This window comes from Selenomonas ruminantium subsp. ruminantium ATCC 12561, assembly GCF_000424065.1.
Taxonomy (GTDB): Bacteria; Bacillota; Negativicutes; order Selenomonadales; family Selenomonadaceae; genus Selenomonas_A; species Selenomonas_A ruminantium.
Window position 1 is genome coordinate 1 of sequence record NZ_AUJE01000003.1, and the last position, 177226, is coordinate 177226.

The 177226-nt window shown below is 45.7% G+C and carries 213 protein-coding genes and 2 pseudogenes; 27 read left to right on the plus strand and 188 right to left on the minus strand.

The genetic code is table 11. The annotated features are described in order from the left end of the window. The coding region (locus G598_RS0101665) for an IS3 family transposase (RefSeq protein ID WP_026765469.1) at positions 1–257 on the plus strand (257 nt) is incomplete at its 5' end. Positions 258–369: 112 nt separating this feature from the next. On the opposite strand, the gene G598_RS0101670 is transcribed toward G598_RS0101665, so the two are convergent. The 24 genes from G598_RS0101670 to G598_RS0101785 all read right to left on the minus strand — a co-directional run bounded on the left by G598_RS0101670 (position 370) and on the right by G598_RS0101785 (position 24235). Further along, positions 370–2514 carry a hydantoinase/oxoprolinase family protein gene (locus G598_RS0101670; RefSeq protein WP_026765470.1) on the minus strand — a complete coding sequence of 715 codons (2145 nt, stop codon included), beginning with the start codon at positions 2512–2514 and terminating at the stop codon, positions 370–372. 12 nt (positions 2515–2526) lie between these two features. After that, positions 2527–3915, minus strand: a complete 1389-nt coding sequence (locus G598_RS0101675) for a hypothetical protein (protein WP_026765471.1) — start codon at positions 3913–3915, stop codon at positions 2527–2529. Positions 3916–4064: 149 nt separating this feature from the next. Then, on the minus strand, positions 4065–4703 hold the full coding sequence (locus G598_RS0101680; RefSeq protein ID WP_026765472.1) for an MBL fold metallo-hydrolase: 639 nt from the start codon (positions 4701–4703) through the stop codon (positions 4065–4067). 18 nt (positions 4704–4721) lie between these two features. After that, complete coding sequence (locus tag G598_RS0101685) at positions 4722–5321, minus strand: lysophospholipid acyltransferase family protein (protein ID WP_026765473.1); 600 nt, start codon at positions 5319–5321, stop codon at positions 4722–4724. Positions 5322–5329: 8 nt separating this feature from the next. Beyond that, complete coding sequence (gene cmk, locus G598_RS0101690) at positions 5330–5986, minus strand: (d)CMP kinase (protein WP_026765474.1); 657 nt, start codon at positions 5984–5986, stop codon at positions 5330–5332. Then, on the minus strand, positions 5986–7284 hold the full coding sequence (gene aroA / locus G598_RS0101695) for a 3-phosphoshikimate 1-carboxyvinyltransferase (protein ID WP_026765475.1): 1299 nt from the start codon (positions 7282–7284) through the stop codon (positions 5986–5988). Before aroA ends, cmk begins: the two co-directional genes overlap by 1 nt. Before the next feature lie 34 nt (positions 7285–7318). Further along, positions 7319–8560: a BaiN/RdsA family NAD(P)/FAD-dependent oxidoreductase gene (locus G598_RS0101700; protein ID WP_026765476.1), complete on the minus strand. Its 1242-nt coding sequence runs from the start codon at positions 8558–8560 to the stop codon at positions 7319–7321. Then, positions 8557–9288, minus strand: coding sequence for a pseudouridine synthase (locus tag G598_RS0101705; RefSeq protein ID WP_026765477.1), 732 nt, complete (start codon positions 9286–9288; stop codon positions 8557–8559). The genes G598_RS0101700 and G598_RS0101705 overlap by 4 nt, the downstream gene beginning before the upstream one ends. Next, on the minus strand, positions 9288–10511 hold the full coding sequence (locus G598_RS0101710) for a D-alanyl-D-alanine carboxypeptidase family protein (protein WP_245582722.1): 1224 nt from the start codon (positions 10509–10511) through the stop codon (positions 9288–9290). The genes G598_RS0101705 and G598_RS0101710 overlap by 1 nt, the downstream gene beginning before the upstream one ends. 272 nt (positions 10512–10783) lie before the next feature. Continuing rightward, complete coding sequence (locus G598_RS0101715) at positions 10784–12370, minus strand: recombinase family protein (protein ID WP_026765479.1); 1587 nt, start codon at positions 12368–12370, stop codon at positions 10784–10786. A gap of 38 nt (positions 12371–12408) precedes the next feature. After that, positions 12409–13617, minus strand: coding sequence for a recombinase family protein (locus tag G598_RS16720; RefSeq protein ID WP_051179804.1), 1209 nt, complete (start codon positions 13615–13617; stop codon positions 12409–12411). A gap of 43 nt (positions 13618–13660) precedes the next feature. Next, entirely contained in the window at positions 13661–13837 is a 177-nt protein-coding gene (locus tag G598_RS19630; protein ID WP_157833239.1) for an SHOCT domain-containing protein, read from the minus strand. Continuing rightward, entirely contained in the window at positions 13827–14201 is a 375-nt protein-coding gene (locus tag G598_RS0101730; RefSeq protein WP_026765480.1) for a helix-turn-helix domain-containing protein, read from the minus strand. Before G598_RS0101730 ends, G598_RS19630 begins: the two co-directional genes overlap by 11 nt. 282 nt (positions 14202–14483) lie before the next feature. Beyond that, positions 14484–14876: a phage holin family protein gene (locus G598_RS0101735; RefSeq protein ID WP_026765481.1), complete on the minus strand. Its 393-nt coding sequence runs from the start codon at positions 14874–14876 to the stop codon at positions 14484–14486. Positions 14877–14879: 3 nt separating this feature from the next. Then, positions 14880–16151 carry a hypothetical protein gene (locus G598_RS0101740; protein WP_026765482.1) on the minus strand — a complete coding sequence of 424 codons (1272 nt, stop codon included), beginning with the start codon at positions 16149–16151 and terminating at the stop codon, positions 14880–14882. Positions 16152–16155: 4 nt separating this feature from the next. Continuing rightward, complete coding sequence (locus G598_RS0101745; RefSeq protein ID WP_026765483.1) at positions 16156–16380, minus strand: hypothetical protein; 225 nt, start codon at positions 16378–16380, stop codon at positions 16156–16158. Next, positions 16380–18038 (minus strand): hypothetical protein, encoded by a 1659-nt coding sequence (locus tag G598_RS0101750; RefSeq protein ID WP_245582733.1) that lies wholly within the window; start codon positions 18036–18038, stop codon positions 16380–16382. Before G598_RS0101750 ends, G598_RS0101745 begins: the two co-directional genes overlap by 1 nt. 465 nt (positions 18039–18503) lie before the next feature. Then, on the minus strand, positions 18504–19466 hold the full coding sequence (locus tag G598_RS0101755) for a hypothetical protein (RefSeq protein ID WP_026765485.1): 963 nt from the start codon (positions 19464–19466) through the stop codon (positions 18504–18506). Continuing rightward, a complete protein-coding gene (locus G598_RS0101760; RefSeq protein ID WP_026765486.1) occupies positions 19466–20395 on the minus strand; it encodes a hypothetical protein in 930 nt (309 codons plus the stop codon). Before G598_RS0101760 ends, G598_RS0101755 begins: the two co-directional genes overlap by 1 nt. Next, positions 20392–20808 carry a hypothetical protein gene (locus G598_RS0101765; RefSeq protein ID WP_026765487.1) on the minus strand — a complete coding sequence of 139 codons (417 nt, stop codon included), beginning with the start codon at positions 20806–20808 and terminating at the stop codon, positions 20392–20394. The genes G598_RS0101760 and G598_RS0101765 overlap by 4 nt, the downstream gene beginning before the upstream one ends. A 2-nt stretch (positions 20809–20810) precedes the next feature. Further along, positions 20811–21164, minus strand: a complete 354-nt coding sequence (locus tag G598_RS16725) for a hypothetical protein (protein WP_026765488.1) — start codon at positions 21162–21164, stop codon at positions 20811–20813. Then, positions 21124–23736 (minus strand): hypothetical protein, encoded by a 2613-nt coding sequence (locus G598_RS0101775; RefSeq protein WP_026765489.1) that lies wholly within the window; start codon positions 23734–23736, stop codon positions 21124–21126. The genes G598_RS16725 and G598_RS0101775 overlap by 41 nt, the downstream gene beginning before the upstream one ends. Positions 23737–23747: 11 nt before the next feature. Then, on the minus strand, positions 23748–23924 hold the full coding sequence (locus tag G598_RS19635; protein ID WP_157833241.1) for a hypothetical protein: 177 nt from the start codon (positions 23922–23924) through the stop codon (positions 23748–23750). After that, positions 23921–24235, minus strand: coding sequence for a hypothetical protein (locus G598_RS0101785; RefSeq protein ID WP_026765490.1), 315 nt, complete (start codon positions 24233–24235; stop codon positions 23921–23923). Before G598_RS0101785 ends, G598_RS19635 begins: the two co-directional genes overlap by 4 nt. Before the next feature lie 86 nt (positions 24236–24321). Here G598_RS0101785 and crcB point away from each other — a divergent pair, with 86 nt between their 5' ends. Further along, entirely contained in the window at positions 24322–24708 is a 387-nt protein-coding gene (crcB, locus tag G598_RS0101790; RefSeq protein ID WP_026765491.1) for a fluoride efflux transporter CrcB, read from the plus strand. Between the two features lie 2 nt (positions 24709–24710). Here the strand turns inward: crcB and G598_RS0101795 are convergent, their stop codons facing one another. Genes G598_RS0101795 through G598_RS0101810 form a run of 4 tightly spaced genes read right to left on the minus strand, consistent with a single transcriptional unit; the run spans position 24711 to position 26380 of the window. Next, positions 24711–25298 (minus strand): major tail protein, encoded by a 588-nt coding sequence (locus G598_RS0101795; protein WP_037362919.1) that lies wholly within the window; start codon positions 25296–25298, stop codon positions 24711–24713. Beyond that, positions 25298–25669, minus strand: a complete 372-nt coding sequence (locus G598_RS0101800; protein ID WP_026765493.1) for a DUF3168 domain-containing protein — start codon at positions 25667–25669, stop codon at positions 25298–25300. Before G598_RS0101800 ends, G598_RS0101795 begins: the two co-directional genes overlap by 1 nt. Next, positions 25666–26049, minus strand: coding sequence for an HK97-gp10 family putative phage morphogenesis protein (locus G598_RS0101805; RefSeq protein WP_026765494.1), 384 nt, complete (start codon positions 26047–26049; stop codon positions 25666–25668). The genes G598_RS0101800 and G598_RS0101805 overlap by 4 nt, the downstream gene beginning before the upstream one ends. After that, on the minus strand, positions 26042–26380 hold the full coding sequence (locus tag G598_RS0101810) for a phage head closure protein (protein WP_026765495.1): 339 nt from the start codon (positions 26378–26380) through the stop codon (positions 26042–26044). The genes G598_RS0101805 and G598_RS0101810 overlap by 8 nt, the downstream gene beginning before the upstream one ends. 170 nt (positions 26381–26550) lie before the next feature. Between G598_RS0101810 and G598_RS0101815 the strand changes: the two genes are divergently transcribed. After that, entirely contained in the window at positions 26551–26865 is a 315-nt protein-coding gene (locus G598_RS0101815) for a DMT family transporter (protein ID WP_026765496.1), read from the plus strand. 15 nt (positions 26866–26880) lie between these two features. Here the strand turns inward: G598_RS0101815 and G598_RS0101820 are convergent, their stop codons facing one another. The 3 genes from G598_RS0101820 to G598_RS0101830 form a co-directional block, all read right to left on the minus strand. Beyond that, on the minus strand, positions 26881–27156 hold the full coding sequence (locus tag G598_RS0101820; RefSeq protein ID WP_026765497.1) for a head-tail connector protein: 276 nt from the start codon (positions 27154–27156) through the stop codon (positions 26881–26883). A 63-nt stretch (positions 27157–27219) separates the two neighbouring features. Next, positions 27220–28410 (minus strand): phage major capsid protein, encoded by a 1191-nt coding sequence (locus G598_RS0101825; protein ID WP_026765498.1) that lies wholly within the window; start codon positions 28408–28410, stop codon positions 27220–27222. A gap of 15 nt (positions 28411–28425) precedes the next feature. Further along, entirely contained in the window at positions 28426–29151 is a 726-nt protein-coding gene (locus tag G598_RS0101830) for a head maturation protease, ClpP-related (RefSeq protein WP_037362924.1), read from the minus strand. A 100-nt stretch (positions 29152–29251) separates the two neighbouring features. Here G598_RS0101830 and G598_RS18400 point away from each other — a divergent pair, with 100 nt between their 5' ends. Beyond that, entirely contained in the window at positions 29252–29794 is a 543-nt protein-coding gene (locus tag G598_RS18400; protein WP_051179806.1) for a hypothetical protein, read from the plus strand. Positions 29795–29796: 2 nt separating this feature from the next. Here G598_RS18400 and G598_RS0101840 read toward each other — a convergent pair whose 3' ends face one another. Then, positions 29797–31056: a phage portal protein gene (locus G598_RS0101840; protein WP_026765500.1), complete on the minus strand. Its 1260-nt coding sequence runs from the start codon at positions 31054–31056 to the stop codon at positions 29797–29799. A gap of 44 nt (positions 31057–31100) precedes the next feature. Here G598_RS0101840 and G598_RS0101845 point away from each other — a divergent pair, with 44 nt between their 5' ends. After that, positions 31101–31511, plus strand: a complete 411-nt coding sequence (locus tag G598_RS0101845) for a TIGR04076 family protein (protein WP_026765501.1) — start codon at positions 31101–31103, stop codon at positions 31509–31511. 53 nt (positions 31512–31564) lie between these two features. On the opposite strand, the gene G598_RS0101850 is transcribed toward G598_RS0101845, so the two are convergent. Next, complete coding sequence (locus G598_RS0101850; protein WP_026765502.1) at positions 31565–31891, minus strand: hypothetical protein; 327 nt, start codon at positions 31889–31891, stop codon at positions 31565–31567. A 122-nt stretch (positions 31892–32013) separates the two neighbouring features. On the opposite strand from G598_RS0101850, the gene G598_RS0101855 reads away from it, so the two are divergent. After that, positions 32014–32490, plus strand: a complete 477-nt coding sequence (locus tag G598_RS0101855; RefSeq protein ID WP_026765503.1) for a C-GCAxxG-C-C family protein — start codon at positions 32014–32016, stop codon at positions 32488–32490. Here G598_RS0101855 and G598_RS0101860 read toward each other — a convergent pair. Further along, positions 32483–34084: a terminase large subunit gene (locus G598_RS0101860; protein ID WP_026765504.1), complete on the minus strand. Its 1602-nt coding sequence runs from the start codon at positions 34082–34084 to the stop codon at positions 32483–32485. The two genes, G598_RS0101855 and G598_RS0101860, sit on opposite strands and share 8 nt — an antisense overlap. A 236-nt stretch (positions 34085–34320) precedes the next feature. On the opposite strand from G598_RS0101860, the gene G598_RS0101865 reads away from it, so the two are divergent. Continuing rightward, positions 34321–34809 carry a lecithin retinol acyltransferase family protein gene (locus tag G598_RS0101865; protein WP_026765505.1) on the plus strand — a complete coding sequence of 163 codons (489 nt, stop codon included), beginning with the start codon at positions 34321–34323 and terminating at the stop codon, positions 34807–34809. 80 nt (positions 34810–34889) lie between these two features. On the opposite strand, the gene G598_RS0101870 is transcribed toward G598_RS0101865, so the two are convergent. The 6 genes from G598_RS0101870 to G598_RS0101895 all read right to left on the minus strand — a co-directional run bounded on the left by G598_RS0101870 (position 34890) and on the right by G598_RS0101895 (position 38779). Further along, a complete protein-coding gene (locus G598_RS0101870) occupies positions 34890–35114 on the minus strand; it encodes a DUF7678 domain-containing protein (protein WP_026765506.1) in 225 nt (74 codons plus the stop codon). A gap of 121 nt (positions 35115–35235) precedes the next feature. Then, a complete protein-coding gene (locus G598_RS0101875) occupies positions 35236–35484 on the minus strand; it encodes a DUF4314 domain-containing protein (protein WP_026765507.1) in 249 nt (82 codons plus the stop codon). A gap of 4 nt (positions 35485–35488) precedes the next feature. Continuing rightward, positions 35489–36205, minus strand: a complete 717-nt coding sequence (locus G598_RS0101880; RefSeq protein WP_026765508.1) for a hypothetical protein — start codon at positions 36203–36205, stop codon at positions 35489–35491. A gap of 96 nt (positions 36206–36301) precedes the next feature. Beyond that, on the minus strand, positions 36302–36853 hold the full coding sequence (locus G598_RS0101885; protein ID WP_026765509.1) for an N-acetylmuramoyl-L-alanine amidase family protein: 552 nt from the start codon (positions 36851–36853) through the stop codon (positions 36302–36304). A gap of 3 nt (positions 36854–36856) precedes the next feature. Next, a complete protein-coding gene (locus G598_RS0101890) occupies positions 36857–38119 on the minus strand; it encodes a site-specific DNA-methyltransferase (RefSeq protein ID WP_026765510.1) in 1263 nt (420 codons plus the stop codon). 126 nt (positions 38120–38245) lie between these two features. Then, entirely contained in the window at positions 38246–38779 is a 534-nt protein-coding gene (locus G598_RS0101895; RefSeq protein WP_026765511.1) for a P27 family phage terminase small subunit, read from the minus strand. A 312-nt stretch (positions 38780–39091) separates the two neighbouring features. Here G598_RS0101895 and G598_RS0101900 point away from each other — a divergent pair, with 312 nt between their 5' ends. Beyond that, a complete protein-coding gene (locus tag G598_RS0101900) occupies positions 39092–39364 on the plus strand; it encodes a type II toxin-antitoxin system RelB/DinJ family antitoxin (RefSeq protein ID WP_026765512.1) in 273 nt (90 codons plus the stop codon). Further along, positions 39361–39642: a type II toxin-antitoxin system YafQ family toxin gene (locus G598_RS0101905; protein WP_026765513.1), complete on the plus strand. Its 282-nt coding sequence runs from the start codon at positions 39361–39363 to the stop codon at positions 39640–39642. The genes G598_RS0101900 and G598_RS0101905 overlap by 4 nt, the downstream gene beginning before the upstream one ends. A gap of 8 nt (positions 39643–39650) precedes the next feature. Here G598_RS0101905 and G598_RS18885 read toward each other — a convergent pair whose 3' ends face one another. The 18 genes from G598_RS18885 to G598_RS0101995 all read right to left on the minus strand — a co-directional run bounded on the left by G598_RS18885 (position 39651) and on the right by G598_RS0101995 (position 61825). Continuing rightward, the gene (locus tag G598_RS18885; RefSeq protein WP_026765514.1) at positions 39651–40004 is read right to left on the minus strand and encodes an HNH endonuclease; all 354 of its coding nucleotides are present in this window, start codon (positions 40002–40004) and stop codon (positions 39651–39653) included. Between the two features lie 111 nt (positions 40005–40115). Then, complete coding sequence (locus G598_RS0101915; RefSeq protein WP_026765515.1) at positions 40116–40553, minus strand: hypothetical protein; 438 nt, start codon at positions 40551–40553, stop codon at positions 40116–40118. After that, positions 40550–41899 carry a DEAD/DEAH box helicase gene (locus G598_RS0101920; protein ID WP_026765516.1) on the minus strand — a complete coding sequence of 450 codons (1350 nt, stop codon included), beginning with the start codon at positions 41897–41899 and terminating at the stop codon, positions 40550–40552. The genes G598_RS0101915 and G598_RS0101920 overlap by 4 nt, the downstream gene beginning before the upstream one ends. After that, a complete protein-coding gene (locus tag G598_RS0101925) occupies positions 41899–42162 on the minus strand; it encodes a hypothetical protein (RefSeq protein ID WP_026765517.1) in 264 nt (87 codons plus the stop codon). The genes G598_RS0101920 and G598_RS0101925 overlap by 1 nt, the downstream gene beginning before the upstream one ends. A gap of 5 nt (positions 42163–42167) precedes the next feature. Further along, complete coding sequence (locus G598_RS0101930) at positions 42168–42446, minus strand: VRR-NUC domain-containing protein (RefSeq protein WP_026765518.1); 279 nt, start codon at positions 42444–42446, stop codon at positions 42168–42170. Between the two features lie 157 nt (positions 42447–42603). Further along, positions 42604–44841: a phage/plasmid primase, P4 family gene (locus G598_RS0101935; RefSeq protein ID WP_026765519.1), complete on the minus strand. Its 2238-nt coding sequence runs from the start codon at positions 44839–44841 to the stop codon at positions 42604–42606. Next, positions 44838–45251, minus strand: coding sequence for a DUF7768 domain-containing protein (locus G598_RS0101940; protein WP_026765520.1), 414 nt, complete (start codon positions 45249–45251; stop codon positions 44838–44840). Before G598_RS0101940 ends, G598_RS0101935 begins: the two co-directional genes overlap by 4 nt. A gap of 3 nt (positions 45252–45254) precedes the next feature. Next, entirely contained in the window at positions 45255–46031 is a 777-nt protein-coding gene (locus G598_RS0101945; protein ID WP_037362931.1) for a phage antirepressor, read from the minus strand. 152 nt (positions 46032–46183) lie between these two features. Next, positions 46184–48133, minus strand: a complete 1950-nt coding sequence (locus G598_RS0101950; protein WP_026765522.1) for a DNA polymerase — start codon at positions 48131–48133, stop codon at positions 46184–46186. A 63-nt stretch (positions 48134–48196) separates the two neighbouring features. Next, positions 48197–48748, minus strand: coding sequence for a DUF2815 family protein (locus G598_RS0101955; protein ID WP_026765523.1), 552 nt, complete (start codon positions 48746–48748; stop codon positions 48197–48199). After that, positions 48741–49877, minus strand: coding sequence for a DUF2800 domain-containing protein (locus G598_RS0101960; protein ID WP_026765524.1), 1137 nt, complete (start codon positions 49875–49877; stop codon positions 48741–48743). Before G598_RS0101960 ends, G598_RS0101955 begins: the two co-directional genes overlap by 8 nt. A 1-nt stretch (position 49878) precedes the next feature. Continuing rightward, positions 49879–50286 carry a hypothetical protein gene (locus tag G598_RS0101965; protein WP_080656914.1) on the minus strand — a complete coding sequence of 136 codons (408 nt, stop codon included), beginning with the start codon at positions 50284–50286 and terminating at the stop codon, positions 49879–49881. A 51-nt stretch (positions 50287–50337) separates the two neighbouring features. Beyond that, on the minus strand, positions 50338–50997 hold the full coding sequence (locus G598_RS0101970) for a hypothetical protein (protein WP_026765526.1): 660 nt from the start codon (positions 50995–50997) through the stop codon (positions 50338–50340). Between the two features lie 477 nt (positions 50998–51474). Beyond that, positions 51475–55473 carry a type I restriction endonuclease subunit R gene (locus G598_RS0101975; protein WP_026765527.1) on the minus strand — a complete coding sequence of 1333 codons (3999 nt, stop codon included), beginning with the start codon at positions 55471–55473 and terminating at the stop codon, positions 51475–51477. A gap of 12 nt (positions 55474–55485) precedes the next feature. Next, on the minus strand, positions 55486–56703 hold the full coding sequence (locus G598_RS0101980) for a restriction endonuclease subunit S (RefSeq protein ID WP_026765528.1): 1218 nt from the start codon (positions 56701–56703) through the stop codon (positions 55486–55488). A 2-nt stretch (positions 56704–56705) separates the two neighbouring features. Beyond that, the gene (locus G598_RS0101985; RefSeq protein ID WP_026765529.1) at positions 56706–59474 is read right to left on the minus strand and encodes a type I restriction-modification system subunit M; all 2769 of its coding nucleotides are present in this window, start codon (positions 59472–59474) and stop codon (positions 56706–56708) included. A gap of 45 nt (positions 59475–59519) precedes the next feature. Then, the gene (locus tag G598_RS0101990; RefSeq protein ID WP_026765530.1) at positions 59520–60053 is read right to left on the minus strand and encodes a hypothetical protein; all 534 of its coding nucleotides are present in this window, start codon (positions 60051–60053) and stop codon (positions 59520–59522) included. Between the two features lie 2 nt (positions 60054–60055). Then, the gene (locus G598_RS0101995) at positions 60056–61825 is read right to left on the minus strand and encodes an N-6 DNA methylase (protein WP_026765531.1); all 1770 of its coding nucleotides are present in this window, start codon (positions 61823–61825) and stop codon (positions 60056–60058) included. A 491-nt stretch (positions 61826–62316) separates the two neighbouring features. Between G598_RS0101995 and G598_RS0102000 the strand changes: the two genes are divergently transcribed. Further along, on the plus strand, positions 62317–64125 hold the full coding sequence (locus G598_RS0102000; protein WP_026765532.1) for a GmrSD restriction endonuclease domain-containing protein: 1809 nt from the start codon (positions 62317–62319) through the stop codon (positions 64123–64125). Between the two features lie 189 nt (positions 64126–64314). Here the strand turns inward: G598_RS0102000 and G598_RS0102005 are convergent, their stop codons facing one another. The 31 genes and pseudogenes from G598_RS0102005 to G598_RS0102155 all read right to left on the minus strand — a co-directional run bounded on the left by G598_RS0102005 (position 64315) and on the right by G598_RS0102155 (position 85473). After that, complete coding sequence (locus tag G598_RS0102005; RefSeq protein WP_026765533.1) at positions 64315–64740, minus strand: nucleoside 2-deoxyribosyltransferase; 426 nt, start codon at positions 64738–64740, stop codon at positions 64315–64317. A gap of 99 nt (positions 64741–64839) precedes the next feature. Continuing rightward, complete coding sequence (locus G598_RS16735; protein WP_245582725.1) at positions 64840–65256, minus strand: hypothetical protein; 417 nt, start codon at positions 65254–65256, stop codon at positions 64840–64842. A 164-nt stretch (positions 65257–65420) separates the two neighbouring features. Beyond that, on the minus strand, positions 65421–65819 hold the full coding sequence (locus G598_RS0102015) for a (deoxy)nucleoside triphosphate pyrophosphohydrolase (protein ID WP_026765534.1): 399 nt from the start codon (positions 65817–65819) through the stop codon (positions 65421–65423). Between the two features lie 105 nt (positions 65820–65924). Then, positions 65925–66437, minus strand: coding sequence for an AAA family ATPase (locus tag G598_RS0102020; protein WP_026765535.1), 513 nt, complete (start codon positions 66435–66437; stop codon positions 65925–65927). Positions 66438–66560: 123 nt separating this feature from the next. Further along, positions 66561–67217, minus strand: a complete 657-nt coding sequence (locus G598_RS0102025; RefSeq protein WP_026765536.1) for a vWA domain-containing protein — start codon at positions 67215–67217, stop codon at positions 66561–66563. 85 nt (positions 67218–67302) lie between these two features. Further along, positions 67303–68232, minus strand: a complete 930-nt coding sequence (locus G598_RS0102030; protein WP_026765537.1) for an ADP-ribosylglycohydrolase family protein — start codon at positions 68230–68232, stop codon at positions 67303–67305. A 79-nt stretch (positions 68233–68311) separates the two neighbouring features. Then, the gene (locus tag G598_RS0102035) at positions 68312–69382 is read right to left on the minus strand and encodes a macro domain-containing protein (RefSeq protein WP_026765538.1); all 1071 of its coding nucleotides are present in this window, start codon (positions 69380–69382) and stop codon (positions 68312–68314) included. Positions 69383–69420: 38 nt separating this feature from the next. After that, positions 69421–70026 carry a hypothetical protein gene (locus G598_RS0102040; RefSeq protein ID WP_026765539.1) on the minus strand — a complete coding sequence of 202 codons (606 nt, stop codon included), beginning with the start codon at positions 70024–70026 and terminating at the stop codon, positions 69421–69423. A gap of 11 nt (positions 70027–70037) precedes the next feature. Beyond that, on the minus strand, positions 70038–70277 hold the full coding sequence (locus tag G598_RS0102045; protein WP_026765540.1) for a hypothetical protein: 240 nt from the start codon (positions 70275–70277) through the stop codon (positions 70038–70040). A 414-nt stretch (positions 70278–70691) separates the two neighbouring features. Beyond that, entirely contained in the window at positions 70692–70877 is a 186-nt protein-coding gene (locus G598_RS0102050) for a hypothetical protein (RefSeq protein ID WP_157833242.1), read from the minus strand. A 49-nt stretch (positions 70878–70926) separates the two neighbouring features. Beyond that, positions 70927–71442: an O-acetyl-ADP-ribose deacetylase gene (locus tag G598_RS0102055; protein ID WP_026765542.1), complete on the minus strand. Its 516-nt coding sequence runs from the start codon at positions 71440–71442 to the stop codon at positions 70927–70929. Then, positions 71439–72185 carry an NAD-dependent protein deacylase gene (locus G598_RS0102060; protein WP_026765543.1) on the minus strand — a complete coding sequence of 249 codons (747 nt, stop codon included), beginning with the start codon at positions 72183–72185 and terminating at the stop codon, positions 71439–71441. Before G598_RS0102060 ends, G598_RS0102055 begins: the two co-directional genes overlap by 4 nt. Before the next feature lie 26 nt (positions 72186–72211). Further along, positions 72212–72778, minus strand: coding sequence for a DUF1653 domain-containing protein (locus tag G598_RS20385; RefSeq protein ID WP_336433137.1), 567 nt, complete (start codon positions 72776–72778; stop codon positions 72212–72214). Positions 72779–72812: 34 nt separating this feature from the next. Then, positions 72813–73274: a YaiI/YqxD family protein gene (locus G598_RS0102070; RefSeq protein ID WP_026765544.1), complete on the minus strand. Its 462-nt coding sequence runs from the start codon at positions 73272–73274 to the stop codon at positions 72813–72815. A gap of 32 nt (positions 73275–73306) precedes the next feature. After that, on the minus strand, positions 73307–73681 hold the full coding sequence (locus G598_RS0102075) for a hypothetical protein (protein WP_245582735.1): 375 nt from the start codon (positions 73679–73681) through the stop codon (positions 73307–73309). Between the two features lie 135 nt (positions 73682–73816). Further along, a pseudogene (locus tag G598_RS16745) lies at positions 73817–74472 on the minus strand (vWA domain-containing protein). 94 nt (positions 74473–74566) lie between these two features. Beyond that, the gene (locus tag G598_RS0102085; protein WP_245582726.1) at positions 74567–75526 is read right to left on the minus strand and encodes a PhzF family isomerase; all 960 of its coding nucleotides are present in this window, start codon (positions 75524–75526) and stop codon (positions 74567–74569) included. Positions 75527–75541: 15 nt separating this feature from the next. Then, positions 75542–76573, minus strand: a complete 1032-nt coding sequence (locus tag G598_RS0102090; RefSeq protein ID WP_026765547.1) for a macro domain-containing protein — start codon at positions 76571–76573, stop codon at positions 75542–75544. A gap of 18 nt (positions 76574–76591) precedes the next feature. After that, positions 76592–77032 carry a hypothetical protein gene (locus G598_RS20200; RefSeq protein ID WP_245582727.1) on the minus strand — a complete coding sequence of 147 codons (441 nt, stop codon included), beginning with the start codon at positions 77030–77032 and terminating at the stop codon, positions 76592–76594. Positions 77033–77300: 268 nt separating this feature from the next. Next, complete coding sequence (locus G598_RS20205; protein WP_026765549.1) at positions 77301–77828, minus strand: DUF262 domain-containing protein; 528 nt, start codon at positions 77826–77828, stop codon at positions 77301–77303. A 21-nt stretch (positions 77829–77849) separates the two neighbouring features. Further along, the gene (locus G598_RS16755; protein ID WP_157833243.1) at positions 77850–78071 is read right to left on the minus strand and encodes a 7(1) septoil knot domain-containing protein; all 222 of its coding nucleotides are present in this window, start codon (positions 78069–78071) and stop codon (positions 77850–77852) included. A 236-nt stretch (positions 78072–78307) separates the two neighbouring features. Then, a complete protein-coding gene (locus tag G598_RS0102110) occupies positions 78308–78793 on the minus strand; it encodes a flavodoxin family protein (RefSeq protein ID WP_026765550.1) in 486 nt (161 codons plus the stop codon). Between the two features lie 13 nt (positions 78794–78806). Further along, a complete protein-coding gene (locus G598_RS0102115; protein WP_071837935.1) occupies positions 78807–79604 on the minus strand; it encodes an MBL fold metallo-hydrolase in 798 nt (265 codons plus the stop codon). A gap of 3 nt (positions 79605–79607) precedes the next feature. Then, positions 79608–79865, minus strand: coding sequence for a TIGR04076 family protein (locus G598_RS0102120; RefSeq protein ID WP_245582728.1), 258 nt, complete (start codon positions 79863–79865; stop codon positions 79608–79610). Beyond that, positions 79852–80349 (minus strand): YaiI/YqxD family protein, encoded by a 498-nt coding sequence (locus G598_RS16760; RefSeq protein ID WP_080656917.1) that lies wholly within the window; start codon positions 80347–80349, stop codon positions 79852–79854. Before G598_RS16760 ends, G598_RS0102120 begins: the two co-directional genes overlap by 14 nt. After that, positions 80346–80744 carry a nucleoside 2-deoxyribosyltransferase gene (locus G598_RS0102130; RefSeq protein WP_026765553.1) on the minus strand — a complete coding sequence of 133 codons (399 nt, stop codon included), beginning with the start codon at positions 80742–80744 and terminating at the stop codon, positions 80346–80348. Before G598_RS0102130 ends, G598_RS16760 begins: the two co-directional genes overlap by 4 nt. A gap of 10 nt (positions 80745–80754) precedes the next feature. Further along, entirely contained in the window at positions 80755–81267 is a 513-nt protein-coding gene (locus G598_RS0102135) for an AAA family ATPase (protein ID WP_026765554.1), read from the minus strand. Positions 81268–81396: 129 nt separating this feature from the next. Further along, entirely contained in the window at positions 81397–81561 is a 165-nt protein-coding gene (locus tag G598_RS19640; RefSeq protein WP_157833244.1) for a hypothetical protein, read from the minus strand. 14 nt (positions 81562–81575) lie between these two features. Next, positions 81576–81824 (minus strand): hypothetical protein, encoded by a 249-nt coding sequence (locus G598_RS0102145; protein ID WP_026765555.1) that lies wholly within the window; start codon positions 81822–81824, stop codon positions 81576–81578. Positions 81825–81849: 25 nt separating this feature from the next. Beyond that, positions 81850–81975, minus strand: a complete 126-nt coding sequence (locus G598_RS20325; protein ID WP_272867090.1) for a hypothetical protein — start codon at positions 81973–81975, stop codon at positions 81850–81852. Between the two features lie 99 nt (positions 81976–82074). Next, positions 82075–85473 (minus strand): DNA polymerase III subunit alpha, encoded by a 3399-nt coding sequence (locus tag G598_RS0102155; protein WP_245582729.1) that lies wholly within the window; start codon positions 85471–85473, stop codon positions 82075–82077. 113 nt (positions 85474–85586) lie between these two features. Here G598_RS0102155 and G598_RS0102160 point away from each other — a divergent pair, with 113 nt between their 5' ends. Beyond that, positions 85587–85847, plus strand: a complete 261-nt coding sequence (locus G598_RS0102160) for a hypothetical protein (RefSeq protein WP_026765557.1) — start codon at positions 85587–85589, stop codon at positions 85845–85847. A 251-nt stretch (positions 85848–86098) separates the two neighbouring features. Here the strand turns inward: G598_RS0102160 and G598_RS16765 are convergent, their stop codons facing one another. The 50 genes from G598_RS16765 to G598_RS0102420 all read right to left on the minus strand — a co-directional run bounded on the left by G598_RS16765 (position 86099) and on the right by G598_RS0102420 (position 118845). Further along, a complete protein-coding gene (locus G598_RS16765; protein ID WP_157833245.1) occupies positions 86099–86305 on the minus strand; it encodes a hypothetical protein in 207 nt (68 codons plus the stop codon). A 190-nt stretch (positions 86306–86495) separates the two neighbouring features. Next, a complete protein-coding gene (locus G598_RS0102170; protein WP_026765558.1) occupies positions 86496–87107 on the minus strand; it encodes a glycoside hydrolase family 25 protein in 612 nt (203 codons plus the stop codon). Positions 87108–87157: 50 nt separating this feature from the next. Beyond that, complete coding sequence (locus G598_RS19645) at positions 87158–87331, minus strand: hypothetical protein (protein WP_157833246.1); 174 nt, start codon at positions 87329–87331, stop codon at positions 87158–87160. Further along, positions 87328–87519, minus strand: a complete 192-nt coding sequence (locus G598_RS16770) for a hypothetical protein (RefSeq protein WP_037362948.1) — start codon at positions 87517–87519, stop codon at positions 87328–87330. Before G598_RS16770 ends, G598_RS19645 begins: the two co-directional genes overlap by 4 nt. Then, positions 87516–87779 carry a hypothetical protein gene (locus tag G598_RS0102185; RefSeq protein ID WP_026765559.1) on the minus strand — a complete coding sequence of 88 codons (264 nt, stop codon included), beginning with the start codon at positions 87777–87779 and terminating at the stop codon, positions 87516–87518. Before G598_RS0102185 ends, G598_RS16770 begins: the two co-directional genes overlap by 4 nt. A gap of 172 nt (positions 87780–87951) precedes the next feature. After that, complete coding sequence (locus G598_RS0102190) at positions 87952–89880, minus strand: SGNH/GDSL hydrolase family protein (RefSeq protein WP_026765560.1); 1929 nt, start codon at positions 89878–89880, stop codon at positions 87952–87954. Beyond that, complete coding sequence (locus tag G598_RS0102195; protein ID WP_026765561.1) at positions 89870–90208, minus strand: hypothetical protein; 339 nt, start codon at positions 90206–90208, stop codon at positions 89870–89872. The genes G598_RS0102190 and G598_RS0102195 overlap by 11 nt, the downstream gene beginning before the upstream one ends. A gap of 11 nt (positions 90209–90219) precedes the next feature. Beyond that, the gene (locus G598_RS0102200) at positions 90220–93300 is read right to left on the minus strand and encodes a host specificity factor TipJ family phage tail protein (RefSeq protein WP_026765562.1); all 3081 of its coding nucleotides are present in this window, start codon (positions 93298–93300) and stop codon (positions 90220–90222) included. After that, entirely contained in the window at positions 93293–93715 is a 423-nt protein-coding gene (locus G598_RS0102205) for a C40 family peptidase (RefSeq protein ID WP_026765563.1), read from the minus strand. The genes G598_RS0102200 and G598_RS0102205 overlap by 8 nt, the downstream gene beginning before the upstream one ends. Further along, positions 93712–94320 carry a DUF1833 family protein gene (locus G598_RS0102210; RefSeq protein ID WP_026765564.1) on the minus strand — a complete coding sequence of 203 codons (609 nt, stop codon included), beginning with the start codon at positions 94318–94320 and terminating at the stop codon, positions 93712–93714. The genes G598_RS0102205 and G598_RS0102210 overlap by 4 nt, the downstream gene beginning before the upstream one ends. A 1-nt stretch (position 94321) precedes the next feature. Beyond that, on the minus strand, positions 94322–94708 hold the full coding sequence (locus G598_RS18410) for a hypothetical protein (protein WP_051179818.1): 387 nt from the start codon (positions 94706–94708) through the stop codon (positions 94322–94324). Beyond that, entirely contained in the window at positions 94705–97980 is a 3276-nt protein-coding gene (locus G598_RS0102220) for a tape measure protein (RefSeq protein ID WP_026765565.1), read from the minus strand. The genes G598_RS18410 and G598_RS0102220 overlap by 4 nt, the downstream gene beginning before the upstream one ends. Next, entirely contained in the window at positions 97955–98275 is a 321-nt protein-coding gene (locus G598_RS0102225) for a hypothetical protein (RefSeq protein ID WP_026765566.1), read from the minus strand. The genes G598_RS0102220 and G598_RS0102225 overlap by 26 nt, the downstream gene beginning before the upstream one ends. A 29-nt stretch (positions 98276–98304) precedes the next feature. Then, positions 98305–98736: a hypothetical protein gene (locus G598_RS0102230; protein ID WP_026765567.1), complete on the minus strand. Its 432-nt coding sequence runs from the start codon at positions 98734–98736 to the stop codon at positions 98305–98307. A 20-nt stretch (positions 98737–98756) separates the two neighbouring features. Further along, positions 98757–99260: a phage tail tube protein gene (locus tag G598_RS16780; protein WP_037362955.1), complete on the minus strand. Its 504-nt coding sequence runs from the start codon at positions 99258–99260 to the stop codon at positions 98757–98759. Between the two features lie 5 nt (positions 99261–99265). After that, positions 99266–99679 carry a hypothetical protein gene (locus G598_RS0102240; RefSeq protein WP_026765568.1) on the minus strand — a complete coding sequence of 138 codons (414 nt, stop codon included), beginning with the start codon at positions 99677–99679 and terminating at the stop codon, positions 99266–99268. Next, the gene (locus tag G598_RS0102245) at positions 99676–100071 is read right to left on the minus strand and encodes a hypothetical protein (RefSeq protein WP_037362957.1); all 396 of its coding nucleotides are present in this window, start codon (positions 100069–100071) and stop codon (positions 99676–99678) included. The genes G598_RS0102240 and G598_RS0102245 overlap by 4 nt, the downstream gene beginning before the upstream one ends. Before the next feature lie 11 nt (positions 100072–100082). Further along, entirely contained in the window at positions 100083–100535 is a 453-nt protein-coding gene (locus tag G598_RS0102250; protein ID WP_026765570.1) for a hypothetical protein, read from the minus strand. Between the two features lie 4 nt (positions 100536–100539). After that, positions 100540–101379: a major capsid protein gene (locus G598_RS0102255; protein WP_026765571.1), complete on the minus strand. Its 840-nt coding sequence runs from the start codon at positions 101377–101379 to the stop codon at positions 100540–100542. Beyond that, positions 101379–102059 (minus strand): hypothetical protein, encoded by a 681-nt coding sequence (locus G598_RS0102260; RefSeq protein ID WP_026765572.1) that lies wholly within the window; start codon positions 102057–102059, stop codon positions 101379–101381. Before G598_RS0102260 ends, G598_RS0102255 begins: the two co-directional genes overlap by 1 nt. Positions 102060–102345: 286 nt before the next feature. Then, positions 102346–102579, minus strand: coding sequence for a hypothetical protein (locus G598_RS0102265; RefSeq protein ID WP_157833247.1), 234 nt, complete (start codon positions 102577–102579; stop codon positions 102346–102348). Beyond that, a complete protein-coding gene (locus G598_RS16785; protein WP_071837936.1) occupies positions 102566–104128 on the minus strand; it encodes a polymorphic toxin type 50 domain-containing protein in 1563 nt (520 codons plus the stop codon). Before G598_RS16785 ends, G598_RS0102265 begins: the two co-directional genes overlap by 14 nt. Positions 104129–104134: 6 nt before the next feature. Then, positions 104135–105454, minus strand: a complete 1320-nt coding sequence (locus G598_RS0102275; protein WP_026765574.1) for a hypothetical protein — start codon at positions 105452–105454, stop codon at positions 104135–104137. 12 nt (positions 105455–105466) lie between these two features. Further along, positions 105467–106720 (minus strand): PBSX family phage terminase large subunit, encoded by a 1254-nt coding sequence (locus tag G598_RS0102280; protein WP_026765575.1) that lies wholly within the window; start codon positions 106718–106720, stop codon positions 105467–105469. Further along, positions 106695–107225: a terminase small subunit gene (locus G598_RS0102285; RefSeq protein ID WP_037362961.1), complete on the minus strand. Its 531-nt coding sequence runs from the start codon at positions 107223–107225 to the stop codon at positions 106695–106697. The genes G598_RS0102280 and G598_RS0102285 overlap by 26 nt, the downstream gene beginning before the upstream one ends. Before the next feature lie 273 nt (positions 107226–107498). Beyond that, complete coding sequence (locus G598_RS0102290) at positions 107499–107999, minus strand: hypothetical protein (protein ID WP_026765577.1); 501 nt, start codon at positions 107997–107999, stop codon at positions 107499–107501. A 106-nt stretch (positions 108000–108105) separates the two neighbouring features. Next, a complete protein-coding gene (locus tag G598_RS19650; RefSeq protein ID WP_157833248.1) occupies positions 108106–108261 on the minus strand; it encodes a hypothetical protein in 156 nt (51 codons plus the stop codon). Then, complete coding sequence (locus tag G598_RS19655; RefSeq protein WP_157833249.1) at positions 108258–108398, minus strand: hypothetical protein; 141 nt, start codon at positions 108396–108398, stop codon at positions 108258–108260. The genes G598_RS19650 and G598_RS19655 overlap by 4 nt, the downstream gene beginning before the upstream one ends. Before the next feature lie 23 nt (positions 108399–108421). Then, positions 108422–108769 carry a hypothetical protein gene (locus G598_RS0102310; RefSeq protein ID WP_026765578.1) on the minus strand — a complete coding sequence of 116 codons (348 nt, stop codon included), beginning with the start codon at positions 108767–108769 and terminating at the stop codon, positions 108422–108424. Further along, positions 108762–109004 carry a hypothetical protein gene (locus tag G598_RS0102315; RefSeq protein WP_026765579.1) on the minus strand — a complete coding sequence of 81 codons (243 nt, stop codon included), beginning with the start codon at positions 109002–109004 and terminating at the stop codon, positions 108762–108764. The genes G598_RS0102310 and G598_RS0102315 overlap by 8 nt, the downstream gene beginning before the upstream one ends. Next, positions 109001–109201, minus strand: a complete 201-nt coding sequence (locus G598_RS16790; protein WP_037362965.1) for a hypothetical protein — start codon at positions 109199–109201, stop codon at positions 109001–109003. Before G598_RS16790 ends, G598_RS0102315 begins: the two co-directional genes overlap by 4 nt. Next, positions 109198–109473, minus strand: coding sequence for a hypothetical protein (locus G598_RS0102325; RefSeq protein WP_026765580.1), 276 nt, complete (start codon positions 109471–109473; stop codon positions 109198–109200). The genes G598_RS16790 and G598_RS0102325 overlap by 4 nt, the downstream gene beginning before the upstream one ends. Positions 109474–109476: 3 nt before the next feature. Then, positions 109477–109644 carry a hypothetical protein gene (locus G598_RS19660; protein ID WP_157833250.1) on the minus strand — a complete coding sequence of 56 codons (168 nt, stop codon included), beginning with the start codon at positions 109642–109644 and terminating at the stop codon, positions 109477–109479. Between the two features lie 25 nt (positions 109645–109669). Continuing rightward, positions 109670–109885: a hypothetical protein gene (locus G598_RS0102335; protein ID WP_026765581.1), complete on the minus strand. Its 216-nt coding sequence runs from the start codon at positions 109883–109885 to the stop codon at positions 109670–109672. Continuing rightward, positions 109882–110010: a hypothetical protein gene (locus G598_RS20330; protein WP_272867091.1), complete on the minus strand. Its 129-nt coding sequence runs from the start codon at positions 110008–110010 to the stop codon at positions 109882–109884. The genes G598_RS0102335 and G598_RS20330 overlap by 4 nt, the downstream gene beginning before the upstream one ends. 159 nt (positions 110011–110169) lie before the next feature. Further along, complete coding sequence (locus G598_RS0102350) at positions 110170–110865, minus strand: hypothetical protein (RefSeq protein WP_026765582.1); 696 nt, start codon at positions 110863–110865, stop codon at positions 110170–110172. A 5-nt stretch (positions 110866–110870) separates the two neighbouring features. Beyond that, positions 110871–111374 carry a hypothetical protein gene (locus G598_RS0102355; RefSeq protein ID WP_026765583.1) on the minus strand — a complete coding sequence of 168 codons (504 nt, stop codon included), beginning with the start codon at positions 111372–111374 and terminating at the stop codon, positions 110871–110873. Continuing rightward, positions 111355–111963, minus strand: coding sequence for a hypothetical protein (locus G598_RS0102360; RefSeq protein ID WP_211221462.1), 609 nt, complete (start codon positions 111961–111963; stop codon positions 111355–111357). The genes G598_RS0102355 and G598_RS0102360 overlap by 20 nt, the downstream gene beginning before the upstream one ends. A gap of 158 nt (positions 111964–112121) precedes the next feature. After that, positions 112122–112310 carry a hypothetical protein gene (locus G598_RS0102365; protein WP_037362968.1) on the minus strand — a complete coding sequence of 63 codons (189 nt, stop codon included), beginning with the start codon at positions 112308–112310 and terminating at the stop codon, positions 112122–112124. 17 nt (positions 112311–112327) lie between these two features. Then, positions 112328–112843: a RusA family crossover junction endodeoxyribonuclease gene (locus G598_RS0102370; RefSeq protein ID WP_026765586.1), complete on the minus strand. Its 516-nt coding sequence runs from the start codon at positions 112841–112843 to the stop codon at positions 112328–112330. A 17-nt stretch (positions 112844–112860) separates the two neighbouring features. Further along, on the minus strand, positions 112861–113529 hold the full coding sequence (locus tag G598_RS16795; RefSeq protein WP_051179824.1) for an ATP-binding protein: 669 nt from the start codon (positions 113527–113529) through the stop codon (positions 112861–112863). Then, entirely contained in the window at positions 113507–114466 is a 960-nt protein-coding gene (locus tag G598_RS18415) for a Lin1244/Lin1753 domain-containing protein (protein WP_051179825.1), read from the minus strand. The genes G598_RS16795 and G598_RS18415 overlap by 23 nt, the downstream gene beginning before the upstream one ends. Positions 114467–114518: 52 nt before the next feature. After that, complete coding sequence (locus tag G598_RS0102385; RefSeq protein ID WP_026765587.1) at positions 114519–115403, minus strand: recombinase RecT; 885 nt, start codon at positions 115401–115403, stop codon at positions 114519–114521. Positions 115404–115421: 18 nt separating this feature from the next. Then, complete coding sequence (locus G598_RS0102390) at positions 115422–116381, minus strand: YqaJ viral recombinase family nuclease (protein WP_026765588.1); 960 nt, start codon at positions 116379–116381, stop codon at positions 115422–115424. After that, positions 116378–116515: a hypothetical protein gene (locus G598_RS19670; RefSeq protein WP_157833252.1), complete on the minus strand. Its 138-nt coding sequence runs from the start codon at positions 116513–116515 to the stop codon at positions 116378–116380. The genes G598_RS0102390 and G598_RS19670 overlap by 4 nt, the downstream gene beginning before the upstream one ends. 349 nt (positions 116516–116864) lie before the next feature. Further along, positions 116865–117236 (minus strand): LysM peptidoglycan-binding domain-containing protein, encoded by a 372-nt coding sequence (locus G598_RS0102400; protein ID WP_080656919.1) that lies wholly within the window; start codon positions 117234–117236, stop codon positions 116865–116867. Next, positions 117233–117460, minus strand: coding sequence for a hypothetical protein (locus tag G598_RS0102405; RefSeq protein WP_026765590.1), 228 nt, complete (start codon positions 117458–117460; stop codon positions 117233–117235). The genes G598_RS0102400 and G598_RS0102405 overlap by 4 nt, the downstream gene beginning before the upstream one ends. A gap of 21 nt (positions 117461–117481) precedes the next feature. After that, positions 117482–117757 carry a helix-turn-helix domain-containing protein gene (locus tag G598_RS16805; RefSeq protein WP_051179827.1) on the minus strand — a complete coding sequence of 92 codons (276 nt, stop codon included), beginning with the start codon at positions 117755–117757 and terminating at the stop codon, positions 117482–117484. 92 nt (positions 117758–117849) lie between these two features. Next, on the minus strand, positions 117850–118611 hold the full coding sequence (locus tag G598_RS18420; RefSeq protein WP_051179830.1) for a Rha family transcriptional regulator: 762 nt from the start codon (positions 118609–118611) through the stop codon (positions 117850–117852). A 3-nt stretch (positions 118612–118614) separates the two neighbouring features. Then, on the minus strand, positions 118615–118845 hold the full coding sequence (locus G598_RS0102420; RefSeq protein WP_026765591.1) for a helix-turn-helix domain-containing protein: 231 nt from the start codon (positions 118843–118845) through the stop codon (positions 118615–118617). Between the two features lie 169 nt (positions 118846–119014). Between G598_RS0102420 and G598_RS18895 the strand changes: the two genes are divergently transcribed. The 4 genes from G598_RS18895 to G598_RS0102440 are packed head-to-tail and all read left to right on the plus strand — an operon-like array spanning position 119015 to position 121890. Continuing rightward, complete coding sequence (locus G598_RS18895; protein WP_071837937.1) at positions 119015–119464, plus strand: helix-turn-helix domain-containing protein; 450 nt, start codon at positions 119015–119017, stop codon at positions 119462–119464. Continuing rightward, on the plus strand, positions 119457–120293 hold the full coding sequence (locus G598_RS0102430; protein WP_026765592.1) for a S1 family peptidase: 837 nt from the start codon (positions 119457–119459) through the stop codon (positions 120291–120293). Before G598_RS18895 ends, G598_RS0102430 begins: the two co-directional genes overlap by 8 nt. Before the next feature lie 23 nt (positions 120294–120316). Beyond that, entirely contained in the window at positions 120317–121258 is a 942-nt protein-coding gene (locus tag G598_RS0102435; protein ID WP_026765593.1) for a hypothetical protein, read from the plus strand. A 2-nt stretch (positions 121259–121260) separates the two neighbouring features. Next, positions 121261–121890, plus strand: a complete 630-nt coding sequence (locus G598_RS0102440; RefSeq protein WP_026765594.1) for a hypothetical protein — start codon at positions 121261–121263, stop codon at positions 121888–121890. 140 nt (positions 121891–122030) lie between these two features. Here G598_RS0102440 and G598_RS0102445 read toward each other — a convergent pair whose 3' ends face one another. Beyond that, entirely contained in the window at positions 122031–122288 is a 258-nt protein-coding gene (locus G598_RS0102445) for a Txe/YoeB family addiction module toxin (protein ID WP_026765595.1), read from the minus strand. Further along, the gene (locus G598_RS0102450; protein WP_026765596.1) at positions 122281–122535 is read right to left on the minus strand and encodes a type II toxin-antitoxin system RelB/DinJ family antitoxin; all 255 of its coding nucleotides are present in this window, start codon (positions 122533–122535) and stop codon (positions 122281–122283) included. Before G598_RS0102450 ends, G598_RS0102445 begins: the two co-directional genes overlap by 8 nt. Positions 122536–122685: 150 nt before the next feature. Here G598_RS0102450 and G598_RS16820 point away from each other — a divergent pair, with 150 nt between their 5' ends. Then, positions 122686–123771 carry a site-specific integrase gene (locus G598_RS16820; protein WP_051179832.1) on the plus strand — a complete coding sequence of 362 codons (1086 nt, stop codon included), beginning with the start codon at positions 122686–122688 and terminating at the stop codon, positions 123769–123771. Positions 123772–124108: 337 nt separating this feature from the next. Here the strand turns inward: G598_RS16820 and G598_RS0102465 are convergent, their stop codons facing one another. The 10 genes from G598_RS0102465 to nudC all read right to left on the minus strand — a co-directional run bounded on the left by G598_RS0102465 (position 124109) and on the right by nudC (position 132536). Next, positions 124109–124342: a hypothetical protein gene (locus G598_RS0102465; protein ID WP_026765597.1), complete on the minus strand. Its 234-nt coding sequence runs from the start codon at positions 124340–124342 to the stop codon at positions 124109–124111. A 34-nt stretch (positions 124343–124376) separates the two neighbouring features. Further along, positions 124377–124616, minus strand: a complete 240-nt coding sequence (locus tag G598_RS0102470) for a hypothetical protein (RefSeq protein WP_026765598.1) — start codon at positions 124614–124616, stop codon at positions 124377–124379. 324 nt (positions 124617–124940) lie between these two features. Beyond that, a complete protein-coding gene (locus tag G598_RS0102480; RefSeq protein ID WP_037362973.1) occupies positions 124941–125186 on the minus strand; it encodes a hypothetical protein in 246 nt (81 codons plus the stop codon). A 706-nt stretch (positions 125187–125892) separates the two neighbouring features. Then, complete coding sequence (locus tag G598_RS0102490; protein WP_037363031.1) at positions 125893–127260, minus strand: sodium:solute symporter family protein; 1368 nt, start codon at positions 127258–127260, stop codon at positions 125893–125895. Positions 127261–127402: 142 nt separating this feature from the next. Then, complete coding sequence (locus tag G598_RS0102495) at positions 127403–127798, minus strand: hypothetical protein (protein ID WP_026765602.1); 396 nt, start codon at positions 127796–127798, stop codon at positions 127403–127405. A 258-nt stretch (positions 127799–128056) separates the two neighbouring features. Next, on the minus strand, positions 128057–128884 hold the full coding sequence (gene panB, locus G598_RS0102500) for a 3-methyl-2-oxobutanoate hydroxymethyltransferase (protein ID WP_026765603.1): 828 nt from the start codon (positions 128882–128884) through the stop codon (positions 128057–128059). 5 nt (positions 128885–128889) lie between these two features. Beyond that, on the minus strand, positions 128890–129771 hold the full coding sequence (locus tag G598_RS16825) for a Rossmann-like and DUF2520 domain-containing protein (protein WP_051179834.1): 882 nt from the start codon (positions 129769–129771) through the stop codon (positions 128890–128892). 193 nt (positions 129772–129964) lie between these two features. Then, positions 129965–130993, minus strand: coding sequence for an AbrB family transcriptional regulator (locus tag G598_RS0102510; protein WP_026765604.1), 1029 nt, complete (start codon positions 130991–130993; stop codon positions 129965–129967). Between the two features lie 23 nt (positions 130994–131016). Further along, on the minus strand, positions 131017–131781 hold the full coding sequence (locus G598_RS0102515) for a C39 family peptidase (RefSeq protein ID WP_026765605.1): 765 nt from the start codon (positions 131779–131781) through the stop codon (positions 131017–131019). A gap of 20 nt (positions 131782–131801) precedes the next feature. After that, positions 131802–132536 (minus strand): NAD(+) diphosphatase, encoded by a 735-nt coding sequence (gene nudC, locus G598_RS0102520; RefSeq protein ID WP_245582730.1) that lies wholly within the window; start codon positions 132534–132536, stop codon positions 131802–131804. A 152-nt stretch (positions 132537–132688) separates the two neighbouring features. On the opposite strand from nudC, the gene G598_RS0102525 reads away from it, so the two are divergent. The 3 genes from G598_RS0102525 (at position 132689) to G598_RS0102535 (ending at position 134615) form a co-directional block, all read left to right on the plus strand. Beyond that, on the plus strand, positions 132689–132886 hold the full coding sequence (locus G598_RS0102525; RefSeq protein WP_026765607.1) for a hypothetical protein: 198 nt from the start codon (positions 132689–132691) through the stop codon (positions 132884–132886). Positions 132887–132960: 74 nt separating this feature from the next. Then, complete coding sequence (gene hydE / locus G598_RS0102530; protein ID WP_026765608.1) at positions 132961–134019, plus strand: [FeFe] hydrogenase H-cluster radical SAM maturase HydE; 1059 nt, start codon at positions 132961–132963, stop codon at positions 134017–134019. Next, complete coding sequence (locus G598_RS0102535) at positions 134016–134615, plus strand: class I SAM-dependent methyltransferase (RefSeq protein WP_026765609.1); 600 nt, start codon at positions 134016–134018, stop codon at positions 134613–134615. Before hydE ends, G598_RS0102535 begins: the two co-directional genes overlap by 4 nt. Positions 134616–134638: 23 nt before the next feature. On the opposite strand, the gene G598_RS0102540 is transcribed toward G598_RS0102535, so the two are convergent. After that, the gene (locus G598_RS0102540) at positions 134639–135160 is read right to left on the minus strand and encodes a cysteine hydrolase family protein (RefSeq protein WP_026765610.1); all 522 of its coding nucleotides are present in this window, start codon (positions 135158–135160) and stop codon (positions 134639–134641) included. A 156-nt stretch (positions 135161–135316) separates the two neighbouring features. Here G598_RS0102540 and G598_RS0102545 point away from each other — a divergent pair, with 156 nt between their 5' ends. After that, positions 135317–136045, plus strand: coding sequence for a hypothetical protein (locus G598_RS0102545; RefSeq protein WP_026765611.1), 729 nt, complete (start codon positions 135317–135319; stop codon positions 136043–136045). On the opposite strand, the gene G598_RS0102550 is transcribed toward G598_RS0102545, so the two are convergent. The 4 genes from G598_RS0102550 to G598_RS20390 form a co-directional block, all read right to left on the minus strand. Then, entirely contained in the window at positions 136030–136857 is an 828-nt protein-coding gene (locus G598_RS0102550; protein ID WP_071837938.1) for an MATE family efflux transporter, read from the minus strand. The genes G598_RS0102545 and G598_RS0102550 overlap by 16 nt on opposite strands. 171 nt (positions 136858–137028) lie before the next feature. After that, the gene (locus G598_RS18900) at positions 137029–137517 is read right to left on the minus strand and encodes an SH3 domain-containing protein (RefSeq protein WP_071837939.1); all 489 of its coding nucleotides are present in this window, start codon (positions 137515–137517) and stop codon (positions 137029–137031) included. Positions 137518–137725: 208 nt separating this feature from the next. Beyond that, on the minus strand, positions 137726–138343 hold the full coding sequence (locus G598_RS16830; protein WP_051179836.1) for a vWA domain-containing protein: 618 nt from the start codon (positions 138341–138343) through the stop codon (positions 137726–137728). A gap of 142 nt (positions 138344–138485) precedes the next feature. Then, on the minus strand, positions 138486–138602 hold the full coding sequence (locus G598_RS20390) for a hypothetical protein (RefSeq protein WP_336433140.1): 117 nt from the start codon (positions 138600–138602) through the stop codon (positions 138486–138488). On the opposite strand from G598_RS20390, the gene G598_RS20395 reads away from it, so the two are divergent. Next, positions 138547–138687 (plus strand): hypothetical protein, encoded by a 141-nt coding sequence (locus tag G598_RS20395; protein ID WP_336433141.1) that lies wholly within the window; start codon positions 138547–138549, stop codon positions 138685–138687. The genes G598_RS20390 and G598_RS20395 overlap by 56 nt on opposite strands. 361 nt (positions 138688–139048) lie before the next feature. Here G598_RS20395 and G598_RS0102580 read toward each other — a convergent pair whose 3' ends face one another. From G598_RS0102580 to G598_RS18425, 5 genes are all read right to left on the minus strand, one after another. After that, complete coding sequence (locus G598_RS0102580; RefSeq protein WP_157833253.1) at positions 139049–139690, minus strand: hypothetical protein; 642 nt, start codon at positions 139688–139690, stop codon at positions 139049–139051. A 15-nt stretch (positions 139691–139705) separates the two neighbouring features. Continuing rightward, entirely contained in the window at positions 139706–139978 is a 273-nt protein-coding gene (locus G598_RS0102585; protein WP_026765616.1) for a DUF1294 domain-containing protein, read from the minus strand. 284 nt (positions 139979–140262) lie between these two features. After that, the gene (locus G598_RS0102590) at positions 140263–141972 is read right to left on the minus strand and encodes a vWA domain-containing protein (RefSeq protein ID WP_157833254.1); all 1710 of its coding nucleotides are present in this window, start codon (positions 141970–141972) and stop codon (positions 140263–140265) included. Between the two features lie 3 nt (positions 141973–141975). Continuing rightward, positions 141976–142899 (minus strand): AAA family ATPase, encoded by a 924-nt coding sequence (locus G598_RS0102595; RefSeq protein WP_102012075.1) that lies wholly within the window; start codon positions 142897–142899, stop codon positions 141976–141978. Positions 142900–143029: 130 nt separating this feature from the next. Next, positions 143030–144004 (minus strand): DUF6033 family protein, encoded by a 975-nt coding sequence (locus G598_RS18425; protein ID WP_026765619.1) that lies wholly within the window; start codon positions 144002–144004, stop codon positions 143030–143032. A gap of 99 nt (positions 144005–144103) precedes the next feature. Here G598_RS18425 and G598_RS0102605 point away from each other — a divergent pair, with 99 nt between their 5' ends. Continuing rightward, positions 144104–144724, plus strand: coding sequence for a TlpA family protein disulfide reductase (locus G598_RS0102605; RefSeq protein ID WP_211221464.1), 621 nt, complete (start codon positions 144104–144106; stop codon positions 144722–144724). Here G598_RS0102605 and G598_RS0102610 read toward each other — a convergent pair. The 10 genes from G598_RS0102610 to G598_RS0102650 form a co-directional block, all read right to left on the minus strand. Then, positions 144718–146184, minus strand: a complete 1467-nt coding sequence (locus tag G598_RS0102610) for an ATP-binding protein (protein WP_026765621.1) — start codon at positions 146182–146184, stop codon at positions 144718–144720. The genes G598_RS0102605 and G598_RS0102610 overlap by 7 nt on opposite strands. Beyond that, positions 146177–146911 (minus strand): LytR/AlgR family response regulator transcription factor, encoded by a 735-nt coding sequence (locus G598_RS0102615; protein WP_211221466.1) that lies wholly within the window; start codon positions 146909–146911, stop codon positions 146177–146179. Before G598_RS0102615 ends, G598_RS0102610 begins: the two co-directional genes overlap by 8 nt. Positions 146912–146980: 69 nt before the next feature. Then, the gene (locus G598_RS20400; protein WP_336433138.1) at positions 146981–147073 is read right to left on the minus strand and encodes a hypothetical protein; all 93 of its coding nucleotides are present in this window, start codon (positions 147071–147073) and stop codon (positions 146981–146983) included. Continuing rightward, positions 147037–147309: a hypothetical protein gene (locus tag G598_RS20210; protein ID WP_026765623.1), complete on the minus strand. Its 273-nt coding sequence runs from the start codon at positions 147307–147309 to the stop codon at positions 147037–147039. Before G598_RS20210 ends, G598_RS20400 begins: the two co-directional genes overlap by 37 nt. Positions 147310–147315: 6 nt before the next feature. Next, on the minus strand, positions 147316–148083 hold the full coding sequence (locus G598_RS0102625; protein WP_026765624.1) for a DnaB-like helicase C-terminal domain-containing protein: 768 nt from the start codon (positions 148081–148083) through the stop codon (positions 147316–147318). Between the two features lie 35 nt (positions 148084–148118). Next, a complete protein-coding gene (locus G598_RS20005; RefSeq protein WP_026765625.1) occupies positions 148119–148331 on the minus strand; it encodes a hypothetical protein in 213 nt (70 codons plus the stop codon). Positions 148332–148928: 597 nt separating this feature from the next. Then, the gene (locus G598_RS0102635; protein ID WP_157833256.1) at positions 148929–150326 is read right to left on the minus strand and encodes an McrC family protein; all 1398 of its coding nucleotides are present in this window, start codon (positions 150324–150326) and stop codon (positions 148929–148931) included. After that, positions 150319–152388: an McrB family protein gene (locus G598_RS18430; protein WP_051179839.1), complete on the minus strand. Its 2070-nt coding sequence runs from the start codon at positions 152386–152388 to the stop codon at positions 150319–150321. The genes G598_RS0102635 and G598_RS18430 overlap by 8 nt, the downstream gene beginning before the upstream one ends. 10 nt (positions 152389–152398) lie before the next feature. Further along, positions 152399–153937 (minus strand): DUF2779 domain-containing protein, encoded by a 1539-nt coding sequence (locus G598_RS0102645; RefSeq protein ID WP_037362983.1) that lies wholly within the window; start codon positions 153935–153937, stop codon positions 152399–152401. A gap of 146 nt (positions 153938–154083) precedes the next feature. Further along, complete coding sequence (locus G598_RS0102650) at positions 154084–154689, minus strand: hypothetical protein (RefSeq protein WP_026765628.1); 606 nt, start codon at positions 154687–154689, stop codon at positions 154084–154086. A 210-nt stretch (positions 154690–154899) separates the two neighbouring features. Here G598_RS0102650 and G598_RS0102655 point away from each other — a divergent pair, with 210 nt between their 5' ends. After that, positions 154900–156084 carry a helix-turn-helix transcriptional regulator gene (locus tag G598_RS0102655; protein ID WP_026765629.1) on the plus strand — a complete coding sequence of 395 codons (1185 nt, stop codon included), beginning with the start codon at positions 154900–154902 and terminating at the stop codon, positions 156082–156084. Here the strand turns inward: G598_RS0102655 and G598_RS0102660 are convergent. The 8 genes from G598_RS0102660 to G598_RS0102700 form a co-directional block, all read right to left on the minus strand. Continuing rightward, positions 156059–156859, minus strand: a complete 801-nt coding sequence (locus G598_RS0102660; RefSeq protein WP_026765630.1) for a hypothetical protein — start codon at positions 156857–156859, stop codon at positions 156059–156061. The two genes, G598_RS0102655 and G598_RS0102660, sit on opposite strands and share 26 nt — an antisense overlap. Positions 156860–156866: 7 nt before the next feature. Next, positions 156867–158969, minus strand: a complete 2103-nt coding sequence (locus tag G598_RS18435) for an AAA family ATPase (protein WP_051179841.1) — start codon at positions 158967–158969, stop codon at positions 156867–156869. Between the two features lie 186 nt (positions 158970–159155). After that, entirely contained in the window at positions 159156–160886 is a 1731-nt protein-coding gene (locus G598_RS0102670) for a nuclease-related domain-containing DEAD/DEAH box helicase (protein ID WP_026765631.1), read from the minus strand. A gap of 12 nt (positions 160887–160898) precedes the next feature. Next, on the minus strand, positions 160899–161846 hold the full coding sequence (locus G598_RS0102675) for an HAD family hydrolase (RefSeq protein WP_211221468.1): 948 nt from the start codon (positions 161844–161846) through the stop codon (positions 160899–160901). Positions 161847–162072: 226 nt separating this feature from the next. After that, positions 162073–162477, minus strand: coding sequence for a hypothetical protein (locus tag G598_RS0102685; protein WP_245582731.1), 405 nt, complete (start codon positions 162475–162477; stop codon positions 162073–162075). A 324-nt stretch (positions 162478–162801) separates the two neighbouring features. Continuing rightward, positions 162802–164142, minus strand: a complete 1341-nt coding sequence (locus tag G598_RS16850; RefSeq protein ID WP_051179844.1) for an APC family permease — start codon at positions 164140–164142, stop codon at positions 162802–162804. A gap of 25 nt (positions 164143–164167) precedes the next feature. Beyond that, positions 164168–164881, minus strand: a complete 714-nt coding sequence (locus G598_RS0102695; protein ID WP_211221470.1) for a gamma-glutamyl-gamma-aminobutyrate hydrolase family protein — start codon at positions 164879–164881, stop codon at positions 164168–164170. A gap of 436 nt (positions 164882–165317) precedes the next feature. Next, positions 165318–167063, minus strand: a complete 1746-nt coding sequence (locus tag G598_RS0102700) for a carboxylesterase family protein (RefSeq protein ID WP_026765635.1) — start codon at positions 167061–167063, stop codon at positions 165318–165320. 123 nt (positions 167064–167186) lie between these two features. On the opposite strand from G598_RS0102700, the gene G598_RS0102705 reads away from it, so the two are divergent. Beyond that, positions 167187–168260: an AraC family transcriptional regulator gene (locus G598_RS0102705; protein WP_026765636.1), complete on the plus strand. Its 1074-nt coding sequence runs from the start codon at positions 167187–167189 to the stop codon at positions 168258–168260. 316 nt (positions 168261–168576) lie between these two features. On the opposite strand, the gene G598_RS20215 is transcribed toward G598_RS0102705, so the two are convergent. After that, on the minus strand, positions 168577–168729 hold the full coding sequence (locus tag G598_RS20215) for a DMT family transporter (protein ID WP_245582737.1): 153 nt from the start codon (positions 168727–168729) through the stop codon (positions 168577–168579). Then, positions 168662–168988, minus strand: coding sequence for a DMT family transporter (locus G598_RS20405; protein WP_336433139.1), 327 nt, complete (start codon positions 168986–168988; stop codon positions 168662–168664). The genes G598_RS20215 and G598_RS20405 overlap by 68 nt, the downstream gene beginning before the upstream one ends. Before the next feature lie 99 nt (positions 168989–169087). Here G598_RS20405 and G598_RS18920 point away from each other — a divergent pair, with 99 nt between their 5' ends. Next, entirely contained in the window at positions 169088–169357 is a 270-nt protein-coding gene (locus G598_RS18920; RefSeq protein WP_211221472.1) for a hypothetical protein, read from the plus strand. Between the two features lie 129 nt (positions 169358–169486). Here G598_RS18920 and G598_RS0102720 read toward each other — a convergent pair whose 3' ends face one another. Both G598_RS0102720 and G598_RS20010 read right to left on the minus strand, forming a co-directional pair. Continuing rightward, positions 169487–170083 (minus strand): nitroreductase family protein, encoded by a 597-nt coding sequence (locus G598_RS0102720; RefSeq protein ID WP_026760919.1) that lies wholly within the window; start codon positions 170081–170083, stop codon positions 169487–169489. A 471-nt stretch (positions 170084–170554) separates the two neighbouring features. Next, positions 170555–170809, minus strand: coding sequence for a hypothetical protein (locus G598_RS20010; protein ID WP_211221474.1), 255 nt, complete (start codon positions 170807–170809; stop codon positions 170555–170557). Between the two features lie 236 nt (positions 170810–171045). Between G598_RS20010 and G598_RS0102730 the strand changes: the two genes are divergently transcribed. After that, a complete protein-coding gene (locus tag G598_RS0102730; protein WP_026765638.1) occupies positions 171046–171657 on the plus strand; it encodes a sugar O-acetyltransferase in 612 nt (203 codons plus the stop codon). A 56-nt stretch (positions 171658–171713) separates the two neighbouring features. Here G598_RS0102730 and G598_RS0102735 read toward each other — a convergent pair whose 3' ends face one another. The 5 genes from G598_RS0102735 to G598_RS0102755 form a co-directional block, all read right to left on the minus strand. After that, positions 171714–172595 (minus strand): fructosamine kinase family protein, encoded by an 882-nt coding sequence (locus G598_RS0102735; RefSeq protein WP_026765639.1) that lies wholly within the window; start codon positions 172593–172595, stop codon positions 171714–171716. A gap of 117 nt (positions 172596–172712) precedes the next feature. Next, entirely contained in the window at positions 172713–173498 is a 786-nt protein-coding gene (locus G598_RS0102740) for an SDR family NAD(P)-dependent oxidoreductase (protein ID WP_245582732.1), read from the minus strand. Positions 173499–173535: 37 nt separating this feature from the next. Next, positions 173536–173886: a hypothetical protein gene (locus G598_RS0102745; protein WP_026765641.1), complete on the minus strand. Its 351-nt coding sequence runs from the start codon at positions 173884–173886 to the stop codon at positions 173536–173538. A 122-nt stretch (positions 173887–174008) separates the two neighbouring features. Next, positions 174009–174167, minus strand: a complete 159-nt coding sequence (locus G598_RS19675) for a hypothetical protein (RefSeq protein ID WP_169534968.1) — start codon at positions 174165–174167, stop codon at positions 174009–174011. A 593-nt stretch (positions 174168–174760) separates the two neighbouring features. Next, the gene (locus G598_RS0102755) at positions 174761–176218 is read right to left on the minus strand and encodes a DASS family sodium-coupled anion symporter (protein ID WP_026765642.1); all 1458 of its coding nucleotides are present in this window, start codon (positions 176216–176218) and stop codon (positions 174761–174763) included. Between the two features lie 816 nt (positions 176219–177034). Between G598_RS0102755 and G598_RS0102760 the strand changes: the two are divergent. Beyond that, positions 177035–177226: pseudogene (locus tag G598_RS0102760) on the plus strand (hypothetical protein); the annotation flags it as partial.

Sequence of the window (177226 nt, forward strand, 5' to 3'; positions counted from 1 at the left end):
ATTTCCACCACAAACTGGAAAAACAGGGAATGACACAAAGCATGTCCCGCGTAGCCCACTGCATTGACAACGGGCCTATGGAAGGATTCTGGGGCATCCTTAAGCGGGAGATGTACTACGGCAGACGTTTTACCAGCAAGTGTGAACTTATGCGTTCGATTGAAGCATACATTCATTATTACAACCACAAGCGTGTGCAACGTAACCTTGGTATCTTAACACCAATAGAGAAACACACCTTGTATTTAGCCGCATAAAAAAGGCCGACAGACAAATCTGTCGACCAAAGAAATCTTATATTTTTTTATTGTCCTCTTGACGGGGAGCAGGTCAGGCAGCCCTAGGGATTTTATTGGTTGAAGGATTTTATCAGCGTACAGCCAGCACAATTATTTTTTCCCCGTCCGGCAAAAGTTCGGTTTCCATCTTCATGAGGTCCAATACCTGCTCCTGGCTGACCAGACCGCTTAAATTTAACTGCTTTTCTCCATAATAAGCGAAAAGCCCCGGCAGTTCGCCGCCAGTCGTTCCATATTCTACAGTATCTTCCAGAAGTGCTGTCAGCTCTGCCTGTAAATCTGCTTTCGTGCAGACGATGGCGCCAAGGCCTTCCCGCTGCAAGCAAATGACGCCGTTTCGATTCAAAACGCGCACCTTATGTTTGGTAATGGGGATAATCCCCCAAAGCCGTTTTTTATATTGTCCATCAAAAATATGCCAGGTTCCTGTTGCAGCCGCTTCTTTAACCTGTTTGGGGGGGAGCGCCATAGACTCAGCGGCTATGGCCCGAAGTTCTGTTGCTGAAAGTGCCTTAGCCGCCCCATCGCTTTTGCGTAGTTCTGTGGCGCCCATAGCTGAGGCTCTTAATATATTGGCCTGCCGGTCAATTTCTATGGCAATTTCTACGGTGGACTCCTGCGCACCGGAACGCAGAATTTTTTCCAGGGCCTCTCTGCGGATAGAGCGAATATCTTCCTCAGACGGCTGCACTACTGTACGCTCTACGACTTCCCGTACCATAGCCATAGCGACGCCAATAGTGGAAATAATCGGGGCATTTTTGACAATCTTCCAGCGGATATTTTTTTTCCTGCCCAAATAGGGAACGATAACACCACCACTGCCACCACCGCCAGCTAAACAAAGTACATGCGGCGAAAGTTCATATTCACGAATAAGCCGGGAGACGATTTCCCATATCTTTTCGGCAGCAATATCCATGGCTTTTTGCGCTGCTTCCTCTGCACTGCAGCCAATAACCTTTCCGAGTGCGCCCCAAGCGGCTCTTGCAGCTTCTTTCCCCTCTTTTGTGCAGGCATAATCATTTTCGGGAACACTGCCTAAAAGATTAGCAGCACCAGCCAGCGTCAGGGAAACACGCTGGCCGTCTTGGCTAACCACGGCCGCATAAACCGCAGCATCGCCCTTCATTGGCGCCACCAGTTCCAAATGCGGGGCAGAAAGTTCAGGGGAAAATACCTCATAAGCCAGTCCGGCAATATGGGCACTGCGCGGGCCTACATCGGTAATCTTTCCCTTCTCCACGCGTATCATACTGCCGCCGGCTACACCAAGCGTGCGGACATCTAATGACGAGAGATAGGTCTTATGACCGCCTACTTCACCGTAACGTACCATGACGCGTCCATCTTTCACGACAGAAATATCTGTGGAAGTACCTCCTGCCTCCAGAAAAATGCCATCGGACAGGCGCTCATACATGAGCACTCCGGCTACCCCGGCAGCTAAGCCGGACAACATGGTGAGAATAGGACGGCTGCGCACTTCGTCTACCGTCATAACACCGCCGTCACAGCGCATAATCATCAACGAGGCGGGGATGCCGGAACGCTTGACGCAGGCTTCGGTCATGTCTGCCGTTTCCATCATCTTGGGAATCAGGCTGCCGTTGATTACCGCCGTCCGCGTCCTTACCCGCAGGCCATAGAGCTGCGATACTTCGTGTCCGCCCGTGGCATAAAGCCCCATTTCTTTGGCCATGTTCATAACGAATTTTTCGTTGTCCGCATCGTCTACGCCAAAGGATTCTGTGGCAACAATAACCTCAGCCCCCGCCTGTTTCAAGGCAGTAAGTTTTTCATGGATTTCAGCAGCCGAGGCAGCTGCATCTTCTGTTTCTACATATTCATGAATAGCAGAAAGCACTTTCCCAGGAGCCAGGGATATATTGCCCACATCGCTGGCCTCTTTAGCACGGCCAGATTCCATACCGCTGCCCATGGCCAGCACACCAGTCACCGCCACATCGCCCTCTAAGAGTGCATTGGTAGCCTGGGTTGTTCCATGCGCAATAAACACGACTTCTTCTGGTGCAATATGATTTCTTTGCAGGAGATTCTGTAGAATCGTAATGATTCCCTCCGCCACACCTTCTTTGGCATTATGGGTAGTCGGAATCTTTTCCTGCGCGATGATTTCATAAGTTTCATTATCGATGGCAACCGCATCCGTAAACGTGCCGCCTACATCAATACCAATCCTGACTTGACGCATATATCTTCCCCCTTAGACGCAATGGGTAAAGGCGACACAGAGCAGCATCAAAATGCACATTCCCCAGCTATAGGGCAAAATGCGCCGTAAGATTACAGCTGTATCCACTTCGGTAAAACCACCAATCCAGGTATTATGGGAATTGGTTGGGTCAGCAACTGCCTGAACAAAGCCTACAGCCAAAAACATACCGCAAAGCGCTTCCGGTGGAAAAGTACCAAAACCGACAAGAATAGCCGCAATACCGGCACCCATGCCATACATGTTAAACGGCCCGCGATAAAGCGCCGCTGGGGCAAAGAGGGCAAAAATGATGAGCAGTCCCGTCAGCGATTCCGGGAGAATCGACGTCAATACCGGATTGAGAACCGGTGCCGCCAAGGGATGGGCTGTGGCCGTTACCAACATACCAATGCCGATAAAGAGGAATAACACACCGGCTACATCCTGAATCCCCTCGACAAAAGCACCTGCCAAAAGATTAATAGTTTGTCCGGGGCGCGTGGTCAAAGCCGCATATAGAGCTGACAGCAAAAATCCCAAAATAGCTGCAGCTACCGGGTCAATCGCACCATTCTTGGGGCTGCCTAAGCCAAAGACCATACCGGCACAGCCAATAAAAATCAAAGGCAGTACCGGAGCGATAAGCGCTGCTGGAGCCAATTCCCTCTTTTTGCGAACCAGGCTGTTTTGTCGGCTGCCAAATAATTTTCCCATACTTTGGACGATGCTTAGTGGAATTGTGGCAATTCCTTTGACTATGCTAAACAGCAGATTGAGCAGGGAACCTCCTTCACCTGTTCCCCGCGGTATATTGCGCAGGATGTAGATAATTGCCGCCAGTGCCGCTATTGCTACACCGGGGAAATAATAATACAATGCAGGTTCGCTGCCAAAGATGCCAATATAGGTACCATAGCTGGCAATGTTAGCCATCAGACCAAGATTAATCCCCATCAGCAAAATAACAGCTGCATCTAATGGCGAAATACCTGTGCTGGTCATGATGGGCAGCACGATAGAACCGACCATCAACACAGCGCCCAGACCACTCATTCCCGTAAATACAAATGCAGTTGCTGCCAACATAAGGAATGCAATGGCTATCGGACGGTCCCCAGCCATCTCAGCAGCTTTCTTGATAATGGCCGCTGAAATGCCCGTCTTTTGAATGACTCTGGCAAACATCGCGCCAAATACCACCAGGGCAATGGCGGAAGACAGTCTTAGCGCCCCGCCCAGTAAAACTTCATTGGCCCAGGTCAAAAAAGGAAGCCCTGCGACCCAGGCAATCCATGCCGCCATAAGCGGCAGGGCCAACAAAGTCGGCAAGATTCGGGCTACCATAAGTGCTGCAAATACAATGAAACCACCAAGCAGTAAAATACCAGTAACGGACATAAATTTTCCCCCTGTATAAACAATTTGGATTAACCTGTTTATAAATCAATTCGTTTATACACAATTTCGCCTTAAAAAGAAAAATATCCTGCCAGTATCAATAATAAAAATGCCATCTGACTGGTCAATAGACAATCAGATGGCATTGTTTATATTCTCCCTGTGTACCAGGGCATTTTACGTTCATGCTCTACGCTTGTGCGGTCATCGTGACCGGGCAATAAAATGGTTGATTCAGGCAAACACATTATGCGCTGGGCAATACTTTTGAGCAAGGTTTCTTCATCACCACCGGGCATATCGGTGCGTCCGTAGCTTTCGTAGAAGACGCTGTCACCGACAAAGGCCACACCGTCCTTTTCGCTGTAATAGGTACAGCCGTCAGAAGTATGGCCGGGAACGGCGATAAGCTGAAGTTTATGCGCAGGATTGGCATTTAAGGTGATAATGGCATTATCGGGAAGATAGGTAACATTGTCCAGTACAATCCCCTGCCCTATTTGACTGGACAAGTTCCAGTCAGGATTTCCGGCATAGTCTTTGCCGTTTTCGTGCATACATACCTCTGCGTTCCAGGCTTTTTGCAGCTCACTTACTGCACCGATATGGTCGAAATGGCCGTGTGTCAGGAGAATCTTTTCAATAACAAAGCCTTTCTCCTCAACAATCTGTTGGAGCTTATCCGCCTGTGCGCCGGGGTCAATCAGAAAACCATGCTTAGTCGTATCGTCGATATAGAAATACGCATTGGTGGGAATGTACTTCGTTACTACTGCCTGCAAAATCATCCGTATCACCTCATTTGTTTAACCTTGATACTCAGCCTTGATAGCGGCAATCTTATCCATTACCTGCTGGGAAAATTCCGCCAGAGCCTCTTTATCCTTATGGTCGCCAGTGAACTGCATGGGTTCACCATAGATAACCTTGAGTTTTGGAAAATGTCCGCCATTGGCAAAAATCTTATCCGTGCCGATAATCGCGGCAGGCACGATAGGCGCACCACTCATGGCGGCAATCAGCCCCACGCCGGCTTCCGCTTTGCCCATTTTGCCGGTACGGCTGCGGGTTCCTTCGGGAAACAGCCCCAGACAGCGGCCTTCTTTGAGTACCTGCAAGGCTGCTTTGATGGCCCCTCTATCGGCGGCACCACGCTTTACCGGAAAAGCATGGCAGGCGGTGATTGCCCGGCCAAAGATGGGGTTCTTAAAGAGTTCAACCTTGGCCATATAGCTGACCGGACGATGCAGGAAGGTAGCCACAAACGGCGGGTCCCAGTTACTCATGTGGTTGGCGGCCAGAATTACAGCGCCGTTTTTAGGCATATTTTCCCGGCCATAGATTTCTGCGCGGAAAAAGAGTTTGAAGAAAATGCTGAAGATAAGCTGCAATAAACTATATAACATGGAGCACCTCACTGACACATAGCGAGGATACGGTCAACTACTTCATCAATGGATAGGCCCGTGGTATCGAGAAGCGTAGCATCTGCAGCCTGTACCAGCGGCGAGATTTCCCGTTCGCTGTCGGCTTTATCGCGGGCAGCGATATCGGCTTTCATCTGCTCCATATCAATCTCGTAGCCCTTTTCCGTGAGTTCCTTGTGGCGGCGGCGGGCACGTTCTTCAATGGAGGCCGTCAGGAAAATCTTGACATCTGCATTAGGCAGGACATTGGTGGCAATATCGCGGCCGTCCATCAGCACGCTGCCCCGCTCGCCCATCTTGCGCTGCAGGTCAACCATCTTTTCGCGGACAGGGCCAAGCGCAGCTACCTGCGATACAATGGCGCTGACTTCCGGCGTGCGGATTTCGCCCGTCACATCGGTGCCGTCTACGGCAACTGTAGTCTTGCCGTCCTTATACTGCAGGTCAACGTCGATATCCTTAACCACGTCCAGAATCAGTTCATCCGTAACCTCTTTGTGCTGCTGGAGCGTTTTCCATGCCACCGCACGGTACATGGCACCCGTGTCGATATAGGTGTAACCAAGCTTCTTGGCTGCCAGCTGGGATACGGTGCTCTTGCCTGCTCCGGCAGGTCCATCAATTGCTACTACTAAATTTTTCATTACTGTATTTCCTCCAAAGTCTGATAAAATTCAGGATAAGATATATTGACGCATTCGGGATTTTCAATCTCTACGCCATTGCCTGCCGTGCCCAAAATAGCGAGTGACATGGCAATGCGATGGTCATCATAGGAAAAGGCCGTGGCTTCTTTTATCTGCGCATTGCCGTGGATAATCAGGCCGTCCTCTTTTTCCTCAATTGCGCCGGGAGCGAGTTTGTTGAATTCCTTGGCAATGGCCATCAGGCGGTCAGTTTCCTTGACTCGCAGTTCGCCGGCGCCTGTAATCACGGTATCCCCCTTGGCGCAAAGTGCGGCTACGGCAATAATGGGGATTTCATCAATCAGACGTGGCATGATTTCGGCACCAAAGGACACACCATGCAGTTCACTGTATTCTACGAGCATATCCGCTGCGGCTTCCCCGCCGCTTGTGCGTTCATTCTGCAGGGTAATCTTTGCGCCCATGTCTTTTAGCACATCGAGAATTCCTGTACGTGTAGGATTAATACCGACGTTCTTCAAGAGCAGTTTGCTGCCGGGCACGATGCTGCCGGCAACAAGCCAGTAAGCTGCAGAACTGATATCGCCGGGAACTTCGATTTCCTGCGGAGCAGTGAATTTTTCGACCGGCTGAATGGTTACGGCCGTACCCTTGCGCTTCAGCTGCACGCCAAAAGCTGAAAGCATCTGTTCCGTATGGTCACGCGATACAAAGGGTTCATTGACCGTTGTTTCGCCTTCGGCAAACATGCCAGCCAGCAAAATGGCCGATTTTACCTGTGCACTGGCCACAGGACTGTCGTAGTGCATGCCGTGGAGTTTTTCTTTGGCAGGTACTACGGTGATGGGCAGTTTGGCATTGTTTTCGCGGCCATAAATCTGTGCGCCCATTTTAGACAGGGGCTTGATTACCCGACCCATGGGGCGTTTGTGCAGGGAAGCATCCCCTGTGAAGGTGGACAGGAAGGGCTGGGCGGCCAAAATCCCCATCAAAAGGCGTAAGGTCGTGCCGGAATTGCCCGCATCCAGAATCGTTGCCGGTTCTTTGAGGCCATGCAGGCCGTTGCCCGTGACGATAAGCTCTGTATCGCTGATAAACTCCACCTGGGCACCAAGAGCCTCCATACAGGCTGCGGTAGACATGCAGTCCTGTGCGTGCAGGAAGTTCTTGATGCGTACCGGCGTATCCCCAAGCGCAGAGAACATGACACTGCGATGGGAAATGGATTTGTCACCGGGTATTACGATTTCGCCTTGCAGGCCCTGACGGGCTTTTTCAATCTGGATTTTTTCCATTCAGACAACCCCTTTGTTTTATAGGTATATATGATTAATCGTTCCACACACTCCAGTTGCCAGCGGCCGCGCCCATGGAAAACGCCGCCTGCAGATTGTAGCCGCCAGTATAAGCGTCCACATCCACCACTTCGCCGGCAAAGTACAAGCCTTTGACGAGTTTGGACTCCATGGTCTTGGGATTGATTTCCTTGACGGAAATCCCGCCTGCCGTCACAATGGCTTCGGCAATCGGTCTTGCTTTCGTGATGGTCAGCGGCAAATGCTGCAAAGTCTGCCCCAGGCGATGGCGTTCTTCCACCGTTATCTGATGCACTGGCTTATCCATTTCGAGGAAAGCTGCATCGAGTACCGGTTCAATGAGCTTGTGCGGCAGTAAGTCCACCATGGCATTGCCCAGCTGTTTGCGCTGATATTTGGCAAAATCCCGCTGCAGACGGGCGTCCAAAACATCTTCGGCTAACGCGGGTTTTAAGTTCAGCTCCAATTCCACAAAGGAATCATTGGCTAGTGCCTCAGTAGCTGCCCGGCTAAGAGACAGGATAATGGGGCCGGTCACACCGAAATGTGTGAACATCATTTCCCCGAACATATCCGTTTTTTTCTCACCATCGACTAACAGTGTTGCCTTGATATTGCGCAGGGACAGCCCTTGTACGGATTTTACCCAGTCTTCCTCTGTTTCCAGAGGAACCAACGACGGGCGGATATCCACCAGCGTATGGCCCAGCTTCTGCGCCATCTTATAGCCGTCACCGGTGGAACCTGTGCCGGGATACGAGGCGCCACCGGTACAGAGAATAACGGCATCTGCCTTTAGGCTGGCACCACTTTGCAGTTTGACCGCCTTGATTTTGTCATCCTGTGCCAGAATTTCTGCCACAGGGCTTTCTGTAACGATTTTGACGCCCAGTTCATGGAGCTTATGCACCATGGCATCTACGACATCCTGAGCCTTGTCGCTGACCGGGAATACCCTTTGGCCGCGTTCCACCTTGGTCGGCACGCCCTGTGACTCGAAGAAATAAATCACATCTTCATTGTCATAGGCGCGCATGGAGCTATTGAGGAACTTGCCATTGCCATGGATATTCTTGATGATTTCCGGCACTGTAGCGGCATTGGTGATATTACAGCGCCCCTTGCCGGTAATCAGCATCTTCTTGCCGGGGCGTTTCATTTTTTCGAGTATGGTCACATCGGCGCCGTTTTCCGCGGCTTTGATGGCGGCCATCATGCCGGCAGGTCCGGCACCAATTACAAAGATAGTTTTCATGATTGTTTTATTCCTGCTATATGATAGAGTTCTGCTATTTCCTCAGCGGTAAGCGGACGATAATGACCGCGCTTGACCCCTGCCAGCGTAAGTCCGGCAAATTTTACCCGTTTCAGCGCCCGCACATCACAGCCAATGGCGGCAAACATCCGACGCACCTGACGGTTGCGGCCTTCATGAATGGTGATTTCTACTTTGGCTTCACTATCGGCTGTTTCAAGCACCTTCACTACAGCCGGTGCGGTCATGCCGTCTTCCAGTTTTATGCCCTGCCGCAATTTGTCCAAGGTCTTCTCTGTGGGAATCCCTGCTACGCGCGCCACATAGGTTTTATTGACCTTGTAGCGCGGATGCAGCAGACCATTCATCAAATCCCCGTCGTTGGAGATAAGGAGCAGCCCTTCGGTGTTGTTATCGAGTCTGCCCAACGGATAAACCCGCTCTTTGACTTCCGGCAGCAAGTCCAAAACCGTACGCCGACCGCGTTCATCTTTGGCGGTGGAAAGGTAGCCTTTGGGTTTATTCAGCAGATAATACACTTTTGTTTCGGTAAAGGTCAGCGGCTTGCCGTCCACACAGATTTTATGCTGGGAACTGTCGTATTTGCCGCCAAGTTCTGTGATAATCTGACCGTCAACCGTAACCCGACCCGCTAAAATAAGTCCCTCTGCTGCCCGCCGGGAAGCAATCCCTGCCTGGGCAATAATTTTTTGCAAGCGTTCTGCCATCAGAACAGTCCTTTCCAGAAATCACGCAGATAATTCAATAGATTATCCCAGAAGGAATAATATTCTACATCCTGTGCGGCTAACAGATTGATGGAGCCCTGACGTTTGCCGTCATAGTAGCAGACGACTTTGCCAATGACATCACCCTTCTTAATCGGAGCAGCAACGTCATTGGGGACTTCTACCTTTTTTTCCACCTTAGCACTTTCGCCGTTCTTTTCGGCAACGACCAGGGATTCTGCGGCAATAAGTTCCACTTCGTCATGGCGGCCGTCGGCTACATCCACCTTAGTCACCACTTCGCCTTTTTTTACCAGTGTTTTGGGCTGAACGCTATGAAAACCATAGTCAAGCAAGGCAATGGAATCATTCCACATATAATAGCTGTCCAAAACAACCGCTACGAGCTGCATGCCATCGCGGCGGGCGGCCGATACCAGACAGCGGCCTGCCGCTTCCGTATAACCGGTCTTGACCCCATTAGCTCCACGATAGAGCCAAAGCATCTGATTTTCATTGCGTAGCTTCTTGGCCGGGTCTTTCACCCAGTCATAAATGGTTTCCTGCGTGCTGACGATTTCTTCAAAATGCGGCAGGCTGTAACCATAGGCCGCAATCTTGGCTAAATCAAAGGCCGTGGTATAATGCTTTTCATCCGGCAGACCGTTCGGATTGACAAAATGCGTATTATACGCGCCGATTTCCGTGGCTTTTTCATTCATCATTTCCACAAAAGCCGGCACGCTGCCAGCAATATGCTCGGCTACCGCAACAGTGGCATCATTGCCGGAATGCATCATCATACCGGCAAGCAGTTCACCCAGGGGAATCTTATCCCCCTGCACCAGCCAAAGCGTAGAACCTTCCACGCCTTCGGCATTCTTGCTGACGGTAACGATATCGTCCAGTTTGCCATGCTCCAAGGCCACAATCAGCGTCATCATCTTCGTGGTACTGGCCGGATATCTGCGGGTATCAATATCCCGCTCATAGAGGACCTGACCGGTTGCCGCATCCATCACAATGGCAGAACGCGCCGTAAGCTTCTGCAACGGGTCGGCAGGACTGACTACCAGCCCCGGAATATCCGGACGCTCCGGCTGTACATAAACCTTATCCTGCACTTCGGCAAAAGCAGGCGAGCTCTGCGGTAAATTTATCATAAAACCAGCAGCCCCCAGCATGAACGCTGTAACTGCTTTACAGGCGATTGATCGTCTCAAAAAACATACACTCCATTAGTTGAATAAATTTGATACAACCACATTTTTCCTAGTTTTTTACCGTTTAAGGGGTTGCAAAATTCCTCAGGGGGTTGCATCGTTTGCGAGTATCATGAAGCCTTGTAACGATTGGGTTCCGAGTTTTACGGTGCGCAATGCAACCCGCACCTTATCTTAATTGAGACGCCAATGAACTCACATAATAACCATTCTACCATAAAATAAGAAAGGAATACAAGAAAATTGGCACGGGACTTTGCCCGTGCCGCCTGTTACCCTATATGAATTTCTGTTCCATCCTTGAATGTTACGCTGATATCTTCCTTGCTGTATACGGTCATGAAGTCCACAATCGTTCCCCACAAGCCTTCATCAAACTCCGTTACTGATGCGCCTTGGGTGGCCAATGCTTTGACGAATGCCCCCAGCCGCTCTGCCTTAGCATGCCGGGCCTTGATGGATTTTTCTGTCTTGTCATAGTTGGCTTTGGTCGTCTCGTAACGATTGACCAGTTCATCATAGCGTTTCTGGTAGTCCGTCTGGTCTTGGGCTATGCGGGCATTTTCACTGATGCATTTCTGCACTCTATCCGATAGAGCATTCATCTCATCCATGAGTCGTTGACTTTCAGCTTCAAGGTCTGACGTGTCACATATCTGCTTCTGTACCAGACGGATATTTTCCAGCATATCCGTTTTGCCTTTTAGTAATTTGTTCACCACCTTGACGAAAGCCTCTTTTATTTCCTTCTCCGTCAGATGTGGCGTGGAGCATTTCTTTGCCCCTGCGAACTTGTTGTTACACTGGTAGACCACTCGCCTGTATTTATCATTGCTGTGCCAAACCTTGGAACCATACCAATGACCACATTCACCACACTTGATGCGATTGGAGAATATGGTCGCCCCGCTATATCCGCCTTTTCCCCTGCCATTCTTGCGTCGTTCAATCTCAGCCTGTACCAAATCAAATGTCGCTGGCGGTATAATTGCTTCGTGATTGCCCGTCACATAATACTGCGGAACCTCCCCTTCATTCTTTTTTACTTTCTTGGTCAGGAAATCCACGGTAAATTTCTTTTGCAGCAGTGCGTCCCCTTTCATTTTCTCGCTGGTGAGAATGCTCTGCACCGTATTAGAATACCATCTATCTTTGCCCGCTGGTGATTTTATGCCCTTTTCCATCAGTTTTTTGGCGATTGCTGAGTAAGACAACCCAGTAAGGAAAAGTTTGTAGATGAGCTTCACTACCTTTGCTTGTTCAGGATTTATGACCAGATTGCCATCTTCGCCCCGGTCATATCCAAGGAAACGCTTGTAAGGAACTCTCGCCTTGCCATCGGCGAAGCTTTTTCTCTGCCCCCAGGTGGTATTCTCCGAAATACTCCGAGCTTCTTCCTGGCTGATTGATGAGAGCACCGTTATGAGAAGTTCGCCAGCCGAATCCAGTGTCCAGATCCCCTCTTTTTCGAAGTAGCACTCAACTCCGGCAGCTTTTAGTTTTCTTATTGTTGTAAGGCAGTCTACTGTATTTCTGGCAAATCTGGACACCGATTTTGTGATGATAAGTTGTATTTTTCCTGCTAAAGCATCTTTTATCATACGTGTGAATCCTTCACGCTTTTTCGTTGAAGTTCCTGTCACACCTTCATCGGTATATATGCCAACAAAATCCCAATCTTTTCGTTCTTTGATGTATTTCGTATAGTAATCGACCTGTGCGGCGTAGCTGGATATCTGGTCATCCGTATCCGTACTGACACGAGCATATCCCGCTACTTTCCGCTTTACATTGCTGGCAATAGGTGCAGCCGTAAATTTATTAATAGTTGCTGGAATAGTCGTTATCTTTCTTGCCACAATACTCATCCTCCTCGTTCCATACGCGATGAAAGTTACTATGGTCGGTATCTTTCTGTGATTATTTCTCCATTCTTAAAATGAAATTCCAAAATATCTCGTTTGGGCACGCTGATATAATCTACATTTTTTAGGAATACTTCTTTATTGAATTTTTCTATGTTCAACACTTTTGCGCATACTCGCTTGAGCTCTTCTTGATTTATTTTTTCGCTCCCAGAACATATCCCCACCTTTTTCCAGTGTGCCCAATATTCATTCGACGTAGCTTTGTATTGATAATAAACATAACTGCGCCCACAAAACGGGCATTTAATTTTCATGGTAAAACAAGATGCATTGATTTTGCCTCTACTCTTACGATTTGCAAATTCTTCCTGTACCATATCAAATGTTTTTTTATCAATGATAGCTTCATGTGTATTTTCAGCCAGGTAACGGGTCAATTCCCCATCGTTTTTCTTGAGCTTGTGTGTAAGAGGATTTTCCACATAATATTTTTGCAGAATCAGATTGCCTGTATAGTGAACATTTTGCAGGATGTAGTTGACACTACTGCCACTCCATCGCTTGCCTCTCTTGGTGATAATACCTTGGCTGGAAAGTTCACAGGCTATTTCCGCTGTCGACTTACCAGAAAGATAATCCTGATATATACGCTTTACAATAATGGCTTCTTCGGGGACAATAATCATCTCGTCCCCCACCCATTTGTACCCGTAAATACAGAATTTTGCATTGGGAAGTCCCTGTTCAAATCTTTTCCGCTTTGCCCACTTTACATTTTCCGAGTAGTTGATGATTTCTTCCTGTGCAATACTTGCCAAGATAGACAACATAATCTCGCCGGACGAGCTCATGGAGCGGATATTCTCCTTTTCAAATCGTACTTCCACTCCAATGACTTTGAGATGCCGAACAGTAGAAAGAAGGTCAACCGTATTTCTTGCGAAACGGCTGATGGACTTGGTCAGGATTATATCAATCTTTCCAGCCTCACAATCAGCCACCATACGCTGAAATTCTGACCGCTTGTTGATGCTGGTACCGGAGATAAAACTGTCGGCATACACACCGGCATATTCCCACTCCGGATTATTCTGAATAAGCTCGCTGTAATAGCTAATCTGTGCTGACAGGGAATGCGTCAGCCGGTCTGATTCTGCAGATACCCGTGCATACGCTGCTACGCGCTTTTTCCGCTTAATCTGCGGAACCTTTGGCTCTATACGTTCTATCTTCTTCATGAGCATGCCCTCCTTTCCTACTATATATCACTCTACGCTGAGCCTAAGTCAACGCCATGTCCGAGAATAATGTACCGAGCAGCGGATGATATTTTTCGCGCATCAACTGCTCTGCCTTGACATAATCCGCCTGTGTGATAATGCCCTGTTCCAACCAGCCACGAAACACCTGCATGGCTGACTGATACTTGGCCTCCTTCAGCATCAAATCATGAGACATAGGCTTCACCGAACCTTTCTGCTATGTAGCAGGTGTGGGAACAATACTTTCTGCCGCTTCTGCCATGGAATGGCTTACCACAGTGAGCACAGACGTTGTTGGCCTTCATCAAATCAGTGTGATGATTCCACCATTTGATACGGCAAGTATCGGAGCAGAACTTCTTCCCCTTCTGACCTGTAGGCTGCGTAATGGACTGGCCACATGCCAAGCAAACCATCTGCCCATCACCTGCCTTTAGCTTATTTCGGATGCAATAGGACTTGATGGTATTCTCTGACAGAGACATGGCTGCCGCTATCTTCTTATAACCCAGCCCCGCCTGTCTCATAGCCTTGATTTCTTCTTGCTGTTTTTCTGTCATCACTCGACCTCCACTTTTAATTGGCGGTGCAATTTTGAGCCACCAAAGTTTCTGTAAGATTGCCTTTCTCTGCATATAGCCGAAAAAATCAACCCTCTCATATGTAAGAGGACAAAAAGTTCCATCTTGGTCACCAGCCCCCGCTACTTTCTTAAAGAGAAGAAAACAGCATTTTGCCGAAAAAATTTGCCCTCCCACCATTGAAAGGACAGAAATAATGATTTTTAGCAAAAAAATAAGCCCAGCAGGATTTCTCCCACCAGGCAATAACCTATCCGATATTCATTTGTTCTTAAGCTGTTTCATGACTTCCGTCAGCTTATCCGGCACGGGCAAGCCAATCCGAGCTGCATTCTCAATGATGGAAATCCCCTCATTGGCGCAATAAAAGAAGATAACTGCCGTTCGCAGGACACAGCCACCGCCGACCATATGGACATCCAGCACATTGGCCACGCCGACCAAGGCCATGATGAAGACCTTCTGGCAAATGCCACGGAAGCCCACGGAACTGGAAAGCCGTTTTTCCACTATGGCACAGAGCACTCCGGTGATGTAATCCGTCACGATAAAAGCCACCAAGGCATAAAGCAGGCTGTCAAAGGAGCCAAGATATTCTCCCAAGGCTGCCCCGGCTCCTGCCGACCAGACCCTAACATCCAAAATTACATCCATAAATCATTCCCCCTTCATCCACTTCGCATAATTCTTTATAGGCCGCAAGCGGGTGCTGCAGTGATAGCAGTCACCCTCAATCAGTTCCTTCTCACCATTTTTGACACGGTAAAGTTTGCCATCAAAAGCCACCAGCCATGTCCTTGGGCGCAGCTTGCAGGCCAGCATTCTTTGTCCTGGCTCATAGCCATCGACATCACAGATTTTCTGCCCCTGTGGTGATTTCAGTTCATAGCTGTAGGAATCCGACTCATAGCCCATGTACTCAATTCGCTCCCTGTTGCTGCGGCTCATGTTCACCTTAAAACCGTCTGGCAAGCGCAGGTCTGTACTTTTAATGGAATCCACAAAATGATATGGGTCACCATACTCTTCGTCCAAGGGCAGATACGTCAAACGCCAGCTACCATTGTTGTTATGTCGACCTCGCAGTACGGTAATCCCCTTCGGTGTAGCCACCATTTCTAACAGGTACTCAACTGCCAAGGAATAGAGTGTGCCAAAATCTGCCTGCCAGCATCGTTCCCTGTCATCATAGATGCCAAGATTTCTGCCCGACATGTATAACGCCTGTGCATTCCCTTCCAAAAATAAACAGTAATCCTGCTCTGATTCATACCAGCCACCGGTTATCCTGCATTCTTTTTCCGGAAGGACGGTCATCGATTCCCCCTCACCAGACGGAGCCTGCTTTTCCAGTTCCAGCAAAGCCCGTTCTGCCGTCTGCTTTGCACCTTCCTGCAATACTTGGACATATTTCATTTGCTCAAACGCAGTTTCTGTTTCGGCCAACCAATAATGTTCTTGCGGTTCCCATTCAAAGTAAATCCCCAACTTTGCCCCTATGCTTCCACCATAATCCTTGAACCAATAGCCCAATGCGCCATTTCTATGAGAATACCGCTCGTATTTGAGTTCCTGCACTTCCCCCGATGTACCTACGGATACATCCAGTACTCTGTAGGCATCTGAAAACACGACTTCACTGCCATGGCTGGCCATCAGTTCATGTCTGGCATCCCGCCAGCCTGTTTTCAGATTACCTTTATGGTAAAGGCAGTGCGTACCATCCTTCATGAAAATCGGCACATACGGCTCACTGGTATTGATAACAGGAGCCGCTGCACCACCCTCGGATATATTGCCGTAAACACACCTGCCGTCTGTCCAGACAAAATCTCCGGCAGCAATAGCTTTATTTCCGATGATGTTCAGCCACTTGCCACCTGCCTGTGCCTTGGTATTGCCGACTGCCGTCACTCTTGCCCTGTGCATAGCATCACGCTCCTACAATTACAGCCGTTCCGCTCTTGGCCAGCTGCACCCAGACCAGACTGCCGTCATCGGTATTCACATCCACCGCCGCTTTCAAAGGGTAGCTGTGAGCACCAATATGTACCCTGCCGCCTTGGATTACACCACGCAGGGCTTTCTGCTCGGATTGCTTCTTTGCCCGTTTCATGCCAGCCTTGATGGATTCAGCCAGCCCGTCTACTCCGTTCATCAGTACCACCTCGTCATTTTAATTGTTTGTCGTAATGACCGTGGAGTCAGTTCCACGACATTGGACATCAGGAAATACTCGTTGTCATTGAATTTTATCCGCTCGGTGAAATCCACGATATGCTTTACATCTGGAACACCATTCCTGACATTAGCTACAACCTCCACGGTGACAGTCTCCTGCGTCTTGCGGTTCAGCCACTCGATGGCTTTGGTCAGCTCCCATAGATAATCCTCACCGATAACCGGAAACTCTGTGTCGATGAGGGATTCGTACTTGGGGCCGTCATCGTCATCGCCCATATCGTAATCAGCACCAAGACTCAGATTGGACTGGTCGATGGTGAAACGGCTGGCCTTGCCGCCGGGTTTTCCCTGTGACAGGCTGCTGCCTTCCAGTTCTCCATCCACATACACCACGGTGGAATACCAGCCATAACCCAGGGGGGCGTGATAGGTTATGCGCTCCGTTCCGTTTTTATTATTCCAGTCTGTCCAGTCGTAGATATCATGCTCCTGCCCATCATCTATCGGCTCCGTAGTGCGCTCCTTTTCCTCGAAAAGATATATGTCCCTGCTGGTCTTGGCGTAGAAATACTCTGTCCGACTGGTGGAGCCGTCCTTGTTATGGGTGTTTTTCTCAGACAGGTATTCGCCATCATAGACATAATCCGTGTAGCCCTTCTCGTTAGTTTCATGGGTCAGAAAGCCGTTGGAATAGGATCTGCTGATTTCCCCCAGCGAGATAGTCCCTGTAAAACCTTTTGGCTCGGTATCCTCATCATTACGCGCCCTGTCGGCATTCTCCATGGTGCTGTGCCAAATGGAGCGGACAAGTTTCCGCTCGATGGTCGGCCTGCTATGCGGCCAGTCCGTAATATCCACTACAGAATTCTCCCTGCCACGCTGAATAATATGCAGGGTATCTCCACGGATAAAGACGTTTATTTGACGCTGGGGCAGTTTGGCTGTCCAGCCGAACAATGCGGAAATGAAGTCCTGATAGGTCATACCGCTGTCCTCAAAGTTCTGTGACGGAATGAAATCGTCACAAGCCATATTCAATTTCAGCCCCAGCGCCTTGGCTATGCCCTCGGCGTAGTAGGACACCCCAAACTCATTGAGGAAGAAGCTGATGGCACTGTAGAGCAGCTTGTCCTTGGAATACATTCCCTTCACCGTCTGAACCAAATCTCGCTGACTGGTTTCTTCCACGAGAAAATGGAAGTGATAGTCAAAAATCTGCCCCTGCACAGAATCGTCAATGTTCAAGGGCTGCACCGTTTCCAACTGAAAACTGTCCGAAAGCGTCAGTTCACCTAGCGTCATGGAGAAGGAGCGGATGCCGTGCTCACGGAATTTATCCATGATGGATGGCAATGCTGTAGCCTTGATTTTCTTTGCTCGTGATGGCTTAACTGCAGGTTCAACATATTCCAGTACCACAGGCACCCGAATTGATGTGTCGGCAAGGAGCGACTGAAACTTTATAACCTGCCGCCGTGTATGGCTTACCGCAGGCTCGCCCCAGCCCAGCTTACGTGAAGTATCTGCCATGGACAAACCATCTATCCCCAGCCTGCTGATGGTGTCAGCTATTACCTGTTCCCTTTGGTTAATCTGCCGCAGGCACTTAGCCCGCCGTATGCAAAAACTCATCGACAGAATTCGAGATGTATCTGCATGGGCTGTAACGTGGCAGCAACTGACCAGCCGTTCCGTATCTGCTGAAGATTTATCTGATACCAGAATATGTCGGCGCAAGTCAGCACTCGTCCATGCTACAACAGCAGATTCTATCTGCCGTTTGGTGTCAGCGAAAAAATTCTCTGTTCTGACCAACCTGCGGTTGGTAACTGCAATCACAGCGTTCTCTTGCGCTAACTGCCTTTTTACATCTGCCGTGGCCTTTACCTGTACGCTGGAGGGGGGCACTATAGTGGCGATGATTTGCATCTTGAGGTGGATTCTCCCCATTGGCACCCAGGCGGCAGCAATCTGCGGCCTAATGATTATCCTTCCTATGGGCATCCATGAGATATAGGCATCCGTAGGCTGAAGAATAATTTTTCCGTGAGGAATCCACGAAATATATGCTGTTGGCTTTATGACAATGCCCATCGGCTACACCCCGGCTTTCCAGCCTAACTGCATACCTGCCATGTCAGATATGGTTGTGTTTACGGAATAACAATCTGCCATGCCCATATTGATGTTGGTGTGGAGTTTCTTGATACCGTGCTCAGCTTGCTCACCATCAGCCTTGGAAATACCTGTAAGCCGTGTCAAATCCTCTCCTGTCCGATAGGCAGGCCTGCCGCCAATGGCTATTCCCGTCACCTTTGATATGCCCCCATATTGGGCTATGAGCGATTCTACATCCACAGTCTGCAAAATCTGCTGTCCTGCCGTATCGGCAAGATATGTGCCGTCTTCTTGGGCAGTCATATCCGTCACAACATCTCCCAACGGAACTGCCTGTATTTTTTCCTTGAGGCTGATTTCCTCATCAAAACTCATGATGATATTGGACAGATAGCATTTGCCATAATTTTGGGTGGCATAAATGACCAGTTTGCTGATGGCATCCATGTAAATGTATTTCTGCGTATTTTCCATGATTTTCTCGCCGTTCATATAGACCTGGTACTCACCATCGGCAGCAGAAACGCTCCTTGCCTTGAAGTGCATCCAGAAGCTGTTGACGCTGTCGAATTTTAGCGCACCTCCAACCTTATACTCCACATATTTGTCATACGATGAACTATTGCCGATAATGACTTGCGGATCAAGGTCACTAGAATATTTACGAAGTTGCCAGCCATAAAAACCTGTATATCCGGAATGATTGCTGTAAAAACCGACCTCGGCCATGACGCCATCGGACATTTCTGACCATGGTGGGATATAGACGTCGAACTTTGCATAGAAATGTGTCGGTGCGGTTTCCAAGGTAATATCAATTCCCTCGTTGTCTTTTGGCTGGTATAAGGCTACGCCATTGTCGGGATTGAATTTTGTTCCTTCCACGGTCGTGCCGTCTTCCACATCCAGGAACTCTGCAAAGCCCGGATTGATATATCTCATCACGATGCACCTGCCTTCCAGCCAAATTTATAGTCTGCTATTTCAGATATTTTTAGTGACAGGGCATGACCGTCTGCCACTACTCCCGGTGTTCCCTGCGGAACAGTTTTCGTGCCATACTCTGTGATATTTGCTCCATCAGATTGAATCGCCGTAAGGTCGGACAGCCCTTCTGCTGTGCGACAGACTGGATTGCCGATAACAGCGATACCCTTGATGATTGTATCTGCGCCGTAGGCATTGATTAACGAAACTGTATCTACGGTCTGCAAAATAGTCTGCCCCTCCGCATCAGCGATGTACTCTCCATCCTCTCCTGCCGCCATAGTGGTTTCCGTTGCAGCAACAGGGAGAACCACCACCTGCTCCTTGGGGGCAATCTCTGTATCGGACAGAATGAGATTGGAAAGCGCGCCATAAGCACTATCAGCGTAGACCACCAATGTTTTGGATTTGCCAAATTTGATATCATAGTCAAACTTTTCCACGGACTGACCGTTGGCATAGATTTGCACATAACCGTCAGTGCCAGTCTTAACATGAAACCAAATGGTATTGATGGCATTCAGCTTGAGGTTCAGTCTCTCCGGCTCGGATAAATAAGCCTCTGTACCACCGGATGAATTACCGCTATAATACCGCAAAAAGTACATGACATTATCTCTCTTAACGAATCCCATGCCGTCCAACGCATAGCCATTGGTTTCGAGCATGGCAATTTTTATCCAAAAGTCGTTACGGTCTTTGGGAATGTACACATCGAATTTGCCGTAAAGTTCTGCCGGTGTTTCAGAAGGCACCAGCCCTTTTTTATCTGTGGGCTGATAGAACATCACCCCTGTCTTGCTTTTGACCGTATCCGCTATGGTCGTACCACCTGCCACATCAAGAAATTCTGCATAGCCCGGATTGATGTATTTGAAACTCATACCGCCACCACCAGTCCTTCTGCCTGTATGTCTACGGACGTGTCGTTCTGGGGCTTTTCTTCCTTGCTGCTGATTGCCTTGACCCAGAAGATGGTGTTCTTGTCCGTCACTCCGTCCAGAGTGAGCGTTTCCTGCCAGCTGGCTTTCTTCAAGGCCGCATCCTCGTCAGCATAGTTGTTGTCGGCAGCTGCCCGCCATTTTGCAGAGCCGTCACCAACAAACTTGATGGCGGTGCTCCCCTCAATGTAATAACCACTGTCACAGCGGACAGCGCATTTCACGGCTTTCTGCTCCTCCTTGCTGGCATCCAGCGTGACGGAGATGGGAGAAAGCTCCGTGCCGGAACTGGCTTCTGTGCCATCCGTAGAGCCTGCCGTGGGATTGCCATAATAGATGTGAAGCTGATTTGCCATAGTCATAACCTCCAAAATTCTAATGTCGCTTTTACTGCCTTGGGAAAACGGGATACATACTGATAGGACTTCACCACTACTCGCATAGACGGCCAGATGTTGCCGCCTTCATCTGTAATCTGCACCAGCTGTCGCCTGTTCCAGTAATGGCAAATCTCCTGCCAGCCGTCTATTTTGACGATTACATTGCAGGAAACCTTATCCCCGGTCGCCACATGACCGAAATCCTGCACTGCCACACCACCGATGATTTCCACTTGCTGCTGACGGTCATCCGGGATTATCTGCCAGTTGTCTACATCCAGTGTCCTGACCTCACCAATTTGAATATGTATTGTCCCCACCTCCCAAGGCATTTTCTACAGCAGGTCTTATGCGGTCGGCCACGCTGTCCGCAAGATATCTTATGCCGTCATTATCCTGGGTGACGGCGTTTTCGATATTCACATTGACCTCCAAATGCGGCGCAGCCGTGACAGCTTGCTGGGGAGCCTGCCCAGTTTCATTCTGAAGGGCAGGCGATGAACTGAGATTGTCCATCTGTTCCCGCATGCCGTGCATTTCCGTCTGCATATTGCCCATAACCTCATCGTATGAATAATCCTTACCTCCCATGGTCATCTTGAAACTTTGGCGCATCTGCTCCTGCTCGGCGGCAATGACAGACGGGTCACGGAAATTGGGCAGGAGATTTTCCAACATGGATTTTCTAGCCTGTTGAAAACCTGCCAGTTGCTCTGGTGTCATCTGCAAATCTTCCATTGTAAAACCATGCGCCTGTTTGTAGTACTCGGCTAGACCGCGCTGACCGCCTTCCAGATACGCCTTAAATTCCTCTTTCTGCGCCTGAAGTACCTGCAACGCCGCATTCCTTTTGGCGTCAAGTTTTTCTTTTTCAGCCCATTGCGTCGCCTTGACTTCATCCAGCCCTTTTTGAATCCAAGCCTGTTTCTCACGTTCGATATCATCAAGGCGGTTTTGTAGCTCCGTCTTCCAGACAGAGTCGATTTTTGATGCAATTTCATTTTCCCACTGCTCCCTAATTTTAGCTTTGCTGGCTTCTGCCCAGCTTGCAGTACTGACCTCATCCAAGCCTTTCTGCCGATAGGCCTGCGCCTCTCTGTCAATATTAGCCAGCTGATTTTGTAAATCCGTACGGTAAACGGCCTGAGTGCTATCTACCACGTTCCGCTGAAAATCTTCGTAAACCTTGGCCTGCTTTGCCAGCTTGTACTCGTCCAGCAACTTGGTATCTGCACCTTTGGCCTGAAGTTGTTCCACCTCTTTGTTGATGGTATGGAGAGAGTTTTCCAGTTCGTTATGGGTAAGTTCATATAGGGAATCCGTCAGCTGGGCATTGGCCTTTGCGGCTTCTTCCGTAGCCTTGGCAGCCTGCTTTTCGGCAGCCGCACGTGAAAGGCTGGCTTTTGTATTCTTCTCCTGCGCCTCGCGATTTTTCTCCGCTTCAGCCGCCGCCTTTTTCTCGGCTTCGGCCTTTTCCTTTAGAGCCTTTTGCTCCTCCAGATATGCCTTGTACTCATCCCCATACATTTTGTCGAGGATTGCACCGCCGACCACAGGAATGCCAATAAGCGGTGCTGCCGCCGTGTGATTTTCAATCAGCCACTTGTTGGCCTTGGCGTGTTCCGCCACCTTATTGAACTGCTCGCCGACAAAGACCAATCCTTCAGCTACCGTCTTCAGTGCCCAGCCCCAGCCAGAGATGGCATCCTTGATGGTGTCTTTGTTAGCCTGAATCTCCTCAACCAGATTCTTAAATCCTTCAGTGACTTCCGGTAGCAAATCTGAACTCAGTGGTAATAGTGCTGTCCCTATTGCAGATTTCAGCTGACCGACTTCCATCTCCATGGCTTTCCATTGGAGCCACGTTTTATGACTTTCCTCCGGATTGAGCAGACCGGTGGTTTTGACGTTGCCCGCCACTTCCATCAGCTCATCGTACTGTTCAAGGAGCGGAATGAGTGCCGCACCACGGGCACCAAGGACTTCTGCGGTATAGGCTTCTTCCTGCCCCGCCTCCATGGCGTTTTTATACCCCTTGGCTAACTGGTCGAGCTGTTCATTGAGCGGCAGAAGGTTGCCAGCCTGGTCTAACAGGGTTATGCCAAACCGCGCCATAGCCTGAGTAGTGGCATTGCCATTTTCCCCGGCAGTCTCCATCTGCTTATCCAGACGGGCAATCAGCGGAACAATGGACATAACGTCCATGCCTGCCAGTTGGAAAGTGCGGTTCAGCTTACCCGCCTCTGCCGCCGTAGTATGGAGGCGTTTTGTCAGCCGATAGAGGTTTTCCCCGGACTCCATGGCTCCCTTGGTCAGATTGAACAATCCTGCTCCCGTGGAGAAGATGGCCATAACTGCTGCCGCCTTGACGGACAGCATGGTGAATCCACCTGCCAGACTGTCCACACCGCTTTTTGCCTTGCTGATACCAGCTGCCATAGTGGCACCGAAGGTTCCTGCCTTGCCGGAAGTCTGAGCGATTGTGCCGCCAAGTTTTGCCATCTCCGCATTCAACTTGCGGACTTCCGCCTCGGTCTGAGCCACAATCTTCTGCTGTTTCAGCAGGTTTGTCTGCGCCCGTTGGGCAACCTCGCTGTCATTGCCGTTGGTCTTTTGGGCATCTTTTAGAACGGCTGCGAGGATTTCTTCCTTCTGCCGCTGTATATCCAACTGACGATTGATGGCTTCATGCTTAACCTTCAACTTGTCCAACTCCGAGCCAACGCCCTCCAGTTTGGCAAGGTCAACGTCCATCTTCAGCTTTATTTGGTTAGTTCTGGTATTCAGCCGCGATACTGCCTGGGATACCGTCTTACCTGCCATGTCAAAGTCCAGCTGGAGCCGGGCAATGTCCAGGCCAAGGCTGATATACAGTTCATCTATCTTTTGCCCACGCTTTGCCATCTGCCCACCTCCTACAGGACATCGTCAATGTATTTCTGATGGCGGCTATCATCCGTCAGACTGAGGACAGTCAGCTGATCAAGCAAAAAATCTATATCATGTTCATCCACCTCCTGCATTGTCCAGCCGTAGGACTGCTGCAGCCGCTCATAGTAGAGCAGCAGATTCTGGTACGGAGACAGGCTCACTCCCCTGCCTCCGTTTCCCCGTTTGGGAGCTTTACCAGCTTGGCAAAGGTCTGAGCCTGCAGCCACTCGAAAAGCTGCCGTGCCAACGGCACCACATCGGCGATTTCCATATTCTCCTCCACGGATTCTGTGGTAACCTCCGGCTGATTGAAGGCCAAAACAATAAGGGCAACATGAGCCGAGAGGAATTCCTCCACGGTCATCTTGCCCTTGTCCTTATCGAAGAATGACAAAAACTCACGCCATACCTTCATCTTAGGCGGAGCCGGCTGGATGATTTTGCCGTTAATTTTGATTTTTGGTGTATCCATCTAGATTTATCCTCCAAAATCAACTTTCAAAAGTTTTGCCCTCCTTGTATAATGAATAATAATTTCCTATACGCGGAGGACTCTTTATGTATCTTTTTTATGTTTTCATCGGTGGCGGACTTGGGGCTATTTGCCGCTATCTTGCCACATCCGTAATTGGCAGCCGTTTTGGTATTATGTTTCCTTTCGGCACACTGTTTGTTAATACCATTGGCAGTTTTCTCATGGCACTTATTTTGGGATTTTTATTACCCTTGGCCAGAACCACCAACATGATGACAGAATCGTTACGTCTACTTTTGACCGTTGGCTTTCTTGGTGGATTTACAACTTTTTCCTCGTTCAGCATGGAAACTTTGACACTAGTGCGAGGAGGCAGTTATTTTCTCGCCATAATTAACGTTACCGCCAATATTGTGCTAGGCTTTTGTGCGGCTATAATAGGCTATAAACTTTCTTCATCACTTTGCTAATATCAAACCGTGGTATACCAGTTACTTGCAGTTTCTGCATCCAGCCCGGCACTTTCGGTATCGGCATAGGTGTAAGAATTGCCGTCTGACAATCGGTAGATGGCCTTAGCAGTCAAGGTCGGCGTCTGATAGGAAATGTTTTCTTCCTTGGTCGAGCCTTTGACCGAGGGTTCCTGGAACATGACTTTGAAGAATTTTGTCAGGCGCTTACTGCCGTTCCGTTTGTCGCTCTGAAACATCACTGCGAAGTACGGAGCAACATCATCCTTGTTGGCAACCATCACGCCATTCTCACACTTATGCCCCAAGAGATATGCCACATACTCCAAGGGCAGAGCCGCCGTGTCAAAGGTCAGTTCATAGGATACCGTGTTGGTAGCGGTATCAATGGACTGGCCATCTGCATAGAGGTCAGCACTCGAATTTGACGGTTTGATGTCGATGCTCCGCAGTACCTTGCCCAAGTCAACGGGGGTATCGTAGGTTGCGGTTTCCCCGGCTTCATCCGTTAGCAATTTTGCCACATGCAGCCGCTGTATATTGATAAACTGTCCGCTGACCATTCTGCTGGCCGGTTTCATTTCTGCCATTATTCATCCACTCCTATTCCAATTACATAATCCACGCAGAACACAAACACATCACGTTCTGCCATCTCTAGTGACTGACGGCGCATAAAGCCCAGCTCTTTCATGATTTTATTTACCACATCATAGATATGCTCATAGTGTCCGTCCTTAGTGAGAATCTGCAGCCGCACGGTTACGCGCCGTTCCATCTCGAAACCGTCTGCCGTAAGAGCCGGAACATCCGATATGACATTATAGACAATGATTGGGTAGCTGCCAGCATTGGGGCTGATGCCGGGATAAACGCACCGACACCGCCTGTCCTTTGCCAGCAGAATTGTCAGCTTCCTTGAAGTTGACAGAGCCTTATATACTTTTTCCTTGATATTCATTTCCTGCGAAACGCCTCCCTTACCGCATCAATGATTTTATTCCGTACCTCATCCCGTCGGGCATCCATGGCAGGATACATAAAAGGCTTGTTTATCTTGGGGCTGAATTCCACCAACTTGCCGTAGAAAATGCCGTCATGAGAAACGGCATCCGCTACGATTTTGTACTTGGCACCGTCTTTTTGTTTGACGGTATGGATGGAATCGCGTAAAGCGCCTTTGACCACACGGTGGTCGTTGCCCTTATAGACAGGGCAGCGGTTCCTTGCCTCCTGCATGACAATTTCCGCTCCATCTGCCAAGGCATCCTTGGCGGCCTTGGTGGCATTCTCCCCCAGTTCCCTAAGAATCGCCTCGGCAGACTGGTAACCTTTAACCATCTTCCACCAGTTCCTTTGCCTCCATAACAAGGTATTTGCGACCACCGTCCAGAGGATACGGTGGGGCTGATATAATCAGCGTCTTACCGCGCCATTGCAGGAGGTCGGTGGTTTCTATATCCTCTCGGTAACGGATAACCACACGGTAATTTACCTCATCCACCTTCTCGGCATAGCCGTCTGAAATCTTGGCGGCATAAGGCAGAACCTTTGCCCAGACTGTAGTCACCTTTGACCTGCCATGCTCAATAAGGTTGCCAACTTCATCTTCCTCAACCCTTGGGCGCAGGATTTTCACACGCTGTTTAAGTTCACTCAAGTTTATATACACCTATATCAGCCTCCAAATAAAACTTTCTTGACACCTGTCTAGCCGTTTGCTATATTGACAACATAAATGAAATTCGTGCCGCCGGGTACGTCTTCGCGTTTGTTCCATTAGGCCATATAGAAGGAACAATGCTGGACGTACCCATTTTTATTTTCGAGGAGTTGTATTTTATGTATTGGTTGTACCTTATATCTGCCGGTTTTTTTGAAACCTTTTGGACTATTGCTTTGAAATTGTCTGACGGATTCAGCCGTCCAATTCCTTCCATCCTGACCATCATAGGAATGACAATCAGCTTCTATCTCTTATCCCAAGCCTTAAAAGCCATTCCTTTAGGAATGGGATACGCTATATGGACAGGCATTGGTGTCATAGGAACATTCGTCATCAGCATAGCTATATTTCATGAAACATTTACTATTGGGCAAGGAATTTGTGTTTTACTTATCCTTACAGGTATCATTGGTCTTCGTATCCTTAGTTAGACTGTATAGCCCATTCTAAAACGACTCCCGGCGAATGCCCATCAGCAGGGAACGGAGCGTTATGGTGAGTGTCTTATGGTCAGCAGCGTCCCGATGTTCGTATAGATAGCCCACAGTGTACAGCACCGCTGTTTTAGCAATGGCACCGCAGGCTTTGAACTCGTCAGCATTGAGCCGTGCCACATCCATGCACAGCTGTTCTGCCGACCGTAGCAGTTTGCGGACAATATCATCTTCGGCATCCGTGTCGATGCGGAGATATTCTTTTGCTTTGGGCAGGGAAACAATCATAAGCCATCACTCCCATAAAAACAGGTAGATGCCTCAAGGACACCTCCCAACAACAAATCTTTATCAGCCCTTGCCAGCAGCACCTTTGATTTTCAGCATCTGCACGGCCTCCGGCAGTACCAACTTGCCGTCCACACGTTCCTTCATAACAAAGGCAATCATGCCATTACCGGCGAACAGCTCACGCAGTTCCTGAATGGAACGGGAGCCACGGTCACCGATGTTGTAATAGCTGTAATCACCGAACACCAGCGCCGTTTTGCCAGCTTCTGCCGTAGGCATAAACGGCGTGGTGTGAATCGGATAGCCCAGCAAGCGGTCTGGCTCGCCCATCTGGTAGGAAGGCTGCCACATATACGCCTGGTTGGCATCCTTCAGTTTGCGGATTGCCGCCAAGGTCTGGTCGTTGACGATAAAGGCCGCACTCTTGCGGTAAGGACGCTTGAGTTTGTAGACCAGTTCAATAAGGTCATCTGCAGTGATGGATGCACCGCTGGTGGTCACGCCAGTCTGCGCCGTGGTCAAAAGACCGGTGGGCTTATGGTTGCCGTCACCATTGAGGAAGGCATCCTCCTCGGCATTGGCAATTGCCTTGCCGAACTGCTGAATGATGTAACTCTCCAGATTAAAGGCGCTATCGTACAAAAGTTCCTCCGTAACCTTGATAGCCACATGGAGCTTGTAAGCGTCCATGATAATCTGGTCGAAAGTTGCATCGCCAAAACTCAGCGCACCGCCTTCCTCAATCCACGATGCGGCAGGTTTGGTGGCGGCGATGTTGATTTTGCGCTCACCGCTGGTGGTGATTTTCGTACCGAGGTTACGCATAATGCACTCCTCGTTCAGCACATCAATCAGGCGGCTGTCGTACTCCTCCGGCACTAAATAACCGCCATCGGTATCTACACCTTCCTGCAGGACATTGGACACGTTGCGGAAGTTGCTGCGGATGGCGGCAAGCATGGCCTTACGGTATTCAGCTGCTGCCCTGCCCGTTTTCTCCGGCACCTTGGCGGCAGGCTTGTTGACAATCGGCTCGGAGGTGGGCTGGGCAAGCTCGGCATCAATCGCCGACTGCCGTTCCAGACGCTCAATGTCCTTGCCGAGAGCCACCACATCTGCCTCCATTTTGTCATAGGCGGCAGCATCTTCGGCAGAAAGCTTGCCGTCCTTGTCCTGATGGCTGTCCAAAAATGCCTTGGCACCTTCCCACAGCTGTGCCCGTTTCTTGCGAAGTTCCATAACATTTGCCATAAATTATTCCTCCAATCAGTGAATAAGTAAGTTAAGACGGCTCCTGAGAGCGTCTGCAGATACACGGTTGTCCGGCACAGCCGCCTTAACGAATTTCAGCGACTGCGCCTTGATTTTATCGATGAGGGAGTTTGTTACTGCCCGCTGGGAAAACAGCATGGCTTCAACACCCTCGGACTGCTTTTCCTCATCCTCGTTGGCGAACAGAATCTTGTCTGCAAAGCCTAGCTCCACGGCCTTCTTGGCGTTCATCCAGCTTTCCGCATCCATAAGGTCGGACAACTGTTGACGGGGCTGCCCCGTTTTCAGTTCATAGGCATTGAGGATGGATTCCTTCACCTCGTCCAACATCTGGATTGCCGCCTGCATTTCCTTGGTGTTGCCAATGACTGCCGTACTGGGATTGTGAATCATCAGCATGCCCACAGGGGACATCTCCACGGTGGTTCCGGCCATGGCAATCACGGATGCCGCTGATGCCGCTAGACCGTCAATGCGGACGGTGACATTGCCTTTGTAGTCCATAAGCATGTTGTAGATTTGCGCCGCCGCGAACACATCACCGCCTGGGCTGTTAATCCAGACTGTGATATTGCCCTCGCCTTTCATTAGCTCATCTCGGAAGATGGCTGGCGTAACTTCATCGCCAAACCATGAGTCCTCGGCAATTTGCCCGTTAAGCACAAGGGTGCGTTCCCCTGTATCAGAGTCACGCACCCAGTTCCAAAATTTACGTTTCATTTTTAAAGCCTCCTCCTGCATTTTTGCAGGACATTTTATTATTAGCCTAGAATTTATACCTCGATTCCAAATCGTCTATATATACGAAAGGAGAATACCTATGCGAAAAATGCTAAAAGCATGGCTCTTTACCATGCTTCTGCTACTCCCATGTATGTTAGCCAGTGCCGGAAGTTTGTACCCCGATACACTCGACAATGGCAATTATGTCTGTGTCGATGGTGGTATGGGCGTTGGCACTTATGCTGACAGGTCATCCGTTGTTGTTCAAAACTATAACCCTCCCAACTATCAAATTGCCATAAATATTATTCGGGTTCAATTTTCCGATGATTACTGGAGCAAGCATGAAACCTATGTAGGTGGCCCATATAAGGTCATTGGCAACTTCACTGCCTACTTCCGCTATAATTGGGATCGGAAATCTGTGGCATGTCTCCGCCAAAATGGCTGGATGGATTGGAACATTCATCATGATTACAGCCATGCTGAAGGTAACCCCTTCGTGCCTCATGCTGCTGAAGTTGCTTTTGTGTCCGCTTATAAAATGCGATTCTTCAATGACACCATGGGCTATAGCCCGGTGTTAAAAGAATATCGTCGTGTCATCGATGAAAGCTTTTATCGGACTTTGGGCATATAATTTTAAGGCGCCGATTTATTCTCGGTGCCTTTTTTATTTCCAAACAGCCCCGCATCACGGAGCTTGCAAAGGTTGCCGTTAATCAAGTAGAGATTGCCACCTTCCTCCTCAGGGATGGGATTCATGTTCTCCATCTCACGGATATCGTTGGCTGACAGCCAACCGTTCTGCCTGCCCACAGCATAGCCAGCCATACGGCTTTGATAGTCACCACGAAGCAAACCATCCACATTGAACTTGATGAAATAGCTTTTCTGCTCAGTAGAATTGAGCAGGGCTTTCTGCAAGGATTGTTCCCAGCGCACCACCCACGGATTCAGCGTGTATTTGACGAATTCCAGTGACTGCTGCTCGATGTTGTTAAAGCTGGACTTTTCGAGGTCGCCAATCATATGGGGCGGTACTCGGTAAAGCCGTGCTATCTCGTCAATCTGGAACTTCCTCGTTTCAAGGAACTGCGCCTCCTCCGGTGGGATGGAGATTTGTTGGTAGTCCACCCCCTCCTCCAAGACCACAACCTTGCCCGTGTTGGCTGTGCCACCGTAGACGGCCTGCCAGCTTTCGCGGAGTTTGGACGGGTCTTTGAGAACGCCGGGATGCTTGAGCACTCCGCCTGGTCTTGCCCCATTGGCGAAGAAGGACGAGCCGTACTCCTCACAGGCCAATGTCATGCCTACGGCGTTACGCGCCATGGCTATGGGTGAATAGCCGACAAGACCATCAAACCCCAGCCCCGGAATATGCAGGACATCCTGCCGCCGCAGCTTGATGGACTGACCGCCTTTGACTTTCGGACTGCTGTCGCTCATAGGCGTGTAGGTGTAGACAATCTCACCATGCTCATCCCGGTCAACACTCATGCGGTTAGGTAGCAGCGGATACAGCCCCATCACTCGTCCCATGCCATCTCGGATTATCTGCGAGTAGGAATTTCCCCACAAAAGCAGGTGAATCATGGCCGTCTCACGAAATATAAAAGAAGTCATTTCAGGATTTGGCGAATCGTGGAGCAGGAAGTACAGCGGATGCTGCGGCACTCGTTCCTTGCCCTGCCCTTTGTATTCATAGACATGCAGCGGCAGGCTGGCTATGGATTCAGCCAAGATGCGGACGCAGGCATACACCGCCGTAGTCTGCATGGCGGTGAACTCATTGACCTTTTTACCACTGGCTGACCTGCCAAAGACGAACGGCCAGCCGCTGAAGTGATAGAAGTTTTGTGGCTTGTCCCGTGAGCGGAAAAGTTTTGTAAAGAGGTTCATAAATATCACGCTCCCTCAAGTTTATGCATCATGGAGGTACGAAAATGCAGCATGAATGTAAAATAACGGTTTTAGAGACGAAGGTCTTTACTGATTATCAAGAGAAATATCTTGCAGATCCTAAGTCCGGTCCATGTCCATGCTTCAAAGCCGGAGACACATTTATTTTGAAAAGAACACCCAAGCAGGATGATTTTTACAATCTGATGAACGGCAGATTCTGCGGTGAGGCATGGGATGCCATCAGCCGATATGTATACACTGCCCTCCAAGGCGGTTCCATCATGCACAAATGGACTAACGATGACCGAATGATGATTGCTTGCTGCAATGATGGCACTCGTCCTGTAATCTTTAAAATCGAACGGATTGACATTCCAGAATCCGAGGAAGAACGCATATGGCTCGAAAAACAGAACTTCAAAAATTCTGCTGCTGATGCCTATACTGGCTAATCATCACGCAAAAGCACCGCCCTTTCGAGCGGTGCCCCTGCCTTGCTTTCAGCTTAGAAGGTTCTTTCGTAGGAAAGCCTCATGCTTTGAAGTTCTGCCGTGAATTTTGCTCCTCTTGCAATCTCGTCTGCGGCCTTCAAGAGTTCCTCCGGCGTTGGGCTTCCCCCCATCCGGCTTACGCTTGCGTTGGCTTCGATTTCGATGCAGCCGATGCGTTTTTCCCAGTCGGTCTTTTCAAGGTTGCTGTTCTGGAAAATATGGATGTTAATGTAATCCTGCCCCGTGCGCTTGTTGTTCCAGCCCATCGAGTTTTCTTCAATCTCGAATCCGTACTCGGCTGCCTTGCTGGTGATGATTTCGTTTACTTCCTGCTTTGTCATTTTGTTTTCCTCCCTTTCGGTTGTCTGTGTTTTCCCTTTCGGTATGTGTATATTCCCGTACTATCGAAGAAATAGCAAGTCATAAATGAGAATTATTTTATGTATACAAGGAGATTAATTCTATGGATTTTGAACAGTCAATTCGCGGAAATAAAGCAAGGGAAAATTTCAATTCCGGCTACAATTGCTCCCAGTCCGTACTGCTGGCCTATGAAGATTATTTGCAGGAAAAAGGACTTGACCCTAAAACCGTATTGCGGATGGCATCACCCATGGGAGGTGGAATCAGCCGTCTGCGGGAAATATGCGGTGCTGTCTCTTCTTTATGTCTGCTAATAGGTTTAGCAGATGGTTACGACACACCAGATGATGAAAAGAAAAAAGCACTGTATACTCAGGTTCAAAAACTTGCACTTCAGTTCAAAGAGCATCAAGGCTCCATTATCTGCCGTGAGTTGCTAGGCTTAGAGCAAAAACATGACCAGCCTACACCATCAAAACGAACAAAAGAGTATTATGCTGAACGCCCCTGCGCCGATTTCTGTGCAACGGCAGCAGCTATTTTTGAGGAACATTATCTACAAGAACTGTCTAAATAACCAGCACACCACGGCTGTCATATACTGATTCTCCGCTATCATTTCCGCAACGAATAGCACGGTCAAGAGCCATGATGAGGGCAATCGCCCCGTCAATCTTCTCCGTGCTTTTTGCTTTGTCTGCCTTGATGTTTCCGGCAGGGTCGGTACGGATGAAGATGTTGTCCATGTTCCAACGAAGCACCGGATGACCGCCATGAGCGATTTTCTCCTCCAGCACCAGCTTCATCAATTCCTTGGTGGGAGGACTCATGCTGGCGAAACCTTGACCGAAGGGGACAACGGTGAAACCCATTCCTTCGAGGTTCTGCACCATCTGCACCGCTCCCCAGCGGTCGAAAGCAATCTCCCGGATATTGAACCGCTCACCAAGCCGCTCGATGAATTTTTCAATGTAACCATAATGCACCACATTGCCTTCGGTAGTTTCCAGCTTGCCCTGCCGCTGCCAGACATCATAGGGAACATGGTCACGGCGCACACGCAAATCCACATTGTCCTCTGGAATCCAAAAGTACGGTAGCACCGCATATTTATCGCTCTCGTCCAGTGGCGGAAACACCAACACAAAAGCCGTTATGTCTGTGGTACTGGAAAGGTCCAGGCCGCCATAGCAGACACGTCCTTCCAGTTCATCTTCCGAAACCAGAAAAGCGCAGGCATCCCATTTGTGCATCGGCATCCAGCGGATGGACTGCTTTACCCATTGGTTAAGGCGCAACTGCCGGAAGGAGTTCTCCTCCCCCGGATTCTGCTTGGCTGAATCACAGGCGGCTTGCACCTTGTCTATGCCAACGGTAATGCCCAGGGAGGGATTGGCTTTCTTCCAGACCTCCGGGCTTGTCCAGTCTTCATCCTCTCTGGCTCCATAAATAACCGGGTAGAAGGTATGGTCAATTTTGCGACCTTCGAGAATATCCAACGCCTTCTGATACGTTTCATAGCAGATGGACTGCGTGTCCGTTCCTGCCGTGGTAATCAGAAAATACAGCGGTTGCATACGGGCATCACCAGAGCCTTTGGTCATGACATCAAATAACTTTCTGTTCGGTTGGGTATGCAGCTCATCAAATACCACACCATGGATATTGAAGCCATGCTTGGAGTAAGCCTCTGCCGACAGCACCTGATAGAAGCTGTTGGTTGGCTGAAAAACCATCCGCTTTTGCGATGCAAGGATTTTCACCCGCTTATTAAGGGCAGGACACATCCTCACCATGTCAGCTGCCACGTCAAAAACTATGCCAGCCTGCTGACGGTCAGCCGCACAGCCGTACACCTCGGCACGCTCCTCCCCGTCACCACAGCAAAGCAGGAGTGCTACAGCCGCCGCAAGTTCGCTCTTGCCTTGCTCCTTGGGGATTTCCACGTAGGCGGTGTTGAACTGGCGGTAGCCGTTTTTCTTGAGGATGCCGAAAATGTCACGGATGATTCGTTCCTGCCAATCTATAAGTTCGAATGGTTTTCCTGCCCATGTACCTTTGGTGTGGCAAAGGCATTCGATGAAGCCCACGGCGTAATCGGCGCAATTAGCATCGTAATGGGAACTTTCTGCCATGAATTGTGTCGGCTTGTAATCGGTCAGCTTTCGCATTTGGTCACCTCCAACCAAAAGAGCCATTGTAATAGCGACTCCTAAAATGTTTTCGATAAAATTTACCCCAAACTATGTTATAATAACATTAAGAATTTGGACTTTGTTAAAATAGAATTTGTATGAAAAATGGTAATGTTTAGCAGAAGCAAATTTATCCAAAAAAGGAGCGCGCAATGATTTAAGAGAGCTAGTAAATATAGTAGATGTATAGATTGATGAAGGGAGTAGTGTATATGCAAAAACCCCAAAAAGGAGACATGATCTTTACAACTAGGTTTGCCTACAATCACTACGGAATATACTCTGGACGAAATAAAGTCATACACTACTGCAAGATTGATGGTAGTTGCTGTGATGGTGAGATTCGAGAAACTAGCTTAGATGAATTTTTAGATGGCGATACGCTTCATATATGCAAGTTTGATCGCAACTTTTTTGTCGGGATTGGATTAGATCTGATAGATTGTGCTCTTATGACCGTATTCGGTAAACTTATTCCTGATGATATATGTCGAAGAGCAACCTTACGGTTTAGACAGGAGCATAGAGACAAGAATTTACATATTTTTACACCCGAAACTGTAGTGAGTAGAGCAAAATCAAAAATTGGTACACATGATTATAATCTTTTTGGAAACAACTATGAACAGAGACTCTGTGAACATTTTGCAATGTGGTGTAAAACGGGAATACCTATTTCTGCACAAGTTGACTTAGATTGAAGATACAATCAGTATTGGAAATTCTGTGTATACTTCAATAGGAAACAGCCCCGAAGGGCTGTCCCGCTTTGGTGTTGGTCTTAGTTGAACTTTTCCATCAGGATTGCGTAGGCTTGGTAACCAATTTTCGTTTCCGGTTCCATGTTCCATCCCCTCTCGTAGTGAAGGATTGTTTTTCCGTTTGCTCGGCATTCCAGCTTGGAAATTCTGCCGCCATCGATCCCGAATTCTGAACCTTCCTCGTAGTGTTTTACCCAGTACCGAACCTTGGTCCCTTCAATCTCGATTTCGCCTTTGCTCCACATGGTTGCATCCTCCTCCGCTTGTTGGGGTGTTTTCTTTTGGTATGTGTATATTCGCTCTAAACGCAAATTATAGCAAGCGATTATCGGATAAATTCTGTGTATACACAGCGCACATTTTGGATTATTTTCCATTGTCTTCTGGTCGATGTTTCAGCAGGTAAAATTTGTCGACCAAGGGGATAAGGGACAGGGATGAGCCGTTGTCCCAGCGGACCAAAATCTGGCCTGCATCATCGACTCCCCTTATCTCGCCCACCGTGCCTTCCGGCGGAGCCTGCGGTTCATCGTGCATCTCCACAAGCATCACGATGCGCCCCGGAGGGTAGATGGAGCGCAGCCGCTCCACCTCCTCTCTGCTGGGAAAGCCCATCTTGTCAGCTTTCCTCATGCTCTGCCGCCTCCTTCTTTTTGCTGGACTTGAAGCTGGCATTGCCGGAAAGGTTAGCCATAAGGATTTTCCTCGTGGTCTTGTACTCATTGCCAATCAGCCCAAGGCGCAGGAGGAAACACCGGAAAGCGTATTTTTCGTTGTCCACCGCCTTAGCCTTGGCGGTGACACGCTTCTGCGTCCGTGCCATCTCGCAGAGCTTGCCGATAAAATCCTGCGTTGCCTTTGCCTTCTCCGGCTCAATCTCGCCGGTCAGCCAGTTGAAGGTGATGCGATCTTCAGTAGCTGTGTAGGTTACTTCTTCGATGCCAAATGCCTTCTTGATAAGATTACCCTTACTCTCCAGCAGATGGTCGAGATTTCCCAAGGCGGCATCCGTGAAGGATTCCCTTGGCAGGCTGATGGAAAGGCTGTCTGCCACAGGCTCCTGCTCTTCGGTCGGCTGCTTTTCTTTCGGCAAATCCTCATGGGCTTCGCATTCAAAGCCTGCCTTTGCCAAGGATTCCAAGACCTGCTCAACCATCTCGGTATCCGTGCGGTCGGCAAAAATCAATGTGCCATTCTTCGTAATCTCGAAATCCCCCACCTGGTAGGAAAAGCTTGGTGCTCCAAGATACTTGATTTCCCAGCTTTCCAATGCCTCGCTGACTACCTTCACCATTTCCTTGCGGCGGTCGCCGCTTACGTTGTACCGTACTTCCATTTTCGTGACCTCCTTTGTGTCAACCTTATCTTTTGGTAGTCACATATTCCCTCTAAGCACTGGAAATAGCAAGCGATTTGTGTTGTATACAATTTATCAGTTCAAAGTCGCCTGCTCAAAATCCGTGATACCCCTAGCGATAGCACGGGCAAACTCGTCCTGCTTGGTACGGAGCAGAACCTCATCCTCGGCATTGTCGATAAAAGCCGTTTCCACCAGCACCGATACGGCATCCGTATTAGATAGTACATATAGACCGTTTTTGCCCGGTACTGCACCCTTTACGCCACGATCTGCCGTGCCAAGCGCCCCAATAATCTGGCGCTGAATGCACTCGGCCAGCTGTTTGCCATATTTGCTGGTATGGTAATGCCAAGTCTCCGTACCATTGACTACACCGTTAAAGGCATTGCAGTGGATTGATACAAACACATCTGCATCAATGTTGTTCGATGCACAGACAACCTCATACAAGCTATCCGACTGCAAATTGCCGGATACAGAAACGCCGGCCTTGGTGAGATGCTTCTCTACAAGGTCGGCGATATTTTTGGCCACATCACATTCTCTAAGTCCAGTGCCGCTGTTGACAGCACCGGGGTCAGGGCATCCACAAGGCGCATGGCCGGCATTTAAGAATACACGCATAAGTCAGTCCTCCTTCGGTTTGGGAACATCGACATAGGGAATCTTTGCCCCATCCCGTTCCACATATACATCTGCAAAATTTCCATCATGGGCAGCGGCATAACGCTGCACCGCAACATCTACGAACTTCGGCTCCAGCTCCACGCCATAGCAGATACGCCCTAACTGGTCGCAGGCGATAAGCGTTGACGCTGAGCCAAGAAAACCGTCCAGCACAAGACCATTGGTTTGGGTACATTGCTTGATGAGGTAGGCAACCAGCGGCACCGGCTTGCTGGACGGATGACCGCAGCCATCTTCCTTCGAGTTCTTGATGCGGTCGAATTCAAACACCGTGGTCTGCTTCTGATCGCCATACCATGTATGCTTGCCATCCTTGCGCCAGCCCCAGATAATTGGTTCATGGATGTACTTCCAATCGGTGCGCGTAAGCACCAGCCGGTTCTTCTTCCAGACCAGTCCTGCCCCAACTTTAAAGCCCGCATCCTCATAAGCGTCATGGAAAATGCGGGCTTTTGCCGTAGCGTAGAAAACATATATCGAAGCATCCTTCACCATGGCTTCATGGAAACAACCGAAGGCTTTGGTCAGGAATTGGTATGCCTCTTTGTCGGAGAGGTCATCGTTTTTGATTTTGCCGGAGGTGCTCTCTAGATTGACCATATACGGTGGGTCGGTGCATACCAGATTTACTTGCTCATCACCGAGCAGCCGCCGATAGGTTTCCGGCAAGGTAGAATCACCGCAGATAACCCGGTGCTTGCCCAAGTGCCACACATCTCCTGCCTTGGAAATACACGGCTTTTCCAGTTCCTCATCCACATCAAAATCGTCCTCTTTAGCATCGCCATCTTCATCCGCAAAGAGGTCAGCCAGTTCCTTTTCGTCGAAGCCTGTCAGCCCAAGGTCAAAATCCATGCCCTGCAGGGCTTCAATCTCGACACGGAGCATATCTTCATCCCAGTCAGCGTCCATGGCATAGCGGTTGTCGGCAAGGATATAGGCTTTTTTCTGTGCCTCGGTGAGATAGTCCACAAACACACATGGCACTTCAGCAATATGCTCTTCCTTGGCTGCCATCAGTCTGCCATGTCCAGCTATGACATTGAAATCCCTGTCGATAATGACAGGATTCACAAAACCGAACTCCCGTAGCGATGAGCGCAGCTTGGTTATCTGCTCCGGCGAATGCGTCCGAGCGTTATTCACATAAGGCACCAGCTTGTCGATGGGGACAAGCTGCATATCTGTAGTTGTTTTTCCCAAGTAATACACCTCCCAAAATTTTATCCAAGCCAAGCAGGAAAACACACCTGCGCCGCAGAAAACTATCCGCAGATAGTTTTCCATAAGAACGACAAAAGCGAGAGCCGCCAATGGTTCTCGCTTTCTTTATCCTTTTCGTGAACGGAGCAGCCGTTCCATCACATCATCCTGCGGATTGGCTCCGCTGTAACCCTCCGAGCAGTTTTCCTTCACAACCTGGTAAATCTGATACCACAGCTGGTTGGCCTGCTTCATGTACTGCAAGCTGATGTTCACATAAGGAGATACGATAGCCGCCCCAGTCGTTGGATGCTTGGCAAGGAATCCGTAATTTGAAATTGCATCCTGACATTGAATCCAACGAGACACGGTCATAGCGTAGTGCTCAATAAGCTCCGGGCTGACCAGTTCGGCACAGCCCTTTTCATTCAGCCAGTTCCATGTCTTTTCGTAAATCTCCACAGCGTAATTTTCCTGCCTGTTCTTCTGGGGCGCTTTGAGGTACTCCTTGGGAGCGGGCATTTCCATGCCCTTAAGATTAGCCGTTGGCAGCACCGTCACCTTGGCGGTCTTGCCTTCGTTGATTTTATCGGCGAGGGCTTTCTTCTTACGCCCAGCACCTGCTCTGGCACCGCCGCGATTTGTTCCGTCTTTGGCCATTCTCATCTCTCCCTTCCCTCGTTTGATTTCTTGATTTTTTCAAACGTTTTTCAAACAAAATCGGCGTTTTTCAAAGGACTATGCGACCTTTCGACATTGCCGTGAACCCCGTACAATCGGCAGTCAGCGGACTTTGCCACCGCCCTGCCCTATTCCCCTGTTTGAAAAATGATTTTTTCGCGTGTGCCCCCACGCCGGACGGGGCTTCGCGGGCTTTTTAAGATTTCGACCGCCCCTGTCCCTATCCTTACAACAATTTGCTTTACATCGTAAACCGAATGGATTATAATCAAAGCAAAGGTGGTGTTAATCATGGCAACTGTACCAACTCAAATAAGAATTGACCGTGACATCAAAGAGCAAGCCGGTGCGCTGTTCGCAGGGCTTGGCTTAGATATGTCCGGCGCCGTGAATATGTTTCTGCATCAGTGCGTCCTTCGCGGTGGCATTCCTTTTTCCATTGAGATGCCACACTACAAGCAAAGCACTCTGGCAGCAATGGAAGATGCTCGGCGCATTTCTCGCGACCCCAATGTTCCCAGCTATGACAGCATGGATGACTTAAAGAGGGCACTAGAAGAATGACCTATCATGTAAAATTTACCAATGCCTACAAGAAAAGTTACAAACGAGCCAAGAAACGTGGCTTGAATCTTCAGCTGCTTGATGATGTTGTCGAGGAACTGCGGCAGGGGCACAAACTGGATGCCAAATACCGTGACCACGAACTTCATGGCAATTGGGCTGGATTCCGTGAGTGCCACATTCAGCCAGACTGGCTTCTGATTTACCTCATCGAAGACGATGTCCTCACCCTAACCTTGGCTGAAACAGGAACCCATGCAGAATTGCTCAATCTATAAGCTGTCCATTAGGACGGCTTTTTTCTTTGGTGAACCTTCTCATGACAGCTGATGCACAGGCTTTGCAGGTTGCTCTCGTCATGAGTGCCGCCATCTGCCAGCGGTTTGATGTGATGCACCAGCTTGGCCGCAGTGAATTTGCCCTGACTCTGACACTGTTCACAGAGCGGATGGCTGCTGATGTAGCGGTTTCGAACCTTACGCCAGTTCTCATCGTACCGCTTGTGGTGGTCGTAGCCACGGGCGAAGTGCTCGTAGTGCCGTTCCATCATCTTGCGATGGTCTTCGCAGTAACCGCTTTTGTGGTCTGTCAGCTTTGGGCAGCCACCATACCGACAGGGTCGCTTTGGTTTTCTTGGCACTCTGGTTCACCTCGATTCCGGGCACTAAAAAACCTCCTCAGGGATTGCTCCCTTTGGAGGTCTTCATCTTTTTATTTCATGTTACCATTTTAGCACTTTGAGGTAGGAATTCTAGTGAATTTTTGTGCACTCTTTATTTTTTCCCAAGATTTTTTCTACAGCGGCGAGTCCCTTAGAATGCAGGATGTGTACCCAGCGGGAGCCGTAATGCATCTCTGCCGCAATCTCCTCCCAAGACTTGAAGCTGAGATACCGGAGTTCCAACAGCATCAGGCAGTTAGTGTCCTGCACCTTGCTGAGTGTCTTCATGACACCTCGCTTCAAATCTACCAGATGGTCAATGTCATCGTTGATTTCGTTCTCCAAGGCAATGATGTTATCGATGGTGTCTGCCATCCGCTGAACATTCCGTGTGCCGCTGACAGGCTCCGTTCCCAAGGTTGATGTGGCTTTGGTAGCCATGTCTTTCAGTGATGCCAGCTGATTCAGTTTGCTGTTTATCCGCTGGTCAGCCCAGTATGCCTGCTTCAGATATTCCTTTGCTGTCATTTCTGATTCCCTCCCAGGTTAGCTTTTACTGCATCAATCAAGGCGGTCTGCGTCTTGTCCTTCCGCTCCAAAGCCTTCATGACATCTTCATCAATCGTGCCCTCGGTGATGATGTGGATGATGCTGACGGTGTCTTTCTGCCCTTGACGATAGAGCCGGGCATTGGTCTGCTGATAGAGTTCCAAACTCCATGTCAAACTGAACCAAATGAGAATAGAGCCGCCTTTCTGCAGGTTCAGTCCGTGACCTGCTGATGCTGGATGGATAAGTGCCACAGGAATCTTTCCTACGTTCCAGTCGGCAATGTCCTGACTGGTCTTTATCTCCCTGACCTTCAGTCTCTCCTTAATGCGCTCGGCTTCATGCTTGAACCAATATGCCACCAGCACCGGTCTGCCGTTGGCACTTTCCACCAAGTCCTCCAAGACATCCAGTTTTTGGGCATGGATGACATGAGCCGTGCCATCGCCATCATAGACAGCACCGCCAGCCATCTGCAGGAGCTTATTGGACAGAGCCGCTGCACTTACGGCATCAATCTCGGTGTCGCCCACGGACACCACCAAGTCCTTTTTAAGACTGTCGTAGGCGCGGCGCTCCTTTGCCGTCATGGCTACAGTCTTGGTGCTCACCACCAGCGGTGGCAGCTTGAGATAATCTGCCGACTTCATGGAGATGGTCACATCGCTTATCCGCCGATAGATTTCTTCCTCTGCCCCAGCCTTGGGCTTGTAAGAAAAGACTATCTGCTGATTGCGCCTGTCCGGAAGGAAAAACTCATCGCGGTAGTGACCGATGAACCTGCCCAGCCGCTTGCCCATGTCCAGCAGGCGGAACTCAGCCCACAAGTCCATAAGTCCATTAGAACTTGGTGTCCCCGTCAACCCCACAATTCTTTTCACCAGAGGACGTACCCGCATAAGAGCCTTGAACCTCCTGGCCTGTCTAGACTTGAAGGAACTCAGCTCGTCAATGACCACCATGTCAAAGTCAAAGGTGTTGTGGCTCACCAGCCAGTCCACATTTTCTCTGTTGATGATGGTGACCTCGGCTCTCTGCTGAAGGGCAGCTATCCGCTTGGCGGTACTGCCCACAGCCACGGCATAGGTCAGATTGGAAAGGTGACTCCACTTCTGTATCTCTGCAGGCCATGTGTCCCGTGCTACACGGAGAGGGGCAATAATCAGCACCCTGCTGACCTCAAAACTATCATGCAAGAGTTCTTCAATCGCGGTCAGGGTGATTACCGTCTTGCCAAGACCGCAGTCAAGAAAAATGGCTGCGACCGGATTCTTCACAATGAAGTCAGTGGCAAAGTCCTGATACTGATGCGGTGAATAGTCCATCATGCCATCTCCTTCTTGTAAAGCGGCCAGCCGATGCCGTTCACCGTCTTGATGCTGCCCCAATAGACACCTTCCCTGGCAACCTTCAGTTTTACCAGCACATAACGGGGATAAACCTTCAACACCGTGCCAATGGCAGGAATAGCAGAACTGCTGCTCCTGCCCAGTCTGATTGCGCTATCGCAGGCTCCGTAGCTGTTGAAATCAATCTTGTCACCGGGCTTAATGCCAGCCATCATTTTGTCTACATGGCTAAGTTCCATTTTGCTCACTCTCCAATCGCATCCAGCACAGAGCCAATCTGCTCTACGCCATCAATTACAAATACCTTAAAACCCATTTTTCTCATCTGCTGTATACGGCGTACCTGTATCGGTCTGGGCTTTTTCCCAGGCGCCTTGAGTTCCACAAAGCCCATCTTGCCATCAGGCAGCATCACGATGCGGTCAGGAACTCCAATGCAACCTGGGCTGACAAACTTCAATGCCACACCTCTGCGCCGTACCGTTTCCACCACGAGTTTGCGTTCGATATCTCTTTCACGCATAATGTCCTCCCATCCGCGTCATTAAGCCATTTTTAGCTCCAATGAGCAGGTCGGAGCAAGTCATTACATAAACCTCTCTATATAGGATTTTTAGGTAAAAAACAGCCCTAAAGGGGGTTTTATATAAGACCTGCTCCGACCTGCTCACTCAGATATTTCAGGTCAGGAATTCACGACCTTCAATCAGCATCAAACCGTCAACCATTATGCCTTTTCTTGTCTTATGTTTCTTAAAACCACGCAGTTCCAAGGCAGAATAGAAGTCTGTCGTACTACGCACATACTCGCCTGTACTAGCAGCATAAGCCCGATAGGCGTTATACAATGCTCCTGATTTTTCGTGATAGGTCTTGTCCACCAGGCAGCATTCCTCTAGGAAATGCCCCAGCCAGTCATTGTTATCGCGATAGGCATCGATGGCACTTTCTACACAAGAAGGTCTGTCCAAATGAAATCCGCTCTGGATGACCTTCTGCGCCCCTTCAATGACCCAGGCAAGCACCGCTGGCCCAGCCTCATCAAAGAGGTAATCAGAATAGTTCTTGATGTCGCTATTCCCCTCAATAACAGCATCGAAAGGGATGACCAGCAATCGCCGCCAAGTACCTGGGTCATTGGCACCTACCCTCGGCAGATGGTTAGTGTAGAGCACCAGGGTATGGCTCGGCGTAAAATGGAACGGGTCTTTGTACTTCTTCTCAGCCTGGACGGCATCCGTGGAACAAAGCTGCTTGATGAGTGATGTGTTGAGCCGCATACCCTCGTCAAGCTCTGCCGCAATCAGCATACGTTTTCCCTTGGCTTCGGCCAGTTCCGGTTTCACATTCCGCTTGCAGCCAACGGTCAAAGTGTCTGCTGAGATATTGCCACTGTACGTCCCTAGCACTCTGGCGATAGTGTTCCAAAAGGTTGACTTGCCATTGCGACCATCACCATAGGCAATGATGAGAGACTCCACATACACCTTGCCCACTGCTGCCAGTCCAACAATCTGCTGCACGTAATCCATAAGTTCGATGTCACCGCAGAAGAATGTTCCCATGGCATCCTGCCAAATCTTCGCCCCCTGCTCCCCCGGTGCGACAAAAGTAACCTTGGTAGCATAGTCAGAAGGCGAATGTTCCTTTCTGCCAGACAGCCCCAGCCGCAGGTCGTATGCTCCATTCGGTGTATTCAGCAGAAAAGCGTCATGGTCAAGGTCATCCACCTTGATTTCCAGCATAGGTTTTGCCGCCTGCAGGGCAGACAGTACATACTTCATGTCCCGGCGTTTCTGTACAAAGGCAAGGTAACTAATAGCCGACTGATAACGAGCGTATGCCTTCATCTGCGCTTCCGTGATTTCCTTTTCCAGCGTCCTGCCGCCCTTGGCCAGTTTTTCCTGTGCCACGCCCAAGTCTGTAAGTTCCTTGACTGCCGCCTTAACTTCATCCTGAGCATCAGCCAGTTGCAAATCCAGGAATTCCTCCATGGCACCAATGGCCTGTGCCCTTGATTCATTCCAGGTAACGCCGTCATAGCGAAGATAATCTGTGGCGGGCGTGTACTTGAGTTCATCTCGGTATTCCCTGGCCAGTACCTTGGCCTGTCCAATATCGCTGTAATCTGCAGGTTTCAAAGATATATGTTGGAACTCATACTCCTCTGGCGGCACATAATCAGGCTGCCCCTGTACCCTTTTGGCAAAGCCCTCTGCACTATGCCAAATTTTGTCCAGTTCCTCATCGGACAGAGGCGGCTCACACTTGGCGGCTTTCTCAAGAAAAATCTCATGAGCCCGTTCCGTTGCCCCATAACGCTTCACCAGCTTGCCTGCAAAATGTGACATAGTACTGTTGCGTTGTCCCTGCGGTATACTTTCCGTTGTCTGACAGGCCAGCACCACCTGTTCAATGGACTGTTCCCCTTCGTGCCAGACTACCTTCTCACAGGGATGTCCATAAATGAACCGCGCCGCATCAAGAGCGTTGCCATCAAAAAAGGGAAACCTTGCCTGAATGGCACGTTTCAGCCCGGCATATTCCCCTGCCTCCTCTATAGGTTCATGAGGAAAATACACATGGAACCTGGGGCGTGGTGACTTGCCGTCCTTTACTTCCCCATCATGCCGGCTGGTAGCCAGTACATAACTCACATCCGGCAACATATCTGCCAGCTTTTCCGGCATTACCCACTCAGCAGAAACATCTGAATGGTCATTATCGCAATCCATCACTAGCACATCCGCACTCTGGAAATTTCCCACGCTACGCCTACATCCTTGGAATGCAGCACAAACATGGTCAACCGCCACTGCCGCCATGAACTCAGCCTCACTGCTAATCCGGCATTCATGCGGATAGCACACATTCTTCTCATTGCCACGGCAGTCAGCCGTATGTAACGTAAACCTCATACTCTTGTTACCTCCTTCAAATCACGGGTGAAATACCGCACCCGCTTGCCCTCATCTGCTGCCATCTCGATTTCCATGGTCATACCCTCGGTAATCTCGCCAAAGGCCCAGACTTCATCACATCTGCGCAGGAGCAGGCAGTCCATCTTCATGGCCAGCCCCCGCTCTGTTGCCTCAGTGACAAACTGCGGAAAGAGCAAGTGCGGGGCTATCGGCACACGCTTCTTACTCACCACGAACCGACAGTAATTTCTGGCTCTCAGTACATTCACCCGCTCATTGCCGCGATAGGCAGAGCAGACATACACTACTGGCCAGGCATTACGGCGTTCAGCCGCCTCGACCTTCGCCAGGGCAGATTGAGCCGTAGTATCTGCATAGCCCTCAGAATTAAATCTCTCAATACACATACATCAATCCTCCCTTTCGATAAGCGGCAGGATGCCACGTGCCTTCAGAAAATCGTAAAGGAACAGCCTGCCTTTCTGAGTCCAGTAAGTATGCGGTTTGGCATGCTGAGTGCCATCTTCGCCAGCATAGTTATGGGTCTTGGTGCTGGTGTACCCCTGCTCTGCATATTGCTGGTACAAAAGCCAGATGCCGCTCTGTTTGAACTGAATTCCTTGTTCATGCAGATAGGCATTGAGCCGTTTTGCCGACCAGCCATAATCCTTGGCAATGGTGGTAATGGACATCAAATCCGGGCACTGCAGGATAAGGTCGTAATAGCTGACCTTCGGCTGCATTTCGGCAATCTGCTGATTCTGCACGGCCACCGTTCCTTCCAGCGACCTGCGCTTTTCACGCTCGGACTTGAGTTCCTGTAAAGCCTTGATGACAATATCCGGATTTGCCAGAATCTCATCCACTGCATAAAGACCATGCTTGCGGATAGACGGCAGCACCTCGGAGGTTACCCAACGTTTAAACGCCTTTGCTTTCGGCAGTTTGCTGGTAAGGATGAGGCTATAAAGACCAGACTCGTTGATAAGCCAACCACCACGCTGTCCCAAACTCAACGCCGTTTTGTCGTTGAGTTTATCTTCCTCATCCACATGCATGGCGATTGCTTTGTTGGTATCAGCGTATCCGAGGATTTCTGCCACATCCTTGCCCACGAAAAACGGCTCACCGTTGACCTCCATGGTACGCACCTTGCCGAACTCTTTGTTCTCGAAAACCTGAATCATAATGTTGTCCTCCTGCCCTATGGGCGATAGAATTGTTAACTCCTACATATAGAGGCGAAAAAATCAACCCCTTCATAGGTAAGAGGACAAAATAGGCCACCTTGGTCACCCAAAAATAAAAAAAGGAGCAGATTTTTCTGCCCCTGCATAAATCAGTCTTTTTTGTAATACCGGCACTCATAGCCATCTGCTCGAAGAATCAGCCCCGGTGCCCATGGCGGTGTGCGCCCCATTTTATCGCAGACTTCCTCCAAGGAGAACCCCTGCTCTGCCTCAATAATCAGTTCATCATGGACGTGCATGACGATTCGCGCATCACCAAGAGTCTGCATGGCATAGCAGAGCACATCTCTGGCCACCGCTTGGGTGATATTCTCCACCAGTTTGCCTGCGAAAGTCTCGATGCGTTCCCACTTCTTGGCAGCACCAATGCCCATGTAAGTGACGGAATCGCTACCGAACCGATTCTCACCTATCCGTGGCTGCACATAGGATAAATGCCTGCCGCTCGGCAGTTCAATGAACAGCATGCCACTCCGGCAGACAAACTGTATGCCATGAGTTTCCGTAGTGGTTTTCTTCTTCACAGCCTCCTTGGCGGCCCTGTCCACATCCCACCAAAACTTCACGATATTAGGATTGGCCTCCCGCCATGCGTCAACCGATGGCTGAAGTTCATCTTCCTTCATGCCAGCCTCCAATGCTCCCATAGCCTTTAAGGCACCGACGGAGCCGCCATAGCCACAGGACAAAGTTGCCTGCTTTCCCTTTTGTCGAAGTTCACCGTTCTGGCCATGCTTTACCACTGGCACATGAAACATCTTTTCGGCACAGGCGCAGTAAATGTCACCGTTATTGGCAAAGACATCCAACACCCACTGTTCACCTGCCAACCATGCCAGAACACGACACTCGATAGCTGAAAAATCGGCCACTATGAATTTATAACCAGGTTTCGGCACAAAGGCTGTGCGGATAAGCTGGGAGAGCACATCCGGCACGGAATCATACAGAAGATGCAGGGCATCATAGTTTCCCCGCCTTACCAGCTGACGGGCTTCATCCAAATCTAGCATACTGTTCCGAGCAAGATTTTGTAATTGCACCAGCCGCCCTGCGAACCTGCCACTGCGATTGGCTCCGTAAAATTGGAAAAGGCCACGTGCCCTGTCATCTGCTCCAGCCACATTGACCATGGCGGTGTATTTCTTGACGCTGGATTTAGAGAGTTGCTGCCGCAAGGCAAGCAGTTCATGTACCTGCCCCGTAGTCTCCTTAAGCAGGCGTTCCACCTCTGATTTTGCCAGTGAATCCACGGATATGCCGTTACTTGCCAACCATTCCTTGAGCTGGATTGGAGAGTTTGGATTTTCCAATCCTGTGATGGCCTGTGCACGTTTAAGATTCTCCTCCGTACACTTCTGACTGATAGCTATGGCATTTCGCACCAAAGACATATCTACCAGAATGCCACAGTCATTGATTTCCTGATCCTGATGGTATTCCCGCCAAACTGAGTCTGGCACAGGAAACTTGGCCAGCCGTTCCTTGATGGCAAGTTCCACTTCCACATCACGCTGATTATATTTTTTGAACAGCTCCCACTTATCCGGGGCATCGGCGGGCAAGTTACGTTTGCGGCCACCATTGGTCTTGGTCGGCTTGCAGGGACAACAAAAGTAGCGGATAAGGTCTTGTCCTTCTGCCATTTTCTGCTGCTCCAAGCCCAGCACCGCACCTACTGACTTCAGCGACAGCGGCAGTCCCATATAGGCAGACCACACCATAGAACAATACCACGATGCCGGGTCTAGAAACTTCCCCTCTGCCAGCAAGCCCTTATCCTGCAGGAACCTGGCAATACAGGTACGCTCAAAGGTACAGTTAAATGCCCATTTGGATGTTTCATCATCCAGTAGAGCCGACAGGATTTCCTGCGGTAATTCCTCTCCATGGGTGAAGTCCACCACATGAACAGCACCGCCATCCACCGAATAGCCAAAGAGCAGGATTTCAAAATCCGGGCTTGCGGCGTATTTATACACCCCGGATTTTGATAAATCCACGCTGCTGAATGTTTCAATATCTATGCTTAAAACCATTTTGTGCCTCCTATGCAAAAGGCAGCGACCCTAAAGCCGCCGCCCTGCAAAACTTAATTACTTTTAGGACAGAAAGTCATCGTCTGCACCGTCCAAAGCGGTGAAATCATCCGTGGCACTGGTACGCCCGCCCAAAGGCTCACCATCCTTAACCTTCTGCAAATTATTCAGCCCACAGGCAACGCCCTTGTTGCCGTTACTGTTGAAGGCATACAGAGAAATCGAGGCACGGACATAGCAGCCGCTATAAACCTCGTTCCTGTCCAGAATAGGACGCACGGCACGGTCGACAATCTGCGGAGCCGTTTTGCTATTGGCATTGATGAAGAAGGCATCCTTGTATGCCTCATCCTCACGCTCCGTATCCCCATCACGAAGAGGCAGTTTCAGTGCAGCTTTGTTTGGCTTCTTGCCGCCAAACTTGCCGATGCCCTCAGTGATAGCAGCCTCAACGGCCTCCTCAACAGCCTTTATGGTCTTCTTGTCGCTCTTAGGGATGATGAGCGATGCAGAATACTTCGGCTCCCCGCCATTGATACTGGCAGGCTCCCACACATGCTCATAGCTGAGACGAACGATACCGGTGATTACTTTTGTCTTAAGATTGTTAGCCATTTTCTTTTTCCTCCAAATTCGTAAACTCTGAAACTACATCTATTGCCGGACGCTTGTCGCTCTCTGGCACAAGTGTCGGCTTGCCTTGCGGCTTTATAATCAAACCGCCTAAGACCTCGTTGAATGTTGCCTTTCCCATCAGTTTTTCCATACTGGTAAGGGTGATGAGTTTATGCTCGAAGATGTCCTTAAAGCCAGCAGATTTTGCGGCTTCAGCCACCTTTCCCTCATCAGCATATTTTCTGACGGAACGACCTGCCACAAGTTTGTAGCCCGACCATTTCTTGCCATGGTTGACTGCTGACTCTAAAGCATAGGCAGAAATCGCATTAGCCCACTTGACCAGTTCCGGCAGTCGAGGCAGCAGGTCTGCTATCTCCTCATCTGTTAATAGTGGTGGCAGGCGAAACTCATCCTGCGCCACAGTCAGCTGGGCTTCGGCTCTTGCCCTGCAACGGGGAGATGCCCTACAGAACTGGCACCAGGCACCTGCCGCAAACTCGCCTTCACCTTTAAAGGCCATCTGTGCTCTGGGCTTTACCGTTTTCTCGGCCCAGGTCATAAGTTCATCAGCAGAGATAGACCAAGAAGTGGACACGTTCTCACGGCGAGGCTGGTAGATGGACATTCTGACCTTGGACACATCGTAGAGACTGCCAAACATGGTCAGTGCTCCCAGTGCATAAAGCATCATCTGTGGATTCTGCTCAGCATCTACCAGCACCCCAAGACCATATTTGAAGTCAATGACGTGGAGAATGCCGTCACCTACAATAAGGCAATCTGCTGTACCAAAGGACTCTGGCACAAATTCTCTCAAGTCCAGTTTTTGCTCAATACACACCATGGCATTGGGAATTTCCTGCATCTGCTCCACCACAAAAGCCACATAACCATCGGCGCAGTCCTCCATCTCATCGGAGTCAAAATCCGAATGAGGACGGCGGCTCCGGCGTTTCAGTGCCTTCTTTAACTTGTGCTCACAAAGAGCATGAGCCGCTGTGCCTTCTTCTGCCGCCTCCCCAGCAGAGTTAGGAAACTGTGTTTCAAGACTTGCTGACGGTGTACAGTGGACAAGCCACCGTTCTGCCCCGGATGGAGACAATTTTGCATGTGCTCTTGCCGCCATCTCAAAGCACCTCCGCTTTAGCCTTGAGGGCTGCATAATCCTTGGGATCTACTGCTGAAAGTTTTGCAGCACCAAAATCCTGCAAGAGCTTACGCACCTCGTCTGTGTGCCCAGCACTGCTTTTCTCTGCCAAAACTGCCCGGACTTCTTCCAGCATCACTTTGGGCTGAGCAGGCTTAACATCTTCTGTTGCCTTTGCGTCCGATACTGCCTGCTTATCACCAGCATCACGCAACAGATAAATCGCCAGCGTTTCCAGCCCCTCGGCCAGTTTGTGCATGCTGTCCACTACGCTTGCCAGCGTTTGCATTTCATCTTGCTTCATCATTTGTACCTCCTCAAAATCTTCCTTGCGGCGTTTCTGGCTATAAGGCTGATAACCAGAAGACTTGGATTTTGCATTTCTCATTCCCCCCTTCACCAATTAGAGGACAGGAACGTCGATTTTGGTCACCAGCTTTTATAAAAAACTTTCGAGGTGCTTTCGTAAAGGCGGCAAAACCTTGTCCATCCGCTTATGAACACTGGTCTTGGACTTAAATCCCAGCTCCTTGGCAATATCCCTTTCTGACATACCATTGGCCTTCATCAACAGTATTTTGAGGGCAGTGAGGGCAAGTTTACCGACAGCCTTGTACATCTCCTCATAGGCTTTCTGCTTTGCTAAAGTATCTGCCACATCATCATCGGACAACAATTCCCTGCTATCCTTATCATCCAAAAAATTGAATGATTCTTTTAAATATGTCTGATGTAGGCACTTCTCGCAGTTCTGAGATTGACATAATTTTCTATTATTTTTATATAAACATTCCAGTTCACGTTTTGCACGGCGGTCTTCACGCCAGATGGGCCGCATTATCTTCATGTATTTTTCTGCATCCACGGGCACATAGATAGGCTTTCCTGCTACCTTGAGAAACCTCTCGCCATTTTCGCGTCGGGTAATAAGCTCCTCTAAATTAGTGCTACGGCTTTCGCCGCCTTCGTGAATCAGGATTGCCTTGGGTACATAAGCTTCCAGGTTAGCGCAAAAAACAAATCTAAATCCGCGTTTCTGGAGAGCGTGAACCTCTTTACTGGTGTAGTCGTTAATTGTCGAATTGAGCAGAACTTTCATTTTCGTGTCCTCCCTGCCTGAATCCGCAGGTGACACGAGATACAAAAGGGAGGCTACCCTGTTATATGTAGCCTCCCCGTGATGCCAAATTACGCACAGCGATAAAGGCTACCCCATACCGATACTCGCTGTTGCCATAGCAACATTGGTTTTCGATATGTGTATCCTCGTGCCGTTATACGTAATCAGGCTCGATAATATTTTGTTCCTAAGTACCCCCGACAGACGGTGTACTCAAATCATCTGAGACGATGATATCACACTAAGAATTTCTACTCCTTGAACTCTGTTCAAGGACTGCCCCCATATGTATCAAGGGTTCTTAGCGCATCAAATCTGTTTCATCTCGGTGATACGACAATTTTCCCTTGAAGAAAGTTCAATAAAATATTTTCACGACGCTACCTCCTTAAAAAAGCACAAAAAAATAGACCGAAGATATTTGTACTAAATATCTTCGGTCGTTACCTATGATAGTTATGTAGTTTTCTGTTTTGCCTGCTGTTTTTTCTTCTTATGCGGATTTTTTATAAGACTTTCCTTACCGTCTGCCTCGAGGTCTGTTACAATATCATCATAATCCGATGCCCATCGAATCGTTAGTAGCTGATTATAAATATTGTTATCCTGTGATTTTGTCGGATTTATGGATATGTTCGCCCGGTCTAAGAGTTCCGAACTGACGGGAAAGGGAACATGGATGCCCAAACACGCAGAAACCACATTCAAAGTATTAAGATTGCTCCCCTTTTGCATATTAGATATCGTCCGATTGTCGAGACCTGTAGTACTTCGCAGAAGCTCTGTGCTGCAACTGCAAATTCTGCGACTCATCAATTCTCTAAGCGAAGGACCAAAATCCAAGCGATAAATTTCATCAAGCATTCTTTCGCTTATCTCGCTTACCAAGCTATAATGTTTCAGAATATCGTCATTAATTTCGTCAACATAATGAAATGTTTTATCTGCCTGATCAGCCGGCAATTTTATATAATGAAGTTTCCCCTCATCATCCTCATAGAACTGCAAGAAGCATTTATCTTCGTTTTCTTCATCCTTTGCATAATCGGTAAGACGCCAATTTCCGTCTGGGTCTTTCTTGGCATATTTCTTATCAAATGGACAAACTCGACCTTCGATGCAAGCATATGCCCCCGATTTCATAAGTGCAGACAGGGCAGGACTTTCTTCACACCATTTAGCCAATTTTTTGGCTTTGACTTTTGTGGTTTTCTTTTTGTCATTTATATCGTCAGGTGGATTCGAGTCACTATCGTTGCCCGAAACTGATCCTTCACCTTCTGTAGAATTCTTTTCGCTACCATAAGGTGCAAAGTCCTCATGCACTTCATTATACCTGTCATAACCTTCGTTCAAAAGGAACATACGTAAATATTCATCGATGTGCATTCTCAAATCTACTTCTTTGAGTTCAGTTCTTTCAACTCTGGTAAAAAACCGTCTTGCCTTGCCCAAATCAACAGATTTTACCAAATCCTCGAACCTTCCGAAGTCATCAATTGTTGTTTCGGTGACTTTGCGATGCAGGAGGTCGCGGAGCTGCTCTTCATTACAGCCAAGCCTATGCACAACTCGTTTTATACGATTGCTTTCCTCAGCTTCCTTATATAAACTGATGTAGTCACGAAAAGTCTTGTCCTCCGTTACTTTCACTTTTCCGTCCTGTATATCTTGAAGGAATAATTTGGCATATTCCTGATCGTCACGCCCCAGCATGGCAAAGGATTTATGCAGGATTTTCAGCATCTTTTCCTTTTGCTCGGCGTCAGCACCATCATCCATCACAATATGCAAGTATTTCTTGAAGCGTGTATTCATATAGTCGGTATCAATGGCATCTGTATTGATTTCCGTCAAATGCGTATCGATATCGAAGGGGACATCGTCCTGTCTTCCGCCACCGCCGCCACTTACGAGTTCCTTGTATCGTCTGGCAAGGGTCAGATACTCCTCATGGGTAAAGGCAAGTACTATTGTCCGCTCATCCTTTAATTCGTCAAAAACATATTCATGCTGATCCCAGTGGAATCCTTGGATGGAGGCCGCCTCCAAATAGGTGTTGAATTCTGCGAACCATTTAGCGAATTTTTTGCAGTCGGACTTCTCCTGCGGCAACTCACCAAAATTCTGAACACCTGCAGCCTCAAACAATTCCAGAATATCCGCAAAGATGCGATTCATGTTTTCCAGATTGTCCGGCAATTTATCAACAAACAGTCCCTTGGGAATATTCCCGGAATAGGCTTCTACGGCTTCTTTAATATTGCGCTCCATAAGATGCGGTTTGCGGTAATAGCGAATCGTGCCGAATGGCTTGTCCGGGCCGAATAAGCGATTGGTTCTTGAAAATGCCTGTATCAGGTTTTCGTAGTCCATCACCTTATCCATGTAAAGCGTATTAATCCATTTAGAATCATAGCCGGTAAGCATTTGATTGACTACAATCAAAATGTCAATCTGGTCTTTTCGCTCGATATGATTATATGGTTTCTTATGTGCTAGACGAAGTTGCACATCTTCACGGAATTTATCGTAAGAAGGGATGGAAAACTCTACATCGAACATTTTCCTGTAGTCATCTAAAATTTCTACAATACCATCCTCTTTGTCCAGAGTTCCGCCACCTTCGTTGTCAATATTGGGATCGAAAACCGCCGTTATATTAAGTCCGGGGAGCATTTCCTTTGCCATACGATAATATTCTACCGCCTCTGGGATATTGCTGGTAGCAAAGATGGCGTGAAACTTCCCTGCCTGACTTAAAACCTCCCAGTTCCTGGCGATATCCTCGAGAACTGCTCCCTTGTGTTCACGTCTCGTGTATTGAGCGTTTGGCACAAGTTCCTCAATACCTTTTATGTAGCGTGTGCCCCTTTGAAATCCCAGCATAGGCACTTCATTTCTGTTCATGTAGCGATAATATACTTTCGCTTTGCGTTTGTCCGCCAAAGCCTCCTCAACGGTATTTGCCTTTGCTTTGTAGAGTGCTACCGCTTTTCTTAAGTCAGAATCACGGTAGGTCATGACCATATATGGGTCAAATCCCAGTACATTTTTGTCCCGAATCCCATCGGCAAGAGTATAGCGATGGATTTCATCGCCGAAAATTGTGGTGGTGGTATTGCCCTTCTTTTCGTTTACATCCTGAATCGGCGTGCCGGTAAAACCAAAAATAATGGCATACTTAAACGTGTCCTTGATGTTTGTGAGCATTTCGCCAAATGTGGAGCGATGGGCTTCATCGATGATAATGACGATTTTTTTGGCGACGATTTTATTAAGGTCAGCTGTTTTGATATTCTCGTTGTCCTTGGTGATGTTACTGAGTTTTTGTATGGATGTCACAATGAGCGAGTCATCCCGACTGTTGCTCTTCAGCTTGGCCATCAGGACAGTACCGTCCTCCGTGCCGTGAACAACCGTGCGGTTGCCGGAAAAATCATTGTAATCATCAAGAGCCTGTTTGCCGAGGGCGCGTCTGTCCACCAAAAAAATTACCTTGTCGGCATCATGGAAACTGTCAATGAGCTGCGCCGCCTTGAAGCTGGTGAGAGTCTTGCCTGAGCCGGTAGTATGCCAAACATATCCTCCCAAGGGATTCAGGTCGCGCCAGTCCTTGTGTTTTACCTTCTCTGCAATTTTGTCGGCGGCGTAATATTGGTAGCTGCGCATAACCTTTAGGGTATTGTCTTTTTCATCGGCTATGGTGTAAAAACCGATGAGCGTATGCGCCATGGGAATGTTTAGGAGTCTTGAGACCACATCCTTCCAATTGGTGAAGGCTATATTCTCCTCGTTCGCCCAATGAAAATAAAATGCCTTGTTGAATGGTGCATCGGGACCGGGATTGGCAAAATAGACAGTCTCATCCGGTGTCATGGCTACAAAAACCTGCACGAGAGAGAAAAGCCCGGTGAACACCCCCTCATGGGCATATTTCTCGATTTGATTATAAGCTTGGCTTACGGGGACATCGCTCCGCTTGAGTTCGATATGGATAACGGGCATACCGTTAATTAACAGCATAAGGTCGCCACGGCGGTCATTTAGGACAGGCGCGGTCTTGAATTTCGGCTGGCGGGCGATTTTATAGCTACTCTCCCCGTTGGCGATTTCATTGGGGTCATAAATTTTCAGGCTGACTTCTTTGCCATAGTGAAGTGTGTCATCAGGATTGTCCCGGCGAATGGACACACTTTTCCCGTTGATGAAGTCATTGAGCCTCCACGGAGTTCTTAAAGCGTATATCTGCTCCATAAGCTGCTGCATCTCGCTGTCCGTCAAAGGGCAGTCGTTCAGGCTGTCAATCTGGCGGTTGTTTTGGAAGAGAATATCCGCCCAATTTTTGATAAGTTCCTCCTCCGTTGGATATTCGATGATTCCCTGTTTCCAGCCTCGGTCAATGAGGAGGTTGATAACGGCATCCTCGAATTCCTTTTCCGTGCGAAAGGTCATATTGCCGCCTCCTTAAACAAACATTTTCTGTAGCAAAGCCGTTTTCATTTGCTGCAGTTTCGTGATTTTTTTCTCTTGGGTGTCGATGAGAATATCGAGGTTATCGAAATATTCTCCGATGGTTTTTTGTTCGTCATCTCCCGGTACATAAATTACCTGTTCTAAAAAATCATCTATATCAAGCTCGTTCATCATCGTACCTGTTTTAGTAGAATTTACTAAAATTTTTCTCATAATGGGTTCATGATGTATGTAATATTTCCAGAAGGAAATTGGAAATATTTTTTTAGGGCGCAATGCACTAAAACGGGGGGACATAATACCATCCCCTATGTCATTGAGGACAAACCTACCATATAAAAATTCTTTATTTGTATGTCCCTCAAAGGCTATATCACCTAATCGTAATATTTTGTATGTAGCAAGTGAATCTAAAGCCGCTCCATTTCCATCTTCTTTATAATTCATAGTTGCAACAGAAATTGTCTTATCAAAACCTATATTTTTGTTTACATTTCTCTCGTTGTTACATTCGTACAAATCCCCCAACTTTTTCTTCTCCCACTCTCCATCAAACCCCTCAAATCGAATCCGAGGAGTGCTCTCTCCCTTCTGTGGAAACATCTTTTGCAGGAGGGATTTTTTTAGGGCGAGGAGTTTGGTGTGGCGTTCTTGTTGGCATTTTATAACAGTATCTATCGAACTGATATAACTGCTAATTGCCAGTTGCTCATCATATTGTGGATGTATAAACTGTACCTGCTCCAGATCATCATTATGTAAATGTACAACAGTTTTACCATGTGCCATTTTTGCCATATCATCGTGAGCGTTCCCATAGGATATAACCAATGCTAAAAAAGCAGGATCGATATTTTTATTAGGAGATATGATGTTCAAATCTCCTCCTAATAAGATATCTGGATTTTTTACAACCGATGCTACCGATATATCTTCTGCCGATTCGCCAGAAGCGGGAACAATAACTTCCCCACCACGGCTACATACCGAATTTTTCTTAGGCACAGCAAATGTATCGACATCAGAAATAATAATTTCATGATTTGTATACATACGTCCATAGAGAATGATTGGATTACCTGCCGGGACTAAGTCTGCCTTTGAATATCCCTTTCCTTTTGAAAATGTTGCAATCTCTTTCAGCTCACAACTTTCCCACTCTCCCTCAAATCCCTCCAACCGAATCTCAGGGACTTTTTTCTTTTCCATTGTCATTCCTCCAAAAGCCGCTGAAATTCTTTCAATCCCGCCATATCGAACTCACTGCCCCGCAGTCCCTTGGTCATATCGGCGATGGTTTTCTCGGAAGATGTGCGCCGTTCTTCCACCTCAGCAAATGTCACCTTGTATTTTTCGATAATGGCGTTCATCTTCTCGATAAGTTCCCCTACAATGATGTCCGGCATGGAGAGGATATCCGTCACCAAGGGAATAATCCACTTTTTTTCGAGCAGCATCTTGGCATCATCATCATCAAGATTTTCTATGGTTTCCTTGGTCTTCAGGTGCAATTCGTTCTTCATGGCGCGAATCTCAGTCTTAAGACTGGATTCCATATCTATGGCCTTTTGCACACGAAGCATCTTGTATTCAAAGCTGTCCTCCGGGAATTCATAGGCCAACTTGATGGAGTCGATACGGTTCAAGACTTCACGCTTGTTGTAAATGCCGCTTGCAGCCTTCGTCATGGCTTCCCAGTTGACGGCTGTCTTTTCTTCGATGTAGGCGAGCTTGTCCTTCTTTTTGCTGAGGGTGAGATACTCTACGAGAGCGCGGGTTTCTTCTGTTTCTACCTCCGAGAGGATTTCATCCACCACAGTCTTGACTTCCTTCGCTACAAAGGCTGTGTTGGCATCATTCAGGATAGCACCTCCTTTTTCCTCTTCGCTCATGTTTTCGAGAACTTCATCGTAAATCGCCGCCACATCAGCAAGTTCCGTTTCCTTGGCGCTGAGTGCTGCCAAATCCTCCGGCAAAAGTTCTCTCTGCACCAAATCAAAGGGGAGAATATGGCCACGCCAGCCTTTTTGTACCTCCACCTTTTCCCCTTCATTGTTTTGCTTCAGCACCATGTTGGGGTCAACCAGCATGACAGTTGAGAATCCTTCTGTCTGTATCATTTCAAGGTCAGTATGTATCATCTGCCAAGCATCGCTTAAAATCTGATAAACTCTGTACCGATCGATGGCTTTTACCCCTGCCAGCCGTCCGAAAATGTCATCGCAGATTTTACCTTCTTCATGTGCGAGTTCAATGCGCCGACCATTTTCAATCAGGTCAGTTTTAAGGCTATCCTGAAATCCAAAGAATTTATCTTTATAATCTGCTTTGTAATGTTGCACAGCTTCATGCGACAATGTCTGCACTCCGATATTCTCGCTTACGGGTTCGGCATACTGTTCGGAAATATCGCGGAAGATGGATTCCCTAAGCCCCGGCAGAGCCTGCCAATAATCGTCGAGGATATCGAGTTCGCTTTTAGGGACGCCACCGAACATGATGGAATGTACATCCCACTGCTCTGTCGGCTCTGCCGAAGACACATAGCGGGGAATATTCAGATTGTAGTCGTTGCCCTTGATTTCCTCCTTGGAAACACGACGGGAGAAACGAGGAATCTCGGCTCTGTCTTTTACGGTATCAACAATGCGTTTGATGTCCGATGCCCGCAGTCGATTATTTTTGTCGGCTTTTTCAAAGCCCTTGGAAGCATCAATGATGAGGACATCCGTTTCCTTGCGCTTGCGTTTCAGCACCATAATAATGGTGGCGATGCTTGTGCCGAAGAAAATGTTGGCTGGCAGACCGATGATGGCATCAATGTTATTTTTCTCGATGAGATTGCGGCGGATTTCCCCTTCCTCATTTCCTCGAGTCAGCACGCCGTGGGGGAGGACGATGGCCATAATGCCGTCTTCTTCCAGATGGTAAAGGTCATGAAGCAAAAAGGCAAAGTCTGCCTTGCCTTTGGGTGCAACACCATAACCAATAAAACGAGGATTGAGCTTTTTATCCTTGTTGTCCCACTTTTGGGAGTAAGGGGGATTGGACACCACGGCATCTACCCGTACCAGAGTATATTTGTCTGGGTCATCATCCTCAAAGAACGGCCAGTCATCCTCCAGAGTATCGGCATTGCGCACGTTGATATTGCGTGGCTCGATACCCCGCATGACCAGATTCATGCGCGTAAGATTGTATGTGTTTTCCTTAAGTTCCTGTGCATAATACTGCACCTTATTGCTGTCCATGAACTTCGTTACGGAACTGCCAATATTTATAAGCAGCGATCCCGATCCTGATGTAGGATCATAGATACAAATTTCCCTTCTGCCGGATAAATGCCATGCCACAATCTCCGACATGAGAAGGGATACTTCATGGGGAGTATAGAACTCGCCCGCCTTCTTCCCGGCATTGGCGGCAAACATGCTGATGAGATACTCATATATAAAGCCCAGTACATCATAATCCTGCTTGCCGTCCATGGGAATTTTCTCTATTAGCTTCAGGAGTTTATTTATGGCTTTCGTCTGCGCAGTTGCGCTCTCACCAAGTTTAGACAGACCGGTCTGAAGAGTTTTGAATATATCCTTGAAAAGCTTTTTGTGGGATTTTCCAATAAGGCGGTCGAAGGCAGATAGTGCCTGCCGGACATTAGAAACATCAAAAGTAATTTTTTTCTTGCCTTCATAATCGTCCTTGTTTGCTCCAACCCAGGTGGAGAACAAATTCTCGTAGGCGATAAAATAGCCAAGATTACGCTGGGCATACTCCACCTGTTTCTTGTTAGACTCTGAAAGCGTCTCCATGTCCTCTTCGGACATACCTTTATCGGCAAAGAAACGCACTTCCTTGTCGGACAAGTATTTGTAGAAAATAAACCCCAAAATGAAATCCTTGTATTCATTGGCTTCAATCTTGGAGCGCATCTGATTTGCTGACTCCCAGATAGTCGATGCCAATTGTTGCTTATTCATAAATCAATTCTCCTCTGCTCTATTTTGTTGCTCTTGTCTATCTTCTCACCCAACAGCCAAATATCCGGAAGCCACCGCCTCCCGGATGGCTTCCTTGATATTGCTTTTGGTCATCTTCAATTGCCCATTACTGGTTAATCTGACGATTTTAGTAAAACCTTCCTCTTGCTCCATCATGGAGATAACACTAGAGTGTTCCCCCTTATCTTTGGTGGAATGTGGCATAGGACCGACCAAAATCAACCGATAATCACTATTATACCGCAATTTCCCAAAATCGAAATGCTTTAATTCACTATATTCTATATGTAGCTCCACCCTGTCTTTGGATATCCCCTGACTGGCCACAGAAGCCAGTATTTCCCTATCCTTGATGGCAGCTTCCCCAAAGATAATAATCTTGCCATTTTGCATGGCCTCATCCCATGCAGGAGCTTTTTTATTCGGAGCCAGGTTGTTAAGACCAATCTGGTGCAGATACTCATCCAATCGGTCTTCCTTCCAAGCATTTTCTAGATTCTGATAGATGCTCATCTGCACGGCCTCAACCAGCTCACTAAATTCGGTTTCAGACACCAAGGTCAATCCGCCTCCTCCAGGATGCATGCCAACTGAAGTTCCAATTCCTGCGTCTGACGCTTCAATACCGATAAATGACGGCGAATGGAAGTATATTTCTCCACAACCTTCATCTGCTCATCCATCGGTATCACAGGTATCTTTACCTGTAACAAGTCCTTACGGGAGATTATCTTAATCGTGCTCCCCTTAGACAAATATTCTATCTGCTTGGCCCCTTCGCGGCTTTTCAAATAGCACATTACATATATAGGATGCACCATTTTCTCATCTAGTTGCATAAAATACATATTGCCATTAGCCAGCACCTTCTTGCCCTGCAAAGGAGGAACAATACCTATCTTCATCGGTGCACTTCTAGAAATTACCAAGTTACCCTCAGTCACGCAAAATCTTTCCCACGACTCTTCCATTTCAGCTAAATATGGCAATGGCATGCGAACAGCATCATCTTCTACGTCTTTTAACATCAGATACTGGAAGTTCGTTTCATCCTTGGTTGCTAATTTTTCCAGCTTAGATGCCGGAATTGCCTGTCCGCGTTCCAGTAATAGCACCAAATCTCCCAGTGCTACTCCATTTTCCACTTCTGCCACAGCATTGGACAAATAACCTACAGGACTTAAATCATATTCTTGTTCAGCAATTTCCTTGGGTTCCACATCGCGACTATGTTCTGTTGCTCCGTTTACCCGACGTAGAACTTCCAATATATTATCCTTAGTCATTTCGCTTGTGTAGCGTTCTTTTACCTTGCAATCTCGTGCATCTACCATTCTTACAGTAGTATTCCCCTGGCTAAATACAAGCATATCACACTGCACGCCTGTATTTGGCATAATTCCGTCTGGCAAAGCTATTACTGACTCCAGGAGTCCGCTATCAATCAAATAACGTCGAATGTCTTGCTCGCCTCTCGATGCACGGAACAGCAGACTATCATATGTAAGCACCACAGTCCGTCCACCAGAATTCTGCTTTTCCAGTGCAGATAATGCAAACGCCCAATCCATTCTTCTGGTTCTTGGAAGTCTCTCATAAATCTTAGCCAGTTCAGCATCTTGGGGACGCCAATGGTAAGCATTTGTCTCTCTCATGGCCATAGGTGGATCTGCATATATTTTATCCGCGCTCAAATCATCAAGCAGACTATCCCCCTGCTTCACGCTGATAGCTTCGTCCATGAAGGCCGCACGAATTTTACTGACAATTACTGCATCTGTGGAGATTTCTGTGCCATACACTGCTTTTGCCTTAGTATTCAAATAAGCTCCGATAGCAAAATCACCAAAACCAAAGCAATAATCCATTACAGATTCACCGGGCTTGACCTGTAGCAACTCTCTGCCTATATGAGCGAACGCTTCTGGTGTCGCCACACTTCCACTTCTTTTCCCCATACTTCTAAAATACCATGATAAGTTGCCAAATATTAAAGACAGTAGCTGCTCTTCACTACATTTGTATGCAAGCGTTTCTGCCTCTGTGTAGAATTCATCAAGCACGGAGTTAAGCTTCAGGCCAACAGAATAGTCCATCTCAGTTTCCCGTAACACATCGTATAATCTTTCCCGGCTCACACCCCCAATTCTCTTGTATATGTATGCTAAAGTCACCAACGACATAAATTTCGCTAGATTAGGTTCTGATTTGCTGCGCAGCAAATTCATCCCTTCCCATGCCAGCTCATAAGATACTGACTCACGCAACTTACGAATATCATCCTTGGAAAGGGTCGGAAAGAACACAGGTTTTGCAGTTTTAACAGCCACAACAAAGCACCTCCGTACATCATGGTTATACATAACTTTATTGACTGTTTATAGTATATAAAATCGGTACACTGTTTTCAATGGTTATATATAACCTTTTTAATTTATATTCATAAACGCAAAAAAACGGGATACATAATGTACCCCGTGAAGTTATGACAGCACTCCTGTTAATCATTTGGATTTAAACATCTCAGCAACCAATTTTAAAGATACTGCCTTATTCATAAACCATTAATAAGGCTCCGTCATACATCAGTTTTGTTGCTCATCGAACAATACCCACAAGATTTCTTCAAACGCCTGGGGCTGCTCCTTTATTACTTCGCTGTGTAAAGAAAACAGATTTTTCAGTAAATGAGAATCTCTTTTGATAAGCATTCTAAAATATCAGCAGGATTTAATCGCTTCTGCCTCGAAATTAGCTTTTAGTCGTCAAGTTATACCTGTAATGTAGATTTCCCCCCACATATAGAATCGAGGAACAACCAATGAGCAAATATAATGTAAATCAATATTCTGTAAATACTCTATTGGGCTTCATCGAAGGAGGCAACATCGCCATTCCTGAAATCCAACGTCCTTTTGTCTGGAAGGCCAGCAAAGTGCGTGACCTGATAGATTCTCTATACAACGGCTACCCCACCGGTTACATCATAATCTGGCAAAACGGAAACGTGAAGCTTAAGGATGGCTCCAGTTCCGTAGGAAAGAAAATCCTCATCGATGGACAGCAACGTATCACAGCACTCATGGCAGCCATAGCCGGACAGAACATACTAACTGAAAATTACGAAGAAAAACCCATCCGCATTGCCTTCAACCCCATTGCAGGTGAGGATGAAGAACGATTTGCCGTACAGACCCCTGTCCACATGAAGAGTCCCATGTGGATTGCAGATATTTCCGAAGTATTCAAGCCAGAATTTGACAGCTATGGCTTTATTGAAGAATTCACGGCGAAGAACCCCTCCGTCTCGAAAAGTGAAGTCAATAAAGCAATCCTGAAACTACTCGGTATACAGAATTGCCAAATCGGAGCTATTGAGCTTATACCACAACTGGATATTAGTGAAGTAACAGAAATCTTCGTGCGCATCAATTCCCAGGGGAAGCGGCTCAATGAAGCTGATTTCGCCATGTCTAAAATTGCTGCTGACGAAGGCTATGGTGGTAACCTACTCCGCAAAGCCATCGATTATTTCTGCCACCTCGCCGTAGAACCAGCATTCTACAGCAAACTGAAAACCGTGGATGCTGAGTTCATGCAGTCTCCCTACGGTGCCAAGATGAAATGGCTTAAGGACGATTACGATGACATCTACGACCCGGAATATAATGATATGCTGCGTGTTTCCTTCATGCACCAGTTCAATCGTGGCAAACTGGGTGACTTGGTGAGTCTTCTCTCCGGCAGGGATTTCAAGGACCGCTCCTTTAAGGAGGAAATCGCAGAGAACAGCTTTAAGAAGCTGGCGAACGGCATACTGAATTTCATGAGCGAATACAACTTCAAGCAATTTGTACTAGCCATCAAGTCTGCCGGTTTCATCTCTTCCAAGCTAATAAACTCAATGATGACACTAGATTTTGCATATACCCTTTTCCTCATCCTGCAGAACGGTGACGAGGTGGCAAAGACCGAAATCAAGCGATACATTCAGAAATGGTTCGTACTCTCAGTCCTGACCGGGCGCTATATTTCCTCTCCAGAATCTCAGATGGACAGGGACTTGCGCGGTATCAAGGACAAGGGCTTTTTAATATTCTTCAAGGAAAATGAAGAATCTATGCTCTCTGATACCTTCTGGAACGTACGCCTCGTGCAGAGTATGGAGACTTCCTCCATCAGCAGCCCTTATTTCAATACTTACTTAGCAGCGCAAGTTTTCTTCGGTGATCATTCCTTGTTGTCCACCACCTCCAAAGTGGAGCACCTTATTACTGTAGCCGGGGATGTTCATCACATCTTCCCCAAGGAGTATCTGAAGCAAAACGGTTATAACGACAAATCACTTTATAACCAAGTGGCGAACTATACATATCTCGATACCACGGTCAACATTGCCGTGGGCAAAAAGGCCCCAAGCGATTATTTCAATCAAGCACTGTCACAATGTGGTACTGACAAGCTCACCTGCGGTACAATTGCAGAGGAATCCGTTTTCTGGGAAAATCTGGATGCCAACTGTATCCCCCATAGAATTACCACAATGACCTCATCTGATTACCCTGAATTTTTGAAGGAACGCCGTGTGTTGATGGCCAAGAAGATACGTGATTATTATGAGAAACTGTGAGTTACCATAAACAGGCTCAGACATACCTGCTCGTCCCCAGCATACCCCATTAATACAAAAAGGCCTCGAAGTCGCTCATTTTATAAGGCTTCGAGGCCTTTCTATGCATTGCTCCTCTCCGGAAAACTTCATATTTCATTTGTCTATTCACTTATATCCGTCTGCACCGGCACTTCCAATCCGCTCTGCTTATATACTTTTAACACACGTAAGCGCCTCATCAAGTCCTCTCGCCAATGCCAATATCTCATTTTCATCAGCATATCTGTGGATGTGGAACCGTTCATTCCCCGATAGTATAGCCGAGAGCTGCGTCTCCTGGGTACGATAGAAAATATGTACTTCCTTGCCATGGGATTCAGCGTAAGCGAGCTCATAGCCTACTCCCAAAGACACCTGGGTACATTCTGCCATTACTACATCACATTCCCGCAACCAGGCTGTGTCCTGTTCATAGATGGCCTTATCCCCCTTGTCCTCAACGGTAGACAGACTCAGGTCGCCCACATGCTCAGTAAGCACCTGGTGTCTCTCCTTTAAGACCGCTATAACCTTGCGGTAGAGCTCTGCGTCCTGCCGCCCCCCACGGATGGAGCCTGCAAAATACACCTTCATATTATGAGCCTCATTTCTTCTTCAAATCCAGCAGCACCTCATCGACAGATTAACACAGCAAACACTCCACATTGTAATAACAATGTCACTTTGGCGTAATCAGTGACGCCTTGATGCAAACCTACCACCAGCCTGCATCATAACCCGCTCTATAATTTCTTTGACGGAAGTGCGGCGTTGATGCTTTAGTGACTGTTCCATCAAAAATAGCACGTGTTCATTAGACACATGACACATGTACTGCTGTTTTCCCATACCCTTGCGATTGAAGGCACTATTCTGTGTCCAATGCTCTGCTAGCCACGACTTACACGTACGCATATCGAGTGGCACATCGAAGTCAACGTAGTCTACATCCACGCGATAGCCATCATTATCCCAATCCACATCCGTCTTAGCATCTTTCAGCGCCCGCGGCTGTTGTGATTCATAACAATCAGAAGTGGCTATTCCTACCGCCTGAATAGCTGTGCTAGCATGATGGATGATGAAATCACCCTTACGTATCTCCGTCATGATTTTATATCCTTGATTCTCACAACCTCTTTTATCACGTTGTGGCGACCATACATAGCCACCGTCATGTTCATGCTGGTACGTCTGATTTTGATATACATAAAATATGGACATTTAGTTATCACCTCTAAAAATATATCGCTGACTATAACGCCAGTAATTCGTCATGATTGATAATCCAATCTCTTCGCAACTTTCTCCACTAGCTCCACATCTGCTGGCAACCACTGTATAGTTTGGATACTCTTCTTATCTAACCACATAACAGCATCATGCTCTAGGAGCTTAAATTTTCCTTCTTTTACCTTTGCCCAGAAGCAGTGCATCTTGAGATGAAAGTTTGGGTAATCGTACTCAACGGTTCCAATCTTTTCACCGACTTCAATCATCGTTTCCATTTCTTCTTGAATTTCGCGCACAATCGCTTCCTCAAGCGATTCTCCAGGCTCAACTTTCCCCCCTGGAAATTCCCAACCGCCCTTAAATTCACCATAGCCCCGCTGTGCAGCCAATACCTTGCCATCTTTATATATTGCAGCGGCAACGACTTCTATACTTTTCATCAACTCGTATCTCCATCGCCTAAAACTTAAACTTCTAATAAAGGAGCTTATTTCAACACCACATCACGGATGGAGCCAGCAAAATATACCTTCATTGCCCGCACCTCACTTCATCTTCAAGTCCAGCAGTACCTTGTCTGTCTCCCAAGGAGATATGACCGTATAGCTAATCCCAGCCCCCTCCAGAACTGTCTTGATTTCCTCGTCCTTCACCTTTGCCCGTTCCAGATTGGTCTCCTTGCGCCCATCGATGCTGATAAACTCGTCATTGCGCCGCAGAAGGTACTCCACGTTGTCAAACTTGGCGTGTTCATGCATCACCAGCTGGTCAAAAAGCTCATCCGGCTTGTTGTTGTAGATGATGTTCAGCGGCAGAGGCGAGTCGCAAACCGCATACTTTACGCCGTACCGTTCCAGCGTTTTCAGCCGATGTACCTGCTCGGCAAAAAGATACAGTTGGTCTTGCACAATGTCCGTAGCGTTCTGATACCAGAGCCACTTAGCGTATTCGCCCACCAGTTCCGTCTTATGCCCCTTGCGCTTCAGCTTCGAAAATATGTCAGCGGCGATGGTACTCTTGCCAATGCCAGCGCCGCCATAAAAATTCAGTACCTTCAATGTAAATCTCCCGTTCGTTCCTATAATTTTCAATATCCATTATACACCAGAGAGGGGCTGTTCTCTAGCAAAACCGAACAAAAAGACTGCCCAGCCATCTGCCGAGCAGCCTCATAGTCGCTTTTATTTTCTGCCGCCACGCCGCTTTACATCCTCATCAATCTTACGCATCCAACAAGGTGCCAGTGGCTCAGAGAAGTTACGCACATGGTGGATAGCTTCCTCTAGTACTTCATAGTTGAGAGCCGTCCCTTCCGCATCACACTGGTAGGTAGCCGCCCTGTCAGCATGGATGCCGATATTCCCTGCAGCTGCTATGGCATCCATATTGGCCCCCAGGAACAGAAACTCCCAACCGTACTTCTCCTTCTGCCGCTCCACCATCTTCTTGACCTTCTTGTAAGTATACCGCCGACTGGCATTTTCCATGCCATCGGTGGTGATGATGAACAGCGTCTTCTCCGGCCTATCCTCATCACGAGCATACTTGTGAATGTTACCAATATGGTGAATAGCACCACCTACGGCATCCAGCAGTGCCGTGCAACCACGGACAAAGTAGGTATCTTCCGTCAGCTTTGCTACCTTTTCCATCGGCACCCTGTCGTGGATGACATCGCAGGTATCATCAAACAACACTGTGGAAACAATAGCCTCTCCCGGCTCATTCCTCTGCTTCTTGATGAGCGAGTTGAATCCGCCGATGGTATCAGCCTCCAAGCCACTCATGGAGCCACTCCTATCCAGAATGAACACGATTTCTGTTAAGCCTTTCTTCATTGAAAACGCCCCCTTATCTTTGATAGTTTTATTCTACCTAAGATAAGGGGGCGTTTGGTCGCCTGTCATGCGACATTTCGAGATGTCATGCTTGATGATTGCTGCGGAGATATTCGTTCACACCAGTAAACATTGTGTGGAATGCCTTACGGCCGCCATTCTTTGCCTCAATGTACTGCCTCCACCGCCGCAGCACATCCTTTAGCGGATCGTCCAGATAAGAATATGCTTTATCCTTAATCCAGTCTGGAATACCATAGGCTGCTTCCGCAATACTTCCGGTGATGGCTGCCAGCGTATCGCTGTCACCACCAAGGGATATGGCATTGCGTATAGCATCCTCGAAGTCCGTACTTTCCAAGAATGTGATTATGGCCTGTGGCACTGTATCCTGACAGGTTTCATTGAACTTATAGTCAGGGCGAATCTCCTCCAATGTGCGTGACAAATTGTAGCCGTACTCCTTCTCGATATGTTCCTTGACACGCCTTTTGCATTCTTCTGTGTCATCATTGATGGGCTTTCCATAATCGATATAATATCCACCAAAGTTAAAGCGGTTCATGAATATTGCATCGGCAGTTGCCATAGCTCCTTTTATACCCTCCGGATGGTTATGGGTAACCTCCGCAGACAGTCTTGCTACGGCTCTGCCATTTGACGGCCACATTCCCGTCCTGGCACAGAAACCGCAATCCATGACCCAGGCACAGGGAGAAACACGCATGGCTGAACCATTGCCAAAGCTGTTATACGGCTCACGTTTTTCTGAAAACAGCCATGCTCCAAACCTGCCACCATAGCCAGCATCCGGGTACATCCTGCCATATTTCTTCATGGCATCGATAAAGTCATCTTTCTCACCGCCGTTCATGACTGCTTCAGCTACAGCACAGGTCATAACAGTATCATCGGTAAAGAAACAGTCATCCCGGAACAGTGGAAATTCCTTCGTCTTGATATTGTTCCACTCATAGACAGAACCTACGATATCGCCAACAATTGCACCTAACATTTCGACCACTCCTTTCCTTGATGATTCTATTCTAGCAGAAGCATCTGCTGGTGCGGTCGCTTGTCATGCGACAATTTCATCATCCCAAAAGAGGCTGCTGGAATGCAAACAGAGTTTCGTTGATAGTGAAGATGTCATACTTCTGCCGCTGGATAAAATACTCCACGATTATATCCGCCTTACTACTGCGGGACAGGGCATAGCCTGCCCGTCCGATAAAGTCTTTAGTTTCATCCAGATTCAACTGCAGCGCTATCGCAAAAGCTATAGCCGTGGCCTTGCTTGGCTTGTAGGCAGGGTTGTTGCGGATTTTAGAGAATAGCTTGCGATCAACATTGGCTCGCTTATAGACCTCTGGATCTGTCTTGCCTTTGGCATCGATAAGCCGCAGTAACGCCTCTGAGAAAGTATCGTCTACTTCCTTCAGCAAATCCTCCAAAGAACGTTCCGTGGGCTTACTCATCCACTTAGGGATATCGATAAATGCGTCTTCATCCGGGTGCTGCCCTGGTGTCTCAAAAGCCGGAAGTCCATCCCTTATATCATGTGGCGCTTGTCCTGCCGCTTCAAAATTCCTGCGCCTTTCCCGCAAATCCCCACGATATTCTTCATCCAGTAGCTCTTCGATATATCTCTCATCAATAAAGCTCTGCACGTCCTCGAACAGGCTGCTGGAAATCTTGAAAGCCTTCTGATCAAACACCACCAGATAGACATCCATATCATGATCAGCCAGGAACTCCCGGATGGCCTGAGTTGCCACAGCTATGGCAATCTCAGATGGGCAGCCGAACACACCTGCCGAGATAAGCGGAAAGGCCACGGAGGAGCACTTGTTCTCCGCTGCCAGCTTTAGTGAATTTGCATAGCAATCAGCCAACAGTTCCCTCTCACCATGTTTCCCGTCCTGCCACACCGGCCCTACCGTATGGATAACAAATCTGGCATGCAGCTTATAAGCCAGAGTGATTTCTGCTTTGCCTGTAGCAATGTCACCAATTTTCTCCCGTGCTGCCAGCAACTCTGCTCCGGCGGCCTTGTGTATGGCCCTATCAACACCGCCTCCCACTATTGGGCGAGGATTAGCAGTATTGACGATGGCATCCACTTGCATCTTCGTTATATCATTTCTGACAATCTCTAATGGCATAGCTTGCCTCACTCCCCTAACTCCACGTATTAATCGTCCTAATTGTCAAATGCATTTTCTTCCTTTTGCATGTTCCCAATCAAAAGAATTCCATATATGCAGTTTACCAGCTTCATACAATCCAATGCTGTAAAATCTCTGGTAGAACGACCATGCATTACCCAATGTCTATTCAAATTTCGAGGTTCATCTTGTGAAAAATGTATACTTTCAGATAAGGATTCTATTGTCGCGCCAAAAGTCATATATAAAATCAAAACAGAAAACTCATCATCATTTAAAGGAACATCTTCATTAATACTTTCAAAAATTTGCTTTGATCTTTCTTTCATTCCTGTTGCTAAATTTCCGCTATATCTGGTTAGCAGACCGTCTATAATGGAAAACATAGCAACAATTGATATGTCGTAATCTTCTCTATGATAAGCTGAAATCGCCTGTTCAAAAATCCGCTGATGATTATGTAATAGTTTACAACTAATGCACTCTTTTATTGTATTGTTTATCTTGGCATTATCGTTCGATGTTTCAAAATTATATAAAACTTTATCTATTTCATCATTAATAAGAATGTTGTCTATCTGCTCATTTGTAAGTGGCATCCAATGTACATATTGATTTTTCTTAAGTTTATCAATAGCCATTAAAGGGCGAGTTATCTTGGTGTTAATTGGGTCATGACAGAAAAATACTCTGCATTGATAAAAGCTATAGTTTCTTGCATTGGCCTAAACATTTCTTGCCATGCATATACCATAGGAGTCATTGCAGTTATTGTGGGTTGTATCGCTTGTTGTATAGCTGCAAATTGTTTTGCTACAGGTGCAGCCAATACAGCCATTCCCCGTATTGATTGTGTCGCATTTTCTGCATTGAAATTATTTTTATTAGGCATACTTATCACCTTTATAAAACATATCAAAAACTCATATAATCCCCGTATATTATTCGTTATAAACTACCGTTATTCCTGTTTTAACAAGGATTTTGCACACCCTGCAAACGATGCCCTTTCAAACATCTACACCCTACAAACGGGGCACTTTAAGTCATGCACCCCCCTCAGAACAAAATTGTCTCAAAACCGGGAATACCTCTCCACCCCCGTTTTCATGCAGCTCCCCCACAATGCACAAAGGCCCCGAAGCCCCTTATTTCATAGGGTTTCGAGGCCTTTGTGCCTTCGTATGGTTGTATCAAATAAGCTATGATTTTGTCCATTAATCTTGTAATCACATAACAATCATTTTACCATAAAATAAGAAGGTAAGACAAGAAAATTGGCACGGGACTTTGCCCGTGCCGCCTGTTACCCTATATGAATTTCTGTTCCATCCTTGAATGTTACGCTGATATCTTCCTTGCTGTATATGGTCATGAAGTCCACAATCGTTCCCCACAAACCTTCGTCAAACTCCGTTACTGATGCGTCTTGGGCAGCCAGTGCTTTGACGAATGCCCCAAGCCGCTCTGCCTTAGCATGCCGGGCCACCAATCCGGCTGGCCATAGGCGGTTATGAGTCTGTCATAAATTTGTTTTGAGGTCAGCATTTCTGCAATGCTCCATCATACACCAGCTTTGTCCGCTCATCAAAAAGCACCCACAATATTTCATCAAATGCTTTTGGTTGCTCCTTTATTATTTCTCTGACCGTCCCAATGGCAATCTCCGCTGCCTGTTGCACGGGATAGGAATACACGCCTGTTGAGATTGATGGAAAAGCCACGCTACGGATACCATACTCCATGGCCAGCTCCAGCGAATGCCGATAGCAACTGGTCAGCAGTTCTGCCTCACTATGAGCACCGCCATGCCATACCGGCCCTACTGTATGAATTACATAGTCACATGGCAACCTGTATGCCTTGGTGATTTTTGCCTGTCCCGTTTTGCAGCCATTGAGCGTCCGGCACTCTGCTAGAAGCTCCGGGCCTGCCGCCCGGTGGATAGCTCCATCAACACCTCCACCGCCAAGCAGGCTCTCATTGGCAGCATTAACAATGGCATCGGCATAATGCTTTGCTGTAATGTCTCCTAACTCAGTTCTGATTACGGTCATACCGCACCTCCGTTTTTCCTAACCGCTGCACTCAGCACCTTGCCTATTGGTTCCCGAATGACCAGATTAGCACTCATATCTGCCTTGGTAGCAGTTTTATTGATAACCACCAGATTATCGCCCCGAAAATAATCCAATAGACCTGCCGCTGGATACACAGCCAACGAAGTGCCGCCTACAATAAGCGTATCAGCCTTGCGAATTGCCCGCACAGCGGCTTCGATTACCAGTTCATTGAGTGCTTCTTCATATAAAACCACATCTGGCCGCACGATGCCGCTGCAGTCTTTACAAATAGGAACCGGTTGGTTTTGCAGGGCATATTCCAGCGCATATTGCTTGCCGCAGTCCATACAATGCCAGTGCATAATTGAGCCATGCAGTTCGTACACATTTTCACTGCCAGCGCTTTGATGAAGACCATCTATATTTTGCGTGACCACTGCCAGCAGCTTTCCTTTGCTTTCCAGCTCAGCCAAAGCATAATGCCCTAAATTGGGCTTGGCATCAAGAAATACCATCTTGGCAAAGAAAAAGTCAAAAAAATCATGTGGGTGGTCACACAGAAAGGTATGAGATACCATTTCTTCCGGGCTGAACTCCCGGTTAAGTTTTTGGCTGTATATACCGTCAGCACTGCGAAAGTCTGGTATGCCTGACTCTGTGGACATACCGGCACCGCCAAAGAATACCATATTGGAACTGGTGTCCATAATTCTCGCCAGTTCATCAATCTTGCTCATTGTCTGGCACCTCCATCATGGTACAGTCATTTTTTCTCAAACCGATACTTCTGCACTGCCTGCGGGTATTTCTCGTGATCAACCTCGCTCATGAACATATCAAGTGGCCGGCAGTATATACCGTAGTTACCATAAAGCGCCTGATACACGCAGTAAATCTCCTGCGACTCTGTGTGCATGACAGGGCAGGCCACAATCTTATACTCGTTATTCTTGAAGTGGTACCACACTTCTCCACTCTGCGGAATAGCCCTGCGATACTTGGCACCGAGCAATCGCCGCTGCTCCTGATTTTCTTTCATTTCTTCCATCAACGCTTCCTCCCTAGGCGCACATAGTGGGATGACATTTATGACTGGTTCTTCATAGGGATGGACAGTTCTTATAGCCCGTAAGGTGCTGTTCAGCCTGTCGTTGCTGACATTGACCTCTACCTTGAGCTCCTCTGCCTCACTCACTGTGCCTTCAGTTCCATTATACGAGCTGGCTCCCTGAAGCGGTCTCCATGTACCCTTGACACGCGAGTAAGACAAGCAATTGTCGTAATTGCCAATATGCCCGGCCTCCACTGACTGCAGTGCCCTTTGCAGCATTGAGAAATGAGATTCCGGTATGTATATTTCCAGTTTAAACCAATCCATCATTATTCCTCGACATCTCCAACAGACGAGCCAGCCCATCTGCGAACTTCTCATTGTCTGCCTCGGTGCGCTTGGCCGGGCCTTTCAGATGCACCTTCTTCTTTGACCGTCTGGCTTTTTTCGCCATATGGCGCTCCATCAGCAGGCGGTCGATGTTTTCAACAGTATACTGCCAGCCATTCTGATGTATGGCGTAGGCCCCCTTTCCCAGCGCCATCGCCGCCACGCCGTAGTCCTGTGTTACCACAACATCACCTGTCCGACACAGATTGACAAGAGCAATGTCTACTGCATCCACTCCGGCACCGATTACCCTGACTTCGCTATAAGTCGAATGCAGCACATGATTGGTGTCGCATAGGAGCGTAACGGCTACGCCATATTTTTTCGCCACCTGCTCCGTTTCTTTCACTACAGGGCAGGCATCGGCATCAACGTAAATACGCATCAGACAAGATTTCCCTCCAGATGACCCAGTCCTCACTTCATCTTCAAGTCCAGCAACACCTTATCCGTCTCCCACGGGGATATGACCGTATAGCTAATACCAGCCCCATCCAAAACGGCCTTGATTTCTTCGTCCTTCACCTTGGCCCGCTCCAGATTGGTTTCCTTGCGTCCATCGATGCTGATGAATTCGTCATTCCGGTAGAGTAAATATTCCACATTGTCAAACTTGGCATGCTCATGCACCACCAGCTGGTCTTGCACAATGTCCGTGGCATTCTGGTACCAGAGCCACTTAGCGTACTCGCCCACCAACTCCGTTTTATGCCCCTTGAGCTTCAGCTTCGAAAAAATATCTGCGGCGATGGTGCTCTTACCGATACCTGCACCGCCGTAAAAATTCAGCACCTTCAACTTAAAACCCCTGTTCGTTCTTAGAATTTTACAATAATCATTATACACCACAGAAGGGCTGTTCTCTACCATTACCGAACAAAAAGGCTGTCTAGCACATTGCCAGACAGCCAACCACATCCCTAAATTTTAATTTCCTCTGCCACCACGCCGCTTTACATCCTCATCAATTTTTCGTTTCCAGCTTGGTGCCAGCATCTTGTCGCTACTACGTACATGATGGATAGCCTCCCCCAGAACTTCATAGTTGAGCGCCGTCCCTTCCTCATCACACTGATAGGTAACCGCCCTGTCAGCATGGATGCCTATATTCCCTGCAACTGCAATAGCATCCATATTGGCCCCCAAAAACAAAAACTCCCATCCGTACCTCGCCTTCTGCCGCTCCACCATCTGCTTGACCTTCTTGTAGGTATACCGCCGACTGGCATTTTCCATTCCGTCTGTGGTGATGATAAACAGCGTCTTCTCCGGCCTGTCCTCATCACGAGCGTACTTGTGAATGTTGCCGATGTGGTGAATAGCACCCCCTACAGCATCTAGTAGCGCCGTGCAACCACGGACAAAGTAGGTATCCTCCGTCAGCTTTGCTACCTTTTCCATCGGCACCCTGTCGTGAATAACATCGCAGGTATCATCAAACAGCACCGTGGAAACCAGCGCCTCTCCTGGCTCCTTACGCTGCTTCTTGATGAGCGAGTTCCACCGATGGTATCAGCCTCCAAGCCACTCATGGAGCCACTCCTGTCCAAAATAAACACGATTTCTGTTAAACCTTTCTTCATTGAAAACGCCCCCTTATCTTTGATAGTTTTATTCTACCTAAGATAAGGGGGCGTTTGGTCGCCTGCCATGCGACAAATATATCTAATCGGTTTATCACATTTCTATCTCTGTAGCAAAGACAATAACAGCCTGTCCAAAAATCTGAATTTTAGTTGGAAGTTGCCCTTTCTTTTCCACACGCACACGCATTGTACCAGGCCGGCCAATAGCTTCTCCCTGGATAATGTAGAATTCAAAAACATCTGATGCTGCCAATTCCTGACACAAGCCAAAATGAACTAAATAGGCTCCCAACGGGCCATTGGCATTACCTGTAACGGGATCTTCAGCAATACCAATAGCAGGCGCAAACATACGTCCATGCACCAATACCTTTTCTTCTGGGTGCAAGGTAAATACATAATAACCATTACAGCCAATCTCTCCACTAATGGCAGAAAGCTTCACCAAATCAGGCTGCAACCTATCCAAAAGACAACGTTCCTTTATCCCTACCATCACCTTTGAATGGCCTGCTGATGCAATGGCAACTGGACAGTCCTCCCGTAAATCTGCCAACGTAATCCCCAAAGCTTCAACAATTCGCACAATCAGTTCATGAGCAAAGGGCGCCGTAATCTCCGGTTTTCCCTGGGTCATGACGATGGTGTAATCTCCTGTCTCATCCTTTTCAATGTCAATTGGTAAAATCCCCGCTTTTGTCTTTTGAACCCAACAGCTTGTAGATAGCTTTTCTTCTATCGCTCTCACATAATGTGCCGCAATTGTGGCATGACCACAAATTGGCACCTCTGTCGTGGGAGTAAAATATCGCACTTCTACATCATAATCCGGCTTTTTCCCTGTAAAGATAAAGGCCGTTTCCGAATTGTTCAACTCCCGAGCCAATTGCTGCATCTGACGCTTGGTCAGTCCATCAGCATGATATACCACCCCGGCGGGATTGCCGGAGAATTTTTCTCTTGTGAATGAATCCACCTGATAAACACGGTACTTTTTCATCTTAATTCCCTCTCCGGATTGTCTACAGCGGTGCTGAACAAAATCAAGCATGTCTTCTGGTATATTCTAGCTGCCTAAAAGAGGCTGTTGGAATGCAAACAGTGTTTCATTTATGGCAAAAATATCGTACTCCGCCCGCTGAATAAAATACTCCACGATAATATCCGACTTGCTGCTATGGGACAATGCATACCCTGCCCGGCCTATAAAATCCTTTGTTTCATCAAGATTCAGCTCCAAGGCCACTGCAAATGCCAAGGCCGTAGATTTGCTCGGCTTGTAAGCGGGGTTATTGCGAATTTTCGAGAAGAGCTTGCGGTCTACATTAGCTTTCTTGTAAACCTCCGGGTCAGTCTTTCCCTTAACATCGATAAGCCGCAGCAGCGACTCTGAGAAGGTATCATCCACTTCGGCCAACAAATCCTCCAAGGAGCGCTTTCTCTCAGGCTTGAGAAATTTGGGCAAATCTGATACTTCGGCAGCACAGGCTTCATCGCCTAAATAAGTTGGTGCCTCCGTAAATCTGCGCCTCTCCCGATAGTCATCCCTATATTCATCTTCCAGTAGTTTCTCTACATATCTCGCATCCAGATAGCTTTGTACATCCTCAAACAGGCTGCTGGAGATTTTGAACGCCTTATGGTCAAACACCACAAGGTATACCTCCATCTCATGGTCATAGAGGAAATTACGTATTGCCTGAGTTGCCACCGCTATGGCTATCTCCGAGGGGCAGCCGAATACTCCTGCCGAAACAAGTGGGAAGGCTATAGAACCGCAACCGTTATCCATCGCCAACTGCAGGGAATTTTCATAGCAGCTGGCCAATAACTCCCGCTCCCCATGCTCGCCACCCTGCCATACAGGACCTACTGTGTGAATGACGAACTTGGCATGCAGGCCATAGGCTGGTGTAATCTCTGCCTTACCAGTAGCAATGGCACCGATTTTCTTCCGTGCCGTCAGCAGCTCTGCTCCTGCTGCCTTATGTATTGCCCGGTCAACGCCACCACCTACTATAGGCTTGGAGTTCGCCGTATTGACGATGGCATCCACCTGCATTTTCGTTATATCGTTGCGTACGATTTCTAATGGCATGATTGTCACATCCTGATATCAAATATTAACACCAAATGTTTTTATAACTTCCTCGCTGTCCCTGCCGGAAATCGGCTTGCCTGTAGCAATAGCAATGGCATCGAGGATTTTACCTGCCCGATGTGCGATAAACTGCTCAAAATCATCGGTCATGCAATCGTCCATATCAATCCAATGGCTGGCAAGAAAATCGCGCAAATCTCCCTGTTCCACTTTCTTCTTTTCAATTCGTGACAGGTAGATACTGGGAGCCACACCACCAATTTCACGGTTGGTGCTATAGGAGATAGGAGTTTTATTGATAATGGAATCCCATTTGATATTATCGTATCCCTTGCTCATACAGTAAGCCTTGGGAAAGATGTGGTGTATATCAATGCCAGATGCCTTGTAAAGCGCGATGTCCATTTCCTGTCCGCTGATAAAATCACGGCTGTGATTCTTCATTATAAGTGCCATAACCCCCTTATACGCTGCACTCCTTCTGGTCTGAAGCATCAGCAGGCGCATAGGGTTAAAATAGGAAGAAACTCCACCCTGATTGACATTTTCGAACACTTGACACACTGCTTCCCTAGGCGTTTCTTTGTCCAGGCTTATTACAGGAATTTGGTAACGTGATACCTGTGCTATGATTTTCTCTATGAACTTTAGGTACTCCTGACATACATCCTGGTCACCTTGGTGATACTGCATATATCCGATTTGCCACTGGGTAGCCTTTACGCTATCCAAGATAATATTTAGAGGAAACAGTTTTATTTTTATACTCGTTTTCAGCAGTCGATACGTCCAAGTCAATCTTCCTGCCGAAATCAGAAGTAATTTGTTTTGTCTCTGGTACGGAGACAATAGCATCTACACGGTCCACAGCTGGGTCTATAGCCTTAGTAATATCTATGTAATAAAACCGCCATATCTTTCCACCCCTGTCAGTCCTTGTTTCTACAGCATTTGGGCTGCAGAGTGACGAGTAGATTGATGTGAGCCTTTGTTGACCATCCAAAATCAAATACTCCGGCTTAGCATTAGTTGTCGGTGCTCCCTCAATTGTACGATATTTAAAACGTACATTCTCATTGCCATACTCTAGAAACATCGCGGCTCCCACTGGAAAGTTCTGCGTAATACTAGCAATGAGACCTCGAATGCGGTTATCATCCCAGACCCATCCACGCTGGAAATCAGGGAGTTGAATCTTCCCCCTGCTAATGTCTTTCATCAAATCCAGAATTGGCGTGTCATTTGTCTTCATGCAGTTCATCTCCTTGATTATCTATTCCACTCCCGGAAACGAATTCACATACTTAATTTTGATATCCGGAAAGCTGTCTACAAACTGGACGGTGAAGTCTTCGCCGCTTTCCACGAACTTCCACTCACCAATATCATCCGGAAATGACTCCACGACCTTAACTTTAAGGTCAGGGAAGTGTCCAGTCACCTCCACGAATATCCATTTCGCTAATACTACCGTAATTCCTGCCTTCGTAGCCATTTTGCCTTCACCTTTAGCATGACTAAAAAAAATTGGTGCATGAACCAGCTCCATGCACCATCACTTATCAATTCTTGTCTTTTTTGATTACCTTCATTATCTGTTCTTCTGTCCAACCACTAGCAATTTTACCATAAAATAAGAAGTTAAGACAAGAAAATTGGCACGGGACTTTGCCCGTGCCATACTTTCCCTATGCGCCATTGCTATTGCAAGCCTTATCCCATCTGAGTTTCTTATTGTATCTTAAGCAACTGCTCGCCCATCCGCTGACCATAGGTTACAAACAAATCCTTGAAACTTTCAATGTCCTGACTCATCCCCACTGGCCCAAGATGGATTACAGGCTTGCCACAGGAAGAACCACCGGAATAAGTCATCATCCCCATGACCATCATGAATGTCAGTATTTCCTGAATAGCATTTTCAGCTCCTCCGTGGATATACTGCTCCGTAGCATATGCACCACCGAGCTTGCCTGCCAGTTTCAGCTTGCCAGCATTGCTCTCCAGCCAACTTTTCATTTTTGCGGTAACAGAAGCCATATAAGTTGGCGAGCCAAAAATCATCAGATGGGACTGCTGGATATATTCAAAGTCAGCCTCATCGATGTTGAAGCACCGTGCCTCAATATCATCAACGGATTTCAGTCCCTCGGCTATAAAGGTTGCGGCCCTTTCAGTTGTATGTGTCCTCGAATCAAAAACTATTGCTGCTTTCATTTGCTACCTCTCCTCAATCTAATTTAATGACAGTCCCTGCAGAAACTCTGCCCAGTACATTTACGCCAGAACAGTGGCAAAGATTGAAATCACGGACACCTAGCCGCTTCAGTTCATTCAGCGTCCTGTCCATGCGTTCCTGCCCTTCGCCATTAAGATGAATGCCGCCAATGATGCGCCGAACTGGAAGTCCCGTTCGCTTTTTCACGGTAGCGGTAATGTTCAATATACCTTGATGGGAACAGCCCACTACTAAGGCAATTCCATCATCTGCTTTGAGCAGCAAGCATATTTCGTCATCAAAGCAATCCGACTCTTTAGCACTGCCGCACACGAATTTTTGGGGAATATGTTCAAAGGAATAATGTCTATCAAAATTTGTGAACAGCTGTGCGTAATCATCAAGTTTCAAGCTATCTTTGCATTCATGTTCTTCAACTCCCCATGTCACTAAGTCCGACTTTGTAAATCCGCACCCCTTGGGAAGATATTGATTGCTTTCCTTGTCAAAGGAAAATTTTTCCTGCCAAAAATTTCTGCCGATATATACGGCCTTGGGATGGCAATATTTCAACAAAGAAGGAAATCCTCCGGCATGGTCGTAATGCGAATGGCTCAGAACGACAAAATCTACGGAAGATAAGTCCACAGAGAGTTTCTCAGCGTTGTTCCAAGCTATTCCTGTATGGCCACAATCAAACAAAAAACTTGAGTCTGGTGTTTCCACGAAGATAGCAAGACCATGTTCAGCAGTCAAATCGCTCCCTTTTTTAACGGTATTATCTACAAGAATAGTTAATTTACAACTCATCAGCTAGTCCTCATCTATTGTTTCAAGCAAAAAACTCACCGGGCGAAAGCCGTCATTGCAGGAAATCATGGCTGATCGAGGATTCTTCATCCAGCCATCATAGAAGTTCTCCGCGCCATGTGCTAGTCCCATGACAAATGGGGACATGGTCTCCCAGGCACTCTCGCACAGTCCCTCCGGCCTTTGCCAGCCATTGGCGATGAACATGGCTCCCTCATCAATATCGCAAGCATGCTCGATGGGATTTTCATACTTTTCCATCAAATCTGGGTAACAAGCCTTCCGGACAACAGTTATTCGTACCTTTTTCACGCCAGCACCTCCTTCTAAAAACTGCTGCAAATTTATCGTCATCTTCCTCAGTACGTTTGGCAGGTCCTTTCAGATGTACCTTTTTCTTTGACCGTCTGGCTTTTTTCGCCATATGCCGCTCCATCAACAGCCGGTCGATATTTTCAGCGGTATACCGCCAACCATTCTGATGAATCGCATAGGCCTTCTTCCCCAAAGCCATCGCCGCTACGCCATAATCCTGAGTCACTACGATATCACCAGCTTGGCAAAGATTTATAAGTGCCAGGTCAACCGCATCTGCTCCGGCACCAATTACACGTACCTCACTATAAACTGAAGTCAATATATGATTGGTGTCACAGAGTAGCGTTACAGGCAAACCATATTTTCTGGCTACCTGCTCCGTTATTTTAACTACTGGACAAGCATCTGCATCAACGTAAATCCTCATCCGATATTTTTCACCTGCGCCAATATCTCGGCTTCATCCGCATAGCGATGTATATGGAAGCGTTCATTTCCGGCCAGCATAGCAGAAAGCTGTGTTTCCTTAGGACGGTAGAAAATATGTACTTCCTTGCCACGGGCTTCAGCGTAAGCCAGCTCATATCCAACGCCCAACGACACCTGCGTGCATTCTGCAACGACAATGTCGCATTCACGCAGCCAGGTCGTATCCTGTTCATAGATAGCTTTGTCACCTTTATCTTCTACCGTAGACAAACTCAAGTCACCTACATGCTCAGTAAGCACTTGATGTTTTTCCTTCAAGGCAGCTATGACCTTACGGTAGAGTTCCGCATCCTGCCTGCCGCCACGAATGGAGCCTGCGAAATATACCTTCATCGTTCCATCCTCATTTCATCTTCAAATCTAACAGTACCTTATCGGTTTCCCACGGCGATATGACCGTATAGTTGATACCTGCCCCCTCCAGAACAGCCTTGATTTCTTCATCCTTTACCTTGGCTCGTTCCAGATTCGTCTCCTTACGGCCATCTATGCTGATGAATTCATCATTGCGCCGTAGGAGGTATTCCACATTGTCAAATTTGGCATGCTCATGCATCACCAACTGGTCAAAGAGTTCATCCGGCGTGTTGTTATAGATGATGTTCAACGGCAGGGGCGAATCGCAGACTGCATACTCTACGCCATACCGCTCCAGCGTCTTCAACCTGTGCACCTGTTCGGCAAATAGATACAGCTGATCCTGTACGATGTCCGTAGCATTTTGATACCAAAGCCACTTGGCGTACTCGCCCACCAGTTCCGTCTTATGCCCCTTACGCTTCAGCTTCGAAAAAATGTCTGCGGCGATAGTGCTCTTGCCAATGCCTGCGCCGCCGTAAAAGTTCAGTACCTTCAATTACAATGCTCCTGTTCTTTCTTCAAATTTTTCAATATCTATTATACACCACATAAGGAATGTTCTCTACAATGCACTGCCGCCCGTACCAAACATGTAGCCTACAATGGAAAGTAATAATTGGAAAGGCTAGATGAGATTAATTGCTGCAAATGCTGTCTTGCCAATATAGTTGGAAACAAAATAGCCGTCAATTGCATCATAAGTAATGGCAATCATCACTGTGCCTATGGTCGGCGCAGCGAAGAGCAGTAACTTCCTATAGGTAAAATGGTCGGATAACTTGATATTCATAAGCCATACATCCTTTAACCAAACACAAGGTCAATAAACTTTTCGATATACAATTGCTGGAATGCTGCCATCTTTTGCTGGGAGAAGAAATTTCCCGCCCATTCGAATTCCGATTCGAAGCAGCCTGAATTGTTGTCGTTCTCCAAAAACTCCAGTTCTAGTCTTGCTCCGGGGGTAGAATAAGGATTGGGCAAAGGCAGATAGAACGGACGAAGCTCCCCAAGCTCATCTGCGTTGATATTCAGCTGATAGTTGACTTCCATCGGGTCATCCAGGAAAGGTTGGTCGTTAATTAACCGCCCGCTGCAGTTTCTGCGAGTCTATGTTCTTGGAAAAGTGGAAGAAATAGGACATATTGTTGAACATGGTAGACTTCGGCATCATCAATTGATTATCCACCATCTCTACCTGCATGGGAGAAAGTTTGTGTGGCCGCTGAATAACAAAAGACCGGTTGACAAGTTAATAGCTCATGCCTGCTTGTCAACCGATCATCCTTATACGTTTATATGGTCAACGTTTTTTAACACCTTTGGGTCCTAAAAGAGCTTCCAGCTCGGCCAGGGTTTCCGGCGCATTGTCCAGCCAATAGCTTTCTCCCAGCTTTTGCCAGCTGCCACGATAGAGATAGACAACGTGGCTGCCGTGATGCTTGGCCATGAGTTCCTTCAAGTCCTTGATGAGCTGCTCGCCGCCCTCCGTCGCGGGCAGCAGATAATATTCCGGCTGATATTCGTCCATAGACCATATCTTATCCACGAGCAATTTGACCTCAGCATCCCGCAGGTCAACCTTCCCTTGTAAAACGATTGGTGTATCCGGTGTCAGCAGATTCACATACTGATAAAAGGCGCGCGGGAAAATCGTTGCTTCCAGCTGTTCTGTGTAATCTTCCACTTTGATAAAGCACATGGTGTCACCCTTTTTCGTGGTGATGCGCCTGCTTTCCGCAACCAAACCGGCAATGCGGACAACCTGCTTGTCCTTGACGCTCCCACTCAGGGTTTCAATGCTGGGCAGATGGCCGATTTTATCCTTGTACTCGTCCAAAGGATGACCCGTGATGTAAAAACCGGTGTTTTCCTTTTCCCATCCTAACATGGTGCGTTTAGGAACTTCATCCATATCCGGCAGTTTCATATCCGCCGCATCATCCTGCATCACATCGCCAAACAGACCTAATTGGCCATGGGCAAAGTCCTTCTGGCGTCGTTGTGCCTCGCCTACTGTCGGTTCGAGTACATGGAGCAATTGACTGCGCTTGGCGCCCAAAGAGTCAAAGGCACCGCATTTTATCAGACTTTCCAATACCCGCTTATTGACCGTAGTCATATCAATCCGTGTGCAAAAATCCAATAGCGAGGTAAACGGCCCATCCTGTTTCCGCGCTGCCATAATGGCCTTGATGGCGTTTTCGCCCACATTGCGCACAGCCGCCAGCCCAAAGCGGATATCTTTTTTATCCACACCAAACATGATATCGCTGGCATTGATATCCGGGGGTAGAATCTTAATGCCCATACGATGTGCCAATTCGATATAAACTGGGACTTTGTTGGCGTTATCCATAACACTGGTGAGCATAGCCGCCATAAATTCAGCCGGATAATGGGCTTTGAGATACGCGGTCTGCCACGCTACCAGCGCATAGGCGGCACTATGCGACTTGTTGAAGCCGTAGTCGGCAAAATGAGTCAGGAGGTCAAAGATGGTATTGGCAAGCTCGGCATCAATGTTGTTGCCTGCACAACCTTTGAGGAAGTTTTCCTTCTGTGCCATCAGGATTTCATGCTTTTTCTTCCCCATGGCACGGCGCAATAAATCTGCCTGTCCCAAGGAGAATCCAGCCAAAACTTGCACAATCTGCATAACCTGCTCCTGATAGAGCACCACACCAAAGGTTTCTTTGAGAATCGGCTCCAAAAGTGGGTGCATATAGGTGACTTCTTTGCGCCCATGGCGCCCGCCGATAAAATCATCCACCATGCCGCTGCCCAAGGGGCCGGGACGGTAAAGAGCTACAGTCGGAATCAGGTCGGCAAAGTTTTTCGGCGCCAAATCCTTCACGAGATTGGTCATGCCAGACGATTCCATCTGGAACACCGCCCCTGTACGTCCCTCACAGAGCATTTTTGCCGTTAACTCGTCCTCTAAGGGAATGGCATTGATATCCACCTTTTCCCCGCGGGTCTGCTCGATATTATTCAGCGTATCACTGATTACCGTCAAGGTTCGCAGGCCCAAAAAGTCCATTTTCAGCAGGCCAAGTTCCTCCACATGGTCTTTGTCAAACTCCGTAACCAGCGTACCTTCCGAAACGGACACCGGCAGATAATCGGTCAGCGGGTGTTTAGCAATAACCACGCCTGCCGCATGGGTAGACGAATGACGGGGCAGTCCCTCGACCTTGCGGGCAAAGTCGATAAGCCGCTTGGCTTCTTCCGATGACTCATAGATATTACGGAATTCCGTGGAGGCTTTCATGGCCTTGTCCAGGGTCATTTTCAGTTCGTTGGGAATCAGCTTGGCAATGGCATCCACCTGGGCATAAGTCATGCCCAGTGCCCGGCCAACGTCACGCACAGCACCCTTGGCCGCCATTGTACCAAAGGTGACAATCTGCGCTACATGGTCATAGCCATAGCGTTCCTTTACATAGTCGATAACTTCTTCGCGGCGGATATAGCAGAAGTCAATATCAATATCCGGCATGGTCACGCGCTCCGGATTGAGGAAACGTTCAAAGAGCAGATCGTATTTGAGCGGGTCAAGGTTGGTAATGCCCAACAGATAAGCTACGATACTACCTGCCGCCGAGCCACGCCCTGGTCCAACGGAAATGCCCTGCTCGCGGGAATGGTTGATGAAATCCCATACAATCAAAAAGTAACTGTCATAACCCATACGGTGGATAATGGAAAGCTCGTAATCCAAGCGTTCCCGCACTTCCTGCGTGATTTCCGGATAGCGGGAAGGCAATGCCTTTTCGCAGAGAGCCCGCAAATAAGCTTCATCATCTTTATAGGCTTCAGGAATGGGGTAATACGGCAGCTGAATATGGCCAAACTCAAAATCAACCTGACAGCGCTTGGCAATTTTTACGGTATTGCTAAGGGCTTCCGGATAGGCGGAAAACAGCCCCGCCATTTCTTCGGGGGATTTCAAGTAATAATCATCGCTGTTAAAGCGCATCCTATCCGGGTCATCCACGGTCTTACTCATCTGAATACAGAGCAGGATATCGTGGAATTCGCTGTCTTCCCGGCGCACATAATGGCTATCGTTGGTCGCAACCAAACCGACGCCGTATTTATTCGCTAATTCAATAAGACCTTCATTGGCAACGCGTTCTTCCGGCAGACCATGATTCTGAATTTCCAAGAAGTAATTGTCCTTGCCGAAGATGTCAATATACTCCTGTACCAGCCGGTCAGCCTTATCCTTGTTGTCTTGAATCAATGCCCGCGGCACATCACCAGCAATACAGGCAGACAGACAGATAATTCCTTCATGGTATTGCCGTAGAAGTTCCTTATCCACGCGCGGCTTATAGTACATGCCTTCGATATTGGCCAGCGACACCAGCTTTACCAGATTCTTATAGCCGGTCTGATTTTCAGCCAGCAAAATCAAATGGTAATACTTGATTCCATTGACTTCCTGACGTTCCTTGCGGGAACCGGGAGCAAGGTACACCTCGCAGCCAATAATGGGCTTAATGCCCTGCTTCTTGCATTCTTTATAAAAATCAATCGTGCCATACATGACGCCATGGTCGGTAATGGCCAGATGTTTCATGCCCAATTCTTTGGCACGGGCCACCAAATCCTTGATGCGGGCGGCACCATCCAACAAACTGAACTCCGTATGACAATGGAGGTGGGCAAATTCGATATTGCTTGCTGCTTCCATAAATAAATTCCTTCCTAATGCAAAACGATTATCCTTTAGTATAACATAAACCTTGCCCGCGTGCAGGCTCTCTGCTAAAATATTAGCAAAGAAAGATGTTAGAGGTGTTTGCCATGACCATACACGGAGCAGTCATTATTGAGCAGGGAGTTACCTTCGCTATTATTGCGGTGAAACAGTCCGTCACCATGTATACCGCCAGAATGGTACAGACCCGCCATGAACTGGCACAGTTCTTTCCCAATATGCCCATTATCCTCATGAGTCAGGATAACAGCGGCACGCCCCACTACTATGGCCGCAAGGATATCGTGGAATTTTTGAAAACCGTGCGGCTTGACCAGATACCGTGGAAAGAATACCATATTTATTAACGGTACTATTCAGCCGAAATAATTACGCCTCACAATGCCTTATTTTATGCGGGTTTCCAATAGTTGGCAAAAGGCCGAAAAATCGCTTTTTGAACATTTTTGTGGTCAAAACGTGGTCACGGAACAAGTATATAACGATAAAAGCCCCGGAACTCAACGACAATTCGTCGCCAAGTTCCGGGGCTTGCTTGTTTGGCACTTCTGGCAGTCAGCCGAACGTAATAAATTCGAAAGCACCTATACCTATTATATCACACTTCAGCGGCTGCCTTCTCCAGTACAACCTTCAAAATGTAGATACCGATATTCAGGGCAGCAGGTACCACGAACGCATCGCGAATTTTACACCAGCCCGTTTCGTTCGGGGCGTCGGCTTTGCACTCCTCGATGATGCGGTCGGCTGCGGCCTCCAGCAGGGCAATTCCTCCAATCATGTTTACCCGCAGAAAATATTCCACAAATCCGGAAAAAAATATTCCACCGAAATCGTTTGAAATCGTTCGAAGATATCGCGCAATGTCCACCGCAGGCAATACGTTTTCTCATGGGCATGAAGAAACTGTGTTTGATTGGTGGACAATATGCGGTTAAATCGTTCGACAATCGTTTGTTAATTCGTTTTTAACTCAATAACGAAATGTTATCGAGTTACTCATCATAGTAGATATTGGCATCATACCCGAACCCCGCCAGCTTGTCCGTGAACTGGTGCATCCGGATAACATTGTTCGGATATTCCTCTTTGAGATAATCCCGGCATGCCGTTTCAAAGGTATTGCCGCTCCCGTAGTTGGCCACCCAGTACGGCACGTAATCGGGCAAATCCTCAATCCGGATGTAATGGCTCTCTTCAGCGCTCAGCCAGTTCCAGCTGGCGTAGATTCCATTGTACTGATGGCCATAATCGGTCAACCGATTGATGAACGCCCGGCAGCATTCCGTTACATCGCCGTTGAGCATCCGCTTGCTTTCAGCATCGTACCAGATTCCCAGAGGCGGAGTCTCCCCGCGCAGATATTCTTCCAGCCATGCCGCCACCTGGTCAGCCTCGTCCACACCTTCATCGTAGGTACATGCATGGGCAAAGTAGTACACACCATACTGCAGGCCGTATTCCACGGCCTTATTGATATGATCGATAAACATATCATCAAGATGGGCATGTTCGCCAATCTTCAAGATAACGCCCCCGATGCCAGCCTCCTTGACTGCTTGCCAGTCTACATTTTCCTGCCATGCACTGATATCAATTACCTTCATTTGTGTTTGCTCCTTTCATTTGCGAGGTTGAATTACTTGGCTGCGAGGTTTTATTGTTTCTTCTTTCCACACCTGTCCGGTCTGTAATTTCTCGGAAATGGGCACATCTCAAACAGGCTGTACTCCATCTCCTGCACCTGCCCCACATAAAAGCCTTGCCGCCTTGCTACATAAGCAAAGGCGGCAAATTTGTTGTATAGTTCTGTCCAGGCCAAGCCATTCATTTCTCCCCCTTGTTCTCCCGCGCAATCTCATGCGGATTTTCAAAATGATTAACAGCGGTCTTAGACAGATAGCCGCTAAGGCCGCCTGCAATGCCTGTTAAGAGTTCGGCGGGTGCGCCCATGACTACGCCAACTATCAGCGCAATGGCCAGCCCTCCTACCGCAACCAAATCTGTCGTTATCTTCACTGGTGCACGCCTCCTAAAACATCATCAATCCGATCAAGTCTGTGATGAGCACTTGCCGCACTAGCTTCAACTTTAGCAACGCGCTCCTGTAATTCATGCCTGCGCTGTTCGCTGTAGCGCAATTCGTCTTTTAGTTCCTGCACGATTGTTCTTAGGCCCTCGATTGATTTGTTCAATGGAGTTAAGACAATGTACGAAAAAGCACCTGTGAGGAATCCTGCTATTACTACGGACTGCGCTACCGTATTTATGATTTCCATTTTGACCACCACCTTATTATCATATAGCGACAACAAAATCGCTAAAACAGGCTGATAATGCGCTGAAATAGCAATTTCGTTATCGTATTTTGATAGTTACAATAGAGCAGGGCATTAACTCAATTAACACCTGCTATGTTCATTTTTTATACAGAGAATGTATAGTTGTGCTTTATATTGATTTTAATTTATTCTCAAAAATCCACGACACATATTCATCTCCTAATGCATTAAGATGATTGTTCCCTAACGCATTATTTGCTCCGTATACTGTTATCCATGCTTCATTAAAGAAATGGACTCCACTTTCATGGTAATTGTCAATACACGGAACGCCTTTCAATCTACATACTTCAAGCATAGCATTAGCATATGCTTCATCAGCCTTGTTGGATGTTCTTTGATAAGTAGTGGCAAAAACCAACTTAGCACGCGGATAATTAGTGATAATGTAATCAATCATATAATTGATTGCACCCTTAAACGTAGTTTTTTCTGTATCAGTATTGTTACCAATAGGGATAGAATAATTATAATCGTTAGCTCCACCCATGACCATGATATAGTTTGATTCCGCTGGAATGGTATTCACTCTGTCACACATAGGCGAATTTTCTGTATAACTGCTTATTTCCGCCAAAGGGTTTCCACTGATTCCCAAATTGGTGTACTTAGAACGGTTTCTTTTAGCGATTAAATACGGCCATGATTCTTCTTCCGTTTTATAATACACTGCTGTCAGCGAATCGCCCATAAAGGTCAGGCTTTTCGATTCCAAAGGATTGTCAATTGTAACATTATCAGGAGTACAATGCATTACATATGAATAATTCTTTTGAGTAATGTTTAAAATTTCATTATACGTCTTTACTAAACATCCATTTTGCCCGTTAATCGTAAAATCATCAAAAATGTCGATAAATTTACTCTTTCCTCTCCCAGACGCATCTTTTTCGTAAGTTGCTGTTTGTACTCGCAAGATAATGCCGAAATGCGTATAGCTTGATGTATCTATCTGTGCATACTGATTAGATGATATATGATAAACGCAACTTGTTGTATTTTCTGGCTGATAACTAAAGTCATCAACTATGCTTCTATTGGTGAAATTATTATTATAGCCCACAACATAGATTTCCATTCCGTTTGTAGCAGGTTCACTTGTGCGAATATAGCCATCAAAATAAATCTGATTATTTTGCGGAGTAAATTGCCTTGTAACAACTGCGCAATATCCATATATATTATTTTCTACATCTCGCACTGGTTCTACTACGCGAGAAAACGCTGTGCCTCTTTCGTGAGCTACTATAGGTGCTACATCTGCATAATCGCTGCCATATTTTGTGAAGAATGTAGGTCTTTTAGCCCGGATACTTTCAGAATTTGCTGCTGTACATTTGACAAACTTAGCTTCTACCGGAATAAGTTCATTAACTTCAACCATAGCATTAGAACTACTGGTATTTATATTAGGCTTGCATGAAATAAAATCACCGTTTTCATCATAGTACGCGATAACAGCATAATTAGAAGCTATACCAGCTACAGCAGCGCTCCACTTTATACCATAAGCATTATCTGGTATGGTAAACTCCAAAAAATAATAATTGGTGTTAGTTCTGTTTAAAGTACCATTTACAGCAATGAAACCAACATTGTAAGTATCAGGTTTTATTGCTACTTTATCGGTAATGTTTGATAATCCAGCAAAAGAGCGTTTAAAACTTTCCCCAGTTATAGCGGCATCAGCGGCAGCTCCGCTAACAGTCAAGGTTTTATCGGTTTCCAAAGCAGTAGAATTATACACACCGCCGCTTACCCATGCTGTGCCGTTATAGTAGTACCAGTTGCCGTTGGTGTAACCTGTTTCCGAACCAGTATAGACGTAGATTTTTGTCGTATCGGCCATCGCCACAGCGGTTGCTGCAGTAAAAGGATAACCATAACCATTCTTTATCTGATTTAGACTGGCATTAACCAAAGCCTTAGCGTTTTCAACTAGAGCTGCATCATACTTATATGCGGCCGGAACTCCCAGAGGCACAATCCCCTGATTGATTTCCTTTTTGAGCACGTTTTCATTAATCTCAATCGACATGTGAAATCCCCCTCACAATAAATTTTGACGAATAAAGAAGCGTCATATGGAAACCACTTCTGGTAGTCATGGAAATGTCGTACCAATAGATACCTTCTCTGAGGCTCCGCATTTCAGCTGCAGTGCCATACACGGAAATAACATTATTCAATGTATCAATGCCGCATATAAGTACTAACACAGAATTTGTATCTGATACCTTTTCTTTGATACTGAATTTTATGGTTTCTGTGCCGTCCAGCACATAGCCATCTTTATCCAGGTAAAACAGCGTAGTGAAGGTATCACCCTGATTCACCATGATGGTCTTGTCCTTGATTGTTATCATATAACCGCCCCCTACGGAATGGTAATGGTTGTTGTTGCCGCAATGCCGGAGATACCCGCCTTATTTACCGCTGTTACATCGATAACATGTCTCCCGGCTTTAAGCCCGGACAACTCAAATGTTGCATTAAGCACACGGTATTCAGACGAATCATCAACCAGGATTCGATAATACTGCAGGTTGGTATTGGTAATCTCGCGCCACGTCAGTTTTACGCTTGTCCCTGATACTGTAGCGGTTAAATCCGCAATTTCCAGTCCAGCAATCATACTGATCATGTTCGTGATGGTCATACTGACACCGGGGCTTCGCATAATGCTGTTGACGGTTACCACTTTGACATAGGCCGTATCTTCCGGCACATCCCCTGTATACTGGGTACCATCTATACTGACCAGCATATCCCAGTTCACATTATCGTTTGAGGTAAATATCTGATATGTGCCCAGGCTTTCACGTTCCCAGGAAATATCCAGCCTGTAATGGATTGTACCGTCGGCTGCCATATACTGATATTTCATTGCCGATAGCCCGCTGGCGTTTTTAATCGTTGCGCCCTCTGAGCTGTACTGCGGTTCCGGAATATCGTATTCCTCATTGTAGATGCGCTCATCATATTCAATGCACTCGATGGTACGCGTGAAATCCTGTGCCCGGGAAATGCTTTTTACGACAAAAGGTTTGGCGCCTACCGTGGCCTGCGCCAAATCGAAAATATCCTGCTCCTGTGGCGGGTCTGCCTCATTGATTGAAGCCAGCTGTACTTTACACCAGCCGTCTTCATTTTTGAGGATGGTCACTGCCGAAGTGTAGATATTATCGTTAAGGGTTCGGTACTGGATACGATAATCGCCCTCCGTGCTGTCCAGTTCTACCGGCAACAGTAAGGTGTTGCCATCTACGCGGTGGATACGGCCAGACTTCGCCCATCTGGGCACATCATGGGCCACAAGGATAACATCGCCCACAGTACAGGCTATGGCATCGATATTTGCTTCAAAGCGGATGGTGCGGCGCAAGTACAGATTGCTATACAGCTGATACATACCTTCGCGGTACGCCTGCTCATAGCTGGTGATGCCGTCGAAGGTTGCCTGCGCGGTTTTCTCCTCTGCCTCGGTATCGTAGGTATCCGAATAGATGGTGATGGTTTCCCGGTTGTAGTCGTTTGCAGCATCCATATAGGTCAGCTCGACACAGTTTGCACGGTCCGAGGTCTGCATAAATTCTTCCTGAAAAGAGCCCGCAATGATATTGCCCATGCCAAACATCTGCACTGGCTGTTGGACATGGTCATAGATACAGCCGTATCGGGTACCGAAGCGAATGACCTTTCCGTGACCGACAGCGGCAATGTTATTGTTTATGGTGGCCAACATTTCCCCGACGGTATTCAGTTCAATGTTGACCTTATAGTTTTTCTCCTGGCAAAAATCCGCCCATGCCTTGAACTGGTCATAAAGCATATACTTAGCGGGAATCCCCCGCACATCATACTCCCATGCCCCCGTATTGGCGTTCTGCAGGTAACTGCATTGGTGCAGTACATCATAACAGGCCCATGCCGGGTTATCGCTGGCCGCCTGCTCATAGCTTTCTGTAGTGGGATTCCAGACGAGCACATAGGGCCGCGTCTTGAGGAATTTCAGCGTAGGTGTGCCGCTCAGCTGGTCCGTGGCCAACGCCTTGATGCCGATAAGCGCGATATTGGGATAGCTGAAATCATCATGAACAATGGAGGTCAGCGATGACCACCAACACCGAACTGCTGCCCGGGAACTGTCCACATCATGACTGCGGGCTGTGACCTGCATCCGAACCTCATATGCAGCTGACTCTAACGGGTCAATGCGGAATTCCTTGCGCAATGCGCTGGATTGATGTGCGGTAATCCGGGCACCTTTACGAACTACAGAGAATGTCCCCGTTGTTGCCCTGTCACTGACCACGAAATCACCAACCTCAGCCTGTTCTTCGCCGATCCAGATAATTCCACTCATCTGAGAGCCATCCGGATAGGTGATTGTTATCGTCTTGCTAAGCAGCTCCTCTGGATTCTGTGGATTAAGGTTACGAACAACAGTAACGCTATACTGCCCTACAGGCGGCATTCTGCCGTTAATGACCGATATCCCCACCGTCCCAGACGCCACATCTACACCATATGCGAATGGTATCCAGTTTTCGTTCCCTGCCTTCCGATACTCGCCCAGTATTTCCACCCAGGCATCATCAAGGCCGCCGCTGTCATTGGCATAGTACAGGCCATTGGAGAATTCCACCTTGGTGATAATCCCCTCCGAGGCATTGCCGGGAACGGTATCCACTCGTTCCTCTGCCAGCAACTGATAGCCCAGCTGTTTGGTACTGTATGTATCGTTGAAGTTGGGAATAACGGTCTGCGTATTCGTGCCCTCGCGGGTTTCCACCGTCAAATCCTTGTAATAGCTGGCGGCATTGTCATTCAGCTGGATATTGCTGATTGTTAACGGCCCTTCACCGGCAGCCACCAGCCAATTGAGATATTCCTTGTTATCCAGGACATCCACAAACTTGCCAATGGTCTGGCCACCGCTCTGCACCGTTCCATAGGTCAGGGCAATGGAATTATTCTGACCTTCCATCGTCTGAATGCCGTCCCAGGAATAGGTGGCATCATTCTTAAAGTCACCGAAGTTTCCGGTATCGACTTTTTGCCCAAACAATCGGTTAATCAGCGTGCCACCGACAAACATGACGGCTGCAGATGCCATTACCGCCCCCAAGGCACCTTTGGCAAAGAACGAGCCACCTTTTGCCCATAAACCTCCGGCTATACCACCTGCGTATACCGACAGGGCAATCATGGCAATGGTGCCCAAAATTTTACGCCCCGTCCCACCCATAACTTTCGGATAGATGACCACCAAGGCATCATCCGGAATCATCGTCTCCAGCTCTATCGGCTTACTATTGACCAGAATATCTACATTGGCACATGCTGGCATATACTGCCGTAACACTTCATCCGCGGTCTTGCCAGCTTCCACAGTATGCAGTTCCCTTCCGTTCCAAGGCTCGAACGGATTTTTGATTATCACCAGTTTAATCATCAGAACCACCTACATACTCATAAAACCCTTCGATTACCAACCGCCATGCCGGCGAATCGATGCGGTCAACACATACGCCGATATTCGAGCGTATATGGATAAACTGACCATTGCCGATATAGCAGCCGGTATGATTGACAATACTGCTGGGCGTACCAAAACGGATGGCCATCAAACAGGGCACCGGCAGTTCTTCGCCTTTCCCAATTCTGCGCCAGTTTGAAGTGATTGCCGTTTTACTGGTAATCAGCGCATTGACCTTTTCGAGGTCATCAAAATCTGCCGTATAGTCCGGAATGGTCATGCCATATCTTCGATATATCTCCTGCACCAAACCATAGCAGTCAAAACCTTCTTCCATGCTTCTGCCCCGGTTGGTGAACTTAACGCCAATCAGGTCTCTATACTGAATCAATGGACATACACCCCTTTCTGATCTATCCCCTGAAAGCCGCCAAAGCGGGCGGAATTGTTCCTTGCCCGGCAATCCGTCAGCGTGTGATTGCAGGTACTTTCCGCTGACTGGCACCCGCAGCGAATGCCCTTGTACTTGAACGGGCAATTGTTCTTCATATACCGATTCAGCGGGCGGCGAGTTCTGCTGCTGTACTCATTTCCCAGCGTAAAGGTGATACTCTGCTGATTGACCGTGGTCTTGGTCACCACAAAATATTCCTCCAGCTCCGGTTCCGGTGCGAAAAGATTCTCTGTATTGACCACCCGGATAATGACCTGGAAACCGTTTGCTCCTTCAGCCTGTTCCACCATATACTGCAAAGCCTGTGAGGTGTTGTCGATGGTCAGCGCCACATTCGGGTCACTGTCATCCGTCTGTTCACGAATTTCGCCCAGCTCAAAAGGGAATGCCTGCCAAAGCTCACCATTCCAGATAATGTCTTCTGTGTTGTAACAAATCCTTGCCGAGTCCTCCGGCAGCTTGATTTCCAGCAGAGGGATAAAACTGGAATCTGTGCTGAGCTTGTTTTTCTCCCGCTTGGCTACTGCTGATAACGAAATCATCTCATACCTCCGTCAGTTCAATCTTGCCGCTCCAATACGATAAAGCCTTGTTGCTCCATTTCTCCACATTTGTGATGCGAACTTCAACCAGTTCTTCATCCGGGTTCATGTAGTCGTAAGCGATATCGATGGAATCCGGGTCTGTCCACATAAAGGAATTGGCTGAGAACTTCGCCTTATGGACAACGAAGTCCATCAGCCTCAAATAATCCTTGCGGGTAATAGCATTCCATGTAAGTGTCCACTTTCTGCGCGACCGGGTGAATTTTGAACGGGACTGCATAGAGCCATCTTCAAACTTGGAGGTAATTGATGTATTTTCAAATTCTTCCTCAAACGGCCACGCCGGAGCTGGCAGATTATCAGGCCAGTATAATTTTGTACTCATGTTGCTGCCACTCCCTTAATCATATTGCGAATGCCGTTCCGATTGGTTGCCACTGCGTTTAGGACAACACCGACTACCCACTGCTCACCATCCCATTGGGACGAGGTCTGTTCGGCTTTGATTTCCGAGCCCGTGTTATTGGTCACATTGACCACTACGTTGCTGCCCTTATTATTGGTATAGGAAGCCGGGGCCTCAATACCACTCACCCGTGGAGTTTTAGGCGCAGCCAAACCGCCTGCTGCAAACTTACCAGCATTCATCGCTTCCAGAATCGGCGCGTACATCTTGGTGGCCTGAGCCGTCATAACATATTCACCATTGGACAACCATGCTGGAATGGAATCGGATTTGCCGGTACCAGGCCCGGAAATATAACCGCCAGATGCATGGCCTTCTACTTTGCCGCCACCGGAAAAATGAAGCCAACCGGATAGGCCTTCCATCCACGATGCCGCCAGTTTTTGTGCGGCAATCTTGGCCATCATATTCAGGATATTGCCGGCAAAATCAGAAAATGCCTCCGATGCGCTTTTGGTACCTGTGATGAAATCCGAAATCATATTTCCCATTTCATTTTGTACCTCATCCAAGGAATCAATGATATTGTCCTGCCAGCTCTTAGACAGCATCTGCAGATTCTTTTGGGTAAAATCGGCCAGGCTCTGCAAGGACGCCTTTTGCTGTTCAGCTGCCCATTTATCCTTATTGGCGCGGTAATCTGCAAGGATACCGGCGACATTGCCCTCTTTTTGCATGTCACTAATAATTTTGCTGTGCACTTTTTCATGTGCTTTCAATCGTTCATTTTCGGCCTGCTGCAATTTGGCATAATATTCAGCAGCAATCGCTTCTTTGGTCGCGGTGTCATTTTCATCGAGCATCAGCTCTTTTTCCTTTTCCTCCCGCTCCCTGGCCAGCTGATTTTTGGTAATGGCATATTTAATATCCGCTTGTGCCGCATAGTCTTTTGTCGATTTGGCAAAAGCTTCCTGCGCCAGCAGATTAAATTCTGTCATCGCTTCCTTATGCTTTTTGACCACATCCGTCGATAGCAGTTGCTGGTACTCGGTTACCTGCTGACGCAGTTTTTGAATCAGGTCATCATTGGCACCGGCTGCAGCCAGTTCATCTATCTTTTGGTTTTTATCTTTAACTTTACCCGCAATCTCGGCCTGTTTTTTTTGATATTCCGTGCCCTTATGCGTGGCAAAGAACTTTTGCATATCCTCGTAGAGGTCTTCAGCTTTCTTCTGTGCCTTTTCCTGGGCTTTTGCGGCTTTTTCTGCGGCATTATCAGCAGATGACCTGCCACCACCAGAACCGCCGCCACCTTTGGAACCAGCACCACCACCGGAAGGCGTACTCTTAAAGCGATAGCGTTTTCCTTCGGAGGCTTTGTTTTGTGATGGATTGACCGGTCCGCTGTTCCCGCTGGTAATGCTGAAATCACCGTTCATACCCGGCAGAGAATTCCACATTTCCTTGATGGGATTTACCACATTATCCGCAAACCAGCTGGCAAGGCCGCCAAAGACACCAACAATATAGTCATAGGCGCTTTGGAAGAATTCCTTGATGCTGTTACAGCAATCATCAGCAAAATCAGCGACCGGGCTCCAAACCGTCGATTCGAACCAATCTGCAACACCTTGCCATAATCCTTCCAGGTAATCCAAGGCCTCCGAAGCCAGTTCTGAGATATAATTCCATGCTGCCAAAACAACATCCGATACACTGGCCCATACCGATTGGAAATAGTCGATAATCGGACTCCATACAGCCGTCACAACATCGAAATAATCGCTGATAATTTCACCAATTGCGTCCCAAGCTTCGCTGACAATATCGGTAACCGAATCCCATAAATCCGAAAACCAATCCGCCAAAGCCGACCAAACAGATTCAACTGACTCCACCACAGAAGTCCATGCTTCCTCTAAACCGGCAACAAAATCGGAAACTGTCTGGCTGACCGAATCAAAGGCAGCGCTGGCCGCTTCCTTGATGGAATCCCAATTCGTCACCACCAGTGCAATACCGGCGACAATAGCGGCAAACAAGGCTGTGTACGGATTGACCAGAGCCAACGCATTAACCAGCCGCTGCGCTGCCCCAAAAGCATACATTCCTGCAGTTGCCAAAGCTTCGCCCGATGTTACAGCGGCCCATGCACCTGACACTGCCGTCAGAATCGTATACGAGGCGTACATGGTGCCAGCGAACACAGCAATATTTCCCAGCAGAGTGGCGTTTTCCTGAATTGTCGTCTTCAGGTCATCGAATATCTGTTTGACCGAAGTGAACGCGGCTACCACCGTATTGGCCACACTGCCCGCCAATGGGCTGATATTGGTTATTTCATCCAGTATGGCCGTTATGGGATTACCGCCATTGGCAATCGTGGTATTGATGCTTTCGACATAACCGCGAAAAATCTGCACCATGTCCCCCAGCTTGCTGACCGTCCCACGAACATCAAATACGGAATCCAAAATATTGCCGATACCGATCAGGGAATTTCCTGCCATCTCTTCAAGATTGGCAAACGCGGCTTTCAACGTGCCGTTCATATTTTCCGTGGCGCCCTTGGTTCGCTTTTCAATGCCATCGTATAAGGAATTTATTGCATCCTGTGCCAGTTTCCCTTCGGAGCTCAATTTACGCAGTTCTGCTACAGGTTTCCCCATCGCTTCACTTAACAGCTGCCAGGCAGGAATGCCATCATCATTTAAGGCGTTCATATCTTCGGCATTGATGCGCCCCTCATAAGCCATCTTGGTCAATGCATCGGTACAAAGACCAATCTGATTCTCAGTCAGACCAAAAGCCGAGGCGGCGTCAACAATCATCCGCATCTGTCCGATTGCTTCATCCGCTGAAGCTCCCACATTTATCCACTTGCGAGCCATGGGAATCAGGGCGGAACCACTGAAAGCGGATTCCTCCCCCAATTTCTGCATGGAAGCAACCAGTTTCTGCATTTCCTGATTGCCCACTTGGAAGGTCAGGCCTTTTTGAAGGACTTCCATATCCGCTGCGGCCTTCAATGCGGATTTACCGATTTCAGCAATGGTTCCCACCGCAAATGCCCCAGCAAGCGCCGCTTTAACACTGCCGATAGCGGATGTGAGTTTCTCCATTCCCTTGGCTGCCCGCTGGGGGCCGTCATTGTTGCCCAAATCCTGCAGCTCCCTTTGGAGCTCTTCCAGCCGCCGGATTGCTTCGGCATTATCGGCTGTAATGTTAATCTGTATTCTGTGCTGTGCCATTTTGTCGCCTCCTTTCCTGCTCTTCCGCAAATTTTCTCAAGCTGTCGGCCTGTTCCTGGCTGACCTTGACCGGGGAGCCATTACCAAAATCATCCGGCAACAGCTTTTTGACCGTAACCGGATGTTTGGGATGTCCTGCAGCATTGATGATGGGCGCCGTTACGAAGTTCGCGTAAAAGATACGCTGGTGCTTCATCCGTTCCTCATAACCGCCTATTCTCATATTCAACTCATAGGGAGTAAGACGGCCAATCTCATCCCCGGTCAAATTCAACACACCATAGCAGATAGGCAAAACATAAGTCAGATAGTCATTGAATGACGTTATTTCGTGACCTTGCGTTTTGCCTGTTTCACGTTTTTTGGTATGCTCACCGGGTCGCCATCTTTATCCACCAAGCCTGCCTTCTCGCACATCTTATGCGAAAATTCGTTTCCGAGGAAACCGGACAAACCAATCAAGGCCATGAATAATAAGGTGAAATCGGCAATGCCATTTTCCATTTCATCAATCGCCTGCTCGGCCAGCGCTTTGGCTTCTTCGCGTTCCATCCGCTCGCCACCGCCCTGCAGGGCAATCTGGAACCCGTCCACCAAAAGGCTGATTTTCGGTATTTTATTGCCGGTTACCACAGAGACAAGAGATTCACCCGCACGGGCTTCCAATTGTTCGAGTCCGGAAAGAGTAAAGGCGAGAAGATGCTCCTTCTCGCCAATCTCTAAATGGACCCGACGCGAAATACGGTCGTAATACATTTAGATACCTCCACTATTCATTAAAGCGTTGCTGCACCGGCCCGAACATCATCAATGCTGGAAAGACCGGTATAAAAAGTCGGTGCGCCGATGCCTGCCAAGGTGACCGAGAACGTTGCCATATCATCATGCGGCGTGCTGTCGGAAAGTTCCGTGATGTTGTACCAGTTGCGGTCTGCGGTGCCATTGGCTGCATAGCGGCAAAGGTCTACAGCCTCGCCCTTAATAAAGGCATCCTTCAAGGCCGTATAGCCTTCATCCGACTTACAGATAATCCCTTCCAACGAAAGCTCCGTGCTCTTGATGCCGGCATAGGTTTCGCCCCAGCCATTCGAGCTCTTATTCGAAGCGTCAATGGAATCTGCACTCATATCAAAATCCGCCGTTGTCTGTCCACCAATAAGCGTCCAGGACGGCGCATCGTAAGTAGCCGTTGTGGTATCGCCATAATTGATATACAGCAGAACTTCTTTGCCCTGCAGCTTATCCGCTGTCGCTTCACGTTTTACACGTCCATTCGACATTTGTTTCACTCCTCTTCATATTTCACAATATAAGTTATCACTGCGGTACCAATATTGGTCACGCCCTTAGCTGTGCCAAACACAATGGATTCCACATAAGAATCCTGCGCCCAGTCATCGAGCCGATATTCTTCGGCCAAAACCTTCCGCACAGCCATAGCGTAATCCTCAACCAATGTCGTATTGGTATCGCCTTTTGCATTCGGACAAATAATCTGCAGGCCAAAAGTGGCTTCCGCAATCCGTTCGTCCTTGTCATAGGGACTGTATCGGACCTCATCACAGATGATGAAGCCCGTCAGCTCTTTGGGGAACGTCGCCCCCATAATCGATACTTTCCATGGAATATCCGGAACCCTGTCTTCCAGTATCGCCAACAGGGCATCCGTAATCCTTCTAAGCGATGCTGGTTCCATCATGCACGGGACAGGCGAATTATCCCGACACCACCTTTTCCTGCGCCACTTGTGTTCTCCACGGCAAAAGAAGCATAGTCAAGCTTTGCCTCAAGTTTATCGGCCAGCTCATTATAGAGCTTGTATTTTTGCAGATAGATATCATCGGAACGATTTCCATCCACCATGACCGTAGAGTCCGAGCCGACCATAGCCAGCGCCCTGGTTCTGTACGCAACGACCACGCCGAAACGCTTAATGATTTCAGAGCAGGGAATGGCAATTTCATCTTCTGCCAGCCCAAAGCCAAGTGCCAGCGTTTCCAGATAGCTGTTGGCATAGGTAATATCCGACTCCTCACAGGTCAGGATATTGTCCGTGGAGCAGTCCTCCACTGTGATAAACTCTAATGCCATATCCTCACTCCTCACCAGTTCCTTATCACATGGTTAAATCTCGACACAATGGCAGTTTCTTCCGCCTCCAGCGCATCATAAATAAATGGGTCTTCCGCTGTCCCCGGATGTTGTACACGCCGGGCAAAAGCAAAGCCGGAACCTGTCGGCCAGCGCAAAGCAAGCTTTCGCCTTGGCACGATGGTATGCGGCCTGGTGCCCTCATGCAGATAAATCGTTATCAGGCGGGTAGTTCCGACCTCACCGCTGACACCTGTTGCGGTAACCTGTACAGGAGAAGCTTCAATCGACCGTTCCGCTTCTCCCGTACGTGTCGTAAACCGATGATGAGCCCTTGCACGCTCCTGCACATCCCGTAAAGAAATCTGCATGGCCTGCTTCAGGTCTTTTTTCATCTGGTCATTGAGGTTCCGCAGCTGGCCAGCGACTATTCGTGCCTGCCTTGTGTCAATATGGAGTGACATGGCCTTATCTCAGGTTACAGGTCAGCACAGCCAAGGCATTCGGCTGCACCGTCACCGAACCATAGACCAGCTGGCCACGTACAGCATCCGAGAAGGTGCCTTCCAAGCGAAGTGCTTCTGTGCTGAGAATCTGCTGCGCGTAGGAAATGCCCTGTCGCGTGCCGGCCATTACCTTATACAGCGTGCCCTCGGTATTCGGTACGTTGTTGGACTGGTAAATGTCAAAACCTGCCGCCTGACCAATGAAACCATTCGCCAGTACGCTGTCGGTCTTGCTGGTGCCTGCTGCCACAAAGCGGGAATCCTTCAGCATGTAGGCATAGAAAGCCGGCGGCACCACGACAAAACGGCCCGTGCTCTGAACATTCTTTTCATCCAAGGCCGTACGCAGGTCAACCAAAGCCTCATAGGCCTTATTGGCAGACGTGATGCTCTCAGGCGTGGTATCATCGCCAATCGTATTAGTAACATCGGTGTAATGGGCAGCGATATGCTTATCTACCACATCGCGCAGTGCATAGGAGGCACGCGCCATGGCGCCATCGACCAAATTCACATTGGCCTGTACCTGGTCGATATCCTCCACCTTGAAGGCAAAATACTTCGCCTGGTCGATGGTCAGCGTCGTCGGCGTACCATCTACGCTTTCATACGTGATATTGGAGCCCTTAGTGTAGTTATTCACCGTGATATCGCCAATCTGATTGATTTTCACCGTATCGCCCTGATTGCGGATATCCCCTTCGTAGTCACGGTTTACGAGATTGCCATAAACCAAGGCTTTATCCAAGTGTTCGAGAAGGCGTGCTTCCCAAATCTGAGGTACAAAAGTAGAAATAGCCATTATTTGTCAACTCCTTTACTAATCTCGTCCCAATGAGCATTGATTTCCTCACGGGACATTCCCTTCAAATCCTCCATTGAATACTGCTTTTTGCCGCCAGTATTCATATTGGAGCCTGTCCCTGTCTGCATGTCGTTTTTGACCGCCCAGGGATTATCCTTCAGCCAACCGGCCACACCATCCTCCAAGGAAAGCTCTGTGTCACCATTGCGGTAAACAACCGTATCATCATCCTTCATGGAGATGTTATCGGCAATGACCTTCAGCATCGCCTCCGGATTGATGGCCTTTCCATTCGTAAGGGCTGCCATGGCCTTGGAACGGATTGCCGTCTGGACACGCCGGTCATGTTCTTCCTTGGCTTTCTTCTCAGACGCAGCATATTTGTCGGTCAGTTCCTTGACCTGTGCCTGCAGACTCTGCATCTGCGAACCGAGCTGTGCCGGGTCGCCGCCCTGCTGCTGAACAACCGCCAGCAATGCGGCAAGGTTCTTCAAGGACTCATCCACATTGCCTCCGTCACGGAGGTTCAGGGAATCCAGTACCTTGTTGCGCTCAATGCGGTTCTTGGCCGCTTCATCCCTGGTCTTGCTGATTGCTTCCTGCAAATCTGCAACCATGGCGCCGCCGTTTTCCGTCTTGCTGAGCGCTTCATAAATCTGTGCTAATGTGTATGCCATATTTATTCTCCTTTGCATTCAAAGCTTAGTTGATATCGCCGTTCTTTAACGCCTGCGGCCAGCACCTGGCTGAAAAAAGGCATGAAAAAAGCGAACAGAATCATTCTGCCCGCCTATATTTTGCTGTATATCAAAGTGCCGATTACGGCTACAATCACAAAAACCGCACATTTGATTAACAAAAACTGCATAAGCCCCATTGCTATATCGTTCACGAAATCACCTCGCAAAAGGTATGAAAAAAGCACCTACCTTCAAGATAAGTGCTTTGTGTATGTAAATTTAATCAGTCGAGGAGCTCAATGGACTCAATTTGTGATTCACGAAACACATAATATAATACATGACCATCGGATTTTGTCACATCTAAATCCAAGGAATTATACCCTGGCTCATCATCTTCTTCGTTATCGTAGTCCGGAGTAAATCCTGAAGCGTAACCAATCCATTTTTTCCCATTGGTATCAACCAGTTGGATGTGATGCCCCATCGCCTTATACATTTCATCATCCATTGCCATCAGTCTCCACCCCTTTCGGTACTAAATGAATTCCCTTATCACCAATATGCACAAAGCTATACTCAGATGATACTTCTCCACCATCTTTGTGAACCACTATACCCATAACCCCCGAATGATGGATTAGAATTTTTTTATCCCAATCACCTGCATTAGTTAATTTGATCTTACCATCTAGTAAAAGTTTTTGTATATTTAATGCAAACATAGCCTCTGGATCTGGGTAGTAACTCTTACCAGGAGCATAAATATCTGTGCCTTTTATATGAATTCGCTGACGGTCGGTAAAATCCTTTGTACAATAATCAGATTTAATGTAATCGCGAATTCTCTTCTCAAACACTCCGTCTTCTTCCCCAGCAATGCGCTTAGCAACATCCTCTATCTTTATTTTACCGTTTTTAAGATACGGCTTCAAGGATTCTGGCAAATCTTTTACACGACTTTGGAGCTTTTCACCAGAATAGCATCTTGCCCAGCGCGTCCATGAATCCTGATTCATCACAGCCTTATTACCCTGAACACCTAATATCTGCTGCCGATGATGAGCTGACTGCTGAAACAGCCATTGCCTGCCACCACCTTCGATGCGGTTCTTTGCTGTTTTCCCTTCCAGCTCACTGCTGAATACTGGCGCCAGATGACACAGACAATGCGGATGCACCGGTAGTTTAGGCGTTTCATCCTTGGGATAGATGCCATTCCCCAGCCCCCAAAGATTGGCATCTGCATACAGATTGCAAATATCAAACTTCGGATGCCGGGAAGACAGTTTCCACTGGTAGGCCACCACGCTTTCATCATGGCCATAGCGCTCGACAAAACCATCTGCCCATGCTCTCGCCGCCTCTGTCCGGGCAATGCGCTCGGCAATGTAGCGGCTTTTCTCTTCGATGGCCGTATGCACAGCACGCTGCATGGCTTTCTCTGAGCGTTCTGACACGGCAGTGAGCAGTTCACTATAGGCTGACTTCAAAGCCCGATTAGGAGCACCATCAGCGGCCAATTTGTCCACCTGCCGCTGCGCCCTGCGAACCATGCGCAAAAGGTAGGCTTCGTCTTCCTTGGTCAAATCCGACCGTCTGGCAAAATCAATGACCTTCTGCAAATACTTCGGTATGCTCTGCCTGCGTGTAACGGACTTGCCGCTATTGTAGCCATCGTAAAGTTCGCGGGCGGCAGTCATGGCATGATGATTGAGTTTTAACTGCTCCCTGATTGTCTGGACAATCCTATCCCGCATTTCCTTATCGGCACCATGCAGTTTCTCCGAAAGCGTCATGCCGGATTCATCCCAGGCCTGCTCCAAGGCAGATGGCAACAGGCTGATACTCTTTTTTGTACCCTTCTCATAAGCAGACAGCATTGAATTTCTTACCGCATCACCGACATAAGCCCCCACGCCCATAGCTTTCCACATGGCATCGACCTTGCCTTCCACATCATCATCGCCATGAAGGTTTGCCATCATCCATGCAGACATACCAGCGGCAAAGGTGCCAAAGTTCTTGGAGAAGGATTTCAGTATCTTAGAGATTGGACTTGCCATACCTCATCACTCCTGCGGTTCAGGTGGCTCAGCATGGAGCTCATCTTCATCCTGCTGCTGAAGTTCACCCACCAGCTCATCAAAACGTTCATCCGATATTCCCGGACAATATGCTGTGATAACCTGCTTCAGAACTTCTTCCCGAATGCCATTTGTAAGGCCAAGGTCCAGAACTGCCTGCGCCTGTTCAATCTGCGCAGCCACATCTACAACACCAAAATCGTTGGGGTAAATCACCGTATATTCTATGTCGCTATTCAGCCATGCTGCAAATAAATCCAGCACGGCTTTTTCCGCATCTTCACATTGGTGAGCAAAATTTGCCAACTGCTGATTGGTTCGCTCAAACTCCCACTGTCTTGCCACACCGCTGACATTGGACGGTGTCGAGCCAAGGACATAAGACAGATTGACCATGCGGTACATTTCCTGCACCAGCAGTGTAATCTGCTCCTGCAATGTCTTAGCCGGATCCGAAGACGGCGCAATGAAATCAGGCGTATGACTGCTGTCCGGAGAATAGCCCAGGGCATTGTTGTTGCCAATGGTCAGCTCCGTAGCGTCAAGGCTGGGAATCGTCAGCAATGGAAATGTCTGATTCCGCAGGATTTCCCCAAGCCATGAGCAATGGTTATACAAGGATACAGCCGTCTTGGCAATAGGCATAAGCTCCGGCACAGGTTTCATGGTTTTCTGCTCCAGCACCCTTGAAAACAAGGGAACCACAGGCACCCTGCCCAGATTATATGTCCCACTGGTAACCGGCAGGTCATCACCTTCAATCTTCCACGAATCCCTGCCATAGGTCGTATAGCGATAACTGGTCGCGCCATTGTCAATCTTGTTGATTTCCCGGAACTTGATGTAATTGAGATTGCCCATACGGTCCATGCCGTATTCCTGCACATCCTCAGGGGCCATGACATACACATAAGGGAATTTCCGCATAGCCAGCTGTTCGGCCTTGTTTCGTGCGGCACTATCCCCGAAATTATCCACCACGATAAACGACACACCATAGGTCTTGGCCATGATGGCTGCCCTTTTCATAAAGGCGCCAATATCCGTGCCATTGCCGTCCACATCATCCAGGAACGCTTCCACAAAAGACGATGCCGCACCTGTGTAATCCCGCAAAGGTTCTTTCTTAAATATCGGGTCCACCAGCGCATTGACGATTGGTGCAAAGTAATTAAGGTAATACGCATTTTTCCTGCGGAAGGTGTAATCGTCCTCACTTTCGCGTTTATGCTTGGTCAGATAACCACCGGTCTCAAAACCGCCAGTACCGAAATAGGCATCTTTCAGCAATGTATAGTTTTCCATTCTCTCACCCCCTTAGTAGTTAATCCGTTTAGCGATAATCTTATCCCGTTCCATCACGCTGTCCAAAGCATAGCGGCAGGCGTCAATGGAATGGTTATTCACGTCCGGATAGGCACTGATAAACTGTCCCTGCCGGTTCTGTTCATACTCATAGCTTACAAATTCCCGATAGGTATTCGGGCACCGGCGTTTGTCGATGTAGATTTTCGACCTGTCCTGCAGCCACTTCATACCAAAAGCAATGGAATCAGGCCCCTTCTTAGCGCCCTTTATTTTCATGCCAAGGTCTTGCAGCTCCTTGATGGATTTCGGCTCAGCACTATCTGCAGTTACCCAGTCACAGAGTTTGGGCTTTATCTTCTGATAGGCTGCCCGGTTCGTCAGCTTCTGCTGGTAAACCTCATCATAGATATATACGATTTCATGCTTTGCGTCGTAGTGCATGGAGACAAAAGCCAGCGGGTCAACAGCAAAGCCGAAGTCTAAGCCTTGATAAATATGGTCAAACTGCGCTATTTGCTTATCCGTCATGCGCATATCTTCCACATTATCGAACACAGCACCACCTGTACCGGTTACGTGCCCCAAGTATTCGTGCTCATAACTTCGCAGGTTCTTCACCTTGAGTTTTTCAGCTTCTGCAAAGAATTGCTCCCCCAGCCATTCCCTCGGTACACCTCTAAAGTCTGAGTGATGAACCAGCCGGTCGGCATCTTCCAGCAGCTTTTCCTCATTCACCCAGTTATTCTGCGACTTGGGCGGGTTAAATGAGCCAAACCACCAGTATGTATCGCCGCCACGCAAAAGCGACTGATTGAGGTTTCGGATTTCCTCCATACCGTCGAACTGGTCAAGCTCTTCAAACCAAGCTATCCCGATATAGCCAAAAGGCAGTTTTATCGACTTGATTTTCTGCGGATCGTCCACACCCATGAACAGGATTTTTTGGCCTGTCCTTTTGTATGTGATTTCATGCGGGGAAGTTTTAAATTTGAACTTTCTGGTCAGTCCCAGCCGGTCAATGGCCCATTGCATCTGGGGATAGACACTGTTTTTGATGGTGTTGCCCACCTTACGAAGGACGATCGCATGACACTGAGGATTTTTTTTCAACAACAGGGGAATTTCGATGCTTATGTGGGATGACTTGGTGGAGCCGCGTCCGCCTTCCTCCCAATAGTAGGTGTGTCCATGTCTCATAATGTCCTGGTGAACATCCTTGAAGTGTAGTGCCACTATATCAGGAAGATGTATTTTCGTTGTCATTCTCACACATCCAATCATCAATAATTACCACATCATCATTAGCAGCCGCCTGCTCATCCTCCATAGCTTTGAGGTCAGCTTCCAGCTTCTTGATACGGGCTTCCTGTTCTGCCACATCCATCTGACGCGGGAAACGCTTGAGGAGTTGCTGGGCGGCATTGAGTCGGTCTCTCGAAGAAATCCGTGTTTCAATGATACGAGCCTCACTTATACCATCGCCTGCACCTTCAACAACAACATTTTCGTCTGTGAGTTCTCCTCTCATTGCCGAGGTTAAGAACTCCATTATCTCGGCCATATCGGCAGTTCTCTCTGAATGGATTTCAGCCTGCCGGGCTTCGATTGCCTGTTTAATTTTAGGTTTTTTAAGGTTCTCAGCTCCAACAGCTCCTGCTGTTTTTTCGCTATACCCTGCCCGCTTTGCCGCCTCTGTGGCATTTCCAGTCTCAATATAGGCATCTACAAAGGCCTCTTGCTTTGGTGTCAGCTTGCCTTCTTTTTTCACATCGTCCGCCACCTCCTTCCAGTGCCTGCACATAAGAAAAAGGCCTTGGCTTTCGCCTTGACCTTTCGCCTCTGTCCTTCGTTTTTCGATGTTACTATTATCGCACATAAAGCAGGCAAAAACCGCACCAGATAGCCCACGTTTTTATCCCAAAAAATCAATTAAAAATAAACGGCTTATTACCACAGAAATGCCATGATTTTATTCTTTTGAGTTTTCCACAGAATTACCCACATTATCCACATAAAAAAGGCAGGGTGCAAAGTCCCTGCCTCATTCGTAAAATATGAATAAATTTTGTTGTCTTGGGAGTGCCTTATCCCCGAACATCATGAAAGCCATTTTCTTGATTGCTTTCCGTGACCTTTCGCGGGCCCATTTTTCAGTAAAGAACTTTTCAGTGCTCAGCTCTCCCCAGCTTTTATGTTCGATGAAATGGCCCTTTATCAAGAATCTATCATCCGGCTTTAATTCCTCGATGGCTCTATCCACCTTGCGAATTATCCGCTCAATGTTTCGGATGCTCTCCTTGTTCTTGATAATCATATCCGTGACTTTTTCCCTGCGGGCGGCTGCTGCTTCCACAGTGCTCAGCTCGGATGTTCCGCCCCCTGGCTGGCTGTCATACTTTGCGATGGGTGCCACAATTTCAGAATCTATAATCTGCTGCCATGTATCAATATCATCTTTGAGATTGGTGACTGTCACCTTGAACTGGCCATATTGTTTTAAGTATCTGCGTGTCGTTTCGATGTAATCGCTATACTCTCTCAAACTGTGTCACTCTCCTTTTCCGATAGAATGAAAACTTCACCTATATATTTTACTACTTTTCCCCCAATAAAGCCACACAGCAGGGCTTTCGCCCTGCCGCTTTTCATCATTTATTTTTACGAGCCGCCAGCTTTTTCTTTTCTTTGGCAAGCAGTTCTTCAAACTCCTTTTCCCTCTGCTTCATTTCCCTGTGTCTTTGCCTTCTTTTCAGAATATGCCCGATGGGCTGAATTCTTGAAGTAAGCCTTTTAATATCCATCAATCTTTCCTTTCCTTGCCTTTCATCAGCCGCCTTGCCTTACGTTCCTGCTGGTGGCGTTCGTGATATTCATATTCCCAGTCTCCCCATGCGGGAGAAGTTCTAATGATTTTATGGTGCTCTCTATCAATCTTAATCAATCTTCGGCCTCCAATTATCCTAATCACTCATTCGAAACAATGACTGCATCACCGGTCAGAATTTCTTTCAAAAATCCATCGGTCGGGTACCAGCGCTGGCAACTTTCGTCGAAGTATTCCATGCCTCTTTCGGTGAATCTCACCTGTTTTGCTACTTTATGAACATTCGACTCGACCATAAACGGCTCATTTAGCTCTTTTCCTTTAAGGGCTGCCACTTCATCCATGATGTTTACAGATATGTTTTTCCATTTTATTGATTGATCATTATTTGCAAAAGTCAATAATTTATCTCTCAAATATTCTCTATTGAACCCTCCGTATTTTGCCAATAAATCGATTACTATTTCCAGCTTTTTATTTTCAGTCATCCGAAATGCGCCTCCATTGTCTCGACTCCTTAATATCGGCTTCGTCAGCTGAATTAAGCATTGCTATGGCCATGCTTTGCACAGTCGTCTTTTTCAAAGCCTCCACATCGGCACCGGCCAGGCCGGCAATATGTTCCAAATATTTCCCCAGTGCCAGCCCCAACTCATACGAATCAAATTCCGTGCACTGCAGCTTTACATTTTCGCTGTCAGTAGTATCAATGACTAATTTCATTTTTCACCACTCCTATGTAATACCTCATAAATTCCATCCACGCCATCAGCTGGAGCCTGTCTCAGTTCTCTGTGCTTCCGTCCTGCTGAGCAATAAGGGCAGCTCCCATGGTTCCGGCAGGTCTTGTCGACTGCCTTTGCCCCATGATAGGGCTTGCGATGCTCTTTGCCGCTCTCAATGGCCTTATCCATGCTCATTCAAACAACGCCTCCTGTTTCACCGTCCGCCTTATCCAGCACCGCCGACCTCTCAGCAGTGGGCCCATAATATAATCAGCCTGGCACCAATCGCCTTTAATGCCTTTCAGAGTCACAAAGCCTCTTATGTCTGGGGAGAAATGCTGTGCTCCGTCTATCGTCAGGCGAAAATGCTCGATGGTATCATCGGAACTGTTTTCAACGATGAACACTTCGCCCAGCTCAACGCCTAAAATCTCCGCAACTTTGTCCATTACATTTTCGCCGCCCATGTCTTATCCTCCAATCTTCTTGCCTAGCCATTTATTGCAGGCCTTCGACTCATCCCGCTTCGTTTGGTTGCAATACTGGCACACGCCCATATCGGCATCCTCAATCTCCAGCTTTTGGTAAAAATAGCAGTTCCCGCAATAATCATCGACCTGCATCTTTGAGCCTTTCATGCTCCTGTGGTATCTCCCCATCAAATCATCCCTTCTTGATAACCTCAAAAACCTTGTAGAATTTTTGCACCGTTACCTCCAGATGGATGTCCTCCCCGAATTCAAGCCCCAACATATTAGCGCCGGTGGTCGATGGGCGGAATCTCCACAATTCGCCCTGGTGGTAATCAATCACTGCCGAACCAGTCGCACCATCGATAACAAACCGCCCATCTTCTTTTACCTTCGCAATTCCGCTCATTTATCTTTCCTCCTGTCCTCTTTTGCCGATACCACACACAAGCTCCACACGAAAATCATTGTTAAGAGTGAAAGGCCGTAACCTATCAGCCCGCCAACGATGATACCAATATAATAATCAGTCACGTTTTCTCAGCTCCTTTAGCAGCTTTTCTCTAAACTCGCGTTTTGTCATTCCCCTTTTGCGCTTCCCTTTCAGCCGGTTCAATGTATCGAAATATGCAATCTTGCTATATCCCAAATGGGTGGCGCTTTTATAAAGCTTTCTTTCGTTATCCTTCATGCTCAAGCACCTACCATAAACCGCCTCAGATACGATGGCATTATCGGTGAGTATGGGAGCGGCCCGAATTCTTCGGATAATCTTATTCCATGGTCATTGACAAACTGCCGAATTCCTGCCTCAGTTTTCCAGCCCAAATCTTTGATTATCTGGTCGAGGTTTTTCCGCTTGCCAATGTCCTTGATGATGATTTTCCATCGCTCATTCTGAACCAGTACACGCTTGTCAACCTTCGGCTTTTCCCTGGGCGGCTTGCGCATATACTTTGCATATAGGCCGTTCACGCCTTTCTTGTATGGGAGCATTCCATATTTTTTCATCATCTGGGGGCCATGTGCCTTGGTGAATCTTCGCATCGTATCTGAGCAGGACATTCCTGCCATGTTGGCAATCTCTACCATCGTATAGTTTTCCGGGCTGCCAAAGAGCGCCTGCATCATCTGCCATCGTTCTTTCATGGCCTCATCGCTTACGCAATTCCCGGCTTTTTCTTCTTTCCTAGCTTCGTCCTTTGGCTCCTTTATGGTTTCCACCCATCCACGAACATTGTAGGCAAAAAATATGGAGTTATCCTGCCTCGTAAATTCCACAGGCTTGCCGTCGTAGATGGCCACAGTCCCGGCCTTTCGGATGTTCTTTCTATGCGGGAACTTTGCCCTATAATCTTCCTCCGCCTTTCGGGTCCATACGACTAACATTTTGCTCAGGCCTCCTTCTTGAATCTCCTTCCTCCATCCCTTACAGCGTTCGACTTGTTGACCTCTACCATGATTTTTTGGCGCTCTGCCAGGTCTGCGCCGGCTTTGTTCATTGCACTGGTGATGGCAATAATAACATCCGTAGCCTCCCGAAGAAATCTCAGCCTATCTTCTTCCTTATGAGTGGCCTGCCATTTATTGGCTGCCTCCATCATTTCGGTCATTTCTTCCCATGGTTTGCTCATGAAATCCATGAAACTCCAATCGGCGTATAAATCCCCATCGCAGGGTTTCGGGAGTGCACACATAAGCAGGTGATTTCCACCGTTTTCATGCTTGTGCATGGATTTTTTAAGGCCCTTTTGTGCCTTATTGATGCGGTTCACTTTTCCCTCGATTTCCCCGCACCATTCGGAAATTGCATTGAAAGCAAGCCCTAAATAATAAACCTTATCGTCCAGATAATCAAACTCACGTTTCGCATCGAATTTATGCTGCTTTTTCCCCATTGTTTTTCGCTCCTTTTCCCTTGTTAATCACTGCATCCACCTTGGCGCAAAGCTCCGGAAAATCCATTACTTTTTCATCAAGCCTATTGCTCAATCCAATAACATAACCATAAGCATTCTCAAGGTGCTTTTTCTTAAAGCCGAATTCATCAAGCAATGCCATTAAAAACGATGAACTCATTTGCTGAATCACCTTAAATTCAATCTGCCGATAATGTCCGGCGTTCGGGTCTTTTTCCAGAATGTCTATGTCTAAATCCAGCTCGCTTTTAAGATACCCGGCTATTTCTTCAACACTCACATTTCCGGCAACAATGGCATCAAATTCGCTCTGCATCTTGTCCCGTAAGCGAAGGAGTCTGTCCCTGCCAAATCCATAACTCTCGTGCATCGTCATCAGAAAGCACGCCATGAGGTTGTGAATCGACTCCCTCCGGCACTTGTGGTCACGCTTTAGCTGGTTGACCATGCTCTCCTTGACCGCCTGCCGGGCCTGTCTGTACTCGCGAACTGCCTTCTTGTCACCAGTGTGGGCCTTCTTTTTGAGGTCCCTGCCTCTTTTCCTGGCAAAACTGCCCATTTTTTCCACCTTCCTGTTTTTGCCGTAGTCGGTTTATGTCTAAATATGCCCTCATTCTATCCAGAATCGTTTCTGAGGGGTGTCTGATACGTTTTAGGTATAACTATATACCCTGCCCTTTTTCTCCCCTCATTTTCCCACTCACAGATAGAGAAAATCGAAAAATATCACAAAATCCGCTTGCCCGTCTTGAGGTCTATGAGGGCTATCCTGCCCATCACGTCAAAACCTTCGTGTCGAAGAACTGCCCTCGCCTTAGCGCAAGCCCTTCTCACTCGTGCCCTGCGCTCATCTCGGTTGATGTTGGCTATCGCTTTTTGGGCTGTGGGGTCATTGTAGTGCTCGCCATTGTCCATGTCTGTCTCCCCTCCTGTCAGAGTTTTAAGCCTGTCTGCATGGTTTCCTTGACCTTGCGGATGATATAGGGGTCTGTTTCCTTCGCCGGGTCAATCTCTAAAGGCGTGATGGTGATTTCTGCCCTCGGATTGGCCTTGTCTATACCAGCTATCCGGCACCCATCTAGCGACTTAACAAGCCTGTCATCCTCGAGTATCCATTCCCGTTTGAGTGTCTTGGTGTGGTTCTTATGGCTGTACTCATCCGCGAGAATGTCCTGCGTGGCTTGGATAAGGCCGTTCAGGTCGGGATAGGCCCTGCGGTCTTGCAGGTAATACTTGACCTCCAGCGAAACAGGCCCTTCGAAATGCGGTAATGCTCCCCATTTCGCCCTCAGCAGTTCCAGATGCTTGTGGAACTGCTTTTCATAGGCCTTGTATGCCTTGCTGGGAAGGACCACCGCCCTCCCCATTACCAGTACAGGGCTGTTTTTCTTGGTGGCAGGCTGTCCCGGCACCTCAAAAGTAAACTCTCCATGCTTGTCTAACTTCACGCCTCTGCTCCTTTTTCTTAGCTTGCCAAAGTTCTACGCTGTGACTCGGAATTAAAAACCAGATACTGCGATATATTCCGCAGTCTGTCCATAATCCGCCCGGAATAAGTTCCTTCCAGTTCGCCCTTGCTCAAATTCGTTGTCACGATTATCGGCAACATTTTATTGTATCGCTCGGTGATGATGGAATTGACTTTTGACAGCACCCAGCTTTGGTCTGTGTTTTCGCTGCCTAAATCGTCGATAATCAGCAGTGGTGTGGAACGTATGCGCATTTCGTATTTCGCCCATTCTTCCCGGTTAAGTGACCGCATGGTGTAAAGATTATCAATCAGCGAGCACATGGGAACCAATAAGCCACTGTGGCCGTCTTTAATCCACTGTTGGAGAACTGCCACCGCCATTGTGGTTTTCATCGTTCCGTAATTCCCTGCAAGGATAAGCCCAAAGCCGTGCTCTAAGTTCCATTCAAGGTTTCTTGTCGCATATTCTTTCACGACTTCGTAATTTTTGCGGATATCTTCGTTATCCGGCAGGCCTCGTTTTTCGATATTCTCGAAGGTCACATTACGGTATCTTTTCATAATCCCGGCATTTTCCAGTTCCCTGATACGCTCCTGCTTTTCACGCCGCTTATACCAGTCATCTTCACCGCTGTCCTGCTCAGTCCCATCCGCTGGTTTCATTTGCCCATTTTGCTCTCTCTGCTTCTGCAGTGCTTTGTTTTTTATTTCTTCGAGCATTGCTCTGAGGTCGTCCGCCATTGTCTTTACTCCTTTCCGGTTTCTCTGCCTTGAATCCGTTTCGTTCCCAGGCTTCGAGAATGCTCTTGATGTACTTCACAGAATGGCCGTTATTCAGGGCCGTTTCTCTGATAGCCTCTGTCAGCCATTGCTCCCCATAGTGGTCAAGCAGGTCTGTGAGGGTGTCTGTCTCTATCTGCCCTGTGATGGGGTGGATGTTATCTTGAAAGAGGTCAAACACTCTGGCAGTGGCATCGTCTTTCTCAGCCAATTCCGTTTCTTCGTCCGGCTGATTTTCTTCTGGGGGACTATAGGGGGAACTACAACAACTACTAATACTTTTCTTTACTTTACTTTGTGGTGTTTTTGTATGCAGTAACTCCTTTTCGGCGGGGTTATTGTCTACAAAAACTACCGTTGAGTGGGGGTTATTGTATGCAGAAACCTGTTTAGGGGCTGAAATAAGTTTGACTTTTTTACTTTTGACGATTTTTTCCTTGTCCAGCAGGCAAAATTCATCAATCATTTTGATGCTCGACCTGCGTTCAAGCGCCATCAGATAACGGCTCTGGATACCATGAGAGGTTAAAATCTGATATTTTTCAAACAGTTTTTTGTCGAATAAGCCGATGTTTTTGCATACAGAAACTACCGTTGAAAGGGTGTTTTTGTCTACAAAAAACCTCCTTGAGTAGATACTGAGTTGAGTTTCTGTCCACATCATGTAGTAACTATTGCGGTAAATGGTGGATAAAAGCTTCACATATATCGCAAAGCCTTCCAGCCCTGTCTCGGCCTCCAGGTATAGAATCTTTTCATCCTCCGCAATGTCGGTGTCCAGTGGGAAATAATCAAGCCCCTCTTTTTGCGGTCTAGCCATGTATTTTCCTTTCCAGCAAGCAGGGCAAATGCCCCGCCCGCTTATTCTGTGTTTACATCAGGCTGGTTTGTCCATCGGTGCCCTGCTCTTTAATCTCCCCTGTTTCCGGGTCAACGTTGGCAGGTGGTACATCAGCCGGAACTTCCTCGGCATCCACAGTGATGACCGTTTCATCCGGTTCATCCGTCATGCTTTCGGAAATGTTGGTCTTGATGGTTTCATCACTGGCTACTGCCCGAACAAACTCGGTTTTGATGGGTGCATATTTGAGCGCCTGCTTGATGACTGTTTTCTTGGCCATGGCATCGAAATTCGTTGACCAGGGGCTGTAACTGGAGCCTGCCGCCTTGCTGTACTTCTTGGAGTGGTTCTTGATATCTTCCACGCTCATTACTGCAAAGCCGCTGCCGCCTGCCTTGGTACGGAACACCGCATAATAGAGAATCACTGCGCCTCTGTCTTTCAGGGCCGGTTTATGTTTCAGCTTTTCTTCAAGGCCCAATTCATACTCGAAATCATCATTCTCGCAAACTTCGTGAGCAGAAATGCTCGTGATTTCTCCGCTGCGGTAAGCAAGGTCGATTAAACCTTTGTAGCCTAATTGGAACTGACATTCAAGCTGGCCATGGTTTCGATAAGGAATGAGATAAGCCTGTCCTAACGGCGTATTCGGTTCCACGCCTAACTGAGCCGCCTGCATCATAGCGCCTAGGAAAGAATTCGGGGAACATTCCGCAAGCTGGGGATTGGTGCTCATGGCCGTTAAAACCATGCGGGAAAAACGCTCACCAGTAAGCACCGAAGGCAGTGCTTTTTCAATCTGCGGTTTCATCTGCATGACGAGCTGTTTAATGCTCGATGCCCCACCATTTGCAGTGGCTACTTTCCCCGCCTGTGCCTTCTGAATCATGCCGCCTTTTACTGTACCGTTTGCCATTTTATTTTCCTCCTCGTTTTATGCACTAAATCTGCGACTATCAGCAGATTTTTTACTGTATTTTTCAAACACATCCGGCAGGTCTTTTTTCAGCTTTTTGCTGTCAATCGTTACTCTGCCGTTGACGGTTTTCCATGTGACTTTACGCTCATTATCGCCCTCACCAATAATGCCGATTTCGTTATCGCCGAGCATAGCGCAGAGCTTGTTTTGAATATCCTTGGTTTGGAAATCAATATCGGATTTCAGCGCCTTCAATTCATCGAGGCGTTTCAGCAAATCCATGCTTTCCTGGGGGAGAACAATAGGCTCATTATTCCCGCCCTTATACATCTTTTTCAGTGAGTCAGTGGAGCTTTCGGAGCCATCAACCTCCGGCATGATGTGGTGTTGCACCTTATCCCAAAATGCAAATTCCATCTGTTCTAAAGCGGCAATATCATCGTCGTTTCGTTCTACCACCCACGAAACGAAATGATTACCACCGATAAGGCAAGCAATGTACCAGCGGGGAAAGCCACTCACCAACATATAATGCTGGCACTGCACATAGTAGTTGGGTGGGATGTCCCCTTCATCCCATGGTCCGCGCATGAATGCGTTAGAAGTCTTGCATTCAAGCCCTGCATCCTCACCGACAAGGAGCCGGTCAAAAGAGGCTGTCATAAATGGGTATTTGTTACTGCGGAACAGGCCACACTTGCGGACCTTCTTGCCTTCCCTGCGGCAGAATTCGTCTGCCACCACCTGCTCCAGAATGGTGCCGAAGTGGACACATTCGTTTTCGGAAATATCTTCCTGCTGAGATTGGCCGGTCTTTTCCAGCCAAAGCGTGTATTCGGATTTCCACGGGTTCACCCCGACGATGGCAGCGGCTTCACTGCCACCAATGCTGTCATTACGAACTTTGAGCCATGCCTCGCGGTTTTCGATTTCCGCAGCGGTCATAATCATGGTGCAATGGTCTTTTAAGCTCATCTTCTTTCATCCCTCTCTGCATCCATAAGCCAATCCATTGCCTCGCAATAAGCTTCTTCGTCTTTTTCCTGCTCGGCTTTCTCGGCCAAATAATCGTAAAGCCGGGAATCTTGAATATCATCATTTATCGTCATCAGCCTTTGCCTCCTTTCCGAAAATATGCTATAATGAGCTTGCGTTTCAAAGAGAATATAGCTCTACACAATGTTTGCTTGAGGATTTTGCGACTGTCATTCAAGCTCATGTGGAAAAGGTTCGGTTTTACCGAGCCTTTTTTGTTGTCCCAAAATCAGTGAAAGCGGCTTGCATTGCTGTGAACCACCTTTATTTTGGGGTACCTGTGGGGCCTGGGAATGTAGTTATCCTCGCATAGCTTGTCATCGTGACAAACTGGGGCCATACCGGAGCCTACCCAAATCAAATCGTAGGTTTCGCCAGCCTCGAATTCTCGGCCACATCTGAAACAGGTCGGCTTTCGCTTCCTCATTTGCCAGCATCGCCTTTCTTTACCCAATAGGTGATTTTGATTTCCTGGCCGGGGTGAATGTTCCCGGAGTTGCCATGCTGGAGCGCAGGGTTATTTTCGATGATGCCTTCCTCAAATTCGAGGATGTATCTGCGGCCCCCGGTGTTCTTTGGCAGATATTCCTCAGCAATGTGCCGCAGGGTATCGCCCTTTTTAACGACATATGTTTCCTCAATGAGTTGTTGGTCGCCCTCGTAGAAACCAGTCAAGAGAACTGCCGCCCCAATCAGCGCCGCCCCGCCGACAAACTTCTTTATCAACGACTCAAGCCGCTTTTTCCTGTCCTGCTGCTCCTTGATAAGCTCGTCCCATTCCCTATCTATAATCATTCGGTAACCTCCTCCCTATTTAATGCCTCCAAAATCTCCGGCTTGCTAAGCCCGGTCAGCTTGGCAAAGGCTTTCAAGTAGCAGCACCCGCGCCGGGGAGTTATGAACCCCTGCTTTTCGGTGTAGGCGTTGACCTTGGCCACAATACTGCCTGCCCGGGACCGCTTATAGCCGGTGACCGTCATCACATCTGCTATGCTTAGCAGGACTGTGCTTTTGAACATGCTGACCACCTCCTTCCATAGCTACTTATCTTTAAGTTCCTGACATTTGCTGCCCACCGGACAAATCTCCCGGCAGTAAGCCTGCAAAAGCTCGGGCGCATCATATTCTTTGGCCATGATAAGCAATTCATCACGATGCGGCTGGCGAAGACCTCGTTCAATCTGATAAAGCCTTGTGGAACTGATCCCCACAATATTCTCTGCGCTGGCCCGTGATTCAAAATCTGTGTCACGGGCGGCTGCCCGCATCCTGGCTTGGTAAAAAATGTTTTCGGAATCTCCGACAATTCTTGGCACGATTGAAAAACCTCCTTATAATTCCTGCGTATCGGCGCAGGAATAAATCTGTCCCTCCATGCTATAATCGCCTTGAAGGGAGATGCCTAGACTTATGCCGCAATCTCACCATTCAGCAACTTATCTGCAATCCGCAGCGCATCGTCCAGCAACCCTTTCTTTTCTAAGAACTCCGGCACGCTGGGCTTTTTCTTTAAGCCGTTTTCCTTCACATAGTAGGAAATGGAATTGCCGATACTGGTGCGGTATGCGGTATTGTATGCCGCCTTGAAGCGATGCCAACCTTCGCGGTAGGTCAAGCCGTTCTTTGCTGCATAAGCTTGAACCATAGCCACCAGCTTCTGCCGTTTCGTGCCCTCGGTACATACGCCATTGAGCGTGTCAATTCGGGAAGATTGGATTTTCTGCTCCTTGCGGATTTCCTCGGTGTCAAGTCGCAGGCGGGCAAGTTCGCGCTCCTGTCTCTGCAGGGCTTTGGCGCTTTCTACGAGAATATCAATCTGGGATTTCGGTTGCTCTTTCAGCTGCCGCTCCATTTCGTTGAAGGCCTCGATGTATTTGATTTTCCACTGCATCGCCTTGGCTCCAGTAAAGCCCATCACCAGCAGGCTGAATCCGTCGCGGTTCATTAGGTACATTTTGTAATGTTTACCAGTCCCCGCCGTATAGTCGGTTTCGTAAAACATGGAGCTCACAGCTGAATTTTCAGCTTTGATATTTTCAATAGACTGAATAACATTTTTGTGTTCCTTCCCGAACACTTCCGCTACTTTACGGGAATCCGTAACCACCTGCTCATTGTTGACTTGAACCAACTCATCAATATTGCTATTTGCTACTGTCATAAGTTTCATTTGTTAAACCTCACTTTCTGTTTTAGCAAGTTCAAAGGTATAAAAATGACTAATATGGCATTTTAACACCTGAGCTAGCATCGGAAGCTTATCAGCATTGAATTTATAGACTCCATGCTCGTACTTCCAATATACTGAACCATTGCTGAATCCTAATAATTTAGCCATATCCTTATAGGAAAGCCCTAGTTCTTTCCTACGTTCAGCAATATAGCTTAGATTAAAGCAACTCATATAATTACAAACCTCCTTTCTCGCTTTCTGTTTTAGAAAGTTTATGCTTACACTATATACTTTCTAAAATAGAAAGTCAAGTATTATTTTTCTATTTTAGAAAGAAAATGTTTCTAAGATAGAAATTTCCTTATAATAAAAGTTGACATAACAGAAAGAGGTGACTGCCATGATTATCGGTGAGCGAATTCGTAATATAAGGGAAGATGAGGATATACTTCAGCAGGAACTTGCTGACGCCGTAGGCATAAATGTGAGTGTTTTAAGTCGTATAGAGAAAGGTACTAGACAATTACGAGATGACGAACTAATAAAAATTGCTGATAAGCTAAACGTCTCAGTAGACTACCTCCTCGGCCGCACCGACGAGCCGCAGGGCACAGGCTTCCAGAAGGGCCTGCTGGGGGATATCAACGGAGACTCGCCCCTGGCGCAGAAGGCAAGGGAAGCAACGACCAATGGATGGTTACCCATGTCTAAAGCAGAAAACCCGGAAGCCGAAAAAGCCCTGGAATGGCTTGAAAAATATAATAAGCTCGATATCAACGACAAAAATACCATCAATAGCATGATTGACATTGCATTAAGAAGTAAGGAGAATAAACAATCTAATGAATGATAATACACGTGCTGATGATATAACCTTGACTACTGTGCGACTTGATGTGACGTACAAAGATGGCCATAAGGGGGCTGCCACTGCGTTCTTCTATGAATTCGATTTAACAAAAGGCAAAACAACGTGTTTGATTACTAATCGTCATGTACTCAAAGATGCAAGTACGATAGTTTCTAATGCACACCCCGCCATAGATTCTGAAGGCTATTTCCCTAATTTGGAATACTCTTGTGAATGGAAAGTTGATATCACTGAAAAGGGGCTCCTTTTCCATCCAGATAAATCGGTTGATTTGGCAATCATGATTGTAGGTCCAGCTATGGAGGAGCATTATAAAAAGGATGGTATAGTTTATTGTTATCGTGCTTTTTGCAAATCATCTTGCCCCACAAATGAAGAAATCCTACAAATTACAGTCATGCATGATATTGTTATGGTTGGCTATCCTAATGGATTGAGCGATGAAGCTCACATGATGCCTATTTGCAGACGAGGTATGATTGCCACATCTCCATTACTGAATTTCAACGGTGAGCGAGTTTTCCTTATCGATATTGCCTGCACACCTGGATCTAGTGGTTCCCCTGTCATTGCATATGATTCCATTTGGGAGAAACTTGAAAACGGGCAGTTACGAAAAATAGATCAAGCTAGACTTATTGGGATTTTCTCTGAAGGGAACACCACTATTGTACAAGGCGGAACAATTCCGCAAGATTCAAAAACACCTCAACCAGTGGCGGTTAGAGTTCCTTATGGTATTGGAAAAGTTATAAATTTTGAATGCCTTGATGATTTTGTTCCTCTGCTGGAAAAATTTTGTAAATAGATAAACTAATGGAGATGTTTAATATGGAATTAAAAAAGAGAACTGTTGAATTGGCAAATTTCAACTGTGTATTTGGCGATGAAAACGAACCTTTATTAGCCCACTTTTCAGATGTATTCTATCCTGCTATTACATCAGGCTATGATATAAAGTATAATGGAAATCATTATACTTTCGATAATATAAACATTTTTAATCATCCTGCTTTAGGGTATGTTTTGACTGGATTATTCATCAAGCAAACCGAACTTGAAATTCTATCACAAAAAGATCCTATCTCAGGAAAACTAATCAGCACAAACAAATCTATTCCTAGTGCGCCTTTTTCTATATTTGTTTTACTTTTAAGAAACCACCGTTTATTGTTTTTTAAAAATCAAAACGGAAGTCCTAGAACTACCACCCTAAAAACAATTTGCGAAAAAATGATTAGCAGATATTTAAGGAAAGTGAATTTAGGTGTTGACTATAATTCAAAATTGCCTGCTGCACACATCACCATAATCCCTTTGCCTTCACATTCGAGTTTAAAAGAACAGTTCAAGAATTTGAAACAAATAAATTCTATAGTCTATAAAATAACTCCATTGAACGGAGATGAGAATTTTAAATCTGATATGACTGATTTATTAAACCAAGTCAATAAATTAAAAGCAAGAGATGGCTCATGGAAGATAAACAAGCCTGAAGATAAAAATAAAGTTATTGAACAAATCGAAGATACGCGTGATTTAGCTCTAGCAACAGTCAGAGGCACTACACATAACGGGAATCCAATAATTTTAACTCCAGATAATTATTCTGAAAAAGTTCTTGTAAAACTCCCCGTTGAGTCAAGTCAAGAAAGCATTATTGAATCAATGTATAAAATAGCAACAGAACATACAGCACTGCTTGAAACTAGCGAAAACAATAAAAACATTTACTTTGAATCACAGGATATGATACAATCATTAATGAGGTGATTATGGTGTTTTTTGACAGTAAAAAAAGAAAAACTGCACTTGATTCGCTAAGTATAATTTTAAAAGAAAATACTTTTAATCGAGTCTTTATCGGATCTATAAAAACTTTTTCTTTTTCTTGGAGAAGATTTGTAATATTAGGCTCCATTAACTTTTTAATATTTTTCTCATCATCTTTTATATCTATAATAAATTTAGATAAGATATATAAATTTATAGACCGTTCAAATTCCATACTTTTAGCTCTTCTAGCCATAATCATAACTGGATATGCTTTATTTCAAGCAATGATTTCCAAAGAAGCATTGGCTATTTTAGCAGGTAATAAAGATGATGTCACCAACCAAAACAGCTTAAATAAAATGCAGCATTCTACTTTCATTACAATAATCAGTTATATTACCTTTATCACATTTAATTATATGCTATTATTATTTTTAGATCTCTTTAATATTAAATTTTTTAACGACATCACCATTTATTTACTACTTTCTCTTTATGGAACTGTTGCTACTTACTTGATTTTAGAAATGAAATCTTTTATTTACAATCTGTATCAAATTTTCACCATATCTTCATCCGCTCAGATTGTTGAACTACTAGACGAATTGGATAAAAGAGGGAATACATAATATGGACAATGTAATAATTTACAATGCTTGTGATGGGCAGACTAAAGTCAAGCTATATGGCAGAACTTGAAAAAGAAACGCCCTTAATCAAAGGTCGCAAGAAACCATAAAAATAAGCCGCCCCGAAGGGTGGCCATCTATCAATAATGCCCTTTGCATTGGGCAATCTCTATGGTGTTTTCTTTTACGCGGTATACGAGCCTGTTTTCATCATCAATCCGCCGGCTGAACCAACCCTGCAAATTATGCTTGAGCGGCTCGGGCTTGCCTATTCCTTCCAGTACACCATCGCGCTCTACGCTTTTTATCAGAGCATTTATCCGTTTTACAGTCTTCTTGTCTTCCAACTGCCAGTCAAGATATTCCTGCCATGCACGACCAGACCATTTTTTACACATCAATGAGCTCGTGCTCCTCTCCGCCGCCTGCTTCCAGTTCTGCGATTGATTCAGCAAGATATGCCTGGTTCTTTTTGCTATAGAACGGGTCAGCGGTTATCGGAAATGGAATCGAGCGTGTCCGTACCATTGCTTTCAGGAACATAGTGTAAGCGGTTGAAAGAGTCAGCCCCATTTCGGCGCATAATGCTTCTGCCTGTTCTTTAAGCATGGGGTCAACCCGCATTGTAAGTGTAGTTGCCTTCATAGTGAACCCCTCCTTTTAAGTTAATTATACTACATAAGCACTCACAATGTAAATACATATTATCACCTCTAAAAATAATTCCGGTGTATCGGCACAGGAATAAAATACTTGCACTCTGCTATACTTAATCACAAAGGAGCGTGATATAGCATGAGTGCATATAAAGATATGGAGCGTGGCACCTGGTATTGCCGTTTCCGCTATACCGATTATACCGGAGAGAAACACGAAACCACCAAACGAGGCTTTAAGACCAAAAAGGCCGCCCTCCAGTATGAGGCTGAATTCAAGGCACAATCCGGTGATACTGCCAAGCTGACCATGAATGCCCTGTGCGATGCCTATCTGAAGGACAGGAAGGTCAATCAAAAAGCCAGCACTTACAGGGGAACGGAAAAAATCATCAATTCGCACATCCGTACGGCTTTCGGCCGGCGCCCGGTCAATGAGATAAGCAAGCTGGATATCCGGCAGTGGCAAAATGACCTGCTCCAAAAGCAGGCGTATAACAACCGGCCCTATGCCCCCAGCACGCTGCGGCAGATAAATATTCAGCTAAATGCGGTCTTTAACTATGCCGTAAAATATTATGACCTTGCCAAGAATCCCACCAAGGTCGTGGATACCATTGGCAAAAGACAAAAGCGGCAGGCTTTTTGGTCCTTGGAAGAATTTTCCCAGGTTATCGCTCAGGTTGACAAGACGGAGCTGAAACTTGCCTATCTGCTGCTCTTTTACAGTGGAATGCGTATCGGCGAACTACTGGCGCTCTCCCCTGCCGATTTCGATTTTACAGCCAACACCATCCATATCAGCAAAAGCGTTATGCTTTCAACAGGTAAGGTGACCACGCCCAAAACGCCGTACAGCGTCCGTATGGTACCTATGCCACCCGCCCTGATGAAAGAGGTGCAGGACTTTATAAATCGCTTTATGGAGCCGCCTGAACGGATTTTCATATACTCGCAGAGAGTATATCGTGACTATCTGAAACGATATGCCATCAAAGCAGGCGTGCCGCCCATCTACGTTCATGACTTGCGGCATTCCCATGCCAGCTACCTCATCCATAACAATGTTCCCGTTACCACCATAAGCCGCCGTCTGGGACATGCCAATGCCAGTGTTACCTTGTCGGTTTACTCCCATATGTATGAGGAATCTGCGGGCAATGTTGCGGTCATGCTCGAAAAAGCATTTATTTGTGGTCAAAATGTGGTCATAGACGAGAAATAAAAATCAGAAACCCTTGTAAATAAAGGGCTGACGAGAAAAATACAAGAATACCATATTTATTAACGGCGTTATTCAGGCGATATCCCCCACAACACTGCCGTTCTTTAACTCCTGCGGCCAGCACCTGGCTAAAAAAGGCATGAAAAAAGCGACCAGAATCATTCTGCCCGCCTATATTTTGCTGTATATCAAAGTACCGATTACGGCTACAATCACGAAAACCGCACATTTGATTAACCAAAACTGCATAAGCCCCATTGCTATATCGTTCACGAAATCACCTCGCAAAAGGTATGAAAAAAGCACCTACCTTCAAGATAAGTGCTCAAATATTCGATTAGTCAATTATTTCAATGGATTTTATTTCTGATTCACGAAATGCGTAATGTACAATGTGCCCATCGGGCTCTATTACATCCAAATCCAATTCATTGTACCCAGGTTCGTCATCTTCTTCATTATCGTAGTCCGGGACGAAGCCAACAGCTCGACCTTTCCACACTTTACCCTCATCATCAGTCAATTGAATTTGATGCCTAAAAGCCCCACGCATTTCATCGACCATTGCCATTAGACTACACCTCCCTCGGAACCATATATAGTTCTTAGTTAGCTATTTCTGTAATGGTTGTTTTTAATTTCCCCATCATAAGGCAAACACCAACAATTCCCATGAAATATTTCGACTGTTTTTCCGTACAAGACGATGAGAACTTCATTATGGACATAATGTCCTTAATTTTGTCGTATACGACTATACCATCTAGATTTTGCTCCTGGCCTGTGCAATATGCAATTCTACAGACTTTTTCATCTTCAAATATGATTTTTGCCCAGCCCCACATTTTAATCGTCCTCCATCACAGCTGAATAATCATATCCCCCTTGAGCAACCTCGTGAGCCTCCCAAGATTTCATGCCTTGTTCCATAAGCGTGTATTATTTGATTACTCCTTGTGATTTGGGCAATTAATACACCTCTCATGAAAATCAGGTGCATCCTTAATTTCCTTGATTCCTACTGAAGCTGTTACATTAACGATGCGCTCTGCTACAGTTCCAGTCTCAAAACAATCATACTCATCAATTTCTCTATCAATTATTGGACATCTTATCAGCATATCGTTTTAACACCGCCATTTAACTTTTTGTAAAAAAATAACCTGTAGCTATAGAATTTTTCCATCAATCACCTCAATGGATTTAATTTCTGATTCACGAATTGCATAATGCGTAATATTCCCATCAGGCTCTGTTACATCTAGATCCAATTCATTGTACCCTGGTTCATCATCTTCTTCATTATCATAATCTGGGACGAAGCCTGAAACATACCCTGTCCATAATTTCCCATTTTCATCAATCAGTCTGATTCGATGTCCAAAAGCTTTAAACATTTCATCTGCCATTGCCATTAGCCTTCACCTCCTTTGGAATTATATAGTTCTTAGTTAGCTATTTCTGTAATGGTTGTTTTCAATTTCCCCATCATAAGGCAAACACCAACAACCCCCATGAAATATTTCGACTGTTTTTCCGTACAAGACGATGAGAACTTCATTATGGACATAGTGTCCTTAATTTTGTCGTATACGATTATACCATCTAGATTTTGTTTTAGACCAGTACAATATGCAATTCTACAGACTTTTTCATCTTCAAATATTATTCTTGCCCAGCCCCACATTTTAATCGTCCTCCATCACAGTTGAATAATCGTATACGCATTGAGCCGCATCGTGAGCCTCTCAAGACTTCATGCCTTGCTTCATAAGCGTGCATTCAAGAAATTCATGATTTAACATTATCACATCTTGGCTGGCATTCTAGGCAAATGTCAGCATATTTAGGTATTTTGATAATATTCATCAGAAGTGAATGCTGTCGTTATCATTCCAAATTTTCCTAAATTAGGACGAACAAACGTTCCTCCGCACTTACCATAATAGTTATAGCTATAATCATAGTCTGTTATTTTTCGTGTAATAACAAAATACGCATCAGCTATAAACTTTCGGACATCATTTTCGGTTACATTATGAGGATGCTTACCACCTTGTACATGCTCAACACGAGTTCCGGAGCTTTTTTAGTTTGCTAAAAATACAATTGCTTTATGCCTTACTGCGCATGTACAGATAATGCTTCTGACATTATCTTTTTCCAGCACCTCCCCATAACCACCACAACCAGGCTTACTCCTAAGCCAACAAAAATCGGTGATATAGCCGTATGAACCAATCCTGCAAGTATCGCCGCACCAAGCGACAGCACCATAGATGCAAGCGCCCAACGTGGCGAAATTGCCCTCGGCCTAAAGATAGCCAGTGTTAGCGGTATAAATATGCCACAGCCTCTAAGTGCCATAGACAGATAATTCCAAAACAGGATTTGGGAATCTTTATGGGTTATGGCAATCAGCATTGCGATTATTATCGCAGCTACAACAGATAAGCGCATCAAGATTAATTTTCCCTGTTCGGATTGTATTTTCAGAAGTGGCTCCAACATATCTCTTGCCACCATCGTTCCTACGCCCAAGGATAAGCCAGCAATAGAACCGATTATCCCCAGCACAATCCCTCCCAGCGCTGCACCGCCCATAAGCGAAGACGTATATTGCAGCAAATAAGCAGGTAATGCAAGCATAGCCGGAATTTCCGGATGTAATGTTTGCATATAAATCCCCATAACTGCACACGGCAAGCCAACAGGAATCGCCACCATAGCCGCCAATATAAGGCCAACAGCAGCAGTTCGCGGTGTTGCTGCTGAAAAAATCGCCTGTATATAGGTCTGCGTGCAAATCATGCCAACAATTATAGAGGCAAGATTATTCAGGATAGAACCATTACTGATACCCCAGATACTCAGAAAACCTGCTGGCTTATTGACGAGCATTTCTGGCGCCTCCATAAGGCCTTGCCAAGCTACAATTCCCAATGCAAACAAAGTCACGAACAGGATGAGCATCTTCAAAATGCCACCGACAGAGGCGGTTTTCATCCCGCCGAAAAAAGCATACAAAATCACTAACAACAGTAATATACCTGCTGATATTGCATAAGAAAATCCTGTCAAGGCTGCCAGCAAGCCAATTCCCGGCAAGGTACTGGCAACAGCACTGAACAAAATCCCCAAAGATGTAGCAAAACTGGTAAAACGGCCAGCCCCTTTACCATAGTTTTCAACCAAATACTGCGATATCGTTTCAAGGCCCGTGTATCTTAGCGGCCGCGCATAAATAATCCCCATAATCAATAGCGACAGACCGACGCCAATAGTAAACCAGACTGCTGACAAACCGATTGAACCTGCCAACTGGGCTGTTCCTACCGTTGCCCCGCCGCCAACGCAAGTTCCAGCAATACTGCCAGCTATCATCGGTATACCTGCCGAGCGGCCGCCCAAGCTAAATCCTTCGGCTGATTTTACTGACCTTGCCGCATAAAGCCCACCTGCTAAAACCACACCAATTGTCATGGCCATTATTACCAAATGAGCCAATGAATAATTCACGCCAATACGCTTCCTTCCCCGGCAAAGGTCTAAATGGTTTTCCCTTTACCATTTGTTTATCATCCAGCCTATTTTATCACCTGTCCTTTTTTCAAGCAACGATTATTCCTGATTACCGTCTTTTCTTTGCTCTTTCCGTCAGATTCTGTGCAGCCTTGTAATCATAAAGCTCCCCATACTGCAGCCAACTGTCTATGGAGTCAATAATGATATCCAGAATCACATGCGCACTCAGTTCAAAATTGCTTATGGAACAAATCAGTAACTGCTCCCCTGTTTTTACATGCTGGAAATGAATTGTAATTTCGTATTTGCGGATAGCCAGAACATATTTATTCTGGGTTGACTGTTCCTGCAGCTGCATAATCCCCGTAACATCCTCGCTAATACTTTCAAACCCAAAGGCTTTGAGACGTTCAACCAGCTGCGGCCTAATATTGCGATGGAAATTTTCATTGGCTTCATCACGATGTTTTTCTAATTCAGTAAACAACGGAAAGGTAATCATATTTTCTTCCTCCTCGTAAAAATGCAAGAAAAGGCATCCTAAACCATAAAGCAATGATTTAGGACGCCTTTGTCCTGCAATACCAATATACTACCAACAGCAGCTATCCAAGGGGATAAAAAAGCCCAGACGAACCTATATTTCGCCTGGGCTCCTTTGCCACTATTGATAAATTTACAATAGCATATTGCCACTCTAGTGTCAAGTAATAAAAATTGCTCCTCATCCTGTATCTAAGCAAGCTCCCATAAGTGCAAATCAATATAGCTTATTCATTACATCTTCATTCATATTGAATGTATGCTCTGCCGCAGGAAAGGTGCCAGCTTGAACTTCATGAACATAAGCAGCAAAAGCATTTTGCATCTCTTGCCCTAATTCAGCGAAGTGTTTAGCAAATTTCGGAGTGTAGTCTGAGAACAACCCCAGCATATCTTGGTATACAAGAATCTGACCGTCACAGCCAGCTCCGGCCCCAATGCCAATGGTAGGAATATCCAGTTTATCCGTAATAAGCTTAGCTAAAGGTGCAGGGATACACTCCAGTGTAAGGGCAAAGGCACCGGCTTCTTGAACGGCAAGAGCATCCTCAATAAGACGTTTTGCCGCTTCCTCACTTTTCCCTTGAACACGATTACCGCCCAACGCATTGACCGCCTGAGGAGTTAGTCCTAGATGAGCTACAACAGGAATACCTGCAGAGGTAATGGCTTTAATCTGAGGACAAACCGCTGCGCCGCCTTCCAGTTTTACAGCATTAGCCCGGCCTTCTTTCATGAGCCTGCCCGCATTCATCACAGCCTGCTCCACGGATACCTGATAGGACATGAAGGGCATATCGATAACCACCATGGTGTTGTGGCAAGCTCTGGCCACAGAACGACCATAGGTAATCATATCCTCCATGGTAACAGACAGTGTATCCGGCAATCCCAGCATAACATTGCCCAAGGAATCACCAACCAGAATAGCATTGACCCCTGCCGCTTCCTGCAGCTTGGCCGTGGAATAGTCGTAGCAGGTCAGCATGGAAATCTTTTCCCCGCGTGCTTTCATCTGAGCAAATGTCGCAACTGTGTTCTTCAAAATAATCATCCTTTCGCACACGACAGACTGGCATTTACCAGCTGTGCTTCTAAAAATCTGGCGATGGATGTGTAATTCCGCTGAGGGTGTTTTTCTTTGGCGGTCTGCAAAAGCTCTTTTGCCAGCAAAACATATAACTGTCTCTGAGCAGGTGTCAGACAGGTCAGATGATGCTGAAGGGTGGATAAATCCCCGCGTTCCAAAGGCCCTGTAAGGGAGGCTGTCAAGCCACATTCCCGAAAATGCTCCGCATTGCCACAAAACAAGGGCTTCAAGGCTTTTTCTGCTTCGTCCGGGGAAAAACCGCATTCGGTCAATAGATTTTGACTTAGCTGCAACAGTCCCAAAACGTAATTGCTGGCCAAAGCCGCAGCGCAGTGGTACTTAACCTTGACCTCTGCAGGAATTATCCTGACCTGCAGATCAATTCCTTGCAGCCACGTCTGCATAAATGCCAATTTTTCCGTCGAACCTTCTAAAGTAAAAAAAACATCCACCAATTCCCGGTAAGCGTTATACTTATCACTTACCGCAAACAGCGGATGAACGGAAAAGCCTGTGGCTGAAAAATCATCAATATTCGGAAACGCCTCCTGAGCAGACAGCGCCCCGCTGCAATGACAAAAAATCTTTCCTCGAATCGATAATTGTGAAACCTGCCGATAGACAGATTCAATTTCTTTGTCAGGAAGGGTGAAAAACAGCACATCACTTGCGGCTAACAAATCGTCTCGTCTGGTGTAGACGTTTGTGGCCGTGAATTCTGCCGCTTCGCTTGCCGATTGAATGCTGCGGCTGTAATAGCCTGTAACTTCAATACCATGTTCACGAAAATATTTTCCCAATGTAAAGCCGACCTTACCGGCTCCGATAAAACCAATCCTCATCACACCACCTCATTTCGATGATGTGTGTCTTTGTCCCAAATGACAAAATGATTCAATAAAAGATACAGTACAGTTTCCTCGCAGAATACCGTCCATCTTTGTAATCATAGCACACGGAAATACTTGCGTCAAATCATCTGCCTAACACTATTTGTATAGGCATACAAAATATATAATTACAACAGTTTTTTGGCTATTTGACAAATCTTCGTCGAATAAAGCGTGCCACATAAGGAAATACCAGCATGATAAATAACAATCTTGTCAACTGATAAGCCGTCATTGTTGAGCTGTCGGCTCCTACCGTTAACGCGGTTATCCCCATCTCTGCCAAACCTCCTGGTGCTGTTGACAAGAAGCTCGTCGTAATCGAGGACGGCGTACAGAAGGCTATCACACAGCCCATCAACATAGAAACTGCAAGAACCAGCAGGACGCTCCCGAGCAACACTGGTCCCATACCGTTATACTCACGAATTTTTCTTAGGTCTATACTACTGCCAATATAACTTCCGACGCAGACTTGTGCCGCATACAGATAATGCTGAGGAATAATTGGTGCTGTATGACCAAAACTTACAATGTAAAGAGCTGTAGCAAGCAATGGCCCAAGCAAATTTGCTGTAGGCAGTTTTATCAGCCTGCCTATTACAGCACCGGCTACTGCTACAATAGCATACATCAGGATATCACCTGTAGGTTCATTTTCTATGAGATACGCAGATGCTCCTTCAGCAGGGAGGACATGAATCGCCAGAAAAGGGATAACAAACACTACGGACAACATTCGTAGGGTTTGCATGATCGTAACGGCAGTCAGGTCCGTTTCCTTCAGTTCCGCTGCTAAAATAACCATTTGCGAAAGCCCCCCAGGGACGCATCCTAAAAGACAACTACTCAAATCAATGTCCGTCCGGCGATACATCAGCCACGCAGAGAAAAGCCCTGCACAAATTGTGACGAATGTAGCCATTAACATAAATGGCAGTTGGCTTAGTATAGCATGCCCTGTTTCAACGGTAAACGGACGTCCCATAGAGTACCCCAACGGAATCAAAGCGATATTACGCAGAAACAAAGGCCATATTAACTGCCGTTTAAGCAACAATGAAGTGAGCGACACGGCTAATACCGGCCCTAATGTCCATGGCAGTGGCGCATTGACAAGCGATAGAATAAATCCGCCGCATATTCCAACGACTAACGTAAAAAATACTTGCAACAAAAAGCCTCCAATATTTCTCCTTATTTCGGATAAGCAATAATCCACGGCTGGTAGCGTTCTTTTTCGGGGAGCATAGAATGGTCAAACCACATGGAGAAGAATTTTATGGCATTTCCTACGGTATAGCCATCCTGATAATGATCACTGGTATCGTAGGGATCAACGAAGATGAGCATATCGTCCAAAGGCGATTCTGTGCCCATGTTGTCGTAACCGATAATCACCCGCCAATGACCGCCCCACTCCACGTTTTCTACCAAAATGGGCCGGCCATGAGCCAGCGGCTCCATCAAAAATGTACGAAAGTCATCAAAACGGCTGAATTTCTCTGCGTTCAAGCCGCTTTTTACCGTCCAGCCGATACCTTGGAAGAAATTCACCATGTTTTTTAGGCTTGTGCCAATGGGATAGCCCTGTGTTTTCATCGCTTTAGCCAGGGACAGTTCATCATAATCCTTATTGCCATACCAATAAAGCACCGTAAGGGCAGCTGCCGGCCCACAGGTATATTCCCGGGTCTGTTGATAGGTCGGATAATGCGGCAGTACAATGCGACGGCCGATAATGGTTTCCATTTCATAGATATCCAAATGCTTGAAGTAAGGCGAATCGGCATGATTTATCTCTGCCGGTGCCGAAGATGCACCTTCGGTTTTGGTATCCAGTCCGGCCGGGTAGGGAATTACACGGACCTCATCCGTGTCGGCAGCAGCCGTCGTCCCCATGCTCAGCGCACTGGCCAGCAAGCAGGCGGCGATTGTTTTTGACCAAATTTTTTTACGCATGACTATTCACTCCTCATCCATCAATGTGGTTCTTTACCGGCTTTGAAGGTCATCATCATATGATTGGTCAGACTCCAGTCATCCCGCTGACCTTCGATTTCCGCTCGCGAAACCCAGACGCCCTCTTTCAGCTCACTTTTGTCAATATGAATATGGGTATCACCATCAACGTCACAGTAAAAACCCATGATTAAGTCCTGCACACTGCCCCAGGGTTGGGACTTGTAATAGCGGATATTTTTGACCTTCAGCCCGGTTTCCTCCATAACTTCGCGGGCAACGCATTCCTCCAAGGTTTCACCGATTTCCGTAAAACCCGCAATCAAAGCGTAAAAGGACATTTTACGGTTGGCATATTTGGTCAGCAAAATCTTATCCTCCCAGATTACCCCGGCAATTACCGCAGGGACAATGCGCGGATAAATCCTGTTGCCGCATTTATCACAGATGAGTGCACGCTCCCGCGTTGAATGCCGGGGATGACTGCCGCACCGCCCGCAAAAACGGTTATCCCGGTACCAGCAGATAAGATGCCATGCCGTATACATCATATACATAAGCTGCAGCGGAGCTCCAATTTCATAGCGGATTTCGCGTAAAGTCTTATAGGTAAAACCGGGCAATGGTTCCCTGCCCTCTTGCAGAAGATAAAACACGCCCTGCTTATCTAAGCTGAATAAATATTGATAATCCAGCGTTTCCGGCAGTTCCTGCCAGGTTGGAAACTTGACATTCCCCTCAAGCTCGCTTACCATTAAACTATCTTCTTTTACGCAGATTACGATATCACCAGCTGCGGGTTTCCGGCCTGTAACAAATACGTTGTTCAGTTTATATGGTTGTATTTCGTGAATCATGTTATCAAATCATCTCCAAACAAATCGCATTCAAAGGAGCCTTATCCACTATGGAAATTTTACGTTACATCATCAACATCGTTTGCTTTATTGCTCTGTTTATCACCTTGGAAGTCGTTTGGGCCAATGTAAAAAGTCACTGGCAGTCCAAAAATCTTTTAGGCTGTGCAGAATATTTAATCGGCGGCATTACGGTGCTGTTGGTGCTTATTGCCCTCAGTGATGCCGTAAACAATATGCTCCTCTAATATATTCTAACATATTCTACGCTGCTGACCATAATCCTTTTCACAACCGCTTAACCCACAGGGGAGGTTTCCATATGCGGGCAATAATCGACAAACTGGAACTTACACACAATCTTTCGGATGAAGAATTTATGGCACTGCTGAAATCGGCATCGCCTGCAGATGATGCCGAACTTGCTCAGCGTGCCCGCAAACTTCGCGAACGTTATTACGGTAAAGACGTATACATCCGCGGTTTAATCGAATTTACCAATTACTGCCGCAATAACTGCTATTACTGCGGCATACGCCGCGACAATCCAAATGCACAGCGTTACCGTTTGACCGCCAAGCAAATTTTAGCCTGCTGCGATACAGGTTATCAGCTGGGCTTCCGTACCTTTGTCCTGCAAGGGGGCGAAGATGCATACTTTACAGATGAACGACTCTGTGCACTGCTGCGGGAAATCAAGCTGCATCATCCGGATTGTGCCATAACCTTGTCTATCGGTGAGCGAAACAGGGAAAGTTATCAGCGCCTATTCCACGCTGGCGCTGACCGCTACTTACTCCGCCATGAAACAGCCAATAAAGCCCATTATGAGCAGTTGCACCCTGCCGAAATGTCCTATAACCATCGTCGCCAATGCCTGCACGACTTAAAGGCTATCGGCTATCAGGTCGGTTGTGGCATGATGGTCGGTTCACCGGGACAAAAGAGCAGGCATTTAATTCAAGACCTGCGTCTTTTGCAGGAACTCCAGCCGGAAATGGTCGGAATCGGCCCGTTTATTCCCCAGCATGATACACCCTTTGCGAAGGAGGCGGGCGGCACAGCCGCTACGACCTTGCGCCTGCTCTCCATTATCCGCCTGCTTTTGCCGAATGTGCTGCTGCCTGCCACTACTGCATTGGGCACAATTGACCCGAAAGGACGGGAAAAGGGGCTGCTCGCCGGCGCCAATGTACTTATGCCTAATCTTTCACCGACTGCAGTCCGTCAAAAATACGCGCTTTACGACAATAAAATCTGCACTGGCGAAGAGGCGGCAGAGTGTATCCGCTGTTTAGCCGCCCGCGTGGAATCAACCGGCTATAACATTGTCGTCAACCGTGGCGACCATCCCAACAAGAGAGGAACACCAAAAACATGACCGATTACGAACAGGAATGGGACCGCCTGCTGAATATCAAAACCACCGGACGTGACGATACCATTTCCGATTTTACCCGCTACCCTTACGAGCCAACAGATTACAGCGTATTGGAGCAGGTTGCCAATACCGGCTTGATACGCAAGAATAATACCTTGATTGATTATGGCTGCGGCAAAGGACGTGTGAGTTTCTTCCTTTCCAGTCAGACCAAGTGCCGCTCTATCGGCGTGGAATACAATCCCCGCTTATACGAAAAAGCCCTGACCAATAAGGACAGGGCTTGCCGTGGGCATTTAGTCACTATTGTACAACAGGATGCAACGGATTTTGCCGTTCCCCAATATGCTGACCGGGCATTTTTCTTTAATCCGTTTTCTACGGATATTTTACGGACAGTCATAATGAATTTGCTGGAATCCTGCCGAGAATTTCCACGGGAAATTCTCCTGTTTTTCTACTATCCATCCAAAGCCTATACCGATTATTTGACGACTATATCCCAGCTGACACTGGTTGACAGTCTCGATTGCTGTGGTATCAGCAAAGACAGAGATTCCCGCGAAAAACTGCTCATCTATAAGGTACATCCATAGGCCGCATTACTGTGTGGCCTTTTTTATTCAAGCACCTTAATCTGACACATCTTCATGGCGGCCAGAGCATTCTTATGGCTTTCGGGCGTAACCCCGGCACAGCAACTTGCATCCACGCTTACTTGCACTTCCGGGTAAGCTGCCTTAATCACCATCGCGTTGCTGATGACACAGATATCTGTGCAAAGCCCTACCAGTTCCACTTCATTTGCCTCGCCAAGCAGTTTAGACAATTCCAGTGAACCAAACGTCGGCTTTTCCACTACAGCCTTAGCCTGCTTAACAAATTCCTGCAGTTCCGGTGTAATCTCCCAGCCATGACTGCCCTTTAGGCAATGCTCCACAGGCAGATTTTTCCCCTCCTGCGTCTGCAGATAATTTTCACCATGCGTATCCATGGTAAAAATAAGCTCAGCCGAACCGCTGTCCGTCACCTGCTTTAGTTTCTCTTTCAGCCGTGGCAGCATTTCCTGTGCTTCCTTTGTTCCCAGGCTGCCGTCAATAAAGTCATTCTGCATGTCTACTACAACAATGATTTTTTTCATACGTTATAGACCTCCCCTAACGAATGTACGAATTTGTCATTATTATACCATAAAAATGTTATGCTCACCGATTATCTTCTGTAAATCGGCAGGATTATCCAGGGAAAAATGGAAATCCTATTATTATCCGCTTTATCTATAAGGAAGGACAACACCATGCAGACAAATCTCACCAAAATCCGGAAACAAACCATAAAGCTCTTTGATGCAGTTCCCCTCATTCCGGTCAAAGCTATCGAAAATATGGGTGCCGTCTATCATCCCTTTGCCAAGTCGATTTTCTTCTATCATCATGAGCAGAAAAAATGGCTGGATATTTCTACACCGAACAGCTATGTTTTTTATCGTCGTTTTATCCTGAACAGGATAAATAGCCTTAGCCTGCCGTTTATCTATGACCTGATTCTCGACGACTATAAACTCATCTGGTTTCAGCTATGCAAAGATTATATGAGCCCTGAGGACTTTGCCTATTATCTCAAGCACAGCTGGCTGGATGAAGAAGACCCCAATCAAGACCCACAAGTCAGCCGCGAGGAAGTTATCCACTATTTCCGGCAGGCGGATAAACAATACCTGATGAAGCCGGAGGACCTTGCCCATTACCAAAGTCTTCCTGATACGCTGACGATTTATCGCGGTGTCAGTCCGCACAGGGCAAAGTTCGGACTATCCTGGACCGCAGACCAAACCATCGCCAGGTGGTTCAAAAAACGCTACGAAAGCGGCATTCAAGGTCAGCTCTTAACCGCTGTAATCAGCAAAAAGCATGTTCTTGCCTACATTGATGAACGCAACGAGCGTGAACTGATCGTCGATGTCTTTAAGATAATCCCTCATATTGCCGAAGCAAGCGCACTTCGGAACACTCAGGCTATACCATAAAAGATTGAAATTACATTTTCTGTTGTTATTTCAAAATCATAGCAATAACTGTGCATGTTTTTTTCCGGTTGAATGAGAAAGGGCACAGCCTCCTTGCCATAGGCCATATATACAATCACCAAAGACAAGCAGATTGCCAGTACATAATAATTCAGCATAAAAGCCATCAGTGCCGACAGAGAAAACGTAGAGGCCTTTACTATACCCTGGCTCAGAATATTGACGCACTCCTTGAAGTCAAGTCGCCACACAAAAACAATATTATTTTTTTTGATGAAAAACCAAGCGAAGTTGATAAGCAAAAACAATAACTTGCAGACAATAGAAGCGGCCGCTATTCCTGTCACTTCCCATAGGAATCCAAAAATTATGGAGAATATCAGATTGCTCACGATTTCAATGATATTGGCAATACTGGAGACTTTCTCTCCCCCCTCGACCACCATAGTATTATCCAGCAGGCAGGAAAGGGGATCCAGGCACAAGTAGAAGACAATCAGGCTATAATAATCGTTGACATAGCCGATCACTTCAGAATCAGCAGAAATGGTTGCCAGAAAAAAATCTTTTCCTGCCAACATCCCTATCAATATGGCTGTGCCTGCCAAAACCGCTATGATTGCTCCCTGACTGAAAATTTCCTGTGCCTTTTTTAGATTGCAAGCACCTATATGATAAGAATATTGCACCACTGTCCCAGAATTTACGATACTGGAAAAAAGGTTACCAGCATCATAAATGGCGCTACTGTCCCCACGGCAGCAAGTGCTTCTTTGCCAATGATATTGCCCGCAATCAATGTATCCGCGCATGACACGAAAAACGTGACAACTTCGATAGCACTTATCGCCCATAAGATATCCTTATACTTTTTTATAAGAAAAACTGGTTTTTTAATTTGTTCCATTGAATTCTCCGTTTACACTACACTGGAACATAATTCATTCTCGCATAAATCTGCCAATTATTATTAACTTTGAACGCTATGAGAGATACTCAGCCAGCGCATAACCAAGATATCCATTGTAGTAAACGTAATAATACCCATTACTGCTTGATTTGACAAAACGAACATATTCTCCTAACGGAATGCGGGTAATCACCGCCGAATCAGCAAACGGCGCTGAGCGCAAGCTTATCCACTCATTACAGTTAGCAACACGGTATAACGTACAATGAGGGGTTAGATAGCTATATAAAGCATATCCCGTATTTCCATGATAGCGGACATGAGCAAATACCATTTTTTGATAGCAAGGATCATTGTCGTCAATGATATTCACCATATCCCCGAGAGGAATCTTCGCGATAACAGGAGCATCCGTGGAGGCATACGACCGAAGACTTATCCAGTTTTCACAGTTAACAACATACATACCACCTTCAGTGTTTGTTGCGCCTGTCGAAGCAACTGTATAATGTGGAACTATTAATAAACAAACAAGCATTAAGCAAAAACATAATTTTTTCATACCACACCTCTTCTTTCTAATCTCTCCTTTGTCAAGTTTGAACTACTTCTCTGCCTGCTTCCACTTTTCGCCGACACTACCATCTTCCCGCATTTCCTTGGCTGCCGCATTCATACGAGAAAAAACTTTTCTTACACCACCAGCATCATGTTCATAATTCACAGCATGGTCAGCACCGATTCCGATTGAAGCAGCCTCAGACGTAGAATTAATATTTGCCCCCCATGAAAATAAAATTCCACTTGTACTCTTTTGTAGCCTTTTCAATCATGGCTTTTACATCCGCTTTGCTATATTCCCTACTATCATTTTCCTTGCCATCAGTCATGATTAGAAACAATACATGCCGCTTAGCAGGACAGATACCTTCATGATTCATTCTGCCCAATGTATCAGCCACTGTTCTCCCCACTGCATCCAGCAGGGCAGTCATCCCTCTGGCATAATACTCTTTATTCGTTAACTCTGGCACATCCTTTATATCTTTGGCCTCTACGATTTTGTCATACTTGTCATCAAAGAGGATAGTAGTAACCTCAACGCGTCCTTTTTCCTGCCGTTGCTTGTCAATGAAGGAATTATACCCGCCTATGGTATCCCCAACCAAATGCCGCATGGATCCTGAACGGTCAAGAATACAGATAATCTGAACAGGCTCAACAGATGTCAGCAAACACTTAGACGTATGCTGATGTTGTAACAGTTCTGATTGCTCCGTTTCCATTATCTGTCTTTCTTTTTGTGTATCCGCTGGCAACACCTTAGCAAAACATATTCCTGTCCCCAGAGCTATCATCGTTACTAGCGCCAATAACGTTCTGTACATAGCACTCAACTCCTCGTATATTTCCGATAATACCATTCGTCCACAAATATCATGTAATCATCCACATATTTCGCTAAATTTTTTCCACAAAAAACTCCCGTGATACGCCTCCGATTCCCTTTCGGTTCCCCTTTACAATTGTTTACGTCATTGAGGCGACAATATGAAGTCCAAGTATTGCCGCACCAAAGCCCAGTAATAAATTGGCACAAACATTAACCAAGGCCAGAAATATGCTGCCACCATTTATCAAAGTCAAGGTTTCCATGCTGAAGGATGAAAATGTTGTAAATCCGCCTAAGACGGCACACTGCTCCAAGACCACCTCCAATGAACACATATAATAACTGCATGTAATTCCTCTCCAAAAAGATTCTTGCTTTATTATATGATTCCTTTATCCATACATCAATATTTTGGTAAAAAATAATTGACCAATAAGCGAAATTGGCAATGTTTACCACAATCCAAATTTACCCCTGCACTTAAATCACCTTCATACAGAACCACATTGTTGAGAATTGATAATGTTTCCATCCCGCGCTGGCGACCATCATGAGAACGTATGATACCATAAACAGCATCCGACGCATATTTATAATCCCTCCATTCTTGTTTATAGCTTTATTCCATAGTTTTTCTCTATAAGTTTATCAAAAACCCAACAGCGCCTAGTTCTATGTGTATGAAAATATTTCGCAATGATTATTGCTCTGCCAAAACCGCGTAAACCATCGTTTCGAGTTGTAAACGCATCTCTTCCAAATCTTCCCGTGAAGCAAATTCAAATACAAGAATAGCGATGGGGCGTGTCGCTGTCAGAATATCTAGCACAAAGCAGCCATTTTTCTTCCCCAGTGGGAAGCGTTCTTCCAGCAAATGCTGCCGCAATTCAGGTGCTACATGTACATGGTCAAGAATGCCGGCTTTCTCACTGAACACCGAATAGGCTATCATATATTTTCTCAAACGCGAGAAAGTCTTCAATTCCTCAAAATATACGCTGGCTCTCTTCTGCACTTCTCTGAAAGTGTTTTTTGAAATAAGACTGTTTATGCTTTCCGGCGAACTGCAGGGCAGGTTCAGCACTTGACAGACCTTTGCCACGGGAATCATCGCTTTGTCGCAAAGCCCCACAATGCCATCAACCTTTTCCAGCTTCGCTATATGGAGCAAAGAGTCCCAGTTCTCCCAGTCGATTTCATAGCATGCAGCAGCCAAAGCAAGAATCTTTTCATCCGCCTTATCCCCACTGAATATACAGCGGTACCCCAGTGCTCTTGCTTCTTGAAGAGCCATCTCAGCACGCTCGTCCGGTGTTGTACAAACAATCAAGATAGTAGACATAGCACTTTTAATCGCTTATTTCCAATGCAGGTATACAACACCTGCTATCTGCAGCAACAAAATCAACGGCACGCCATAGCGAAATTTCAGATGACGTGTCTTATGCCGGAAAATCTGCATGGCCAGCAACGCACCAACACTGCCGCCGAGCAAGGCAAACAGCAGCAATATTTTTTCCGGAACGCGCCAGCTGCCCATCTTAGCAAAGAGCTTATCCCCGCCATAGACAACCAGAACAACAATATTGATTATCGCTAAATACCAGTAAATCAATTCATGCATTGTCATAAAAATCACCTCTCCACAGGCAAATAAGTATACTATTGATTTCAATAATTCTCCAATTTACACCTATTTCCTGCATGATGTAAGCGCGTAAACGACAAAAAAGCAGGTCCTGCGACCTGCTTTTTCCGTATAAAATTCCTTTACCTGCAAAGCTTCCCCACTATTGAAGGTCATTGTGTGTGATCACTTCCCCAAGTGACATGACTCATTATACCTTATCTGCTGTAAAAGAAAATCATCCGAAAGTAGAAACTTTTTAACCTGCTACTACTAAAGTAGTATATTTACATTTTTTGATTATGACCGTAAAAAATTGCCTGTTCAAGCACATCCCCCACTTTTTGCGCCATATTGGAAAGGTTTTGTAAGATAATATAATCTTCGCCATAAATATGCTGTGCTGCTTTGGTGACCAGAGCAGTGGCAACCACGCTGTTAATCAAGGCCATTATCTGAATCCCCTGTTGACGAAGTTCCTTTACGGCCTCTTTCGTATCTTTACAGGCAGGCTCTCCACCATAGAATTTCTCCAAGGCGATACCTTGCGCTGGAATACTGCGTTCGTCACTCGGATCAGCATCCGTCAATATAAAGAGCAGCTTTTGTCCGTACATATCGCGCCAAAGCTCAGGCAAAGCCCGCAGGGCCAGCCCATCTCTATTCCAGCCCTGCGTCTTATAGGCAAAGATGCCTTGCGCAGATTTTTCCTGAAAAGCTTTTAGTCTTTTCAAGACCGTACAACCATCCTGGCTAAAAAAGGATACTACGGATAAGGGAATCCCCACCTGCCGCAAAGCTTCAGTCAGCAGATAGGCTTGACTGGCAATGATGCTTTGACGCCCCTGCCGTGAAGCCGAACCATCCAAAAACAGCATGACCGAAATATCTTCCCGTTTGGTTGGTTCTATCGCGGAAAAGACTCGTCCATCATGCAGGATAAGGCCTCGCCAAACTCTGTCTGCTGTCAGTCTGCCATTGCGGGCGGGGAGTTGCACCGCTTGCCGACCAAGCAGCAACGCATTTTGCAAACGATTGGTCAACGCGTGCAATTCTGTGGTAAAGCGGGCATGATGCTGATGAAAATAAGCCGTATTTTCCTTACGGACTGCTCCTTTTTCCGCACTGAACCACAAGCATACCTGGCGGTGAATTCCCTGACAATATCTACTCGTAATCTCTGCCAGACGGTCTTGTGAAAAAAGTGACCTGCCATAGCAGGCAGATAGTTCTTTATCCGTCGGTATTTTATCTTGGCGGTTAAATATGGTCTTTAGACTATTGCCTTTGTCCGCGGCAGATGCAATAAAGGTTAGCTGCCGGATTTGTTCTTCTCGATAGCCCTGGTGAAATGGCCATATTTTTTTGAGCAAATTCAGCAGAAAAGCGTGACTGGTAAAATGTATAACCTCGCGAGGCTTATTATGCCAATGAAAGCGGAAAAAAGAACGGATAATATTCTCCATAGCTGCGATAAGTTCCGCTGTATTCATATTGCCCGTAAAAGCAAGTGCCTGGTAGATACGTTTGTCCCATGGATTTATTATAGCAACAGGAACTCCTATTATTTCCCGGCAGCGGTTACATTTTAGCGTATGCGCCAGTTCCTGGCGCAGCATCAACTGTTGCAGGGAAATATCTACGGATGCATCTTCTGCTAAAAATCGTTTTGCATGACGATAACGCAGGTCTTTTAGCGCGGGACGGCAGGATATTTCCTTCTCATAAGCTGCATTTTCCAGCCCCAGCCAAAATAGTTCGGTAAAGAGTTCAGCAAACAGGGATTTATTCAGTTGTTCTCTTATATAGCGCATAAGCATTTCATTATCGTAATGCCGATATACCAGCCCCACGATAGAATTCAAGTAAATATCCGGCTCACCATTTTGATCAAAGGCCAAAAAATCCGGCCATATCCCATACTGACCGGCAACTGCCCAGACAATATTCAAAGCTCGTTTCTGTCTTTGATTGGATAATGATTGGTATGTCATCATGACTCACTTCGCAAAAAAATCTTCCCGTCCCCAATCAGGTGGTATACGCAAGGCAAGTAAATCCTTCACCAAGGCTCTCTCCTGAGCGTCAAAACATTTTCCAGTTAAGCCCATATCCAAAGCCTGTTCTGCCGTAAGTCCCTGCCGAACAAGCCGCACAGCATCCAGTAGACCGCGTAAATCCAAGGCTCGCCCAGATATTTCTTTGGCTTCATATTTTTTACGGATATCCAGGAATAACGCAGACAACGTACTGGCTACTCCCTTACGCAAATCTGCAAATTCATACGTCAATAGTTCCTGCAGCTCCTGTTCTCCTGGCACAGGCAGATGCAGCACCACAAAACGGGACAACAGAGCTTCGTTGAGATTACGTGTACCCTCGTAGCCATAATTCATGGTTCCAATAAAGCGTGCAGCAGGATGTAAAAATAATCGGTCATATCCCGGTACTTCCATCTGCCGTCTATGGTCAAGCAGGGAATGAAGCACTGCCAGAGCTTCATTTCTGGCCATGTTTATTTCATCCAAAATACAGATGCCGCCCGCTGTGACGCATTCATATACTGGTCCCGGACGAAAGCAAACGGCACCATCCCGAAACGTGTCCATCCCAATTAAATAAGCAGCATCAACATCAATGTGAAAGGATACATTCCATATAGGCCGCCCCAGCAGAAATGCCAGATTTTCTGCCAAAATATTCTTCCCCACAGCCTTAGGTCCGACTAGCAACAAATTAGCGCCAGTAAGCAGGGCACTTAGCGCAGCTTCCACGATCTGACGGCCAAAGTAGGGAAAGTGTGGTTTACTGATTTTACGCACGCCCTGTCCATTATATTGTCTACGAAATGCTGCAGCCTCTGTCAAAAGTTCTGCCCGCAAGCCTTGTTTCCGAAAAAAAGCGTCTATATCATCCACTGCCACCAGCAAACACCTCCGTATAGGAGCACTAAGTTTATCCTCTTTTTTTAATTCTTGGCGAATAAAAAAATACCTGCTGCATTTACGTTGGCAATGAAAAAACCACGCAATTATCGCGTGGCCTTTGCTTTCTTCATATCAGCATATTGATGGTCATGGCACTTGACTCAGCCATTGTAGGCGCTCGGTCAGGCAGCCTGCCCATTTGCTGTTTGGCTTGTTCGATGAGTTTCTTGGCCTTCTCCACTTCAGTAGCATCACAGGCATTTTGCTTGTATCCATCTTCGAGTTCCTGCAAGTCCTGCTGCAAAATAGCCAGTACTGCCTGCATATCGCCCTGTGTTGCCGCGGCGGCAATCTGACGGCGGCGTTTATCTTCGTTGATGCTTACGGTACGTTTGGACGATTCCATCGTCATTTCGCCATCTTCGTCAATGATGACCTGCATGCCCTGAAAGCCTACTTCATCCTTGCGGTTGGCATAGGAGTCCTCTGCCGCCCGCAGATTATCGAATAACTTTTGGCGGCTCTCCTCATCCGTCAGGCATTTCTGTAAAAATTTGCCGGAAATCTTTGCCATACCCGCCCCTACTATATTGAAATTCTCCCGCAGGTAGTTGGTCAGTTCATTGGTATTGTTGAACTTCTTGTCCGGGCTGGACAGTTTATCCAAAAGCTCCTGCCACCAATTCTTTTTCTGTGAGCGTTTTACCTTCGACTGCTGACGGCGGTTGCCCTCATTGCTTTCGGATATGCCCCAACTGCGCAACCCGCCATCGTCCTCGATAATAAAGCCATGGGATTTTAGCTTATGCTCTGGTGCGCGGCCACTTTGTACATCTGTATGGGCAATATCGTAGATTAACGCCTCATACTCCATGCGCTTATCCGGGTCCTGTTCCATCTGTTTGAGGATTTTCGGTGAAATGGATACGTTATTCATCCCCGTCCCGGAAAAAGGTTTCGTCCCCACGCTGAACTTGAGATTCGGGAATTTTTCTGCTAGACTTTTCATAACACCATTACTTTCCTCTTTGTCTTTAACTTGTGCCTGGGCAAAGCTGTAAGCTGCCTCTGACACATAGCTTCCGCCAATCTTTACCGGCATAATCCTCTACCTCCTTGTACACCAAGATAATGCGTTATCGTCTTTTGCTCCTCTTTAAAACTATATCGTCAAAACTTTTTAGCGCCTAATAGCAATGGCGTGAACAGCTCGATTATCGGTGTGAAACGATATGAGGTGACCATGATGAAGAAAAATCTCCGTTACGTTCTGCTGCCGCTGACCCTTCTATTTGCCATTTTGGCAATAAATGTGCTGCACGCTCCTTCAAACACCAAACAAACGCCTGCCGCATTTCCCCAGTTTCAAACCCGTGACTTAGCAGGCCATGTTGTAACCAATGAAGTCTTTGCCGGCAAATTTACGATTCTTGTGCTTTGGGTTGTCAAGGATACGAATAGCCGCCAGTTGTTACAGGAGTTGACGGATTGGCAAGTGCATGAAAATGCCGATATACAAATCATCGGTCTTATCGGCGATGTAAAAACCACGGATAATGATGATAAAATCGCCTTGGCCCAAACCATTGCCCAAAATATCCCCAGCCCCCAGCTATTGGTCAATGACGATATGGCGGCTTTTCTTACCACCATCAAAACGGTACCGACAATCTTCTTTGTAAATCCTTATGGTCAGCTTGTCGGCCAGCCTGTGGCCGGTTATGAAATCGACCTGATAAAAAAAGAAGCCCGCCGCCTGATGGCCGCAGACTCCCAAACGGATATAGACAAGTCCCTTATTATGAAAAAGCTAGCTCAATGATAGAGCATAACCGTCAGACAAAAGCACTGACGGTTTTCTTTTGATACCACTTCGACGTCCATACTGCCCTGATATTTTTCCGCACAACGGGCAATATTCACTAGGCCTATACCATGCTGTTGTTTATCTTCCTTGGTGGTACAAGGAAGGCCGCTCTCCTTACGCCAAATCAAATCACCGGCAAAATCATTGGAGATTTCGATAAAATATAGATTGCCCTTGCGATAAGAACGCACTGCTATCTCCGCGGGCGGCGGCAATTTGCTGCAAGCTTCCAAAGCATTTTTCAGACCGTTATTGAGAATGACGCTGATATCGTATAGGTCAAAAGAGGTATGCGCAGGGTAATGGAAGTCTGCCTTAAAGGAAATGCCTGTTCTTTTTGCCTGCTGACGGAACTGATGCAGGATGATGTCTGTGATGGGATTACCTGTCTTATCCGCAAAGTCCAGCCGTTCCGTTGTTTTGGTCATTTGTGCCAGATAAGCCTCGATTTCCGTCTGTTCCCCTTGCAGATGATTATGCACATAAGCGGTCAGGCTGGCAATATGCCCCCGCAAATCATGCCGCAAGCCCCGCATATCACCATAAATGTCCTGCATTTCCTCCACTTGCCGATGAATATCCGTTATGCCATTTTCGAGCAACAGCCGCTTGGCTTCTGCCTCCTTGAACTGCACCATGCCGCGAAACAGCCTGACCGCGGTCACAATCATGCCTAACAGCAGCAAACTAATCAACGGCAGGAGAAACAGCGTTTCCGGCGCCCGATAGTAAATCAGCATCAGAGCACTGTTATCCACCGAATACGCCATAACCCGCAAAGTCAGGTCAATCACCAGTACCGTTATGCAGGGAAATACGAGAAACAGACTCTCCGTCCAGGATAAATTATAATCCTGTGCACAGAAATAGTGCCGGATAAGCCATAGATACAGCGCAAAAAGCCCAAGCTGTACCAAACGGCAAACAGTCAGTACGCCCATAAGCGCCAACTGACTGATATCGCCGATAATCGTTAGCAGCTGTTCTGCGGAAATCAGCCCTTGTGCCACGCTGTATTCCACCAGCCAGGTAAAAAATGGCTGCCAGTAATCGAAAAGCACATAGGATAGCGGGCTGACGGCAAAACGCAGAACAATCCAGCCTGCAACTAAACTAGCCAAGACAAAAAGCTGTCTTGGCCAGTTGGGGTAAAAATAATATTTTTGTAACCCAGCTATGAGCAACACGCTGGGCAAAAGAGGCAGGAACCCGGCATAAATGCTGTTTTCACCTATCCGGATATAATCTGCCCCCAACTTCCAACACATACTGCCGAAAACGTAAACGGCGATATATCCGCCTATCGCATAGATGCGCCGGGAAAAACGCGCAGACAAAATGCCCTCCGTATAGCCAAATGCCAAATAACTCCATATTGCGTACACGCCGGCTTCCAACAAATACTGCTCAAACATTTACAATGCCGCCTCCCTTGGCGTAATGCAAGTATGCTTTGACAAAAGCTGCGTATTTCTTATTTGCCAGCATAACCATTTCGCCATTGGTCACCTGTATTCCCTCCGGGCTGTAGGCGGAAATTTTTGCCATATTCACCAGATAACAGCGATGACAACGGTAAAATGCCGTTCCCAGAGTCTGCTCAAACTCGTCCATCTTTCCCTGCACCTCATAAGTGCCTTCGGTAGTGTGGATGATGACGTTTTTGTTGTTGCTTTCGATAAAATAAATATCCTGCAAAGACACCTTGCGGCGGCTGCGCATATCACCGGCAGAACCATTGAGCTTCAGCAGCACATAATCTTCCTTCTGCCCCTGCATATAACGGACTTCCAAACAGGCATTTTCGAGCACGCGGGAAAATTTCACCTTGTCAATGGGCTTTAGCAGATAATGAAAAGCCTGCACATCAAAGGCAGCGGGCATATATTCCCGATAGCCGGTCACGAAGATAATAATGCTGTGCAGCCCCTGCTCACGGGAACGCAAAATACGCGCCGTCTCCATGCCATTAATATCCTTGATATCCAAAAAGTAAATGTCAAAATTATCTCCAGCCTGCAACAGCGCCTCTGCCGTATAAAACGTTTTTACTTGCACATCCGGTCTTTGCCGGACAATAATCTCGGCTATATAACCGCATACTTCTTTATCACTATCGCAAACCGCGACTTTTATTCTCACATTCAAGTCTCCCTTGTCTATTAGTCACCATGATACATTATAGCGACTATAAACAGGAACATTCAACGCCTAAGGAGTGAACGGCGCTATTTGCGGTGTGAAAAGCATATCTCTGGTTATCGCACTCAGGTCAAAGCCGAACGCATCCAGCGAATACCGCATTTTATCCGGATGCCTGCACGGCTGTCCTGCTTTTCTGGTGCATCCACCCGTGGACAGGGATAACGTTTCCTTTGATATGGTCGATAGGGCTTGATAGCGCCATAGATGTCCGGTTCGGATTCCATGTCAAGGTTGTAGCAGCCGCCTTCGAAATTGAGGCCTATGCCAACGAAGCTTTTGCCGATCACGAAATTCACATCAATGATACTGCTCTCACGAATAGAATGATAACCCATTTGCCCTTAATAAAGTAAATTTAACCAAACCTTAACATTATCTAATTTCTTTTCATGTATTCGCTTAACAATTAATTCTCTCATATTGCTGTTATAAGACTCAATATGGGCGTTTTCATCATGATAAAAAATCAAAACCATGTCTAAAACTTCTTCCCACGGCCCAAATTTGTTCAAATCTCCTAAAATAGGACATTTATCGTCGCGCTCATTAATACTAGAATCAAGCTGCGAAACAAGAATGATTGCTACATTCAACTCATTAGCTAATGCCCTTAATGTATAAAGAATTTCCGTTAATTCTAGCTTACGACATTCATCTACATTGGTGTAATCTCTATTGACAATTAACAATTGAAGATAATCAATTATTATTAAATCTAATCCCACCTTTCTACTTATATAACGTGCTTTTACGCATAAATCATTAATTGAAAGTGCCGCTGTATCATCTATAGTTAACAACGATTCAGCAATTCCTTTTTCAATCCTATTTTTCGTAATATTTTCATTAGAGTCAAGGATATTCGCTCTTAGTTTTGAGATACTAATATTAGTTTGAGAACAAATCATATTTCGTTTAAGATGATCCGTGGATAACTCCAATGAAAAAAATGCGACACTCTTTTTTTCTTGTAGAGCAGCACTGGCAGCAATAGTACTGGCAAAAATACTTTTTCCAGTGCTCGGGGCACCAGTTATCATAATGAAATCACCAGATTTAATACCTTCAGTAACGGTGTCTAAAGCCTTAAATCCCCAAGATATATTCATAAAAGACTCCTCTCTATCCGTAGTAAAACGTATAATTATTGGAAATAAATCCTTTTATCACCCTCTTTCATTTTTTGTTTCAATCTCTCGGATTCAGGCATTGCTTCTTTACTTCTCAAATTAGCAGCCTCTTTAACATAAATACGATTTATATCATTTTCCAGTCTACGTTTGTACTTCCCCAACGCTTCCGCTATATAACGATCCCGTTTTATTTCTATACATGCCTGATATAAAGTTGGAATCAAAACTGCTTTACCATGAGTGTATATAATTTCCTCCTATATGACAAGTAGCATAATGCTATACTATGTCAAATCTGACAGAGCAACAATAATAGATAATCCCTTTATCGCACAATTCTGTTATGCTAAAAATAGCCAAGCTGTAAATAAATCAAAGGGAGATGATTCTATGCATTGTCGTTCATTTATTTACAATCATCATGAAAGAAAATTTGAATATACATCTCTACAGACAACGGCAAAGGACACATTTACCCAAGTTCAGTTCCACATACAGTATTAAAATACGCATTTCCTAAACTCCAATATAAATTCCCTGAAAATTGTATTATAAGTGACAATGGCGACATAAATATCGAATTTGAACTCGCACTCGAAAAAGAATACTACCAATTCACAGTTAAATCTGGAAATAGAAATCGATCATATTGGCTAGCATCTCCAATTACATCTCTTGTGAGCATGTTTATCGTGTTAATGAAACGTTATCAAACAAATACCACGAACCCTATTTTAGTAATTATCTATAATTAACAATAGCTCCGTTAACCAGTAATATGTAAACGGAGCTATTATTACTTGAATTATAAATAACTAAAATCAATAACCTCTCATTTCCTTAACTGCTATTTTTTCAATGTGTTGGAAAAGTATATTTAATCCTTTATCATCTCTTAGATCGACCATTAATATATGGACTACAACATTTTCACATCCATTCGATTTATTTATATATTTTTTGACGGGCGTATATACTTCCCAATTTGAAGGGTTATTATTGTCCATAAAACCAGAATCTAACGGATAAATCACGCAAACATGTTTTGTTTTATATTCCTTAGAGTAGGCATACATTTGATACATATCTGCCTGACTTATGCCATAATTAATTTTAGGATTATTAATTAGACGTTTCCACTTTGTATCGACTATTATAGTACAATTCTCCCATTCCAGGACAACATCTGGTTGCAATCCGAAAATCTTTTTCTCTTCGACATTATCATCCTGTCTATTAAATAGAGAATGAATTTTGTTTTCCTCTTGGACAGTAACTGTGCATTCCTGAAAAAAATTACGAGCCATTTTTGCGATATATGCTTCGAACAGCTTTTCCATAGGAAAAAGTAGGGATATAGCTTTTGAATTACCAGCAAAACTTGTAAAGCTCTTACCATGTAGAAAAATCTTTGCCAACCTTAATGGATATTCATAGAATTGTGTGGTACGATCTATTACTACTTTATTGAAATCCGCTTCGTAGTTTACCGATGGTTCTACAAGCTCAAAATGCATTAAGCTCTGACGTATTCTTTTTTTATTAACCAGATCTGTAGATATGCGTTGCAGAAAAAGGAGCGCTGCTTTTAATAGTCGATTTTCGGGACGATTAACATTATATTCATCATAGCAAACATAAAAACGTTCCGCATGGGTCAAATTATATCTTATATGTGGGCTTACAAGCAGTTTTCCCTTGTAATAAGGGATATTATCTTCTATAGCAACATATGAAGATTTCAAACCTTTACTAACCAACTCCTCCACATGCATCACAAACAAACGTATGAAAATCTCAAATATATTTAATCTGGAAATATCTAGTGATGCATTATACAAATGCTTACAGTTGAAATCTTTTAACGAGTTCAACATTTTCAGAAATACATTTTTGGTGATAAAATAATCTTTATCATCGTTTTCAAAAGATATCTTTGGTAAAATCTGAATCTGACATCCAGACTTCAACTGAACTACCCCAACGTAATTTAAAGCCTTTATTGCGTCTTTTTTATTTTTTTGTGTAAGCCTAAAAAAATATTTAGAATCATCATTTTCATCGACATCCAGCGTTTCGGAATACATAAATTCTTTTAGTTCCATAAACATATTGTACCATTCTTTTTTATCACTCCATTCGTTGTTATCAAACTTTGCTCCATCTTCTATTTTCTTTGCAGTTTCTAAATCTTGTGATATACAATCATATTCACGCATTGTTATTATCCGACTCATCAGTAGTTTCCTCTGTCGATTTATTATCTAACAATTCAGTTTTCAATATTATTTTTTCACCAACAATTTGCTGATATGTTTCCAGTTTATCAAATGCTTGATCATTAATTTTATATACAGTTTTGTTTTTATTAATTTTACTGTTTGATTTGAATAGATTATCATCTAATTTTTTCTCAATAATAATATTTTTTTCGTTATCATCCTTACCTTCTTTAATTTTTGTGATATCCTCTCCAAGAACTAACGCGATATATTCATAATCTTCATAAAAATACTCTTGCAATAAAGGAATAATTTTATTTTTAAATATATCACCCAGTTCTTTAACTTCTACATTACCGTCCTTTTTCTCATTTAGCTTTGTAAAAAACGCATGCCCTATAGTATGTTCCCTGTCAAGCAATACCTCAATTCTCTGATTGATTTTATCCAATATATCTTTAAGGTATATTTCTTTGTCCTTAATATGCAATTTTTCTAAAATATTGGGTCTAGGAATCATTTCGACGAATGAGAATCTTCTACGAAGTGCAGTATCAATCATGGCAATTGAACGATCTGCTGTATTCATGGTCCCTATAATATAGACATTGTCTGGAACTAAAAACCTTTCTTTAGTATAAGGCAATGTGATTTTAATAGACTCATCATAAGAACTTTGCTCATGCTCACCAACCTTATAGCGTCTATTATCTTCTATCGATGTTATCATTTCACCAAATATTTTCGATATATTTCCTCGGTTTATCTCGTCGATTATTATGATGAATTTTTCTTTATAATTTTTTTCTGCAACCTTACAAATTGACTTAAATATTCCATCCTCATATTTGTATGAGATCTTATCACCTTTAGTTTTGGGCTTAATCCCTTCAATAAATTCTTCATAAGAATATGACTGATGAAAAGTAACAAAACTAGCCTGAAAGCATGAGGTTATTTCATCCTTTTTATTGTTCGGCTCATCGCATAAATTGATTCTTTTCTCAGATAGTTTTCTATAATAATCAAATGCCAATTTGTATAAGTCTTCGTCTTCGTTAATTTTTTCTATTAATCCCTCCAATGTCTTTTTATTTCCATCGGAATTATACCAGAATTTACCAGACTCTATACTGATTTTTTTCATTTTTTCTTCTTTTATCTTTTCAGGAATATCATTATTATTAAACCCTCCTATTAACGCTGCATAAATAGCAGTATATCTAGTTTTTCCTGTTCCCGGAGGTCCATACAGAATAATGTTTCTATCAAATTCAAGTTTTTGCATTATTTTTCTCCCCAACAGTTTATTATATTGTTCATCTTTTATTAAATCATTATAATCTTTACCTAAAAGTTCACTATAGTTTTTTATTAACATATCTATAGCATTTATTATTTGTTTCTCTATATCATCATTCGTTATACCATCATTACATTCAATCAATTTGCAAGGCCTTACCTTTATATACTCACCTTTTGAAAGCTTGGCCTTAATTGTAGTGATATCAGATTCTTCGCGCTTCAATATCTTCTTTCTTTTCTTTTTAAGTTCCGCTATATAGACAAACGAACTATCCTTTGGAATCGGATAATCTAAATGTTTATGATATTTTTTAGAAACTTCATTTTCAATTTCTTCCTTCGTCTTTTTTTCGTCATTTTTTAAATTCTCTTTTTCTTTCTTCTTCGACTTATTATCGTGTATTTCTAAACACACGCAATATACCGTCTCAAATCCATCAATAGTAGAATCAGCAAATATAGAAACGCCTATAAGATTATTATTATTATAATTAAATTCTAGCCACCAGTATTTTTGTATATAATTCCCACCTCTTCTATCTTGTCTTCTTACAAATTGATTATGGGGATCCACAAAATCAAACTTGAAATTTTTTTTATAGAAATTTACTATTGCAGTTGATTCTGTTTCTGCACTTTTTAGTTCTCCCGCCATACCACTATTGGGTTCATACGGCTTATCATGATACATTCCTATAAAATTCAACGCCAGAAAATAATCAATACCATTAGTACTTCTTTCTTTTATATCCATACATAATCTCCTATACATCTCTTAACTTTTCATATATCTTTACCATACCCAAAGTATCCAACTTGCAATACTCCAACATTTCCTTCCTTTTCTTCTCCAACTCCTCGCCTTGTAATTTTGCTAGTTCTAGATATGTAGAACTTGCCTCTTCACCATCATGCACACCTTCAAGATTTGCATAATCTAGCTCTGGTAAATCAGGGAACAATGCTGGAAGAACTAATTTGATACTTGAACTTCCCTTCATGGCTTTAGTATAGTACCATCTTTTTTGGAAAGGTTTTTCTATATCTACAATTTGTGTTATCATTTTCATAAGACGATCATTATATCCTGGATACCTTTTTGCTAATTCCTTTAATTGACTTATTTCAAATGAACTATGATATACAATAATACAGGCATCATGTGGAATAATATCACACAGAGTTTTAGCAATATCTTCACGAGAATCTTTTCTTGGATCACCAAGATATTCTTTGTGTTTAAGTTCTGCTCCTTCATATTCTATAATATGCAATGAATATTGAAATACCTGCTTCATACGTGGCTTTGTCCCATCAAAAATCGGCACCACAGGATCTACTGTCTCAAAATCCAAAAAATATAACGGATAATGTAATTCATCAAGGAATTCCGTTATCTTAGTTTTATTAATATAGGGGCTTGTTTCATGTAATTCCATATCTACCTGCTGATAATATTTCTTTCTTTTCTTTTGATCCCCCTTAGTATTTTCCAATTTCTTTTTTATCTGCGGTAATACTTCTTCAAATGAATCAAAGCCATTATCATGAAGCTTAATTTTAATATTTTTATCCATATCTCTAATATCAAATACATTGGGATGTGGAATATTTTTTGTACAATGTGTGAAGAATGGACAGCGATAGGGATGCAGCGACTTCGCATCATCATAGCATTGTAAGCCTATTTTTGTATTGGGTTCTTCATTTCCTGCATCTTTCATATATCCTGCTATTACTTCAATACGTTCTTTAACCTGATTTTGCAAAGCGATAACTTCATCCGTAAAATCAACGATTTTAAATAATTGTTTTAAATTTAGTTTCCCTTGCCGTACATAGCTATTATCGATATGAACCAAACAAGCTTTCTGCACATTTATGCCTGCTTTAGTTAGTACATAATACTGGAATGCAACATCATGGATATTTACCGGTTTGACCTCACTGCTTGACTTTACTTCATACAACTCAACATTACCATTGCCTAGGTTCTTTAATATATCAACACTGGCAAACAACCCGCCTTCAATGAAGAACGAGGCTTCCGTGATGATTTCTGTCCCCTTCGCCATTTCTTTTTGTGTATCGACAGCCATTTTTTCGCAATCTTTAGTAAACTTTATCTCTGTGTAGTCACCAAACAGCCCCATCGCCAAATCTCCGACATCGCTCCCCTCTTTTAGGATTTTGGGATTATCATAGGAGTGGTCATATGTTTCAGGTTTATATTTCTTAAGCCATACACGTTTGAGGCATTGCAGACTCTCGCAATATCTGGACTTCGATATCTCAGCTATCATGGTTATTTCCTCCAGACAAAATATTCCGACAACAAGATTTCTTTCTCTCTATTTCTACACGCCTATCAAAATATCCTGCTTCATCTTTTTTATATCAGAAACGGATGGAGACTATAGCAATCCATCCGCTTCCAATTTCACTCTGTTTACTTGTTCCGATACGCCTGCTTAGTTTCTGATATATAATATTTTTGTTTCAGTAGCTCACAAGACACGACGCGACCATCAGGGAATATAGGTTCTGTTCTAACACCGCTGGCCTCTAACACTTCATTGGTAATGACTTTAGGGTTCTTATAGTCGCTTGAGTTCCAATTCTGATTTAGGAATAGATAAGTTACCTCTTCGGTCTCTACAGCAAAATTGTTTCTCTGGTGCAGAGTTCTTAGAAAATCCATCCACTCTTCATAAAACGCCCCTACATCTTCCTGCGCATCTATGGCATAGTCAACTTCATTGCCGCCTTTATCATGCATCCATAGATCTCGGGTGTCTTCATCTTCCTCTGATTCTGACGCATACATCAGACTTTCGTTTACTCCTGGAAAAAATTCCAGATTCTCATCATCCTGATGCTTCAGCACCCAGTTCATCATTTCACCATTGCCAGATTCAATCCCGATGTAGTCCCCCAGGAACACGACTAAATCTCTCTGCGGATTGACCTGCATTTGTTCCCAGACCTGCATGAAGCGATTATAATCCCCCTTGATAGAACCGACCACATAGATATTGTCATATTTTTTTGCCATTTGAAGCTACCCCCTTGTTCTGTTGCTCAGTAGAACTTGTATATCCTGTCTATATCTCTATTATAAACCAGTCTAGTGTCAGATTTATCATTGAATTCACTAGCTCTGTCAAATTTTACAGAGCAACCTGTCTCCAGCAGGATATGAGATTTCCTATGCCGAAATAATTCACCAACATAATACAACGATTGATTTGTGGAGGATCAAAAAATGAAGGGTGTATCAGAAAACAATGTTAAATTTCTATTATTGCTGGATGCGTTGCTTCACACGAATCTTGACAATCCATGTATCACTACTGATTTAATCACCAGTGTGGAAAGTGGCTGGCAGGAGCTTTTTCCTGATGGAGCATCTAGTACTATCTCTACTTCTACCGTAGGCAGGCATATAAAAGCCATCAACGCCAGTAAACTTTTTCATATAGCGACTAGTACATCAATGAAGGAAGGGTACTATTGCGATAAATTTCCATTTGATGCTGCTGAATTTTCAGTAATTGCACAGTCTCTTTTCCAATCACCGTCTATATCTGCGGAAGAAACAGAAACCCTACTTCAAAAATTTATGCATCGTACAGATGCTCTCGGTGAAGATTATTTGGAGAATATGGTGAAACAACTCAAAGCTACAGCCCCTTGCCGCAAAACCAACCGCCCCATACTCCCCATCATCCAAATAATACTAACAGCTATCTGCAAACATAATAAACTACGTTTTACCTATTATCTCAATGATACGAATGATAAAGACAAGCTGCAGAAACATATAGATAAAAAAACTGGTAAAGATAAAATCTATATAATTTCTCCGTATTATCTAGTCTGGCATGCTGATGAATGCTATCTGATTGCCAATCTGGATTCCGCTAATGCTAATAACGGAAAGAAGCTTACCCATTTCAAAGTCAGCCGAATTGTAAACGACATCAAGATTCTTTTCAACGAGAATGCAGAGCCGATTGAGGCTACAAATGAGTACAAGTATTATTTAAATGTAGAATCTGATACGAATAATGAGACATTGTCCTTTGATGAGGCCTTAAAACGCTTTCCCTTGGACCGCTATCTACGCGAACATCTGTTAATGTTCAACAATGGCACCCTGCCTATTTCTTTATGCCTGTACTTTACAGAAGAATCACTCCGCCTGATACTCATGCGCTTCAATCTTAACAAGGGAGCATTGAAGCTTGTCCCAATAAATCGTTATACCAAGGACGGCAAGAAACTATACAGAGCCATTATTCAAGTTCAAGAAAATGAGGGATTGTACGTTTGGCTCATGCAGATGGGCGATCGCATCTATGTGAAAGAACCTACATCTATCCGCGATAAACTAAGGAAGCGTCTGCAAGATACATTGGATTTCAACAACTATCTTGAGGATAATTAAGAACCGTTAACATCGAATCTTTATTAACTGGCGTTTCCAACTCAAAAACAGTCAGAAAGAACTGGTCATCTTTTGTGTTCTCACATAATCGCTGATGCAGTTCTTTCAACTTTTTTGTATTCCTATTATTTCCATCAACTGTAGTTAAATAGAAATATCCAGTGCATGCATTTTTTAACTTTCTTAAGTTCTCTTTGCATGATAAAAATTTTTCCACAACTGTAGTTGCTTCTTTTTCACTCAAATGAGTTTCGATTATCTCTAAAAACATATTAGAACGACGAGGGAAGATTTGGCGAATTGCATCAATATCTTCCGGTATAGCTTCTGGTGCTTTAGTATGTAATCTAAAGGCTCTCATTCCCCAACATAGATATACAACTAAATTCCAATACACATAATTATTCCTTATATAATATAGAGCATTTGCTTTTTGACACAATCCTTGTATCAATTTATCCTTTCTAAGTCCATCTCCTCCTAGTTGACAAATGATGATAATAAAATCCTTATTGTTTTCAACATAATAACGCGCTAAATTTTGCATGCATAATAAATCATTATGATTATTTCCATCTACAATGAATGCGGTTACTGCTGCTTCTTCACATAAGTATCTAACCTCTGATAATTCCTGCATGGATAGTTCCCCAGATTTCGCATCTGGGTATAATTTACAGCAGAGCAGCTCTTTCTGCTCTGCTGCCGGAAGCTGCGGGAATATCTGGTCTTCTTCACCGATACTTATCAATGCAGGCATTTTGCTAAATACCATAGTTGCATTACCCTCCGATGAATCCGATAGATTGTTCTTTTTTTCGATCATATTCCACAAATGTTTCATCAATATCCTCAAAGTCAGCTGCAGTGAGTGTCATCAGCATATCTTTATCGACCACTCCATTCGCTGTCTCTGCGTATATACGGTCTGCCTGATTGAGAATGGCTTTCTGCAACAAATTCCTAGCATAACGACCATTACCAAAGTCTTTCATGCGTACAGCCTGTCTGAAAATCTGATGACAAACCGTCTTTGCATCATCATCCAGTTCGTAGCAACGTTCTTCGGCCATCTTTAACATGATTTCATCAAGCTCATTTGGCGTGTAGTCGTTAAAGGTTAATTGGAAGCCAATCCGACTACGCAGACCTTCATTTTTCTTGAGAAATTTCATCATCTTATCCGGATATCCAGCGAAGATGACAATTGTATCATCACGATGGTTTTCCATTTGCTGTACAATCGTATTGATTGCTTCGTCACCATAACTGCCACCACGATCATCTACCAGTGAATATGCTTCATCGATGAAAAGTATACCACCTCTTGCTTCACGGAACTTTTTCTCAACGATTTTTGCTGTCCAGCCAACATATTGCCCGACTAAATCATTACGCCCACATTCGACGAATATATCCCCTTGCAGAATCTGTTCATCGCTGAGGATTCGAGCAAGCAATCTCGCCACTGTTGTCTTGGCTGAACCAGGATTGCCAAAAAATACCAAATGAGGAAGATTGCCGCCGGATGGCAATCCTGCCTTTTGGCGCTGTTTTTTCATTTTTGATGAAGCAAGAATGCTGTTTATCAATGACTTAACATTATCCAGCCCCACTAATCGATTTAACTCTTCATAAGCAGAACTACGGCTTTTTAGCTGACTATTAATTTTGATAACTTCAGCCGTTTTATAGGAACAATAAATCTTTTCCGATAAAGTCTTTTTACAATATTCGTTGTAGGCAGTCTGTACTTCAGACATTCGATACATGTCTTTATTCAATGTCTTACGGAAAGCTTTTTTATCCCAAGCTGGGAAATTCCGTTCCTTCTGCAATTCCTGAGCAAATGTCATTGCATCTTCGACAGTACCTATGCCTTCACGAATTGGTACGAAGGATACATCTGGAACAAGCTGCTCAATAACTTTTGAGGAAAGAGTAGCCTGTTGCCCTATATCCACTAACATAAAGAGTACATCCTGCTGATTTATGCGAATAAGCTGTTCAAAGAAATCCACAAGAGCATGATTGGCATTGGCATATTGACCACTGTCTTCTGCTTGGCCGTTAAGAAAGAATAGTATTACTCCACCGCTAGAATCTTTACAAATCGTATGTATGTTTTTATCATCATTACACCGCTTGCTGATATGGTCAATAATATTCTTGCGAAAGCTTGATATACGACCATTCTTGTAAAGTGCCTGCATCAGCAAATTTATCATGCGATGAGCTGAAGTAAGACTTTCTGCATGAATATGATAATGAACAGGATGCCCCCAAAATCCCTTCTTATTATTTTTGTAGTAAATCCTAGATATCTCGTCTACCAAAGATTTATCCGGAATCATTTTCTTCATTTTCGCTTGACAACTACGATAAGTCAGCTGATTTGCCGGACAGATTTCTTCACTATAGTTGTAAAAGCCACGGCTATTGTTACGACTATATTCTTCGATATTCAAAATCTGCAGAACATTTCGGTGATATCGGGTATTGATGAAGTTTTGAAAAGAACCTCGTTCTATACAATTGACAAATGTATCTTGTGTTATTTCTTCGAGTTCCTGAAGTTCAATTATTTCGATACCTAGATTTTGTTTTGTTTTGGAGATTTTCGTATCAATAAATGCAATTACATCTGCCGATTTTTTTATTCCATTATGTTTTGACACTATTACAATGTCCATTTTCTCTAAATCAGCTTCATATACGAAAACATGAAATGATTCCCCACGCACCTGCGTTCCAGCCAATGAACTAATTTTGCTCACGGATTCAGCCCATTCGCTTGCTGCATCTGGATCTGTGCCATCATCTTTTCGCTGTAATACAGAATTTTTCCTTAGCTCATACCGAAGAATCGCCTTGTAGTAATTCATATGCGGTCTCATCTCCTTTTCACTAATCTAATATGTTTTTTTGATTAATCTTATTATATCAGTAAAAACAACGTATAACATATCGATTTTTTCTGCTCTGTCAAATTTGACATAGTAGAAATCTACCTAAAAAAAGGACTACCACATCTCATCATACATGGTAGTCCATTTTTCTTGTTTAGGTTATCATTTTTCAATCTGTAATCCTAACCAATCAGCTAAGTCTTTTCTCCGCTCAATTTTTACCCCAATTGGAGAAAAAGTCTCCCCATATTTTTTTTGACTAACATCATCGACAATTAATACTTTTAATTTTGAAGTGGCTCTTGAACAACCAACATACAGCAGTCTGCGAGTTAATTCTTTAGTCATTTCTGATGTTTTAACATCCAATACCAATACCGCCTTTGCTTCCAACCCCTTAAAACGACGCACAGTTGTGAACCAAACCTTACCTATTTCTTGTTTATTTGAAATTGGAATCTTAGATATTGACTTAACATCTGTAAGCACACTATATTTCAATGTATTTACTGTCAGAATGACAATATCTGCTAATGATATCCCTTCTCCTATGCTTGTATTAACAAACGACTCAATAGCCTCAATGAGATTCTTCTTCTTTTCCTTATCGAAAAACTGTATAATAGGTTTATTTCCATGATTTTCATTAACATAACCTTTTGTTTCAATTTTTCCTATACACTTAAGTGATTTGCTAATTTCAGCAGTATTTCGGCAGTTCTGATATAGAACAAGACGACAATCCATTGACCTGTCAATCCAATTACTTGCATTTTCCTTTAGTGTACCATCTGGCAACCTACGAGTTATAACTGACTGACTACGATCATAGAATACATAAAATATTCCATTTCGAGCTTTAACCAGCCTATAAATGTGCGATAGAACATCACTAGGAAAATCTTGTGCTTCGTCTATAATGACATTCTTATATTTCCATGTATCATCATCAAAGCTCTCAGCAAAGTAATTCTCAAAACTATCAATAATCATCTCAAATGGAATATCCTTATCCGGCATGAGCTCTTCAGCCAATGTGCGTTCATTATGAATCTTAATATACGAAGGAAGCTTCATTTGTACAAGGCGTTCCAATAGAAATTCGTTAAAGCAAAGCAGAAGCACGTCTTCCTTATCATTGGCAATCATTCTTCCCTTCTCAACCGCCAGTACTGTTTTACCAGTACCTGCCGCACCATGTATAGCAGCTATATTCTGCTCCTGGAGATAATGAAGCACTGCGTACTGCTGATTGGTCAGACGAATCGATTCCCTTTCCATCTCCTCCAACGAGATATTGAATGTTTCTGCTACACAAAGAGTAGGTTGTAAAAGATTTATACAATATATCATTACGTCTTCATTCAATGGTCTTGGCAATCTATTCAAGGATTTAAACCAATATTCGAACACGTTACGAAGTGCCATCTCCGGCCATTCTAATGCAACTGTATCAAGAATTATTTCCGCAGGTGCATCCTTCGGATAATTATTATACTGTGATTTATCAAAATCCGTAAACCAAACAGCACAAAAGACACTAGGTACATTTCCCATATGTTTTTCTAATTCAGTTATAATCATGTATCTTCCGCTATTGGCCTGTGAAACAGGATTTATGAGTTCTTTCTTATGCGTTTTACGATTTGTACTGTACCAGTTGCCTTGTTCATAACTTATTTTTCCATCCTTAACTTCTATAACCAAGATACCATAATCAGGATGGAATACCACAAAATCAGCTTCTCCCTCCGATTTTTTCCCATTCCTTATCCAGCGAAATGAATGAAACACCACAAAACGTGAATCTAATGTCTGTAATGCCTCGTAAACTATTTTCTCTCCCTGGCTACCGTTAAAAGATCCAGGTTTATTGGGATAAAATGTAGCCATGACAATTCTCCTTCAATTTAAATGCCTTGGTACTGTACCAACAGTCTTTCGTATCTCTTCTTCATATTTTTCATAAATCCTGTTGGCAATTTGCCTAGTTTGATTCATCAGCCACATATATGCTTGAGTCCCTTTACGGTAATCAGCTTCCGCATACATATCAATCCGTCTATCTTTTCTCAAATTGTCCACTTGCTCAAAAGCCTTTATATCTTCACGAGGATATATTGCGAAAGTATGTCCGTGATGCTGTTGAAGAATAGAAAAAACTGGAACATCGCTAGGCCCATCTGCAATGTAAATCATATGTTCAAATGGAACACGACGACTTGCGATATCCATCTTACTGTTCACGTCTATATAATCATGTTTATTCGTACCTTTGTTGATTTCAAAAAGTGCTCGTGTTTTTGACGTATTATCAATAGCATATCCTATCTGCTGAATCACGGTCTCTTTTGATTCTGGCAAATGTTCAGCTAAATCAGATTGAATTGGGTTTTCGATGAATTCACATCCCCATATACCATTAGGTTCAATATAATCCATAACCTTAGAACCACGAATCATAGCCGTTAGCCCCGTACTGATAATATAATTCTCTACGTGTATTCCATAGACACGATACTTTTCTTCCGTCGAAATAGCGTTTTGAAGATCTTTCATAATATTAGGTACACCAGGATAAAACGTTAGCTTTCTTCCAAGTTCTGTTAGTATACGATTATTTAATCCTGGGAATACTCCTTGTTTAACACACGTTAAAAAATGGTTTAGATAAATCGTATCTTTATTTACTTTAATACCTTGTTTTACATACTGCTCTTGCAGTGCGGTCACTTCTGCCCAAAACTTTGATGAATCTACATGATACTTTTCAAATAATGGATCTTGCATGTAACCATCAATCAAGGTTTTATCAAAATCCCATATGATTGCTATCGTATTCTGTTGAGCCACTATATTCACCTCCATGTTTTCTGTTAGAGATTATATCGCCAATTAATCTTTCTGCAACTTTAAATCAAGCACTGGTGTCCCGTCTAGCACATCTACTCCAGCTTTGCAGTAACTTCCCCACTATCCTTATAAAATCTGGGCATATCTTCCCGATTTGTATATGATGATTTCACATACCCGATTGGCTTATATACGATACTATCCATTGTTTGTCCTCATAAATCGTTTAGTATACCCAGAATTCACGAACCTCATAAGACCAGCCAATCCTATTCATGCCATAAGCAAACACTTTGTCCCCAGGTGAAACAACGGTATCATGGCTCCGATCCATGGTATTTGTCTGGTAACGCCACATATCCGTCTGGTATTTGCTGTAATTCCAGGTGATGACCTCTTTCAAACGGCCATTTTTCACCATTTTGGTAGAGATTGAGAACCAGCGTCCAGTTGAGCTCGTTCCATGTGACAATGTATCATCCATGACATAAACATCGATTCCTTCACTGTTCCAATGGGCTACCCAAACGTCCGCAGCTTCGATCTGCTGGCCGTTGGGCAACATCATCAAACCAAGCATCAAAGAAACGATACACAATATTCTTTTAAATTTTTTCCACGTCATCATCATTCTTTTCGCCTCCTTAACATCGGTCTCAAATGTATGGACAATCAATCCACTAAAATTACTCACTATGAACACATCCTAATTACTTCTGTATAATTCAATTTTCAACTAACAAATACCTGCCTCACTAACGACAAAGAGGATGTTGCACGTAAGAAAATCGTGCAACATCCCCTGTATTAGCCTTTATAGGCCCCCCATTAAAAACACCTCAATACACCGACAATGGCTGTAGATGCGAATTATATCATCGAAGCACGTCTATATGTCAGCCAACCGTCTATTTTTTAGATGCTTTGTCTCTTTCACAATCTCCAATACAGTTCTTTATCTACCTGCTGTGCTCTCTACAGGAACGCCTTCATTATTATCTCGTTCATTTGCCCCTTGCTTTGACAGGTATTGTTTTTTCATCAAAAAGTAAAAAGGAATACCTACTGCAAGCCCCCCAAGACCAAAGATAATCTTATCTATATCTGCCTGCAGGAGCAGCCATATACTAACAGCAATGGAAACTACAGGGAACAGTGGCCCAAATGGCGCTTGCAAAGAGCTTGGCGCTTCCGGGTGACGGTGACGCAGAACCAAAACAGCCAGGCAGCTGGGAAGATATTGGGCAAAGCGTGAAACAACGCTGATAGCGGCCAAAGTAGTGAACGAGCCGGACAGCGCAATCAGTATTCCCAAAACCGTAGAAAATATAATCGCCACATATGGTGTCCCCCAACGGCTATAGCGCGATAAAACCGGCGGCAGCATTTTATCATCAGCAATAGCGACAATTACCCTGGGGGTCAAAAAAGATGAAGCCATGTTGATGCCACCGATGGATACTAACGTGCCAGCAGTTACCAATGCCAAACCAACCGGGCCAAAAATATAAGCTGCTGCCGTCGCAATCGGCGTCTTGGTCTCACTTAATCCTGTCCCCAAAACGCCAATGGAAACCGTCTGTATCAAGAAATAAAATACCGATACGACCAACATGACCATAACGATTGCGCGTGGCAGATTTTTCTTAGGATTTTCCATATCCTCTGCCGCTTCAGCAATGGCCTCAAAACCCGTGAATGCATAGAATATCAACAGTGCAGCTGCACCAAAGGAGAATTCTTCAGCTGCCGCAGCCGCCGTGCCCAATTCGAGATTATTGCCCTGAAGGCAGAACAATCCTGCCGCAATAAACAGAACCAACGGCAACAATTTTCCCACTGTTACCAGATTGTTCACGGCTTTAGACAATTTTACACCAAAAATATTCATAAGTCCTAAAGAGCCCATAAGGAGCACAATGATGAAGTTTTTCGCCAAAGGTATCCCAGCCTCTGGATATATAGCGGCTAATGCCGTAGCAAAACCATTGGACATCGCCGCCCAGGCAATAATACTGATAGCAGCCTTCATAAAGCCAACCTCAAAACCGATGAAGTTGCCAAAAGCTGCCTTGGCATAAATATAAGGGCCACCATTACGCGTGAATAAACCGCTTAGTTCCGCAAAGCACAAAGCCAGTGAAATTGCCAGAAAAGCATCAAACAGAATAACCAGCAAAGAATAACTGCCGGACAATGCATACGCCTTGTTGGGAAGCAGGAAAATGCCTGAACCGATGATAGCGTTAATCCCCAACAAAACTATACTCCAAAAGCCAAATTTCTCTCTTACCATAAAAATCCCCCTCTACAAGCAAATATTATGTCTTAGACACAAACGATTTGAACAAAGCAAGCATCTTTTCCTCTCGATGCATCATCTCTGGATGCCATTGCACACCTGCAGCAAACGCCCCATCCACTGATTCAATGCCCTCGACAGTCCCATCAGCTGCCCAGGCAACTGCTCTAAACCTGTCAGCAATTTTCTTTATGGACATGTGATGAAAGGAATTGGTTCCAGTTTTAGTTCCAAAAATAGAAAACAGCCATGAATCCTCTAAAAACGAAACCGTATGGGTAGCCTGCGCAGGATTACTGCCCTGCCAGTGTCTGACATAACATTTATCATCTTCGCTGCAATCCTGATATAAGCTTCCCCCTGCTTCTACATTCAGTATTTGCAGGCCACGGCAAATGCCCAGTACCGGTAGTCCCAAGCGTCTTGCTGTTTTTATTAATAGCAGGTCAAAATCATCCCTTTCCTTGAGTGTTTCTCCCAATAACTTATGTGGCTCCTCCGCAAACAGCAACGGATTTACATCGTAGCCGCCGGTAATTATCAGGCCATCAACCACAGACAGCTGCCGTTCAACACATTCAGCATCAGACAAAACCGGCAAAACCAGTGGTACAGCTCCAGCAGCTTTTACAGCGGCCACATAATCATGGTTCACATAGGCTCGGGGATATCCTGGGAACGTACCCGCTGCATCAAACATCAAATTTCCCCCAATGCCGATAATTTTTTTCACCAATCAAACCTCCCTTGTATACAGTTCAATCGTTAGTCATGCGCCTTTGCAGAATCCTAAAACAAAAGAGGCTTTGCATAGGAAATACTACTCCCACTGCAAAACCTCTGGTTGTCCAGTCAGTTCCCACATCTAGCGATGTGTCTATATTACAACTTTACACCCATTATGTCAATAGGTGTAGCAATCTATATTATTATTTGTTTAACCGGCAAGCAACACTTTATACCTAAAGTGAATCATAGTTCGGTGAAACTCCGAATTCGATAAAGCCTAGCAATCAGTCGATACTCAGTCCCCTGGATGTAAAGACATAAGGTGAACATGAAGCGATATATTCTCCAATGGTACTGAAAAAGAGGCTGGCGCATTGCACCACCCTCTTTTTTGTTCAAGGTTTTTCTACATGAAAAGGTCCTAATCCTTATGCAGCTATTTATTCATTGCCAAAATGTTTATCCAGACCTTTACTAAACCAACGGCCATTAAGCACTTTACGGATAATCTCTTTTTTAGCTTGAGCGGGGATGCTATTGTCCTTCTCAATTTCAGCCAGAATATCACTGTAATTGGTTCTTGTATAGGTCATTTTTATATTTGCCTTCTTACTGGTTGCATCAAATACCAGCTGAGACGGTCCTTGCTTTACATTAGTCCAATGCTCCCACTTAGTTAATCCTTTGCCATTGGGATTACCATTCCAAAGGAAGTTCTTAATGTAGCTCTGGAATTTATTCGTAAGGTCTTTTGCTCCATCATTTTGGAAAGATGCTGGGTACTGAGTCCGCAGACCATATTCCCAATTTGTAAGGAACGGAATGAAGATACCGTGTGTTGCTCCGGTCAAAGTGGACATTTCCTCGCCCACAATAGCAGGGTCATTCCCCCAATTGATAGCACATGTATAAATGTTTGCATTATAGTACGGAAGCATTCTTACAGCAGATTCCTCGGCGTTAAAGAGGCCATATAATTTACTGCCATACTTCACAGCAAAAGCAAATTCATTTTTTTTGCTGGCATCCTTCAATACGGAACGATTGGCTACTGCATCTTTAAAATACGGATCTCCTGAAGCAAAACCAGAGAATTCCTTTGTACCAGTCAGCATGATAAGGGGAACAGAGTTATATTTATGGGTATCGAAGCCATCTTTGGGCAGAACAACACCATCTGCATAAAGATGCGGGAATGCTTTCATGCGAATACCTGCATTACCGAAAGCAGCTGCCAGACGTTCTGCCGATAAGGAATACAGATACTTTCTAACCTCTGCATTATCCTGCAAGAGCCACTGCTGCGCTGACTTTAGATCTGGTCGCAAACCATCTTCCACTACATAGGCAGCCAAATGTTGAGCTTCAATCTGTGCAGCCTCATTAGGGTCAGAGGTAGTCATGCCACCACTGAAAGAGATTGCCTTCTGGAATTTCCCCTCAAAAATTGGGGAGATAAGCATAGCCATAACATCGCGCCCACCGGCAGAAAAACCGGATATGGTTATGTTTTCCGGGTTCCCGCCAAAACTGGCTATGTTCGCCTTAATCCAGTCAAGACTCTGTGCGATATCCAGCAGAGTGTAATTGCCAGATGCTTCTTGCGAGGTGCCATGCCGTAGCGCCGGCAGGCTGTTGAACCCTAGAAGGCCCAGACGATAATTGAGCGAAACCACTATGCAATTATCTTTCGTTGCCAGTTTTTCCGGTGCAATTTCCTCACTGCTACCCAGCTGATTATTACCACCATGAATATAAACCAGAACTGGCAGATTCTCCTCGGCGGAATCAGGGCGCCAAATGCTCAGATTTAAGCAATCCTCGCTCCCTTTCATATTGCCGACTGTCCCCTGAATGCCATCATTTCCCTGCTTTGTGGCATCCATAACACCAGTCCAAGACTCGGGAGGCTGCGGTGCTTTCCAGCGAAGTTCCCCCAGCGGTGCCTTTGCGTATCGTAAGCCTTTCCATATCAATGTTTGGTTTTCCTGATATCCCTGCACCAAACCCTGCTGCGTCTGCTGTAATGTCCCCTGATGATAGCGAGCGCCCGCAGTGGTCTGTTGTACTGCAACTTGAGCATACGCATGGCTCTGAATGTCAACAACCTCCGCACTTCCCCATGGAAGCGAAGCTGCAAACAAGCCAGACAAAACTAACGACATGGTTTTCTTATAACGATTCATTTGAAACAACCCCTTTCGTTTTCATTATATCAATCGTATAATGTTATTTGTTGAACATTTTACGGATGTAAATTGATTATTTTTAATGATTATTACTTTTTCGTCGCATATATAGGGGGATTTATGAATCTAAATATTCATACAATTGATAGCTATTTACACAGTTATACGAAACGTGAGCAACTATATCGAGACTATTATCGGCTCAAAACTAATGACAAAACAGAAGAACTTCAAGACCTGCTATCTAGAATTGATATGGATTGGTTCGAGCGTAATCGCATCATCCTCCCGGAAATACCTTCACCACGGTATCAGGTCATCCCGGGAAAACTCATCCAAAACGAAATGCTATCCTGGAAAGATACTTCCCCTGACATACTGCTGGAAAAGCACCCTCGCTATATTCCGGAATTTGAGCATGACCATGCATATTTCGAACTGATTTATGTCTACAAAGGATCTTGTACGAACCGAGTTGATGGCACCATCCATACATTGGTTGAAGGAGATGTATTTATCCTGGCACCACGTATACGGCATAGCATAGCTGTTTTTGACGACAGTATCATCATCAACGTGCAAATCAAGCCTCAAGCATTATCTGGACAGCTCAATCCTCTTTGCCGCGTCCCGAACAGTCTTTCCGATTTCTTCCATCAAGCTATGTGGCAGGAAAGCAGCTATTCCCCCTGGCTTTTTACACGCACTGGCCAAAACACTTCCTTGAAAAATACCATGCGGCAGGCATTAGTTGAGTATTTCTCACACCAGGAACTATGGGACATTATCGCAGGAGAGCATGTCACGCTTTTCCTATCTTTACTTGTACGTTACCAAAAAAACGATTTCACTGTAGCTCCTCAAACCAAAAAAAATGGAAAGAAAATCGGAGCTATTCTTGCCGTCATCCAAGAGCATTATAAAACGCTCACCTTAGCTGATCTGGCCAAACAATTTCATTACTCGCCTCAGTATATAAGCACCTTAATCAAGGAGCATACCGGAAAAACCTTTGTCAGTCTTCAGCGTGATCTACGACTGGACTATGCTCGGCACATACTATTATCTTCCAATTCTTCCATTTCCTTCATAGCCAGCGACGCTGGTTATGAAAGCGAAGAGCACTTCATCCGCATTTTTAAATCTCAGTTTGGTTGCTCTCCGCTTAAGTATCGACAAAATAGTAAAAAATAAATCGTAAGAAGGGCTGCTGTTTTGACACAGCAGTCCTTCTTACGATTTGCTCAACTCTTATGTAGTCAGTTTCTTCACAACCTGCATAAAATGTTTTTCATCTACATTCATCAGATTACCCGGAACATATAGGAAAATGCCCTCGTCTATAACACGCGCCTCCTCTGAGACATATTTTAAATATGTTCAATATTCCTGCGCCAAAAACCTGCTTTACCGCAAGAAAAAAGCTATGCGCAATATCTTCGCACATAGCCTGAAATCGTAGCCATAGTTCTATTTTACTAATATTTTTTGCGTAATGGTGCTTCCATACTCAATTAGTTATGCTGCGAATGTTCAGCAAGATTACACCGACGATGATGAGCAAAATTTCCAGCCCCGTAGTTAAATCTAACTGCTCATGCCAAATTACTACAGCAACCAATGCCGTCAAGGCCGTTCCAGCCAGCCCAAATAGCATATGCAATGCCGAGAGGGAGAAGCATCAACGACTTGGAGAAAATATAGAAGCATGTGCCCATCCCAACAATGAATGCAACACTGGGCATCAGCTTAGTAACCCCGCAAGAGGCTTTCAACATAGAAGTAGAGACAATTTCCAGTGCAATAGCGATTGATAGCAGAATATACCCTTTAATCATTTTTTCAAAATCCTTTCTCTGAAATAAATAAAAGCCAGATAAGAAATTGATCTTATCTGGCCTAATAACCCATTCCGATGTCATCTGACATCTTTTCCAGCATATGTATTAACATATGCCCTCCGATACATATTGAGAATATCAGCAGATAGTAAAATTGCTGTCAACCATAGATTTCATTTTTTGCTGACACCGGTTTCTGCGTTTTATTTGCTGTCTTACCTACGTATACTTGCCTACACAGTCATTAATCCTATTTTTGAATCAAACAAACGCGCCACCGGCATCGGCATGAGTCCTAATATGCAGGCTTTTGTGGAAACGATACTCAGCAGGCTGGCAGAGACAGAAGATTTGACTTTGCTGCATCCAAAATCCACATGGCAAATTTATGAAGCGACTGTGAAAGAAGGTAAACACGAACCCCCAGATTATTGGGACCCGGAAGTGTAGCCTACCGTTTTTTCGCCACGCATTCATAACCCACGCAACGGCAAAGGACGCCCTTCCTCATTGGACGGGCGTCCTGACATCATCTTCCCGCCGGGTTATGATCACATCCCAAAACGGCAATTTTTTTCATCAGTCAAAAACTTTAACCCTCTCGCTGATGGGCATTTTCTCAATAGGCTGCGGTGGTGCCAGCGGTGCACCAAAGACCATCTGAGCCACCAAGCTCCAGCTTTGGGGCACATCAAAATGAGCTTTGACCTTCTCATCAATCAAAGGATTATAGTGCTGGATATTGACTCCAAGCCCCATGCTGGTCAGTTGTGTCCAAATGGCAAACTGAAGCATGCCGTTGGCCTGGGATGCCCAAATGGGGAAATTTTCCGCATAGGGTGGGTATTTGCCCTGCAGTTCCTTGACGGCATCTGTCTCCTCAAAGAACAGAACTGTACCATAACCCGCTGCAAAGCTGTCAATCTTCTGCTCAGTGGCTCCAAACTTGTCTGCAGGCACAATGCGTCGCAAAGCTTCCTTCGTTATGCTCCAGACCTTCTCGTGATGCTCCCCCATGGCCAGGACAACCCTGGCCGACTGCATGTTGAAGGATGACGGCACTTCCTGGGTCATCCGCTCCACCGCCGCGACAATCTGCGACGGCAATACTGGTATTTCCTTCCCCAAAGCGTAATTTGTGCGACGGTTGATGACCGCCTCCTGAAAACATTTCACGGCTGTTCCTCCTAACATAGATTCTCTGAACACAGGGTCGGCCCACACCATCGCTGGTCTTGACCTTTTCTAATTAATATTCTATGTTTTAGACATATTTCCTTCCTGTGCCCAAGCCTTTTTGTCATCAGATGCAAATTCTTGAAACAGACGCATCCTGACTTAGGAATGCATTGCCATCAGACTCTTCCCTATGATAGGATATTGGCAAATTTGAAGGGAGGAGTTCTCATGATTCATATCGGTTGCCATCTATCAGCAGCCAAAGGGCTTTTGCCACCGAGCAGTATATCCACGGAGGTGGAGAGACAATGTCATTAAGTTAGTGGCATGAAAAAATGCTCTAAGCATAGACACCATGCAGGATTCAGGGTAAAAAGTCATGAGAAACATCGACTCATCGTAAAAACGGCATGGCGAATAAGCGGTCAGAGGCCGCTTAAAGAAGTTATTCTACACAACTATTATTAATCAACGACAATTGAAGCTTTTGGCACCATGAGGAGACTTTTTCCTCTCATAATTCCTTCCTGCACGCACAGGGCAATATCCAGCTTTCAAAATCCAGCCTATTATGTCCTTATGATGCTGCGCACGCTTGTCCATGAGCAGAAAGTCATGGCATGTCTTCAGTGCCTCGCTTATGTTAAGCTTGTACACATACCGCCATTTCTTTTGCTGTTCCTTGATTCTCATTACTGCTTCTGCATGATTAGTGATTTCCATGCAGAAATTGTAAAGAATCATACGACTCCAATTATGAATTAGAGCAATGCTAAAACCAGCTAGGAAGAGTGGCAGGAGATGAATACATAACCAAAAGAGAGCACAGCTGGCGAACGACAATTCCCTTTGCCTGCAAACTGCGCCACAACATTACTAATCATCACATAAGCATTGCCAGTATTCTCCGTTGTCTTTATAATGAATCTGGAAAAACATTCTACCAGGAGGTATCCACCATGAAGAACAAGCTACACACGAAAGAACTCTACCTGCCTACTGACCCGGATATCCTGCAGGAACAGGAACGCTGTCTGGAATTACAGTATGATTACAACAACACCCGCCCCTCAGAAGGCACGAAACGTGCAGAGCTTCTGAATAAGATGTTTGCAGAAATCGGCGAGGGTTGTTATATAGAGCCCCCCCTCCACGCCAACTGGGGTGGCCACCATGTGCATTTCGGCAAGAATGTCTACGCTAATTTCAATCTGACTATGGTAGATGACACCCACATCTATGTGGGCGACAACACGCTGTTCGGCCCCAACGTGGTACTGGCCACTGGAGGACATCCCTTACTGCCGGAACTGAGGGCTAAGGGGTATCAGTTTAACGCCCCCATCCACATTGGCAAAAATTGCTGGCTGGGTGCCGGAGTCATGGTCATGCCCGGCATAACCATTGGGGATAATACTGTTGTTGGTGCTGGAAGCATCGTGACTAAGGATTTACCATCAGGCGTTCTGGCCGTAGGCAATCCCTGCCGAGTACTGCGTATGATTGGCGAACATGAGCGTAAGTTTTATTTCAAGGATAAGAGAATCCCTGCGGAACTTTTGATGAAATAATTCAAGCAAGAATGCTAATGTTACAGATATTAAGCGCCTGTAACCATTCTCTTATCTTATTTCTGCGAATAACGTTTCAATATTCTTCTTACTGCTGTCAGGTATGAGCGGCCAAACAGATTCAAATGGTTCAGCAAATGATATAGGTTGTATAAATCCCGCCGCTCAGCATAACCTGACTCCTTGGGAATAATCTCATGATAAGCATCATAAAACTCCGGCGAAAACCCGCCAAATAGTTCCGTCATAGCAATATCTGCCTCATGATGGCCTATGTAAACAGCTGGATCGATTAACATTGGACTGCCATTTTGATCTGGCATTACATTTCCACTCCATAAATCACCATGAATCAGTGATGGGAATTCCGGTTCCACAAGGTATTTATCCAAATTATCCAGCAGGTTCTGGCACCTTTGCCTGTCATCTTTATCAAAATACCCGGCAGCTAGCTCCATTTGTACTTTCAGTCTTGACTTTCTGAAGAAATTAATCCAGCTGTCCGTTCTGGTATTTTTCTGTCTTGTCTGCCCGATGTAATTATCCGCCGAGAAACCAAATCTACTATTGCCTGTTATTGTCTCCAACGGAGCACAATGTACCTGTGCCAGCATATGGCCTAAATCTTCCCAGTATGTTCTCTTAGGCCGTGATTTTCTCACATAATTCAACAGCAAATAGGACAGGTTATCCTTCGTTTTACCACAGGCAATAACCGATGGCGTAACTGCTCCAGCTTTATGTAACGCCTCCAGTCCCGCCTTTTCAGCTGCAAAGAAATCATCCTTCGCATTGGCATTTATCTTTATAAACAGATTTTCTCCATTGCTTAGATAAAGATGATAAGCATCATTTATATCTCCACCAGATATTTCCGCCTTATCTGTTAGGTAAACATCTTCGCCATATAGCTGACGGATTACATCTGCCAATTCCATATACAACAGCTCCATATCATTGCCATTCTACAACTAAAGTCATTCGAATATCTTTGATAAAAAAATATTACTATGCCATTATAAGGCGCCCATTAGAATGAATCAAATCGATTCCGCTCATTTACAAAATCTCGCCAATAACCAATGCGGCAATAGAGATGCCACTATCCGATGCATCGTACTTACGGGATCCGGCGTACAGACAACTGTACCTGATTTTGCTTCCTTAAGCGATACTTTAGCAACATGTTTCGCATTTGTCGCTCCAGGCATATCCCGATACACCTTATGCCTATCTGTTTCTTTTGCTTTATCCACGAATTCTGTGTCCTTTATCCAGAATGGACACACCGCCGTAACCTGTATACCTGTGTCCTGCAACTCTACACTTAATGCCCGGCTGTAGGACAGCAGGAATGCCTTACTGGCAGCATAGACAGCCAGATTGGGAATCGGCTGGAATGCAGAACAGGAAACTATCTGCAGAATGATGCTTCCCCTTTCCATATGCGGAATGCATATTTCCGTAAGAGCCAGTGCCGCCATATCATTCAGTTTTACCATTTGTTGCATTTTTTCCCTGGGGCACTCCCGGCTAAGACCTATGCAGCCAAAACCAGCAGCATTTACAAGATATGTTACTACCATCTTCGCCGCGGTCACTTCAGCCTCCAATGCGTTCAACGCTTCTTCATCCGTTAAATCAAAAGCAAGACAACGGCACTTCGTTTCAAGCGTTTCAGCCAACGCCTCCAGCCTGTCCTTTCTTCTGGCAATCAGCCAGATTTCAACCAAACCTTCCTTATCCAAAAGCCGCGCATACTCTGCTCCCAGCCCGCTGGATGCCCCTGTGATAATCGCTATTTTCCTATCTTCCATATCTGAGAAACCTTTCTGCTCCACACAAAAGGCGGCAGTTGCTATTTCTGCCGCCTTGCCGTCAACCTACAATATCTGCTTCTGCATCCATGAGTTCCTTGCCCGGAGCACAGGCCGGACAATCACAATACTTACCGCCATTGGCCTTAACTTCCTTGGCATGTTCAGCCATGCTGGCTGCTTGTTCCTTGCCAAATATTTCTTCGCCCTTTGCCGAGGTAAATAAGCCAATTACATCATCAATCGTACATACGTCCAATTTCAGTTCAGCGATGAGCTTTTTTCCCTCACTTTTCTCATCCGCCGTTCCCATAGCTTTCAGATAGCGCCCGCCAGCCTCTTTAAGCTCATTGCAGCAGCTGGGTGCCGCCACCATAGCTTCTACTTTTGCCTTAATCGTTGCCTTATCCATTATACAGACCTCCAGTCATTTCACTACTATCTATATTACTTCTACGAATCCGCCTCATATCCTGCATTATTGATAATTATTTTCATATTTTCACTAGAAATCCTTGAACCCGGCCCCTTCTTTCACCCCCACAGCCCTATCCTGCTGATTGAACCAATGCCTGATTGGCCGACAGCTGTCCCCGCCGTGTAAATACCAAAATCCTTGCCCCCGTTTTCAATTCCGACGAGGATGAGTTGGCTCTTATTTCCCAGCCCCAGCATATCCCTCAGCCAACGCATATTGCTATCCTTGACACTCCCCATGTGTAAACGCAGGGGATTCTTAATTCAACGACCGTAGCGAGTTGGCCTAAGTCAACTCGTCTTACACAATCTCCAAAAGCGTAGATTCCCGTGTGTCCCACGGTATTTGTGTATGCGAATGCTTGTTATCTTTACAGCGGTGAGGTCTTTAAATCACCGCAGGTTGATACACGCAACCTCAACCTGCTAAGAACTGGTTGCCCATGGCCTTGTTTTTCGATTCGTCCAGTTTCTATCGTAGCAGGGCTTCTCCTTTCTTTCGTATTCTTTAGGTTAAATCTATTATACTACGAAAGTTAGCAGTTGTCTGCCTTCAATTGCTTACGCAAATTGAGCAAACCCGCCTTATATCCCCATAGCTAAAGCTAGGGGTTTTACGGCGGTTTGGATAAGATTTGCCAGCCATCCTTCAAAGTTATCGCCAAAAAGAATACTCTTGATATGCCGTGTATAGTCATAGACATTCCCCTGCATAATCTCGCGCAGTGCAAATGCTTCAGATACTGTTCCTGTCCTCCCCCAGCAGCAACCATTTGGTTTATATCTTCAGTTGTAGGCAGCTATGAGACCTAAATGATAATTCCAAGCCATTTCCAATATGTTGCTGCCATCAGCATAATAAGGCTATAGGCTATTACAGTCAACGGAATACCTGTCTTTATAAATGTCTTTGCCTCAAATGTTTCCGTACCGAAAGCCACCATATTCTGTGGAGCATTTACCGGCAGGATAAATCCAAAGCAAATGACATATTGCAAAATCAGTGTCATCCCTACAACGTTAAGATGTGAATATTCTGCTGCTCCTTGAAGCACCGAAATAATAATCGGAATCATCGCTGCCGCTAATGCAGTTGCACTAGCAAATCCCAGATGAATCACAATCAGGAACATAGCCAGAATAGCTATAATCATAAAGGCTGATGTATGATACAGACCAAATACATTCACAATCATATGCGCTATCCAAGCTGCAGCCTTAGTAGATAGAACTGCAGAACCCAAACTTATTCCTACACCAAACAGCACCAGTGTTCCCCAACCAATTTTGGCCTGTGCTTCTTTCCACGTCATAATCCCTATCCCCGGAAGCATCATGGCCGTTATCGCCGCCATTGTCGTGGAAGATGTATCAAAGTTATGCAAGATCTTTTCCGTAGACCAGATAAACAACAACAACAAGGATATTCCAAGCAATTTCTTTTCACTCAGCGTCATCGGGCCTAACGCTTTCAATTCGCGTACCACGGTTTCCTGCCCACCTTCTATCTCATCCATTTCAGGAGGTACAAGTTTCAACAACAAGAAATACAAAATCACGCTCATAATTGCAGCAAAGGGAGCCGCTGTTATAAACCAATCCAGCCAGCTAACAGTTGTCCCCAACTGTTTCTCGATAAATTCCAACGCAATCATGTTCTGCGCCGCTGCCGTCTTTATCCCAACATTCCAAATGCTGTCAGCCTGAGCAATGGCAATCATCATCACCGCTGAAAACCGGCTTTTAAGCGGCACACCAAAAGCGGCAATGATCCCCATAACAATCGGCACCATACAAGACACTCTGGCTGTAGTGCTAGGGACAAAAAAGCTTAGGATAAAACCTACCAGGATTACTCCGGCTAGTACATTTTTAGTTTTGGCACCAATCTTTGACAGAATAAACAATGCCAAGCGTTTATCAAGACCTGTCTTCATCATCGCTGCCGAGATAAATAACGCTGCCCCTACCAAAGCAAGAGCAGGACTAGAAAATCCCGACATTGCCATTTTTAGCGCTCCAGAAGTTCCTAAAACCTTATCAGGATTCATCATATTCGGTGCCGTGCCAAGCAGGAATGCCATAAGCGAGATGATTATTGCAGCAGATACCGGATAAGAAACCGTTTCGAACATCCAAATTACGACAGAGAACACCAATATCGCCAGCATTCTGTGTCCTGCTGTTGACAAATCTGGTGGTGTAGGCAACAAAAGTATCACCAACAGCGTAAATAATCCTAACGGCAAACCTATCTTTTTTCTCATTTACATCCATCCCTTCACGCCAAAAAGGCACACCTCACTCAGGAATTTGTGTTCCTCAATGCGATGTACCCCTTTGTACATTTACTATACGTTATCTATATATGTTCTATGCTTTTTTTATATATTATCTTAATTGATATCTTTTGTCAATATATTTTTGTAAGCTTGTAAACCGAAAGCGACTTAATTCACACTAAGCTAATATTCTAAAATGCATATACCAAACGAGCACGCTGACTTGTTGAACTATAAGACACCATACTATCGCCGCAGATTAGTTCGTATAAAAATTTACAAAAGCTGGCCGCAACCTTGCATAACCCCCTCCGCATTGAATTTGCCTAATCAAGAAAATATTATCAACACGCTAAAAAGGCTACCGCATGAGCAGTACGGTAGCCTTTTTGGCTGTGTATTATATTTTAGGAGAGCTTTAACGAAAGCCTGCATATAATATAGCATATTTGATAATCATTTTCAATAGTTAAATGAAAAATATTTTCAAATACAAAAACCCCCAGGTCAATACACAAAACCTTGGGGATTTTTCTTCACGTATATCACGCTCTCCTGTATAGTATTTTACCATGCAAAAGAAAAATTGTCCAAATATTTCTCCGAATCATTATTGTTCATTGGAAAAATACATCATTTACCGCCCTCGCCAGAAGACGCCTTCCTCTTAGGTGGGAGATGAATGGCGGTAGATTGAGCGGGTTCGATGCCCGCTCAATCTACAAAACAACGTAGATAGTCTTGCCAACTGTTTTCTTTTGCCATATAATATGTATATAGTAAGAAAGGAGGTGTAACAAGATGTATCTAACTCAATCGAATGTAATCCGAAAACTCTCCAAGGAAGAGTATGCTATGCTCAGGGAGATGTGCCAGTACAGCAATAACCTGTACAATGTGGCTCTCTACAACATCAGGCAATACTATTTCAAGGAGAAGAAGTTCCTCAATTACGAGGAGAATTACCATGCCTGCAAGGAAAACGAAAACTAT

Excerpts from the sequence above, each read along its gene's own strand:
- G598_RS0101670 (WP_026765470.1), bottom strand. The coding sequence starts at position 2,514 with ATGCGTCAAGTCAGGATTGGTATTGATGTAGGCGGCACGTTTACGGAT.
- G598_RS0101675 (WP_026765471.1), bottom strand. The coding sequence starts at position 3,915 with ATGTCCGTTACTGGTATTTTACTGCTTGGTGGTTTCATTGTATTTGCA.
- G598_RS0101680 (WP_026765472.1), bottom strand. The coding sequence starts at position 4,703 with ATGATTTTGCAGGCAGTAGTAACGAAGTACATTCCCACCAATGCGTAT.
- G598_RS0101685 (WP_026765473.1), bottom strand. The coding sequence starts at position 5,321 with ATGTTATATAGTTTATTGCAGCTTATCTTCAGCATTTTCTTCAAACTC.
- cmk (WP_026765474.1), bottom strand. The coding sequence starts at position 5,986 with ATGAAAAATTTAGTAGTAGCAATTGATGGACCTGCCGGAGCAGGCAAG.
- aroA (WP_026765475.1), bottom strand. The coding sequence starts at position 7,284 with ATGGAAAAAATCCAGATTGAAAAAGCCCGTCAGGGCCTGCAAGGCGAA.
- G598_RS0101700 (WP_026765476.1), bottom strand. The coding sequence starts at position 8,560 with ATGAAAACTATCTTTGTAATTGGTGCCGGACCTGCCGGCATGATGGCC.
- G598_RS0101705 (WP_026765477.1), bottom strand. The coding sequence starts at position 9,288 with ATGGCAGAACGCTTGCAAAAAATTATTGCCCAGGCAGGGATTGCTTCC.
- G598_RS16720 (WP_051179804.1), bottom strand. The coding sequence starts at position 13,617 with ATGAAGAAGATAGAACGTATAGAGCCAAAGGTTCCGCAGATTAAGCGG.
- G598_RS19630 (WP_157833239.1), bottom strand. The coding sequence starts at position 13,837 with ATGTCTCATGATTTGATGCTGAAGGAGGCCAAGTATCAGTCAGCCATG.
- G598_RS0101730 (WP_026765480.1), bottom strand. The coding sequence starts at position 14,201 with ATGACAGAAAAACAGCAAGAAGAAATCAAGGCTATGAGACAGGCGGGG.
- G598_RS0101735 (WP_026765481.1), bottom strand. The coding sequence starts at position 14,876 with ATGGATGTAATTTTGGATGTTAGGGTCTGGTCGGCAGGAGCCGGGGCA.
- G598_RS0101740 (WP_026765482.1), bottom strand. The coding sequence starts at position 16,151 with ATGCACAGGGCAAGAGTGACGGCAGTCGGCAATACCAAGGCACAGGCA.
- G598_RS0101745 (WP_026765483.1), bottom strand. The coding sequence starts at position 16,380 with ATGAACGGAGTAGACGGGCTGGCTGAATCCATCAAGGCTGGCATGAAA.
- G598_RS0101750 (WP_245582733.1), bottom strand. The coding sequence starts at position 18,038 with ATGAGTTTTTGCATACGGCGGGCTAAGTGCCTGCGGCAGATTAACCAA.
- G598_RS0101755 (WP_026765485.1), bottom strand. The coding sequence starts at position 19,466 with ATGAGATATATCAATCCGGGCTTTGCAGAGTTCCTGGATGTGGAAGAC.
- G598_RS0101760 (WP_026765486.1), bottom strand. The coding sequence starts at position 20,395 with ATGAGTTTCAAATACATCAATCCGGGCTATGCAGAATTTCTTGATGTG.
- G598_RS0101765 (WP_026765487.1), bottom strand. The coding sequence starts at position 20,808 with ATGGCAAATCAGCTTCACATCTATTATGGCAATCCCACGGCAGGCTCT.
- G598_RS16725 (WP_026765488.1), bottom strand. The coding sequence starts at position 21,164 with ATGCCTTGGGAGGTGGGGACAATACATATTCAAATTGGTGAGGTCAGG.
- G598_RS0101775 (WP_026765489.1), bottom strand. The coding sequence starts at position 23,736 with ATGGCAAAGCGTGGGCAAAAGATAGATGAACTGTATATCAGCCTTGGC.
- G598_RS0101785 (WP_026765490.1), bottom strand. The coding sequence starts at position 24,235 with ATGGATACACCAAAAATCAAAATTAACGGCAAAATCATCCAGCCGGCT.
- crcB (WP_026765491.1), top strand. The coding sequence starts at position 24,322 with ATGTATCTTTTTTATGTTTTCATCGGTGGCGGACTTGGGGCTATTTGC.
- G598_RS0101795 (WP_037362919.1), bottom strand. The coding sequence starts at position 25,298 with ATGGCAGAAATGAAACCGGCCAGCAGAATGGTCAGCGGACAGTTTATC.
- G598_RS0101800 (WP_026765493.1), bottom strand. The coding sequence starts at position 25,669 with ATGAATATCAAGGAAAAAGTATATAAGGCTCTGTCAACTTCAAGGAAG.
- G598_RS0101805 (WP_026765494.1), bottom strand. The coding sequence starts at position 26,049 with ATGGTTAAAGGTTACCAGTCTGCCGAGGCGATTCTTAGGGAACTGGGG.
- G598_RS0101815 (WP_026765496.1), top strand. The coding sequence starts at position 26,551 with ATGTATTGGTTGTACCTTATATCTGCCGGTTTTTTTGAAACCTTTTGG.
- G598_RS0101820 (WP_026765497.1), bottom strand. The coding sequence starts at position 27,156 with ATGATTGTTTCCCTGCCCAAAGCAAAAGAATATCTCCGCATCGACACG.
- G598_RS0101825 (WP_026765498.1), bottom strand. The coding sequence starts at position 28,410 with ATGGCAAATGTTATGGAACTTCGCAAGAAACGGGCACAGCTGTGGGAA.
- G598_RS0101830 (WP_037362924.1), bottom strand. The coding sequence starts at position 29,151 with ATGAAACGTAAATTTTGGAACTGGGTGCGTGACTCTGATACAGGGGAA.
- G598_RS18400 (WP_051179806.1), top strand. The coding sequence starts at position 29,252 with ATGCGAAAAATGCTAAAAGCATGGCTCTTTACCATGCTTCTGCTACTC.
- G598_RS0101840 (WP_026765500.1), bottom strand. The coding sequence starts at position 31,056 with ATGAACCTCTTTACAAAACTTTTCCGCTCACGGGACAAGCCACAAAAC.
- G598_RS0101845 (WP_026765501.1), top strand. The coding sequence starts at position 31,101 with ATGCAGCATGAATGTAAAATAACGGTTTTAGAGACGAAGGTCTTTACT.
- G598_RS0101850 (WP_026765502.1), bottom strand. The coding sequence starts at position 31,891 with ATGACAAAGCAGGAAGTAAACGAAATCATCACCAGCAAGGCAGCCGAG.
- G598_RS0101855 (WP_026765503.1), top strand. The coding sequence starts at position 32,014 with ATGGATTTTGAACAGTCAATTCGCGGAAATAAAGCAAGGGAAAATTTC.
- G598_RS0101860 (WP_026765504.1), bottom strand. The coding sequence starts at position 34,084 with ATGCGAAAGCTGACCGATTACAAGCCGACACAATTCATGGCAGAAAGT.
- G598_RS0101865 (WP_026765505.1), top strand. The coding sequence starts at position 34,321 with ATGCAAAAACCCCAAAAAGGAGACATGATCTTTACAACTAGGTTTGCC.
- G598_RS0101870 (WP_026765506.1), bottom strand. The coding sequence starts at position 35,114 with ATGTGGAGCAAAGGCGAAATCGAGATTGAAGGGACCAAGGTTCGGTAC.
- G598_RS0101875 (WP_026765507.1), bottom strand. The coding sequence starts at position 35,484 with ATGGGCTTTCCCAGCAGAGAGGAGGTGGAGCGGCTGCGCTCCATCTAC.
- G598_RS0101880 (WP_026765508.1), bottom strand. The coding sequence starts at position 36,205 with ATGGAAGTACGGTACAACGTAAGCGGCGACCGCCGCAAGGAAATGGTG.
- G598_RS0101885 (WP_026765509.1), bottom strand. The coding sequence starts at position 36,853 with ATGCGTGTATTCTTAAATGCCGGCCATGCGCCTTGTGGATGCCCTGAC.
- G598_RS0101895 (WP_026765511.1), bottom strand. The coding sequence starts at position 38,779 with ATGGCCAAAGACGGAACAAATCGCGGCGGTGCCAGAGCAGGTGCTGGG.
- G598_RS0101900 (WP_026765512.1), top strand. The coding sequence starts at position 39,092 with ATGGCAACTGTACCAACTCAAATAAGAATTGACCGTGACATCAAAGAG.
- G598_RS0101905 (WP_026765513.1), top strand. The coding sequence starts at position 39,361 with ATGACCTATCATGTAAAATTTACCAATGCCTACAAGAAAAGTTACAAA.
- G598_RS0101915 (WP_026765515.1), bottom strand. The coding sequence starts at position 40,553 with ATGACAGCAAAGGAATATCTGAAGCAGGCATACTGGGCTGACCAGCGG.
- G598_RS0101920 (WP_026765516.1), bottom strand. The coding sequence starts at position 41,899 with ATGGACTATTCACCGCATCAGTATCAGGACTTTGCCACTGACTTCATT.
- G598_RS0101925 (WP_026765517.1), bottom strand. The coding sequence starts at position 42,162 with ATGGAACTTAGCCATGTAGACAAAATGATGGCTGGCATTAAGCCCGGT.
- G598_RS0101930 (WP_026765518.1), bottom strand. The coding sequence starts at position 42,446 with ATGCGTGAAAGAGATATCGAACGCAAACTCGTGGTGGAAACGGTACGG.
- G598_RS0101935 (WP_026765519.1), bottom strand. The coding sequence starts at position 44,841 with ATGAGGTTTACGTTACATACGGCTGACTGCCGTGGCAATGAGAAGAAT.
- G598_RS0101940 (WP_026765520.1), bottom strand. The coding sequence starts at position 45,251 with ATGTGTATTGAGAGATTTAATTCTGAGGGCTATGCAGATACTACGGCT.
- G598_RS0101945 (WP_037362931.1), bottom strand. The coding sequence starts at position 46,031 with ATGATTCAGGTTTTCGAGAACAAAGAGTTCGGCAAGGTGCGTACCATG.
- G598_RS0101950 (WP_026765522.1), bottom strand. The coding sequence starts at position 48,133 with ATGGTTTTAAGCATAGATATTGAAACATTCAGCAGCGTGGATTTATCA.
- G598_RS0101955 (WP_026765523.1), bottom strand. The coding sequence starts at position 48,748 with ATGGCTAACAATCTTAAGACAAAAGTAATCACCGGTATCGTTCGTCTC.
- G598_RS0101960 (WP_026765524.1), bottom strand. The coding sequence starts at position 49,877 with ATGGCGGCAAGAGCACATGCAAAATTGTCTCCATCCGGGGCAGAACGG.
- G598_RS0101965 (WP_080656914.1), bottom strand. The coding sequence starts at position 50,286 with ATGAGAAATGCAAAATCCAAGTCTTCTGGTTATCAGCCTTATAGCCAG.
- G598_RS0101970 (WP_026765526.1), bottom strand. The coding sequence starts at position 50,997 with ATGAAAGTTCTGCTCAATTCGACAATTAACGACTACACCAGTAAAGAG.
- G598_RS0101975 (WP_026765527.1), bottom strand. The coding sequence starts at position 55,473 with ATGACCTTTCGCACGGAAAAGGAATTCGAGGATGCCGTTATCAACCTC.
- G598_RS0101980 (WP_026765528.1), bottom strand. The coding sequence starts at position 56,703 with ATGGAAAAGAAAAAAGTCCCTGAGATTCGGTTGGAGGGATTTGAGGGA.
- G598_RS0101985 (WP_026765529.1), bottom strand. The coding sequence starts at position 59,474 with ATGAATAAGCAACAATTGGCATCGACTATCTGGGAGTCAGCAAATCAG.
- G598_RS0102000 (WP_026765532.1), top strand. The coding sequence starts at position 62,317 with ATGAGCAAATATAATGTAAATCAATATTCTGTAAATACTCTATTGGGC.
- G598_RS0102005 (WP_026765533.1), bottom strand. The coding sequence starts at position 64,740 with ATGAAGGTGTATTTTGCAGGCTCCATCCGTGGGGGGCGGCAGGACGCA.
- G598_RS16735 (WP_245582725.1), bottom strand. The coding sequence starts at position 65,256 with ATGACGGAGATACGTAAGGGTGATTTCATCATCCATCATGCTAGCACA.
- G598_RS0102015 (WP_026765534.1), bottom strand. The coding sequence starts at position 65,819 with ATGAAAAGTATAGAAGTCGTTGCCGCTGCAATATATAAAGATGGCAAG.
- G598_RS0102025 (WP_026765536.1), bottom strand. The coding sequence starts at position 67,217 with ATGAAGAAAGGCTTAACAGAAATCGTGTTCATTCTGGATAGGAGTGGC.
- G598_RS0102030 (WP_026765537.1), bottom strand. The coding sequence starts at position 68,232 with ATGTTAGGTGCAATTGTTGGCGATATCGTAGGTTCTGTCTATGAGTGG.
- G598_RS0102035 (WP_026765538.1), bottom strand. The coding sequence starts at position 69,382 with ATGCCATTAGAGATTGTCAGAAATGATATAACGAAGATGCAAGTGGAT.
- G598_RS0102040 (WP_026765539.1), bottom strand. The coding sequence starts at position 70,026 with ATGGCTATTGATAAACTTAAGAAAAATCAATATGTACATTGGATGCCA.
- G598_RS0102045 (WP_026765540.1), bottom strand. The coding sequence starts at position 70,277 with ATGCCTAATAAAAATAATTTCAATGCAGAAAATGCGACACAATCAATA.
- G598_RS0102055 (WP_026765542.1), bottom strand. The coding sequence starts at position 71,442 with ATGACCGTAATCAGAACTGAGTTAGGAGACATTACAGCAAAGCATTAT.
- G598_RS0102060 (WP_026765543.1), bottom strand. The coding sequence starts at position 72,185 with ATGAGCAAGATTGATGAACTGGCGAGAATTATGGACACCAGTTCCAAT.
- G598_RS20385 (WP_336433137.1), bottom strand. The coding sequence starts at position 72,778 with ATGCTGCAAAGGGCACTGCAGTCAGTGGAGGCCGGGCATATTGGCAAT.
- G598_RS0102070 (WP_026765544.1), bottom strand. The coding sequence starts at position 73,274 with ATGCGTATTTACGTTGATGCCGATGCCTGCCCTGTAGTGAAAGAAACG.
- G598_RS0102085 (WP_245582726.1), bottom strand. The coding sequence starts at position 75,526 with ATGCTTGATTTTGTTCAGCACCGCTGTAGACAATCCGGAGAGGGAATT.
- G598_RS0102090 (WP_026765547.1), bottom strand. The coding sequence starts at position 76,573 with ATGCCATTAGAAATCGTACGCAACGATATAACGAAAATGCAGGTGGAT.
- G598_RS20200 (WP_245582727.1), bottom strand. The coding sequence starts at position 77,032 with ATGGCACTTATAATGAAGAATCACAGCCGTGATTTTATCAGCGGACAG.
- G598_RS20205 (WP_026765549.1), bottom strand. The coding sequence starts at position 77,828 with ATGAAGACAAATGACACGCCAATTCTGGATTTGATGAAAGACATTAGC.
- G598_RS16755 (WP_157833243.1), bottom strand. The coding sequence starts at position 78,071 with ATGGCTACGAAGGCAGGAATTACGGTAGTATTAGCGAAATGGATATTC.
- G598_RS0102110 (WP_026765550.1), bottom strand. The coding sequence starts at position 78,793 with ATGAAAGCAGCAATAGTTTTTGATTCGAGGACACATACAACTGAAAGG.
- G598_RS0102115 (WP_071837935.1), bottom strand. The coding sequence starts at position 79,604 with ATGAGTTGTAAATTAACTATTCTTGTAGATAATACCGTTAAAAAAGGG.
- G598_RS0102120 (WP_245582728.1), bottom strand. The coding sequence starts at position 79,865 with ATGGAAAAGTATGAAAATCCCATCGAGCATGCTTGCGATATTGATGAG.
- G598_RS16760 (WP_080656917.1), bottom strand. The coding sequence starts at position 80,349 with ATGAGGATTTACGTTGATGCAGATGCTTGTCCAGTAGTTAAAATAACG.
- G598_RS0102130 (WP_026765553.1), bottom strand. The coding sequence starts at position 80,744 with ATGAAGGTATATTTCGCAGGCTCCATTCGTGGCGGCAGGCAGGATGCG.
- G598_RS19640 (WP_157833244.1), bottom strand. The coding sequence starts at position 81,561 with ATGAATATCAAGTTATCCGACCATTTTACCTATAGGAAGTTACTGCTC.
- G598_RS0102145 (WP_026765555.1), bottom strand. The coding sequence starts at position 81,824 with ATGGAAGTCAACTATCAGCTGAATATCAACGCAGATGAGCTTGGGGAG.
- G598_RS20325 (WP_272867090.1), bottom strand. The coding sequence starts at position 81,975 with ATGCAGGTAGAGATGGTGGATAATCAATTGATGATGCCGAAGTCTACC.
- G598_RS0102155 (WP_245582729.1), bottom strand. The coding sequence starts at position 85,473 with ATGGAAGCAGCAAGCAATATCGAATTTGCCCACCTCCATTGTCATACG.
- G598_RS0102160 (WP_026765557.1), top strand. The coding sequence starts at position 85,587 with ATGACCATACACGGAGCAGTCATTATTGAGCAGGGAGTTACCTTCGCT.
- G598_RS0102170 (WP_026765558.1), bottom strand. The coding sequence starts at position 87,107 with ATGAAGGTAATTGATATCAGTGCATGGCAGGAAAATGTAGACTGGCAA.
- G598_RS19645 (WP_157833246.1), bottom strand. The coding sequence starts at position 87,331 with ATGAATGGCTTGGCCTGGACAGAACTATACAACAAATTTGCCGCCTTT.
- G598_RS0102185 (WP_026765559.1), bottom strand. The coding sequence starts at position 87,779 with ATGGAAATCATAAATACGGTAGCGCAGTCCGTAGTAATAGCAGGATTC.
- G598_RS0102190 (WP_026765560.1), bottom strand. The coding sequence starts at position 89,880 with ATGTCGATTGAGATTAATGAAAACGTGCTCAAAAAGGAAATCAATCAG.
- G598_RS0102195 (WP_026765561.1), bottom strand. The coding sequence starts at position 90,208 with ATGATAACAATCAAGGACAAGACCATCATGGTGAATCAGGGTGATACC.
- G598_RS0102200 (WP_026765562.1), bottom strand. The coding sequence starts at position 93,300 with ATGATTAAACTGGTGATAATCAAAAATCCGTTCGAGCCTTGGAACGGA.
- G598_RS0102210 (WP_026765564.1), bottom strand. The coding sequence starts at position 94,320 with ATGATTTCGTTATCAGCAGTAGCCAAGCGGGAGAAAAACAAGCTCAGC.
- G598_RS18410 (WP_051179818.1), bottom strand. The coding sequence starts at position 94,708 with ATGAGTACAAAATTATACTGGCCTGATAATCTGCCAGCTCCGGCGTGG.
- G598_RS0102220 (WP_026765565.1), bottom strand. The coding sequence starts at position 97,980 with ATGGCACAGCACAGAATACAGATTAACATTACAGCCGATAATGCCGAA.
- G598_RS0102230 (WP_026765567.1), bottom strand. The coding sequence starts at position 98,736 with ATGTATTACGACCGTATTTCGCGTCGGGTCCATTTAGAGATTGGCGAG.
- G598_RS16780 (WP_037362955.1), bottom strand. The coding sequence starts at position 99,260 with ATGTCGAATGGACGTGTAAAACGTGAAGCGACAGCGGATAAGCTGCAG.
- G598_RS0102240 (WP_026765568.1), bottom strand. The coding sequence starts at position 99,679 with ATGATGGAACCAGCATCGCTTAGAAGGATTACGGATGCCCTGTTGGCG.
- G598_RS0102245 (WP_037362957.1), bottom strand. The coding sequence starts at position 100,071 with ATGGCATTAGAGTTTATCACAGTGGAGGACTGCTCCACGGACAATATC.
- G598_RS0102250 (WP_026765570.1), bottom strand. The coding sequence starts at position 100,535 with ATGTCACTCCATATTGACACAAGGCAGGCACGAATAGTCGCTGGCCAG.
- G598_RS0102255 (WP_026765571.1), bottom strand. The coding sequence starts at position 101,379 with ATGGCTATTTCTACTTTTGTACCTCAGATTTGGGAAGCACGCCTTCTC.
- G598_RS0102260 (WP_026765572.1), bottom strand. The coding sequence starts at position 102,059 with ATGGCATACACATTAGCACAGATTTATGAAGCGCTCAGCAAGACGGAA.
- G598_RS0102265 (WP_157833247.1), bottom strand. The coding sequence starts at position 102,579 with ATGGCAATGGATGATGAAATGTATAAGGCGATGGGGCATCACATCCAA.
- G598_RS16785 (WP_071837936.1), bottom strand. The coding sequence starts at position 104,128 with ATGGCAAGTCCAATCTCTAAGATACTGAAATCCTTCTCCAAGAACTTT.
- G598_RS0102275 (WP_026765574.1), bottom strand. The coding sequence starts at position 105,454 with ATGGAAAACTATACATTGCTGAAAGATGCCTATTTCGGTACTGGCGGT.
- G598_RS0102280 (WP_026765575.1), bottom strand. The coding sequence starts at position 106,720 with ATGACAACGAAAATACATCTTCCTGATATAGTGGCACTACACTTCAAG.
- G598_RS0102310 (WP_026765578.1), bottom strand. The coding sequence starts at position 108,769 with ATGACTGAAAATAAAAAGCTGGAAATAGTAATCGATTTATTGGCAAAA.
- G598_RS0102315 (WP_026765579.1), bottom strand. The coding sequence starts at position 109,004 with ATGAAATTAGTCATTGATACTACTGACAGCGAAAATGTAAAGCTGCAG.
- G598_RS16790 (WP_037362965.1), bottom strand. The coding sequence starts at position 109,201 with ATGAGCATGGATAAGGCCATTGAGAGCGGCAAAGAGCATCGCAAGCCC.
- G598_RS0102325 (WP_026765580.1), bottom strand. The coding sequence starts at position 109,473 with ATGGGCGGCGAAAATGTAATGGACAAAGTTGCGGAGATTTTAGGCGTT.
- G598_RS19660 (WP_157833250.1), bottom strand. The coding sequence starts at position 109,644 with ATGAAAGGCTCAAAGATGCAGGTCGATGATTATTGCGGGAACTGCTAT.
- G598_RS0102335 (WP_026765581.1), bottom strand. The coding sequence starts at position 109,885 with ATGAGCGGAATTGCGAAGGTAAAAGAAGATGGGCGGTTTGTTATCGAT.
- G598_RS0102350 (WP_026765582.1), bottom strand. The coding sequence starts at position 110,865 with ATGTTAGTCGTATGGACCCGAAAGGCGGAGGAAGATTATAGGGCAAAG.
- G598_RS0102355 (WP_026765583.1), bottom strand. The coding sequence starts at position 111,374 with ATGGGGAAAAAGCAGCATAAATTCGATGCGAAACGTGAGTTTGATTAT.
- G598_RS0102365 (WP_037362968.1), bottom strand. The coding sequence starts at position 112,310 with ATGGACAATGGCGAGCACTACAATGACCCCACAGCCCAAAAAGCGATA.
- G598_RS16795 (WP_051179824.1), bottom strand. The coding sequence starts at position 113,529 with ATGAAACCAGCGGATGGGACTGAGCAGGACAGCGGTGAAGATGACTGG.
- G598_RS18415 (WP_051179825.1), bottom strand. The coding sequence starts at position 114,466 with ATGGCTAGACCGCAAAAAGAGGGGCTTGATTATTTCCCACTGGACACC.
- G598_RS0102385 (WP_026765587.1), bottom strand. The coding sequence starts at position 115,403 with ATGGCAAACGGTACAGTAAAAGGCGGCATGATTCAGAAGGCACAGGCG.
- G598_RS0102390 (WP_026765588.1), bottom strand. The coding sequence starts at position 116,381 with ATGAGCTTAAAAGACCATTGCACCATGATTATGACCGCTGCGGAAATC.
- G598_RS19670 (WP_157833252.1), bottom strand. The coding sequence starts at position 116,515 with ATGACGATAAATGATGATATTCAAGATTCCCGGCTTTACGATTATTTG.
- G598_RS0102400 (WP_080656919.1), bottom strand. The coding sequence starts at position 117,236 with ATGATTATAGATAGGGAATGGGACGAGCTTATCAAGGAGCAGCAGGAC.
- G598_RS0102405 (WP_026765590.1), bottom strand. The coding sequence starts at position 117,460 with ATGTTCAAAAGCACAGTCCTGCTAAGCATAGCAGATGTGATGACGGTC.
- G598_RS18420 (WP_051179830.1), bottom strand. The coding sequence starts at position 118,611 with ATGAAACTTATGACAGTAGCAAATAGCAATATTGATGAGTTGGTTCAA.
- G598_RS0102420 (WP_026765591.1), bottom strand. The coding sequence starts at position 118,845 with ATGAGTTGCTTTAATCTAAGCTATATTGCTGAACGTAGGAAAGAACTA.
- G598_RS18895 (WP_071837937.1), top strand. The coding sequence starts at position 119,015 with ATGATTATCGGTGAGCGAATTCGTAATATAAGGGAAGATGAGGATATA.
- G598_RS0102430 (WP_026765592.1), top strand. The coding sequence starts at position 119,457 with ATGAATGATAATACACGTGCTGATGATATAACCTTGACTACTGTGCGA.
- G598_RS0102435 (WP_026765593.1), top strand. The coding sequence starts at position 120,317 with ATGGAATTAAAAAAGAGAACTGTTGAATTGGCAAATTTCAACTGTGTA.
- G598_RS0102440 (WP_026765594.1), top strand. The coding sequence starts at position 121,261 with ATGGTGTTTTTTGACAGTAAAAAAAGAAAAACTGCACTTGATTCGCTA.
- G598_RS0102445 (WP_026765595.1), bottom strand. The coding sequence starts at position 122,288 with ATGTGTAAAAAATGGTCTGGTCGTGCATGGCAGGAATATCTTGACTGG.
- G598_RS0102450 (WP_026765596.1), bottom strand. The coding sequence starts at position 122,535 with ATGAAGGCAACTACACTTACAATGCGGGTTGACCCCATGCTTAAAGAA.
- G598_RS16820 (WP_051179832.1), top strand. The coding sequence starts at position 122,686 with ATGAGTGCATATAAAGATATGGAGCGTGGCACCTGGTATTGCCGTTTC.
- G598_RS0102465 (WP_026765597.1), bottom strand. The coding sequence starts at position 124,342 with ATGGCAATGGTCGATGAAATGCGTGGGGCTTTTAGGCATCAAATTCAA.
- G598_RS0102470 (WP_026765598.1), bottom strand. The coding sequence starts at position 124,616 with ATGTGGGGCTGGGCAAAAATCATATTTGAAGATGAAAAAGTCTGTAGA.
- G598_RS0102480 (WP_037362973.1), bottom strand. The coding sequence starts at position 125,186 with ATGGCAATGGCAGATGAAATGTTTAAAGCTTTTGGACATCGAATCAGA.
- G598_RS0102490 (WP_037363031.1), bottom strand. The coding sequence starts at position 127,260 with ATGGCCATGACAATTGGTGTGGTTTTAGCAGGTGGGCTTTATGCGGCA.
- G598_RS0102495 (WP_026765602.1), bottom strand. The coding sequence starts at position 127,798 with ATGATTACCTTTCCGTTGTTTACTGAATTAGAAAAACATCGTGATGAA.
- G598_RS16825 (WP_051179834.1), bottom strand. The coding sequence starts at position 129,771 with ATGAGGATTGGTTTTATCGGAGCCGGTAAGGTCGGCTTTACATTGGGA.
- G598_RS0102515 (WP_026765605.1), bottom strand. The coding sequence starts at position 131,781 with ATGCGTAAAAAAATTTGGTCAAAAACAATCGCCGCCTGCTTGCTGGCC.
- nudC (WP_245582730.1), bottom strand. The coding sequence starts at position 132,536 with ATGGTAAGCGAGCTTGAGGGGAATGTCAAGTTTCCAACCTGGCAGGAA.
- G598_RS0102525 (WP_026765607.1), top strand. The coding sequence starts at position 132,689 with ATGGAAATTTTACGTTACATCATCAACATCGTTTGCTTTATTGCTCTG.
- hydE (WP_026765608.1), top strand. The coding sequence starts at position 132,961 with ATGCGGGCAATAATCGACAAACTGGAACTTACACACAATCTTTCGGAT.
- G598_RS0102535 (WP_026765609.1), top strand. The coding sequence starts at position 134,016 with ATGACCGATTACGAACAGGAATGGGACCGCCTGCTGAATATCAAAACC.
- G598_RS0102540 (WP_026765610.1), bottom strand. The coding sequence starts at position 135,160 with ATGAAAAAAATCATTGTTGTAGTAGACATGCAGAATGACTTTATTGAC.
- G598_RS0102545 (WP_026765611.1), top strand. The coding sequence starts at position 135,317 with ATGCAGACAAATCTCACCAAAATCCGGAAACAAACCATAAAGCTCTTT.
- G598_RS0102550 (WP_071837938.1), bottom strand. The coding sequence starts at position 136,857 with ATGCGCGGATACATTGATTGCGGGCAATATCATTGGCAAAGAAGCACT.
- G598_RS18900 (WP_071837939.1), bottom strand. The coding sequence starts at position 137,517 with ATGAAAAAATTATGTTTTTGCTTAATGCTTGTTTGTTTATTAATAGTT.
- G598_RS16830 (WP_051179836.1), bottom strand. The coding sequence starts at position 138,343 with ATGTACAGAACGTTATTGGCGCTAGTAACGATGATAGCTCTGGGGACA.
- G598_RS0102580 (WP_157833253.1), bottom strand. The coding sequence starts at position 139,690 with ATGTCTACTATCTTGATTGTTTGTACAACACCGGACGAGCGTGCTGAG.
- G598_RS0102585 (WP_026765616.1), bottom strand. The coding sequence starts at position 139,978 with ATGACAATGCATGAATTGATTTACTGGTATTTAGCGATAATCAATATT.
- G598_RS0102590 (WP_157833254.1), bottom strand. The coding sequence starts at position 141,972 with ATGATGACATACCAATCATTATCCAATCAAAGACAGAAACGAGCTTTG.
- G598_RS18425 (WP_026765619.1), bottom strand. The coding sequence starts at position 144,004 with ATGCCGGTAAAGATTGGCGGAAGCTATGTGTCAGAGGCAGCTTACAGC.
- G598_RS0102610 (WP_026765621.1), bottom strand. The coding sequence starts at position 146,184 with ATGTTTGAGCAGTATTTGTTGGAAGCCGGCGTGTACGCAATATGGAGT.
- G598_RS20400 (WP_336433138.1), bottom strand. The coding sequence starts at position 147,073 with ATGCGGTATTCGCTGGATGCGTTCGGCTTTGACCTGAGTGCGATAACC.
- G598_RS20210 (WP_026765623.1), bottom strand. The coding sequence starts at position 147,309 with ATGGGTTATCATTCTATTCGTGAGAGCAGTATCATTGATGTGAATTTC.
- G598_RS0102625 (WP_026765624.1), bottom strand. The coding sequence starts at position 148,083 with ATGAATATATCTTGGGGATTTAAGGCTTTAGACACCGTTACTGAAGGT.
- G598_RS0102635 (WP_157833256.1), bottom strand. The coding sequence starts at position 150,326 with ATGCGTGAATATGATTGTATATCACAAGATTTAGAAACTGCAAAGAAA.
- G598_RS18430 (WP_051179839.1), bottom strand. The coding sequence starts at position 152,388 with ATGGATATAAAAGAAAGAAGTACTAATGGTATTGATTATTTTCTGGCG.
- G598_RS0102645 (WP_037362983.1), bottom strand. The coding sequence starts at position 153,937 with ATGATAGCTGAGATATCGAAGTCCAGATATTGCGAGAGTCTGCAATGC.
- G598_RS0102650 (WP_026765628.1), bottom strand. The coding sequence starts at position 154,689 with ATGGCAAAAAAATATGACAATATCTATGTGGTCGGTTCTATCAAGGGG.
- G598_RS0102655 (WP_026765629.1), top strand. The coding sequence starts at position 154,900 with ATGAAGGGTGTATCAGAAAACAATGTTAAATTTCTATTATTGCTGGAT.
- G598_RS0102660 (WP_026765630.1), bottom strand. The coding sequence starts at position 156,859 with ATGGTATTTAGCAAAATGCCTGCATTGATAAGTATCGGTGAAGAAGAC.
- G598_RS18435 (WP_051179841.1), bottom strand. The coding sequence starts at position 158,969 with ATGAATTACTACAAGGCGATTCTTCGGTATGAGCTAAGGAAAAATTCT.
- G598_RS0102670 (WP_026765631.1), bottom strand. The coding sequence starts at position 160,886 with ATGGCTACATTTTATCCCAATAAACCTGGATCTTTTAACGGTAGCCAG.
- G598_RS0102685 (WP_245582731.1), bottom strand. The coding sequence starts at position 162,477 with ATGATGATGACGTGGAAAAAATTTAAAAGAATATTGTGTATCGTTTCT.
- G598_RS16850 (WP_051179844.1), bottom strand. The coding sequence starts at position 164,142 with ATGGTAAGAGAGAAATTTGGCTTTTGGAGTATAGTTTTGTTGGGGATT.
- G598_RS0102700 (WP_026765635.1), bottom strand. The coding sequence starts at position 167,063 with ATGAATCGTTATAAGAAAACCATGTCGTTAGTTTTGTCTGGCTTGTTT.
- G598_RS0102705 (WP_026765636.1), top strand. The coding sequence starts at position 167,187 with ATGAATCTAAATATTCATACAATTGATAGCTATTTACACAGTTATACG.
- G598_RS20405 (WP_336433139.1), bottom strand. The coding sequence starts at position 168,988 with ATGACATCGGAATGGGTTATTAGGCCAGATAAGATCAATTTCTTATCT.
- G598_RS20010 (WP_211221474.1), bottom strand. The coding sequence starts at position 170,809 with ATGGAAATCACTAATCATGCAGAAGCAGTAATGAGAATCAAGGAACAG.
- G598_RS0102730 (WP_026765638.1), top strand. The coding sequence starts at position 171,046 with ATGAAGAACAAGCTACACACGAAAGAACTCTACCTGCCTACTGACCCG.
- G598_RS0102735 (WP_026765639.1), bottom strand. The coding sequence starts at position 172,595 with ATGGAATTGGCAGATGTAATCCGTCAGCTATATGGCGAAGATGTTTAC.
- G598_RS0102745 (WP_026765641.1), bottom strand. The coding sequence starts at position 173,886 with ATGGATAAGGCAACGATTAAGGCAAAAGTAGAAGCTATGGTGGCGGCA.
- G598_RS19675 (WP_169534968.1), bottom strand. The coding sequence starts at position 174,167 with ATGCGTTGGCTGAGGGATATGCTGGGGCTGGGAAATAAGAGCCAACTC.
- G598_RS0102755 (WP_026765642.1), bottom strand. The coding sequence starts at position 176,218 with ATGAGAAAAAAGATAGGTTTGCCGTTAGGATTATTTACGCTGTTGGTG.